This is a genomic window from Nocardia jiangxiensis NBRC 101359, from assembly GCF_000308615.1.
In the GTDB taxonomy this organism is placed as follows: Bacteria; Actinomycetota; Actinomycetes; order Mycobacteriales; family Mycobacteriaceae; genus Nocardia; species Nocardia jiangxiensis.
This window is the reverse complement of sequence record NZ_BAGB01000171.1, coordinates 1-187,232: the sequence shown is the minus strand read 5'-3', so window position 1 is coordinate 187,232 and position 187,232 is coordinate 1. Positions and strand designations below refer to the sequence as shown.

Annotated in this window: 128 protein-coding genes, 3 tRNA genes and 4 pseudogenes; 69 read left to right on the top strand and 66 right to left on the bottom strand. The window is 66.8% G+C overall.

Annotation, left to right across the window (positions count from 1 at the left end; genetic code table 11):
* Positions 1-45 precede the first annotated feature (45 nt).
* Positions 46-249, top strand: a complete 204-nt coding sequence (locus ON40_RS44535; protein WP_245568266.1) for a hypothetical protein — start codon at positions 46-48, stop codon at positions 247-249.
* On the opposite strand, the gene ON40_RS44530 is transcribed toward ON40_RS44535, so the two are convergent.
* From ON40_RS44530 to ON40_RS44515, 5 genes are all read right to left on the bottom strand, one after another.
* Entirely contained in the window at positions 246-662 is a 417-nt protein-coding gene (locus ON40_RS44530) for a hypothetical protein (RefSeq protein WP_051194537.1), read from the bottom strand. The genes ON40_RS44535 and ON40_RS44530 overlap by 4 nt on opposite strands.
* 234 nt (positions 663-896) lie before the next feature.
* Positions 897-1,058, bottom strand: a complete 162-nt coding sequence (locus ON40_RS52945) for a hypothetical protein (RefSeq protein ID WP_157186818.1) — start codon at positions 1,056-1,058, stop codon at positions 897-899.
* Positions 1,059-1,076: 18 nt separating this feature from the next.
* Entirely contained in the window at positions 1,077-1,403 is a 327-nt protein-coding gene (locus ON40_RS44525; protein ID WP_040831819.1) for a DUF3467 domain-containing protein, read from the bottom strand.
* Between the two features lie 98 nt (positions 1,404-1,501).
* On the bottom strand, positions 1,502-2,008 hold the full coding sequence (locus ON40_RS49015) for a hypothetical protein (protein WP_157186817.1): 507 nt from the start codon (positions 2,006-2,008) through the stop codon (positions 1,502-1,504).
* Positions 2,009-2,349: 341 nt separating this feature from the next.
* A complete protein-coding gene (locus ON40_RS44515; RefSeq protein WP_218008986.1) occupies positions 2,350-2,583 on the bottom strand; it encodes a hypothetical protein in 234 nt (77 codons plus the stop codon).
* Positions 2,584-2,760: 177 nt separating this feature from the next.
* On the opposite strand from ON40_RS44515, the gene ON40_RS44510 reads away from it, so the two are divergent.
* Entirely contained in the window at positions 2,761-3,246 is a 486-nt protein-coding gene (locus tag ON40_RS44510; protein ID WP_040831815.1) for a MarR family winged helix-turn-helix transcriptional regulator, read from the top strand.
* A gap of 365 nt (positions 3,247-3,611) precedes the next feature.
* Here the strand turns inward: ON40_RS44510 and ON40_RS54180 are convergent, their stop codons facing one another.
* Positions 3,612-3,938: a hypothetical protein gene (locus tag ON40_RS54180; protein ID WP_218008985.1), complete on the bottom strand. Its 327-nt coding sequence runs from the start codon at positions 3,936-3,938 to the stop codon at positions 3,612-3,614.
* A 323-nt stretch (positions 3,939-4,261) separates the two neighbouring features.
* On the opposite strand from ON40_RS54180, the pseudogene ON40_RS44500 reads away from it, so the two are divergent.
* Both ON40_RS44500 and ON40_RS44495 read left to right on the top strand, forming a co-directional pair.
* Positions 4,262-4,921 (top strand): annotated as a pseudogene (locus ON40_RS44500) (nitroreductase); the annotation flags it as partial.
* Positions 4,922-5,028: 107 nt separating this feature from the next.
* The gene (locus tag ON40_RS44495) at positions 5,029-5,757 is read left to right on the top strand and encodes an SDR family oxidoreductase (protein WP_040831814.1); all 729 of its coding nucleotides are present in this window, start codon (positions 5,029-5,031) and stop codon (positions 5,755-5,757) included.
* A 565-nt stretch (positions 5,758-6,322) separates the two neighbouring features.
* Here ON40_RS44495 and ON40_RS44490 read toward each other — a convergent pair.
* The 5 genes from ON40_RS44490 to ON40_RS44470 form a co-directional block, all read right to left on the bottom strand.
* Positions 6,323-6,502, bottom strand: coding sequence for a YegP family protein (locus ON40_RS44490; RefSeq protein WP_040831813.1), 180 nt, complete (start codon positions 6,500-6,502; stop codon positions 6,323-6,325).
* 792 nt (positions 6,503-7,294) lie between these two features.
* On the bottom strand, positions 7,295-7,762 hold the full coding sequence (locus ON40_RS44485) for a DUF5130 family protein (RefSeq protein WP_040831812.1): 468 nt from the start codon (positions 7,760-7,762) through the stop codon (positions 7,295-7,297).
* Complete coding sequence (ctaJ, locus tag ON40_RS44480) at positions 7,749-8,021, bottom strand: aa3-type cytochrome oxidase subunit CtaJ (protein ID WP_040831811.1); 273 nt, start codon at positions 8,019-8,021, stop codon at positions 7,749-7,751. Before ctaJ ends, ON40_RS44485 begins: the two co-directional genes overlap by 14 nt.
* A gap of 91 nt (positions 8,022-8,112) precedes the next feature.
* Positions 8,113-9,759 (bottom strand): glycoside hydrolase family 13 protein, encoded by a 1,647-nt coding sequence (locus ON40_RS44475; RefSeq protein WP_040831810.1) that lies wholly within the window; start codon positions 9,757-9,759, stop codon positions 8,113-8,115.
* A gap of 178 nt (positions 9,760-9,937) precedes the next feature.
* Entirely contained in the window at positions 9,938-10,366 is a 429-nt protein-coding gene (locus tag ON40_RS44470) for a globin (protein ID WP_040831809.1), read from the bottom strand.
* Between the two features lie 409 nt (positions 10,367-10,775).
* Here ON40_RS44470 and ON40_RS44465 point away from each other — a divergent pair, with 409 nt between their 5' ends.
* On the top strand, positions 10,776-11,507 hold the full coding sequence (locus ON40_RS44465) for an HNH endonuclease (protein ID WP_174435122.1): 732 nt from the start codon (positions 10,776-10,778) through the stop codon (positions 11,505-11,507).
* A 74-nt stretch (positions 11,508-11,581) separates the two neighbouring features.
* On the opposite strand, the gene ON40_RS44460 is transcribed toward ON40_RS44465, so the two are convergent.
* Positions 11,582-12,154 (bottom strand): helix-turn-helix domain-containing protein, encoded by a 573-nt coding sequence (locus ON40_RS44460; protein WP_051194549.1) that lies wholly within the window; start codon positions 12,152-12,154, stop codon positions 11,582-11,584.
* Positions 12,155-12,230: 76 nt separating this feature from the next.
* Between ON40_RS44460 and ON40_RS44455 the strand changes: the two genes are divergently transcribed.
* From ON40_RS44455 to ON40_RS44445, 3 genes are all read left to right on the top strand, one after another.
* Complete coding sequence (locus ON40_RS44455; protein ID WP_040831807.1) at positions 12,231-12,983, top strand: AzlC family ABC transporter permease; 753 nt, start codon at positions 12,231-12,233, stop codon at positions 12,981-12,983.
* Positions 12,980-13,294, top strand: a complete 315-nt coding sequence (locus ON40_RS44450) for an AzlD domain-containing protein (protein ID WP_040831806.1) — start codon at positions 12,980-12,982, stop codon at positions 13,292-13,294. The genes ON40_RS44455 and ON40_RS44450 overlap by 4 nt, the downstream gene beginning before the upstream one ends.
* A gap of 147 nt (positions 13,295-13,441) precedes the next feature.
* Entirely contained in the window at positions 13,442-14,071 is a 630-nt protein-coding gene (locus ON40_RS44445; protein WP_040831804.1) for a phosphatase PAP2 family protein, read from the top strand.
* A 9-nt stretch (positions 14,072-14,080) separates the two neighbouring features.
* Here ON40_RS44445 and ON40_RS44440 read toward each other — a convergent pair whose 3' ends face one another.
* From ON40_RS44440 to ON40_RS44405, 8 genes are all read right to left on the bottom strand, one after another.
* The gene (locus tag ON40_RS44440) at positions 14,081-14,749 is read right to left on the bottom strand and encodes a DUF8185 domain-containing protein (RefSeq protein WP_040831864.1); all 669 of its coding nucleotides are present in this window, start codon (positions 14,747-14,749) and stop codon (positions 14,081-14,083) included.
* Between the two features lie 13 nt (positions 14,750-14,762).
* On the bottom strand, positions 14,763-15,191 hold the full coding sequence (locus tag ON40_RS44435; RefSeq protein ID WP_281033126.1) for an acyl-CoA thioesterase: 429 nt from the start codon (positions 15,189-15,191) through the stop codon (positions 14,763-14,765).
* A gap of 256 nt (positions 15,192-15,447) precedes the next feature.
* Positions 15,448-20,337: an NAD-glutamate dehydrogenase gene (locus tag ON40_RS44430; RefSeq protein ID WP_040831802.1), complete on the bottom strand. Its 4,890-nt coding sequence runs from the start codon at positions 20,335-20,337 to the stop codon at positions 15,448-15,450.
* Between the two features lie 279 nt (positions 20,338-20,616).
* Positions 20,617-22,293, bottom strand: a complete 1,677-nt coding sequence (gene ettA / locus ON40_RS44425) for an energy-dependent translational throttle protein EttA (RefSeq protein WP_040831801.1) — start codon at positions 22,291-22,293, stop codon at positions 20,617-20,619.
* 153 nt (positions 22,294-22,446) lie between these two features.
* Positions 22,447-22,944, bottom strand: coding sequence for a single-stranded DNA-binding protein (ssb, locus tag ON40_RS44420; protein WP_063713227.1), 498 nt, complete (start codon positions 22,942-22,944; stop codon positions 22,447-22,449).
* A gap of 135 nt (positions 22,945-23,079) precedes the next feature.
* Positions 23,080-24,027, bottom strand: a complete 948-nt coding sequence (locus ON40_RS44415) for a threonine/serine dehydratase (protein WP_245568265.1) — start codon at positions 24,025-24,027, stop codon at positions 23,080-23,082.
* A complete protein-coding gene (locus tag ON40_RS44410) occupies positions 24,024-26,060 on the bottom strand; it encodes a bifunctional copper resistance protein CopD/cytochrome c oxidase assembly protein (RefSeq protein ID WP_040831800.1) in 2,037 nt (678 codons plus the stop codon). The genes ON40_RS44415 and ON40_RS44410 overlap by 4 nt, the downstream gene beginning before the upstream one ends.
* A gap of 101 nt (positions 26,061-26,161) precedes the next feature.
* Positions 26,162-27,247 carry an FAD-dependent oxidoreductase gene (locus ON40_RS44405; protein WP_040831799.1) on the bottom strand — a complete coding sequence of 362 codons (1,086 nt, stop codon included), beginning with the start codon at positions 27,245-27,247 and terminating at the stop codon, positions 26,162-26,164.
* 113 nt (positions 27,248-27,360) lie between these two features.
* Between ON40_RS44405 and ON40_RS44400 the strand changes: the two genes are divergently transcribed.
* Both ON40_RS44400 and ON40_RS44395 read left to right on the top strand, forming a co-directional pair.
* The gene (locus tag ON40_RS44400; RefSeq protein WP_040831798.1) at positions 27,361-27,789 is read left to right on the top strand and encodes a MarR family winged helix-turn-helix transcriptional regulator; all 429 of its coding nucleotides are present in this window, start codon (positions 27,361-27,363) and stop codon (positions 27,787-27,789) included.
* A gap of 107 nt (positions 27,790-27,896) precedes the next feature.
* A tRNA-Arg gene (locus tag ON40_RS44395) sits at positions 27,897-27,970 on the top strand.
* A 199-nt stretch (positions 27,971-28,169) separates the two neighbouring features.
* Here ON40_RS44395 and ON40_RS44390 read toward each other — a convergent pair.
* Positions 28,170-28,814: a TetR/AcrR family transcriptional regulator gene (locus tag ON40_RS44390; RefSeq protein WP_051194535.1), complete on the bottom strand. Its 645-nt coding sequence runs from the start codon at positions 28,812-28,814 to the stop codon at positions 28,170-28,172.
* A gap of 101 nt (positions 28,815-28,915) precedes the next feature.
* Here ON40_RS44390 and ON40_RS44385 point away from each other — a divergent pair, with 101 nt between their 5' ends.
* The 3 genes from ON40_RS44385 to ON40_RS44375 all read left to right on the top strand — a co-directional run bounded on the left by ON40_RS44385 (position 28,916) and on the right by ON40_RS44375 (position 31,552).
* Complete coding sequence (locus ON40_RS44385) at positions 28,916-29,596, top strand: CatB-related O-acetyltransferase (RefSeq protein WP_040831796.1); 681 nt, start codon at positions 28,916-28,918, stop codon at positions 29,594-29,596.
* Positions 29,597-29,629: 33 nt separating this feature from the next.
* Entirely contained in the window at positions 29,630-30,796 is a 1,167-nt protein-coding gene (locus ON40_RS44380; RefSeq protein WP_040831795.1) for a macrolide family glycosyltransferase, read from the top strand.
* Between the two features lie 183 nt (positions 30,797-30,979).
* Entirely contained in the window at positions 30,980-31,552 is a 573-nt protein-coding gene (locus tag ON40_RS44375; protein WP_051194534.1) for a protein kinase domain-containing protein, read from the top strand.
* 72 nt (positions 31,553-31,624) lie between these two features.
* Here the strand turns inward: ON40_RS44375 and ON40_RS44370 are convergent, their stop codons facing one another.
* Positions 31,625-32,197: a hypothetical protein gene (locus ON40_RS44370; protein WP_040831794.1), complete on the bottom strand. Its 573-nt coding sequence runs from the start codon at positions 32,195-32,197 to the stop codon at positions 31,625-31,627.
* A gap of 242 nt (positions 32,198-32,439) precedes the next feature.
* Between ON40_RS44370 and ON40_RS44365 the strand changes: the two genes are divergently transcribed.
* A complete protein-coding gene (locus ON40_RS44365; protein WP_040831859.1) occupies positions 32,440-33,450 on the top strand; it encodes a TIGR03617 family F420-dependent LLM class oxidoreductase in 1,011 nt (336 codons plus the stop codon).
* A 39-nt stretch (positions 33,451-33,489) separates the two neighbouring features.
* Here ON40_RS44365 and ON40_RS44360 read toward each other — a convergent pair whose 3' ends face one another.
* From ON40_RS44360 to ON40_RS54165, 5 genes and pseudogenes are all read right to left on the bottom strand, one after another.
* Positions 33,490-34,929 carry an MFS transporter gene (locus ON40_RS44360; protein WP_040831792.1) on the bottom strand — a complete coding sequence of 480 codons (1,440 nt, stop codon included), beginning with the start codon at positions 34,927-34,929 and terminating at the stop codon, positions 33,490-33,492.
* 302 nt (positions 34,930-35,231) lie between these two features.
* Positions 35,232-35,675, bottom strand: coding sequence for a class I tRNA ligase family protein (locus ON40_RS54175; RefSeq protein ID WP_218008984.1), 444 nt, complete (start codon positions 35,673-35,675; stop codon positions 35,232-35,234).
* A gap of 154 nt (positions 35,676-35,829) precedes the next feature.
* A pseudogene (locus ON40_RS56450) lies at positions 35,830-36,012 on the bottom strand (hypothetical protein); the annotation flags it as partial.
* A gap of 118 nt (positions 36,013-36,130) precedes the next feature.
* A pseudogene (locus ON40_RS54170) lies at positions 36,131-36,910 on the bottom strand (class I tRNA ligase family protein); the annotation flags it as partial.
* 9 nt (positions 36,911-36,919) lie between these two features.
* Positions 36,920-37,315, bottom strand: a complete 396-nt coding sequence (locus ON40_RS54165; RefSeq protein WP_218008982.1) for a class I tRNA ligase family protein — start codon at positions 37,313-37,315, stop codon at positions 36,920-36,922.
* A 295-nt stretch (positions 37,316-37,610) separates the two neighbouring features.
* On the opposite strand from ON40_RS54165, the gene ON40_RS44350 reads away from it, so the two are divergent.
* On the top strand, positions 37,611-38,717 hold the full coding sequence (locus ON40_RS44350; RefSeq protein WP_040831790.1) for an NADH:flavin oxidoreductase: 1,107 nt from the start codon (positions 37,611-37,613) through the stop codon (positions 38,715-38,717).
* A gap of 15 nt (positions 38,718-38,732) precedes the next feature.
* Here the strand turns inward: ON40_RS44350 and ON40_RS44345 are convergent, their stop codons facing one another.
* Entirely contained in the window at positions 38,733-39,107 is a 375-nt protein-coding gene (locus ON40_RS44345; protein WP_040831789.1) for a VOC family protein, read from the bottom strand.
* Between the two features lie 57 nt (positions 39,108-39,164).
* On the opposite strand from ON40_RS44345, the gene ON40_RS44340 reads away from it, so the two are divergent.
* Entirely contained in the window at positions 39,165-39,533 is a 369-nt protein-coding gene (locus ON40_RS44340; RefSeq protein WP_040831788.1) for a winged helix-turn-helix transcriptional regulator, read from the top strand.
* A gap of 181 nt (positions 39,534-39,714) precedes the next feature.
* Here ON40_RS44340 and ON40_RS44335 read toward each other — a convergent pair whose 3' ends face one another.
* Positions 39,715-40,488 (bottom strand): AraC family transcriptional regulator, encoded by a 774-nt coding sequence (locus ON40_RS44335; protein WP_040831787.1) that lies wholly within the window; start codon positions 40,486-40,488, stop codon positions 39,715-39,717.
* A 103-nt stretch (positions 40,489-40,591) separates the two neighbouring features.
* Between ON40_RS44335 and ON40_RS44330 the strand changes: the two genes are divergently transcribed.
* Positions 40,592-41,389 (top strand): sulfite exporter TauE/SafE family protein, encoded by a 798-nt coding sequence (locus ON40_RS44330; RefSeq protein WP_218008989.1) that lies wholly within the window; start codon positions 40,592-40,594, stop codon positions 41,387-41,389.
* A gap of 176 nt (positions 41,390-41,565) precedes the next feature.
* On the opposite strand, the gene ON40_RS44325 is transcribed toward ON40_RS44330, so the two are convergent.
* A complete protein-coding gene (locus ON40_RS44325; protein ID WP_040831784.1) occupies positions 41,566-42,510 on the bottom strand; it encodes an oxygenase MpaB family protein in 945 nt (314 codons plus the stop codon).
* 128 nt (positions 42,511-42,638) lie between these two features.
* Here ON40_RS44325 and ON40_RS44320 point away from each other — a divergent pair, with 128 nt between their 5' ends.
* Positions 42,639-43,289, top strand: coding sequence for a TetR/AcrR family transcriptional regulator (locus tag ON40_RS44320; protein ID WP_040831782.1), 651 nt, complete (start codon positions 42,639-42,641; stop codon positions 43,287-43,289).
* Between the two features lie 94 nt (positions 43,290-43,383).
* Here the strand turns inward: ON40_RS44320 and ON40_RS44315 are convergent, their stop codons facing one another.
* From ON40_RS44315 to ON40_RS44300, 4 genes are all read right to left on the bottom strand, one after another.
* Positions 43,384-43,860: a guanyl-specific ribonuclease gene (locus ON40_RS44315; protein ID WP_085997904.1), complete on the bottom strand. Its 477-nt coding sequence runs from the start codon at positions 43,858-43,860 to the stop codon at positions 43,384-43,386.
* A gap of 130 nt (positions 43,861-43,990) precedes the next feature.
* Positions 43,991-44,665 carry a DUF3159 domain-containing protein gene (locus ON40_RS44310; protein WP_157186816.1) on the bottom strand — a complete coding sequence of 225 codons (675 nt, stop codon included), beginning with the start codon at positions 44,663-44,665 and terminating at the stop codon, positions 43,991-43,993.
* Between the two features lie 102 nt (positions 44,666-44,767).
* Positions 44,768-46,165, bottom strand: a complete 1,398-nt coding sequence (locus ON40_RS49010) for a sensor histidine kinase (RefSeq protein ID WP_051194533.1) — start codon at positions 46,163-46,165, stop codon at positions 44,768-44,770.
* Positions 46,166-46,939: a response regulator transcription factor gene (locus tag ON40_RS44300; protein ID WP_083896405.1), complete on the bottom strand. Its 774-nt coding sequence runs from the start codon at positions 46,937-46,939 to the stop codon at positions 46,166-46,168.
* 128 nt (positions 46,940-47,067) lie between these two features.
* Here ON40_RS44300 and ON40_RS44295 point away from each other — a divergent pair, with 128 nt between their 5' ends.
* The gene (locus tag ON40_RS44295) at positions 47,068-48,300 is read left to right on the top strand and encodes an FAD-dependent oxidoreductase (protein ID WP_040831855.1); all 1,233 of its coding nucleotides are present in this window, start codon (positions 47,068-47,070) and stop codon (positions 48,298-48,300) included.
* A 14-nt stretch (positions 48,301-48,314) separates the two neighbouring features.
* Here the strand turns inward: ON40_RS44295 and ON40_RS44290 are convergent, their stop codons facing one another.
* A complete protein-coding gene (locus ON40_RS44290; RefSeq protein ID WP_040831780.1) occupies positions 48,315-49,319 on the bottom strand; it encodes a LacI family DNA-binding transcriptional regulator in 1,005 nt (334 codons plus the stop codon).
* Positions 49,320-49,486: 167 nt separating this feature from the next.
* Here ON40_RS44290 and ON40_RS44285 point away from each other — a divergent pair, with 167 nt between their 5' ends.
* The 9 genes from ON40_RS44285 (at position 49,487) to ON40_RS44245 (ending at position 59,020) form a co-directional block, all read left to right on the top strand.
* Positions 49,487-50,479: a sugar ABC transporter substrate-binding protein gene (locus ON40_RS44285; RefSeq protein ID WP_245568264.1), complete on the top strand. Its 993-nt coding sequence runs from the start codon at positions 49,487-49,489 to the stop codon at positions 50,477-50,479.
* Positions 50,476-51,471, top strand: coding sequence for an ABC transporter permease (locus ON40_RS44280; RefSeq protein WP_040831778.1), 996 nt, complete (start codon positions 50,476-50,478; stop codon positions 51,469-51,471). Before ON40_RS44285 ends, ON40_RS44280 begins: the two co-directional genes overlap by 4 nt.
* A gap of 59 nt (positions 51,472-51,530) precedes the next feature.
* Entirely contained in the window at positions 51,531-52,304 is a 774-nt protein-coding gene (locus ON40_RS44275; protein ID WP_040831777.1) for an ATP-binding cassette domain-containing protein, read from the top strand.
* Positions 52,301-53,248: a ribokinase gene (locus ON40_RS44270; RefSeq protein WP_040831776.1), complete on the top strand. Its 948-nt coding sequence runs from the start codon at positions 52,301-52,303 to the stop codon at positions 53,246-53,248. The genes ON40_RS44275 and ON40_RS44270 overlap by 4 nt, the downstream gene beginning before the upstream one ends.
* Before the next feature lie 58 nt (positions 53,249-53,306).
* Positions 53,307-53,696, top strand: coding sequence for a D-ribose pyranase (rbsD, locus tag ON40_RS44265; RefSeq protein WP_040831775.1), 390 nt, complete (start codon positions 53,307-53,309; stop codon positions 53,694-53,696).
* Positions 53,697-53,766: 70 nt separating this feature from the next.
* Positions 53,767-54,531: an enoyl-CoA hydratase gene (locus tag ON40_RS44260; protein ID WP_040831854.1), complete on the top strand. Its 765-nt coding sequence runs from the start codon at positions 53,767-53,769 to the stop codon at positions 54,529-54,531.
* Between the two features lie 174 nt (positions 54,532-54,705).
* Positions 54,706-57,177 (top strand): MFS transporter, encoded by a 2,472-nt coding sequence (locus ON40_RS44255; RefSeq protein ID WP_063713226.1) that lies wholly within the window; start codon positions 54,706-54,708, stop codon positions 57,175-57,177.
* 88 nt (positions 57,178-57,265) lie between these two features.
* Positions 57,266-57,700 (top strand): nuclear transport factor 2 family protein, encoded by a 435-nt coding sequence (locus ON40_RS44250; protein ID WP_040831774.1) that lies wholly within the window; start codon positions 57,266-57,268, stop codon positions 57,698-57,700.
* Between the two features lie 105 nt (positions 57,701-57,805).
* On the top strand, positions 57,806-59,020 hold the full coding sequence (locus tag ON40_RS44245; protein WP_040831773.1) for a DUF445 domain-containing protein: 1,215 nt from the start codon (positions 57,806-57,808) through the stop codon (positions 59,018-59,020).
* Positions 59,021-59,152: 132 nt separating this feature from the next.
* Here the strand turns inward: ON40_RS44245 and ON40_RS44240 are convergent, their stop codons facing one another.
* Together ON40_RS44240 and ON40_RS44235 are read right to left on the bottom strand one after the other, a co-directional pair.
* Positions 59,153-60,115 carry an alpha/beta hydrolase gene (locus tag ON40_RS44240; RefSeq protein WP_040831772.1) on the bottom strand — a complete coding sequence of 321 codons (963 nt, stop codon included), beginning with the start codon at positions 60,113-60,115 and terminating at the stop codon, positions 59,153-59,155.
* Between the two features lie 228 nt (positions 60,116-60,343).
* The gene (locus ON40_RS44235) at positions 60,344-62,407 is read right to left on the bottom strand and encodes an ArnT family glycosyltransferase (RefSeq protein WP_040831771.1); all 2,064 of its coding nucleotides are present in this window, start codon (positions 62,405-62,407) and stop codon (positions 60,344-60,346) included.
* A gap of 200 nt (positions 62,408-62,607) precedes the next feature.
* Between ON40_RS44235 and ON40_RS44230 the strand changes: the two genes are divergently transcribed.
* Positions 62,608-62,680: transfer RNA gene (locus ON40_RS44230), tRNA-Gly, on the top strand.
* 257 nt (positions 62,681-62,937) lie between these two features.
* Here the strand turns inward: ON40_RS44230 and ON40_RS44225 are convergent.
* The 3 genes from ON40_RS44225 to ON40_RS44215 form a co-directional block, all read right to left on the bottom strand.
* Entirely contained in the window at positions 62,938-64,980 is a 2,043-nt protein-coding gene (locus ON40_RS44225; protein WP_083896404.1) for a glycosyltransferase family 39 protein, read from the bottom strand.
* A gap of 203 nt (positions 64,981-65,183) precedes the next feature.
* Positions 65,184-66,884 (bottom strand): sensor histidine kinase, encoded by a 1,701-nt coding sequence (locus ON40_RS44220; RefSeq protein ID WP_083896403.1) that lies wholly within the window; start codon positions 66,882-66,884, stop codon positions 65,184-65,186.
* Positions 66,862-67,566, bottom strand: a complete 705-nt coding sequence (locus ON40_RS44215; RefSeq protein ID WP_051194541.1) for a response regulator transcription factor — start codon at positions 67,564-67,566, stop codon at positions 66,862-66,864. The genes ON40_RS44220 and ON40_RS44215 overlap by 23 nt, the downstream gene beginning before the upstream one ends.
* A 254-nt stretch (positions 67,567-67,820) precedes the next feature.
* Here ON40_RS44215 and ON40_RS44210 point away from each other — a divergent pair, with 254 nt between their 5' ends.
* Positions 67,821-68,594, top strand: a complete 774-nt coding sequence (locus tag ON40_RS44210; protein ID WP_051194531.1) for a DUF5666 domain-containing protein — start codon at positions 67,821-67,823, stop codon at positions 68,592-68,594.
* 35 nt (positions 68,595-68,629) lie between these two features.
* Here ON40_RS44210 and ON40_RS44205 read toward each other — a convergent pair whose 3' ends face one another.
* Positions 68,630-69,667: a carbohydrate kinase family protein gene (locus ON40_RS44205; RefSeq protein WP_218008981.1), complete on the bottom strand. Its 1,038-nt coding sequence runs from the start codon at positions 69,665-69,667 to the stop codon at positions 68,630-68,632.
* Between the two features lie 118 nt (positions 69,668-69,785).
* On the opposite strand from ON40_RS44205, the gene ON40_RS44200 reads away from it, so the two are divergent.
* Positions 69,786-70,862, top strand: a complete 1,077-nt coding sequence (locus tag ON40_RS44200) for a LacI family DNA-binding transcriptional regulator (RefSeq protein ID WP_040831768.1) — start codon at positions 69,786-69,788, stop codon at positions 70,860-70,862.
* 33 nt (positions 70,863-70,895) lie between these two features.
* Here ON40_RS44200 and ON40_RS44195 read toward each other — a convergent pair whose 3' ends face one another.
* The 4 genes from ON40_RS44195 to uraD all read right to left on the bottom strand — a co-directional run bounded on the left by ON40_RS44195 (position 70,896) and on the right by uraD (position 73,502).
* Positions 70,896-71,648 carry an IclR family transcriptional regulator gene (locus ON40_RS44195; RefSeq protein ID WP_051194540.1) on the bottom strand — a complete coding sequence of 251 codons (753 nt, stop codon included), beginning with the start codon at positions 71,646-71,648 and terminating at the stop codon, positions 70,896-70,898.
* 112 nt (positions 71,649-71,760) lie between these two features.
* Positions 71,761-72,669 carry a factor-independent urate hydroxylase gene (pucL, locus tag ON40_RS44190; RefSeq protein WP_040831766.1) on the bottom strand — a complete coding sequence of 303 codons (909 nt, stop codon included), beginning with the start codon at positions 72,667-72,669 and terminating at the stop codon, positions 71,761-71,763.
* 3 nt (positions 72,670-72,672) lie between these two features.
* Complete coding sequence (uraH, locus tag ON40_RS44185; RefSeq protein WP_040831765.1) at positions 72,673-73,008, bottom strand: hydroxyisourate hydrolase; 336 nt, start codon at positions 73,006-73,008, stop codon at positions 72,673-72,675.
* Positions 73,005-73,502, bottom strand: a complete 498-nt coding sequence (gene uraD / locus ON40_RS44180; RefSeq protein ID WP_051194539.1) for a 2-oxo-4-hydroxy-4-carboxy-5-ureidoimidazoline decarboxylase — start codon at positions 73,500-73,502, stop codon at positions 73,005-73,007. Before uraD ends, uraH begins: the two co-directional genes overlap by 4 nt.
* Positions 73,503-73,809: 307 nt before the next feature.
* Here uraD and ON40_RS44175 point away from each other — a divergent pair, with 307 nt between their 5' ends.
* The 10 genes from ON40_RS44175 (at position 73,810) to ON40_RS44130 (ending at position 84,059) form a co-directional block, all read left to right on the top strand.
* A complete protein-coding gene (locus ON40_RS44175; protein ID WP_040831764.1) occupies positions 73,810-74,622 on the top strand; it encodes a hydroxypyruvate isomerase family protein in 813 nt (270 codons plus the stop codon).
* Positions 74,623-74,715: 93 nt separating this feature from the next.
* The gene (locus tag ON40_RS44170) at positions 74,716-75,600 is read left to right on the top strand and encodes a 2-hydroxy-3-oxopropionate reductase (protein WP_040831762.1); all 885 of its coding nucleotides are present in this window, start codon (positions 74,716-74,718) and stop codon (positions 75,598-75,600) included.
* Positions 75,601-75,602: 2 nt separating this feature from the next.
* On the top strand, positions 75,603-76,814 hold the full coding sequence (locus ON40_RS44165) for a glycerate kinase (RefSeq protein WP_063713225.1): 1,212 nt from the start codon (positions 75,603-75,605) through the stop codon (positions 76,812-76,814).
* A gap of 186 nt (positions 76,815-77,000) precedes the next feature.
* On the top strand, positions 77,001-78,344 hold the full coding sequence (allB, locus tag ON40_RS44160) for an allantoinase AllB (RefSeq protein WP_040831760.1): 1,344 nt from the start codon (positions 77,001-77,003) through the stop codon (positions 78,342-78,344).
* An 8-nt stretch (positions 78,345-78,352) separates the two neighbouring features.
* Complete coding sequence (gene alc / locus ON40_RS44155; protein WP_245568263.1) at positions 78,353-79,372, top strand: allantoicase; 1,020 nt, start codon at positions 78,353-78,355, stop codon at positions 79,370-79,372.
* Positions 79,373-79,374: 2 nt separating this feature from the next.
* Positions 79,375-79,761 (top strand): allophanate hydrolase-related protein, encoded by a 387-nt coding sequence (locus tag ON40_RS44150; protein WP_040831756.1) that lies wholly within the window; start codon positions 79,375-79,377, stop codon positions 79,759-79,761.
* A gap of 81 nt (positions 79,762-79,842) precedes the next feature.
* Positions 79,843-81,627, top strand: a complete 1,785-nt coding sequence (gene gcl, locus ON40_RS44145) for a glyoxylate carboligase (protein WP_040831754.1) — start codon at positions 79,843-79,845, stop codon at positions 81,625-81,627.
* A 124-nt stretch (positions 81,628-81,751) separates the two neighbouring features.
* Positions 81,752-82,192 carry a hypothetical protein gene (locus tag ON40_RS44140; protein WP_157186815.1) on the top strand — a complete coding sequence of 147 codons (441 nt, stop codon included), beginning with the start codon at positions 81,752-81,754 and terminating at the stop codon, positions 82,190-82,192.
* 783 nt (positions 82,193-82,975) lie between these two features.
* The gene (locus ON40_RS44135; RefSeq protein ID WP_040831750.1) at positions 82,976-83,872 is read left to right on the top strand and encodes a helix-turn-helix domain-containing protein; all 897 of its coding nucleotides are present in this window, start codon (positions 82,976-82,978) and stop codon (positions 83,870-83,872) included.
* Positions 83,853-84,059 (top strand): DUF397 domain-containing protein, encoded by a 207-nt coding sequence (locus ON40_RS44130; protein WP_040831748.1) that lies wholly within the window; start codon positions 83,853-83,855, stop codon positions 84,057-84,059. Before ON40_RS44135 ends, ON40_RS44130 begins: the two co-directional genes overlap by 20 nt.
* Positions 84,060-84,183: 124 nt before the next feature.
* Here the strand turns inward: ON40_RS44130 and ON40_RS44125 are convergent, their stop codons facing one another.
* The 5 genes from ON40_RS44125 to ON40_RS44105 are packed head-to-tail and all read right to left on the bottom strand — an operon-like array spanning position 84,184 to position 87,559.
* The gene (locus tag ON40_RS44125) at positions 84,184-84,723 is read right to left on the bottom strand and encodes a phenolic acid decarboxylase (RefSeq protein ID WP_040831746.1); all 540 of its coding nucleotides are present in this window, start codon (positions 84,721-84,723) and stop codon (positions 84,184-84,186) included.
* A gap of 15 nt (positions 84,724-84,738) precedes the next feature.
* Positions 84,739-85,227: a pyridoxamine 5'-phosphate oxidase family protein gene (locus ON40_RS44120; RefSeq protein WP_040831744.1), complete on the bottom strand. Its 489-nt coding sequence runs from the start codon at positions 85,225-85,227 to the stop codon at positions 84,739-84,741.
* Positions 85,224-85,478: a non-oxidative hydroxyarylic acid decarboxylases subunit D gene (locus ON40_RS44115; RefSeq protein ID WP_040831742.1), complete on the bottom strand. Its 255-nt coding sequence runs from the start codon at positions 85,476-85,478 to the stop codon at positions 85,224-85,226. Before ON40_RS44115 ends, ON40_RS44120 begins: the two co-directional genes overlap by 4 nt.
* A gap of 32 nt (positions 85,479-85,510) precedes the next feature.
* Positions 85,511-86,932 (bottom strand): non-oxidative hydroxyarylic acid decarboxylases subunit C, encoded by a 1,422-nt coding sequence (locus tag ON40_RS44110; protein ID WP_040831741.1) that lies wholly within the window; start codon positions 86,930-86,932, stop codon positions 85,511-85,513.
* Between the two features lie 33 nt (positions 86,933-86,965).
* Entirely contained in the window at positions 86,966-87,559 is a 594-nt protein-coding gene (locus ON40_RS44105) for a non-oxidative hydroxyarylic acid decarboxylases subunit B (RefSeq protein ID WP_040831739.1), read from the bottom strand.
* Between the two features lie 171 nt (positions 87,560-87,730).
* Here ON40_RS44105 and ON40_RS44100 point away from each other — a divergent pair, with 171 nt between their 5' ends.
* The gene (locus ON40_RS44100; RefSeq protein ID WP_063713224.1) at positions 87,731-88,687 is read left to right on the top strand and encodes a helix-turn-helix transcriptional regulator; all 957 of its coding nucleotides are present in this window, start codon (positions 87,731-87,733) and stop codon (positions 88,685-88,687) included.
* A gap of 481 nt (positions 88,688-89,168) precedes the next feature.
* On the opposite strand, the gene ON40_RS44095 is transcribed toward ON40_RS44100, so the two are convergent.
* Positions 89,169-90,665: an HNH endonuclease signature motif containing protein gene (locus ON40_RS44095; protein WP_051194529.1), complete on the bottom strand. Its 1,497-nt coding sequence runs from the start codon at positions 90,663-90,665 to the stop codon at positions 89,169-89,171.
* A 315-nt stretch (positions 90,666-90,980) separates the two neighbouring features.
* Positions 90,981-91,235, bottom strand: a complete 255-nt coding sequence (locus tag ON40_RS52940; protein ID WP_040831737.1) for a hypothetical protein — start codon at positions 91,233-91,235, stop codon at positions 90,981-90,983.
* A gap of 13 nt (positions 91,236-91,248) precedes the next feature.
* Between ON40_RS52940 and ON40_RS44085 the strand changes: the two genes are divergently transcribed.
* Both ON40_RS44085 and ON40_RS52935 read left to right on the top strand, forming a co-directional pair.
* Positions 91,249-91,539 carry a hypothetical protein gene (locus ON40_RS44085; protein WP_085997900.1) on the top strand — a complete coding sequence of 97 codons (291 nt, stop codon included), beginning with the start codon at positions 91,249-91,251 and terminating at the stop codon, positions 91,537-91,539.
* 358 nt (positions 91,540-91,897) lie between these two features.
* Positions 91,898-92,131, top strand: coding sequence for a hypothetical protein (locus ON40_RS52935; protein ID WP_157117416.1), 234 nt, complete (start codon positions 91,898-91,900; stop codon positions 92,129-92,131).
* Between the two features lie 157 nt (positions 92,132-92,288).
* On the opposite strand, the gene ON40_RS44080 is transcribed toward ON40_RS52935, so the two are convergent.
* The 4 genes from ON40_RS44080 to ON40_RS44065 all read right to left on the bottom strand — a co-directional run bounded on the left by ON40_RS44080 (position 92,289) and on the right by ON40_RS44065 (position 97,028).
* The gene (locus ON40_RS44080; protein ID WP_040831735.1) at positions 92,289-93,446 is read right to left on the bottom strand and encodes an ROK family transcriptional regulator; all 1,158 of its coding nucleotides are present in this window, start codon (positions 93,444-93,446) and stop codon (positions 92,289-92,291) included.
* A 202-nt stretch (positions 93,447-93,648) separates the two neighbouring features.
* The gene (locus ON40_RS44075; RefSeq protein ID WP_040831734.1) at positions 93,649-95,103 is read right to left on the bottom strand and encodes a sugar ABC transporter permease; all 1,455 of its coding nucleotides are present in this window, start codon (positions 95,101-95,103) and stop codon (positions 93,649-93,651) included.
* Positions 95,104-95,128: 25 nt separating this feature from the next.
* Positions 95,129-95,902, bottom strand: coding sequence for an ATP-binding cassette domain-containing protein (locus ON40_RS44070; protein ID WP_040831732.1), 774 nt, complete (start codon positions 95,900-95,902; stop codon positions 95,129-95,131).
* Between the two features lies 1 nt (position 95,903).
* Positions 95,904-97,028 (bottom strand): sugar ABC transporter substrate-binding protein, encoded by a 1,125-nt coding sequence (locus ON40_RS44065; RefSeq protein ID WP_040831730.1) that lies wholly within the window; start codon positions 97,026-97,028, stop codon positions 95,904-95,906.
* Positions 97,029-97,271: 243 nt separating this feature from the next.
* Here ON40_RS44065 and ON40_RS44060 point away from each other — a divergent pair, with 243 nt between their 5' ends.
* The 5 genes from ON40_RS44060 (at position 97,272) to ON40_RS44040 (ending at position 102,465) form a co-directional block, all read left to right on the top strand.
* Complete coding sequence (locus ON40_RS44060) at positions 97,272-97,916, top strand: TetR/AcrR family transcriptional regulator (RefSeq protein ID WP_051194526.1); 645 nt, start codon at positions 97,272-97,274, stop codon at positions 97,914-97,916.
* Positions 97,913-99,538, top strand: a complete 1,626-nt coding sequence (locus ON40_RS44055; RefSeq protein ID WP_051194525.1) for an MDR family MFS transporter — start codon at positions 97,913-97,915, stop codon at positions 99,536-99,538. Before ON40_RS44060 ends, ON40_RS44055 begins: the two co-directional genes overlap by 4 nt.
* A 65-nt stretch (positions 99,539-99,603) precedes the next feature.
* On the top strand, positions 99,604-100,410 hold the full coding sequence (locus ON40_RS44050; protein WP_245568262.1) for an ABC transporter permease: 807 nt from the start codon (positions 99,604-99,606) through the stop codon (positions 100,408-100,410).
* Entirely contained in the window at positions 100,403-101,236 is an 834-nt protein-coding gene (locus ON40_RS44045; RefSeq protein ID WP_040831727.1) for an ABC transporter permease, read from the top strand. The genes ON40_RS44050 and ON40_RS44045 overlap by 8 nt, the downstream gene beginning before the upstream one ends.
* 2 nt (positions 101,237-101,238) lie before the next feature.
* The gene (locus ON40_RS44040; RefSeq protein WP_245568261.1) at positions 101,239-102,465 is read left to right on the top strand and encodes an ABC transporter ATP-binding protein; all 1,227 of its coding nucleotides are present in this window, start codon (positions 101,239-101,241) and stop codon (positions 102,463-102,465) included.
* A 33-nt stretch (positions 102,466-102,498) separates the two neighbouring features.
* Here the strand turns inward: ON40_RS44040 and ON40_RS44035 are convergent, their stop codons facing one another.
* Positions 102,499-103,326 carry a DUF4389 domain-containing protein gene (locus tag ON40_RS44035; protein WP_063713223.1) on the bottom strand — a complete coding sequence of 276 codons (828 nt, stop codon included), beginning with the start codon at positions 103,324-103,326 and terminating at the stop codon, positions 102,499-102,501.
* Positions 103,327-103,587: 261 nt separating this feature from the next.
* Here ON40_RS44035 and ON40_RS44030 point away from each other — a divergent pair, with 261 nt between their 5' ends.
* From ON40_RS44030 to ON40_RS44015, 4 genes are read left to right on the top strand one after another with little or no spacing between them, the layout of a single operon-like run.
* Positions 103,588-106,224: a sensor histidine kinase gene (locus ON40_RS44030; RefSeq protein ID WP_157186814.1), complete on the top strand. Its 2,637-nt coding sequence runs from the start codon at positions 103,588-103,590 to the stop codon at positions 106,222-106,224.
* Positions 106,221-106,649, top strand: a complete 429-nt coding sequence (locus ON40_RS44025) for a roadblock/LC7 domain-containing protein (RefSeq protein WP_040831726.1) — start codon at positions 106,221-106,223, stop codon at positions 106,647-106,649. Before ON40_RS44030 ends, ON40_RS44025 begins: the two co-directional genes overlap by 4 nt.
* Positions 106,646-107,062 carry a DUF742 domain-containing protein gene (locus tag ON40_RS44020; RefSeq protein WP_040831724.1) on the top strand — a complete coding sequence of 139 codons (417 nt, stop codon included), beginning with the start codon at positions 106,646-106,648 and terminating at the stop codon, positions 107,060-107,062. The genes ON40_RS44025 and ON40_RS44020 overlap by 4 nt, the downstream gene beginning before the upstream one ends.
* On the top strand, positions 107,043-107,672 hold the full coding sequence (locus ON40_RS44015) for a GTP-binding protein (protein ID WP_373282083.1): 630 nt from the start codon (positions 107,043-107,045) through the stop codon (positions 107,670-107,672). The genes ON40_RS44020 and ON40_RS44015 overlap by 20 nt, the downstream gene beginning before the upstream one ends.
* Positions 107,673-108,069: 397 nt before the next feature.
* Here the strand turns inward: ON40_RS44015 and ON40_RS44010 are convergent, their stop codons facing one another.
* Positions 108,070-108,390 carry a hypothetical protein gene (locus ON40_RS44010; RefSeq protein WP_040831836.1) on the bottom strand — a complete coding sequence of 107 codons (321 nt, stop codon included), beginning with the start codon at positions 108,388-108,390 and terminating at the stop codon, positions 108,070-108,072.
* A 386-nt stretch (positions 108,391-108,776) separates the two neighbouring features.
* On the opposite strand from ON40_RS44010, the gene ON40_RS44005 reads away from it, so the two are divergent.
* The gene (locus ON40_RS44005) at positions 108,777-109,319 is read left to right on the top strand and encodes a DUF4254 domain-containing protein (protein ID WP_051194523.1); all 543 of its coding nucleotides are present in this window, start codon (positions 108,777-108,779) and stop codon (positions 109,317-109,319) included.
* A gap of 52 nt (positions 109,320-109,371) precedes the next feature.
* Here ON40_RS44005 and ON40_RS44000 read toward each other — a convergent pair whose 3' ends face one another.
* Genes ON40_RS44000 through ON40_RS43990 form a run of 3 tightly spaced genes read right to left on the bottom strand, consistent with a single transcriptional unit; the run spans position 109,372 to position 111,986 of the window.
* Positions 109,372-109,692, bottom strand: coding sequence for a hypothetical protein (locus ON40_RS44000; protein WP_040831722.1), 321 nt, complete (start codon positions 109,690-109,692; stop codon positions 109,372-109,374).
* On the bottom strand, positions 109,689-110,864 hold the full coding sequence (locus tag ON40_RS43995; RefSeq protein WP_051194522.1) for a fatty acid desaturase family protein: 1,176 nt from the start codon (positions 110,862-110,864) through the stop codon (positions 109,689-109,691). The genes ON40_RS44000 and ON40_RS43995 overlap by 4 nt, the downstream gene beginning before the upstream one ends.
* A gap of 12 nt (positions 110,865-110,876) precedes the next feature.
* Positions 110,877-111,986 carry a ferredoxin reductase gene (locus ON40_RS43990; RefSeq protein ID WP_051194521.1) on the bottom strand — a complete coding sequence of 370 codons (1,110 nt, stop codon included), beginning with the start codon at positions 111,984-111,986 and terminating at the stop codon, positions 110,877-110,879.
* A gap of 161 nt (positions 111,987-112,147) precedes the next feature.
* Here ON40_RS43990 and ON40_RS43985 point away from each other — a divergent pair, with 161 nt between their 5' ends.
* The 6 genes from ON40_RS43985 to lysA all read left to right on the top strand — a co-directional run bounded on the left by ON40_RS43985 (position 112,148) and on the right by lysA (position 118,711).
* Positions 112,148-112,789 carry a TetR family transcriptional regulator gene (locus tag ON40_RS43985; protein ID WP_051194520.1) on the top strand — a complete coding sequence of 214 codons (642 nt, stop codon included), beginning with the start codon at positions 112,148-112,150 and terminating at the stop codon, positions 112,787-112,789.
* A gap of 206 nt (positions 112,790-112,995) precedes the next feature.
* Entirely contained in the window at positions 112,996-113,604 is a 609-nt protein-coding gene (locus ON40_RS43980) for a PadR family transcriptional regulator (protein WP_051194519.1), read from the top strand.
* A gap of 5 nt (positions 113,605-113,609) precedes the next feature.
* Entirely contained in the window at positions 113,610-115,670 is a 2,061-nt protein-coding gene (locus tag ON40_RS43975) for an NADPH-dependent 2,4-dienoyl-CoA reductase (protein ID WP_051194538.1), read from the top strand.
* 5 nt (positions 115,671-115,675) lie between these two features.
* Positions 115,676-116,263 (top strand): VOC family protein, encoded by a 588-nt coding sequence (locus ON40_RS49005; protein ID WP_218008980.1) that lies wholly within the window; start codon positions 115,676-115,678, stop codon positions 116,261-116,263.
* 135 nt (positions 116,264-116,398) lie between these two features.
* Positions 116,399-117,193: a mycolate reductase gene (gene cmrA / locus ON40_RS43965; RefSeq protein WP_040831721.1), complete on the top strand. Its 795-nt coding sequence runs from the start codon at positions 116,399-116,401 to the stop codon at positions 117,191-117,193.
* A gap of 174 nt (positions 117,194-117,367) precedes the next feature.
* Entirely contained in the window at positions 117,368-118,711 is a 1,344-nt protein-coding gene (lysA, locus tag ON40_RS43960) for a diaminopimelate decarboxylase (RefSeq protein ID WP_040831720.1), read from the top strand.
* Between the two features lie 89 nt (positions 118,712-118,800).
* Here lysA and ON40_RS43955 read toward each other — a convergent pair whose 3' ends face one another.
* Positions 118,801-119,265, bottom strand: a complete 465-nt coding sequence (locus ON40_RS43955) for a MarR family winged helix-turn-helix transcriptional regulator (RefSeq protein WP_051194517.1) — start codon at positions 119,263-119,265, stop codon at positions 118,801-118,803.
* A 93-nt stretch (positions 119,266-119,358) separates the two neighbouring features.
* Here ON40_RS43955 and ON40_RS43950 point away from each other — a divergent pair, with 93 nt between their 5' ends.
* Entirely contained in the window at positions 119,359-120,294 is a 936-nt protein-coding gene (locus ON40_RS43950) for an amidohydrolase family protein (protein WP_040831718.1), read from the top strand.
* A 20-nt stretch (positions 120,295-120,314) separates the two neighbouring features.
* Here ON40_RS43950 and ON40_RS43945 read toward each other — a convergent pair whose 3' ends face one another.
* The gene (locus tag ON40_RS43945; RefSeq protein WP_040831716.1) at positions 120,315-122,033 is read right to left on the bottom strand and encodes a helicase HerA-like domain-containing protein; all 1,719 of its coding nucleotides are present in this window, start codon (positions 122,031-122,033) and stop codon (positions 120,315-120,317) included.
* A gap of 256 nt (positions 122,034-122,289) precedes the next feature.
* On the opposite strand from ON40_RS43945, the gene orn reads away from it, so the two are divergent.
* Positions 122,290-122,907, top strand: coding sequence for an oligoribonuclease (gene orn, locus ON40_RS43940; RefSeq protein WP_040831712.1), 618 nt, complete (start codon positions 122,290-122,292; stop codon positions 122,905-122,907).
* Positions 122,908-122,972: 65 nt separating this feature from the next.
* Positions 122,973-123,048, top strand: a tRNA-His gene (locus tag ON40_RS43935).
* A gap of 276 nt (positions 123,049-123,324) precedes the next feature.
* Here the strand turns inward: ON40_RS43935 and ON40_RS43925 are convergent.
* Positions 123,325-124,248 (bottom strand): helix-turn-helix transcriptional regulator, encoded by a 924-nt coding sequence (locus tag ON40_RS43925; RefSeq protein WP_040831709.1) that lies wholly within the window; start codon positions 124,246-124,248, stop codon positions 123,325-123,327.
* A gap of 118 nt (positions 124,249-124,366) precedes the next feature.
* Here ON40_RS43925 and ON40_RS43920 point away from each other — a divergent pair, with 118 nt between their 5' ends.
* The 4 genes from ON40_RS43920 to ON40_RS43905 all read left to right on the top strand — a co-directional run bounded on the left by ON40_RS43920 (position 124,367) and on the right by ON40_RS43905 (position 176,388).
* Complete coding sequence (locus tag ON40_RS43920; protein ID WP_040831824.1) at positions 124,367-125,410, top strand: NAD(P)-dependent alcohol dehydrogenase; 1,044 nt, start codon at positions 124,367-124,369, stop codon at positions 125,408-125,410.
* Positions 125,411-125,909: 499 nt separating this feature from the next.
* A complete protein-coding gene (locus tag ON40_RS43915; RefSeq protein WP_040831708.1) occupies positions 125,910-127,559 on the top strand; it encodes a hypothetical protein in 1,650 nt (549 codons plus the stop codon).
* A gap of 59 nt (positions 127,560-127,618) precedes the next feature.
* Complete coding sequence (locus ON40_RS43910) at positions 127,619-128,050, top strand: YbaB/EbfC family nucleoid-associated protein (protein WP_040831706.1); 432 nt, start codon at positions 127,619-127,621, stop codon at positions 128,048-128,050.
* 134 nt (positions 128,051-128,184) lie between these two features.
* The gene (locus tag ON40_RS43905; RefSeq protein WP_157186813.1) at positions 128,185-176,388 is read left to right on the top strand and encodes a LuxR C-terminal-related transcriptional regulator; all 48,204 of its coding nucleotides are present in this window, start codon (positions 128,185-128,187) and stop codon (positions 176,386-176,388) included.
* Between the two features lie 32 nt (positions 176,389-176,420).
* Here the strand turns inward: ON40_RS43905 and ON40_RS43900 are convergent, their stop codons facing one another.
* Positions 176,421-176,948 carry a DUF5666 domain-containing protein gene (locus ON40_RS43900; RefSeq protein WP_040831702.1) on the bottom strand — a complete coding sequence of 176 codons (528 nt, stop codon included), beginning with the start codon at positions 176,946-176,948 and terminating at the stop codon, positions 176,421-176,423.
* Positions 176,949-177,158: 210 nt separating this feature from the next.
* Here ON40_RS43900 and ON40_RS43895 point away from each other — a divergent pair, with 210 nt between their 5' ends.
* Both ON40_RS43895 and ON40_RS43890 read left to right on the top strand, forming a co-directional pair.
* Positions 177,159-178,430: a diguanylate cyclase domain-containing protein gene (locus ON40_RS43895; protein ID WP_051194516.1), complete on the top strand. Its 1,272-nt coding sequence runs from the start codon at positions 177,159-177,161 to the stop codon at positions 178,428-178,430.
* Between the two features lie 170 nt (positions 178,431-178,600).
* Complete coding sequence (locus tag ON40_RS43890) at positions 178,601-179,779, top strand: hypothetical protein (RefSeq protein ID WP_051194515.1); 1,179 nt, start codon at positions 178,601-178,603, stop codon at positions 179,777-179,779.
* A gap of 32 nt (positions 179,780-179,811) precedes the next feature.
* Here ON40_RS43890 and ON40_RS54160 read toward each other — a convergent pair.
* Positions 179,812-187,232, bottom strand: a pseudogene (locus tag ON40_RS54160) (SDR family NAD(P)-dependent oxidoreductase); the annotation flags it as partial.

Here is a 187,232-nt window from a genome sequence, read left to right as displayed (position 1 = left end):
GGCTTAAAGTTGGATAGGCCGTGATCGACCGTTTCTTACGAGCGAGTGGAGAGCAGCGTGTTGGATACCGTGGAAACCGCGACTGCGTATGTGATCGCCGAGCTGGAGGCCAAGGGCACGGCCACCCGCGAGGATTTCGATGTCGCCGCTATCGTCGCCGCCTCGCACGTCATCAGCGAGGGCTGGGACTTCCAATCGATCGACCGCACCGTGTTCTGGCGCCTCGCCGCCGGCAATCTCAAGTTCTAGGCACCAGGCCCGAGAGCGAACACCAGTGCTCCCACGGCACCGGGCGGGTTCGCTGCTCGTGCCGCGGCCGGGACGCCGACAGTCGGCCGCAGCGCCCGCCGCGCGCCGGGCATCATCGGCGAGGTCTCGGTCACCACGATCGTGCCGATCGCCTCGACCGCGAACAACACGATCAGCACCAGGTACACGGTCTGGCGCGGCCACGACAGGAACTCGACGAGCGCCGCGGAACCGAGTCCGCCGATGGCCAGACCCGCCACCGGAGCGACGCTGTTCACGATCGGCCCGTGTGGTCGCTCCGCGTCCAGGATCGCGGCGGCCAGCGCGCCGGTTGCCGCGCCGGTCGCGATGCCCTGCACCATGCGCGCCGCGATCAGCAACGCAACGCCGTCCGCGGCGCTGAACACCAGCATCGCTTCACTACGTCGGCGCCACTGTTTGTGGCTGTGTGGGCGTGCCCACCCCGCGTTAGCAATCAGCGGTCTACGGGGGTGGTTGCGTCGCAGCTGGTTTCGGTGATGGGTGGTGAGAGGTGCTGCTGACGCGGAAGTCGCAGAGTCGCGCACAGTCCATCAGTCTTCCGTTGACCGGCCAGGAACCTCGAGTGGGATTGGAGACCGGCGCCGGAGCCTTCGAACCCGGGGAGACTACGGGCTGGGTTTGGTGTGCGGGTGCGGGGCCGTGGGCGTGAGCAGGTAGTGGCGGCCGGGGATCTGCTGGGGCCGATAGTGCATGGCCGGGTCGAGAACGACCGTGCGGTCGAGGGGGCAGGCTAGGAGGGTTATCGGACCGGACACGGTGATCGCCATGGTTCTTCCTTCGCGTGCTTAGTCGCCGAGATGGATGATGGGGCCGAACTGGTCTTCGTAACTGCTCATGCTGTCGTTGAGTGTCTGCATGAGTCGGAAGATCAACGCGGGTGGAAACTTCACCCGCGAGGCCACTTGGACCGGCTGCCGTAATACTGGCCGCCCAGCCTCGTCGACCGCGGGTTCGGTGGGGAGATAAACCAGGAAATCGAGGGTGAAGTCGGTGCGGTTGTACCAGCATGTGAACCCGTTGGCGTATACGCCGGCACTGATCGCTTCGGGCACGATCACCTCGACGTCCACGTCGGGCTCGTCCGACGGCTGCGGTTCGACGGGGTCGCTCATGACGAGCCTCCAGGGTGGCCGGTCCGGCGAACCGGCCTCACCAGGTCACTGACGAGGCCGGCCGCCGACTCCTGATCACGTTCGTCTTCTTCGTCGGGTCAACGGCCTTGCTGGCGGCGAGCCTGCTCGCGGATCTGGTGCAACTGCAGCTCCCACTGGCTGGCTCGGCCCTGTGTACGACTGGACTGATCCTCGGCCTGCTGCGCCAACTGCGTGGCCTGATCGGCCTGATCGACCGCCATCACGGCCCGCTGCTGACACTGGCTGGCCTCGCTCTGAGCTTGCTGAGCCTGGGCCTGCGCCCGCTCCGCTTCGCTTTGGGCCTGCTGGGCCTGATTCGCCGCCAGGATCGCCTGTTGCCGGGCTTGCTGCGCCTGCTGATTGGCCTGGCTGGCGTCCTGTTGCGCCTGTTGCGCCTGATGCTGTACCTGCCGCGCCTGCGACTGCGCCTGGCGTGCCAGCCCCGCCGCCTGCATCGCATACTGGTGTGCGTTCTGCGACTCCTGCCGGGCCTCCTCGAGGTGCACCCGCAACATCTCCAAATCCCCCCGCACATCGATCCCTTCCGTGGACCGGGGATCGCTGATCGTTTCTTGTGCAGCCATTACCGAGCTCCCTTCCAGAAAGTGTATTGAAATTCGTGGATTGAGCAGGGCAGAACTGGTGTGACGGGTGTTGATCCTACCGAACCGCCGGCGGTGCGCAGCAACCTTGACGCAACTGGAACGAAATACCGGCGAAACACTAATAAACCAGGCTCACGTCGCGCGCTCACCGCCCACACGACCAGCGAACTTCCACCGCCCAGCGGGCAGTATCTCGCGGCGGAGTGTCTATCTCGCTAATCCACGGCCCTTTTGCCCGGTTGCTTTTCCAGCTATCTGTCCCGGGATAGGGCGCCGAGCCGGTTTCTCGATGCGCGGACGCAATTTTCGTGGGATGGCGTTCACGAGGTTCGCAGCCGGTACGCGGGGGCGAGCAGTTCCTTGTGCTGGCCGTCGCCGCAACAGAAGTGCAGGACGGTCTGCGCGCCGGTTTCGTGGGCCCGAGCGGGGAACCCCGGCCAATTAGCCCGGAGCTGTGTCGCCTTGACCAGTGTCAGCTGAGCGATCGGCGACTCGATCTGCCAGAGGAGTGCGTCTTCATATTCGGCGACCAGTGCGGCCATTTCGGTGAGCACGGCCTCGATGTACACCGGCAGGTTGCGCAGCGCAGGAGTGACCGACCGCCGGGTGAACGTGGCTGCCGCCGATCGAACATCGGACTCCTTCGGCCGGAATGCTATCCGGCAGCGAGCAGCTTGCTGTCGCCGTAATAGTTGCAAGCGATACCGTATCGAATGAAGTAATCTGGCGTCATGGCTGCTGATGTTCCTCGCCATATCGCCGCCTCGCGTGCGACGGACCGTCCCGGGGATCCTTCGCCTTTCGCTCTCGGCCTGCTGCTGCGTCGGGCGCATTGGCGTGCAGCGTCGGTGATGGAGGAGGCACTGCGGCCCCTGGGCGTCGAGTTGCGGCATTTCGCGGTGTTGATCGAGCTGGTCAATCACGGACCCACGGTGCAGCGTGATCTGGTAGCGGCCACGGGGTCGGACAAAGCTGGGATCATGCGCATCGTGGACGACCTGGAGCGCAAGGGGCTTGCGGTACGCAGGGCGGTTCCGGGCGACCGCCGAGTCCGGGCAGTGGAGATCACAGCCAGGGGGCTGGAACTCTTCGATGCGGCCCATGTGGCGGCGAAGCCGCTGGCTGAACGTCTTGTTGCCGAACTGAGTCTCGGCGAGTCCGAGCAGCTGGCGGATCTGTTGACCCGGCTTGCCCATCCCGCAGACGCCGAGGCGTAAGCACGCACCCGTTGTCGGCCACGTCGGCGCTTTGATGCCGTTCCGCGGCGAACCCGGCCTCGAGAGGTGCCGGTATTTGTCAGTGTGCCTCGGTCGGGTACTGGTGCGGCGTTGTCGCGCAGGGGAGCGGTCGGCGCGGCTTGCGCGCCGCAAACCTGGCCGGTGCGCGTTCCACGGTCGCCCGGTATCACCGTCATTTCGATGCGAGCCGCGCCCACGGCCGAACCGGCGGTTATCGACATTCTCGGCTGCCGCTTGCCCAGGTCCAGGGCGCGGCTGGCACCGTCGGGGAGGGCATGGTCGCTGGGCATATACCTCGCGATGCCCTCGGGCGAGGAGCGGACAGCGTTTTCGGATCGGGAGGGTCAGGCGGCAAGACGCTCTGCGAGTTCTTTGGCTTTGATGCTCGCCTCGTCGAGGGCGCGCTGACGGGACGCCTCGTCGAGGGGGATCAGTTCGGACATGGCGGCGTTGCGGGTGGCGTAGGTGAGTTCCGGGACGATGAAGTCGAGGTCCAGGCCGAGGGCGCCTGCCAGGACGGCCTGCAGGTAGTTCTGTACGAACTCGTAGCCCTCGCGCGGGGTGCCCGGCGCGTAGGAGCCGCCGCGGCTGGCCACGACGACAACCGGGGCGCCCTGGGCCGACGGGGTCTCACCTGCGGTGCGGCCGAGCAGGGCACGTTGTCCAGCCATGCCTTGAGGGGCGAGGGGATCGAGAAGCTGTACATGGGGGCGCCGATGAGGTCGCGGTAGATCACCGTGCTCTGCGGGTGCTGCTCCTGCCATGTCTTGCGGAAGGCGGCCGTGACCGAGCGGGACGAGGACGCCTCCCCGGGAAACACGGATGAGTCGATGTGCAGCAGTGTGGCCATGAGCTTTCTCCAAGGTGCAGCGCCCGCCGGGAGCCGAGGGCCGATAATCAAGTATCTCCCGAGATAGTATCGTACGATATGATATCGAGTGATACTGTTTCTATAGCGAGGGTAGATCGGCTGAGCAGATGGAGGCGGATGATCGTGGACATCTACGAGGCAGTGACGAGTCGGCGAGCGGTGCGTGGGTTCACCGACCGCCCTGTCCCGAGGGAGGCGCTGGAGCACGTGTTGTCCGCCGCAGCCTGGGCGCCGTCGGGATCGAACATTCAGCCGTGGCACGTCTACGTGGTGACCGGTTCGTCATTGGCCGAGATCAAGAAGCGGACCGGCGAGCGACTGGCCGAAGGTGGCCCCTGGGACGAGCCGGAGTACGAGATGTACCCGCCCGCACTGAAGTCCCCCTACTGTGAGCGCCGGTCCGCCTTCGGTGAGCAGCGTTACGGCGCACTCGGCATCCCGCGAGAGGACCTGGAAGCGCGCCAGCGGGCCGCAGCCGCGAACTGGGACTGCTTCGGCGCGCCCGCCGCCCTGTTCTGCTACGTCGACCGTGACATGGGTCGGCCGCAATGGTCCGACGTCGGCATGTATCTGCAGACCGTCATGCTGCTGCTGCGCGCCGAAGGGCTGCACAGTTGCCCACAGATGGCCTGGGCGAAGTTCCACAGAACCGTCGCGCAGATCCTCTCACCACCGAACGAGCTTGTCCTATTCTGTGGAATGTCGATCGGGTACGAGGACGTCACCGCAGGTGAGCCTCGTACAGGCCGGGCACCGCTCGATGAGACGGTCACGTTCGTCGACGGCCCGCGACACGATCGGTCCTCGCCTGATCAAGGCATCGCTTCTTGCTCCGACCGTTCAACCGTTCACACGCCATTTCCCTATTTGACCTCTATTAAAGGCATGTCATGAAGATTGCAGTCATCGGCGGCACCGGACTGATCGGGTCGCAGGTCGTCAAGAACCTGACCGCCGCGGGACATGAGGCGGTACCGTACTCGCTGTCCAGCGGCGTCGACGTCATCAGCGGCCAGGGACTCGAGGAGGCGGTGGCGGGAGCCGATGTCGTGGTCAACCTGACGAACTCCCCGACCTTCGACGAGGCTTCCCTGGCCTTCTTCCAGACCTCGATGGACAACCTTCTGACCGCAGCGTGCAAGGCCGGCGTCGGCCACGTCGTCATCCTCTCGATCGTCGGCACGGACCTGGTGCCGGAGCTGGACTACTACCGCGCCAAAGCACTCCAGGAGAACCTCCTCGCGGCCGGGCCGGTCCCGTACTCGATCGTCCGGGCGACGCAGTTCATGGAGTTCATGGACGCCGTCCTGTCCTGGACCGCCGACGACGACACCGTCCGGCTGCCCGCCACACCGATCCAGCCGATCGCCTCGAAGGACGTGGCAGCCGCGGTGGCGCAGGTCGCCGCCGGGGCCCCGTTGAACGGCATTCGCAACATCGGTGGCCCCGAGATCTTCACCCTGGACGAGCTGGGCCGGATCACCTTGTCCCACAAGGGCGACAACCGCGCCGTCGTCACCGACCCCACCGCCGGCATGTTCGCCACCGTCAAGGGAGATGTCCTCACCGACAAGGACGCCCGCCTCGCCCCCACTCGCTACACCGACTGGCTCGCCTGACATCACCGCCTCCAGGGGTCCCGGCCCGTCCGATTTCGTTGCGCCAGCCGGGTGCGGCGGCTTGACCGGCCGCTGCCGCTCGAGCCGCGATCAGGCGAAGGGGATTCACACGCACCCAGTTGGTTTGGCGGGGGAGGTTCCGGGAGTAGTCGCCGAAAAATCCAACGAAGTTCGTGTAGTCGCTGGTCAGTGGCCGTAGAACCACGATGCGTCGGCCCAGTGATGTGCGAGCTTCGAACTCAACGTAATCGGTTGGCTGACAGTGACTTCGGTTGTGGTCGGCTCTGTCCCCGCGTGCACCGATTCGCGCTTATTGAGCTGGCGGACGATCCGGCGCCGATAGTCTGTATTCGACAAATATCTTGCGGCGTTGACGGCCCCGAACTCCCGAAGCCGTCACACGGTGCAAGGTAGTGGGCGTGTCTTCCGGCGAGTCGTCGAGCAGGATCCGACGCGATACCCCTGCGCCCGGCATTTCTCCCCCGCGCATCAGAATTCGGGCCCGCCCCTGCCTCGGGTCTGGCCGGAAAGAGGCAGGGCGGCAGGGCGGAATCAGCACAGTGGGTTAGGTCTGGTCGTCGATCCCGGCCACTGGCGCATTCTTCATGACCGACTCCATGCCGTTGAGGGCGGCGGTCCTGCTCTCGTAGGCCTGCCCCAGCGCGATGATCTCGCCGTTGCCCGCCTTGAGCCTGAACCGGAATTTCCCGGCGCTGTCCTTGTACAGCTCGAATTTGGCAGCCATGCGATTACCTCGTCTCCACAGTCGAACACGGATAACGCCTCGGTCCGAAATCGACTGTAGATCTCCGTACCGCGGCCAGGACCCACACCGACTCGGGAACACCCACCCCAACCAGGGCCGTTGTTTTCTCCCCCAGTCACCTCGAGCGACCACATAACAGGCCACGGGGTGGCGGCTGCCGGGATGCGGGTGTCGGACCTGCACTGTTGGTCTTCCGGCTCCCGGCACACCAGTACTGCACGCCCCGTATCGACTCCGTGCTCCCGCCGAGCTGTCGTGGTGCACCGACGCATGCCGAGCGGGACTGTTCAGCCGGATCACTTCTCGGCTTCCAACCGCCGGTGTCGCTCTCTTTGCCGGACGGACCGATGCTGTGTGTGACGAGAGCCGCATCGTCTCGCTGTCATACCCGGGCCTGCCCGCCACGCACCGCGCCACTGCGGCCACCCCGGCGCACCCGCTGCGCGGCCACTGGTCACATACTGCCGCCGACCAGTACGCAGATTTATCCTGTAGCTGGTCCCGCACCAAAACGGTGGTCGCGTGGAAGGCGAACAGACCTACGACGACGTCTGGATGATTTTTGACGAATAAATGGCAAATGGCCGCAGGTCACCCGGTACGGGTTCGGGTGATGACCTGCGGCGGCGCATTTGGAGCGCACATGGGTAACTCCCCGGGAACGCCCGAAAGGTGACCCACCACCCAACCGTCGGCCCGAAGCCCAACCCTCCCCGCGCCCAACGACACGCTGAAGTCGCGGAGAGGCGGAGGAGTGAGGCGGACCAGCTCTCAGCTGATGGCTGAGCCCATGACCCGGACTGCGGAGACCAGGCCGTCGATCAGCTCGCCCTGACGCAGCGAGCTGAGCAGAGCGGTCAGCCCGAGCTGGCAGATCCGGTCGTTGACGCGGTCGGCGACGTCGCGACCCGAACGCACCTCGACGGCCTTGTCGTTCGGGGAGACGGCGATGAGCACCGAACGCGCTGCCTCGGGAGTGGTCGGGAAGATCGCATCGGCGCCCGCGGCCGGATCCGCGCCCAGATCACCGATGAAGATGTTGAACCGAACCTTGGTGGCGCGGGTGACCTCGGTGAGCGTGTTGTCCATGATCAACCGCTCGGTGTCACTGAACGGCGCCTCCCGGAACACGGTGCCGGGCTCGTGCACCGCGGAGACGCGTCCGCTGGTGGTGACGACCGCTCCATGCGGAAGATCGGCTTCGACCACGGCGGGCCAATTCCAATTAGAACTTGCCACTTGCCCGGCCTCCGATCAGGGACGACTCGGCGGATTCGATTGCCGCGTGGGTGTCGTGCGAGGTGTCGTGGTGGCCGTGGCCGGTCACCTCGTCGGTCGCGCTCCACAGCACCGGGTCCGCGGTCCACTTGTCGCCGAGGTTGTAGTGGACCGGCTTCTCCCCGGGATACGGCTTGCCCAGGAACGACAACCCCGCGATGACCGCGTAGATCACCAGCGGAATGCCGACAAAGATCAGCACTGTCTCGAGAATGCTCACGGCCTAACGGTAGTCGATGCGCTCGAGCGCGTGTTCGACCGGTGAGCCTGTCGCCCGTGTGTGTCGGTTCGCACCCCCTGCCGAGCGGCCGCTAGACCAGCCACGCCGCCGTGTCCGGCGGCAGCACGGTGCCCTCGAGCGGCACGCTGGACAGCAGCACCTCACCCGGCGGCAGCGGCGTCGGCACGGTCGAAGTATTGAGTACGCAGATCAACCCGCCCGTGCGCCGGAACGCCAGGCAGCCGACCGGACTGCCGTACCACTCCAGTCCGGTTCCGGCGAATTCCGGTCGCACACCGCGCAATTCGATCGCCATCCGGCACAGCGACACCATCGAGTCCAGTCGCTCGAGCTGCGACTCCACGGTCAGCCCGGCCCATTGCGGCGGAATCGGCAGCCAGGACCGCTCGGCGGCGGTGAATCCGAACGGCGGGTGCCGGCCCTCCCACGGAATCGGCACCCGGCATCCGTCGCGGCCACGTTCGGTGTGCCCGGACCGCTCCCACACCGGATCCTGCAGTACGTCCTCGGGCAGATCGTCGACATTGGGCAGGCCCAGTTCCGAACCGTTGTAGAGGAACACCGCACCCGGCAGCGCCAGCTCGAGCAGGAACATCGCCCGCGCCCGTCGCAGCCCCACGGCCCCGCCGCCGTACCGGGTCACCTCGCGCTCGATGTCGTGATTGGACAGCGTCCATGTCGGCACGGCACCCACCGACGCCACGGACTCGATCGAATTATCCACTGCGGCACGGATTTTCGCGGCGTCGAAGGGTGTCTCGGCGAGCCGGAAGTTGAAGGCGAGATGCAGTTCGTCCGGGCGCAGGTATTCGGCGAATCGCGTGTTGTCGTCCACCCACACCTCGCCGATCGACACCACGTCCGGATATTCGTCGAGCACCTTGCGCAGGCGGCGATGGATGTCGTGCACCCCCGGATTGTTGAACCGCGGATCGCTGTCGTCGTGCACCAGCATCCGGGTGTCCACGCGGGCCATATCGGGCAGCCCCGGCGGCTTGGCCATACCGTGCGCCACATCGATGCGGAATCCGTCGACGCCGCGGTTCAGCCAGAACCGCATGGTCTGTTCGAAATCCGCGACGACCTCGGGGTTCTCCCAGTTCAGATCGGGCTGTTCGGCGGCGAAGATGTGCAGATACCACTGACCGGGCGTGCCGTCGGGCGCGGTGACCCGAGTCCAGGCGGGCCCGCCGAAGATGCTGGGCCAGTTGTTCGGCGGCTCGGCGCCGTCGGGACCGCAGCCGTCGCGGAAGATGTAGCGATCGCGTTCGGCGCTGCCGGGCGCCGCCTTCAGCGCGGCGGTGAACCACGGATGCCGGTCACTGGTGTGATTGGGCACCAGATCCATGGTGACTCGCATCCCGCGGTCGTGCGCCTCCTCGAGCACCGCGTCGAGCACTTCGACATCGCCGAAGAGTGGGTCGATATCGCGCGGATCGCTGACGTCGTACCCGCCGTCGGCCATCGGCGAGCGCATCACCGGGCAGATCCACAGCGCGTCCACGCCGATGAGTTCGAGATAGCCGAGCCGGTCCAGCAGGCCGCCCAGATCGCCGACGCCGTCACCGTCGGAATCGGCGAACGAGCGCGGATAGACCTGGTAGAACACCGCCGACCGCCACCACGGCCCGTCGGGCGCATCGGAGTCGACAACGGCTGATTCGTCGGAGGTATCCGGCCCGGACGAGGCCGTCGGCACAACCACGGAGGACCCCATATCCGGCCTTACCGCCGGATCTCCGGGTGATGAAGGCGTCACGACACCCAATAGTGCCAAAGGTTTCCGGCGAAGGTGCGGCAACTACGCAGTGTTGGCGACATTTGGCAAATGATCAGCAGACGACGCTTGCCATCCGGAAAAACTCTGGGTTGCACCAGGTTTTGTGCCACGACATTCAGAAAGTCGAGTTGACCAGCGAATTCGCCGCCATCTCCAGGTAATCCAACAGCGCGCGGCGGTGTTCATCGTCCAGCACATCGGTTCCGATCTCGTCGACCGCGATGCGCATACACCGCAGCCACGCATCACGTTCGATCGGGCCGATTCGAAACGGCATGTGCCGCATACGCAGTCGCGGATGTCCGCGCTCGTCGGAGTAGGTGCGCGGACCACCCCAGTACTGTTCGAGGAACATCCGCAGACGCCGCTCGGCGGGGCCGAGATCCTGTTCCGGATACAGCGGGCGCAACACCTCGTCGGCGGCGACCTCGCGATAGAACGTCGCGACGAGTTGCCGGAAGGTCTCCGCACCGCCGACCGCCTCGTAGAACGTCGCCGGATCCGTCGCCGGTCCCGCTGCTCCCGCACCCGAACGCTCAGCCATGCGCGACCGCCTCGCTCGGTCCGGTGTGCTCACGGTTGTCCGCGGCTCGTCGTTCACCGGCCACCTACTCGCTCCATTCCTCGCCTCGTGCGCGGCCGCCGGACGCCAGAATGCGCCCACGCCGCATTCCGTCTCTCGCAGCCGGATGCCCCGCCGTACTCGCAGCATAGTCGGCGAGCGGGAACCGGCCGGTCGGCGACGGAACCTCGACCCACCGATCAGCCCTGCTGGTGCTCGGCGCGAAAACCGGCCGTGACCAGCCAGGACAACCACCGATCACGTGCTGTTCACCCGGGCGTGCCCGACAATGTGCGAAATACTCGTGCATTGGTACGAGTTCCGTGGTCAACTGGGTGGCAGTGTCTGCCCAGATACCATACGAACCGGACTACACGAATTCGGGGTCCTCATGAAGCAGCGGCACGGCGCTCGGTCCCAGGAGGCCAGAGCGCATCGACAACTCCAGCCCGCCGACGTCCACAATCGTGGGTCGGGGGCCTCTCCGCTGCACATCTTGTCCGAACATTCCCATCCCGATCGTGACCACCCCGATCGCGAACATTCCGATCACTCTCCCTGCGACACCCCGGTGATCCGCACTCTGGAGAATCCATCGCAGGCCGCATGGCGTAAGCGCCGGGTGCTGCTTCTGAACGCCACCTACGAGCCGCTGACCGCCCTGTCCGCACGTCGCGCCATCGTGCTGCTGATCTGCGACAAGGCCGACGCCGTCCACCACAATGCCGAAGGTCCGGTCGTCCATTCGGCCGGTGCGTCGATCGCGCTGCCCTCGGTGATCCGACTTCGCAACTACGTCCGCGTGCCCTATCGCGCGCGCGTTCCGATGACCCGCGCGGCCCTCATGCACCGCGACCGATACCGCTGCGCCTATTGCGGCGGCAAGGCCGAGACGATCGACCACGTGATTCCGCGCAGCCGCGGCGGCGCGCACTCGTGGGAGAACTGCGTCGCATCCTGCGCGCCCTGCAATCACCGCAAGGCCGACAAGATGCTCAGCGAACTGGGCTGGACTCTGCATCACCCGATGGTCGCCCCGAAAGGACCGCATTGGCGACTGCTGTCGACAACCGCGGACCTCGATCCGGTGTGGCTGCAATACCTCGGCGAGGGAGCCGCGTAGTCGCCCGGCGAACGATGTCCGGGGCCGACGAACCGACCACCGGTGCTGCGGGAAATGTGTTGCGGCGGAACAGCTCAGGCGTAGTCGCTGGCGAGCATTCCCCAGGTGCCGGGTTCGAGGGCCTCGAAGACGTGCGGGCGGTCGCCCGGATAGCAGATGTAGTCGCCGGGGTGTAGTTCGGCGGGGTCGTCGGCCGGGCCGACCATGGCGCGGCCCGCGGCCAGCAGGACGTGTTCCACGATGCCGTGCAGGTGCGGGTCCGAATCGCGGGGATGTCCGGGTTCGGCGGTGATGCGGAACAGGTCGCGGCGCACGTTCGGCGGGGAGGCTGCCAGCAGGGTGGCCCGGTAGCGCGACGTCGAGGACGCCACCTCCGGACCTTCCCCGGCGCGGATCACCCGCACCTGCGGCTGCGGCGGATCCAGCAGACTCGAAAACGGGATCCCCAGCGCCGTACACAGCGCCCACAGGGTTTCGATGCTCGGATTGCCCGAACCCGATTCCAGTTGCGAGAGTGTCGATTTCGCGACTCCAGCGCGCCGGGCCACCTCGGTGAGCGAGAGCCCGGACCGGGCGCGCTCACGGCGCAGCCCGGCCGCGATCGCCTGCTGCGGGGTCGATTCGGGAATCCTGTCCTGCTCGGTCATCGTGATTCCAGAGGGTACATGGGGTGTGCCCGAGACGACGTTGACGAAGCACGCCGCCGCGTTCACTATAGAAGCCGTGCGTTCGATACAACGAACACTGACTCGCAGTGATCTCACCGGCATCGCAGCGGTCTGCCTGGCCGTCTGCGTAATCGGCGTGTCCTACGGGGCCACGGCGATCACCTCCGGGTTGCCCGCCTGGTTGCCGATCGTACTCAGTGTGCTGGTCCTGGCCGGTGGCGCCGAATTCCTCTTCGTCGGCATCATAGCCGCAGGTGGCGGCCCGATCGCGGCAGTGCTGGCCGGACTGCTGGTCAACGCCCGGCATCTGCCGTACGGGCTGGCGCTGCCGGACGTGCTCGGCACCGGCTGGCGTCGACTGCTCGGCACGCACGTGATGAACGACGAATCGGTAGCGATGGCGCTCGGCGAATCCGATCGGGAACGCAGTCGCGCTTCCTACTGGTTGTGCGGTCTGGGCGTGCTGCTGGCGTGGCCGCTGGGCGCACTGCTCGGCGTCGGACTCGGCACCGCGGTCCCGAATCCCGACGAATTCGGTCTGGACGCGGTCTTTCCCGCGGTGCTCATCGCGTTGGCGCTGCCTGCCCTGCGGGATGGAGCGACACGACGCGCGGCACTGGCCGGAGCCGTGGCAGCAGCCCTGGCCGCGCCGTTCCTGCCCGCGGGAATTCCGGTGCTGCTGGCACTGCCCGCCGCCTTCCTCGCGCTGACCGCCGGGTCGATGATCGGCCGAATCCGCACCGCACGCCGGACGAGCGAGTTCGTTCCGTCGAACGCACCGAACGCGGATCGGACCACCGCGCCATGACCGTCGCACTGATCGCCGGAGCGGTCTGCCTCGCCGTCGGCACCTTCGGCTTCCGATTCGCCGGACCGGTCCTGCGCCGACGCCTCACCTTCCCGCCGCGGATCGCCCAATTTCTGGAGATCGGCTCGGTCGTCCTGCTGACCGCGCTGGCGGTGACCACCCTCGTCCCGGCCGACCACCGGGCCCGGTTCGCACTGCCCGCGGGCGTACTGGTCGCGGCGATCCTCGCCTGGCGCAAGGCCCCGCTGGTCGTGGTCGCCCTCGCCGCCGCGTCCACCACAGCACTGTTGCGCTTGGCCGGAGTCGCCTGACCGCTCCGCGGTGCGGCTCCGGCATAGCCGCCAGAGACGGGGATGCCGAGCTCAGCAATTTCTCAGCGGGTATGTGCGAGCCTGGATGATCTGCCCGACCACGGTGCGGGCGATGAACGGCCGCACCTCGATCGAGAAATCGAGGATATGACCAGCGACACCCTGAGCTTGGATCCGGCCGGTATCGATGGATCCTGGTACGTCGACATGACCCGATTCGCCAGGGACACCTCCTGGCTGAATACACCGATGACCGTCTACAGCGGTGTCGGAGTCGGGCTGTTCGTGGTGTTCATGGTCATAGGCTGGTGGCTCGCCCGCAAGCGCGATGCGTCGGCGATGGCCGCGGCGCTGGCGGTTCCGTTCGTCGCGATCATCGCCTACGCCGTCAACGACGCCGTCAAGCTGATCTTCTCCGAACGGCGTCCCTGCTACCGCTTCCCCACCGCATTCCTGCTGGAGAAGTGCCCGGCACCGGACGACTACTCCTTCCCCAGCAACCACACCGTCGTCGTATTCGCCATGGCGGTGGCACTGCTGGCGGTGAACCGGAGACTGGGCATCTGGGCATTCGTCGCGGCGGCGGTGATGGGCATCTCCCGGGTATACGTGGGTGCGCACTATCCGCACGACGTCCTCGCCGGCGCCATCGTGGGCACCGTCGTCGGATACTTCGCCGCAATGCTGTTGCGCCGCTACGGCACTTCCCTGGTGAGCAAACTGTCGAACGGACCGCTGCATCCCGTGCTGAGCGCCGACGCTCCCGCGCGCCGGTAGCCCTGCGAATCAGCGAGCGAGCAGAGCGGGCCCGCGGCGGCGAGCCACCGAACCGTACCGGGCGTCCAGCCGCAGCCAGGTGCGGCTGGCGCGGACCCGCACGATCTCGCCGGGAGCGATCCGGCGCGCATCGGGACGGTCACCCGCGTGCGGAATGAAATCCATTGCGGTCAGCGCGAATACGACCCGCATCGGAACCTCGGCCCGCTCCCCCGCACCGGTGACGGTCAGCACGGTCTGCTCCAACAGCGAGGCGGGCGGACCGTGGCCGCTGCCGTGTTCGGCAGCCAGTTCCACTCCGCGCTCGGCCAATTCGACCAGTGAACGAGCCGGAATGTCATCGATGTGGGAGAAACCCGTCACCGGTGGCAGGGCGGTGCGCCAGGCCGAGTCCATGGGGAATCCGAGATCGATCCGACCGTCCGGCGCGGGCGCGCGCAGGCCCGAGAGCAGCACGTCACCACCCGCGGTGACATCGTCGACGCCGAGTTCACCGACCACCGTGCGCACCGCCAGAACCTCGAAACTCGTTGCGGCCCAAGCGGAAATGTAACGGTCACCGCGGCGGCGCAGCCGGATCACCGCAGCCGGGTCCAGGCGCACCGCGCGACCGACGAAGGTGGTGAGGTTCTCACGTTCGGCGGGATCGGGGACCAGTAGCGTCCCCTGTCCGGGCATCATCGCCGTGTCATCACTTCCACAGAGCCAGATAGTCACGTTCGGCCGGGGTTATCCGGCGCAGGCGCTGGGTGTCGATATCGAACGCGGCCATCTGGGTGGTCGCGATCACCGACGCCCGGGAATCCGGCGCCGACCCCGAAGCCCGTACCTCGTAACCGATGGTGAAATCCACCGCCCGCAACTGCTCGACCCACATCGCCACGTCCAGCGGAGTGTCCTCGTGACGAAGCTGCCCCTTGTACTGCACGTGCAGATCGACCAGCACGCAGCCGGTGCGCAACCCGTCGGTGGGCTTGTCGTCGCCGAACAGCCACGGAATCCGTGCCTCCTCCAGCAACGTCACCATGCGGGCATGGTTGATGTGCTGGAACACGTCCATATCGGACCAACGCACCTCGACCTTGGTGTGGAAACGCCGGGGCAGCGCAGCACCCTCGATAGCCCCCTCGCTCTTCGGCGAATCAACACTCGTCACGCGCATACCTCCCGATCGGATGGCCGCCCCACTGATCGCAGACGGCCGGACTTCCTGAGCACTGAGCCCGTCCGGCTCCACCGCCACACCGCGTGCGGACCGAATCGGCTATCCAGTATGCCGGTCATCGCCCACCCCGGTCGGACCGGACCACTTCAGCAGTCGGGTCGTGCTTGCCCGTCCTGCCGGTCGCCCTGGACGGGGACCGGCAGGACTGCGCTCAGCGCGGGTCGGACTGGACGCCGACGCCGCTGACCATGCTGCGGACCTGGCGCGCGGCCACCGACAGGGTGGCCAGGTCGTGGGTGCCGGATTCGAACAGTTCCGACAGGGCGGCGCGGGCGCGGCCGAGTCGGGCCTGGTTCTTCGACTCCCAGTAGGCGATCTTCTCCTCGGCGGTCTCCTCCGGATCACCGGCCGAGAGCACGTCCAGGGTGAGCGAACGCAACGAGGAGTACATATCGTCGCGCAGCGCGAGCCGGGCCAGGGCGTGCCAGCGATCACCGCGTTCGAGGTGGCTGACCGCCTGCAGCAGCCAGTCGACCTTGAGGTGCTCGTTGAGCGCGTAGTACAGCGCGCCCACCTCGGCGCCCTCGCGCTCGGTGATATCGGCGATATCGATGACGTCCAGCAGCGGGAACAGGTTGAGCAGGCCGATCACCTCGGTGGCCAGAGCCTCCGGTGCACCGCGGGCGATCAGTTTCGTCGACTGTTCCTCGAGGGTGTCGATGTGATGACCGCGCAGCCATCCGGTCACCTGCGGCGCCAACTTGCGCACCGATTCGCTGTAGCGATGGATTTCCGAACCCACCGCGACCGGCTGCGGCCGGTTGCTCAGCAACCACCGCGAGGCCCGGTCGAGCGTGCGCTTGGTCTCCAGCTCGAGATCGTCCTTGACCGCGACCGAGGTATCCGCGGCGCGGATCCGCTCCCAGATCGAGTGCAGATCGAAGATCTGGCTCGCCGCCGCGAACGCCCGCGCCGAATCACCGGCACTCGCCCCGATCTCCTCGCTCAGCCGATGCGCATAGGTGATGCCACCCAGATCCACCATCTCGTTGACGACCATGGTGGTGACGATCTCGCTGTGCAGCCGGTGCCGCTTGATCGCCGCGCCGAACCGCTCACGCAGCGGCACCGGGAAGTACTCCGGCAGCCGCGCCGAGAAGTACGGGCTGTCGGGCAGATCCGTCTCGAGCAGGTCGGCCTTGAGCGAAAGCTTCACGTGCGCCATGAGATTCGCCAGTTCGGGCGAGGTCAGACCGGTTCCGGCCTCGGCCCGGCGGTTCATCTCCGCATCCGAGGGCAGCGCCTCGAGTTCCCGGTCCAGTCCCCGACGCTCCTGGAGATCGTCGATGACACGCATGTGCACATTCAGCATCCGCGGCGCCTCGGTGCGCGACATACCCATCAGGAAGTTCTGGGATACGTTGTCCGCCAACACCATCGAGGACACGTCGTCGGTCATCGAGGCCAGCAACGGATTGCGGTCGGCCGCGGGCAGCTCACCACTGGTCACCACGCCGTCCAGCAGGACCTTGATGTTGACCTCGTGGTCCGAGCAGTCCACGCCCGCGGAGTTGTCGAGCGCATCGGTGTTCATCTTGCCGCCGTTGGCGCAGAACTCGATCCGGCCGAGAGCGGTGGCGCCGAGGTTGCCGCCCTCACCGATCACCTTGACCCGCATGGCATTCGCGTTGACGCGGATCGCGTCGTTGGCCTTGTCGCCGACATCGGCGTTGGACTCGGTGGACGCCTTCAGATACGTGCCGATTCCGCCGTTCCACAGCAGATCCACCGGGGAGAGCAGGATGGCGCGCATCAGCTCCGGCGGCGAGAGCGAGGTGATGTTGTCGGCCAGGCCCAGCGCGGCGCGCGCCTGCGGGCTGATCGGCACCGCCTTGACCGTGCGGTCGTAGACGCCGCCACCGGCACTGATCAGCGACCTGTCGTAATCCGCCCACGACGACCGCGGCAAACCGAACATCCGCTCCCGCTCCGCGAACGACGACGCAGCATCCGGACTCGGATCCAAGAAAATATGCCGATGATCGAACGCGGCCACCAGACGAATATGCCGCGACAACAACATCCCGTTACCGAACACATCACCCGACATGTCACCGACACCCACAACCGTGAAGTCCTGGGACTGCGTATCCACGCCCAACTCGGCGAAGTGCCGCTTCACACTCTCCCAGGCGCCCTTGGCCGTGATACCCATCGCCTTGTGGTCGTACCCCGCCGAACCACCCGAGGCGAACGCATCACCCAGCCAGAACCCGTAGGCCTTCGCGACCTCGTTGGCGATATCGGAGAACGTCGCCGTGCCCTTGTCCGCCGCCACAACGAGATACGTGTCGTCACCATCGCGGCGCACCACACGCTCGGGCGGAATCACCGCACCCGTCGCATGATCCACATTGTCCGTCACATCCAACAGACCCGAGATGAACGTCCGATAACACGCGACGCCTTCGGCCTGCATCGCCTGCCGATCCACCGCCGGATCACCCGACGGCGTGGGCGGCTGTTTCACCACGAAACCACCCTTCGCGCCCACCGGCACGATCACCGCATTCTTCACCGCCTGCGCCTTCACCAAACCCAAGATCTCGGTCCGGAAATCCTCCAACCGGTCCGACCACCGCAACCCACCACGAGCCACCGGACCGAACCGCAGATGCACACCCTCGACCCGCGGCGAATACACGAAAATCTCGAACTGCGGCCGCGGCCTGGGCAATTCGGCGATCTCCCGGGGCTCCACCTTGATCGACAGGTAGGACCGGGGTTCACCGTTCTCGTCGGTGCGGTAGTAGTTGGTCCGCAGAGTGGCCTTCACCAGGCTCAGGATCGCGCGCAGGATGCGGTCGGCATCCAGGCTCACCACCTCGTTGATCCGCTCGGCCACCTGCTGCTCGAGCTCGGCGGCCCGCTCCGGCGAGGCGGAATCCGGGTCGAACATCGCCGCGAACAGATCCACGAACAGCCGCGCCACGTCGGGGGCGGCCAGCAGCACCCTGGCGATATTGGCCTGGCTGTACGGGAAGTCGGCCTGCTGCAGGTATCGCGAGTAGGTACGCAGGATCGAGACCGTGCGCCAGTGCAGACCGGCGCGCAGGACCAGTTCGTTCAGCGCGTCCGCCGACGCGCGGCCGTACCAGAGCGCATCGAACGCTTCGGTGAACCGCTCGCGCAGACCACGCTCCTGGGCGGCCACCACCTCGAGCCGGTCGGACGTCTCGACGAGCTCGGCGTCCATGTTCCGGTTGAGCGCACGGCTCAGCAGATCCGGGCGGGCCTGCAGGCCGAAGTCGTAGATCCAGCACTCCCGGTCGTCCAGGAATGCCATCTGATAGGGGCGCTCGTCGACCACCTCGACGCCCAGACTCTGCAACAGCGGCAGGACCTGGCTCAGCGAGATGCCGCAGCCGACATAGAGCGTGAAACGCCATGAGCCGGAAGCGGATCCGGGTCGGCGGTACAGGTGCTGCTCGATGCGGTCGCCACCCAGATGCTCGAGCCGCACGATATCGGCCAGGGCGCGGGCCGGATCGAAATCCGCCTTGTACGCCTCGGGCAGAGCGTCGGAATACCGTTGCACGACAGCGGGATCGAGCACCGTGGAGCTGGAGACCACCTCGCGCAGATCGTCGTCCCAGGTGTGGCTGGCCTGGCCGAGCAGGTCCTGGATGCGCAGCCGATTCGCCTCCGAGGCATCCACCGGCGTACCCGGCTGGGCGAGCCGCACCGTGAAATACACACTGGCGAGCTCGTTCTCGGATACCCGCGCGGAGTAGTCGATGGAGACACCGCCGAGCTCACGGACCAGAATGTCCTGCATTTCGAGCCGGACCGCGGTGGTGTAGCGATCACGCGGCAGATACACCATGCAGGCCACGAAACGACCGTAGGCGTCCGAGCGCAGGAACAGCCGAACCTGCCGCCGCATACCGACATTCAGCACCGCACTCGCCGTGCGCCGCATCGTCTCCGCATCCGAGGAGAACAGTTCGGTGCGCGGGAAGGACTGGATCACCTCGAGCATGCCCTGCCCGGAGAAGGACTCCAGATCGAATCCGCTGGCCTCGATGACCGAGCGGACCCGGCGCTCGATCACCGGAATGTCCAGCACGTTCGCATGCAGGGCGGTCACCGTGAACACACCGATGAAGACATGTTTTCCGACCAGCGCCCCGGAGTCGTCGAAGTCCGCGACACCGATGAAGTAGGGGTAGACCGAGCGGTGGACCGTGGCCGGCACCAGGCCCTGGGTCAGCATCAGCAGCGGGCGGTCACCGCCGTTGACCGGGACGCGGAAGTCGGTGCCCACGTCCGGACGCAGCACACCGAGGCAACTTTCCGACACCACAACGGATTTCGTCGCCGTCGCGGCGCGCTCGTACCGGGCGTACCCCAGGACGGTGAAGTGGCCGTCGGCCAGCCAGCGCAGCAGATTCGCGCAGTCGATCAGATCCGTCGAGGAGAACGGCGCGGTGCCGTTCTTCGCCGCGCGCCGCAGTTCCCCGGCGAGGGTGTCCTGCACCGCGCGCATGGCCTGGGTGTCGCCGATGACCTGACGTACGTCGGTGAGCACGTCGGGTATCTCGTTCTCCACGCGCGCGAGCAGTTCGCGGCTGGTCGAGGGATGCAGTTGCACATGCATCCACGACTCGCGCAGCCCGATCATCCCGTGGCCGTCCACCTCGTGCGGAGCCACGGATTCGAGCCGGCCGTCGGCGTCGCGGATCACCTCGAAGATCGGGTGGATCACCTCGCTGACGCTGACTCCGATCCGGGTCAGCGCCGCGGTGACCGACTCGACCAGCATCGGCATATCGTCGGTGACCAGCTGTACCGCCGCACCCAGTCCGGTGTTGTCGTCGGGATGATGAACCAGGACGCGACGCTCGCCCGCACGCCGCTGCATACCGAGCTCGAGGTGTCGGCGGAACACCAGACTCGAACTTCCGCTGATAGCACAGTCCACATCGCCGGCATCCACGTGGCGGAAATAGGCTTCCTCGAGCGTCGCGAGTTCGCCTCGCAGCGGCTCCGGTAACCCCGCCGCCCACGCGGCACTGGACAATTCGGACGAGACCGTCATTTTCTTCGCCAACTCCTCGGATTCGGTTCCGTAACAAAGTGACGCCGGAGTCGAGGGTAGCTGGGCGTCGCGAACACTGGAGGAAATCCTTCCCAAAGTCCAGGCGACGCCCAGCCGCCGATGCGGCCCGGTTGGTCCTACCTCACGCGGGCACGACCGCACTACCAGGTGGAGCCCGACATATATTGCGCCCGTTGCCTATTGGCCGATTCTATCCAATTGTGGCGAAACACACGTTTCGTCTGAGGGTTACCGTGCGGTAGCCGTGCCGTGCCGGGATCAGTCCCGGGTCAGCTTGCGGTGGGTGACCCGATGCGGACGGGCCGCCTCCGGGCCGAGGCGCTCGATCTTGTTGGCCTCGTAGGCCTCGAAGTTGCCCTCGAACCAGAACCAGGATGCCTCGTTGTCCGAATCACCTTCCCACGCAAGGATATGCGTGCAGGTGCGGTCCAGGAACCAGCGATCGTGGGAGATGACCACGGCACAGCCGGGGAACTGCTCGAGCGCGTTCTCCAGCGAACTCAGCGTCTCCACGTCCAGGTCGTTGGTCGGCTCGTCGAGCAGGATCAGGTTGCCGCCCTGCTTGAGGGTCAGGGCGAGGTTGAGGCGGTTGCGCTCACCACCGGAGAGCACTCCGGCCGGCTTCTGCTGATCCGGGCCCTTGAACCCGAACGCGCTGACGTAGGCGCGCGAGGGCATCTCCTGGCTTCCGACCTCGATGAAGTCCAGCCCCTCCGAAACGACCTGCCACACATTCTTCTTCGGGTCGATACCGGCACGGTTCTGGTCGACGTAGCTGAGCTTGACCGTCTCGCCGACCTTCACCTCACCGCTGTCCGGCGACTCGAGTCCGACGATGGTCTTGAACAGCGTGGTCTTACCGACACCGTTCGGGCCGATGACACCGACGATTCCGTTGCGCGGCAACGTGAACGACAGATCCTTGATCAACTGCCGGTCGCCGAAGGCCTTGTCCAGGTGCTCGACCTCGACCACGACATTGCCCAGGCGCGGCCCCGCGGGAATCTGGATCTCCTCGAAATCCAACTTGCGGTGCTTCTCGGCCTCCGCGGCCATCTCCTCGTACCGGCCCAGACGAGCCTTGTTCTTGGCCTGCCGGGCCTTGGCGCCGGAACGGACCCAGGCCAGCTCCTCCTTGAGGCGCTTCTGCAGCTTCTGGTCCTTCTTGCCCTGGACCTCGAGCCGCTGTGCCTTCTTCTCCAGGTAGGTGGAGTAGTTGCCCTCGTACGGGTAGGCGCGGCCGCGATCGAGCTCGAGGATCCACTCGGCGACGTTGTCCAGGAAGTACCGGTCGTGGGTGACGGCCAGGACGGCGCCGGCGTAACTGGCCAGGTGCTGCTCGAGCCACAGCACGCTCTCGGCGTCGAGGTGGTTGGTCGGCTCGTCCAGCAGCAGCAGATCCGGCTTGCTCAGCAGCAGTTTGCACAGCGCGACGCGACGACGCTCACCACCGGAGAGGTTGGTGACCGGCTCGTCCGGCGGCGGGCAACGCAGCGCGTCCATGGCCTGTTCGAGCTGGGAGTCGATATCCCACGCGTCGGCGTGGTCCAGGTACTCCTGGAGCTTGCCCATCTCGTCCATGAGCTCGTCGGAGTAGTCGGTCGCCATCAGCTCGGCGATCTCGTTGAAGCGGTCCAGCTTGACCTTGACCTCGCCGAGGCCCTCCTCTACGTTGCCGCGGACGGTCTTTTCCTCGTTCAGCGGGGGTTCCTGCTGCAGGATGCCGACGGTCGCGCCGGGCGCCAGGAACGCATCACCGTTGTTGGGCTGATCCAGTCCGGCCATGATCTTCAGCACGCTCGACTTACCGGCGCCGTTCGGCCCGACGACACCGATCTTGGCGCCGGGAAGGAAGTTCAGGGTCACATCGTCCAGGACGACCTTGTCGCCGTGTGCCTTACGAACTTTCCTCATCTGGTAAATGAACTCAGCCATATCCCTCACCCTAGTGGTTTCGAACGGATCAACCGCACCCGGCCAGCGAATCCGCCCAGCTAGGCAACGGGTTTTGTCCCGGTTCCGGAAGCCGTGCCGATCACGGCATCGATGGCAGCGCGGAGCGATCGTATCGCTCGCACCCGAACGGCCTCACCCGCGCCCGGAGGCGTCGGCGTCGAGGGCTGCCACGAGCGAGTCGGCGGACTCCGGCGACGGTCTGCCGACCTCGTGCGCAGACGGGGCGACCGCGGTATCGGAGAACACCGGACCCGACGGTTTACCGTGACTGCCGCGACGCAGAACGCTGGCCGTGCAGCGGCCCAGATCCGGCCCGAGCGCGCTGGCCCGCAGTTCCAGATCCTGCCGGGAATGCCCCTCCCTGGTGCGATATTCACTCGAACGCAGCTGCCCGTAGACCAGGATCGGATCACCCACGCTCAGCGAGGCGCCGACCCCCTCGACCAATCTGCGCCAGCAGTTCACCGTGACGTACACGGTTCCGTTGTCGACCCAGTCCCCACTGCCGCGATCGAGTCGGCGGGCGGTGCTGGCCATCCGGAAGGTCACCAGTTGCTGACCATTGGGCAGGCTGCGCCGCACCGGATGGGTGACCACATTGCCGACCAGTGCCGTATATGCCTCGTACATGACTCCACCCCTTGACATTTCGACGTTGGCATCAAGCCTCGCCGATCATCGAGGGGCATACCAGAGCGATTCCCGATTTGGGGATAACTTTCGCCTTGTGAGCAGATGATGTTCCGGATTTCTCCGGCCACCGCGCTAGAACGTGGTCAGATCGGTATTGGCCCCGGACAACACGACGACCGGCCGTTCTCCCGGCTCCGGCACATACGCCCCGCTCTGGATCGCGGCCAGTGCGGTCGCCCCCGCGGGCTCGACCACGATCCGGAACTCGCGCCACAGATATTCGCGCGCCATCGAGATCGCGTCGTCGCTCACCAGGACCGAGCCGACGGCGTAGCGCTGCGCGATCTCCATCGCCAGATCGCCGATCCTGGTCGCGCCCAACGCATCCGACGCGATGCTGTTGATGTGCACGTCCACCGGGCGTCCGGCGGCGAGGGCGGCGTTCAGGGTCGGCGCGCCCGCGGGTTCGACCCCGATCACCCGGCCGCGCAGCCCCAGCGCGGCCGCGATTCCGGCCACCAGCGCACCACCGCCCACCGGCACCAGAACGGGCGGGCGGGCCCGCACCTGACGTTCGATCTCCAGCCCGATCGTGCCCGCACCGGCGACCACCTCGGGCAGGCCGTACGCGTGCAACTGCAGTGCCCCGCGTTCGACCGCGAGTTCCTCGGCGTACCGAGTCGCCTCGCCGTAAGTCGTTCCGTGCCAGAGCACTTCGGCGCCGTAGGCCCAGATCGCGGCGACCTTGGTGTGCGGCGCGGATTCGGGCACCACAACCGTGCACGAACGCCCCAGGATCGCGCAGGCCAGCGCGGCCGCGATACCCGCGTTGCCGCCGGAGGCGACGACCACCGGACGCTCGTCGTTCCCGGAGGCGAGCAGCGCGTTGAGACTGCCGCGCACCTTGAAGGTGCCGCCGTGCTGGAGATACTCGAATTTCAGGCTCACCGCGACCGGCCCGTGCGGACCGGCGACCTCGGTATGGCAGACCGGCGTCACCCGGACGTGGCGACCCAGTCGCCGACGAGCGGCACGCACGTCGGAGCGGTACAGCCGTGGCACTCGCCCCACTGTGGTCACCGCTGTTCCCGGTCGTGCCGGGCCAATTCGGCGAACATGGCATTGTGCGCGGCGAGGTCGGCGTCGTGATCGCGGTCCGCCGCGCGATCGATGCGTTTGGCCTCGCGCGAATCGCTGCGCGACCACTGGATCAGCAGCGCCAGCATGACCACGACCAGCGGCAACTCACCGCTGGCCCAGGCCAGGCTGCCGCCGGTGTGCTGGTCACCGAGCAGATCCTGATTCCAGCTCAGCCCCAGCGAGCGATAGAACCAGCCGCCCATCACCGTGGTCATACTCATCAGCGCCACACCGAAGAAGGCGTGGAAGGGCAGCGAGCCGAAGACCATGCCGACCTTCGTCAGCGGCTGCACCTGCCGCGGTTTGGGGTCGATGCCCAGCACCACCCAGTAGAACAGGTAGCCCGAGACCAGGAAGTGCAGATTCATCGCCAGATGCGCACCGTGCTCGTCGAGGACGGCGTTGAAGATTCCGCCGAGATACAGCGCGTAGAACCCGGAGATGAAGAACACCGCGGCGACAACGGGATTGGTCATGAACCGCGAAACCGGATTGTGTACCGCGGCCAGAATCCATTCCCGCGGCCCGGGGGGCGCGTCGCGACCGGCCGCGGGCAGCACCCGCAACGCCAGCAGCACCGGACCGCCCAGCGCGAACAGGATCGGCGCGAGCATCGATAACATCATGTGCTGTGCCATGTGCACGCTGAACATGGCCGGTGCGTATCGGCCGACGCCGGAGCTGGTGGCGATCAACAGGATCGCGCATCCGGCCAGCCAGGAGATGGTGCGGCCGACCGGCCAGGCGTCACCGCGTGCGCGCAGGCGGCGCACGCCGATCAGATACAGCACGGCCAGCACGATCGACAAAGTCCCGAAGATCAGATCGAATCGCCAGTCGAACAGGATCCGGGCGATCGTCGGTGGTCCGGGCAGGTCGTAGCCGATCTCGACCTCGACCGGCGAGGGCACCGTCTTCAGATCGGGGGGCGGGGTCCGGCCGAGCCCGACCGCGAGCCCGATCGTGGCAGCGAAGACCAGCGCCTCCACACCGGCGAACCGGATGAGCGCGCCCCGATCCCCCGGGTCGGCGGCCAGTGCGGGAATCGCCTTGCGCCGTTGCAGGAATCCGATCAGGCCCAGTGCGCACAGCGCGACCGTCTTGGCGACCACGAGTTGCCCGTAGGTCGTGGTGAACACATCGCTCAACGGCACCCGCACCCAGGCGTTGATCACACCGCTGATCGCGACGACGCCGAACGCACAGGTCGCGACCGCCGAGAACCGCCGGGTGGCCAGATCGGTGTGCGCACCGCCGCGCAACGCGTGCGCGAGGACGGCGAACAACCCGCCCGTCCACACCGTCACCCCGACCAGATGCAGGATCAGGCTGTTGGTGGCGAGGTCGTGCGCACCGCCCGAGGAGGAATGCCCGGTCAGCGTGATCGGCAGCAGACAGCCCAGCGACAGGGCGAACAGCGGCGGCGTCCAGCCCCAGCGCAACGCGAGCCGACAGGCGACCGCCAGGACGAAGGCCATGATCGCCGTCGTCCGCCACGCTCCGGCGACCTCGACCTGACCGATCGCATGCCACACCTGTTCCGGCCGCAGTGTCCGGAGCACCGGTTGCCCGGTGGTGTCCGACAACGTCAGCGGCACCAGCAGCGCCGCCGTGCCCGCCCACACCAGCGCGCAGATCCCGGCCCGGCGCAGCGCGCGATATCCGGCCACGTCGAGCAGGCCGTTGTGCTGCGGCGGGGTGAGGAATGCGGCGAACAGCAGCGATCCGACCGTCAACGCCCCGGACAGATCCGTGATCGCCCGCACCGCCGGAAGCCCGTAGGTGGTCAGCGGGCCGGGATCGGGAATCCCCAACAGGGTCAGTGCCTGCGCCGCGGACAGCCCGACGATCAGTGGCGCGACGAATGCCGCGACCGCGACCGCCATCGTGGTGAGCGCGGAGAACGTCGACGCGGACTCGGACCGAGGGGCCTGGCTGTCAGGTTCGGTGGACGTGTCCTGCGGTGACGACATGCATCGAGCGTAATGCGGTCCGCACCGCACAGCGGCCCCGCCCCAGCCGTCGACGCACCCGCTGTGACCCTGCCGACACGCCCGCGAGTTGCTCTGTCAACTCACTGTGGCGCGAGTCCGAACATCTCCCGATACGGGGTGATCCTGAGATCGGCTCCTTTCAGCCGTGCGGTGGCCTCGGCGCCGAGCACTCCCGCCTCCGGCGAATAGGACGCACCCCCGCCGGGTCCGAGCGGCAGAGCTATCGCGTCGGGTCCGGGTCGATGTTCGCGCAACTCCCCGACGCCGCCGATCAGCGCCCGGATATTCGCCGCGACCACTTCCGCGTGCAGACCCGCGGCCTTGGCGGTCTTCCCGTCGGCCGTGGCCACCAGGTCGCCGACGGCGAATACCCGGTCCTGGCCGCGCAATCGAAGTTCGGGAGTGACCTCCAGATACCCGTCGGCCCGCCGGGCTTCGGACAGCTCTGCCGCCAGATAATCGGACACCGGCCGCACGCCGAAGCAGCGGAACCAGATGTCGGCCTCGATCGTGCGGCCCGACCGGGTGACCGTGGTGAAGGTCGCGAGTTCTCCGGCACGCGAGGGCGGATCGGCGCGCAGCCCCGTGCCCAGGATCACCTCGACGCCGAGTTCGGCGAGTTGCCGCCGCAATTCGGCGCGAAGGTCGGGATGGAAACCACCGCCGAGGATGTCCTGCGCCGGGTCGAGAAGCGTCACCGATCTGCCCGGCCAGGCCGCGGTGATCTCACCGGCCAACTCCAGGCCGACCGCGCCCGCACCGAGCAGCAGAACTCGTTCGGCCGCCGCCAGCTCCGCGCGCGCGGCATGGAATCGCGCCTTCGCGGCCGCGCTGTCCTCGTCGTCGGTCTTGGCCGGGAAGGGATAGGCCGAGCCGGTCGCGAGCACCACGAAATCTGCGTCGATCCGTTCGCCGGAGCCGAGTTCGATCTTCGACGCGTCGACCCGTACGGCGCGCTCGCGCAGGACGCGCCCGCGACGCAACAGCTTGTCGTAGGGAAAGAACAGCCGGTCGGTCCACGCCGGGTCGGTCAGCCCGCGCAGTGCGGCCACGTTGTAGACGAAGGCATCACGCGGTTCGACAATGGTCACATCCGCGATGTCATCCAATGCCTTCGCAACCGCTGTACCGCCGAATCCGCCGCCGATGACAACCACGTCAACCATGAACCCTCCAAGTTCGCACAACGTACTGTTGACTGTACGAACTAATTTAGTTCGTACAGCCAACAACATGCAAGCGGCAGTAAAATAGCGGCGACCGGTTCCCAGGAGGTTTCGTGACCACAACCGTCGAACAACTACCCCTCGCCGAGGCCCTCGTGCGGCTGTCGCACCGGGTGCAGCAGGTGTTCGCCGAGGTCAGCCGCAGACACGACCTGACTCCCCAGCAGGCTCAGCTGCTGTGCCGACTCGCGGCCGGACCGGTCGGCATGTCCGATCTGACGCGCTGGCTCGCACTGGAGAAATCGAGCCTGACCGGCCTGGTCGATCGCGCTCAGCGGCGAGGTCTCGTCGTGCGCATCCCCCATGAGACGGACCGCCGCGCATTCCAGATCGCCCTGACCGACGCCGGAGCCGCCCGCGCCGAAGCCACCCACCGAGCCGTCATCGCTCAACTGGACGCTCTGCTGACGACCGTCTCCCCCGCCCACCGCGAACAGCTCTCGACCCTGATCACCGACTCGATCCTGGATACTCCCCGCTGACATGCCCGCGAGTTGCTCTCCGGAAACCAGGGCGAACCTGGACGGTCGCTATACTCGCCTCACTGGACAGCACGCCTGGAAAGCGGCATGGTGTTTGGTGCCGCACTGCCTCCGTAGCTCAGTTGGATAGAGCAAGGGCCTTCTAATCCCTAGGTCGCAGGTTCGATTCCTGCCGGGGGCGCTCAGCGCTCTGACCAGCGCCAATACCGCTGGCTCCAGAGATACCCGGCCCGCGCAGCGCTCAAACACCTGGGAACTACTCCAGAATCCGCGGCCTGGAAGAGAGCGAGAACGACCACCGTGCCGCCATCCGCGCACACCTTCGCGACTTCTCCGGGTGCGGGCGGGCAGGGTCCTCGATCCCCGAGAGTTGTTGCAGCTCAGTCGGCGTCCGTCGAACGCAGGTCGGTGAAGGCGCCGGCTCGTGCGGCGAGCGTGGCGGTGGCGGCCGCGCGGTCGGGCAGTTGCGGGTCGGGTGGGGTGCGCAGCAGCACCAAGTGGTGGTAGAGCGGTGCGGTCGCGGCGATCAGCAGGGCGCGGGCGTCGGTGTGAGCCGGGAGCTCGCCGCGGTTGATCGCACGCTGGATGATGATTTCGGACTGGGTGTAGCGGTCCTCCCACAGTCGACGCAGGGCCTGAGCCGCTTCGACGGAGCGGAAAGATACCGCGATCAGTGCGGTCGCGATCGAAGGTTCCTCGGTCAGCGAATCCTGGATCTCCTGGTTGAGCGCGGTCAGATCGCCACGCAGGGAGCCGGTGTCGCGGGGCTGCCAGTCCAGGTCGCCGGCTGCGGCGAAGAGGTCACCGATCATGCCGCCGATGTCACGCCAGCGGCGATACACCGTGGTGCGGTGCACTCCCGCGCGGGCGGCGACCGCGTCGACGGTGAGCGTGTCGTAGCCGTGCTCGGTCAATTCCGCGCGAACCGAGTCGAGGACCTGGGTGCGGATGCGGGCGGTTCGGCCGCCCGGTCGTGGCTGCGGCAGGGGGCGCGGGGACTCGCCCGGGAGCAGTGGGGAACTCATCGTCGGTAATCCGGTTGCTCGATGGGGCATGATGCGACAACATCCTAATGCAACATTCGTCGCACTAGTGCGGTGTTCTCCGCTCATCGAAAGGGTTTCCGATGCCTGATCCGTCTGCGCCCGCGGATCCGACCGTGCTGCACCCGATGCCCGGCCAGCCTCGGGTGGTGCTGCTGAAACCGCTGATCACCTCGGCTCTGATCGAGGTCGGCGAGTTCACCTACTACGACGATCCCGACGACGCGACCGCGTTCGAAACCCGTAACGTGCTGTACCACTACGGGCCGGAGAAGTTGATCATCGGGAAGTTCTGCGCTCTGGCGACCGGAGTCGAGTTCGTCATGAACGGCGCGAACCATCGCATGGACGGCCCCTCGACGTTCCCTTTCCCCACCATGGGCGGCTCCTGGTCACAGCATTTCGACCTACTCACCGACCTGCCCAACCGAGGCGACACCGTCGTCGGCAACGATGTCTGGTTCGGCCGCGGCAGCACGGTGCTGCCCCGCGTGCGGATCGGCCACGGCGCCATCATCGCCGCCGGTGCGGTGGTCACCGGTGACGTGCCCGATTACGGCATCGTCGGCGGCAATCCGGCCCGTCTGATCCGAACCCGGTTCGACGAGGAGAGCATCGCCCGGCTGCTGACGGTGGCTTGGTGGGACTGGCCGATCGAACACATCACCGAGCATGTCCGCACGATCATGTCCGGCAGCATCGCCGACCTGGAAGCCGCTGTCCCCGTTCGCGAATGCCATTCGCCGCAACCCGGAGACGAGTGATACTCCGTGCCTCGTCGCCCTGCCCACCTCGCGATGATCGGGATCCCGATCCTCAGCCACATCCTGCCCAGCCTCGAGATCATCCGTGAGCTGGTGTCCCGCGGCCATCGCGTGACCTACGCCAACGACCCGGCCGTCGCCGACCTGATCACTGCCACCGGCGCCGAATTCGTTCCCTGCACCTCGCTGCTGCCGGTCGCCGACGACAACTGGCCCGACGATCCCATCGACATCCAGAATCTGTTCCTGGACAACGCAGTTCAGGCACTACCGCAGTTGCGTTATGCCTATGGGCAGGACCGCGCCGAGCTTTACCTGTACGACATCGGCGCCTACGCCGCACGCGCCCTCGCCGAGGCCCAGGACCGCCCGCTCCTGCAACTGTCCCCGACGTTCGTGGCGTGGCAGGGCTTCGACCAGGACGTCACGGCGGCCCTGCGTCAACTCCCCGGAGCCGAGGCATACCGGACCAGGTTCGCGCGGTGGCTCGTCGACTGCGGCGCGTCGACCCTCGACGTGGACGCCTTCTCCGGCCCGCCGAGCCGGGCACTGGCATTGATTCCCCGGGTGATGCAACCGCACGCCGATAGGGTCGACACCGACACGGTGACATTCGTCGGCCCGTGCTTCGACCTGCGCCCGGAAGCCGAGAGCTGGACTCGCCCCGCCGATGTGCAGAACGTCTTGTTGATCTCCCTGGGCTCGGCGTACACGCGCCGACCGGAGTTCTACCGCCGATGTCTGGCGGCGTTCGGTGAGCTGCCCGGCTGGCACGTCATCCTGTCGATCGGAAAGCACACCGACGCAACGGAACTCGGGGATATCCCGCACAACGTCGAAGTACACTCCTGGGTGCCCCAGCGGGCGATTCTGGAACGGGCGGACGCATTCGTCACCCACGCCGGCATGGGCGGCTGCGGTGAAGGACTGCTCGCGGGGGTGCCGATGATCGCCGTGCCCCAGGCCGCCGAACAGTTCATCAACGCCGACCGGCTCGTCGAACTGGGGGTGGCGCGCCGCATCGACACCCAGGACGCCCCGGCCGAGAACCTGCGGGCGGCCCTGCACGACCTGGTCCACGACGCCGAGGTCGCCGCTCGCTCGGCGCGGCTGCGCGCCGACGCTCGCGTCGAGGGCGGCACCCGACGAGCCGCCGACCTGATCGAGAACACGCTGAACCGAGCCCTGGCCACGCACTGACCCGCCACGGTCGGCCGCAATCACGTTCGACGCCAACGGAATCGGCGGGCAATTCTGCCGATTCGCGGCGAACACGATGCGAGAGATACCCGAAATCGGGCTGCCGCAGTCATTTTCGAGTGCGTTACAGTTCGGCTGAACACCGAACGACTGCATCGTCGCACCGTCCCGTCACAATGGGGCGTGAGCGAATCCAACACGTGCTCGGTTCTCGTGCACGCACCCGCGCCGCCGGGCGGGAGGTCCGCGGCCGGCGGCAATCAAGTCGATTGGGCGACCATCGATGCCGGGCCGGCCGCGATCGCCGTGGTGCACCGCGACATCAAGCCCGCCGACATCCTGCTCACCGGTCCCGCCTCGGCGCCGGTGGCCAAGCTCGCCGATTTCGGGCTGGCCAAGGCATTCGATCGGGCCGGGCTGTCGGGCCACACGATGACCGGATCGAGCGCCGGAACGATGGCGTTCATGGCCCGCCCCCAGCTGACGGACTACAAGTTCGCGAGGCCGGAGGTCGACGTCTGGGCGATTGCGGCGACGCTGTACTACATGCTCACCGGGCAGACGCCGCGGCAGTTCCCGCGCGGCTCCGATCCGATCGCCGTCGTGTTGCGCGAGGATGCGATCCCGATCCGGAGCCGGAATCCCGAGATCCCGCAGCGGCTCGCGGCGATCATCGACGAGGCGTTGATCGATCGCCCGAACATCCGCATCGTCAGCGCGAATGAGCTGCCGCAAGCATTGCTGAACGCGCTGTGAAACCCCGTAGGGCCGGACGGCTCGGTCGCGGCCCTACGAGGTCCTGGCTCTCCGGCCGTACGGCCGGAAAACTCAGGGAGCCACGAAGCCGATCGGGCCGTCGGAATGGAATCCGTGCGCGATCAGCGCGGCCGCACCCGGCGAGGTGTCGACGGCCGCGGCCCAGCGGTTGTTGTAGCTGAAGCGCAGCAGCGGGTGGTCACCGATCTCCGGACCGTCGTCGATCCAGCCGATCACGCCTTCGTCCACGCACTGGGTGTTCTTGATGTCGCGGTCCGCGATCGCCAGCATGTACGACGGGTGCTGGCTGGACTTGAGCCGCAAGCGGTGCACCGCGACCCGGTTGGGCCCGGGGGCGGTGTGCACGCGGCCGAGATCCTCGACCTTGGTGAAGTGGAACTTGCTCACCGCGGACGCCGCCTCGGACTGGTTGGCGGTGAAGAAGAACCCGGTGTTCCGCGGGTCGCGCGATCCGTCGTTGAAGGTCGCGAACTCCTGCAGGGTGACCAATTCGTCCGCCACCGGCTTGGCGGGAGCCGCCTCCGCCCGCGGCAACTCACCGGGCGTCGCGTACATCATCGACGCGAAAGCCAGTGCGGCAGCGAGGCCTCCGGCCAATCCGATCCGAACAGTGAACCTCTTCACGTGACACCTTTCATCCGACCACGGAAATAATTCAGGCACAGTGTAATTGCATCACCCGTTCACACCACCGTGGGCGAGCCCGACACGGGCGTCATCTCGAACCGAGAAATTACCGGTCAGCGGGATTTGTACGAATTACCGCCGTATTCGCCGAGCAGTTCGTCCAGGATTCGTACCGACAGGGTCGTCTCGTTCGGCGCACATGCGCCACGCGGCGACCGGCGCGAGCAAGGAGTGTGGCCGTGAAAGTGCATCTGCAGGTGGACGGTTCGCCGGAGAAGGTGTCGCGGCACGCACAGGAGATCGCGGAACTCGGCGCGGACGGTCTGTTCACCTTCGAGGGCCCGCACGACACGTTCTTTCCGCTGGTGGTCGCCTCGGGCAGTACCGATCTCGAGCTGATGACCAATGTCGCCATCGCCGGACCTCGCAGTCCGATACATCTGGCGCATGCGGCCTACGATCTGCGGTGCTACAGCCGTGGCCGGTTCCGGCTGGGCCTGGGATCGCAGATCAAAGCGCATATCGAGCGACGCTACAGCGCTCGATGGGACCGGCCGGTCGCGCGAATGGCGGAGACGGTCGCGGCGATCAAAGCGATCTTCGCGGCGTGGGAAGGCACCGAACCGCTGAATTTCCGCGGGGAGTTCTTCACGCACACGCTGATGCCGCCGAATTTCGTCCCCGGTCCGAATCCGTACGGACCGCCACCCGTTCTGGTCGGAGCACTCGGCCCGCGGATGACGACGATGGCGGCGGAGACGGCCGACGGCCTGCTGGTGATGCCGTTCAATTCCACTCGTCATTTCGCCGAGCGCACCATCCCGGCCGTGCAGACCGGACTCGAGCGAACCGGACGGTACGCCGAGGACTTTCAGATCATCGCCCAGGTGATGGTCGCGGTGGGACGTACCGAGCAGCAACTCACCGCGGCCATCGAAGGGGTGTCCGGGCTGATCGCCTTCTACGGGTCGACCCCGGCGTACGTTCCGGTGCTCGAGGTCGAGGGGTGGGCCGAGGTGATGCCCGAGTTGAACGCGCTGTCCAAGACCGGCCGGTTCGCGCGGATGCGCGAGCTGATCACCCCCGAGATGGTGGCCACGCTGGCCGTGGTCGGCAGCCCCGAGGAATGCGCCGACCAGATCCGCACACGATTCGCCGGACGCGCGAGCGAGGTGTGCTGCTATTTCCCGGGTTACCGCGAAGCACCGGCCGACGTGGCCGACCTGGTCGCGGCACTGCACCGGGCGTGAGCGGACCTGCGAACGAATTCGTCGGGCCGGACGGCTCGATCATCGTGAATCGGAAGCGGTGCCCTGTGATCCGACGAGTTGCGCGGCCTCTTCCTCGGACTGCGCGGCAGGCGCCGAACCCCACATCCGACGGCCGTTGGGCTCCTGCAGGAAGTACACCGACACCGCGCCGATCACGCCCGCGATGATCAGGTAGTAGGCGGGCCAGTTCAGGTCGCCGGTGGCTCCCACGAGTGCGCCGACCACCACCGAGGTGGTGCCCGCGAACAATGAGACCGCGACGTTGAACGACACCGACAGACCAGCGCCGCGCACTTTCGTCGGGAACAGCGAGGGCAGGGTGGAGGGCATCGTCGCGCTGAAGCAGATCAGCGTCAGGCCCATGATCAGCAGGCCGAGGAAGACCGCGAACGCGTTGTTCATGCGGACCAGCAGCACCATCGGGAAGGCCAGCACGATCAGCGCGATGATGCCGCCCCAGATGATCGGTTTTCGACCGACGCGATCGGACAGCAGACCCAGCAATGGAATGGTCAGCAGCGCAATCGCCATCACCACGATCTGCAACCACTGCGAGGTCGTGGAGGACACTCCGCCACCGGTCGAATCGGGCACCGTCGAGGTGACGTAGGTCGGCATGTACGAGGTCAGCATGTAGTTGGTGACGTTCCAGACGATGACCAGTCCCATGCAGACCAGCACATACGGCCACAGCTTGGCCAGAATCTTCGCCTCGTCGCCGGTCTTGTTCGCCTTCTCCCGATCCTCGGATTCCTTCTCCAGCGCGGCGAATGCCGGAGTGTCGGCCAGCCGCATCCGCAGATATACGCCGACGACGCCCAGCGGCAGCGCGACGAAGAACGGCAGTCGCCATCCCCAGGACAGCAGCTGATCGTGCGACATCGTCGCATCGGCGAGGGTGACGATCAGCGCGCCGAGCAGATATCCGGTGAAGGTGCCGAATTCCAACCAGCTGCCGAGGAATCCGCGGCGGCGATCCGGCGCGTACTCGGCGATGAACGTCATCGCATTGCCGTACTCACCACCGGTCGAGAAACCCTGCAGCAAACGCGCGCACAGCAGCAACATCGGCGCCCACAGGCCGATCGAGTTCTGGTCCGGGATACAGCCGATCGCGAAGGTGCCCGCGGCCATCAGGATCATGGTCGTGGCCAGCACCTTGTTACGACCGACGCGGTCCGCGAGCGGTCCGAAGAACATCCCGCCGAACGGGCGGACCAGGAATGCCACCGCGAACAGCCCGAAGGTCGCGATCGTGCCCGCGGTATTGCCCAGGTGGGAGAAGAACACCTCTTTGATGGTGGGCTCGAAATAGGCATAGACGCCGAAGTCGTACCACTCGGTGATGTTGCCGATGCTCGCAGCGCCGATGGCCCGGCGGATGACAGGCGGATCGGTGACGACGATGTCGTCGAGCGACCAACGCCTCGGACGTTCGCGCGGGGTCAGCACATTCACCGGATACGGCCTCCTCAGCAGACGACAACCTCCCGATCCCGCACCACGCCCGCCGAGCACCTCTGCAACCCTCGACGAATACCGTCCGGCCGGGATCAGCCTTCTCAGGCTAGGGGATCATCAGCGATTCGCGAGCGAACTTCCCCGGACCGAGGACCGTATGTGACCATCGGCCCTTGACAGGCGCACCCGGTCGTGACCTCCGACCGAGATGTTCTGCTCGACCGGAAACGCACATCCGCCCACCTCGCGGCGCGGATCGCGCGGCGGGCGCAACGCCGCTGGTCGATTGATAGCCGGGCTCAGCGTTTTGTGACGACGTTCACCAGTCGCGGCGCACGCACGATCACCTTCGTCATCGAACGACCCGCCAAGGCGTCGGTGACGGCGGCCAGGGCGAGCTCTCGCAGACTCGTCTCATCGATGTCGCCGGGCACCACCAGGCGGTCGCGCAGTTTGCCGTCGATCTGGACGATGCAGGTCGCGGTGTCGCGCTCGAGCAGCGCCGGATCGGCCGTCGGCCAGCCCGCGTCGGACACCGAGGGCCGGTGGCCGAGACGTTCCCCGGACTCCTCGGCGGTGAAGGGCGCGAAGCACGAGGACATCCGGACCAGCGCTTCGACGCCCTCGCGGACGACCGGATCGGCCGGTCCCGGGCTCGGTGAACGGCAACAGCCCCAGATCGTGGAGCGCCTTGGTGAGGAACCGGGCATACAGCAGGTGGCCGGTGGCGTGCTCCCGGCCACCGATGTACTCGTCCACCGGCAGCCAGCGCGCGATCCGGGCGGGATCGAACGGGCCTTCGGTGAACCGCGGATTCGGGTATCGCAGGAAGTACCAGGACGAGTCGACGAAGGTGTCCATGGTGTCGGTGTCACGCCGGGCCGCCGCGCCGCAGCGCGGGCACGACACGCTGACCCACTCGTGCGCACTGGCCAGTGGTGCGCGGCCGTCGTCCGGGCGCAGCTGGTAACCGTTGTCCGGCAGCCGGACCGGCAACCGGTCGTCGGGCACCGGCACCTGCCCGCACTCGGCGCAGTGGATGATGGGAATCGGTGTGCCCCAAAATCTCTGCCGCGACAACAGCCAGTCCCGCAGCCGATAGGTGACCGCGGCCTCGCCGATACCCCGCTCCGACGAGATCGGCGACGATCGCCGCGCGAGCCTCGGCGCTGGAGCGTCCCGTGAAGTGCCCGGAGCAGATCAGCACTCCCGCACCCGTGGTGGCCACACCTGTCCGCGCCGGATCCGCCTCGCCGGTGTCGACCACGGTGCGCACCGGAATACCCAGTGCCCGAGCGAAATCCAGATCGCGCTGATCGTGTGCGGGCACGGCCATGACCGCGCCGGTACCGTAGGTCGCGAGCACATAGTCCGAGGCGTAGACCGGAATCCGTTCGCCGTTGGCCGGATTGACCCCGTACCGGCCCAGGAACACGCCCGTCTTGGTCCGATCCGTGGCCAATCGCTCGATATCGGTACTAGCCGACACTTTCCGGGCATAGGAATCGAACACGTCCCGGCACTCCGGTGCGCACAACTGCGCGGCCAGCGGAGCATCGAAGGCGAGCACGAAAAACGTTGCACCGAACAGGGTGTCGGGACGAGTGGTGAAGATCCGCACCGGCTCCGGGTGCCCCTCGACGGTGAAGTCGATGTGTGCGCCCTCCGAATGTCCGATCCAATTACGTTGCATGGTCAGGATTTCCGCGGGCCAGCCCGGCTCGAGCTGATCCATGTCGTCCAGCAGCCGCTGGGCGTAGTCCGTGATCCGGAAGAACCACTGGGTGAGGGCGCGTTTGATCACCTCGGTCCCGCATCGCTCGCATCGGCCCTCGACGACCTGCTCATTGGCCAGGACGGTTCGGTCCTGCGGGCACCAATTCACCATGGCGTCATCGCGATACGCCAGACCGCGTTCGTACAGCCGCAGGAACAACCACTGGTTCCAGCGGTAGTACTCCGGATCACTGGTGTGCAGCCGAGTGCGTCAGTCGAACGAAACTCCCAGTCGCCGAAAGGAATCCGCCTGAGTCTCGATATTGGCGTAGGTCCACTCACGCGGATCCAGGCCCCGTTCGAGCGCGGCGTTCTCCGCGGGCAGTCCGAAGGAGTCCCAGCCGACCGGGAACACCGTGTCGTAGCCCCGCATCCGGGAGAACCGCGCCATCGCGTCACTGATCGAGAACACCTCGCCGTGCCCCATGTGCAGATCACCCGACGGATAGGAGAACATGCTCACCACACAGCGCCGCGGCCGATCCAGCTCATCGGTGCGCCGATCCGCCGCGAAAGTGCCGAGTTCGTCCCACACACCGAGCCATTTGTCGATCACGGCCTGCGGATCGTAGGTCTCGTCGCTGTTCGCGGGTTCGAAGGTGTTCATCGCTCGGGCTCGCTCTGCTCGGGAATCACATCCGGTGGGAACACCACTCGATCACGAACAACGGCAGCGGCGCCACCGGATATCTCGTGACCACGCACGCCTTCCCCGCCGTCGAGGACGAGCGGCCATGTCACGCCCCCGGCTTCGGACGACGAAAACCGCCGGACCGGACACCTGCACCGCCGCCATCGTTACCGCGATCACACCCGTACCGGAATGGCCGAGACCTCGGCGGTGTTGTTCGGGCGACCGGATATCGACAATCGAGTCGCCGAATCGGAAGGAAATATGCTCCATGTCACAAGAATCGGCCGGTGAGCCCTCGATCGATCTGGACGGATTGTTCACCGAGTTCGACACGGGATCGCTGCGACTGCGGAACCGGTTCGCGATGGCCCCGATGACGCGCGTGAAATCCCCTGGCGGCGTGCCCAATTCGGAGAACATCGAGTACTACCGCGAGCATGCCGCCGGCGGCGTGGGGCTGATCATCACCGAGGGGACCTACGTTCGCGGCCCGGCGGCCGGACCGCTCTCGGGTGTTCCGCGGTTCTACGGCCAGGACAGTGCGGTCGGTTGGCGCGCGGTGGCCGAGGCGGTGCACGCCGAAGGCGCGGCCATCGTGCCGCAGCTGTGGCATACCGGTGTCGACCGGGGGAACGAGCCCGAATTCGAGCCGCAGACCCCGTCGGTGAGCCCGTCCGGCATCGATCACGCCGGAGCGCCGGTGGGGCGGGCGCTGACCGCCGATGACCTGGACACTCTCGTCGCCTCCTACGTGGAGTCCGCGGTGCTGGCCCGGCAGCTCGGCTTCGACGGTATCGAGATTCACGGTGCGCACGGCTATCTGCTCGACCAATTCTTCTGGGACGCAACCAATCACCGCACCGACGACTACGGTGTGACACCACGTCGCCGCGCGGCGTTCCCGGCCCGCGTGGTCGCGGCCGTGCGCGAGGCCGTCGGCCCCGACTTCCCGATCATCTACCGCTATTCGCAGTGGAAGGGCGTCGACTACACGGCCCGCATCGCCGCCACCCCCGGCGAGCTCGAGGAGTTGCTCACCCCGCTCGTCGACGCCGGAGTCGACATCTTCCACACCTCGCTGCGACGGCACTGGCTGCCCGAATTCACCGATTACGCAGAAGATCTGAGCCTTGCCGGATGGACCAAGAAGATCACCGGCCGACCGGTGATCACCGTGGGTTCCGTCGGTGTGGACAGCGTCTTCCGCGGTGATCAGATCGACGAGACCCAGGCCGACCGGTTCCGCTTCCTGAACGAGCAGTTCGACCGTGGCGAATTCGACGTCGTCGCGCTGGGACGCGCCCTGCTCGCTGATCCGGAGTGGGTGAACAAGGTTCGCGACCAACGGCTTTCGGAGATCACGCCGTTCCGGTAGTTCGCGATGGCGATCTCAGCCGAGTACGCGGGCGCGTATCGACGCCGCCCACTCGACGTATTCGACATTCGCGCCGTCGGGGTGATCGAGGTAGGCGAATCGACCGGTCGGCCCCGTATGGGGCCCGCCGGTGATTCGCGCGCCCGCGGCAGTGAGACGGGCGAGCAGTTCGTCCAGGTCGTCGACGATCACCGGGCCGACGGTCGAGCGATAGCGATCCACGGCCTCGGGTGGTCCGGCGATGAGCAGGAAGTCACCGATCGCGGCCAGTTCCGCCGCTTCGAACCCGACCCTGAGATCGGGCGGCGTACCCACGATCTCCTCGTAGATCGGCAACGCGACGTCCAGATCGTCGACGAACAACCGGGCGTAGGTCTTGAGAATCCGCATGTGCGGGACGCTACGGCGGATCCGGTGACGGCGGCAGTACGCACTCGAAGGTGAGCGGTGAATCCCGACGACGAGCAGCAGCGGCGCGCACGCGATATCGCGGTGCGGGTCTTCGCCGTGGTGTCGACCAAATGGGGACTGCGGGTGCTGGAGGAGGTCGGCGACGGACGACATCGCTTCCGCGAACTGCACCGCGCGATCGAGGGCATCAGTTTCAAGATGCTCACCCAGACCTTACGGGAGCTCGAAAACCACGGGCTGATAAGCAGATTCGATCACCACACCGCCAACCCGCACGTCGACTACACGCTGACCGAGGCCGGAATCGGACTCGTGGAGACGGTGCACGGACTGTGCACCTGGTCGCGCACCCACCTGGATCGATTGCTGGATACCCCTGCTTATCAGTCTGATTCGTCGCGCTGACCACTTATCGCACCGGCAGCTCACCACGATCTCGGTGGTCCCCGGCGTCACACCGTCACGCCTGCCGATATTTCGCACTTGCCGCGAGCGAGGTCTCGACCTCGACCCGATCTGCACACCCCCGGACAGCTCGCAGTAACTCCGCGTGGAACTGCTGCCAGGACTGTCGGGCCACAGCCGGTCAGGTGGTCCGGGTCGGGTGGAATGCGCTCGGCGGAGTACCGGTCTCGCGCTGGAACATGACCGAGAACGCGGCCGGGGTGTCGTAACCCAGATCGGCGGCGACCGCGGTGACCGAATCTCCCAGGGCGAGAGCGTGAATGGCATGCACCACACACGCACGCTGACGCCAACGCTGGAACGTCGATCCGGTCTCGGCGCGGAACAACCGATTGAAAGTCCGCGAGCTGACCCGTAATCGGCGAGCCCAGTCCTGCGGCGTCGATCGAATCGTCGGCGCGGACCCGAACTCCTCGCAGAGTGCGCGCAGATCCGCACGCACCGGCAAGGTGAGTTCGAAGGGCAACGGAGTCAACGTCGCGAGCTCGTAGAGCAGCAGATCGATCAGCGAGCCGTCCCGGCCGCGCAGGTTGTACTCCGGCGGCAGATCCACCGCGGCGAGGATCAGCTCCCGCAACAGCGGCGAGACGTCCACCACCCGGCAACGAGACGGAAACCACGGCGCCGCAGTGGGTTCCAGGTACAGGCTGCGGGTGCTGACGCCCTCCATCAGCACCTCGTGGTCGACTCCGGGCGGGATCAACACGGCGCGGTGAGTCGGCACCGTCCACGTTCCGTGGGTGGTATCGACGCGCATGACGCCGCTGGCCGCGTACAGCACCTGGGCGCGGCGATGCCGGTGCGCGGCCAGGAGATGCCGCGGCGGATAGTCGGTGCCGATCGCCAGTACCGCGCGATCGATCCGATCGACCGCATCCACCGGTACGTTCCGCACGACGGTCAGGCTACTCGGGCTGGCGTATTCTCGAAAGAGACCGGCAGATCATCGAATGTGCGACGGTGCACGGTTCTCATAACGTAGCTTCGTGATGACATTCCTGCTGGTCCTGGTGTTGTGCGGCTGTCTGTCGGGGGTGACGACCGTGTTGTTCGGATTCGGCGGCGGATTCGTCACCGTCCCCGTGGTCTACGCGGTGTCGACCGCCACCGCCGGGACCGCGGCCATGCACGTGGCGGTCGCGACCTCGGCGGCGGTGATGCTGGTCAACGCCTCGGTCGCCACCTGTGCACATATTCGGTCGGGCGGATTGCGCACCGAATATCTGCACCCGCTGGCGCTGTTCATCGCCGTCGGGGCCCTCGCCGGAGCGGCCGCGGCGACGGCCGTGCCCGACCGGGCACTACATCTGCTGTTCTGCGCCTATCTGGTGGTCGCGATCGCCGATATCGTGCTGCGCAGCGGATTTCTCACCCGCGCGGACTCCCGTACCGCGCGACCTCGCCCGCCGGGAACCGCGACAGCGGTGGCCGGGGGCACCGGAATCGGCGCTGTCGCAGCATTTCTCGGCGTCGGCGGCAGCGTCGTCACCGTACCGCTGCTGCGCCGCAGGGGATTGCCCATGACCGAAGCCGCCGCACTCGCGAATCCACTGAGCATCCCGGTGGCCGTCGTCGCAACGATCGTGTACTCCTTTGCCGCACACGGAAATCCCGGACACGGAACGATCGGATACGTCGATCCGGCAGCGGCCCTGGCCCTGCTCGCCGGAGCCCTGCCGACCATCGCACTGGTCAAGCGAACGCTGGTCCGGGTGCCCGATCGACTACACGCGATCGCCTACCCGATATTCCTGACCATCGTGCTGATCGCCATGACCGCAACGACTTTCACCTGATCGCGGCTGGGCGGCCAGCCGAGTTCCTCGGGAACACGGCCCGGACCCGCCATAGCCATCCGTCGACTCGGGGGGCTCGATCGACCCGCGACCGTTCGGCCGACGCCGCAGGGGCGCGAAACTCGACACGCCGGCTCCGGCCGATGGCAGTACACCGATCGGCGCGCGACCAGCGATCAGCCCGCGTCGTGCACGACAGTCGTACGCGCGCCGTACAGCTCGCGGGCCCGCGCGGGCGTGATCGTCGCCGGGGTGACCGGTTCCCCGGCCCGCACGTGCTGCTCGAGGATTCGCCCGGTCATCGGTGCGATGTAGGGGGCAGCTGCACGAAGCCCGTAGCCATCGGCTCGCGAGGACAGCCATACGGCGACCTTCGCGGGGAGTTCGACCGCGACGTCCACCAGGCCCGGACGGTCGAAGCGACCGAGGGTGCGCATCCATTTCGGCAAGGTGGCCACCGAGGCCAGCGACAGCAGTCGGCTTCCGACGGCCAAGGTGACTCCGGCGCCGTTGCCGGGCGGGGTCCACAGCAGGTGGTGCATCCCCGCTTCGGCACGTTCCGAACTGCACAGTCGCGGACGCATCTGCTCGAAATAGTCCCGTACCTGCGCCCGCGATCGCGGCACATCCTCCGGTTTGCAGGTCTGCAGTTCGGCCGCGATCACGCATTCGGCCCAGTACCGGTCCTCCTGCTCGGGCGGCAGCGGCCCGGGGCCGAATATCTCGTATGCCTTGAGCACCGAATGCCAGCCCGTGACATGGATCCACAGCTGGGTGTGCGGACTGTTCGCCGCATAACGCCGTCCACTGATCGGCTCGATGCCGGTCATCGCGGCGTGCACCTGCATCAAATGTTCCGAGGCGCGGATGGCGGTGCGGCCGTCACCGACGGCGACGAGCAGGAAATAGGCCAGGGTGTTGTCCAGCCGGGCCCGCGGACTGCTGTAGATGCCCTGCGAATCCGCCACGGCCGCAGCGAGATACGGCTCGAAGTGCTCCAGCACCACGGCCCGCTGGAAGCCGATGAGCGCGGTCGGCGAGGTCCAGATCTTCCAGCTCGGCGAGCCGGGTCCGAAGAACCCGTAATCGTCGCGGCGAAGCGTGGTCGGATCGAAGCCCATCAGCTACTCCTTGTTCGCTGCCCACTCATGCGAGTGAATACAACACCACCGTAGCAATTGCCGGGATCGAATACAACGGCCCCGTAGCATTTGCCGTGACACTATGAACCGGTGGAGGTGAGCGGGCTGTGACGACCGATCGTTCCGCGGCCGAGCGCCCGCGTCGCCGCTACGCGCCGCGGCTGCCGCCCGAGCAACGTCGCGCCCAACTGCTCGACGCCGCATTCACCGTGCTGGGCCGCGTCGAACTGCATGAACTGAGCATGGAGGCGGTGGCGCAGGAGGCAGGGGTCGGCAAACCCGTGCTCTACACCGTGTTCTCCACCCGCGCGGAACTGGTCGCCGCGCTGCTCGAACGCGAACGCGAACGCAGCCTGGAGCAGGTCGCGGCCACCCTCCCGGCCGATCTGCTCGGGTCGGATCCGGTGTCCGCCGCATCGGCCACGGTCGAGGCGTTCGTCGGTGTGGCACTGGAGAATCCGACCCGCTGGCGGCTGATCCTCGCCACGCCCGCCAGCGCACCCGACGAATATCGTGCGGCACTGCGCAATTCCCGCGCGGAGGTGATCGAACGGGCCGATGCGCTGGTCCGGATGGGCACCGCGCTCGATCCGCGTTTGGCGGCAATGGATTCCGAACTGCTGGCCCGGGTGCTGCTGACCGTGGCCGAGACGCTGGGGCGGCTCGCGGTGAGCGATCCGGCCGAATATCCCCGCGAGCGGCTGGAGGAGTTCGTCCGCTCCATCGTGCATCTGCTGGCCGGGACGCCCGCGCCTTGAACGGGTCCGACGCGCCCCGGATACGCCGACCGCGCGCCCGATCCGGACGGTTCGGGCGCGCGGGATGTTCCCTATTACCGGAAAATGTTGCGTATCAGCGCATCCGGCAGAAGCTGGAGTAGTGATCGCTGGTGTACCAGGCCGATCCGTCGTCACCGGTGACGATGCGGTCCGCATCGCGATTGTGACCGGGAACCTTGCGGTTCACGTCCCACTCCTTGTAGTGGATGGCCTTGCCGCTGCCGTCGGCCTCGGGCAGATTTCCTTCGCGATCACTCCAGGTAGTGCCGCCCTTGGTGCCCGAGCCGTCGTTCGGCGGCCACTGTCCGGCGTCGATCAGCCCCAGGGTCTGCCGGGCCTGATCGGAGACCGTGCAGGCGATCAGGCGCAGGTCGGTGGCGTTCTGCGCGGCCACCGTGGCGGTGCCGGTCGAGTTCGCCGCGCCCAGCCCGCCCAGTAAAACCGACAACGCGACCAGGGTGGCCAGCATCATGGCGGCGAACATCGAGATCGGTCTGGTCCACGCTCTTTCCGGCGACAGGGTGTCCGGCGATATCGGATCGTTCGTCATCAAATACCTCGCAATGGTCGTCGATACACCGGCGCCGCTTCGACACCCCCGCGCCGAATGTACTGCCGTCACAACCCGGATCGCACGACACACAGCGAGCAACCGGCCAACAACAGATGACGAGTTCCCGTCACCGACTTCCCGCGAACCGTTCGCCCGGCTCGGCCATGCACCCGCAGAGTCCGGGTTGATCGGGGGCGTCGTGGGTTCCGATGAGCCGCACCGCGATGCGCCACGCCGCCACGAATGCCAGGAGATGGACGATATTGGTGACCACCTCGGTTCCGCCGAGCAGCGCCACTTGGTCGTGCGCGTACAACCACAGCGCGACAACCATTTCCAGGGTGGCCAGGCTCCACGGCAGCAGCGACGCCAGACTGTAGGCGCGACGGCGCACCGAGCACTGTCGCCAGGTTCGCGGCTGTCCGCGCAGTCGCGCCACGGCCCAGCCCAGCGGGGCCCGGCCGATCAGGATCAGCACGAGTTGCACCGGCGACCAGAGCACCATCCACGCCAGGCGCGGCAGGAAGAAGTTCACCGCGTCGCCGCTGACCGTCGCGAACGTCACCTGCAGGAGTACACCAGCGATCACGGCGACGGTGGTGCGCGTCGGCCGACCGGTCAGCACCCGCCACACGCTCACCGCCACCGCGGCGATCAGTGCCGCGCAGGCCGCCGCGGTCAGCGATTTCGTGGTCGAGATCAGCACGGTGAAGGTCAGCATCGGCGAGACGGACACCGCCCCGACAACGAGTCGTTCACGCAACGCGGGGGCCGCGTCCGATGTAGTCGTCCGGTCTGCCACCGGTAGGCACCTCCTGGTCGGCGATCGTCTCGATCCAGCACACCAGGCCGAGCTGACCGCAGCGCCCCGGAAACCTGACCGGAAGCTGACGATGTGGAGTGATCAGCGACAGCGCGGGAAGGTCGCGGTGAAGACCGCGCCGTTCTGCGACCGCACCGCGATCCGGCCGCCGTGCCCCTCGACGATCTCGCGCACGATACTCAACCCGAGTCCCGCCCCGCCGGTGCCCGAGCCGCGATAGAACCGCTCGAATACCTGCTCGACGGCCGAATCATCCAGTCCCGGACCGGAATCGGCGACGGTCAGCGCCACCTCGCCCGCCTCGGTCACCGCGACGGTGACCGAGACCGACGCCTCCGGCGGCGTGTGCCGCAACGCGTTGGACAGCAGATTCTGCAACACCCGACGTAGCTGATCGATATCACCGGCGACGTAGACATGTTCGGGCACAATCGATTCCACGATCCGATCCGGATCGATGGCCCGCACGTCGGCGACCGCCTCCGCGGCCAGCGCGCCCAGATCCACCGGCTCCTCGCTCGCGGCATCGACACGATCGAGCCGGGCCAATTGCAGCATCGCAGCCACCAGCCGATGCATCCGCGCGGCCTCGGCGTCGATCCGGGTGATCGCGTGATCCACTGCCGCACGGTCCGGCGCGAGGCCGTGTCCGCAGGTCTGTGCCCAGCCGCGAATGGTGGCCAGCGGTGTGCGCAGCTCGTGCGACGCGTCGGAGAGGAATCGGCGCAATCGCTCGTCGGCGCGTTCGCGGGCCTCGAAAGCCCGGTTCAGTGCCAGACCCACCTCCCGCGCCTCGTCCTGCCGTTCCCCCACCGGCACCCGCCGATCGAGCTGACCGGCCGCGATCGCCGAGGCAGTGGTCGCCATATCCCGCAGCGGCCGCAGGCCCACCCGCAATACCGCCCGGCTCAGCAGCGCGATTCCACCCAGCACGAGCACCGTCGCGACGATCTCCACCCCGAGCAGCCAGGTCAGCACCCCGTCGTCGAAGCGCAGGCTGCGCGCGACCACCACGCGGGCGACCGGCTCGGCGGGCGCGCCCCGCGCGGACTGCACCGAGCGTCCCGGCGGCACGTCGAAGGCGAGCAGGCGATAGCGCTGCGTGCGATTTCCGGCCGCCGCGGCCGGGATCGGACGCTGCGCGTACCCGGGCGCGACCACGGCGGGCAGAGCGGGCTTCGCGGCTCTCGAATTCACCCGCGCTCCAACGGATTCCGCCGCGACGCTACCGTCACTCGACAGGAACGCGACGTAGAACGCGTCCGGTTCGAGCTGCTGCACCGCGGTCAGCACATACGGGCCCGGGGCCGCGCGGATGGTGCGTTCGGCCTGGTACAGCGCGGAATCGGCATTGTGCCGGAAGTAGAACCACAGCGTGAGAACCGGCGCGGTATCCGCGACGAGCAGCCCGATGCCCGCGAGCAGCACGATCCCGACGCTCAACCGCGAACGCATCGAACCCCGCCAGCCGGCGGCCATTCAGCGCACCCGCCCGCCCAGGCGGTAGCCGAATCCGCGCACGGTGTGGATCAGCGCGGAGCCATCGCGCGGCCCTGCGGGGTCGATCTTGCCGCGCAACCGCGAGACCAGCTTCTCCACCACCTGATCGCGAAACCTGTACTCCCACACGTGATCCATGATCTGATCCTTGGACAGCACCCGCTCGGGATGGGTCAGCAGATACTCGAGCAGCTTGTATTCGGTGGGCGTCAACGGAATTCGCCGTTCGCCACGACGAGCCTGCCGCCGGTGTTCGTCCAGGGCCAGGTCGGCGTAGCGCAGGGTCGCGGGCGGTTCGGCCGGCGGTTCGGCAACGGTCCGCGCACGACGCAGCAGCGCGTGCACCCGCGCCAGCACCTCCGGCACGCTGAACGGTTTCACCAGATAGTCGTCGGCGCCCAACGCCAGTCCGGCGATCTTGTCCTCCACCGCGTCTCGCGCGGTGACCACCAGAATCGGCACGGTCCCGCCGTGCTCGCCCAGCGTCCGGCAGATGCTCAACCCGTCGACATCGGGCAGCGTCAGATCCAGCACGAGCAGATCCGGAGGCTCCTGCCCGCACAGCCGCAGCGCCTCCGCGCCGCTCGGGGTGACGGACGTGTCGTAGCCGGCCAATCGCAGTGTCGTGGCCAGCAGCTCCGCCATTCCGGGATCGTCGTCGACGACGAGCAGTCGCTGGCCACTGCCACGAATCAACGTCACATCGGAAGCTCCGGGATCCTGCGCCACCCCTCGATCATGCCCGTCGAGCATGAGAGAACTCTGTGTCCGGATTGCACCTCTCGTGTCCGCAACACGGCACAACGGTGTTGCCCCTCACGCAGCGGCGAGGTGGCACAGTGGAGTGGGAGCGCAAGGCCATGACCACCGTGGAGGGCCCGATGGATCGAACCACCTGTCTCATCGCCGGTGGCGGCCCGGCGGGGATCGTGCTGGGGCTGCTACTGGCTCGCGCCGGCGTCGAGGTCACGGTGCTCGAGAAGCATGCGGATTTCCTGCGCGATTTCCGCGGCGACACCGTCCATCCCACCACCCTGGACCTGCTCGACGAGCTCGGCCTCGGTGACCGATTCGCGAAACTGCCGCAACGTCGGTTGACCTCGGTGCAGCTGCCGATCCGCGGCCGGATGTTCACCTTCGCCACCATGGACCGGCTGCCGGGCCCGCACCGGTACATCGCCATGGTGCCGCAGTGGGATCTGTTGAATCTCCTTGCCGCAGAGGCGGAGACGGAGCCGACGTTCCAGCTGCGCAGGAACACCGAGGCGACCGACGTGATCCGCGAACAGGGCCGGGTGGTAGGAGCCCGATATCGCACCCGTGACGGAGGGACCGGTGAGATCCGGGCAGATCTCACCGTGGCATGCGACGGCCGGACCTCCGCGCTGCGGGCGGCGGCGGGTCTCGGATCACGCCGCTGGGCAACACCTTTCGACGTCTGGTGGTTCCGAATCCCGCGGCACGACAGCGATCCGGCCGGAGCCGTCGGATTCCTCACCCCGCAGCGCGTGGCGCTGCTGTTCGACCGCGGCGACTACTGGCAGTGCGCGACGTTGATCGCCAAGGGCAGCGATCCCGCCCTGCGCGCCGGACCCGTCTCGGAGATCATGCGCCCGCTCACCGATATCGTGCCCTGGCTGTCCGACCGCGCCGAGATCCTGTCGAGCTGGGACGAGGTGAAACTGCTGGACGTCCAGCTCGATCACCTGGACCACTGGTACACCGACGGGCTGCTGTGCCTCGGCGACGCCGCGCACGCCATGTCCCCCGTCGGCGGCGTCGGCATCAACCTGGCCGTCCAGGATGCGGTAGCGGCCGCGAGAATCCTTGCCCCCAAACTCCTTTCGCACACGCTGGCCACCGCCGACCTGGCCCGCGTACAACGCCGCCGACGCCTCCCCACCGCCGTCACCCAGGGTCTGCAACGTTTCCTGCACGCCCGCGCCATAGCTCCCGCCCTCGGAGGCCGCCTCAACATCTCCGACAGCACCGAACCTCCACTCCCCCTGCGCCTGCTACGCCGCACCCCCTTCCTTCGCGACCTCCCACCCCGCCTGGTGGCCCGAGGCGTCCGCCCCGAACACGCTCCCGATTTCGCCCGACGCCCGTCCTGACCGGCGCAGCAATTTCAGAAGTCGTCGACGCATCCGCACGAGCCCCGGGTCCGCAGCCCGGCTTCCAGCGACACCACGCCGGGGTCCGTTGTGCCGCTGTCGATCTGATCCAACAGCAGTTGTACCGCCAGTTCGCCCATGCGGCGGGTGGGCTGAATCATGGTGGTCAGGCCGGGACGGGTGTAGCGGGCGTATTCGATGCCGTCGAAGGCGACCACGGCAAGGTCGTCGGGAACGCGCAGTCCGGCGTCGTAGGCGGCGCGGAGCATACCCATCGCCTGTAGGTCACTGGTGACGAAAACCGCTGTGGGGCTGCGCGGTCCGGCCAGTAGTTCGGACAGGGCGCGATATCCCGCCGCGCCACCGAAATCCGTGCGCACGATCGCCCCCTCGGGTAATCCACCGGCGGACAGCGCATTTCGATATCCCTGCACCCGATCCTCGGCCGTGGAGACGTGCGGACCACTCAGACAGGCGATCTCGCGGTGCCCGTGCTCGATCAGATGGGTCACCGCGAGCTGCGCACCGCCCACCGAATCGCACATCACATGGGTGAACCGGGCCGGGTCGATGATGCGGTCCACGGCCACCAGCGCCATCCCGGCCTCGGCGCAGGCATCGCCGACGCCGGTCTCCCAGGATGACGAAATCGCCAGCAGCCCTTCCACTCTCCGATCGATGAAGGTGCGCACGTAGGCTTGCTCGCGCTCGGAATCACCGGCGGCATTGCCCACGAACAGCGGGTAGCCGCGGGCGAAGGCCGCCGCCTCGATCACCGCGGACAGCTCGGAGAAAAACGGATTCGCACCGTCGGGGATCACCATGCCCAGCGCGTGGCCGCGATTCATCCGCAGGCTGCGCGCGGACATATTGGGCCGGTAGCCCAATTCGGCGATGGCGGCCTCGATCCGCGCGCGGGTCGCCGGGGCGACCTGACGCGGCCCGCCGTTGAGCACGTAGCTCACCAGCGCGGGCGAGGTACCGGCCAGCCGCGCTACATCCGCGCGTGTCACTGTCATGCGGATCTCTCCTCGTCCTCGATCACGGTCCGATTCCACGCTATTGGGCCCAACCTCTTGACAGTCGGTGACTCAGGTCACAGACTACTCATCAATTCGTGTTGATCAACACGAGTTGATCAAGAGGGATAGGTCGAACACCCATGAATGCTCGATTCAGGCGTGCAATGGCGCCGCTTGTCCTCGTCGGCGCGCTCGCCGCGGCCGCCTGCGGGCGTGGCGATCACAGCAGCTCCGGGGATTTCAAGATCGCCATCGTCACCCGAAACTTCACCAACCCGTACTGGGCGGCGTTGCGCGACGGGGCCATGGCCGAGGCGGCGAAGCTCGGCGTGAAGGTCACCGTGCAGGCCGGGCAGTCCGAAACCGACGCCGACGGTGAGAACGCGCAGATCTCCACCATGGCCGCGCAGGGCTTCGGCTGCTTCGGCGTCGTTCCGGTGAACGGCACCAACGTCATCACCCCGCTCACCGCGGTCGCCCGCAAGAACATCCCGATCCTCGACCTGGATACTCAGATCGATCCGGCCGCGTCCAAAGCCGCCGGGGTCTCCTACGCGAGTTTCATCGGCTCCGACAACATCGAGGCCGGTAAGACCGCGGGCCAGAAACTCCTCGAAGCCCTGGGCGGCACGGGCAAGGTCGCGGTCCTGCAGGGCATCGCCGGTGAGCAGAACGGCATCAACCGCGACAAGGGCTTCGCCGAGGCCGTCACGGGCAAGCTGGACATCGTCCAGGAGGCGCCGGCGGACTACGAGCAGGACAAGGGTCTGCAGGTCACCGAGGCGATCCTGAAGGCGCACCCGGACATCACCGGCATCTTCTCCGCCAACGACACCATGGGCCTGGGCGCGGCGCAGGCGATCAAGAACGCGGGCCGCACCGGGCAGATCAAGGTGATCTCCGTCGACGGCATCCAGGCCGCCCTGGACGCGGTCAAGGCGGGCACGCTCTACGGCACGGTCACTCAATACCCTTATGCCGAAGGACAACTCGCGGTGCAGGGCTGCCTGGCGCAGCACCAGGGTAAGAAGCTGCCGGACCGGGTGGTCTCCCCGATCGCATTCATCGGGAAAGACAATGTGGATCAACAGATCTCGGCGTTCCCGCGGCCGATCGTCACCTTCGACAACCCGCTGGAAGGACTCCTGAACAAGTGAGCTCCACGGCAGATATCGCACCCGCCGATCCGGGCGGTGCCGCCGAGGTCGGTACGCGTGAGGGGCGCACCGAAATCCCGGCCAAGCTCGCCGAATACGCGGCGCCGATCGCGTTGGTCCTGCTCTGGGTGGCCTTCTTCATCGCCACACCGGACTTCCTGACCCTGGCCAATATCGGTGACCTGTTGGTCTCCGCGACGATCCTGACCGTGCTGGCGCTGGGCCAGCAGTTCGCGGTCACCGTGGGCGGCATCGATCTGTCGGTGGGCGCGAATCTGCCTTGGTCCGCAGCACTGTTGGGCTACACGACCAGCCACGGCTATCCGATCGCGGTCGGCATCGTCGTGGCGATCGTGGGCGGTCTGGTCGTCGGCGTGATCAACGGCGTGCTGGTCGGACGGCTGCACATGACCGATTTCGTGGTCACCCTGGGCATGCTCAGCGTGCTGAGCGGGCTGACCTTGCTGCTGACGCACGGCAACACCACGGCGGTGAATTCTCCCTTCCTGCAGAAACTCGCGTTGGACGGCATCGGCCCGGTGCGCTGGTTCTGGCTGCTGGCGCTGATCGCCGCACTTCTGGTGGCGGGCATCATCTTCCGCACCCGGATCGGCACGCATCTGCTGGCCACCGGCGGACGTCTGGAGGCCGCGCGCGACACCGGTATCGCGGTGAATCGCATCCGGCTGTTCGCCTACGCGATGGCCGGGCTGCTGTGCGGGGTCGCCGGGGTGATGCTCGTGGCGCGCAACGGCGGTGCGGATCCCTCGCTGCAGACCACCTATCTGCTGAGTTCGATCGCGGCGGTGGTGCTCGGCGGATCGTCGCTGGCCGGCGGCAAGGCATCGGTGCTGGGGACGGTCGCCGGTGCGGTGCTGTTCACCTCGCTGATCAACGGGTTCACCATCCTGGGCATCTCGCAGTACTACCAGCCGGTCGCGGTCGGTGCGGTGCTGCTGTTGGCCGCCGGGATCTCCCGGTTTCGAAAGTAGGTGCGCCTCATGATGATTCAATTTCCCGACGCTCGTCGCACCGGAAAGCAGGCGGATCGATGACCACTCCCCTGCTCGAGGCCAGGGACCTGACCAAATCCTTCGACTCGGTGCGCGCACTGGGCGGGGTGTCACTGCAAATCCCCGAAGGCGAGGTGACCGCGCTCGTCGGCGACAACGGTGCCGGAAAATCGACGCTGGTGCGCTGTCTGACCGGCGTGCAGTCCCCCGACGGCGGTCAGATCCTGTTCCGCGGCGAACCGGTCCGCCTGCGCTCCCCCGAGGACGCGCGCAAGATGGGCATCGAGACCGTCTACCAGGATCTGGCCCTCATCGACGATCTGACGGTGTGGCAGAACCTGTTCCTCAACCGGGAACTGGTATATCCGCTCGGAATCGTCAACCGCCGCGGCATGATCGCGCGCAGCGGTGAGATCATGCGCGAGCTGGACGTCGACGTGCCCTCGGTCCGCACCACCGTGCGCCGGATGAGCGGCGGACAACGCCAATCCATCGCCATCGCCCGCGCCGTGGCCTGGGGCAAGGCCATGGTGATCATGGACGAGCCGACCGCCGCGCTGGGCGTCCGGGAGACCGCCGCGGTGGAGAAGCTGGTCCGGGGACTGCGCGAACGCGGCGTCACGGTCCTGATCATCAGTCACGACCTGGCGCAGGTGATGCGGATCTGCGACAACGTCGTCGTGCTGCGTCGCGGTAGATCGGTTGCCGCACACAGCATCTCGGAGGTGGACGGGGATCGCCTGGTCGGGCTGATCACCGGCGCGATTCCGGGGAATCCGGAGATCCCGCACACCACCGAGGCGGCGTCGTGACCGTTGTGGTGGTGGGGTCGGTGAATGTGGATGTGGTGAGCGAGGTCGAGCGATTGCCCGCGCCCGGGGAAACCGTGCTGGCGTTGCGGTCGCGAACGAATCTGGGCGGCAAGGGATCCAATCAGGCCGTTGCCGCCGCGCGAGCCGGGGGGCGGGTCGAATTCGTGGCCCGGATCGGTGCGGGCGCCGATCCGGGACTGTGGAAATCGTTGCTGGAGTTCGGCATCGATCTCACGGCGGTTCGCGAGATTCCGGGTAGCCGGACCGGCACCGCCTATATCACGGTCGCCGGTGGGGAGAATCAGATCGTCGTCGACCCCGGGGCCAACTTCGGCTGGGAGAGCGATGCCGAGCTGGACGAGCTGAGCACCGAAACCGGACTGCTGGAGGCGGCACAGGTCGTCGTCGCGCAATTGGAAGTTCCTTTGCGGGTGGTGAATTGGGCCGCCTCGCATGCCGGGCGTTTCATTCTCAATGCGGCGCCCGGGACACGATTGCCCGTGGAGTTGCTGCGCCGCTGCGATCCATTGGTCGTCAACGAATCCGAGCTGGCCGCGGTGAGCGGGACCGAAACGGATACCCCGCAGCAGGCGTTCGAGCAGGCGCGGGCACTGTGCCTGCGAGGTGTGCCATCGGTGGTCGCGACGCTGGGCGCGGCCGGATCGGTCTGGGCGAGATCGTCGGCCGACGGACAGGTGATCGGCGCGTATCAGCCTGCACCACAGGTCGATACGGTGGATTCGACCGGTGCGGGCGACGCTTTCGTCGGCGCCCTGGCCACCGCCCTGGCCGAGGGCGCCGATCTCGGCGACGCCGTCACCCTCGCCACCGCCGCCGGGGCCCTCGCGGTCCAGGCAACGGGCACCCACAGCTCCTATCCGACTCGCGAGTGCATCACGGCACTACTTCCGGATGTCCCCCAACCCCGCACGCTCGCTGAATGATTCGTGCGGTACGCCCGCGTCGCGAACCCGCCCTACGTGCCCGAACCAGGAGACCACCATGCGTACCAGTGGAATCATCCACGCCGAACTGGCCTCGGCCCTGACCGGCCTGCGCCACACCGATCTGTTCGCGATCAGCGACTCCGGACTGCCGGTGCCCGCCGGAATCCCCGTCATCGACCTGGGCATCAGTTACGGATTCCCGCGCTTCGAACCGATCCTGGATCTGATCCTGCACGAGGTGACGATCGAGGCCGCATGGGGAAGCCGTCAGGTCACCACCGAGAATTCCGAGGCCGCAACCCTGCTCGCAGATCATGTGCACGCCGAACTCATCGACCACGAAACCTTCAAGTCCCGCATAGCGGACTGCCGCTTCGTGGTCCGCACCGGCGAAGCCAGGCCGTACGCCAACGTCCTGCTGCGCGCCGGAGTCCCCTGGGCCTGATCGCAAGACGAACATCACGTGCGTGCGGGCCGCATCCCCCGACGACGATCACGTCACATACGATCGCCGAATGGCTGAGATCCTGGTGGAGCGGCAGGGCAGGGTTGCTGTCGTCACGGTGCACGATCCGGAGCGACGTAACGCGTTGACCAGGGATCTGTCGGCGGAACTCGCTGCCGCGGTGGCGGATGCGGAGAACGATCGGGACGTTCATGCGCTGGTCGTCACCGGAACACCGCCCGCGTTCTGCGCCGGGGCCGACCTCACGCTGCTGGGCGCGGCGCGGGAGGAGGGGCTTCGGGCGGTCTACACGGGTTTCCTTGCGGTCGCGAACTGCGCATTGCCGACCATCGCGGCAGTCGGGGGCGCCGCGGTGGGCGCGGGATTCAATCTGGCGCTGGCCGCCGATATCCGCCTCGCCGGGCCCCGCGCCCGTTTCGATGCCCGCTTCCTCCAGCTCGGACTGCACCCCGGCGGCGGCATGACCTGGATGGCGCAGCGGATCCTGGGCCCCCAGCGCGCCGCCGCCATGACACTGTTCGGCGAAATCCTCGACGCCGAAACCGCGCTGGCCGCCGGACTGGTACACCGCGTCGTCCTGGGTGATCACGACGCCCTCGTCGCCGAAGCCGTCGACTTCGCCCGACCGGCCGCCGACGCCCCACGCGACCTGCTGATCGCCACCAAACGCACGCTCCGCACCACCCGTGAACTGGCCGCCCACGCCGACGCCGTCGACGCCGAGATCGCCCCGCAGCTGGACTCGATCGACTCCCCGGAGTTCGCGGAGCGTCTCGCCGCGATGCAGGCGCGAATCAACCGCTCGCCCAAGTGAATTGACCGAATTCAGCCATTAGCGCCTCGTGCATCCGGCGTATCCCGCGCGGGATGACCATTGCCGCGAGGCAAACCGGACGGACACGATCCCCGATCCAAATTCGTTTCGCTGACGAATAACCACTGTTGTGCACCCATCACCCCCCAACCGACCCCAGGGAACCCGACAACAGTGACGAATACCGTGATCCAGGAACAGGAGACACTTCCCGAGCCGGAGACGGCCGAACGTTCGGGGCCCGCCCCTCGGCGCATTCGCACGGTGCTGACCGGACTGATGCTCGGCATCTTCCTGGCCGCACTGGATCAGAACATCGTCAGCGTCGCGATCGTGCGGATCGCGAACAGTCTGCACGGATTCGACGAACAGGCGTGGGCGACAACGGCGTACCTGATCACCGCGACGATCACCACACCGCTGTACGGCAAACTGGCCGACATCTACGGCCGCAAACCGCTGTATCTGGCCTCCATCGCGCTGTTCGTGATCGGTTCGGTGGCTTGCACATTCGCGACCTCGATGTACGAGCTGGCCGGATTCCGGGCGTTCCAGGGGCTGGGCGCGGGCGGGTTGATGGCGCTGGCGTTCACCATCCTGTCCGATATCGTGCCGCCGCGCGAAATCGTCAGGTACCAGGGCGGATTCATGGTGGTGTTCGGTAGTGCGACCGTCCTTGGACCGGTGCTCGGCGGGTTCCTGTCCGATTACGATCACCTGCTCGGCCTCGACGGCTGGCGGTGGGTGTTCCTGGTCAACGTGCCGATCGGGGTGATCGCCTTCGCCGTGGTGGCCAAGGTGCTCGACGTTCCGCATGCCCGGCAGGACCACCGCATCGACTGGTTCGGCACGCTGACGCTCACCGCCTGCGTCGTGCCGCTGCTCATCGTCGCCGAACAGGGCCGGGCGTGGGGCTGGGACTCGCACCGCGCGCTGCTGTGTTACGGCGTCGGGGCCGCGGGATTCGTGCTGTATCTGCTGGCCGAGTTGCTGATGAAGGATGCGGCGCTGATTCCGCTGCGCATGTTCCGCAGTTCGACGTTCAGCGTCGCCATTCTGGGCGGCACGATCGTGGGCATCGCGATGTTCGGTGTCATCGTCCTGGTTCCGCTGTATTTCCAAGTGGTGCGGGGATATTCGCCGACCCGGGCCGGACTGCTGATGCTGCCGCTGGTCATGGGCATCATGGTGGGGTCACAGTTGGCCGGGGTGGTCACCAAGTTCACCGGACGATACAAGATCCTGCCGGTCGCGGGCAGTTTCGCCTTCGCGGCGGGTGCGGCGCTGTTCGGGCGGGTCGAGTACGACAGTCCGCTGTGGCAGCCGCTGTTGTATTGCGGGATCATCGGATTCGGTCTCGGCGGCTGCATGCAGACGCTGATCATCGCCGCGCAGAACGCCTGCCGCCCCGAGGATCGCGGAACATCGACGGCGACAGCGACATTCGTACGGCAGATGGGCGGCACACTCGGCGTCGCAGTATTCCTGACGATTCTGTTCAACCTCATCCCCGGACGGATCACGGCGGCGTTCGGCGGACAGCTCCCGGCCGATCTCACCTCGTCCGGGCTGGCCGCGCTGCAGAGCGATACCAGCGGGATCGCGGCCCTGCCCGCGCAGGTGCGCATCCCGATCCTGATCGGCTACACCCACGCGATGCGCGAGGTGTTCCTCATCGCCGCCGTCGTCGCGGTACTGGCCGGTGTGGTGCTGCTGCTCATGAAAGAGATTCCGCTACAGGACGATCCGCTCGCCGAGTCGGGCATCACGATCCCCGACGACGCCGCCGAACTCCTGGAAGTCCCGCCGCCGACTCCGCCCGCTACCGAGGATGACCGGTACCGGAGTGTGGACGCCCTGCTCGCCCGCGCCGATGCCGAGGCCGGCTACTGCATCGTCGGCCACATCCGCCACGACGACGGACAACCGGTCCCCCGCGCCACGCTGACGCTGATCGACCCGCGCGGCCGGCAGGTCTCCCGCACGACCGGCGATGCGGACGGCGGCTATCTCATCGCCGCGCCGGAGCCGGGGAGTTACGTGCTGATCGTCTCGTCCGCGGGCCATCAGCCGACCGCGTCGGGCATCGTCATCGGTTGGACGCCACAGCAATTCGACGTCGTACTGCACGGTGCGGGTGAGGTCTCCGGCGCGGTCCGCACGGCCGTGAACGGCACACCGGTGCCGCACACCATCGTCACCCTGACCGACGCGAACGGCGAGGTGGTCGGTTCGGCCGTCAGCGCCGCCGACGGCGGATACGTCTGTCACGGCGTCGTACCGGGCACGTACACGCTGGTGGCCCTCGCCGACCACATGCGCCCCGGGGCCGCTACGCTGACCGTGCCCGAGAGCCGGATCCTGAACCACGACATCGTCCTGGCTCCCCGCGCCGTCCTCGCCGGATCCGTTGTCGCGGAGGACAATCGACCGGTACCCGACGCCCAGGTGGCCGTCCTGGACGCCGCCGGCGGCGTCACCGCCACCGTCCGGACCGACGACAACGGCCAGTACCTCGTCCCCGACCTCACCGACGGCCAGTACACCGTGGTGACCCGCGGCTATCCGCCGGTCTCCAGCCGCATCACCGTCGCCGGCGGCGAGGCCACCCACCACGTCCGGGTCGGCTACTGGACCGAGGACTGAGCATTCCACCAGGTAATTCGCCGAAACCGCCACCGCCGAGCGTGATCGCTGATGACATGATCACACTCGGCGTCACCTGGAGGTTGTCATGTTGTCACTGCAAGAGATTTCCGATCGGCTGGAGATTCAGGATCTGATGGTGCGGTATTCGCATGCCGTCGATACCCGGCAGTGGGATCTGCTCGACGAGGTGTTCACCCCGGACGCGCATATCGACTACAGCGCGATGGGCGGGTCCACCGGAGATCTGGCCGCCACCAAGGAGTTCCTGGCGACGATGCTGCCGAATTTCCTGGCGTTCCAACATCTGATCAGCAACTCCTCGATCAGCGTCGACGGGGACACCGCGACCGGGCGCACACTGTGCCACAACCCGATGCTGGTCGCCGATGCGCAGGGCAAACAGAGCCTGATGCTGTGCGGTCTGTGGTACCTGGACACCTTCGTCCGGATCGACGGACAGTGGCGGATTCAGCGGCGCGAGGAGGAGAAGGGATACATGTTCGTCGCGCCGTCGGCATGATGGCAGCCGCCCTCGGATCACACGGCCGTCTCCGGGCTCATCGTTAGAAACCTGTTACTGTTCCGCGGTGGGCTCAGATTCATCCCTCGCGCTCGGAGCGGTTGCGTGATCGACGATTTCCTACAGCATTGGCTGCTGTACTGCTCGATACCCGTCGTTGCCGCACTGATCGGCTGGACGACCAAACTGGTCGCGGTCGAGATGCTCTTCCGGCCACTGGAGTTCATCGGCATCCGGCCGTGGTTGGGCTGGCAGGGCGTGGTTCCCAAGGCCGCGCCGCGGATGGCGACCGTCGCGGTGGATCTGATGTTCACCCGGCTCATCGATCCCGAGGAACTGCTCAGCCGCATCGACGTCGCCGAACTCACCACCACCCTGCGCGAACCGCTGAACGAGGCCATCGCGCACATGGTGCACGAGCTGATGATGCGTTACGAACCGCGAATCTGGGTGACCATGCCGGAGTTCGCGCGCACGGCCATGATCACGCGCGTGCAGCGTGACGTGCCCACCCTGATCGACGACATCGCGACCGATCTGCGCGTCAACCTCGAACACGTGATGGATCTGCGCGCCATCGCGATCGATACCCTGGTCAACGACAAGGCACTGCTGGTGAAGCTGGTGCGCGACATCGGCACCAACGAGCTGCGCTTCATCGTGCGTTCGGGACTGCTGTTCGGCACGGTGCTGGGTTTCGTGCAGATGTTCACCTGGGCGTTCACGCATTCGCCGATGTTGATGCCGCTGTTCGGCGGTATCACCGGGTTGAGTACGGATTGGCTTGCGCTGCAGATGATCTTCCGACCGGTGAATCGCCGGTGGATTCTGGGCATCGTGCCGTGGCAGGGCCTGTTCCACAAGCGCCGCGAAGAGGTCTGCAACGATTACGGCGATCTGATCGCCACCGAGATCCTCACTCCCGCAAGGATGCTCGAAGCGATTCTGGACGGCGAACGCGCCGACCGCCTCGCCGCCATCCTGTCCCGGCGGATGGGCGAATTCATCGACGCCCAGTCCGCCCCGGCCCGCCCGCTGGTCACCCTCGTCGCCGGTGACACCATCGCCACCCTCAAGCGCGATATGGTCCCCGAAATGCTCACCTACATCCGCAGCGCCGCAGCCGGATTCGAGGAGCAGGCGATCCGCACCCTGGACCTGCGCAACCTGGTGGTCGAGAAAACCCGCAACCTCACCGACCTGGAGTACGAGGGCCTGCTGCGCCCCGCCTTCAAACAGGACGAATGGAAGCTGGTGGCGATCGGCGGCATCCTCGGCTTCCTGGTCGGTGAACTCCAGGTTCACCTCCTGCTCAGCTGATCGTCCCGCCATTACCACAGCGGATTCCACTGAACTGCACTACATTCCAACCAACGGCGGCCCTGTGCCCGATGGGGGGCACAGGGCACCGTGCCGCGAGGCGCACCGAGCAGATGTGGACTCCGGGCCGGATCAGACTCCCAGACCGGATTTCAGGGTCGGCCAGGACTTCGGGAGGGCGGCTTTCCAGTACGGCCAGGAGTGGGTGCCTATGGCGTTCCAGTCGACCTGGGGGTGGATGCCGGACAGATTCATCGCGGCCAGGATGGAGACGGTGCAGTCGTGGGCGGCCTGTTCGATCGCGATCGATTCGGTCAGGGTGACCGGGTAGGTGAAGCTGGGGTCGAAGTTGGCGTCGGCGGGGCCGGTTATGCCGGTGCCGGTGTACACGAAGACGGGTTTGCCGCGCAGTTGGTCCAGGTGCGCGCTGGGGTCGTGTGCTTTCCACTGCGGGTCGGTCGCGCGACCCCACATGTTGTCCGGATTTCCGCCGTCGGAGATGACCACCGGGCGCACCGACAACTGCCCGGCGTTACTCGAATACAGGCAGCCGCTGAAGGTGGCCAGCGCGCGGTACAGGGTGGGATTGCGAACGGTCAATGTCGCGGCGGCCTGCGCGCCCATCGAGACACCGCCGATCGCGTTGACGCCGTTGCCCTTCAGCAGTCCGTTCACCAGCGGCGGCAGCTCGACGGTGAGGAAGGTTTCCCACTTGTTGTGCCCCAGCTTGGGATCGTCCTTCTCCCAGTCGGTGTAGAAGCTGCCGGGGCCGCCCACCGGCATCACCACGTTGACGGGCTTGTCCGCGAAGAACTGCACCGCGCCGCCGCGCATGGCCCAGGTGCTCTGTCCCTCGGTGTCGGACGCACCGTTCCCGTCCAGCAGATACAGGGTGGGACGGGACGGGCCCTGATCGGCGGGCAGCAGCACATCGAGCTGGACGACCCGCTGCATCGCCGGAGACTGCACGTATATCTCCTCGCGCTGCGCGGAGATTCGCGTGATGTGGTCGACGGTGGCTTGGGCGTTCGCGATCGATGGCGATGCGCACAACGGTGAAACCACTGCCGCGACCAGAGCAACGACATATGCCACAGGCCGACTTCTGCGAGCCGATCGGGCCGCCGGGAGAATCTTCACGCCAGGCATCGTAGAGAGCGCGACGTCCGAACAACACGTTTTCGGTGAACCGGCGAGCCGCGAAATCCGCACGCGCGAGGGCGGTCCGGTCGCAACGGCCGGGAGCACGCGGAACGGGCCCGGAAACATCGGGTGAATGCCTGATATTTCCGGGCCCGTGTTTCGGGACCACCGACGAATCGGTCAGGAGATCGGCTTGGTCAGGTCGTAGACCGTGGTGCCGCCGACCGTTGTCGCGGTGTAGTGCTGTTCGACCCAGGTCGTGATCTGGGACGCCACTCCGGAGTCGCCGCCGGGGCCACCGTGGCCGCCCGCGATGAAGTAGTGGATGTCACCGTCGGCCACGTACTGCTCGAACTGCGCCAGCGTCGGGGAGTTGTCGCTGCCGGTGAAGCCGCCGATCGCCATCACCGAAGCGCCGGTGGACAATTCGAGGCTGCCCGCGGACTGCGAGCCGATCGCGGCCGCCGCCCAACGGTAGTTGGTGCTGTTCTTCATCAACTGCTGCAGCGCGGTGTTGTTGTCCGTCCCCTCGCCGAATCCGCCGCCTTGGCCGCCGGACTGCTGGGTCTGCGTCGAATTCGCGCCGGTCGAAGTCCCGGACGATGCGGTGTCCGAGGGTGCGTTACCCGACTGCGAGGTCCCCGAGGGAGCGTTGCCCGGCATACTCGAACCCGTTGTGCCCGAGGGCTTGTGTGCGCCTCCCCCGCCGCCGGGTCCGCCGCCGAAGCCCTGGCCGGAGCTCGGCCCCGAGGTCGGGATGGAACCGGTGTGCACGGTCGCCACGGTGTCGATGGTGTAGGCCGCCGAACCCGCGAATCCGAACAGCAGGCCCGCCGCCGCGACGATCACCGTGAACCGGCCCAGCGCGTGGGCGCCGACGATCAGCACCGCCGCGACCAGAATCGAACCCACCAGCACGATCCAGCGCAGCGCCGGATACCAGTCGGGGGTGCGATCGAGCAGCACGTAGTTCCAGACTCCGGTGGCGGCCAGCATCGCGCCGAGCACCACGCGGGCGGAGAGATTGCTTCTGCCGCGCCACAATTCGATCACCGACATGCCCACCAGCGCGGCCGCGGCCGGCGCCAGCGCGATCATGTAGTACGGGTGGATGGTGCCCTGCATGAAGCTGAACACGATGCCGGTGACGAGAAGCCAACCGCCCCAGAGGATCAGGCCCGCCCGGGTACGTCCGGTACGCGGAGTGCGTCGGGTGAACCACAGGCCCGCGACCAGTCCGATCAGCGCGGCGGGCAGCATCCAGGAGATCTCGGTGCCGAAGGAGTCGCCGAACAGCCGGGTGATGCCGGTGCTGCCACCGAACATGGTGCCACCACCACCGCCGCCTCCGCCGCCGTTGCCTTCACCGCCCAGCACACGCCCCAGGCCGTTGTAGCCCAGCGCCAGCTCGAGCAGGCTGTTGTTGGTAGATCCGCCGATGTACGGCCGGGAAGCGCTGGGCCACAGGGCAACCAGGGCCACGAACCAGCCGCCGGAGATCACCATCGCGACGCACGCACCGAGCAGTTTGCCGATGCGCTTGCGCAGGGTGATCGGCGCGGCGACCAGGAAGACCAGTCCCAGCGCGGGCAGCACCAGGAACGCCTGCATCAACTTGGCGAGGAAGGCGAATCCGACCGCGACACCGGCCAGCGCCAGCCAGCGACCGCTGCCCTTCTCGGTGGCGCGCACCGTGCAGTAGGCCGCCGCGACGAGCAGGAACACCAGCAGCGCGTCCGGGTTGTTGAACCGGAACATCAACGCGGCCACCGGAGTCAGCGCCAGCGCGCTGCCCGCGAGCAGCCCGGCCGCCGGTCCGCTCCAGCGCCGCACCGCGGCGTACACCAGAGCCACCGAGGCCACACCCATCAGCGCCTCGGGCAGCAGCATCGAGAACGAGCTGAAGCCCAGCAGACGACCGGACAGCGCCATCACCCACATGGCGGCGGGCGGCTTGTCGACGGTGATGGAGTTGCCCGGATCGAGCGAGCCGAACAGCAGCGCCTTCCAGCTCTTGGTGCCGGATTGCACTGCGGCGGCGTAGAAGTCGTTGGCCCAGCCGTTGCGGGTCAGGCCCCAGAAGTACAGGAACGCGGCCACGACCAGTAGAGCCCACAGGCTCGGCCGGACCCAGCGTGCTTGGTCGGGTGGTCCGTAGAGCCAGCGATGCAACGGCGGTCGCCTGCGCGGCTCGACGGTCTCAACGGGTGCGGCCCGGTGGACGGGCGCGGCGGTGATCGTCATCGGTAGGTCCTCTCATCGGTCCCTACCATGTTCGGATTCCGCGATGGGCCGGATATTGGTCCGCCCTGTGCGCATCCTGTGAATTCTTCGGCCCGGTTGCGCGCACCGCCGATGCATCGGCAGCACCCCATCTGACCTGCCGATTCGATATTTTCCCGCTCGGTGGGCTAAGGTTTCTACTCGCCGCGGGAACGCGGAATGCGGATGTAGCGCAGCTGGTAGCGCATCACCTTGCCAAGGTGAGGGTCGCGGGTTCGAATCCCGTCATCCGCTCGCTGTTTTTTCGGAAAGAGCGCCCCGGGTTCCGGAGGCCGTTCGAATTCCCATCGTCAACCCGACGAAATTCCCGAGTCGAGACGGTATTCGTTGCCCAGTCGGCGGTAATGGCCGTAGGACCCTCCGGGACAGTCGCGTGTGCGCTGAAGCGACCAGTCGACACACACACCCCAGCACAAATCCGCACGCCCCCGACACGAATCCGCGCCCGTTCCGGTCTGGAACGGGTGCGGATTCATGTCACATGCTTCTGGTTATTGTGCAGCCGTCAGGTCGTAGACCGTGGTGCCGTCGATGGTCTGGGCGGTGAAGTTGGCCTTCACCCAGGCGGAGATCTCCGAGGACGCCTCGCTGCCGCTGTTCGAGGAACCACCGCGCATGCCGCCCATCACCGACGCGTCGATGAAGTAGTGGATCTTGTGTTGGGCCACATAGGTTTTGAACTGCGCCAGAGTCGGCGACGGGTCGGTGCCGTTGTAGCCGCCGATGGCCATCACCGGGGCGTCCACGGCCAGCTGATACCCGGCGGCGTTGTCCGAGCCGATGGTGGCCGCCGCCCAGGTGTAGTTCCTCGCGTTGCTCTTCAGTGCCGCAACAACATTCGCACCGGGATCGACGCTGCCGAACGGTCCGCCGTGCTGACCTCCCGGATTTCCGGCTTGGGAGTTACCGGCCACAGTTCCGGTGCCGGGGGCGTTCGCACCTGGTCCGTTGGTCGTATTGAACTGTCCACCTGCGGCATTCGCACCACCGTCGGCGCTTGCGCCGCCGTTACGGTGCCCGCCGCCCGGTCCGCCGTGCCCGCCGCCCGGTCCGCCGTGGCCGCCGCCCGGGAAGCCCGCACCGTCCGGGCCCGCCGAAGGCATGGCTCCACTGTGCGTGGTCGTCACTGTCGCAACGGAGTACGCGGCGGGACCGGCCGAACCGGCGACCACGGCCAGCAGCAACGCCAGCGTCGCAACAACCTTGGGCAGCCGGTCGACCACCAGCAGCAGCACCGCCGCGAGTACCGATGCGGCGACGATGACCGGAGCCAACCAGGGCAGCCAATCCGAGGTCCGCCGCAACAGCACCCAAGCCAGCGCGGCGGTCACGAGCAACGTTCCGGCCAGCACGACGCGAGAGCGAATATCGTTGCGGCTGCGCCACATCAGCGCCGCGCCGATTCCGACAGCGCCGGCGATCGCGGGCGCGAGCGCCACGGTGTAGTACGGGTGCAGAATTCCGTTTGCGAAGCTGAACACACCACCGGTGATCACCAGCCAGCCCAGCCAGACCAGCAGTGCCGCGCGGGTGCGGTCGGTGCGCGGGGCCCGCCGGATCACCCACAGTCCGGCCACGCCCAGGATTACCGCCGCCGGGATCAACCAGGCGATCTGACCGCCCATCGAGTCGGCGAACAACCGATTCCAGCCGGCGTCGTAGTTGGTGTTGCCCAAACCACCGGTCTCATCGCCGGTCAACCGGCCGATGCCGTTGTAGCCCAGGGCCAATTCGAGCACACTGTTGTTCTGTGAGCCGCCGACGTAGGGCCGCGAACCCGCGGGCCACAGCGCCACCAGGGCCAGATACCAGCCCGCGGACACCATCAGAGCCAACGCCGCGGCACCGGCTTGCAGCAGCCGTCGAGGCCAAGACCGGTGCGAGGCAAGCAGATACACCACCAGCAGTGCGGGGAGCACCAGGAACGCCTGCAACATCTTGGCCAGGAAACCGAACCCGATGAACACGCCCGCCAAGGGCAACCACCAAGCGGCGGAATCCTTCTCGACCGCCCGCAGCGTGCAGTAGGCCGCCGCGGTCAGCATCAGGACCAGCAGTGCGTCCGGGTTGTCGTAGCGGAACATCAAGGAGGCCACCGGCGTCAGCGCCAGCACGGCTCCGGCCAGGATCCCGGGCCAGTGCCCGCCGACCCTGCGCACCGCGGCATACAGCACCGCGACCGCCGCGACGCCCTCGAGCGCCTGGGGCACGAGCAGACTCCACGCGTTGAAGCCGAACAGCCGGGCGGAGATGTCCATCACCCACAGCGCACCGGGCGTCTTGTCCACGGTGATCGAATTCGCCGCGTCACTGGATCCGAACAGCATCGCCTTCCAGCTCGACGACCCGGCCTGCACGGCCGCGGCGTAGAACTGGTTGGCCCAACCGCTCGCCCCCAGGTCCCACAGATACAACACCGCCGTCGCGACCAACAGGGCCGCCAGACTCAGGCGCCGAATCCGCTGCGGCCGCCGGTTCGCGGCGGGCAGCGGCTCCGGCGGGGCGGCTACAGGTTCCAGCAATGTCGAGGTCACGCTGTAATTCTGCGAACTATTCGTGATTCCACACTAGGTCGCCGCTGTGCACTTGCTGTGAGCGTGAACGAGCGGGCGTATTGCCCATCACTATCGGTGATGGCGGGGAGATCCGACATGCCGAAGACCTCCGATCGGTCAGCGGCCAGCCGCCGCCCACCAATCGGAGGTCTTCGTGTCACACCGGTATCCCGTGCTCATCGTCAGCTCGAGTCATGCCCTGGGGCCCGAGTCACGCTCCAGCCCGAGTGGTCAGCCGCGCCGACCGTGATCAGCGGCAGCCGGACGGTGAATTCGGTGCGGCCGGGCAGGCTGTGCACGGTGATCTCACCACCGTGCGCCTTGACCACGGCGGCCACGATCGCCAGGCCCAGCCCGGTACTGCCCGCATGCCGCGACCGCGAGGAGTCGCCGCGGGCGAACCGCTGGAACACCTCCGGTTGCAACGCGGCCGGGATGCCGGGCCCGTCGTCCCGCACGGTCCACACCGCAGAACCGTCGGCATCGATATCGAGCGCGGCGACCACGGTGGTGCCCGGCGGGGTGTGCACGCGGGCATTGGTGAGCAGATTGGCCAGGACCTGATGGAGCCGGGCGACGTCGCCGAGCACCATCACCGGACGATCCGGCAACGACAGATCCCAGCGGTGATCCGGGCCCGCGACATGGGCATCACTGACCGCGTCGACGGTCAGCGGGGTCAGATCGACGGGCTGCCGTTCGAGCGGTCGACCCGAATCCAGCCGCGCGAGCAGCAGCAGATCCTCCACGAGTCCGGACATCCGGTGCGCGGCGGAATCCACCCGGCCCATGGCATCCGCGACGATCGGCGGAACCTCGTCCCGATTCCGTTGCGCCAGTTCGGTATAGCCGCGAATCGCGGCCAGCGGCGTACGCAACTCGTGGCTGGCGTCGGCGACGAACTGCCGCACCCGGATCTCGCTGTCGTGCCGAGCCGAGAGCGCTCCGGCGATATGGTCCAGCATCCGGTTCACGGCCGCGCCGAGCTTGCCGACCTCGGTGCCCGGATCGGAGTCCGACTCCGGAACACGAACGGGCAGTTCGACTTCCCCGCGATCCAGCGGCAACCGCGCCACCCGGGCGGCGGTCGAGGCGACCCGATCCAGCGGCGCGAGGGCGCGTCGGATCACCCAGACGCCGACCGTGATCGCGACGGCCAGTGCGACGACCGTGACGATCACCGAAACGGCCAGTCCCCGTATGAGTGTCGCGTTCACCGACGCCATCGGCAGGCCGCTGACGACGGTGGTGTGCTTGAAAGTCTGGCTCGCCACGACCCGATAGCTGCCGACCCCGTCCAGATCTATCGTGACCGGCTTGTTGTCGGTCGCGAGGTTCGCCAGCTGACTCTTCGCGGTGTCACTCAGCGATACCTGACTGCCGTCGGAGCCGATTTTGCCTGCGGCCGTGACCTTTCCGTCGGCGACCACAGCACCGATGGAATCGGGCTGGATGCCGCCGCGGTTCAGGAAGGTCGGACCCGGCCCGGACGTCTTGGACTCCGGCGGATGCGGCGGCGGATGCGCGGCGATATCGTCGGGAAGGTGACCGACGCTGGGGCCACCGCCGGAATCGAACAGCGCGTGGGTCTCGGTATCCATCAGCTGCGAATCCAGCTGGTGAACCAGGAACTGTTGCAGCGCAAGCTCTGTCGCGGCTCCGATGCCGACGACCACGAGCACCAGCAGCAGCACCTGACCGACCAGCAGCCGCAGTCGCAGCGACCAGCGTCGCGGAGACCAGCGGCCGGAGCGGGGGTAGGGGTCCTCCCGGACAGATTCACGAGAGTCGAGCCTGGTGCCGGAGAGCCGGCGCGATCGCCGACCCAACGGCACCGCCGCCGCGCCGGAAGCGGGTGGCTCAGGTAGCAGGTTTGAGGACATAACCCGCACCCCGGAGCGTGTGAATCATCGGCTCGCGCCCGTTGTCGATCTTCTTGCGCAGGTAGGAGACGTACAGTTCGACGATGTTGGAGGTGCCGCCGAAGTCGTAGTTCCAGACCCGGTCCAGGATCTGCGCCTTGCTCAGCACGCGTTTGGGATTGCGCATGAAGAAGCGCAGCAGTTCGAATTCGGTGGAGGTCAACGTGATCGGGTCGCCGCCGCGGGTCACCTCGTGGCTGTCCTCGTCCAGGACGAGATCGCCGACGACGATCTGAGCGCCGCTGTCGTGCAACGTGATTCCGGTGCGACGCAGCAGGGCGCGCAGCCGCAGCACGACTTCCTCGATGCTGAACGGCTTGGTGACGTAGTCGTCGCCGCCCGCGGTGAGCCCGGCGATGCGGTCCTCGACCGAATCCTTGGCGGTCAGCAGCAGAACCGGCAGGTGGGCGATCTCCGCGCGCATCTTGCCCAGGACCTCGAGTCCGGTCATATCGGGCAGCATGACGTCCAGGACGACCACGTCGGGGCGCGTCTCGCGGGCTCGGGCGATGGCGGTGCGGCCGTCGCCGGCGCTGTGCACCTCCCAGCCTTCGAACCGCAGCGCCATCGACAACATCTCGGCCAGCATCGGCTCGTCGTCGACGACCAGCACGGTCACGGGACTGCCGTCGGCGCGGCGCATCACGGGGCGTTCGGTCGGGGTATTGGCACTGGTCATAGCGGTCACCTCATCATGGTCACGCCCGCTGCTCGGAGCGGGCTTTGTCCCGGCTGTGCGCTACCTGTGAAACGTACACCGCCCCGGAAAACCCTCCTGACCAGGGCACACATATCCAACACTGACTCCGCGCACAGCCCGCACCCAGCTTCGCCGCACACGGTGGAGCGAACACCGACGACCCTGTCGGGCCCTCGTACCCAAGGAGTACTTCCATCATGACCGCTCCCGAGCAGCCCCCGCGCCCCGAGCAGCCCGAACACGCCGAGCCGGCCCCCACCGAGCCGACCTGGGGCGCCCCGCAGACCACCCCCTCGACCTGGAACACCCGCAAGACCGTCGCCACCGTCGGCATCGCCGCGGCGATCGCCGCCGTGGGTGGCGGAGTGATCTATGCCGCCTCGGGCAATTCGTCCGAGCACGGCGGATTCGGCGGGCCGGGCGGTGGCCCCGGCTGGAGTATGAACGGCCCCGGCGGCCAGGGCGGAGCGAATTCCTCCGGTCCGGGCGGAGCGAACGCCGCTGCGGGCGGCGCGATCGGCGCACCGACCCTGCACGGACAGTTCGTGATCTCCGACGGCAACGGCGGATACACCACCGAACTCACTCAAACCGGAACTGTCACAGCGATTTCCGCCGATTCGATCACGGCGAAGAGTACCGACCAGTACACCCACACCTACACCATCAACACCTCGACGCAGTCCGAGTCCGGTCTGAAAGTCGGTGACACGGTGAGCATCCGGGCCACCGACGCCAACGGAACGTCGACGGCGACGGTCATCACCGAGCCCAGCGCCAACCCGAACGGCAGCGGTCTGAGCCGTCGCAACAGCCGCACCTCCGCACGTCCGGGCGGCGCGAACGACGGCAGCAGCAGTGATCCGAACCAGATGCCCAGCGGGCCGGGCCAATTCGGCCCCGACGGCATGGGTGGCATGAACGGCGGGCCCGGAACCCGGATGGACGCACAGGGTCCGACGACCAACTGATCCGGCATCAGCTGCGCCGAAGCGGGCACAGCGGATCAGGCCAGGCGCCGCGCGCGATCGACGAAGTCGCTGACCTGTGCGGTCGTGGGCGGGTCAGCTCCACGGCGGGTGCAGGTCAGGGCCGCTATCAGCGCCGCTTCGTCCAGGAGTTGGACCAGGTCGGCTTCCGCCATGGCCCGCAAGGCTTTTCGGCGATCCGCGCCGAGCAGGTCACGGCGATGCAGACCGGCGAGCAGGCCGGTGGAGAAGGCATCGCCCGCGCCGACGGTGTCGACGACGTCGATCGGCAGGCCGGGGCGGTGCACCGAAATGCGATTCTCGGTGGTGGCGGCGAGGGCGCCGTCACCACCGAGGGTGACGACGACCAACGCCGGGCCCCGGCATGCCCAGTCGGCGAGGACGTCCTGTGCCGGACGTCCGGGATAGAGCCAGGCCAGATCCTCGGAACTGACCTTGACCACATCGGCCAGCGACAACACGGTTTCGACCCTGCTGCGCGCCTGCTCGTGAATCATCAACTGCGGCCGCATATTCGGGTCGTAGGAGATGGTCGCGGCGGGCCGGGCGCGTTCGATCAGCCGCAGCAGGGCATCGGCCCCGGGCTGCTGGGTCATCGCCAGCGAGCCGGCGTGCAGGGCGACCACATCGCCGTCGAGTGCATCGGTCAGTTCGGCGTCGGTCCACTGCCAGTCCGCGGTGCCATCGATGCGGAAGTCGTACTGCGCGACGCCGTTCTCATCCAGATCGACGATGGCCAGTGAGGTCGGCTCCTGCGCCTGGATCGTGTGATCGAGGCTTATATCGTTGTGCCGCAGATGGTTCCGGACGCGGGTTCCCATCGCGCCCGCCCCGATCCGCGCGAGCAACCGCACCGGCGCACCCAGCCGGACCAGACCCACGGCGACATTCGTCGGACTACCGCCGGGCATCGCCACGAAATGTCCCGGGACGTCGGCGGGCACGAGATCGACCAACGCTTCCCCGGCCACGGCGATGATGCGCTCACCTCGCGCTGTCGCCTCCCCGGATTCCCCGTTCACCTCGCACACCTCCTTGCCGACCTCGATCGCCACCGCGAAAAAGACAACGTTGTCAGAGACAATAGACAGTGGCCTGCGACTCGTCCAGGGATTCGGAATACCGCCCTGGACAAGCGCAGATCACACTTCCTCGACATGCTAGAAATAGACGGTGTCAGCGTTGTCAGGTCCACGCGCACCGAAGTCCGGCCCCGGTGCGGCGCGACCCGCCGCCACCATGCGCGAGGTCGCGGCATTGGCTGGTGTGAGCATCAAGACCGTGTCGCGGGTGGTGCGCGGCGAGGCCGGGGTATCCCCCGAGCTGACCACACGAGTCACCGAAGCCGCCGCGATGCTCGACTACCGGCACAATCTCGCGGCCAGCACGCTGCGCGGACGCGGGCAGAAGACCGCCGCGATCGGCCTGGTGTTGCTGGACGTCGCCAATCCGTTCGCCGCGGCCGTGCATCGCGCGGTGGAGGATTTCGCCCACGGCCGTGGCACATTGGTGTTCGCGGTGTCGAGCGACGAGGATCCGGACCGTCAGCGCGAGGTGCTCGAGGCCCTGCTGTCCCGTCGCGTGGACGGCCTCGTCGTGATGCCGGTCGGCACCGATCACCGCGTCCTGCTGCACGAGCAGATGCGGGGCACCCCAGTGGTTTTCGTCGACCGCGCACCCGAGTCGGCCGAATTCGACAGCGTCACGGCCGATAACCGCGAGGGCGCACGTCGCGCCGTGGAACACCTTGCCGCACAGGGCCATCGCCGCATCGCCTACCTCGGCGACCTACGCACGATCCAGACCGCCGCACACCGCTGTGCCGGATACGTCGAGGGCCTGGCTCGAACCGGAATCCCCCTGGACCCCAGTCTGATTCACACCGACCTACACTCCCCCGAAGCCGCCGCGACCGCGGCCGAATCCCTACTCACCCGCCCCGACCGTCCCACCGCCGTCTTCAGCGCCCAGAACCTGATCACCACCGCGCTCCTGCGCACAATCGGGAAACACCACCTGAACCACGACATCGCCCTGGTGAGTTTCGACGATCTCCCCCTGGCCGACCTCATCACCCCACCCCTCACCGCGATAACCCAGGACCCCACCCGCATCGGCCACGCCGCCGCCGAACTCCTCTTCGCCCGCCTCGACGGCGACACCTCCCCACCCCAGCACCGAGTGATCCCCACCCAGCTCATCCCCCGCGGCTCCGGCGAGATCCCGGCCCGAGGGCCCGATCGTCGGTGATTCACCATGGCCGCACCCGCAGCGAGGTCCGAATCAGTTGGCTGCGTTGAGATCTCGCCCGAGACTGGCGGCGGCGTCCTTGAGCATCGGGATGACGGCGTCCACGTCCAGACCGGAGACCCGGGCCTGCGGGCCGGAGATGGACAGGGCGGCGCGGGTCGGCGCGTCGGGGATGGCCACCGCGAAACAGCGGACGCCGATCTCCTGCTCACCGTCGTCCTGGGCGTAGCCCAGCTCACGGATGTGGTCGATCTCCTCGCGGATCACGGCCGGATCGGTGATGGTGTGAGTTGTGCGGGGGCTCATCGTGATTCGCGACAGAATGCGATCGACCTCGGCGGGCGGCAGGGTGGCCAGCACGGCCTTGCCGACGGCGGTGCAGTGCAGGTCCACACGCTGACCGACCTCGGTGAACATCCGCATGGCATGCGGCGAGGGCACCTGCGCGACGTAGACGACCTGATCTCCGTCCAGCACGGCCATATTGGAGGTTTCCCCGGTCAGGTCCCGCAGCCGTGTCAGATGCGGGCGAGCCGAGGCGCCCAGCACCCGGCTGGCCGTCTCGCCGAGCCGAATCAGCCTGGGCCCCAACGAGTATCGCCGTGATGGCTGCTGCCGGATGTATCCGCCGGAGATGAGCGTGCGCAACAGCCGATGAATGGTCGGCTGCGGCAGCCCGGACACCTCCGCGAGCTGGGACAGCGTCGCCTCCCCACCGGCGTCGGCCACCAGCTCCAGCAGTTCGAAAGCCCGATCGACGGACTGGACACCGCCACTGGTCCGCATCTGCGTCTCGGTCACGGCGTCGCTCCTCCTCGATAGGTATTTCCACCATCTTGGCAGCGAATTCCGCCATTCGGAAGCTGGGGTCGGTCTCGAGGGCCCTGCGAACCACCGCTCAGCAGAAACCGGGGATGCCGTGCCAGGCCCGGCCGGGGTCCGGTGCGTCATCGCGCTCGACAGTGGCCTCGATCAATCCGTACGGCCGGTCCGCGGCGATGAACACCTCACCCGGATTGTCCACGCCGAAACGCTCCAGGTCGTATTGGAAGTGGTGCTTGTTCGGGGCCGAGAAGCGGATCTCGGCGACGTCCGGATGCTGTTCGAGTACCGCGCGCCCCATGCTGTAGAGGGTCTGTTGCAGGGCGTAGGAGTGCACAACCGCGAACTCCCGCAACAGGATCGAGCGAATCGAGTCGAAACTCCCGTCCCAGTCGATCACACCGGTGGGGTTGTATCGCCAGCGTGCGACCAGGGAGGTCGCCATGATCCGGTCGGTGGTGGGTTCCAGGGTGGTGTATTCGTCCTGGAAGAACCCGTGGAATTCCGAACCGGTCGACTTCAGCACCACCAGATCCTTGATCCCGGACACCACGTGCGCCCGCCGATCCGGCCCGACGCCGTCGATGTTGACCACCGTCGTGCGCACCCCGCCGCCGGTCCGCACGAAGGAGTGATCGTGCGGCACGCCGTCGACCGGGATGCGATCCCAGGCGTACTCGTCGATCTCCACACGTGCGCCGTCCGCGCCCGGACAGGCGGCGATGAAGTGGTCACCGAGGGTGAGCGCGAAATCCTCGATCGCGGCCACGCCCTTCTGCTTGGCGAAGGCGAACACCGTGTTCTTCTGGGTATCGGTGGGCAGGACGTCGCGCTGATCACCGGTGATGTGCGCGTCCTCGAACCGGCCGCGCAGCGCGGTGGAGACGTTGAGGTCGCGGATCCGATGCCGATCGGTGTCCCGGAAGACCCGCACGAGACGGTTCTCGGCCTTGCCGTACTGATTGGGCCCGAGCTGGATGGCCATGGGTCAGCTCCCTCGATAGGTGGAAATGGCGAACGGGGACAACAGCAGCGGAACATGGTGGTGCTGTTGCGGATCGGTGATGGTGAAGGTCACCGTCACCTCGGGGAAGAAGTGGTCACGGTCGCCGTAGTAGGCGGCCGTGTCGAAGGTGAGCCGATGATCTGCGGCCTCGACCCGCTCGGGACCGAGGGTGGTGCAGCGGCCGTCCTCGTCGGTGCGACCGGAACCCAGTTCCCGCCAGCCCTGCGGCGTGCGCACCTCGAGCCGGACGGGCACGTCGCGTGCGGGACGACCGCCCGCCGTGTCGAGCACGTGGGTGGTGATGGCGCTACGGGTCATGGAATTACCATCCGTTCCAGTCGCTTTCGTGCGATCGCGGCGAGTTCTCGTCTCGTGACCAGGATTTCGGCGTCCCGTTCGTTGTCCAGGCGTGCAGTGAGATCGGCGAGCATCTCCGGCCCGGTGCGACCGGCGGCGCACACCAGATAGATGAGTCCGAATCTGGCTTCGTAGGCGCGATTTCCCGCCCGCAGCCGTTCGAGCAGGGCGGCATCGGCGGAGTCGACGCCGGACTGCTCCCCTGCGGCCGGTGAGCCGGGGGCGGTGGCCGCGCCGATCCGGGGGTGATCGGCCAGCGCGGCGCGCACCTGTTCGGGGCGCAGTGCGAGTACCTCCCGTTCGGCCAGGGACAGCAGGGCCGCGCGGTCGGCGTAGGGCCGCGCGGCGGCGACCGTGTCGATCCACTCCGTCAGGCCGACCACCTCGCCGAGCGTGGCCCGCCAATCGTCCTCGGGCAGCTGGTTCAGCTGCGTCATCGTCAGTGGTCGTCGCATTCGCCACACCTCCGAGTCCCATTGTTCCGGCGGGATCACGACCGGAAACCGAACGACCAAATCACGCCAAAACTTCTACATTGTGGAATCTAAGTTCCACTATAGAGAATCTAGAGCCGATCGCAGCACCCTGTCAACGGTTCGCCCGGATCCACGAAAAGTGTTGACCACCATGCCCGACAGGCGTTACCGTCGTATTACGGAAGTGAAATTCCACATTACGAAACTCATTCGAGACGGTCCGATGAGATCGACGGCAGCGGATTCGACCGCACGGACACACGCCCCGAGACGGAGAAGACACGGCATGACACGACACCCCCTGCCCTACGCGGTGAACCTGTCCATCCTGTTCACCGAGCTGCCGCTGCTCGAACGCCCCGCCGCAGCCGCGGCCGCCGGATTCGGCGCGGTGGAGTTCTGGTGGCCGTTCCCCACCGCGACCCCGGCCGACGCCGAGGTCGACGCCTTCGTCGCCGCGATCGAACGAGCCGGGGTCCAGCTGATCGGGCTGAACCTGTTCGCCGGGGACATGCCCGCCGGCGACCGCGGCCTGGTCTCCTGGCCCGGCCGGGAGCAGGAGTTCGCCGACGGCGTCGCCGCTGCCGCACGGATCGGCGGACGGCTCGGCTGCCCGGCCTTCAACGCCCTCTACGGCAATCGAATCGAGGGCGGGAACGCGGGCGCGCAGGACGAGGTGGCCATCCGCAATCTGGGTGTGGCCGCCCGCGTACTCGGCGAGATCGGCGGCACCGTCCTGATCGAGCCGGTCAGCGGAATTCCCGCCTACCCGCTGCGGACCGCACAGGACGCGGTCGAGGTCATCGACCGGGTGCGCGAGGCGCAAGGTGCGACGAATCTGGGCCTGCTCGCGGACCTGTACCACCTGAGCGTCAACGGCGACGACCTGGACAAGGTCATCGACGGCTACGGGGATCGGATCGCACACGTCCAGATCGCCGATGCACCCGGACGTCACGAACCCGGCACCGGTGACCTGGACATCTTCCGGTATCTGGACAGGATCGCCGACACCGGTTATCGCGGCCACGTCGCCGCGGAGTACATCCCCAGCGGAGCCAGCGCCGACAGCTTCGGCTGGTTGCACGCACACCTCTGAACCGCAGCGCCCGCACGATCGACAGCGGAGCCGGGCGCACGATCGACGCCGATCGGTCGAATTCTCCTAGAACACAGCACTATTGGAGCAAGTATGAGCAGAATCGGATTCATCGGACTCGGGATCATGGGTTCCCCCATGGCATCTCATCTGGCCAGAGCCGGACACGAGGTGATCGGCCACACCCTCGACCCGAAAGCCTATGCGCGACTGGAGGCCGACGGCGGCAGGTCCGCGGACAGTGTCGAGGCGGCGGTGAAGGATGCGGAGATCGTCATCACCATGTTGCCCAACCATCCTCAGGTCGAGCAGGTGGTGCTCGGACCGGACGGAGTATTCGCGCACGCCCCCAAGGGCGCGTTGCTGATCGACTTCTCCACGATCCGGCCGGAGAGTTCGATCGCCCTGGCCGAGGCGGGTGCGGCCGCAGGATACCGAGTGCTCGACGCACCTGTCTCGGGCGGCCAAGGCGGTGCGGAGGAGGGCGTACTGTCCATCATGGTCGGCGGCACCGAGGCCGACTTCGAGACGGCCACAACGATTTTCGAGGTGGTCGGCAAGACCTACATCCACGTCGGCCCGCACGGCGCGGGACAGGTCGTGAAGGCCGCCAATCAGCTCGTCGTCAGCGGCACCTACGCACTCGTCGCGGAGGCGATCGTGCTGATGGAGGCACTGGGCGTGGACGCGGGCAAGGGTTTGGACGTCCTGGCCGGAGGGTTGGCGGGCAGCACCATCCTCGAGCGCAAACGCAAGTCGATGGTGGCGCGCGAATTCACACCCGGATTCCGAATCGACCTGCACCACAAGGATATGGGCATCATCACCGACGCCGCCCGTCAGGCCGATCTCTCGCTGCCGACCGCCGCGCTCACCACATCACTCATCGCCGCGGGCCGCGCCCAAGGTCTCGGGTCACTCGATCATTCGGCGCTGCTGAAGGTGATCGAGAAGCTCAACGGACTCGACGAGAAATAGTCATGACTCGGCGAGGGAGCGCACCGGGCGGGTCGCCACGAATCATCCTGGCACCGGACAAGTTCAAGGGATCACTGACCGCCCGGCAGGTCGCCGACGCGCTGGCCGAAGGAATCCGGCGGGTTCGCCCCGACGCCGAAATCGCCTGGGTCCCCGTGGCCGACGGCGGGGAGGGGACGGTGGACGCGGCGATCGCCGCCGGATTCTCCCCGCGCACGGTCCGGGTCACCGGGCCGACCGGAGAACCGATCCGAACCTCTCTCGCGCACAACCGATCCGTCGCAGTGGTCGAGGCGGCCGCGGCGTGCGGGCTGTACCAGCTGCCGCGCGGTGTCCTCGCACCGCTGACCGCGACCAGTCGCGGCGTCGGCGAGCTGATCCGGGCTGCACTCGATACCGGTTGCCGCACAGTGATTCTCGGTGTCGGCGGTAGCGCATGCACCGATGGCGGGGCCGGATTGCTGGCCGCGCTGGGCGCCTCGCTGCTCGACGCCGACGGCAACCCCGCGGATCCCGGTGGTGGCGGTTTGACCGATATCGCCTACCTGGACCTGCATCGGCTCGATCCGCGTATCCGCGAGGTAGATCTGGTGCTGGCCAGCGATGTGGACAATCCTCTACTCGGGATCCATGGTGCTGCTGCGGTTTTCGGCCCGCAGAAGGGTGCGAGCGCTGGTGAAGTGGCCACGCTCCAAGCGGGCCTGACGCATTGGGCACACCTGGTGGCCCAGCGCACCGGCTTCGATGCCGCCGCGCGTCCGGGGGCGGGCGCGGCCGGAGGCATCGGATTCGCCGCGCTGGCGGTGCTCGGGGCACGCCGGTCCGGTGGGATCGAGGTGCTGCTCGACCTGGTCGGATTCGACCGGACAGTCCAGGGGGCCGATCTCGTGATCACCGGAGAGGGCTCGCTCGACGCGCAGACCCTGCACGGCAAGGCGCCTGCGGGCGTCGCCTCCCGCGCGGGGCGTGCGGGAGTGCGCACCATCGCCGTGGCCGGTCGGCAGCTGCTGGATGAGGGGCAGTTGCGGGCCGCGGGATTCGCGGCGGCGTATCCGCTCACCGATCTGGAGCCGGATCTGCGGCGCTGCCAGGACGGAGCCGCCGCACTGCTGCGACGGCAGGGTGAGCGGATCGCCCGCGAACAACTCGCCGGGACGACTCCGGACCACCACGAAGCACCTGGAACACCGTGGTCGACACCCTCGTCGCGGTGACCATGGCCGCGCCCGCCGACCGGGCGGAAGCCGGAAACCCTACGCCGTCAAAGGGTTTCCGACTTCCACCCCTCCGGCGGGACCCAACAGCAGCACACCTTCCGTGAAGTCCGAGTCACAGACCACCATCCACAAGCCCGCATCCCGCGAAACGATCCGCCCACTCCAGAAATTCAGGAGTCCTCAATGACCATCAACGCACCGAAACCACACGCCGACACTGTCTTCCGCGCGCGTCGGGTGATCACGCCCGCGGATGAGGTCGCGGCGTCGGTGGCGGTTCGGGCGGGACGTATCGTCGATATCGCCCCGTACGAGGCGGTGCCCGCTGCGCGCGAGGTCGTGGAGATTCCCGACGATGCGGCGCTGCTGCCGGGACTGGTCGACAGCCACGTGCACGTGAACGAACCCGGGCGCACCGAATGGGAGGGTTTCGCCACCGCCACTCGCGCTGCGGCGGCGGGCGGGGTCACGACGCTGATCGATATGCCGCTCAACAGTATTCCGGCCACGGTTAGTGTGGCGGCGTTGCGCGAGAAGCAGGACGCCGCCGCGGCGCAGTGCTGTATCGACGTGGGATTCTGGGGTGGCGCGGTCGGCAGTAATATCGCCGAGATGGGCGAGCTGGCGAATGCCGGGGTGTTCGGATTCAAGGCATTTCTGCCGCCCTCGGGCGTCGAGGAGTTCTGTCACCTGAACCCGGCGCAGCTCGAGGCCGCGGTGCGCGCCGTCGCCGAACTCGACGCGCTGCTGATCGTGCACGCCGAGGATCCGGACGTCATCGATGCCGCGCCCGCGCCGCATGGCCTCATCTACGCCGGTTTCCTCGCCTCGCGTCCTGCCGAGGCCGAGACACGTGCCATCGCAACCCTGATCGACCTGGCCGAACGGTACGACGCCCGGGTGCACGTCCTGCATCTGGCCGCGGCGAACGCCCTGCCGATGTTGTCGGCGGCACGATCACGGGGCGTGCGGATCACCGCCGAGACCTGTCCGCACTATCTGTCCCTGTGCGCCGAGGAGATTCCGTACGGAGCAACCGAATTCAAGTGCTGCCCGCCGATCCGCGACCGGGTGAATCAGCGTGACCTGTGGAACGGATTGCGCGACAACGTCATCGACTGCATCGTCAGCGATCACTCACCGAGTACCGTGGCACTCAAACGTGCCGCTGGCGGAGATTTCGGCAAGGCATGGGGTGGGATCGCGGGCTTGCAGGTGGGTTTGCCCGCGGTGTGGACGGCCGCTCCAGATTGGGTCGATCTGGTCGATCTGGCCCGCTGGATGGCCACGGGCCCAGCGGACCTGGTCGGCCTGGAACGCAAGGGCCGCATAGCGATCGGCGCGGACGCGGACTTCTGCGTCTTCGCCCCACACGAGGAGTTCGTCGTCGACACGGCCGAATTACGGCATCGCAATCCGATCTCCGCCTACCACGGACGCACCCTGCGCGGCGTCGTCCACTCCACCTGGCTGCGTGGCGAACAGATCACCGGCGGCCGTCCCCGCGGCCGTCTGCTGCAGAGATGAGGGTATCGATGAGTGACTGGTCCCAGCTTCCCGATCTGGCCGCCCGGCACAGCGGCGGCAGTGTGGTCGCCGCCAACGACGAATTCTTCGCCGAGCGGGAGAATCTCGTCACGGACGAGCCGCCGGTGTATCGGCCGCATACCTTCAACGCCAAGGGGCAGGTGTACGACGGCTGGGAGACTCGGCGTCGGCGTGACGGCAGCCCCGGACCCGATTGGGCGCTGATCCGGCTGGGCATCGCGGGTGTTCCGGCTGGAATCGTCGTGGACACGGCGCATTTCGTCGGGAACTACCCGCCACACGTCTCGATCGACGGATGCGGCGTGCCCGGACATCCCTCGGCGGCGCAGCTGCTCGAAGCCGACTGGCACACTCTGGTTCCGGTCTCCCCGGTCGAGGGCGATACGCGCAATTCGTTCGAGGTCACCACGGATCGCCGCATCACGCATGTCCGGGTGAACATGCATCCGGACGGCGGCATCGCCCGGGTCCGGGTGCACGGCAGCGCGGTTCCCGATCCGCAGTGGATCGACGACATCCCGTTCGACCTGGCCGCCCTGCACCATGGCGGCCGGGTGGCGGCATGCAGCGACGGCTTCTTCTCGCCGCCGAACAATATGCTGCAACAGGGTATTTCGCGCTGCATGGCCGACGGCTGGGAGATGCGGCGTCGGCGTGACGGCGGAAACGACTGGGCCACCGTGGCATTGGCCGCCGAGGCGATCCCGGCTGTACTCGAAGTGGACACCACGCATTACAAGGGCAACGCTCCCGCGCGAATCTCACTCGACGGCTACACCGCCGACGGTGAGCTGATCGGTCTACTCCCACCCGTTGCGCTGCAACCCGATGCACCACACCGATTCCGCCTCGACACGGACACTCCGGTCGACCAGGTGCGGCTCAATGTCTTTCCCGACGGTGGAATCGCCCGTCTGCGGCTGTTCGGCCGGATCACCCCGGCGGGGCGAGCGAGTCTCGAAACCCGCTTCGCGGCAACCACATCGGTCCCGGAGACGCAGGAGTAGCAATGGTCCTGATGTTCCTCAACGGCGACGGAATGCGCGGCGGCCGCCTGAACGTCCAACTCGACGGCGCACCGCTGCTGCGGGCCGCGCGCAGCGCCCCGAAGTACCGCTACTACTCGGTCGGTGACCGCTTCCCCGCCATGATCGCCACGGCCCACGACGGCCGCCCGGTGACCGGCGAGGTGTACGAAGTACCCCTGGAAGTACTGCGGGACAATCTGATTCCCAACGAGCCGCCCGAACTCGAACTCGGCCTGATCGAACTCGACGACGGTACGGCCTGCCTGGCCACGGTTCTGCGGGCGAATCTACTCGGCTCGCCCGAACTCATCGACATATCCGACATCGGCGACTGGCGCGCCTACCGAGGCATGTCCGCCCCCGGCTGATCCGCCCGCCGAGGATGACGGCTCCTCGGCGGGCAGCGCACCGGCCACGAGAGATCAACGCACACACAGGAGTACACAGATATGACACGCATGCGGGCCGTCGACGCGGCCGTCCGAATTCTCGAACTGGAAGGCGCGACACAGGCATTCGGCCTGCCGGGCGCGGCGATCAACCCCTTCTACTCCGCGCTACGCGCACACGGCGGGATCAACCACATTCTCGCCCGGCACGTCGAGGGCGCGGCGCATATGGCCGAGGGCTACACCCGGGCAGCGCACGGCAACATCGGCGTGTGCATCGGCACTTCGGGCCCGGCCGGAACCGATATGATCACCGGCCTGTATTCCGCTGCCGCGGACTCGATTCCGATCCTGTGCATCACCGGGCAGGCCCCGCGCGCCCGCCTGCACAAGGAGGACTTCCAGGCCGTGGACATCGCCGCGATCGCCGCACCCGTCACCAAGATGGCGATGACGGTATTGGAACCGGCCCAGGTGCCGGGCGTCTTCCAGCAGGCATTCCACCTGATGCGTTCGGGCCGTCCCGGTCCGGTGCTGATCGATCTGCCCATCGACGTGCAGGTCGCCGAGATCGATTTCGACCCGGAAACCTATGCCCCGCTGCCGGTGTACAAACCGGCCGCGACCCGCGCCCAGGCGGCCAAGGCGATCGATATGCTGACCGCCGCGCAACGACCGTTGATCGTCGCGGGCGGCGGGATCATCAACGCCGGGGCCGAGGATCTGCTGCGCGAACTCGCCGAACTGCTGAACGTCCCGGTGGTGCCGACCCTGATGGGCTGGGGCATCCTGCCCGACGATCACGACCTGGCTGCCGGAATGGCGGGGCTGCAAACCGCCACCCGCTACGGCAATGCGACCCTGCTGGCCTCGGATTTCGTGCTGGGCATCGGCAACCGATGGGCCAACCGGCACACCGGCGGTCTCGAAACATACTGCAAAGGCCGCACTTTCGTGCACGTGGACATCGAGCCGACGCAGCTCGGCCGAGTGTTCGCCCCCGACTACGGCATCGCCTCGGACGCCGCAGCTGCTCTGCGCGAAATGATCGCGGTGGTCCGCGAACGCGCCGGAACGCTGCCCGATTATTCGCCCTGGGCGGCCGAATGCCTCGACCGCAAACGAACCATGCACCGCAAGACCCACTTCGACAACGTCCCGGTGAAACCGCAACGGGTGTACGAGGAGATGAACCGGGCGTTCGGACGCGAGACCCGCTACGTGTCCACCATCGGCCTGTCCCAGATCGCCGGTGCGCAGATGCTGCACGTCTATCGAGCGCGCAACTGGATCAACTGCGGCCAGGCCGGTCCGCTCGGCTGGACCATCCCCGCGACGCTCGGCGTGGTCGCCGCGGACCCGTCCGCGAACGTGGTCGCCCTCTCCGGCGACTACGACTTCCAGTTCATGATCGAGGAACTCGCCGTCGGAGCCCAGTTCAACCTCCCGTACATCCATGTCCTGGTGAACAATTCGTACCTCGGCCTGATCCGCCAGGCCCAACGCGCCTTCGACATGGACTATTTCGTCCAACTCGGCTTCGACAACATCAACGCCGACGACACGATCGGCCTCGCCAAGGGGTACGGCGTCGACCACGTCCGCGTCGCGGAAGGACTGGGCTGCAAAGCAATCCGCGTCGAAACCCCCGAAGCCATCGCGCCTGCCTTCGCCCAGGCGAAGGCCCTGGCTGCCGAATTCCGAGTCCCGGTAGTGGTCGAGATCATCCTGGAGAAGGTCACCAACATCGCCATGAGCGCAACCGATATCGACGCCATCACCGAGTTCGAGGACCTCGCCGATTCGTCGGAAGACGCCCCCACAGCCCTACTTCCCACGAGCTGACACTGTCACATTCGGACACCAGCACTCCAGTACGGTGGGACCTTTCGCGACCTGATGCGATCGGCCGATTCGACCGCAAACCCATAGGCTGCACGAGAACGCTATTCCAGCAAGGAGTGTCGCGGTGGCCAACCCGTACCAGCCCGGACCGATCCCACAGCACGCACCTCCGGTGCCGAACTGGCCGCGGTCCGGATCGATTCCCGGACAGCCGCTTTCCGGATTTCCCGCACCTCGGCCCGCTCGTCAACGCACGAAAGCGGGTCTGGTCGCGGCGATTTCGCTGATCCTGATCACACTGCTGTATCTGGTCTGCCTCATGGTGGCTCTTATCCAGGGGTACAGCCGGTTCCTGGCGGAACTGTCCTGGGTGCTGGCCGCCATCTGCGCGTCGGTCGCGGGGCTACTGCTGATTCTCGGTAGACGACCTGCGACAGCTCGTCTTCTCGCCGCACTCGGCAGCGGCGTGTTCTTCACCCATGCTGTGGAAGGTCTGCTGTCTGCCGTCGCACCAGTTGGGCGCGTAGGCAGCAGGAGTTGGACCGCGGTGGAAAATTACGCTTGAACGTCGATTCCGATCACGGTGCTGGCGCTGGTCGCACTTGTCTCCCTCTTCATCACCGCAGCGGCCAGCGCCAGGACGGAGACCGCCGCGACCAGTCCGCAGCAGCCCGGCCAGTTCCCGCCGCCAGCGTCACCCGCCGCTTTCGGAGCACCACAGCAGCAAGCTCCCCAACTCCCCGGATGGCAGCAGCCCATCCCTCAGCAACCAAGCCAGTATCCGAATCCTCAACAGCCCCAAGCACAACCGCCTACGCCCGGCCAGCGCAATACGGGATACAACACTCCCCCACAGCAGCCCTCGCCGTACTCGACTCCCCCACAGGCCCCGCAACAGTAGGCACTGCCCCCAGAACCGCCCCGATTCGATTGCGGCGGGCAGTGGTCGGCATCAAGCCGGGCGATTCAGCAAGCAGACCGTACAGCGAAGGACCGACCCGGACTACAGCCCATCCCGCAGAGACGATCGGGACCGACACCGAGCCGATACGACCCCGAACCATGCATGGAAGCGCGCGTCGGATCGTTCATGCGGCACAGCTTGATGCCTCTTCGGAACCGTGTCACTTTCACCAATTCCAAAGCGAACTCGTCAGAGGTGAACAACAGCAGACTGCATTGGTTCAATTCTGCATTGCTCAAAAGCGTTGTAGCTCAATAAGTTCCGCGTTCTCAGGCAGGGAGCGGGATTCCGATGAATCTGCCCGATTCGCCGATGCGCCGGTCTGAAAGCGTGTAACCATGTTGCCGATCAAAGGGGTTTGCTACTACCGATGGGGGCGCGACCATGACCGAGCACGACAGCAGTATCACTCGCCGCCAGCTCGGCCGACATCTTCGCGAGGCACGCGAGGCGGTCGGCATGACGCTGGAAGAGACTTCGACCCTGATGGAATGGGGTAAGAGCAGTCTCCAGCGCCTGGAGAAGGGGCTGAATCAGAAGGTTCGCATCCGCGACCTCGACGGTCTGATCGAGATCTACGGCATCGAGGACGAGGAAGCGGCCGGACTACGCGGGCTGGCCAAGGAAGCGGCCGAGAAGTCCTGGCTGCACGAATTCGGCGACCTGATCCCGGCCAATTTCAGCGTATACATGGGCCTCGAATCCGCCGCCCGCCGTTTGACGGTCTATCAGCCCGACCTGGTGCCGGGTCTGCTGCAAATCGCCGACTACGCACGTGTACTCGCGCAGACGGCGAGCCCGACCGATACCGCGATGGAGCTGGCAGGGCGAGTGCAGCTCAAGATGCGGCGGCAGCAACTGATCAACCGGAAAATCAAACCTGCATCGATGGATGTGGTCCTGTTCGAGAGCGTATTGCGCCGGATGGTCGGCGGACGGGCGGTCATGGAGAAGCAACTGCGCTCCCTCGCAGATGCCAGCACCCGCCCGAACATCACCATCCGAGTCCTGCCGTTCTCGGCGGGTATGCCGACCGGCGAACAGATCGGCCCATTCGTGGTCCTGGAGTTCGGTGAGGACGGTCGCGGCAATCCGATCGAGCCGACCACTGTGTACGCGGAGGGATACACCAGCGACATGTACAGCGAGAAAGTGGGTATCGTTCAACGGTATACGCAGGCGCACAAACAGATCCAGCAAGCGGCGCTTGATGAGAACGACAGCAGGATTCTGCTGCGGATGTCAAGTAGGGAGTACCAGCGTGAACGTCGACCTATCTGAAGCCAAGTGGTTCAAGAGCACCCGCAGTGGCGGAACCAAAGAGTGTGTCGAGATCGCCCACCTCGACAACGGCGCAGTCGGCGTCCGCGACTCCAAGAACCCCACCGGCCCCGCACTCCTGTTCACTCCCGCCGAATGGGACGCCTTCACCACAGACCTGAGCACCGGCAAATTCGGCCCCGCCTGACCCACTTCCGTTCCACCCCAACGGCTCTGGCTCGATTCGAGACCAGAGCCGTTGCAGTACCCGACAAGTGCGATACCCCGACGAGACACATACCGTGGGCGCGAGTTGCGACCAGGCCGGACGATCAGTTGGTGCGGTCGGACCAGCCTTCGGGAAGGTCGCCGGGAGCCGTCGAGATGACCGTTTCGTCATCCGCGCCGACGTGCTCGAACAGGGTGATCTTGGCGAACTCGGGGACGACGTAGATCGGGTAGGTGGGGCCCGCGTCGCGGTACTCGCGCATCCGGTCCAGATGATCGTTCTGGTAGAGCACGGTGCGCTCGCCGTGCTCCTCGACCCAGTGCGGGAAGAAGATCACGCCGTGCAGTCGGCGTTTGGTCGGCAGTACGTCGACCGCCACACAGGTGCCGGTGGGTTCGGTCCAGGAGATCTTGTAGCTGTCTTCGTCCAGCTGGACCAGATCCACCTGCTGATCCTTCACCCAGCGTCCGCCGACCATTCCGGAGTGGATCCGGTAGTCGATGGTGTGGTCGTTCTTCACGTACATCTCGTACTGCCAGCCGTTGGCGTACGTATAGATGAAGCGGTGGCCGACGATGTGGGACAGGTCCTGCGGTGGGACCGGCTGCGCGATCGTCGTCTCGAAGGTTGCGTTGCTCGACATGGCTGAATTCCTTTGTCAGTTCTGCGTTTTCGGGGTCCATTCGGTTTTGTGGCCGAAGCCGCGCGTGTTGTCGACGAGGCGGAGCCAGTGCGGTCGGATCTCCCAGAAGTCGGTCGAGTCCAGCGCACGGGACAAACTCGGGGCCGTGTCGATGAAGGGGAATCGTCGCGCATAGGCCCGGCGCGCCGCTGCGGCCGCGTGTCCGGTCAACCGGTGGCAGGTGCCCCGGCCCTGGACGCCGGTGATGTCGGTCCATGTCTGCCCGTCACGCTGAGCGGTGAACGCGACGGGAGCGCCGGACCCGGCGGCCAGCAGCGCTCGTCCGTGGGCGGTGTCGGCGGAGCTGAGGAAGACCAGGGTCGGAACATCGGTGGCGGCGTAGAAGACTGCGCAGGCTTCGGGGGAGCCTGCTTCGTCGAGGTAGGCCAGGGTCAGGGTCGTGTGTTCGGCCAGTGCCCGCTGGATCTGCGGCGGGCACGCACCATCCTGAGGCTCGCCGGTCACGCGCCGGTCCGCAGCGGTGGGATGGTGGGGACCTCCGGGGCGTTGCGGATGTCCTCGAGGGTCATCTTGAAACTCTCCGGATAGGCGCTGCGCTGGGTGCGGCGGGCAGGCTCGCTGGTGCGCCAGCAGTACAGGCACTGCCGGCACTGGTAGACCTCCCACGCACCGGCGACGGGAGAGACATACAGCAGATCCAGGGACCGGTAGCCGCAGCGTGGGCACTCGGTGGGTTCGGAGCTCTTGTCGGACATGGCGATTGGTTCTCCTTCGGAGTCGGCGTGGGCTACTTCGCGGCGAGTTGCTGAAGTTTGGTGATCCACTCCCCCATCTCGGGCAGGTCGGCCACCTGGTTGCCGTAGTTGCCGCGCCTGTCGGGCGGGGCGGGGGTGGTGGCGTCGATGATGAGCTTGTCGACGATGCCGGGGGTGTTGGCCTGCGGAGCGAGCTCCAGGATCGGCAGGTTGGGCACGACGACCAGGTCGCCGGACGGGTTCATCTTGGTCGACAGCGCCCACATCACCTGGGGCAGGTTGAAGGGGTCCACGTTCTCGTCGACGACGATGACGGTGGCCGCATAGCCGAGACCGTGCGGGGTGGTGAGCACGCGCATGCCGACGGCCTTCGCGAAACCGCCATAGCGCTTCTTGGTGGAGACGATGACGACCAGACCGTGCGTGTACGACGCGTTGACCGCCTGGACCTCGGGAAAGTCCTTCTTCAGCTGCTCGTACAGCGGCACGCAGGTGTTGGCGGCCATCAGGTAGTCGATCTCGGTCCACGGCATGCCCAGGTAGAGGTGCTCGAAGATCGGGTCGGTGCGATAGGAGATCTTGTCGATGCGGATGACCGTCATGTTGCGGCCGCCGCTGTAGTGGCCGGTGAACTCGCCGAACGGGCCCTCGATCTCACGCTTGCGACCCTCGATGACGCCTTCGATCACGATCTCCGAGCCCCACGGCACGGGCAGGTCGTTCAGCGGCGAGCGGGCGATCGGCGCGGGAGCGCCGCGCAGCGCCCCGGCCAGTTCGTATTCGTTCTGGTCGTATTCCATCGGGGTGGCCGCGACGATGGAGATCACCGGGTCGTTGCCCAGCGTGATCGCGATCGGCAGATCCTCGCCCTTCTCCTCCGCCTTGCGCAGATGTTGAGCGATATCGTGCATCGGCACCGGCTGCAGAGCCAGCTTCCGCTTACCTTTGACCTCGATCCGGTACACGCCCACGTTCTGTTTGTCGGTGCTGGTGGGGTCGTCGGGGTCCTTGGAGACGACGGCGGCCTTGTCGAGATAGAAGCCGCCGTCGCCGTCGTTGAGCCGGATCAGCGGGAGAATGTCGAAGATGTTGATGTCCTCGCCGTCGACGGTGTTCTCCGCCCACGGCGGGTTGTCCCGGTACTCGGGCTTCACCGGGAAATTCGCCCAGCGCCGAATGAACTCCTCCACCTGCTCCTTGGTGCCCGTTCCCTTCGGCAGGCCCAGCGCGAGGGCGTGGTTGGCCCAGGAACCGTGCACGTTCATCGCGATCCGCGCCCGCTCGAATCCGTAGACGTTGTCGAAGTACAGTGCCGGAGCCTGGTCGCCGAGCCGGGGGACGGCGTTGGCCGCGGCGGCGATGTCGGGCTCGGGCATCACCTGCTCGGTGATGCGCTGCAACTGGCCCTCCTTGTCGAGGGTTTCCAGGAAGCTACGCAGGTCGTCGTAGGCCATGGCTTGGTCAACTCCTTTGTGTGCCGGTGCTTTTCAGGCCGCGGTGGGGGTGTTGCGGTGGGCGGCGCGCATGCCCTCCCAGCGGCGGGCCGCGGGAGCGGGCAGGTCGAACTGGTCGAGGATGCGCGCGGTGATGTGGTCGACGATGTCCCCGATGTCGGCGGGGTGGTTGTAGAAGGCGGGCATGGGCGGCACCATCTGTGCGCCCATGCGCGTCAGGGTGAGCATGTTCTCCAGGTGGATCTCGCTCAGCGGCGTCTCCCGGGGGACAAGCACCAGCTTGCGGCGCTCCTTGAGGACCACGTCGGCGGCGCGGGCCACCAGGCCGTCGGCGTAGCCGACCCGGATGGCGGCCAGGGTCTTCATCGAACACGGCGCGATGATCATCCCGTCGGTCCGGAAGGATCCGGAGGAGATGGTGGCGCCCTGGTCCTCGGGGCTGTGCATGACGTCGGCCAGCTCGGCCACCTCGCGCACCGAGCGGCCCGTCTCCAATTCGATCGTGGTCCGAGCCCACCGGGAGAGCACCAGATGCGTTTCCACCTCGGGCAACTCACGCAAGTGCTCCAGCAGGCGGATGCCGAAGACGGCGCCCGTCGCACCTGTCATACCTACGATCAAACGCATAGTGGGCCCGCTTCCATTGTCTGCTCATCCACACGGATACTCGAGAACGATTCGGTCAAATGACGGACCGAGAATGCCTCTGCCCTGTCCGGGGTTGACGCTCTGATCTGCTCCGTCGCACTCCACGCTAGGGGCGATCGGAGCTCGAATGACGTACGCTTGCGTCACGTCATGGACCAAAACGGACACGTTCGCATTACCGAAGTTCCCTTCCGCCCGCCGCCCGGAGGGCCGCCGGGCGTCGAGGTGTGGGATTTCGCCCGGCTACGCGAACGCGCCGAGCGCAACGGCGTACCCCTCGGCCGCCCGCTGCGGGCCGAGTTCCATCACCTGATCGCGGTGAAGTCCCATTTCTTGAACTGCTGGGCCGACGATGCGGAGCACGTGGTGTCGCCCGGCACCTGGCTGTGGATCTGCCCTGGTCAGGTGTATCGCTTCGACGACGGCCTCGACCAGGCCACCGGCACGGTCCTGCTGTTCATGCCGGGCTTCCTCGACACCGCCACCCTCGCCGCCGCCCACCTGACCCCGCCCTACCCGACCGGACCGATAGTGCCCGACGCCGAGGAAAGCGCGGCGCTGGATGCGATGCTCGATCTTCTGGACGACGCCTATCGCCGGACCGACGCACTGCCTCCGGATGCTCGCATCGACCTGATGCGTCATCTGTTGGCGGCCTTGGCTTTTCGTCTGGGACACGTCCGGCACCGACGGCACGGCCTCCCGGAGGGCGGCGGAAGCGATACGTTCCAGCGCTTCCACGACGCCGTGGAACGCGACTTCGCCGACGGACTTCTCATCGAGGACTACGCCGCGACCCTCGGCTACAGCGTCCGCACACTCACCCGTGCCTGCCTGGCCGCGACCGGGCGCACCGCCAAGCGGTACCTGGACGACCGCACCGCGCTGGAGGCGAAGCGGCTCCTCGTGCACACCGATCTCAGTCCGGGCCAGGTCGCGAGCCGACTGGGTTTCACCAGTCCCACCGTCTTCGGCAAGTTCTTCCGCCGCTGCACCGGCGAGACCCCCGCGTCCTTCCGCGCTCGCGCCCGCAGCGACGAGCATCCCATCGCACCACGGTCTCGGCCGGCGGCGCGCAGCCCCCGACATCGGCCTGGTGATGCATGAATCCCAGTCGTTCGGCAGCATGCCGCACGCCCAGCTGACGCAGCACGGCCTCGGATGTGGTCCAACCACCAGTTCGATGGGTCGGGCGCGGCGAAATCAACAGAGCGTCGACCTGATCGGCCCCGAATGCTCCACGATTGACCGCGACTGTGCCGGAAACCGCTCCGGGAGAACGGACATGCCCGAGCCGGTCGGATACGAGAAAGCCGGGCGACTGGTCGGGTCGACGCGGCCGGATCATCCCGGACACGATTCCCGCTGCAGCGGTACAACATTCGACAAACTCGGCGTGCGTGCCGGATCGGACATATCGGCGCCCCCATTCCCCATCCCTGCCGGAGCCCCGATCGGTCGCCGCGAACGATGGGACCGTGACACCCCAGGCCGACCCACGCCCTCGGCCCATGCGAGTACCCCGGAGGGCTCAATCCCTCCGGGTTCAGATCGCGGATGTCGCCAGGTTGGCAATCGCAACCCCGACTCAGGCAGCGACACCGCCGGGTTGTCGCTCACGTAACCAACGCCGGTGCGCCGCGCGATCGCGCTCCCGTTCTCGTTCCCGACGCCGGTGAATACCCGCCACAACTTCCGCCAACAACTCCCCCGCACGATGCCGATGATTCACCCGAGGAGTACCAGTCGGATCAATATGATCCGGCGCAATCCACGCCGTCCGGCCAGGGAACTGTGAATCTTCGTTCAGAACAACAGTTTTCCAACCAGTCTCCGTGTCATTGATCAGCAAATGACAGTGATCGCACGCCAACACCAGATTCTCGATATCGGTCGGACCACCCTTGCCGTAATCACGAACGTGATGCACCGCGCACAGCGACGCAGGCGCATCACACCCCGGCCGCGAACAACCAGCCAGCGCAGCGATCAGCGAAAGCCGTTGCGCAGGTGAAGCCAACCGACGCATCCGACCCAAATGCAACGGCAAACCAGCATGGTCGAACACCGCCAGATACGGGCGAGACCGCTCAGCCAACCGCAACGCGTCGGTGATCGCCACCGCGCCACCGGTCGCAGTGGTCGCGACCCCGGACAGGCGCTCCACATCCTGCACCCGCATCGTCAACACGGTGGTAACCGGTATGCCTCGATGTGAGCCGAGTTTGCCGGTATCGACCAGCTCGCCGAGCAGCAGGGTGAACGCGTCATGGGTGCGTTGGGCAGCGGTGCGGGAATCACGCTGCGCCGCAGCAGCAATCAGCTCCGAATCCACGCGGTCCACATCAGCCCTGGGACTGGCCGGATCATCCGGATTCCCCACACCGGGACGCGCGTACTTGGCCAGCACCGAATCCAGCAACGCCCGCAGTATCGGATCGATCTCCCCGCTGATCGCGGACATCCCATCCGCACGCTGCCGCCCGATCCTGACCCCGCGCATCCGAGCACGATCAGACTCGTCCGTGACTTTTCCATCCGGATCCAAATACGCCAGAATGCTGTCCCCAACCTTGCCCACATCATCAGGCGACCCAGTTTCGGCGAACTCGGTCAGGATCTGTTCCGCCGCAGCACGATCGACCTCATCGGCCGCACGCGGGATCCTGATCATCACCGACGCAATACCCCACGCATGCTCCACCGAAATATCCCCCGAACGCAACGCCGCTGCTGCGCAGGGTAACTCGGGCTCACGCTCTTGACCCGACAGGTCGCGGAACGTGCCCACCTTCGCCGCCGCACGTACCCGTGCACCGGCTTCGGCGTTCGACAACCTGAGGGTTTCCATCAGGAACCGTTTGATCGTCTTGGCACCCGAATCCACAGGAATCGACCGGGAATCCACCTCTATCAGCAGCCGATGCTGCACCGCAGCCAACATCCGCGCCGCACGCTCGACCCCACGCAGCAACTCCACCACACCGCGATCCGACAACGGAATCAGCGACTGCTCGACCAACTCACCCACCGCAGCCAACAGCACATCAGCTGTCGGCCCTCCAATCTCCCCCATCGAATCCATGTTCGAATTCTACCGAGAAAAACACCCCGAAACACCCCACCAACCGATGTGAAATCAGAATCTTCACCCTGGACAACTGACCCAATCATCCACGCACACACCAATTTTCACCAAAGTCCGTCGATCCCTCGGCCTGCCGCGTCCAGCCCCACCACCCCAACCAACCCCCTGCCACCTGTCGCACCCGCTGCCTGCTGCCTGTCGCCTGCCGCCTGCCGCCTGCCGCCTGCCGCCTGCCGCCTGCCGCCTGCTGCCTGCTGCCTGCTGCCTGCTGCCTGCTGCCTGCTGCCTGCTGCCTGCTGCCTGCCAGGATGCTCACAGAAGGTACTGGCGGTACTGCCAGCGAGCGCGGAGGAAGCTCACAGGGACGGCCAATACTGTTGCCGCCATGACAAATTCGACGTCCTCCGGGGAATCGGCCGCTACCTCTCGGCGGCGCAGGATCACGCTGGTCATCGGCACTACGGGGCTGGCTGTGGCGGTTGTGACGGGGGTGAGTGCGTGCGGGTCTTCGGGGAGTTCGAGTTCGGCGGCGTCGGCCACCTCGGCGGCGGCCTCGAGTTCGGCCAAGCCGGATAAGGGGATGCGGCACGGACATGGGGTGATGGGGACCATCGCCTCGGAGAACGCGGACACCTGGACGCTCACCAAGAAGGACGGGACCACCGAGACCGTCACCATCACGCCGCAGACCACGTTCGGCAGCAAGAAGGATCCGGCTCAGAAGTCGCAGTTCACGGTCGGCGAGAACGTCGTCGTACGCGGCAAGGAGTCCGGGACCACCATCACAGCCACCGCGATCATGCAGGCCAAGGCCCGCCCTGCCACGACCACGCCATCCGTCTCCAGCGCCCCGGCGCCGACCACGAACTGATTCGGCCGTTCCGGTGGCCGCATACGCGCGGCCACCGGAACAATCCCAGCCGCTGCCCTCGATATCCATTGCCCTACAAGCAATATTCATTGCCATACAAGCAATATTCATTGCGCTGCAAGCACTCCCACCAGAGCAGAGCCGCCGCCCGTCGACACCACGGCCGGGCCCCCGATCACCGGTTCAGCGCAACCCGGCCCGGCCGGTGATCCCGATTCGGCGGACTCGCGGCCGTTCTCACAGCCCATACCTAATCTCCACCTACTCGCGACACATGATGGCTCGCGAAGCTCTCCTGGTCGGTCCGCCAGTGACGGATCGATGGATCGGACACCGTCCGGCAAGACAAGGAGATGCGATGCGAATCAAGTCGAGGTTGGCAGCGGGTGCGGCGGCGGGCGCCGTGGCATTCGCGCTGGTGGGCATGGGTGCTGGTATGGCGAGTGCCGCTCCGGCCCCGCAGCAGAACCCCGCACCGAACGGGCAGTGCGCTCCGCCCGCCGGCCACCCGCAGGGGCCGCCGCCCAGCAACCACCAGAAGCCGCCGGGCAACCCGCCCGCGGGTAAGCCCCCCGCCTGCCCGCACAAGTAGTTCTACGCGGGAGATGAGGGCTGCGTAGAAAGACGACGTGCGACACGGTCCCATGCCCGTTGTTCGGGCATGGGACCGCGCGCGTAAGCGTCCCCTCCGGGCGATCGGCCCGGCGGGACGTGGTCCCCGGGGCCGGAGGTGAATCCGGCCCTTGCGCTCACAACGAAGTGAGCACGTCCTCGAAAGCCGCCTCCGCGGCCCCGAGAAGTTTGAGATCCGCTCCGAGAGAGGACTTCTCGATCCGCACGCCGCCGAGCGCGCGGCTGACCATACTGCGCTGCCGGACGACCTGCTGGACGCGCTGCACCACCGCTTCGGGCAGGATCGCGAACAGATCGCCCAGCACCACCAACTCCGGGCCCAGAATGTTGACCACATTGACCAGACCCAGAATCAGCCAGTCGACGTAATCGCCGAGCCGGGCCACCGGATCCGAATCCCGTTGCAGCTCACGCAGTTCCGCCACGATAGCACCTCGCGGCACCGATTCGGACAGTCCGAGCGCGCGACGCAGGGCCAGTTCGCCGACCTCGGTCTCCCAGCAGCCCGCATTGCCGCAGTGGCAGACACGCCCGCCGGGATGCACTGTCATATGGCCGATTTCGCCCAGATAACCAACCGAACCGCGCAGCAGTCCGCCCTGGGCGATGATGCCCCCGCCGACGCCCACATCCGCGGAGACGAACACCGCGTCCGACGCGCCGCGACCCACGCCGCGTACGTATTCGGCCAGCGCGCCGAGTTCGGCATCGTTGCCCACCACCACCGGAACGCCCAGCACCGTGCCCATCCGCTCACCGAACGGCACATCCGTCCAGCCCAGATTGGACGAGTCGTGCACCATGCCGTCGGTGCGGCGCACCACGCCGGGCACCGAAATTCCAGCCGCCACCGGATGCAGGTCCAGATCCTGGGCCAGCAGTGCCGAGGATTCCGCGACGTGGGTCACCACCTCGTCCGGATCCCGTTGCCGCCCACGCAGATTCCAGCTGTTGCGGCCCAGGATCTGACCGCCCAGACCGACCAGCGCGATCCCCGCGTGCTCGACCTGGACGTCCACCGCCAGCACCACCGCCGCCTGCGCCTGCGGCAGCACCAGCAGCGAGGGACGTCCCGCGCCCTGCGGCACCCGCGGCACCCGCTCCTCGACCACACCGTCCCCGGCCAGGCCGTCGACCAGCATCTTGATGGTCGAGCGGTTCAGCCCCAGCTCGGTGGCCAGGGCCGCGCGGGTGGCCGGTCCGCCGACGTGCAGGATTCGCAGCAGCGAGGCGCGATTGAACTTGCGCACCTCGTCCGGCCGCGCAACGTTCATGCGCGCGCCCCGACTATCGGCGGCTCGTCCACGAACCCACCCGGCCACATCGACACCCGCTCACTCCCTCTCACCTGTCCCGGGCCGGTCCGGCCGAATGTCATCGGAATGATCCGAGGCCGCAGCCCGCCGATGCACCGGTGTCCGGAAAGTTCTCGAACACCGTGCACACCGATGACATTCGGTCGTTCCACCACTGGTCTCATCGACCCGATGCGGCGGCCCGGCGACGAGACAGGGCATCGACCGTCGCCGCCAGCAGCAGCACCAGGCCGGTGACCACCGACACCACGGCGGCGGGCTGGCGCAGCAGGCCCAGCCCGTTGGAAACCACCGCGAGCACAGTACCGCCGATCACCGCGTCGGCGATCCGGCCCTTCCCGCCGAAGAGGGAGGTGCCGCCGATCACCGCCGCGCCCACCGCGAACAGCAGCGTGTTCAGGCCACCGGCCTGCGGATCGACCGAGCCGACCTTGGAGGAGTACACGATCGCACCCACCGCCGCACAGCCCGAACTGATCACGAACACACTCGACCGCAACTGCGTGACATTGATGCCCGCACGCCGCGCGGCCTCCCGGTTCCCGCCGATCGCGTAGAGGTGCCGCCCGTAGGTGGTGCGGTTCAGCACGTACGTCCCCACGACCAGCAGGACCAGCACGATCGGCACCACATACGGCACCCCGGAGATCTTGATCAGCGAACTCGGCGACCGGTTCACCGACATGAACGCCGTCGCCACCGCCGCCAGCACCGTCAACACCGTCACCTTGCCGACCACCAGCAGCGTCGGCTGCGTCACCAAACCCTTACTGCGCCTGCGGAAATGACCGAACAATGTCACCGCGCCGTATCCGCCGGCGCCCACCACGAACAGCACCCAGCTCCACAGCACCGACAGATTGCCGTTGGCCACCGAGTCCAGCACGTGCGAGGAGCTGATGCCCAGCACGCCGCCCTCGCCGATCAACTGCAGGATCGCACCCTGCCAGGCCAGGAACAGCGCCAACGTCACCACGAACGACGGCATCCCGATCTTGGAGATCAGGAATCCGGTGATGCAGCCGATCGCCGTGCCGACGCACACCGCCAACAGTATCTCGACCCACGGATTGGCGTGGAAACCCACCACCGTGATCAGCACCCCGAGCAGCGACATCGCCACTCCGGGCCAGATCCGCAGCAGCGCCGCCAGGACCGCCGCGAGCACCAACAGACCGTTGAAGATGAAGAAGACGGTACTTCCCATGCCCGACAACAGATTTCCGTTATCGACATAGTGCATCGCCAGGACCGCCCCCGCCACACCGGAGGCGGTACCCGCCGACAGATCGATCTCACCCAGCAACAGCACGTAGACGATGCCCATCGCAATGATGGTCTGCCCGGCCCCCTGGGCGAGCAGATTGGCGATGTTGTTGAGTGAGAGGAACACATCCGACAGCGAGGTGAACAGGACGATCAGCACCACCAGACCCAACAGCGCAGGGAGAGAACCGATCTCGCCGCCCCTCACGCGGGCGAGATAGGAACGCACGGCCTCCGCCGTGGATACGGTGGTGGTGTCGATACCGAAATCGGCGATCGCCGTCCGGTCCCCGGTGGCGGACTCGGGGCTGTCTCCGCCACCCGCTGTCTCCGCCGAAACTTGCGTCATCACAACTGCTTTCCTGCTGATCCTGCTACAGCACCGCGGAGTCCGGCCGGGCCAGGCCCAACTCGCCGGAACGTCCCGCGGTGATCAATTCCACGACCTGGTTCTGGGTGACCTCGCTGGTCCGCACCTGCGCGGCCATCCGGCCCAGGTACAACACCGCTATCCGATCCGCGACCTCGAACACGTCGGCGAGGTTGTGGCTGATCAGCACCACACCCAGCCCCTGTTCGGCGAGCCGGCGCACCAGGTCGAGCACCTGACGGGTCTGCGCCACCCCGAGGGCGGCGGTCGGCTCGTCGAGCAACACCAGATTGCTGTTCCACAGCACCGATTTCGCGATCGCCACGGTCTGCCGCTGCCCACCGGACAGCGACGCGACCGGGGTGCGCACCGATTTCACGGTGCGCACCGACAGCGATGCCAGGGTGCGCCGCGCCGCATCCTCCATGGCGGCCTCGTCCAGGAACCACGGTTTGCCGCGTTCACGGCCCAGGAACATGTTCTGCACGATGTCGAGATTGTCGGCCAGCGCGAGGTCCTGGTAGACCACCTCGATGCCCAGTTCCGCGGCATCCTTGGGGCCGTGCAGGTGCACTTCCTCGCCCCGGAACTTCACCGATCCCGAATCCGAACCATGAATTCCGGCAATGCATTTCACCAGCGTCGACTTGCCCGCGCCGTTATCGCCGACCAGCGCGGTCACTTCGCCCGCCGGAGCGGTGAATTCGACGTCGTGCAGAACATGAACCGCACCGAAGCTCTTGTTGAGCCCGGAGATCTGCAGCAGCGGCTCACTCATGTCAGGAGATCCCGAGCTGGGTGCAGACCGAGGCCACGTCGCCCGAGCACAGATCGCTCGCCTTGACATACCCCTTGTCGACGACGACCTTGACCTGGTCGCGGGTGATCGACTGCGGGTCCAGCAGAACCGATTTCACGGTCCGGTTGCCCTTGGGATCCTGGGACGTGCCGGTGGCGATCGCGTCCGCGGCGGCCTTGTCGCCCTTGGCCAGCGCCGCGGCGAGCTTGGCGGCGGAGTTCGCCTCCTCCTCGATCGGCTTGAACACGGTCATGTACTGATCACCGCGCAGCACCGCCTTCAGACCGTCGGTGGTCGCGTCCTGACCGGTCACCGGCACCTTGGCGTTGAGGCCGTTCTTCTTGAGCACCGTGATGATCGCTCCGGCGAGTCCGTCGTTGGCGGCGACGACGCCGTCGATCTTGTTGCCGTTACCGGTGAGCAGCTGCTCGAAGACCTGCCCGCCCTTCTGGTTGTCCCAGCCGTCGATGGCCTGGCTGGCAACGAGTTTGAGCGCGCCGGAATCGTAGAGCGGCTTGAGCACCTGCTCCTGGCCCTGGTGGAACAGGGTCGCGTTGTTGTCGGTGGGCGCACCCTCGACCTCGATGACCTGCGCACCCGGCTTGGCCTTGAGCGCGTCGGCCAGATCCTGCCCCTGCAGCGCGCCGACCTTCACATTGTCGAAGGAGACGTAGTAGTCCGAGGAGCCGCCCAGGTTCAACCGGTCGTAGTCGATGGTGGGGATCCCGGCCTTGTGCGCCTTGTTGGCGACCGCGTTGCCGACCTCACTGTTGATCGAGGCGATGACCAGAACCTTCACCCCCTTGGCGATCATGCCGTCGGCCAGTGTGCTGAACTTCTGCACATCGCCCTGCGCGTTCTCGACATCGGAATCGAATCCCTGTGCGCTCAGGGCCTTCTGCAGCATGGGACGGTCGAAACCTTCCCAGCGGGCCGAGGTGGCGGTCTCCGGCAAGATCACCCCGACGGTCCCGTTCTTACCTCCGCCACTGCCGCCCGAGCTGGCGGAATTGCTGCCGCTGCTCGCGGAATTGGATCCGCAGGCGGTGAGGGCCAGGAGGCCGGCGAGCGCGACGGCCACCGCCCCATACTGTTTCATCCTCATCAGGTGAACCTTTCGAGCCGACGGCACTCGTCACCGGCTCGGGTAGGACCGGGCGACGAATGCCATATGTTGTAGGCAACAACATATGGCACGAAACCCGCGACGGAGGTCACAATTGCGCAACGGTGTGGTTTAGCTCACGCTCCCCATCCATGGTGACACGAGCACGCGTCGCAATGGATGTAATCCGCTTCACATAAATTGCACTTTCTGAAATTTTGCAGTTTGTGTTAATTTTTCGGCATGTCCCTGTTCGAATACGAGGCGCCCGTCGTCGGGCTGCGCGAGCAGAAGAAGCATCAGACCCGGCTCGACCTGTGCCGGGCCGCGCGACGATCGGTGCTCGAGCGGGGGCTCGACGCGACGACGGTGGAGGACGTCGCCAAGGCGGTCGGGGTGTCGCCGCGCACGTTCTTCAACTACTACGAGACCAAGCTCGACGCCGTGGTCGGGCCGGTCGGCGAGATCGGAACTCCCAGTGCGCGAGCGCAATTCACCGCAGGCGGGCCGACCGGGTCGCTGATCGAGGATCTGGCCCAGCTGTACGCCGCCGGATTCGACGCCGAAGTTCTCGAGGATATTTCCCAGGTGAGCGAGATCGTCCGCACCGAACCGCGGGTGCTCGCGGGCCTGGTGGCCGCCGGTGCGAAGCACGAGAGCGCCGTCGCGGAGTTGCTGGGCGCACGGGTCGGCGATGTTCTTGCGCCCGAATTCGCCTCGCTCACAGCAGCATTGATGTCCACGCTGACCATGCGTGCGGCGATGGCCGTCGGTCAGCACCCGGACCGGCCGCTCACCGCGGCCCTGCACGACTACTGCGCCATGGCCGCCCGGCTGTTCGCGCCCACCCCTGCACACGAAACCACCGACCACAGGAGACGGGGATGACCACCACGGCCGCAACGCCACCACCGATCGTCTTGACGCAGAAGAGAATCTGGCTGATCTTCTCCGCGCTGATCGCGGGCATGTTCCTGGCCGGACTGGATCAGACGATCGTCGGCACGGCGATGCCCACCATCGTCGGCCACCTCGGCGGCGTCCAGTACATGGCCTGGACCGCGACGTCCTACCTGCTGGCCACCACGATCGTGATGCCGATCTACGGCAAGTTCGGCGACATGTTCGGGCGGCGCTGGCTGTTCCTGTTCGCGATCGCGGTCTTCACCGCGGCCTCGATCGGCGCGGCGATGTCCACGGGCTTCTGGGAATTCGTCGTGTTCCGCGGACTGCAAGGCGTGGGCGGCGGCGGTCTGATGATCCTGGCGCAGGCCATCATCGCGGATGTGGTGCCCGCGAAGGATCGCGGTAAGTACATGGCTCCGATGGGTGCGATCTTCGGTATCACCTCGGTTGCCGGTCCATTGCTGGGCGGTCTGTTCGCCGACCACCTGGGCTGGCAGTGGTGCTTCTGGCTGAACGTGCCGATCGGTCTGGCGGCCCTGGTGATCGCCGCGCGATACCTGACGATTCCGAGCCACCGGCCCGAGACCCGGCCGGATTACCTCGGCGCCGTGCTGATGTCGTCCGCGACCGCACTGCTGATCCTGATCACCGATTGGGGCGGTAAGCAATACGCGTGGGGTTCGGCGACGATCCTGGCGATGATCGCGGCGCTGGTCGTCGTGGTCGGTGTGTTCGTGGCCGTGGAGGCACGGGCGCAGGAACCGATGCTGCCGCTGTGGCTGTTCCGCAACCGGACCTTCGTGCTGACCTCCGCGATCGGGCTGATCGTGGGCCTGACGATGTTCGCGGCGCTGGCGTTCCTGCCGACGTATCTGCAGATGGCGACCGGTGTTTCGGCCTCGGTCTCCGGACTGCTGCTGATCCCGATGATGGTCGGCATGATGCTGACGCTGATCTCCTCGATGGGCGTTATCACCAAAACCGGTCACTACCGGGTCTTTCCGCCGATCGGCGCGCTGCTGATGATCGCGGGCATGCTCTGGCTGACCCAGCTCACCGCGCAGACCTCGATGTGGGTGGTCGGTGCGCAGCTGTTCGTCATCGGCGCGGGCCTGGGCCTGATCATGCAGATCATCGTGCTGGTGGTGCAGAACGCCGTGGAGCCCGGCCAGATCGGCACCGCGACCAGCGCCAACAACTACTTCCGGGAAATGGGCGGCGCGATCGGCGTCGCGATCTTCGGCTCGATCTTCACCAACCGGCTGACCTCGGGACTGACCGACGCGTTCACCTCGCACATGTCCGAAGTCGCCGGGGCGCACCTGAATCCGGGCAACCTGGTTCCGTCGGTAGTCAAACACCTGCCCGCCGACCTGCACGACGCGATCGTCGGAGCGTATGTGCACGCACTGGTTCCGGGATTCTGGTACATCATCCCCGGTGCGGTGCTGGCATTCGTGCTGGCGCTGTTCATCCCGCACATGGAACTGTCCGACGAGGCCGGCATGATCGCCCGCGGCGAAGCGGTCCTGGAGGAATCGCCCACCGCGACCGACTCCACCGAGGATCCCCGACAGGACCCGAAACTCGTCACCGAACACTGATCCCGACCCTCGGGTGTTACACAGTGTTGTGTAACACCCGAGGGCGGCCGTAACGTTGAATGGTTGTGCGCGCCATTCCAGGGGTTTATTGGCGACTGGCGGAAGCAGGGTTCCTCCGGCAGTGGCACTATCGGCTCGCCATGTTCGCGGGCATGGTCACCAATGTGGTGTTCGGGCTGGTCCGCGCCGCGGTGATGCTCGCCGCGGTCCGGGCCAGTGCCGGATTGGGTGGCTACACAGCCGATTCCATGGGCGCGTACGTGTGGCTGTCGCAGGGGCTGCTCGGCGCGCTCGGCGTCATGGGCCCGCCGCTGGACATCGCCGAACGCATTCGCAACGGTGATGTCGCGATCGATTTCCTGCGCCCGGTGGACATCCAGCTCTCCTATCTGGCTACCGATCTGGGACGCGCCGGATGCACCCTGCTGCTGCGCGGTGCGCCGAGCGTCGTGGTGGGGCTGGCGGCCTTCCAGCTCACCCTGCCGCGCAGTCCGTGGCCGTATCTGCTCGGCGCGCTGAGCGTCGCCCTGGCAGTGACGATCTCGATCCTGCTGCTGTTCGCGGTCTGCCTCACCGGATTCTGGGCGGTGGAGACCCGCGGAGTCCGGCTGCTCTACCAGATCGTGGCGACCTTCCTGGCCGGACTCTTCGTCCCGGTGCACCTGTTTCCCGGATGGTTGCGGACCCTGGCCGAGCTCACCCCGTTCCCCGCTCTGCTGCAGGCGCCGATCGACGTGTTATCGGGCCGAGCGGTCGGTTCTCAGGCGCTGGGAATCCTTGTCGTACAGCTATTCTGGATAGTTGTCGCGGTTCTCCTCGGCCGGATCCTGCTGCGCGCGGGGCGTCACAAGCTGGAGGTGCAGGGTGGCTGAAGTACTCGACGCCGCCCGGAGATCGGGAACCTGGTTCACCCCCTACAGTGCGGTGCTGCGCTCCCGGATGCGCTCGCAGCGCTCCTACCCGCTGTCCTTCGCCGCCGACATGCTCTCCTCGCTGCTGGTCGGCGCGGTGGAATTCGCCGAGGTGTGGGTCATCTACCACAACGTGCGCGTGCTGGGCGGGCTCGACATGCACGCGATGCTCCTGCTGTTCGGCCTGTCCAACCTGGCCTTCTCGCTCGCCCAGATCCTGGTCGGGCACACCGACACCCTGCCCACCTACATTCGTGCGGGCACCCTGGACGCGTTCCACCTGCGCCCGCAGCCGCTGCTGCTGCAACTGATCACCAGTGACATCTCGCTGCGCCGGGTGGCCCGCGCGGGCGTGGCCGCGTCGGTGCTGGCGGTCGGTATCGTCACCGACGACATCCACTGGACCGCAGCGACATTCACGCTCGTCACGGTATCGCTGCTGTCCGGGACGGCGATCTTCGCCGGGCTGTTCGTCTGCGCGGCCGGTCTGCAGTTCTTCCTCGTCGACGGCTCCGAGCTGACCAACAGTTTCACCTACGGCGGGGCATTCGCCGCGCAGCAGCCCACATCGGTGTTCGGCCATCCGATGACGCTGCTGTTCGGATTCACGGTGCCGGTGTCCTTCGTCGCCTATCTGCCCACGATCGCGCTGCTGGATCTGCCCGGTCCGCAGTGGTTGCCCGCGTGGCTGGCATGGGCGAGTCCGCTTGCGGCAGTGTGGGTCTGGGGTATCGCACTGCTGTGCTGGCGCTCGGGAGTACGGCACTATCAGGGAGGCGGTGGATAACTGTGTCCATCGAGATCACCGATTTGACAAGGGAATTCGTCATCCATCGCAAGCAGGAGGGGCGGTGGCGACGACGACGTCGCGAGGTGATCACCGCGGTCGACCGGATGAGCTTCCGCATCGAACCCGGTGCGGCGGTGGGATATATCGGAGCCAACGGCGCGGGCAAATCCACCACCATCAAGATGCTCACCGGCATTCTGGTGCCCACCGCGGGGACGGTGCGCACCTGCGGTCTCGAACCGGTGCGCCAGCGCCGGGAGCTGGCCGGGCACATCGGGGTGGTTTTCGGGCAACGTTCCCAACTGTGGTGGGATCTGCCGCTGCGCGAATCGTTCACCATCCTGGCGGCCATCCACCGGCTGGATCCGGATCGGGCGAGCAAACGCATCCACGAACTGATCGAGCAGCTGGAGATGGCGCACACCCTCGACACGCCCGTGCGGCAGCTGTCCCTGGGCCAGCGCATGCGGGCGGAAATCGCTGCGGCACTGCTGCATTCGCCCGAGCTGCTGATCCTGGACGAGCCCACCATCGGCCTGGATGTGCTGTCCAAACAGCGATTACGCGATTTCCTGTCCTACGAGCGCATCGAACGCGGCACCACCCTGCTGCTGACCACGCACGACATGGGCGATATCGAGCGGCTGTGCGAACGGGTGCTCGTGGTCGATCACGGCCGCCTGGTCTACGACGGCACCCTCACCGGTCTGGCCGCCACCGTGCAGGTGCGCCGGATGCTCGTGGTGGATCTGGCCGTACCCGCGCCCGAACTCACCGGTCTGCCCGGGGCCCAGCTCATCGCCAGCGAGGGCGGCGGCATCCGGCAGCGACTGGCCTTCGATCCCCAGGTGGTCACGGCCGCACAGCTGCTCACCGCCGTCTCGGCGCGGGCGGAGGTGCGCGATCTGTCCATCGAGGAACCCGATATCGAGGATGTGGTGCGGCGCATCTACCGATCGCAGGACCTCGCGCAGAAGCGGGACCTCATGCGGCAACAGGACTCCACAGAGCACACGTCCCCGCACAGCAGCGCGTCCCCGCCGAATCTCGACGAGGACGCGCACCGGCAGATCGAACCGCTCACCTCCGGCGAGGTTCCACCCGGTCCAGCAGGAGCCGGAGGGGATACCGACCACCAGGTCGCGACACCCGATAATGCTGCGGCTCAGGGGAATCCGAGGCCGAGTTCGGGACCGGGCCCCGACTCGGCCGCCGAAGCCGACTGACTATCGAGGTGTCGCGCCCGATAGTGCTGCGGCTCAGGAGGATTCGGATCCCGGCTCCGGGCTGGACCCTGCCTCGGGCGCAGGGCCGGACTCTGCCGCCGGGCCGGACTCGGGTGCGGGGCCGGGCTCTGGAGCCGGGCTGGACACAGCCGCCACCGCAGCGCCGGGCTCGCGAGCGCCCTGATCCAACCGGAACGGCGGGTACTCGTCACGCATCAGCGAACTGTACACGCGCACCCGGATTATCCAGCGCACCAAGCCCATCACGAAGTCGAACAGCCCGCGCGGGTACTTCCCGGTGAACAGCAGGCCGATCGCGGCGATGAGCACCAGGATGGTCAGCAGCGAGATCCAGCTCTCGCCGCCCATGGTGTGCATGTGGCCGTGATGGCCGTGGTGGCCGTGATGCCCGCCGCCCCAGAACCCCATGCCGCCACCGGCGATCGCCGCGACGATCAGATACTGCGGAATCGCCAGCAACCACCACTTGATCAGCACCAGCCAGCGATTCAGCCGCTCGGGATAGTCGACGTCGAGGTCGGCCGGGTAGTTCTCGTCCGACCGCAGACTGAACGGCGGATAGCGATCGGTGCCCAGCGGGGAGAGCGCGTAGAACCGGACCCGCCAGCCCCACCGCATCACCCCGACATTGAAATCGAATAGCCCGCGCGGAAAACGAGCCGTGAACAGGATCGCGAAGAATGCGATCACGGTGACCACGAAGTAGGCAATATACAGGAAAAACAGCACAATGTAATGCGGAATCGCGAGAATCCATTTGATGATCCATTGCCAGCGCGACAGCGCCGGGTCCAGATCACCCCGGACGCGTACCGGGTAAACGGGGGTATCAGGTTGCATGACCACGCTCCTCTCGGGCGTTTCCGGCTCGCCGCCGAGCCCTGGCACCGTCAATTGTTTCGCAGCCAGGTCACATTCATGCGTATTTACCGGGTGGATGTGTCATCGACTCGGCGCGTCGCGCAGATCCGCCCCGGCGCGTCACATCGGCCGGTCGGGTGGGCCTTCGTGTTGCGCGAACGATCCGCATGTGACACCTTGCTTCTGATTCTCCGCGACGTTCGAGCCACCGGGCCGCGGAGAGGGAAATGAGGAGTGGAAGTGCAATTCCGTCGAGCGCGGTTGTCACCGAAAGGCGACAAAAGGCGTAACCCGGCGGCGAGGCTGTTGCGTCCCCGCACCATCCGCGGGCAGCTGATCCGGGTACTCGTGGTTTCGGTCGTCCTGGTGCTCGCGCTGCTGGGAGTCGTGCTCACCAGCGAGGTGCGCGCCTACCGCGACAGCGGAGATACGGTGCACGCGGTATCGCTGGCATTGTCGGTCCAGGATCTGGTGCACGAGATTCAGCGCGAACGCGGTCTCACCAACGGTATGCTCGGCGGCGACGCCGCGATGCGCCAGATGCTCGACGCGCAACGCCCGGCCACCGACCGGGCCCTGCTGGCCTTGAACGCGACGCTGACCGCCGACGCGCCCGGCACCACCGAAGTCCGCACGGCCCTGGCGCAATTGACGTCGCTGAGCAGCACCCGAGCCGAGGTGGACGGTCAACGCATCGACCGCGCCGACGCGTTCGCGTTCTACACCAATGCCGTCGCCGCGCTCGACCGCACCCGCCCCGGCCTGGACCGAGCCAGCGATCCGCGGATCTGGCGCGGTCTGCAGGCGCTGTACGCCCTGGGCGATGTCAAGGAGTTCACCGGACAGGAACGCGGATTCCTGACCGGCGTCTTCGCCGCCAACGCCTTCCAACCGGGCGAGTACGTGCAGTTCCTGCAGATCGATGCGGCGAAACAGGCTGCCCTGGCAGCATTTCCGCGCGACGCCACGGCGAGCCAGCGCGCCCTGCTGGACAACGCCATGCACTCGCCGAACGCGACCGCGGCCGCGCTGTCGCTGGCGGTCGCCGCCGCCGCGCAGGACGGTCAGCTCGCCGAACTCGTGCAGCCCGGACAGTGGTGGACGCAGACCTCGACGGTGATCGACGCCGAACGCGATGTGCAACGGTCCATCGGCGCGGACATCCAGCATCGCGCCCAGGATCTGCGCCGCATCTCCGAGATCACGCTGATCGCCTACACCGCCGCCGCCTTGGTGGCGCTGCTGATCCTGGTGGCACTGGTGGTCACGGGTGTGCGGGCCATCGTGCGCCCGCTCGCGGCGCTGGCTCGCGAGGCCGACGAAGTGGCCGCCCAGCGCCTGCCCGCGCTGATCGCCGCCTGGCAGCAGGAGGACGCCAGCGACCCCGATCCGCCCGAACCGGTACGCACGCCGCATAACGCGAGTAACGAAATCGTCTCGGTCGCAGAGGCATTCGACCGGTTGCAGACCACCGCCTTCGAACTCGCCTCGGCGCAGGCGCTGTTGCGCCGCAACATCACCGAATCGCTGGGCAACCTCGGGCGGCGCAACCAGAATCTGCTGCGCCGCCAGCTCGGGCTGATCAGCGAGTTCGAACGCGAGGAACTCGACCCCAAGACGCTGTCGAACATGTTCCAGCTCGACCATCTGGCCACCCGCATGCGCCGCAACGCCGAGAGCCTGCTGGTGCTGGTCGGCGCGGCGAGCCCGCGGCGCTGGAGTGAGCCGATCCCGCTCACCGACGTCATCCGGGCCGCGCTCTCGGAGGTCGAGGACTACCGCCGCGTCGTGCTGCGCCGCATCGATGACGTGTCGATCTCCGGGTCGGCGGTGAGCGAACTGGCGCACATGCTGGCCGAGCTGATCGAGAACGGATTGGCCTTCTCCCCACCGGATGTCGAGGTCGAGATCTACGGTCGTCGCCTGGGCCAGCAGTACATGCTGGCGGTGGTCGACCACGGGATCGGCCTGCCGGAGGACCAGTTGGCCGCCGCCAATGCGCGACTGCGCGGCGACGCGGACTTCCTGGTCGCACCGACGCGTTTCCTGGGGCACTACGTCGTCGGGCGGCTGGCCAAGCGCCTGGGCATCGAGGTCGAACTGACCGCGTCACCGATCAGTGGCGTGGCCGCGCGGATCCTGTTGCCCACCACCCTGATCGGCAGCGACGTCGCGCTGGCCGCCGCCCGCAAACTCGAACCGGCACAACCGGTCTGGACCACCGTGTCGCTGCCGCCCGCCGAGCGGCTGCCCGCACTGGAGCCGGTCGCACAGGATCTGGCCGAACTCACGCCGGGCCGCACGGCCGCCGCGATCCCCGCGGCCGCACCGACCGGGCCGCAGCCCGACGGATACAGCGGATTCGACGTTCCGGGCTGGCCCGCGACGCCCGCGCACTCCAAGGCCCGGCGCGAACTCCCCGAAGGTTCCGGGCGGGGCCGTGAGCAGCCGGAACGGCCCGCGCTGAATCCCGACGCCGTCGAACTCGGCGATCGTCCGGACCCGTTCCCCACGCTGCCGGCGGGCCCGCTGAAGAAGTTGCTGAACACCACTGCCGCGCAACGTCATCAGCTCGGCGGGCCGAAAGATACGGCACCTGCTTCGGACTCCAACGGAGTTCACTACACTGATGCCGCACCCGACCCCGAGGTGCAACGGACCCGAAACGGTCTCGTCAAGCGCGCCAAGAAGATTCCCGGCACGACCGCACCAGCCCCCGTGGTCGGTTCGTCCGGGCCTCCGGCGGCGCCCGCCGTCGATCGCTCACCCGAGCAGGTTCGCGGGATGCTCACCAGCTTCCGCGCGGGCCACCGACGCGGCCTGCTGGACGAGGCCCCAGCGGTTCCGGCATCGATTGCACAGGAGGAAACCCGGTGACCACACAACTGCCGGATTCCGGTCCGCACACCTTCAACTGGCTGCTCGCCGATTTCGTGCGTACCACCGACGGCGTCCGCGACACCGTGGCGGTGTCCTCGGACGGATTGCTCATGGCGATGTCGGACGGACTGGACCGCGCCGGGGCGGATCGTCTGGCCGCGATGGTGTCAGGTCTGGTGAGCCTGTCCCGAAGCGCTTCGCGCAGTTATGATTTCGACGGACTCAAACTGATCATGATCGAGATGCGGCGCGGTTTCCTGCTCATCTCGGCGGTTGCCGACGGCAGCTGCATCGGCGTGATCGCCGACAGCGACAGCGATATCGGCCTGGTCGGCTACCAGATGGCCGTGCTCGCCGAGCGGGCCGGGTCACTGCTCACACCGGCACTGATCAGCGAGTTGCGAGAGTCGCTACGCAGATGACCGGTCAGCACCGGGCGCCCGATCCTCCGATCGCCCCGGCCCAGCACTCACCCGATGGCCCCGAGCTCGGCGCACCCGCGGGGCCATCGGATCCCGAGCCCGTGGTGCGCCCGTTCCTGATGACCGGTGGCCGGACCACCCCGATGATCGAGGGACTGCGCATCGAAACCCTGGTCCACGCCGCACCCGAGGCACTGTCGGCCCCGCTACGCTTCGAACTCCGAACTGTCGTACGGTTGTGCCAGCAGCCGCAGTCGATCGCGGAAATCGCTGCCGCACTACACGTTCCGATCGGTGTGGCCCGGGTCGTGGTCGGCGATCTGGTGGCCGCCGGACATGCGTCGGTGGCCCAGGACCAGGAAATTTCCACCGCAGTCATCGAGAGGATCAGGGATCTTGTTCGGGCACTCTGAGTTTCGCAACCCCCCGGAGCTCGCCACCACCCCGCCGGAACCGACGGCCTTCTCGGTCAAGATCGTGGTCAGTGGCGGATTCGGGGTCGGCAAGACCACATTCATCGGCGCCATCTCCGAGATCGAGCCGCTGTCCACCGAGGCGGCGATGACGGAAGTCTCGGTGGGCGTGGACGATCCGGGCCTGCGCACCGAGAAGACGACCACGACCGTGGCGATGGACTTCGGCCGCATCACCCTGGACCGATCGCTGGTGCTGTACCTGTTCGGCACGCCGGGCCAGGAGCGGTTCGAATTCCTCTGGGACGACCTGCTCGACGGCGCGCTCGGCGGGGTGATCCTGGTCGACACCGCCCGGATCCAGGACTGCTATCCGGTGCTGGACTTCTTCGAACAGCACGACACCCCCTTCGTGGTGGCGGTCAACCGTTTCGCCGAGGGCGCCCGGTTCGAACTGGCCGAGGTGCGCGAGGCGCTGGGGGTGCGCGAGGCGGTGCCGCTGGTCGAATGCGACGCCCGCGATCGCGAGTCGGTCAAGCAGGTTCTGGTGGTCCTGCTCGAGCAGGTACTGGCCGCGCGGCTGGCCGCACATTCGGTCCGGGCGAGCTGACCCGAGACCCTCCGGACATGAATCCGCCCCGGCCTCGCGAGGCCGGGGCGGATTCGAGCACCCTCTCGGGTGCGACGTGACGGTTCGGTCAGCCGCCGAACGAGCCGGTCCACAGGGTGCTCAGAATGCCGTGAGCAGCTGCGCTACCGGTGCCGAGCAGGCCGTGGAGGGCGGCGGAACCGGTGTCGATGATGACCGGAATCATGGAGGTCAACCTCTCTGTCTGGGACATGAACTGCCGTCGGTCCTTGTTGGACCAACGACCAGGTCCACCCTGGCGGGCCGTTTTAAGAGCTCGCTGTCCCATAACTGTGAGAACAATAAGAAGCGACCATGTTTAAGATCACCGTAACGCGGGACCGGATGCGGGCGATGCATGTCACATCTACTACCGCAGCTACCTCGGCGTTTTACCCTCCGCGGAGTACAGACTGATCTCACCGCTCTCACTCAGGAATGCGTTGATCAGCATCGTCCGGCGCTCCAGCAACTCATCGACTTCCGGTGCGGCGGTGGTGATCGCGATCTGCGGGATGGCCGCCCAATTGACGACGTAGCGTTCGGGCGGACCGTCGGCCCCGGACATCGGAGCCATCCGGAAGACCGAGACCACCTGACGTTCCATGAGCTGCCGGACCACCTCTGCGATTCGCTCCGGATCTTCCAGCGCGAACAGGAAGCCGAAGGTCAACTCCGGTGAGGACACATAGGCGGACACGAAATACCAGGTTACGGAAGGGCCGAAGCACCCACGCGACCAGGCTCGCTGTACGGTTGCCGCCGGCGAGTCGCGCCGGACCGGCGGAGCACCGATCTTCGCGATCATGTGACCCTGTCGTGATTGTGTATAACGATTACCCGGCAGCTTCCACCATTGGGGGCAGCGACGGTTGCGCACCGTGTTCGCGCGCGCTTTCCTGAAAGAGTCCCCTTTCCTGGACTCACTCCATCGCATCGACGCGGATTACCCGGCTCCCGCCGCGCGTTCCGTGGCGGACTGCGTTGTCCGGGAAAGGGACTGCGCCGGATCCACGAGTGTTGCCACTCGGAATTTTCGGCGCGGCGTAAACACGATCCGATATCGGATGTGAGGTCGGGAATGCCATGGCGACCGAATATGCCGGTGCCCGTAACGGTTTCGGCGAGCTGCCGACGGCGCCGGAACTGCTGCGAGCCTTTCACACCCCGGCGGACCGGCAGGTGCGCCCACACGCCGTGCTCCGGGCCGCACACGCGCTGGTGGACTGCCACGAACGACGACATCAGGCGATGGCCACGGCGCACACGCGCGGTATCGACAGCGACCGGCTGGCACACTGCAGCCGAACGGTCGGGGCAATCGACTCCGAGCGAGCGAAACTCGTTGCGGGAATAGATATCTGGGTGGCCGAAACGATCCCGCACCGCACCGGCGCGACCCTGCACACCGAGACCCTGGGTGCGGTGATCGACCGTCTGGCGGCGAAATGGGTTGCGGCCCAGGATGCTCTGGGCCTGCTTCGAGCCGACGGCGAGTCCGGCCCGCACCCCCGGGAGGCGGACCTCGAGGCCCACCTGCACTGGGTGCGTCTGGCCGAACTCACCGATGGTTACAAGGATCTGATCACCGACGTCGCCGAACGACGACGCCGGCTGCCGGTGTTCTGAGCGCGATGCCGCCCGGCGGCGCGACGGCCGCCCTCGGCATCACCGCAGCGGCTCAGCGCTCCGGATCGACGATCTCGACGTCCGCGTCGATGTACGGCTGGTCGGCGGACACCCGTGCACTGGGCGCAGGATCGTCGATGAGAACGTCCGGCTCCTCCCGGCCCGCGTTCACCCGCGCCGCGGCCTCCCGATCGCGTTCCGCGGCCGCGGCCGCCTCGCGCATCTCGATCGTGTCGGTGATCCAGTCGCCGATCTCGCGGGTCACCTCCGACACCGTGCCGGTGATGATCGAGGCGATATTGCCGACGTGCCGCGCCCCGGACTGGGTCAGCTCCTGGATCAGATCCTTGTTGCTCTCGAATTTTCCGATCATTCAACGCCCGCTTCGCTCGGATCCGGCTGTCGCTCGTTGGTGCTCGAGCTGCTGCGCATCACGATAACACCGGGCTGGGCGGCCTTCCCGGCGAGCGCGGGCGGCAGGGCCAGGCGGAAGATCTTGCCCCACACCGAACCGATCTGGCGGCTCAGCGGACCGGTGTTGTAGGGCAGCCCGTACTTCTCGCACAGGGCGCGAACCTCGGGCGCGATCTCCGGATACCGGTTGGCGGGCAGGTCCGGGAACAGGTGGTGTTCGATCTGATGCGACAGATTGCCGGACAGGATGTGGAACAGCTTGCTGCCGGTGATGTTGGCCGAGCCCAGCATCTGCCGCACGTACCACTCACCGCGAGACTCCTGGGCGGTCTCCTCCTCGGTGAACGTCTGTACGCCGGAGGGGAAGTGCCCGCAGAAGATGATCGAGTACGCCCACACGTTGCGCACCAGATTGGCCGTGACGTTCCCGGCCAGCGTGGACAGGAACAGCGGCCCGGACAGCAGCGGGAACGCCACGTAGTCCTTGAGCACCTGCTTGCCGGCCTTGCGCCACTGCCCCCCGAGCAGGCGTTTCACATCGGACCAGGAGCGCTTGCCCTTGATGATGTTGTCCGCCTCGAGGTCGTGCATCATGACGCCCCATTCGAAGAGCATCATCAGCGCGAACGCGTAGACCGGGTTGCCCAGGTAGTACGGATTCCACTCCTGGGCCTCGTCGATGCGCAGGACGCCGTAACCGATGTCGCGGTCCCGGCCGTGGATGTTGGTGTAGGTGTGGTGCATGTAGTTGTGCGAATGCTTCCACTGATCGGCCGGGCAGACCGTATCCCATTCGAACACACGGGAATTCAGCCCCGGCTCACGCATCCAGTCCCACTGGCCGTGCATGACGTTGTGGCCGATCTCCATATTGTCCAGAATCTTGGACAGGCTCAGCGCCGCCACGCCCGCCAGCCAGAACGGCGGCAGGAAGCCCAGATACATCAGGCCGCGACCGGCGATCTCGAATCCGCGCTGCGCCTTGATGATCGAGTAGATGTACTCGCGGTCCTTCTCGCCCAGATCGGCCGTGATGCGCTCGCGCAACTCGTCGAGCGCGCGGCCGATCTCCTCGACCTGCTCCGGGCTCAGGACCAGCGGGCCGTCCTTGGTTTCGGTGAGAATTGCCATGTCGTTCCCCTCTCAGATGTCGATGTCCACGTCGCCCACGGCGGCGTTGATGCAGAGCTGGATCGGCTGGTCGGGATCGCTGTCGAGCTCCCCGGTGCGCAGGTTGCGGGTGCAGCCCGAGCGCTTGATCGAGGTGCAGGAGAAGCAGATTCCCATCCGGCAGCCGTATTCCGGTGTGAGACCGGCCGATTCGGCCTGATCGAGGAGGGTCTCGCCGGTGTTGCGTGCCTCCGTGCCGCTGGCGGAGAAGGTGGTGGTCCCGGTGACCTGTTGCGGATCGACCGGTGCGGCGGCGAGTGTGAATTCCTCGGAGTGCAGCCGATGTTCGAGCTGCTCGCCCCGGAAGACCTCGCGGACCGAGTGCATCAGCGGAGCCGGGCCGCAGACGTAGGTCTCGGCGGTGGCGAACCACGGCGCGACCCGCTCGAGCTGCTCGTGACCGAAGAATCCGGAGACCGGGTTGGCCGCACAGCTCCACGGCGCACCGTGCAGCACCTCGGACAGGTCCAGTTCCGGATAGCACAGCGCGATACGGAAATTGGTGCGTCGCGCGGCGATCGCGTCGAGTTCGGCACGATGCGGCACCGCCTCCGGCGACTGCGCGTAGTGCAGGAAGGCCACCGGGCCGCGGTAGCCCTCCGCATCCAGGGTGCGCAGCATGGACAGCACCGGCGTGATGCCGCTGCCGCCGCTGATCAGCACGATCTTGTCCGGACGGACCCGCGGCAGGGTGAACACGCCCGCCGCGGGCGCCAGGTCCACGACCATGCCGGGTGCGGCGTGCCGGTGCAGATACTGTGAGACCAGGCCCTCGGGATGCGCCTTGACGGTGAGTTGCAGCCGCCGCTGAGAACCGGCCTCCACGTCGATCGGCGAATAGCACCGAGTGTGCTTGACGCCGTCGATCAGCACGCCGATCTGCACGTACTGTCCCGCGAGATGGCCGCGCCACTGCCGGGTGGGCCGCAGCGTCAGGGTGACCGAGCCGGGCGTGTCACGACGCACCGTGATGATCTCCGCGCGCATGTCACGCACGGTCAGCGTCGGCCGCACGAGCTCCAGGTAGCGATCGAGGGCATGCGGCGTTGTCAACGTCTGGACCAGATCGACGAGTCCTGCCATTGCGATCTCCCACTGCTGTTCATCGGGGTGGTAGTGCCACCAATTTTTCGGTGCACATCTGTACACTGACCAAGTGTGCCCCGGATGGGTACAGAAGTTCAACCAGCAGGTCGTGTGACCGCGGCAACATCCTGAGGAATGGACGTATCGTGAACGGATGTATGCTCACCGACGTGAGCGAGCGGATTGAGCAGGCCGAAACCCGAGGTGAGCGCAAGGAACGCACCCGGCAGGCACTGCTGGAGGGCACCTTGGCACTCGCCGCCGAGCGAGGCTTCGCCGCTCTGAGCCTGCGCGAGGTCGCGCGCTCGGCCGGCATCGTGCCGACCGCGTTCTACCGGCACTTCGGCTCACTGGACGAGCTGGGCACCACCCTCGTCGACGAGGGTGTACGCCAATTGCGTTTGGCCCTGCGGGATTTGCGCCGCACCCCGGACGCGCGGCTGGCCGAGACGGTGCGTTTCGTGTTCACCCAGATCGCCGGGCGCGATGCGCTGTACGGATTCCTGATCCGCGAGCGGCACGGCGGATCGGCGGCCCTGCGCAGCGCCATCGCGATCGAAATGCAACTCATCACCAGGGAATTGGTCGTGGACCTCTCGCGTCTGCGCGCCCTGGACAGCTGGTCTCCGGAGGATCTGGAGCTGGCCGCGGACCTGATCGTCTCGACGGTCGCCAGCCATATCGCCGATTACGTCGCCGCCCTACCCCGCGAACGCCCGGAATTGGTGGAACGCACCGTTCGCCAGGTCCGCCTGATCGCCCTGGGCATGGCCCAGTGGCGCTCGACGCCCTCGCGATGAGCCGCAGTGGCGGCCAATGAATTTCGACTTTCCGTGATACAGAAGAACGCCCCGCGAGCCTCCCGGGATCGCGAGGCGCCCTTCCCGTATCCAAGACGGTGCTCCGAGCACCGAGCCCGACGGTACCGTACGGATCGATAATTCGGAACGGAATGGGTATATGCACCGAGTTGCATAGTACGGAGAGTATCAATTAGTCTCGCCGCATGGCCCTCGAGCATGCGCTGCTGGTGTCGCTGACCGAGCGAGCCGGTTCGGGCTATGAGCTGGCGCGCCGATTCGACAAATCCATCGGCTTCTTCTGGAACGCGACACATCAACAGATCTATCGCGTCCTCAAACGCATGGAGGAGCGCGGCTGGGTCGTCGGCGAGACCGTCCCCCAGGAAGGCCGCCCCGACAAGAAGGTCTACACCGTCGGTCCCAGCGGCCACGCCGAACTGTCCCGCTGGATCTCCGCGCCCACCGAGGACGACGCCGCCTTCCAGCGCAGCGAACTCGGCATCAAGATCCGCGCCGCCGCGCACGGCGACCTGCCCGCACTGTGCACCGAGATCGCCCGGCACCGCGACAATCACGCCGGACGGCTCGAGCTGTACCGGCAGATCGAGAAGCGCGATTTCCCCGCGCCCGCACAACTCACCGGCCCCGCCCTGCACCAGTATCTGGTGCTGCGCGGCGGTATCCGGGTGGAGACGGGCTTCGTCGAATGGTGCGACGAGGTCCTGGAAGCACTCGTACACAGCCTCTCTCCGAATCCGCGGAACAGCCCGAATTCCGCGGTGCTACAACAGGATTCCGTCTCCGAAAGGTGAAATCCATGACCGCGAATCCCGCGGCGGCCGCATCGGTCAATCCGTATCCGCATCTGTTCGAACCGCTCGAGGTGGGCGCGCTCACCCTGCGCAACCGGGTGGTGATGGGCTCGATGCACACCGGGCTCGAGGACCGGGCGTGGGATACCAACCGGCTCGCCGCATATTTCGCCGAACGGGCGCGCGGCGGCGTGGGTCTGATCATCACCGGCGGATACGCGCCCAATCGAGAGGGCTGGCTGCTGCCCTTCGGCGCGAAACTCACCAACCGGACCGAGGCGTACCGGCATCGCGCGATCACCCGGGCGGTACACGCCGAGGGCGGCCGGATCGCCCTGCAGATCCTGCACGCCGGGCGATATGCCTATGTACCGTTCAGTGTTTCGGCCTCCTCGATCAAGGCGCCGATCAATCCGTTCCGGCCGCGCAAGCTGTCCGGCAAAGGGGTCGAGCGCACGGTCGCGGACTACGTGCGTTGTGCGGAACTGGCGAAATTCGCGGGATACGACGGCGTCGAGGTGATGGGCGGCGAGGGGTATCTGATCAACCAGTTCCTCGCGCCGCGCACCAACAAGCGCACCGATCGCTGGGGCGGATCGCCGGAGAACCGCCGCCGGTTCCCGATCGAGATCGTGCGGCGCATCCGCGCGGCCGTCGGGCCGGATTTCCTGATCGTCTTCCGGCTGTCCATGGCCGAATTCGTCGAGCACGGCCAGACCGAACACGAGATCCTCGCGCTGGCAACGGAATTGGAAACCGCCGGGGCCAGCATCATCAATACGGACATCGGCTGGCACGAAGCACGGGTGCCGACCATCGTCACCTCGGTGCCGCGTGCGGCGTTCGTCGAGTTCACCGCGAAAATCACAGCGCGAGTGGATATTCCGGTGTGCGCGTCGAACCGGATCAATATGCCCGAGACCGCCGAGGAGATCCTCACCCGCGGCGACGCCGACCTGATCTCGATGGCGCGCCCGCTGCTGGCCGATCCGGACTGGGTGAACAAGGCCCGCCAGACCCGCGAGGACGAGATCAACACCTGCATCGCCTGCAATCAGGCCTGCCTGGACCACGCCTTCGTCCACAAAACCGTGTCCTGCCTGCTGAATCCACGTGCCGGGCACGAGACCGAGCTGCGGTTGCTGCCCACCCGGCGGATGCGCCGGATCGCCGTCGTCGGCGCGGGCCCGGCCGGACTGTCGGCCGCGGTGAGCCTGGCCGAACGCGGGCACAAGGTGGATCTGTTCGAGGCCGAGAACAAGATCGGCGGACAGTTCGACATCGCCCGGCGCATTCCGGGCAAAGAGGAGTTCAACGAGACGATCCGCTATTTCACGCGGAAGCTCGAGGTCACCGGGGTCCGGGTGTTCCTGGATCGCCGGGTCGAGGCGGCCGAGCTGATCGAGGGGCGGTACGACGAGGTCGTACTGGCCACCGGCGTGCGCCCGCGCATCCCGGACATCACCGGCATCGACCATCCGAAGGTGCTCACCTACGCTGAACTGGTGCGCGAGGAGAAGCCGGTCGGCAAGAAGGTCGCGGTCATCGGCGCGGGCGGAATCGGTTACGACGTCAGCGAATTCCTCACCGTCGACGGTCACCCGGCGTTGAAGCTGGACGAGTGGATGCAGGAATGGGGCGTCACCGCGGCGGATCCGGACGCACCCGGCCAGCTCGTCACCGCCCGCCCCTCCCCCGCGACCAGGGAAGTCGTTCTGCTGCAACGTAAATCGGGAACGTTCGGGAAGAGTCTGGGCAAGACCACCGGGTGGGTGCACCGCGCCGCGGTCAAGGCCAAGGGCGTCGAGCAGATCGGCGGGGTCAACTACGAGCGCATCGACGATCGCGGGCTGCACATCAGCTTCGGGGAACAGCGATCCCGTCCGACCGTCATCGACTGCGACAACGTGATCCTCTGCGCCGGACAGGAATCCGTGCGCGAGCTGGTCGAGCCGCTGCGAACCGCAGGGGTGCGAATCCACCTGATCGGCGGCGCGGACGTGGCCGCCGAACTCGACGCCGAACGGGCGATCGATCAGGGCACCCGACTGGCGGCGGGGATCTGATGGGCATGCTCACCCGCCTCGGCATGCCGGGGGACGAGAAGGCTTGGACCGCACTGGGTTTCACGGTCTCCGACGGAGGTTTCCTGATCGGCGGCATCAGTTGCACGATCGACACCCGGCCGAGCTGGGGGTTCGACGGGGCCATCGCCGATCCGGAGCTGCTCGGCATTCCGGAGCTGCTGTCCGGAGATCGGGACGAATTGCCCGGCGACACAATACATCCCAATGCGGTCAGCTTCATCGACCACGTCGTGTACTGGGTCCCCGATCTGGACGAGGCCGTCGCCGCACTCACCGCGGTGCTGGGCGACGGACCCCGCCGGCGTTTCCGCCCTCGCGGCCCGTCGGGGCCCGAAATGGCCTTCTTCCGCGCGGGCGCGACCGTGCTCGAGGTCGTCGCCTCTGGCAAACCGGCCAGCCTGCCCGGAATAGCCTTCGGCACACGCGATCTCGACGCCACCGTGGCCGCCGTGCGCGCCGCCGACGGGCCAATCAGCGACCCCAAGCCTGCCGTCCAGGGCGGTCGGATAGCCAGTGCCTGGTCCGGCCACCTGAACTGGGGCATCGCGTTCTACGAACCCGCACCTCGCTGATGCCGGACAACGACCGGGCCACCGGTCCGAGCCGAATGCGGCGAGCAGACGGATTCCACCGCGTCATGCCCGGTACACGATCTCCCGGGTGCGCTCGTGGGCGTAGATCTCGGGACAGCCGGTAGGCTCCCCGGCGTGAGTCTTCCCGCACCCACTTCAGACAATCGTGCCGTCGTCACCGGAGCCTCCTCGGGGATCGGCACCGCGCTGGCCGAGGAGCTGGCCCGCCGCGGCTATTCGGTGATCCTCATCGCCCGGCGCGGCGATCTGCTCGCCGAACTCTCCCAGCGACTGTCCGACCGGTACGGCGTCACCGCCGAGGTGCGCGCGGTGGATCTGTCCGATCGCGAGCAGCGCGCCCCGCTCTCGGCCGAACTCGCCTCCCGCGACATCGCGATCCTGTGCAACAACGCCGGGGTCGCGACGTTCGGGCCGGTCGCGGAACTCGACCTGGACTTCGAGCGCTCGGTGATGGAGCTCAACGCCGTCGCGGTGCACGATCTGACCCTCGCGGTGCTGCCGGGCATGTTGCAGCGGCGCAGCGGCGGCATCTTGATCACCGGATCCGCGGCGGGCAACATGCCCATCCCCAACAACGCCACCTACGCGGCCAGCAAGGCGTTCACCAACAGCTTCTCCGAATCGCTGCGCGGCGAGCTGACCGGCAGCGGCGTCAACGTCACGCTGCTGGCGCCCGGCCCGGTCCGCACCGACAATCCGGATCAGGACGAGGTCGGCAGCAAGGTCCCCGATTTCATCTGGGTCACCGCCGCCTACACCGCGAAGATCTCCATCGACGCACTCGACCGCAACAAGATGCGCGTGGTTCCGGGCCTGATCAGCAAGGGTATGAGCGTCGCGGGGCAGTACTCGCCGCGTGCGCTGACCGCGCCGATCGTGGGTGCCTTCTACAAGAAGCTGGGCGGGTAGACCGCACCGCGAGACGCACGGGCCAGGTAGGTCACATCGGCGTCAGCAGCGCGTCAAGATCGCGACGGAGCTGGTCAAGGGCGCGTAATCGCGTGATTCTGCCGAGTGCGCACGGCGTAATCCTGACAGTGGCCCCGCACCACAGGAGAAAGCGGGGAGAACACAGGAGAAGCCGTGACGCTGCTCGAGATCTTCCCGTCGCTGCGGTCGGGAATGTTGTCCCCGCGTCTGGACGCGACCATCTGGCCGTGCGAGACGCATTACGACGATCTGGGCCGGATCACCATCGGTGGAGTGGCACTGGCCGATATCGCCGATCAGTACGGCACCCCGGTCTACGTCCTGGACGAGTCCGAGGTGCGACGGCGCTGCCGGGCATACCGCAAGTACTTCCCGGACGCCGAGATCATCTACGCGGCAAAGGCTCTGCTGACCAAGTCGGTGGCCGCCTGGGTCGCCGAGGAGGGCCTGTCGGTCGACGTGTGCTCGGGCGGTGAACTCGCCATCGCCCTGGCCGCGGGCGTGGACCCGCAGCGAATCATGTTGCACGGCAGCGGGAAACCGTTCGCGGAACTGGAGGCCGCGGTGCATGCGGGCGTGGGCCGGATCGTGGTCGATTCGATCACCGAGATCACCCTGCTGGCCGCAGTGGCCACCCGGCCGCAGCAGGTGCTGCTGCGGCTGTCCCCCGATATCGATGTGCACGGCCACCCGGCGGTGCGAACCGGTGTGGCGGACCAGAAATTCGGCTTCCCGCTCGGCAGCGTCGCGGCGGTCGACGCGATCGACCGCATCATGCGTCAGCCGATGCTCGAACTGGTCGGCCTGCACTGCCATCTCGGTTCGCAGATCCACGATCCCGATTTCTACGGCGAGGCCGTGCGCCGTCTGATCGCCGAAATGTCCCGTGTGCGAGCAGAATACGGCCGCACGCTCCCGCAACTCGACCTGGGCGGCGGCCACGCGGTCGCCTACCGGTGCGGCGACGCGGAGATGAATCTGCCCGTCCTCGCCGATATCGTCGAGGACTCCCTCGACGCGGCCTGCGCGCTGAATCACTTTCCGCGACCGCAGATCTCGTTGGAACCCGGCCGCGCCATCGTCGCGCGCGCCGGGGTGACCCTGTACCGGGTGATGGCGGTCAAACATGTCGAGGGTGGGCACACCTTCGTCATCGCGGACGGCGGTATGAACGACAATCCGCGCGTGGCTCTCTACGGCGCGCGGTACGACGCCGTCGTCGCCAATCGCCATCCCACCGGCCCGCACATGACCGCGACCGTCGCCGGACGTTATTGCGAGGCAGGCGATATCCTCGCCGCCGACGTCAGCCTGCCCGCGGACCTGCGCCCCGGCGAAGTGCTGGCCGTCCCCTGCACCGGCGCGTACCACCACAGCCTGGCCTCCACCTACAACGGCGTGGGCCGCCCGCCGATCATCTCGGTCCGCAACGGCCGCTGCCACGAACAGATCCGTCGGGAGACCTCGGCTGATCTACTGGCCAGAGATCTCGGATAACGCGACGCTGCCGCCGTCAGCGGTTCGCCGCAGAACCCGGACGATCTCTCGGGCGCTACCTCGGACCGACATCGGCGCGATACCGGAAGTCAGTGCAACGCACGGGATTTCATCATGCCGGTCAACCTGCGCAGTTGGGCCGCGAGTTCGATCCGCTCCTCGGGTTCGAACACGGCCAGGCCCTGCATCTGCGCCTCGCGCCGCAGACCGCGCAATGTGGACATCCGTTGCAGGCCGAGGTCGGTCAGTTCGATCAGCACGCGCCGCTCGTCCTGCGCGGCGCGGGTGCGGGTGACCACGCCTTTGGCTTCGAGCTGTTTGAGCGTGCGGGTCGCGGTCGGCACGCTGACGCCCGCCGCGGCGGCCAGCGCGCCGACCGGCAGTCCGCCGATCGGCTGCCCGGCCTCGTCGACGAGCGGTTCGAGCAGCGCCTGCTGGGAGATCGAGAGCAGATCGTGGCCGAAGGCGCTGGCGCGGGCCTGACGGATGGCCAGAAACAGCGCGTCGATGGCACGCGCCAGCTCCTCGATGCCGTCCTTGTCGTCCGCGGTCACGGGTGTTAGCCTAGCAGTCTAATTGTTAGCAAGCTAATAATTAGCTTGAAAATCTGACCCGTGACGACGCATCCACAGACGAGGAGTCCGGTAATGACCGATTCCGCACGCATCGATGTCCACCAGCACATCCTTCCGCCGAGCTATCGGCGCACCCTGATCGACCGGAACCCGGAGGGCTGGCCGCTGCCCGAATGGTCGCCCGGCAGCGCCATCGCGGCGATGGACGAGAACGAGATCACCACCGGCGTGCTGTCCATCAGCGCACCCGGCACACACTTCGGCGACGACGCTCGCGCTCGCGAAACAGCCCGTGCCGGAAACGAATTCACCGCGGAGCTGGTCAAGGACCGCCCCGACCGCTTCGGCCTGTTCGCGAGCCTGCCACTGCCGGATGTGGACGGCGCGCTGGCCGAGGTGGCGTACGCGTTCGACACGCTGAATGCCGACGGCGTCACGCTCATGACCAATGCGGGCGGACGTTATCTCGGCGATCCCGCATTCGAGCCGCTGTGGGCCGAGCTGGATGCCCGCGCGGCCGTGGTCTTCGTCCACCCGACCGAATCGGAGCTGCCGGCGCTGCCCGGCATCGTGGCGCCGATCGTCGACTTCCCGTTCGACACCACCCGCACCGCCGTGCAGATGGCCACCTCCCGGGTGCTGTCCCGGCATCCGCGAGTGAAGGTGATCCTGTCGCACGCCGGGGGCGCACTACCCTTCCTCGCCTACCGGATCGCGCTGACCGCACCACTGATCGGTGACGGCAGCGATCCCGAGGAAATCCTGGCCGAACTGCGGCGCTTCTACCTCGACACGGCCCTGGCCACCAGCCCCACCTCCCTGCCGGCACTGCGGGAGTTCGCCGATCCGACGCACATCCTCTACGGCAGCGACGGACCCTTCGCGCCGGCCACATCCGTGGCCCGCAACGACGAATACCTGGACCACTACGACGCCTGGCCCGAAGGCGGCGTGCACGCGATCAACCGCGGCAACGCCGAAACCCTGTTCCCCCGCTTGGCTGCCTGACGGCGATCGGTCATCTGCCGTCAGCGTTTGCGGGTGCCGAACAGGCTGCGGCTGATCTCCTTGGACGCGGCGTTCGCGGCCGAGCGCAGGAAACTCTTGACCGCCGGATTGCTCATGATGCGTTCGGCGGCGGACGGTTCGTCTCGGGCCGGGCGGGCGGGGCTCGGCGTCCGCTCCGGCTCCGAGGGGGGTTGTGCGGCAGCGACTTTCGCGGCGAGGATCTCGTAGGCGGATTCACGGTCGATGGTCCGGCCGTACTTGGCGAACAGAGGGCTCGACTGCGCGTGCGAGCGAATCGCGTCGGTACCGATGGCGTTCATCAGCGAGCGCGGCGGGCGCAGACGTGACCACGCGACAGGTGTGGGCGCACCCACCTCCGACAGCACCGTCACGATCGCCTCGCCGATGCCGAGCGAGGTGAGCGCCTTCTCCAGGTCGTAGGCCGCGGTCTTCGGATAGGTGCGCACCGTCTTGGACAGCGCCTTCTGATCGTCCGGGGTGAACGCGCGCAGGGCGTGCTGGATGCGCGCACCCAGCTGTGAGAGCACCGGATTCGGTATGTCCGTGGGCAATTGGGTGCAGAAGAAGACACCGACGCCCTTGGAGCGGATCAATTTCACCGTCTGCTCGACCTGTTCCAGGAACGCCTTGGACGCGTCGGCGAACAGCAGGTGCGCCTCGTCGAAGATGAACACGAGCTTGGGCTTGTCGATATCGCCGATCTCGGGCAGCGTCTGGAACAGATCGGCCAGCACCCACATCAGGAAGGTGGAGAACAGCACCGGCCGGGCGGACTGCGCACCCAGCTCGAACAGTGTGATCACGCCCTGCCCGTCCACGGTGCGCAGCAGATCGGCCGGATCCAGTTCCGGCTCACCGAAGAACGTGTCACCGCCCTCCCCCTCGAGGTTGACCAGTGCGCGCAGGATCACCCCCGCCGTCGCCGCGGACACCCCGCCGATGCCCTGGAGGTCCGATTTACCCTCGGGACTGGTCAGATGCTGGATCACCGACCGCAGATCCTTCAGATCCAGCAGCGCCAGGCCCTGCTTGTCGGCCCAGTGGAAGATCAGCCCGAGCGTGGATTCCTGAGTTTCGTTGAGCCCCAGCACCTTACTCAGCAGCACAGGACCGAAGGAGGTGATCGTGGCCCGGATCGGCAGGCCCACTCCTTCGGTGCCCAGCGAGACGAATTCGGTGGGGTATCCGCTCGGCTCCCATTGCGTGTCACCGGTTTCCGCGGCGCGGGCGAGGAGTTTGTCACTCGACGCACCCGGCTGCGACAGGCCCGACAGATCACCCTTCACATCGGCCAGCACCACCGGAACGCCCGCGGCGGAGAGCTGTTCGGCGATCCCCTGCAGTGTCTTGGTCTTGCCGGTTCCGGTCGCTCCGGCGATGAGCCCGTGCCGATTCATCGTCCGCATCGGAATACGTACGCGCGCATCGGAATCCACCGTGCCGTCGATCAGCACCGCACCCAGTTCCAGGCTCGCGCCCTCGAACGCGTATCCGGCGGCGATCTCCCGGGCGGCCGCGGATCCGGTTCCCGCCGAGGCACTTTCGGCCGCATCCGGCGAATTCGCCACACCCGCCGCCGAATCCGCAGCCTGGGCCGATTCGGCCGCAGCCGCTTCCCGCTCCGCGGCCTCGGCCTCCGCCGCCGCCTCGGCCGCGATCCGCGCCGCCTCCTGCGCAGCCTTGCGTGCGGCTGCCGCTTTCTCCGCCGGTGTCGTCATCGCCGATCCTCCGTCTGCTCTGCTAACTGACCGCCAACACTGTCGTTCACTTCGACCAAGCACGGATACTGCGAAGACAGTATCTCCGATGACCTCCACCGAAAGACACACCACAGATCAGCAATCTCACCGCAACTAGGTTTCGACGCCACGGCGCCACGGATTCGGGTAGCCACGCGGGGAGAAAACGGAGCGAACACCCCGAAATACCGCCCGGCCGGGACGCGGCTGCCGGTTGCGGGGCTAATGTGACCGGGTGTCCGACAAACTTGTGGTGTGGATGGATTGTGAGATGACCGGCCTGCGGCTGGACAGCGACAAGCTGATCGAAGTGGCCGCGCTGGTCACCGACAGCGACCTCAACGTCCTGGGAGAGGGTGTGGACATCGTCATCCACGCCGACGACGAGGCGCTGGCCGCGATGCCCCCCGTCGTCCAGGAGATGCACGCGCGTTCCGGGCTGACCGAGGAGGTGCGCAATTCCACGGTCACCATGGCCGAGGCCGAACAGGCGATCATGGACTACATCACCGAGTTCGCGCCCACCCCCGGCACCGTCCCGCTGGCCGGCAACTCCATCGCCACCGACCGGGGCTTCCTCGCCCGCGACATGCCCGCCCTGGACGCACATCTGCACTACCGCATGATCGACGTCAGCTCGATCAAGGAACTCTGCCGCCGCTGGTACCCGCGCATCTACTTCGGCCAGCCCGAGAAGGGTCTGTCGCACCGCGCCCTCGCCGACATCCAGGAATCCATCCGCGAACTCGAGTACTACCGCCGCACCGCGTTCGTCGCCGCCCCCGGCCCCTCCACCTCGGAGATCGCCACGATCGCCGCCCAGCTCGGCCCCGCCGGAAAAAGCCCAGCGTAAGTCACCGATTAGGTCTCACACCGGGGTACGCGTTAGTATCTACCGCGCCGGTTGTTACCGGCATGGTGGCTGTAGTTCAGCTGGTAGAGCACCAGGTTGTGATCCTGGGTGTCGCGGGTTCGAGTCCCGTCAGCCACCCCAACGCGAAGGCACGCACTGTTTCGGTGCGTGCCTTCGCATTTCCACAGCTAGAGCACTCCGACTCGGCGCGGTTCGCATACCGGGACACCTCCACCCCCGAAGAACATACGAATCGCTACACACCCGTCCAGCTGTACGGCAGTGACCTCGAGGCGCTGTTCCACGCGTCCGACACCGGAGACGTCGCGGATCCGAATATCCGAAAATGCCGAGTTCTGGATATTCGGAGCTGAATTCGGATGGCCCGGCCGCGCGGATCGCGCTCTGCCGACAGTGTCATGGGCGGGTTGATTTGGTGGGGGCCTGAGCGGCGTCTGTGCCCCAACTGGCCAGCAGACACAGGGCCTCGGCCGACGGCGAGCCCGGTTCGGCATGGTAGACGCACAAATACTGCTCCGTGTCGTCCGGCAGGTACAGCGTCTCGTACGCCAGCGTCAGCTCGCCGACCAGAGGGTGCCGCATCCGCTTGACGCCGTGCCCCTTCTCCTTCACGTCGTGCGTGGCCCACAGCCGCCGGAATTCCTCGCTCTTGACCGACAACTCCCCCACCAACGCCGACAGATCCGGATCGTCCGGGTGCTGGCCCGCATACAGCCGCAGATAGCTGACCATGTCGGACGCCTTGGAATCCCAGTCGAGGAACAGCCGCCGGTAGTCGGGAGAAAGAAATGTCAGCCGCGCCCAGTTGCGTTCAGTGGGTGGCAACTGCCCCCAGTCACCGAAGAGCGCCGCCGCCATTCGGTTCCATGCGAGAATCTCCGACCGCGCCCCGGCCACATACGCGGGCATCCCGTCCATCGACTCCAGCAGTTGCTGCAGCGTGACCCGCACCTGCTGCCGCTTGGGCGGCCGATACTTGCGCCGCAGCTGCTTCGGCTTGGCGAGATGAGTGAGGTGCGCGCGCTCGGCGTCGGTCAGCCGCAGAGCGCGCGCGATCGAGTCGAGCACCTCCGCCGACACATTGCGCCCGTTGCCCTGCTCCAGCCGTGTGTAGTAAGCCACCGAGACCCCTGCCAGCTGCGCCAGTTCCTCGCGACGCAGACCCGGCACCCGTCGGTGCCGCCCATGCCAGGGAATCCCCACATCGCCCGGGTCGAGCCGGGCCCGGCGCGTACGCAGGAACTCGCTGAGCTCGGCACGTTGGTCCAGGCCGTCGGAATGGCCGGCCCGAGCGTCGTCCGGGGCGAGGTTGTCGCTCATGTTCTCCAGTATTCCCGGTCGTACGACCACGAGCCTGACCCTGTCAGTAGTAGGACCACTGGACGTACGTAAAGCGGTGGGCTGGGCGAGTGCCGGTTCGTCGCGGACGCTGGACACCATGACCACCACTGTTGCCGCATATGCCGCGCCCAGCGCCAAGGCTCCACTGGAGCGCACCACCATCGAGCGCCGCACGGTCGGCGAGCACGACGTACTGATCGACATCAAGTTCGCGGGGATCTGCCACTCCGACATCCACCAGGCCCGTGCGGGATGGGGCGAGGCCATCTTCCCGATGGTCCCGGGGCACGAGATCGCCGGCATCGTCGAGGCCGTCGGTTCGGCTGTGACCAAGTTCAAGGTCGGCGACCGCGTCGGCGTCGGCTGCATGGTCGATTCCTGCCGCGTGTGCGAGCCGTGCCTCAACGGCCAGGAGCAGCACTGCGTGCGGGGAAACGTACAGACGTACAACGGCGTGGGCAAGGACGGCGAGCCCACCTACGGCGGCTACTCGCAGAAGATCGTCGTTGCCGACGCCTTCACCGTCCGCATCCCCGAGGGCCTGTCCCTCGACGTGGCCGCACCGCTACTGTGCGCCGGCATCACCACGTATTCCCCGCTCAAGCACTGGGGCGCCGGCCCCGGCAAGCAGGTCGCCGTGATCGGGCTGGGCGGCCTGGGCCACATGGCCGTCAAGATCGCCCACGCTCTCGGCGCGGAGGTCACCGTCCTGTCTCAGTCGCTGCGTAAGAAGGACGACGGCCTGAAGCTGGGCGCCGACCACTACTACGCCACCAGCGATCCGAAAACGTTCGAGGAGCTGGCTGGTTCCTTCGACGTCATCCTCTCCACGGTGTCCGCGCCGCTGAACTTCGGCGCGTACCTGAGCCTGTTGAAGACCGGCGGCGCGCTGGTGAACGTGGGCGCCCCCGAGGAGCCCATCTCACTGAACCTGTTCTCGCTGCTCGGGGGTGCCAAGATCCTCGCCGGCTCCATGATCGGCGGCATCGCCGAGACCCAGGAGATGCTCGACTTCTGCGCCGAGCACGGCCTGGGCGCGGAGATCGAACTGATCGAGGCGAGCCAGATCAACGAGGCATACGAACGCGTCGACAACTCCGACGTACGCTACCGCTTCGTAATCGACACGGCCACCATCTGACCGACACCCCGTGGTCCGGGAGCCGCGCCCCCGGACCATTCTCATCCGTACGGCTCACCCATCGGACCACCGCACTCAGCGCACAACGGTCCCGACCGGCCGGATCACGATCTGTTGCCCATCGACCAGAATGTCGCGGTTCGTATGCCGGGACGTCGGGGACCCCATGAGGGGCAGGTCCGCGGCGTATTCCGGACCTGCCCTCCGGCTCGAGTCGAGTTCTTCCGACGAGGCGTTCACCACCGGGAGACGTTCCCAGTGTCGGCAACACCTCGATTCGGTGCCGAGTCATAATTGAGCGCCCGGGGACGGCGCCACGTCGGCCACAAAACCGCAGGTAGACGCCGGTCGGCTGCGCGGCTGCCCGCATTATGACGATTAGGTAGTTGATATGCCGAACGAGGTTCGAAACAGCCCCGAAGATCCGAAGGTCACCCCCACCACAATCCCGAAAGAAGCCACCCCGAAACCTACGTGGGACGGCACTGACTGACGTGGCATGAGCGAGTCGCTGTGGATCGACACCGGCGGGATGCGTGCCTCAGCGCGGGAATTGGATCAGGTCGCCGACGAGACGGCACGCATGGTGGCGGAATTGAAGGCCGCATTGGGCCAGGAGGGCGACTGCTGGGGTAACGACGAACCCGGTAAGACCTTCGCGAAAACCTATGTCCCGGGCGAGAAACAGGGCATGGAGGGTATGGACAACCTGGTCGCCGCCGTGCGCGCGATGGGCGCCGACCTGCGCAACATCACCGATTCGTTCGAGAATCAGGACAAGAGCGGCGCCGCGCAGATTCGCAACGCCGATCCGGCGAACACCGGCACCTCGACGACGGATCCGTCGCCGATCTCCTCGCCCACCTCCGGCTACCCGAACCAGAGCGCCCAGCCCACCCAGCAATCCACCGGGTCGTCGGGCGCACCGACGGCCGCGGCGGCGGACAACACGGGTTCCGAGCCGTCCGACAACGCCGCGCAGCCTGCCGCCAGCACGAACCAGCAGCAACCGGCCGCACAACAGCAACCGGCCGCGCAACAACAGCCGGGCTCGTCCGATTCAGGCTCTCCCGGCAACGGCTCCGACCCGGCCGACGACGGCTCGAACGCAGACCAACAGCAGCCCACAGTGCCCGCATCGAGCACCTCCGCTCTGAACACCTCCGCCCCTTCGGCGACCCGGGCCGCCGATGCCCGCACCAGCACGACGCCGGCCAATCCGAGCGCGGCGGCTCGCAACATTTCCGCCCGCCCGCCGGCAGATACGCCTTGGGCTCGAAACGCGGCGAGGTCGAGCACACCGGAGACCGCGAACTCCCCTGAAAGCCGAACGCCACCAAGAGTTTCCCCACCGCGCAAACCCGACCGCCCACCGAGCCCCGCCAAGCCGGGCGAAGAGAAACGCCGCGCCACACCTGCACGCCGGGAGCCCGCGGCGGTGCGGCCGCGGCCGGAGACCGATGACGAGGCGATGCGCATCCTGCGGGAGATGGCCGCCAGGCACGGCCTCGAGATCACCGGATTCGAGGCGACCGGTGTCGCCGAACAGACGGCGCAGGACATCGCCGATGCCGTCGACACGGTGCTCACGAAGTATTCGATCATTCTCCGCGGCATCGCGATCGCCGCGAGCGGCCCGATGTCGCAAGTCGAGAACCGTTGTGCGGCAGCCACATCGGGCTCCGGGGCAGATTTCTCGCAGGCTCCGGAACCGTGGATCGTCCTCACCCGGGCTGCCGTGGAGGACCCTGGCCTGCTCATCGAACGCGACAGGGTGGCAACCCGATCCACGGACAAGACGGAGCGGCGGCCGATGTACGCGACGATGCTGCTCGAACTCGGCCACGTGCTCGACCTCACCGGTAGGCTGCGCGCCCGGCGCGAAGCCCAGCGCGCGTTGATCACCGAATACCTGCGGATCAGCGGCGCCCAGGACAACAACATGGGCCACATCGTCAGCGGCTACAAGCGCTGGCGGGCCCAACTGGACGACTACAGCTTCGACAACGACAGGCTCTCGCCCGGTCGAGCCCTGGCCGCCGGATTCGCCGCGGTCGAGATGCACGGCAGCAAGGCTCGCGGCCCGGCCAAGGTGTTGCATCGCTTGCTGGTGGTGATGGCACGAGCTGCGGTGCCGGACAGGCGGTAGCAGCATCGAGGGGCGGCCGTGGTCTTCCCATCAGCGGTGAGCGGGAAAAATTGTCACCTATGGACCGCTGGAAGCGTGAGGGCCTGTTGTCGGCCAACAATGGGTTGCGTAACCAGGTCGAGCACCTCCTGGACGCCTACGAGCGGAAGCAGGGCCAACTGGCCGAGGCGTACAAGCAGCGGGAAGCGATTCGGGCACAGGCCAATTCACCCGACCGGTCGGTGGAGGTCACCGTGGACTCGGACGGCGTATTGGCCGATCTGACGCTGACCACCGCCGCACTGCGTAAGACGCCCGACGACCTCGCGCGCCTCATCGTCGACGTGGTCCAGGCGGCGGCCGGGAACGTCCGCGAACAGCATCAGGCCCTCACCGCCCCGGTCGCGGCCGAGCTGGATGACATGCCCGAACTCTCCGACATCATGCCGGAAGCCCCCAGCCTGCCCGGCATCCGCGCCTACCTCCGGGGCGAGCAGAACCCACCGGGGTGAACGTCGTCATCGCAGCACATTCCCACTGAAGGGAAACGACTCGACGCAGGCAAGAATTGGCGGAGTCGGATCGATTGCCGATGTGGAGGCGAAGGTTTCCGTGCCGGACGTGGGTTGACGGGTCAGGATTCGACATGACTTTGCGATTGCCACCGTGGCTGCCTGCCCCTGTGGTAGCGATCGCGGCCGGGCATTTTCCCGAGGCCCGGGAAGACGCGATGCGTCGCGACGCCGACCGGTTGTCGGATGCCGCCGAGTGGTGCCGCGAACGAGCGGAGTACTTCGACCACAGAGCCGACAACCGGCACCAGATCATTCGCGGCGCGGCGGGCGACAAGCTCGAGGAGCAGTATCGCGACCTGGCGAAGAAGTTTCGTGCGCAGGCCGACCACAATGACATCCAGGCCGAGCACCTGTACGAGGGCGCCAACGGCTTCGAGGTGCAGAAGTGGACGGTCATCGGATTCCTGGTGATCCTGGCGTGGACGCTGGCGCACGCCGTGATCATGTTCGCCGCCGGCGGCGCGATCGAGGGCTACCTCGCCGAGATGCAAACCAGAACGGCGCTGCAGATCGCTTCCCGCAAACTGCTGGAATACCTTGCCGGGCAAGGTGCGAAGGCGGCAGCCGAACGCGGGACCCTGGTCCTGGCCGGTAAAGCGGCGGCCATCGGAGCGATCCAGGGTGGCGGCATCAACCTGGCGGTGCAGGCCAAACAGGTCCTCGACGATCAGCGCAAGTCGGTGGACTGGAAGGCCGTGGGTATCACGGCGGCCGCAGGCGGCTTCGGCGGCGGCGTCGGCGCTGCCGCGGGCAAGGCGATCGGCGACCGCTGGATCATCCCGAGCGCACTCGCCCACGCCGAAAACGCCACCAGCGCCGCCGGACGAGTGTTCTTCCAGGTCGGTGGCACGGTGTTCGTCGGAACGGTCGGCGGGTTCGTCGGCGGGATCGCCGGGGCCGGAGTGTCGGTCGCGGCGTCGGGTGAGAAATTCACCGTCAAGGCCTTCACCGAAGGGCTCCTGCCCGCGGTCACCGGCGGATTTCTCGGTGCCGCCGCCCATGGCTTGGCCGGCATGCGCGCCGGCGCACCGGCACCGGTCGCCACCTCCGGGGCGCCGGTCGACTCCGGCGCGCCGGGCGACGCGGCACGTGGCATGCAGGCACTCAGGAACGCACTGGACGCGCACGGCATCGTCCCCGCCGGCGACGCACCGAGGTCTCGCCAACAACAACTCAACGACCTGCTCTCCGCACTGCTCCAGGAGCCCGAGCACAACTCCACCGATTGGCAGCCGAATCTGGGCTTGACACTGCCCGACAACGTCAATCCCGTGAAGACGGTCTCGTTCGCACCGGACACCACTCCCGCGCCGACGGCGGCACGCGACCAGCAGGCCGGCGCCGCACAAGTACCGGACCACAGTCAGCCGCAAGGTCGAACCGGTGCCCAACCAGGCGAAGACCCGGGCAATCCGTCGTCGGGCGAACCCACCCCTCGGCCGGCCGGGAAACTGCACGCTCGCCTGCTCCAGCGCATCGCCGAGAACGAGTCACCCGAGTTCGTCGCCAAGCCGCACAAACCAACCAACCAGGTGTCCACGGATCTCAATGCGCTGCCCGGCGACGACTCCATGGCCGCACCACCCCACATCACCAAGGCGGACAAACCCACCGGCCCGGTAGCAGAGCCGAATACGCTGTCCGGCAAGGATTTCAACCGCGCCCTACCGCGACCCGACGCCGATCCCGCGGCGACCGCCGCCGACGACTCCGGCTCGGTGAACGCATCGGCCGACCTCGAACCGGCCCCGGCACGACCCCGCGCCGCCGACGATGCCCCGCAATCGCCCGTAACGGCCGAAGACGAAGCCGCAGTTCGGGATCCGGCACAAATCGATGTGGAAGGCACATCGAAGCAACCGGACCCGACGGCGAAGGCAACCGATGACGCCGATGCGCCACCGGCTGCCGACGCCGACGATGCGGCGCCCACCGCCGCGACCGACAAGTCCACCGAACCGCCGAAGGAGCCGGGCACGCCATCGGACACAGCGCGCGGCGATACCGCAGTCGCGAAACCCGCCGACGCGGCGGCGCAGGCGCCCGCGGCGAAACCATCGGCCAAGCTGCCGACTACGGAGGAAACTCCGTCGGAGACAACGCAACCCAAAGCATCGGCGGCAACGCATTCCAACCCGTCGGGCGAGCGCGACATGGCGAAAACCTCGAAATCCCGCGATCGGCTGTCGACCGGCCCGAAAAACACTGTGACGGTTGATTTCACCCGCGCCGGCAAGCCCCCGGCCGACACACCCGCGCCGGGTGAACCCCGCGCGGAGACAGCGGATTCCAACCCGTCGGGTGAATCCGAGATGACGAAGACCTCGAAAACACCCAGCCAGCTGCCTGAAGGTCCGAAAAACGAGGTGACCACCGACGGCACCCAGGCGGGAGAACGACCAACCGCAGACAAGATCGAGTTGCATCGGCGTGTTGCCGCAGAGCGGCAGCGGGGCGAGGCGTTGCGTGAGCAGCAGCGCCTTCGGGTGGCTGAGGCAGCCGAGCGGGAACGCGTGGCGCGGGCTGAGGTGCGGCAGCGCGAACACGACCTCCGCGAGGCCGAGGACCGGGTGAACGCCACCCGCCCCAGCATCGCCGCCCGCGTCCGCAAACTGCTCGGACACCCCACCGCCGACGACCTCGCCGACGCTGCCGCCGCCCATACCGCCCGCGCCGACGCCACCCGGGCACGGGCGGAGCTGGCCGCCTGCCGCACCACCTACGAGACCGCCGTCGCCGATCACGACACCGTTCTGGCTCAGGTAGCCGCCGAACTGGTGGCTGCGTCGGACACGGCCGGTAATGCGCTGATGACGGCGTTCATGACGGGAGAATTCACCGACCGCGACGGCGTCTTCGACGCGGTCAGCAAACAACGCCTGCACGACGCCCTGGCTGCCGCCCGCGCGATCGGTGAACAACGCGTCACCGCCGGCACACGCGAAGACGGCAACTCGATGCAGGACGCCACACCGGCGACATTGATCGAGACCATGATCCACGGCAACACCCAGGACCGGATCGCGGCGATGACCGAATGGATCCGCCGCGGCGACGAGCAGCATCGCGTGGCACGTGAAACGCAGGTCGCGGCCTTTCTGCTACTCGCCCACGGCCCGGTCGACATGAAAACCGGGGAGGGCAAGACGCTGGTGATGGTCATGAAACTGGTCACCGACGCCGCCGACCACGGCACCGCGCACGCGTGGACCAGCAGCGACCTGCTGGCTGGTGAACTGGCCGACGAAATCGCCGCGTTCGTCTCCCGAACCGGCTACGACCTCGGCATCGACGTCTACCGGATGGACCAGGACGGCCCGCTGCCCGATGCGGTGCCCGGCCGTAAACGGATCATCGTGGGCACGAAAGAGGACTACCTGTTCCGCGCGCTGAAAGCCGCAGACGAGATGATCGGCACATTCGAAACCGCCGGAGCCCCCCACACGGAGGTGACCGCGCTGCGGGACTGGCTCAACACCAAACCCTCGATCGACGACATCAAAACCCGCCTCGACGACGCCGCCGGGAAATACGGTCTCGACGGCCGCTACGAGCCGTTCCCAGCCGGTAAACACACCATCGACGAATTCGACACCATATTCGATGGAAATTCTGAATGTGTGCTGTCCCCGGGCGCCGCCGAGGACGCCCCACCGGAAGAAGTCGCCGTCCTACAGGGGGTCTGGAACCGGCTGGTCACCGCCGAACGTGAACACGGGCTGACAGCGGCAGATTTCGGCAAACCGGAAAACACGCGCGGAATGTGGGCCGCGACACTCACCCCCGAAGCCTTCGCGAAACTCAGCAAAGTCGCTGGTGACCCCATCACCACCCAGGAAATGCAACGCTTCGCCGACGCTGCGGTCGCCCGATGGGGCGTGGAGAGAGGGACCCATTACATCAAGACCGAGCAGGAAATCACTCCCGACAGCAGCGATATCCCCCACCGCGATGGAGGACCGAGCGGCGACACGAAACCGGTGATCGAACGCAAAGTCGGCGTCCTCGCTTCCGACACCAACGACAAACCCATGTGGGACCGGGAGAAATCGACCGATGTGCGGTGGCAGGGCATCGGACAGTTCGTCGAAATCAAAGAAGGCGTCCCGGTACGCGCCGACCAGCAACACTCGATGCGGATGTCCGACCAGCAACTGATCGGCAGCGAGATGCTGTTCTCCCCCTCCGGCCTCTCCGGAACACTCAAAGGTGTCGAAGGCGCGCTGTACGACGCCTACGGTATCGGTCCCGTTCCGGAGCTGCCCAGATTCTACACATCGCAACTGGACACGAAAGAACCCGTTCTCCTCGAGAACACGCAAGCAAAGCTCGAACGCCTGGCCCGCGACATCATCGCCGACGCCAAAATCAAAGACGGAGAACAAACCGGGCGACCGCAATGGGTGGTCTGCCTGGACAATGGAGAAATCCGCGGTGATCCCGAAACCGGGAGAATGGGACTCCTCGACTGGATCGAAAAAATCGGGAAAAAAGAATACGGCAACGACTTCCAACTGAAATACGAAGTGGTCGACGCGCAATTCTATGCCGAACACGGCGGCAGCAACGCCAACGCCGAAGCCCTCGTCAAAGCGAAAATCAAAAAATTCGGCGCACCCGGCACCATCATGATAGGCAACAAAGACCTCGGCCGCGGGGCTGACGCCCCATGCACCAAAGAATCGGTCGCGCTCGGCGGCGTCGACGGCAAAACCAGCGGCGGGCCCGCCTACTCACAACGAGTCAACGACCAAGTCGACGGCCGACCCGCACGCAGCGGGACCGGCGACGACCGCGACAACGGCGGCACCCCCGGGAGTGCGGTCCACTACATCAGCCCCGAAGACTTCCGCGGCCGCGTCACCGACACCGGTGTCACCACCCAGATCATCCAGTACCAGCGGGCCGTCGAAGCACACCGAGCCGCTCAGGAAGCACACGACACGCACAACACCCCCGACACCCGCACCGCACTCAACGACGCCGAGAAAGTATTGCGGCAGGCCAAGCAGACACTGCTGAACAAGGCAGTTCCCGCCATGAAAGACGCGGTCGAAAAAGACCTCCTCGCCTCCCGCAACCGTTCCGGCACCCACGACGCCAATGCCCCACCCGATGCCGGACACACCACCCCGGCACAACAACCCCAGCACCCGCCTGCGACACCGGCGAACACCACCTCCGATCGCGGCGCCGCAGACCATCCCGCCAGGATGGCCGCGCCGAGCGTCGCACCCGGCCTGATCCCGGCCGGGCAGACAGTACCCAGTGGCACCCCCACTGCCACTACCGGACAGCTACCGCAACCGGCCCACACGCCCACCACCCGGACCGCCCCGGCGCTGGCGCAAGCCCAGCGGGGCCAATCGGCGGCGGTCCGGACACTGGTGCGGGACTATTGGCCCGCCACCCTCGAACAAGTGACCGCCACGCTGGGCTGGGTCCCCGGCCACGGCACCCCGCAACAGCCGATTCAACAGCTGGCACACGCCGTCGCCTTCGCCGGAATGCGGGCCGCGCACCTCGACGGATGGTCAGTGCCCGAGGGCGCCGACCCCGGCGACTGGCTCCACGAGAAAACCGACGACACACTGCTCGACGGCATCCGCCAGCTCAATGCCACCGACCGCCGATTGGTCACCGACACGCTGAGCGCACAACCGACCGACGGAGAGCTCACCCCGGAACACACCACCGCACTGGACACGCTCACCCAGGTAATACACGCACAACACCGCACCGACAGCACGCCCGCCGAACCAGCGCAATCCGAGTATCCGACAGTGGGCACACCACTCGCCTCCGCTGCCGGACCGCTCACCATCGAATTCTCTGCCCCGGATCAACCAGCCGATGCCCAGAAGCCACTCGAACCCGTTGCCGCACGGGCACATTCGACCCCAGCAGCGCAGAGTTCCGCTTCGACACGGAAGAATCCGGCCCCGGCAATGGACCCGAACCTCGCCCGCGACCTGCGCGCGCTGCAACGGGGAGTTGTGGCCTCCTACATGGCCCTCGAGGGGGTCTCGGAATCCGATCCCGTCGTCGCGGCCCTCGCCCTGGCTCCCCTCGCCCTGTTCGGAAGGCTGGTCGATCGGCTCCATCCGAGCCAGCGAGAGGCCCTGCTGCAACGATTCCGCCAAGGGCTGTCGGAAGAACAGACGGCGTACATACATAACGCGCGCAACACCACCGGAATGCGTTGGCACGCTACGGGTGTGCGGACCCTCGCCGCTGGCGCGCTGCGCCGCATCGCCCGATCGATCGCCGCGGAACACGGGATTCCCGCAACACCCGCCGAGCTCACCGCCGAGGAACTCGCCGTCCTCGAGCTGACGGCGCAGGGGTTGTCCCGGGCGGTGATCGCGCAGCGCCTGGGCCTGCCGCGGCGGACCGTGACACTCACCGCCAGGCAGGCCGCAGAAAAACTGAACGTCCCCAACCAGGCCGCAGCTGTGGCCGAGGCAACACGCCGTGGAGATCTCGACATCACCGCTTTCCCCGCGGCGAAACATCGGGCGACAGCGGGCCTTTCGGAAAACCACACCACCGTGCTGACCCTCACCGCGAAAGGCCTGACAAAGAAGGCCGTCGCGGAAATCCTGTCCATGCCGGCCGCCGAGCTGCAGAGCCACCTCGACGACATCGCCGGCAGGCTCGGCAACCCCGCACCCGCATGCCTGGTAGCGGCCGGGATCCGGGAGGGTCTGGTAGACGTCAACGGTCCCGAGTGGTCCAACCGGGACGGCACCGGGGACCGCACCGCCACAGCCGAATCCCCCTCGGGCCCAGGATCTGTCGTCACCGCCGCCCACCCCGGTGGCAGGCCGACGCCCCAGGGCCCCGCCGCGCTCGACGAGTGGCCGGTCGACACCTCGACACTGTCCCGGGCACAGGCGGGCGACGAGGCTGCCGCGCTGTCGCTGGATCGCCGGTACAGTCGCGCCGGTGTCCGGCGGGTGCTGGCGCTGCTGGGCTGGGATCCGGCGCGCGGCGAGCCGCCCACGCAGATAGCACGGCTGGCGCACGCGATCCATTTCGGCGTCCTGGCTTTCGCCCGAGACAACCGTTGGCCGGTCCCCGCGGGGCAGGACATCGGCGACTGGATGTTCACCGTTGCTCAGAACACTCTGCTCGACAATCTCAATCACCTGGGCACTGCCGACCGCCAACTCGTCTCGGCCTCGATCGCAGGATTGCACCGCGGCGAGGACCTCGACGACGACCAGACCGCCGCGATCGAACGTCTCGCGACGGCGGCACATCGACGGTCCCGTGGCGAGGACTCCACCGGGCCGAGCGCCCGGACCGACGTCGCCGCGGCGCCTTCTCCGACACCGGCACAACCGGCTGTCGTCTCGAGCGCACCCGCTACGGGACTGGACGAGGCGTTCGAGGAGCCCGGCGTCGCCACACCGGTCGGCCAGTTCGACCCCGCCCTCGTCACGGCGATCAACCCCGACAACCCCATCGGCTCGCACACCGTTGTCGGGCGAGGCAGTGTGCCCACAACAGCATTGCGGCCGTTGCTCGAACGGTACGTCGCACAGGGGCGCAGGGATGAAGCGATCGCCGTGCTCCGACGCCAGTTCGGCGACAAGATATTCCAGTGGCTCTCGACCGCCTTCAGCGAACCCCGAGTGGCACAGGAGATCACGGACGAGGCGTTGCGGGCCAGCGTCGATCGCCTGGCTCAGATACCTGACCGGGACGTCGAGAAATGGGTTGTCTTCATCGCGCGCAACCTCATTCCCAAGCACGCCAGGTTCGCGCGGTTCCGGCAACTCGTCGAGCATGCCTTCATCGATGCCGAAGGCGCCGACGAACTCCGACCGCTGCTGGCCGAGGCGACGACATCGGAACTGCAACGCGCGCTGGGCGCGCTCGGTGACAGGCAGCGAGCGCAGCTCAACCGATTCATGCCCGACCAGCGTGGCGGTAAGGCGCGACCGGTGCCCAGCGGCAATCTCGCGACGCGGGACCGCCCATTGTGGGCCGCCATCCGAGCGTTCGTATTCGAGATCGCCGCCGAACGGAGCAGGCACTCCACAGCCCCCACCGGATCGGCCGAACTGAACGGCCTGCAGGTCGAATTGGTCCGCCTAGCCGCGCGAGGCATGTCCAACGAAGAGATCGCCGTGCGGTGGGGAATATCCACGAGCGTCGTATCCGGATATTTCGTGGCCATCGCCCAACAATTCGATCTGGATCTCCGCGAATCGGCACTGGAGGCGGTGCAGCACTGGTTTTCGGGTTCCCCGAACCTTGACACTCCTGGCGAGAAGGAACTGTACGGTGCGCTGACCGAACGCGAGAAAGAGCTGTTCCGGCTGGCCGTGGCGGGAAACACCGACACCGAGACCGCGGAGCACCTGGGAATATCGGTGCAGGATGTCACCGCACACTGGCTGCAGATCGCGAACAAGCTCGGCATAGATTTCCGCAATGAGCTGCTGGAAGCCGCGATATGGGAAGGAATAGTCGACTCCGCTCGGCCCGACGCAATCGAGCATCTCGACGCAGCCGATATCGAACTACTGCAGCTTATTGCGACGGGTTGGACCGATATACGGATAGAGCAACGCAGACATCAGCCTGCCAGGACGGTTGAAAGAGATCTGGTCCGGATCGCGAGAATTCTCGGAACAGAAAGCAATCGAAACCCGATCGTGGCATTCTCGATTCGCGCGGGGATCATCGATGCCCCTGAACACGACCCCGCAGCAGCAGACCTTCTCGATCCGAAAGATATCGCCCTACTCGAACTTGCGGCGCAAGGCATGAGTGACCGAGAAATCGGGGAGATGGTCGGTAGAACCACAGCGGCCATCGGAGAATATTTCAGGGATATACGTGGCCTGTTCGATGCCGGAACGCGAACCGAAGTGATTGCGATAACCCTGGCTGTCGTGGACGCTCGAGAAGATTCGCCGGCGCGGGATCGGCAGCAGGAAAGGCTGCGCGAATTATTCCCTCCAGACCAGCCGCCTCCGCAGACACTGCCCGACCCCGACGCCCCGGCCTACGACTCGATAGATCAATGGCTGAGGGACCTGCGGCGTTATCACAAGATGTACCTGGTGAAATTTGCCGAACAGTCCGGAGCTGCAGCGTCGACAATTTCCCGAATGGAGCGAGGACTCACCAAACCACGAGTCGTCGTCCTGCGGACGCTGCGGGACAGTCTCGGACTCCCCGGCGAGGTACTCGTCAGAGCACTGAAGAAATTCTATGCACGCCCGGGTTCGGCCGTGCTGGACCCTGAAATCCAGAGCCTGTTCTGGAAGCTGATCGCGTCCCGTCCAGGATCTCACGAAGAAATCGAGCTCCGGGAGGAGATCTACAGCAAATATGCGCGGATCGCACGCAGGGAAGCCGCGGGCTGGGTCGAATCGACCGGGGATCACGAATTACTGTTGGATCTGGCTGCCGACGAGATCCGCAAAGCTATCGTGAACTTCGTTCCCGTCGATGACTTCACCACCCCGGCGTCGGCGGCGGCCCGCTACGCCTGTCTCAATTACTATTTTGAGCGGCGATTCCGCGACATGGACCAGACCACACGCAAACTCGTCATACGAGTCGATACATACATCCGGCGTATCGGCGAAACCGACACCGTCCCCGATACCGAGATCGCACAAGCGTTGAATCTCGATCTCACGCAGATCGCCAGAGCGCGCGCGATAATAGACCAGCGCCTGGCCTCGAGCCAGCCTATTTCGAAGCAGTATTCGGCCGTTCTGCGACAGGCGCTTTCGGATCTACCCGAGCCCGAAGTCGCGGAACAAGTTGTGCTGCTGCATTTCCTCGAGAAACTCCCCATAACGCGGGTGGCGAGGCGTCTGGCAATAACACCCGAACAGGCCGAGCGCATCGCCTACGACGCAATCCCCAAGATCCGTGTCGCCTTCCGATCGCTCGAGGATGCGCGGACGAGTGCGCCCGCCTCCGCGGAGGACCCGACCACCACTCACGAGGTCGACCGTGCCGCCGACCGGCCGACGGCGGCACACGAGCAGCAGGCGCGGAACTCTTCCAGCCAGACCGGTGCTCACCAGCCCGTATACCCTACGCCCACAGTCGAACTGTCACCCCCCGAACTCGAAGTACTGAATCTTACGGCAGAAAACCTGACCATCGACGACATTGCCGCCGCGATGTCGGTCAGCCGAAACACCGTGCGAAACCACCTGGCTCGCGCAGGCAGAAAGCTCGGTACCAAGGGACTGCTCTCGACGGTGGTGGCGGCCCTCAACCAGGGCCTGCTCGACATCGGTGCGCCCGACCTCACCCAACCCCCGACGAACTCCGCCGCCCACGGCACCCTGTCCCCCCGCGAACACGAAGTACTGGAACAGGCAGCACAAGGACTGTCGAACAAAGCCATCGGAAACCGACTGGGCATCGCGGAGCGCACCGTCGAGAAACACCTGCAGGAAACGGGCCGCAAACTCGGTGCACGCGCACGCAGATCCCGGGCGCACAGCCTCGTTCCGATCGTGATGCAAGCGATGCTCCAGCGAGTACTCGGCCGAGCCGGCTACGTCGAGCTGTCGGAAGGCGAGATCACTATCGTCCGCCTCATCGCAAGCGGCCTGTCGGAGTCCTCCCTGGGGGACATGCTGAGAATGCGGCCGTATCAGGTGAACCGTCTACTCGCTCAGCTCAATTCCAGGATCGCGACCGCGGACGGCGTTCGCACGACAACGACGGTACACGCGCCGACAGGCCGAACCCGGCTGTCTCCCGCTCAAGTAAAAACACTCCACACGCTGGCGGAAAGCCTGCCCGGCCCGGCCCCCGGCGATGTACCGACCTTGCCGCGGAACACCTTGCAGGAGTTCCGCACCCAACTCTCGAACCGACCCCCCAGGGCACTGACCGGCTCGGAGCGCACAGTGCTCGGCCTGATCGCCCAGGGCCGGTCACCCAGCGAAGTCGCCGAGGATCTGGGCATAGAACCCGATACGGTGAGTTACCGTATCGGTCGCGCAGAGGTCAAGCTCCACACCAGCGGGTTGATCCCCACGGTGCTCGCCGCAGTACGCGCCGGGGAACTCGATGACAACACCGAGCCCGCCGGCCAGGTCACACTGTCACCGCTCGAGCGGCGTGTCTTGCGCATGGTCGCCACCGGCCACACCAACCAGAGCATCGGCACCGTTGTCGGACAACAGTGGGTACGGCCGCTCTTGACCCGGCTGTACACGAAATTCGGCGTCGACAGCACAATGGGCCTGGCATTAGCAGCCCAGCACCACGGCCTGCTCACCGAAAAAAGATTGCTGGCATGTATCGACCAGACAGCCCAGACAATCTGGGCACTCGGCCTCGACACCGGGATCAAACCCCAACCCGGACAAAATAAATGGCAACACCTCCAAGCCGCCATCGCTACCCAACTTGTCGAAACACCCATCGACCACGGCGTCGCGGACCCCCTCGCCCATGTCATCACCTCCGTCCGAAACATGGACAACGGCATCGACACCGCCGTCATCCTCCTCGACTACGGCGCCGATGCCGACGGCAACCACCGCAATATGCACTCCTACACCGTCACCAACGTCGACGGAAAACCCGGCGGCCACATCCTGATCTTCGACACCAACATCACCGACCCCAACAACACCGACCCGAATCCCGACGACCCCGACCGCGCCCCCCGCGTCCGCAGCCACGAAGACTGGGCACAGTCCTACCCCCGAGACATCGAACGAGCCTTCGTCGCCTATCTCACCAACGAAAACAAAGGCGACACCACCGGCAACAAATACGACCTCACCAACCTCGAACCTCACGACCCCAACGCAACAACGCCGCGCGACAACATCGAAATCCAAGGACCACCCGGATCGCCGGAACAGCGAGGCGAGCTCGCGCGTCAAATCTTCACCAGAGCATTGTCCACCATCGTGATCCAGGTCGGGCGCGGCGACTTCGAACTCGACGAGGCGCAGCAGCGGCGGCTGGCGCAAAAAATCGTCGAGGAAACACTTGCTGTTGCCGAACGCACGCTCACCTCGTCCGAAAAGAACCCCGGACAGGCTCTCGCGGTAATCTATCGCGAAATAATTCTCGATCATCTCCGGTGGGCCCGACTGAAGCCGATAATTCTGTCCGCACTACCGGATTCCGTGCGCACCGGCCGGTATGGACGCGAACTCGCCCAGGCCGGTCCGTCGGAGCTGAGCCGACGTCTCGAAAATCTCGAGAACAGGAACCGGACCCAGCATGAATTCGTCCAACGCCGATATATTCACGGGTTGTCGGCGGAACAGACAGCGCAGGTAATGAGAACCGGCGTCGCGGCCCTGTCCGCCCTCGAATATTACGCCGCTCATGCACTCGCCGGAGTTCCAGCTGCCGATGTCGAGGAATTCAGCGATAATCTGCTGGCCCGAAAGCCGAACAGTCGAGAGTCCTCGCAAACATCCGCACCGGATGCGTTGCCGACGGTGAATGCGGCGTTCACGGCAGCGCTTGCGGCCGCCGCACGTGGTGACAGCACCGAGTTGGAGGCACTGCACCACACGATCCGACAACTCGGCAACACCGAATGGGAGCGGTGTCTCGTACTTCGGCACGAGCACGGCCTCACCTTGACCGAGATCGCGGAAGAAATTCGCGGAAACCGCAATAGACCCGCGATGGAGCAGTTGCACGGACGTGCAGTGCGGGCGCTGGCGAAAATACTTGACGAACAATCCGACCGAAAGGCCGTAGAAGGGCGGGAAACCGCTGGGGCGACCGCCGAGATTCAGAACTCGGAAGTTCTCGTCGGAGGGATTTCGACGCGCGCCATAGCGGCAGATGCCGCGCGCGCCGGATGGCGCAAAGCGATCAGCACCGAAATCCGGCGGGCGATCCTTTCCGGCCAACTCGGACCCGACACGGCATTGCCCGCGGCCGACACATTGGCCAAGCGTTTGGGGTTGTCGTCGAAGACAGCCGCTGCGAAGGCCTACCGGCAGCTCGCCGCAGAGGGATACGTGACGATCTCGCGGCCGGGTACCCGGGTAACGAAAAAGGAACGATGGCTGCGCTCGCCGGTTTCGGAGGCCGGTACGCCCATCGGTTCGAGCACGTTACTGGCGGCAATCACGGAACAGTCGCCGATGGAAGAACTGGCGCAGGAGGCCGCCCGCGATGGTTGGACAGACACGCTGGCATCCCGTATCCGCCAGGCGATACGTTCCTATCGACTGTCCGAGGGCGGGAAACTCCCCCAAGCGGACGACCTCGTGGAGCCATTCGGGCTGCGGTCAGTGCGCGCGATCCGCGCGGCATACCGGCGATTGGCAATAGAGGGGTACGTGGTTCTCCGCCCCGGGATTGGCGCCACGATCACTCGCCGAGACCACTGGCGGACCGCCGAGAACCCGCGCGTCCCGGCACTGAGCGCTCGTGAGCGCGAGGCGCTCACGCTACTTGCTCGCGGCATGTCGGCGACGGCGGTCGGTGCGGAGCTGGGTCTGTCGCCCCGCTCGGTTCACAGTTTCGCGCATCGCGCCGGGGAAAAGCTCGGGACCAGCAGACTGACCCCCACGATCCTGGCGGCGGTGCGCGCCGGGGAGATCGAGGTCGACATCGAGTCACTCGGTCGCATCGAGCTGTCGCCCGACGAGGCCCGGGTTGCCCAGATGGTCGCCGATGGTCGAACCAACTCGGAAATGGCCGCCGTGGTGGGGCATGATCAGGTACAACTCCTCCTCACCGCGCTGTACCGCACATTCGGCATTGGCGGTCCAACTCGTGCGTTCGGCCTCGAGGACAGGGTGCTCCTGGCACTGGCAGCCCAGCACCATGGCGTTCTCGAACCATCGGATTCATCCGAGCAGGCTGAACAGCCACGGAACCTCGATGCGCCCGGGCCGGGTAGCGATGCGCCGGCAGCAGAGGTGCAGGGTCTCCCGCAGAATACTGAAAGCCCTGCCAATTCCACTACCTCGCAATCTGTTTCGACTGCCGAACATACGGATCCGGTCGTCGTCGAGGGATCCACCTCGGCCGGACGGCCCTACGGAAAACCGAGCAAACTGACCGCACGCGAGATCGAGGTGTTGGCGCTCGTGCGGGCGGGCCTGACCGACAAGGGCATCGCCGAGGCTCTCGACATATCGCCGCGCACCGTGCATCAGCACCTCAACAATGTCCGCCGCAAGTACGGAAAAGCCCCGCGGCAGGAGCTGGCGAGGCTGGCGCCGGTCACCTATGCCCGCAAGCCGACCGCCGACCCGCGCGGCGAAATTTGCGCCCGCCGACTCGTCCGCGTGCTCTGGGCACTCGGCAGCGACGACGCGGCCGCACTCACCCCCGATGACGACAACCCGGCCTGGACCGCCGACGACAACTGGAAAATCCTCCAGGACAGTATCGCCGCCGATCTCATCGGCATCACCCCGCGCCCCGCGACACGTGACCCCGAATATCCCGACGACCCGGAAGACCCTCTCGCCGAAGTCGCCGCGAATCTGCGCGGCCCGGGCAAGGAGGGAGCGACCGCCGTCGTCGTGGTCGACGACGACAACGGCGGAACCGCCCACGGCTACATCCTCACCAATATCGCCGGGACCCTCTTCGTCCACGACACCGCCATCGACACACCCACCCGGGGCAGCACGCCCCGAATGCGCCTGTACCACAAGGATCATTGGACACCCAGCTACGGCCGCCGACAGATAACGAGAGCGTTCGTCGCCTACATGGACGACAACGACGGCACCCTCAACGCCCGCGACCTGCGAGACCCTGACCGCGAGAATCAATCCCCCCCGCGACACACGATTGCCGGTCGGCCCGCTTCCGCCGGGCCACACATCCCGGGCGCGGAGTCGACGGCGGCGGCCGAACCAGCCGATCCCGCAACGCAATCGGCTCGAGATGGCGAGCAGATCGATACCCGCCCAGCTGTGTACCCCACACCGACCGTGGCGCTTTCACCCCCCGAGCGCGAGGTGCTCGATCTCGCGGTGCGCGGCCTGACATTCGACCGCATCGCGGCCAGGATGGGGGTCAGCCGATACGTCATGCGTACCCACCTGGCTCGCGCTGGGAAAAAGCTCGGCGCCAAGGGACTGCTCGCCACAGTGGTGGCGGCGCTGAACCAGGGGCTGCTGGACATCGGCGCACCCGACCTCACGCAACCCCTGACGAACTCGGCCGCTCACGGGACCCTGTCCCCCCGCGAATACGAGGTGCTCGAACAAGCAGCACAAGGACTCTCGAACAAAGCCATCGGGAAGCGGCTGGGCATCGCAGAGGACACCGTCGACGAATACTTGCAGGAAGCGGGCCGAAAACTCGGCGCGCGCAGCCGCGTTCGCGTTGTTGTTCAGGCGATGCTTCAGCGAGTGCTCGGCCGGGCGGGCCATGTCGAGCTGTCGGAAGGCGAGGTACATGTCGTCCGTCTCGTCGCGGACGGTGTGTCGGAGGCATCCCTGGGGGCCGTCCTGGGCATGCCGCCGAATCAGGTCAATCAGCTACTCGCCCAGCTGAATTCCAGGATCGCGACCACGGACGGTGTTCGCGCGGCAACGACAGCGCATCCGCCGAAGGGGCGAATCCAGCTGTCTCCCACACAGATCCGAACACTGCACGTGCTGACGGAAGGCCTGCCCGACCAGGCCCCCGGCGGCACATCGGCCCTGCCACCGAATACGTTGCGGGAGTTCCGCACTCACCTCGCGAACCGGCCCATCAAGAAACTGAGTGGCAGGGAACGAGAAGTACTGGGCCTGATCGCCTCGGGCCGGTCGCCCAACGGCATCGCCGACAGGCTCGGCGTGCCGGTGAGTTCGGTGCGCGGCTATATCGCTCAGGCGGAAGTGAAGCTCCACACCGGCGGACTGATCCCCACGGTGCTTGCGGCAGTGCGCGCGGGGGAACTGGACGATGACGGCGACACCGCGAACCAGGTCCAGCTCTCACCACTGGAGCGACGTGTCCTGCGCATGGTGGCCGACGGCCACACCAACCAGGCCATCGGAGCCGTGGTCGGGCAGCGGTGGGTAAAACCCCTCCTGACGCGGCTGTACGCGAAATTCGGCGTCGAGGGCAAGATGGGTCTGGCACTGGCGGCTCAACGTCACGACCTGCTCACCGAGAAGAGGCTGCTGGAGTGCATCGGCCAGGTCTCCGAAGCGGCTGCCGCGCTCGGGCTCGCGAACGCCGCCAAACCCGAACCGGGACAGAATAATCCGCGCCATCTCCAGGCCGCCCTCACGCCCGGCTCCGCCACCACCGAGCAGGCCATCACCACCCAGCTCGTCACAACTCATCTCGGTCCCAACGCCAAGGACCCGCTCGCCCACGTCATCGCCGACGTGAAGAACATGAAAGGCGGCGCCGACACCGCCGTCATCCTCCTCGACGACGGCACCGAGATGCACGCCTACCTCGTGACCAACGCCGACGGCCGCAAGGGCGGCACCGTCGTCATCTTCGACACCAACATCACCGACCCCGCCGACCCGCACCAGAACCCCAACGACCCCGACCGCATCCCGCGCGTCCGCACCCATGCCGCATGGACACAGTCGTACCCTCGCGACAGAATCACAGCGGCCTACGTCGCCCTCCTGAAATCCGACGACGGCGACCTCTCCGCCCTCCACCCGCCCGACCCCGATCAGGCCCCCCCACGCGACGGCGCGATCCGAGGACGCCCGGGTGACCAGCCTCGACACTCCCGATCCGACGACGAACCCGCAGCGCCGAACGTCGAGGACACACCCGCGCCGGGCACAGCGACCGCCGAAACGCGCAAGGTCACCGACCCCCGTCTGCTGTGGGCGCAGTCAACGCCGAACGCACCGAACGCACCGAACGCCGACGACGCGTCGACGCCCGGAACGCCGACCCCCGCCACACGCGATGTGCCCGACCCCCGACTCCTGCCATGGACACAGACGCCGACCGCACCCGAGGTGTCGGCCACACTCGAGGCTCCGGCCACACCGAACGCACCACCCCCGGAGTCCGTCTGGCCCACAGCACCTTCGGCGCCCGAGCCCACCAACGGCCAACCCGCACAACATGTTCAGCCGCAGCAATGGCCCGACGCCCAGCGGGAACCGAGCCGGATACCGCCCTGGATGAGGCTGCCGAAGCCGCCCAGGAATCGACCGCAGGAATCCGCCCACGCCGCCGGCTGGACCGATGTCGGCGTGGGACACTCCACGAACGAGGACGAGTTCGCGATCGCGGAAGCCGTCGTCGACGGTGAGCCGGTGACCCTCGCCGCAGTATGTGACGGCGTATCTCATCTGGCGCGCAGCGATGTCGCCGCGAAGGTGGCATCGCAGGCGGCGTGCGCTGTCCTGCATCAGGCGGCGGCAGCCGCCGCGAACGGCGGCCGGTGGAATCCGGCAGAGGTCGTGAAGGATGCCCTCGAGGCAGCTCGAGCCGCGGTTCTCGAACTGATCCGGACAGAATTCGAAGGCTGCGAAATCCCGCCCGCATGCACGATCGTCGTGACGCTGGTGACGCCCACACAGCTCGTCGCGGAATCGAGAGGCGATGCCCGCGCGTACTGGATCCCGCTCGATGACGCACCGCCGGTACGGCTGACCGTGGACGACTCGTACGCCCAGAAATACATCGAGGACGCCGAGCGCAGGGGCGAGCACCTCACCGACGAGGAGGCCGAGTCGATGCCGTTCGCCTCGACCATCACTCGCGGTCTGGGCCCCGACGGGGTGTGGGCCGAACCATGGCAGGAACCGGCCCCCGAGCCCTACACGCCGACCGGCAAGGGCGTCGTGGTCCTCGTCAGCGACGGCGCCTTGAAGAACGTCTCCGACGAAATGCTCGCCGACACCGTCAGACAGCCCCTGAAACAATCGCGCGGCAACCGGCTCGGGGCGGCGCACGCGGTGATTCAGAACGCCATCACCGTTGCGCGGGGAAGGAACCAGGGAACGGACAACATCACCGCAGTCGTGCTGGAAGGTCCTGCGAGAGCGTCGAATTCCGCACAACCGGCGACCACCGAGGTCGATCGCGACGAGCCCGCCACCGCTCCCGCGCAGCCGGGCACACCCGCACCGTCGAGGTCGAACGACCCGCGGCTCGGAACGTCGCCGTGGCACCCCTACCGCGCCCCACAGCAGAACCGTCCGACGGGTCTGAGGAGCCAGGACCTGTGGTTCCATCACAAGGACGGCAACGACGAATCCGGCCCGCAGCTCTGGGACGAACCCCGGCCCGAGAACACGATGCCGAAGCCTTGGAAGGGCAGGAAACCCGCCGCCGGAACGCCGAACGCTCCCTCGGTGCCGGATACCGCCGAACCCCCCACTCCGGCGCTCGACGGCGCCGGGTGGTCGGCGGAGGCGCAAGCTGCGCTGGCGCGCAATGCCACCCGCCTCGAGCGGTACGAGTCGGTCGGTGAGGTCGCCCGCATCTTGCGGGCCAGCGCCCGGCCCGGCCTGGGCGCGGTCGTGGTGGATCCGACCGGCCGAACGCGACAGCTCGTCTGGGACGGACGCAATGTCGTCGTGGTGCCGGACGCGGATTCCGAGGATGGGCTCCTGCATCCGTACGAGCCGGATCCGGCCGCGGACCACGAGCCGGTGCGGGTCCTGATCGTCGCACCGGCCGACGAGTCGGAGTGGCAGCTCGCCGAGGAGGCCGTGCAGCAGTTGCTCGCGCCACTCGGCCCCACCCTTTTCTGGCCGACGCTCGATCACGAAGCCGACGAGACTGCCGGTACGGCGGGATCGGTTCGGCAGCCGCGCGCAGAACTCGATCCCGGCCGGTTCGCCAGCGCTCGTGACCGTGCCGCGGCCGCGTTGCAGTCCGAACGACTGAGAGCGCGCGGGTTGCTCGGCAACATATCCGGCAGCGCGTTGCGGAACGAGCAGTGGTCGGCGCTGGCGAAGGTGTATCCGTCGGAGGTGTCCGCGGCTCCCGGAGCACCCGGATGGGCCAGGCGGCTTGCCGGTGAAACCTGGAGTGACCGATACGGATTCGAAGACGGTCCTGCCCCGGGAAATGATTTCCGTGCGACGTTGGCGGCGGCGGCCGCCCTCGGTTGCCCCATCTACTCGAAGGCCTACGGCCCGGACTCGAGTAGGGGTATCCATGCCTACGTCGACTCTTTCGGCGTACTCAGGTACCAGATCGCGGTCGGCGCCGAGACTCCCTCCGGTCGGGAGATGTTCCGCGACATGATGTCCGCGGTCGGCCGCCACGCCACCGCCATTCATGAGCCCTGGAGTGCGGACGCCGGGTTCGCCGACAATCTCGACAGCCTCAATGCCGGAATCCAGAACCATCTGACGCCCCAGGACGCGGCGCTGCGCACCTTCACCGGCCGGCTGGCCGAAGAGTACGGCTACGACCGTGTGACGGTCACAACCCCGGAAGGTGAGGCTCCCGGGGAGTACACCCGTGTCGACGTCGTATTCGCCGAACCGCTCACCGACCCGGACGCCCCGACACTGCACAACATCCCGGCCCTGCCGCCGAGCCCCGACGCCCCACCCACGGACCGCCCGGGCGGCCGTGCCACATTCCCCGGCGACGGCACGCGCTCGGTACTCGGGGCCGACAGCACTGCGCCGCAACCGAACTCACCCATCGGGTCGCCTTCCGCCGACGGCGACCGGCCGGGCGCGCACCCCGGCACCCGCGATGTCCGGCCTCATGCGGACTCCGCCCCCGACGCCTCCACCGAGCGCCGCGCGGTGACCGGCCGGGCCCGGCCGATGCCCAACCTGTTCGTCGCACCCGCACGGCACCCGAACCGCAGCAATACCTGTGCCGACGACTCGGTAGCGGTTCTGGTCGACGAGTTCGGGGTCGAGTCCGCCGAGAAGTTCACCGACACGACGCCGACGTCCGGCCGCACGGGTGTCGAACTCGAGCAGCACGCCGGCGGTCGCCTGCGCCGCGTCGACTCCCGCGACGAGCTCGCCCGCCGACTGCTGGACTCCCGCGACGACGCGGCCATGGCGGTCGTCGTCGACCACTACGCCACCGCCGACGCCGACGGAATCGGTGCACACGCCTACCTCCTCGCTGTCCGCGACGGCATCGTCCAGGTCTGGGATTCCAGCGAAAATGGCTGGTGCCCATACATATTCGACGAGGCCGAGACCGGCGTCGCCAAACGGTCCGCGATCGTGTTCCAGAACAGCGGTGGCAGACTCGTACCCGAACAACCCCTCGCCGAGCACCCGAGCGATCCCGACGCGCTCCCGGAATACGGAATCGGCCGCACCCCGAAACACGGCGACCAGAACCCCGACGACGGATCCCCGGGTCGGGATCGGCAGCAGCCGTCCCGCCGAGCAGACAGCCCCGGCGGCACGACGGCACACGAGCCGATCGAACAGGACGATGTCCTCGTCCCGGCCCTGTCGCACACCGCTGTTCTCGAAGCGGCGGCACTCCGGATATCCGCGCGCGTCACGCATGTCGACGGATTCCGCGACTCGCAGCTCGGCGCCGCGGTCGCGCACGGCATCGCCGACGCCGTCGAGCAGCTGGCCGCCCATGCGGCGACGGCGCCGATCCACCGCATCGAAATCTCGCAGACTCCGACCCACGAGCCCTTCCGGGTGGAATGGAATCACGCCGAGAATCGAATCGAGCGGATCGTCATCGATGCGCGGGCCCTCTCGAACGAGACCTGGCTGCGCAATCACATCGGAAAATCCTTCGGGCCCAGACAATCCCGGACCGCCGATACCCGGCAGCTCGCACGCCTGCTGGTCCTCGGCGCGGTGGCCGACCGGCTCGACGAGGTGAGCCTGGGCGCTGTTCGGCTGCTCCCCGACGGCGAAACTCCCACCCCGGGCGCCAAGGCGCTGCGACGCGCATTCGCCCAGGTGATCGGCGACCCGGACCACAGCGGGCCGCAGGAGCGGGCGATCGTCGATCGGCTGCATCGGCTCGTCGGGGACCCCTGGGCAGCGGCCGGGCCGCTACAGATCGCGGCGATGCTGTCGACGCATTACGGCGTGGGCTTCCCCAGCCTCGAGGAGGTGCCCAGCGAGGAGATCGTGCGCGAGTACGCCCGCGCCATCCACGACGCCGCATCGGTGAGCAGAACGGCCCTGCCCAAGACAGTCAGCCACGACAACCTGGCGCCGAACATGCTCGGCCAGACGATCGCGGCCCGGCACGCGACGACGGTGCTGCTCAACGGAACCTACGCGACGGACCCGCAATCAGCGCAGACGATGGCACAGCACGGTGTCGTCTCCGGCGAGATCCCCGCATGGGCGCTGCACCGGTTCGAGTACTACGTCACCCTGTACGCGCTGGGCAATGCGCTGGTCGCGGCGCATGAGGGACGAGCGCTCGCGCAGGCGGAACCCGTTCTGCGGCAATACTTCCGAGAATCGGTCGCGCATCTGCGCGAGGCCGACGATTTTCCCGAGGACGACTTCCGCGCCTGGCTGCGCAGCCAGTTGCTGCCCGCCGCGCTGGATGACGCGGGCAATCTCGTTCCGGAGACGGCGTTGCCACACGCCTTCGCCGCGGTTGCCCGGAACCATGGCCGGCACGCCTCCGCCGCGGAACGGGTGCTGGCGGATCTCGCTCGCACCCCCGCGGCCGCCCGACCCGGTACGGCCCGGCGGGGCGTCGAAGCCCTGCAAGAGCTCCACATCTACCGAGTGGGCACCGTTCACCTTCTCGAACAGGTCGTCGGCACACCCGAGACGGTGGCTTCGGCCCTGTACGCGCGCAACTTCCGCGCGCCCGGTGAGGAAACCGGAGTCGTCATGTCGGACGAGATCGCCGAGGCGCTGGTGCACCGGGCCCTGGCCGAATCCTCCGTCGCCGGTGCGGGCCAGTCCAGCCGGGCCCTGGTCGTGGGCGCCGAGGAGTCGCCGTTCATCGTTCTCATCCCCGGTCCGACAACGGACGACCTCGACCTGAGCCTCGGGACGCAGACCGAGATTCTCACCTACCTCGGGCAGAACCACATCGGGCAGATCACCGAGTTGCTGGCCTCCGTCCACGGCGTCGAGTTGCCCGATGGGCGGGTCGTCGGTCCCGAGCGGCCGATCCTGATCATGCGACGGGTGTCCGATCCTCCGCTGACCGCCATCCCGGGTGGCATCGAACGGCACCGCGGCACCGTCATCGCGGCCTTGAAACGATTCCACCGGACCACAGGCGACTTGCCGGACAGCGAATTCCGGCGACGGTTCATCCCCCCGGGGGTTCCCGACGGCGATACCGGCGCGCTGCTCCGGTACTTGATCAACCGAAAGCGGGAGCACCTTCGTCAGGCCTATCGCGATGGTTTCGAACCCGTCTTCCGGGCCCTGGGCTTCACCGACGACCCGTTCGCCGAGCTGGAGCGGAAGTCGTGGAACATGCCCAAGCCCGTCGCGAAGTTCGTGTGGGTGCACGGTGACCCGCACCCGGGCAATTTCCACGTGGCCGAGAACGACGATGCGGCGGATACCAGAACCACCCTTCTCGACCTGGAGGGAGCTTTCGTCGGCGACGAGGATTACGACTGGGCCTTCCTCGAGCGCATGACCGAGCCCGGTTATGCGCCACGGGAGGGAGTGCACAACGTCGATATCTGGCTCGAACTCCTGCAGCTCGAGCGCGTCATCAATGTCGTCCTGCGCCAGGCGCCGCAGGTGGCGGCGGGGGAGATCACGTTCGAGGAATCCCGGCTCAACGCTGTGGGATTCCAACGCGCCCTACGGGCCACGCAATCGGACCTGCTGAACGATCCCGAATGGTCGCAGACCGAATTCGTCGACAGCATCATGCGCCTGGCACCGTACGCGGACGAATCGCTGCCCTCCGACGCATCCGGGCGGGCGGCAACCCGGCCACACCCCGGACGCGGCCTGCCCGCGCCGGACGACCTCCCGCTCACCACGCACGAACGCCGGCTCGTCCACAGCGCGCTGTCCCGGCTGCCGCAATATCTGGGCGCGGGCGCCGACCTGCTGTCACTGTTCGCCGAGGTGCCGCGCGACGGCGATGTCGTCTCGCGCTCGCGTGACCGTGCTACTCGCAACGGCCGCTGGTGGCAGGGCCTTTCCGCCGATGAGCAGGCGGCCGTGGTCAAGGCGTACCCGCATCACATCGGCAATGCCGACGGCGTCGATTACACCTCGAGGGATATCGCCAACCGGCTGTTCCTCGAACGGGTACTGGACGACCAACTCGCCGAGCACTGGCGGCTGCCCGTCTTCACAGAGACGGCGCGTGCGGCGATCCGCGCGGTCCGGGACCAGTTGCGCGAAGTGGAATCGGCGGCGCGGCAGCTGCCCGGATCGCCGCCGGTGCAGCTGATCGCCTGGGAGCCTGCACGATACGGCGACAACGGCAGGCTGTCCGTGTCGATCGGCAATGCCGATACCGCGTCGAACGTGACCCGTCACATCGGCGGCAACGGCACCACGCAGACCTCGCTGTTGTACCGAAGCAGGTTCGCGCACAATCAGTTCGCCGAGACCGCGCGCAAGGCCCCCGACGATACGGTCGCGGCGATCGTCGACATCTCGTACCACCATCCGGTTCACCGGGGCGAGGCCGTCCGTTCCGATTTCGCCCGGGTGGGCGGCTACGTGGTGGCGCGAGATATCGCCGCCTACAACGCAACTCGCGCACTGCGGGCCACCCGTCCCGACGGTCCTCCCCCACCACGACTGCGCACCGTGACCGGGCACAGCTACGGGTCGGTCACGCTGTGCCACGCCGGTGCCGGTGGGCGACTGGCCGGTGAGATGGAGCAGGTGATCATCACCGGCTCACCGGGTCTGCCGATACCTGCCCGGGAGTTCGGCATCGGCCCGAACGTCTACGTCGGAATCGCGCCGGGGGACCTGGTCGCCCAGCTCGGCAGCCTCACCCCGGGTCGGCGCGGTCGGCGCAGTCGGCGCGGACGACTGTTCGTCAAGAGCCTGGGCCTGCATCCCGCGCTGGACACCGGCGTCATCCACTTCGACGCGACGATGCCGGAGTTCACCGGCAACGCGGCCAAGCACCAGGGCTACTACTCCTACACCGACGACGAGCAGCGGACGCCGACCACTCCGCTGGACAACATCACCTGGATCACCGCTGGCCGGCCGGACCTGATAGAGCACATCGACCCGCAACCACCGGTGGGCACGCCCACTGTCCTGCAGACCGCGGCCACCGAGTTCCTGATCGGGCGTGGCGATCGATCCGGGCTCGGATCGCCGAACGAGATCCCAGCGACCGAGCCGGTCAACCACTGTGTGCCGCAATCCGTCGACGATCTCAGAGCACACCAGGGTGACGTGGCCGATCCGGTCGTCCTCGATCCGGCCCGGGTCGACGGAGTGTCCTGGAAAGAACTGCGCCAGCGAAACACCTTCCGCGGCGGGACACCCGAACAGTTCCACACCGACAACCGGTCGACCGGGCAGGGCAAGCTGATCGAAGGCATGATCGCCCAGGCCGAAGGCAGCCCCGCGGGAACGAAGGTCACCGCGCTGGTGTTCGAAGAACGCGTCACCACCGACGAACACGGCGACGCACGGCGCGCCACCGACGAACACGGCGTCGGCGGACACGCCTACACCCTCACCTACGTCGGCGAAAACATTGCCGGACAACCACAGTTCGAGATCAACGACCACACCGTCACCTACCTCGGCATCGAAGACGGACTCGAATGGTTCCGCACCGAGACCGGCTACAAGGTATCCCTCGCCGAACTTGCGGGCAGCACGCGCTCGGAGACCGGCGCACTCTGGGCGATCACCTACCGCCGCACCCCCGACATGGCACGAGGCGAACTGGTGCGGAACCTCGGCGACCCGACGCCGCCCCCCGAGGACCTCCGATTCGGCGCGAGCTCCCGCCCGGACCGCGACACCAGCACCGATGCAGGCCAAGGCCCTTCGGCACAGGGACCACCAGCGGCCACTGCAGCCGCCGACGGCTCCACCCCGAACCCGCGCACCACACTCGACGCGACACAACCCGATGCATCTGCGCGGCCGACGCCGTGGCAAGCCAAGCAGGGTCGGCCACCGGCCGGTGCGACGACGCCGTGGAACGCCTCGGCACGGGACGCCGGAAATACCGCGCCGAAGCCTGCCGAGCCCGGGTGGCGGGTGCGCCGAATACCACGCGAGGTCGAGCTCGGAAGTTATCTGTACAACAAGCCGGAGGCCAGGGCTGCCGCTGTTGCGGTGCTGGACCGGCTGGAGGAACTGCTGCGCGGACTGCATCCGGACGCGTCGGACGAGCAGATCCGCGCTGCCTTCGACGCTCGCGAAACCATCCGGTGGGGCGGCATGGTCAAGGCTTCGGTGCCACTCGACGAGCTTCGGCGCGACGGCAATCTGCGCGAGATCATGGCGGCGGTCCTCAACGCGCTGATCCGTAATGCGGAACTGACCCGGACCAGAGCCGGAACAACCCTCGACGAGGGTATTGCCAACCTGATGAACCTGCCGGACGCGGAATGGCGACGGCCGGACGGGGAGGCGCGCCGCAGAACACAAGCGCTACGCCTGAATTTCGACGCCTTGGCCGCCGTTCGGGAATCGGTTTTGACAGCGCACCCGGGTGAACCGATCACGGCCGCAGATCTTCGCCAGGTGGAACATACCCGCGCGCACAACCCGGTCGCGGATGCGGTGTTCGCGGAATACGCGCTGCGCAAGGACGCATTGCTGGACCGGGCGGCCGAGGAGCAGGAGCGCCGCAGCCTCACGCTGTACGAGTACCAGCTGCTGGGCATGCCGTTATCCGTGCGCGAATTGGAGGCGATATCCGATGAGCTCGACGTGCTGAGCATCAGTCGGCTCGACCCCGACCGGGAACTCCCCCGCACCGAAGACCGCCATATCGATGCCCGCGAGCTCGAGACACAATTGCGTGCCGAAGACCCCGAGGTCCGATACGTCATCCCGCTCTATGTCTACGACGAAAACGGCAAGCGGATGCGTGGCGCGAACGGCGACTACCTCGTGAACGGCGTTCAGGTCTATCGCAATGCGGGCAAGGTCTCCCCGACGGACGCATTCCGGCTCGACCCCGACCGGTATGCGGTACCACTTCCCTGGGTACAGGCCACGGCACTGGTGCAATTCGATCCCGAAAACGAATGGTTCGCAAAATATGCCGTAGCGGATGGCAACCCTCTGGTGTCAGCCTATTCCGGCAGTGCGGCCCGGATCTTGGCGCGGATCGGATGGATGTCGGTTCCCGGCCTATCCGAAGACGATATTCTCGCCGCAACAGCAGCTTTCATGATCCCCCATCAGCATTCCGTGTTGGAGTTCGTGCAGGGGCTGCGCATGCAGGGCATTGCACTGGTGGACGAGTCACTGTTCGCCGGCCCGCGGGTCGATCCGGACGACCTTTCCCGAGCCGTCGCCGCGAAATTCGGTTTCGCCGAACCCCCTTCCGGACGCCGGCCCGAGCCGCCGGTCGGAAAATTTGCGCCGCCGCAGGAAGCACGAGCCGCTGCCCACCGCGACGACGACACCGCAGCTTCCGGCTACATCGAACTGTCGGAGCTCGAAGCCCATGTCATCCGAATGGTGGCGCACGGCCGGACCAACAAGGCGATCGGGAATGTGATCGGGCAGCGCCGGGTGCGGCCGGTGCTTCGCACGCTGTTCGGCAAGTTCGGCGTCAACAGCAAGATCGGTCTGGCACAGGAGGCGCAGCGTCACGGACTTCTCGACGACACACGCTCGGATTCGGAGTTCGAGAGGGATATCAAGCAGGCGATCGCCGCCGAATTATTCGACACCTACGGGATAGAGGTGCTGGGGCTGGACAAGCCGGGGATCACCTTCGAGACGGCCCTCGCCATAAAGTATGCGATCGTCGACGAAATAGACGAAGTACTGGGACTGAGCAGATTGGAGATATCCAACGATACCCGCCTCTCTATCCGGAAAGCGATCATAGACGAGCTCCCCGGCGGTCTGCCGATCCACTTCGACGCGTTGGTCGTATCGCCATTACAAGACGGTACCGTCGCTTGCGTGGCGAGCTCGCCGCAGGACAATGAAGTCTGCATGTTCCTGAACGAGAAATACTTCGCCAATGCCTCGTACTTCCAATATTTGTGGGATCAGAAGACGGAAGCACCGGCCGGGGAGCAACCACTCCTAGGGGCAATTACCGGAATTGCACCGTACGACGCCGTAAGACATGAAATGGCCCACCTCCGGGACCCCGGCGCCCGGGTGCCCGCTGTAAGCAAGCGAATGACGGAGATCATCCGAGATCATCAGAAATCCGGAGAATTGCCGACGACCAACGATTACGGGTACCTGTACGACGGACTCGCCGAAATGCGCCGTGCGGGCACGCTACCGTCGGATATTCGGTTCGACAGGAAATGGGAATACGGCGACGCCTTGCAAGCGGGAGCCTTCCCTTACCTGATGACATACTTCGATGAGTTGAAGGCCACATACCCCCCATTCGGTGATACTCAATTCAACGACTGGATGAAAAGACTGGTCAGATACAGTCGGGGCCGCAAGATGGCTACCGAAGAAGATTACCTGTATGCAGCCTTCAACGTATGGTTCGATAAATTCAGCGGGCAGAAGGAGGAATTCGATGCGTGGGTGCGGCAATTCGGAGTTGCGAAGGTCACCGTCGAAGAAGACGGAAAGACCGTCGAGAAAGTCGACGGAAAGGCACTTTACAACGCGTGGTTGAAACAGCTCGATGAGGACGAGATACGTCGCATGAAGGAAGGAGAGGAGTTCCGCAAGGCGGGCCCGATCGAGCCCACCCTGGGCGATGACGATGTATTCATCCCGTCGGAGGCGCTGGCCGAGGCGAACACTGCTCTCGGGTACGGCGAACCTGACGATTTCACACACCCGGCATATGCCCTTCAAGCACATTTCCGAGGTATCCCGGTCGCGCAGGTGTGGCAGGAAGCGGCCGATCGTGGCATCGTCGCGCATGCTCGGCCGGACAAACTCGAATCGGTCCCGGCGCCGTCCGGTTTCCGTGCAAGCCTGGCCCCGAATGGTTCAGTCAGCGCGTTGGCTCGAATGTGGCGGCAACTGGATCCCGAAAATCGTTCGGCCTACACGGCACCAACACTGAAATACACCGATCAGAACGGTGAGCAGCGTTCCGCATGGGATGAGCTCGCCCGGCTGGAGAGTGAACAGCGAGCCCACATGCTGGGCGTCGACCACGACAGCCACGAGGCAGGCGACGGAGAGTTCTCCGAATGGGACCACGCCCACCCCGATGAACTGGACCAGCAGATTCAGCGGGTCTGCGAGTTGGTCTGGCAGCGAACAGCGCTCCTGCACGAAATCCGCGACACATTGGTGGCACAGCGTGGTTTTGCCGCACTGTCGGGCGTCACCGAGTGGGCCGCCGCAGGCGCCGCTCCGGCATATCTGGACGTGGTCACCGTGCGTGCGCGGACAATGGACGCACTGTCTCGACACGACCTCGACGGCCAGGAACGCAACCGACTGTCGGCACTGCTGGAACTCATCGCCGGGGTAATGCCACAGTGCGCGGTCATCGACGCCGACTTGGCGCAGGCGCATGCGGCAGCGGAGAAACTGGCCGCAGACGAAGCTGCCACGATTGCGGACGGGTACCCGGTGGGCACGACCGCACGGTTCGTCGGCGGCGGCCGGATAGAACTGTTCACACCTCACGGCCGACCGACCGGCCTGGGAGACGCGCTGGCAGGCGTGGAGCAACGCGGCATACCGGTGATCACGCGGCGGGTACGGGTCGACCTGGCCGGCCGGGTACTGATCGAGGACGTACCGGAAACGGTGCGCACATCGACCGCACAACGCATCGACCGCTGGTGGCAGTTGTCCGCCCCCATCGACGAGGGGTCCAGCCAGGTGCGCGCGGCGAACGAGCCCGGTGAGCAGTCACAAGCCATCCAACCGGCCCCATGGCAGCGCGCCACCTCGATGACGGAACCACGTGCGGACCGTCCGGACTGGGGTGCCCGGATCGCCGCTGCCACGCACCAGCTCACAAAACTCGGTGAGAAGACGCGCTACTCGGCGATCACGAAGCCGGACCCGAACCAGATCTCCTCCTGGGCAGAGGGGAACCGACGCCGCGAACTGTATGCCCTGGAGATGTTGGACGACGCGGTACACACCGTCCGTATGCAGGCGGCGGCCGACGCGGCACTCCAGTGGCTGGAACAGCTGCCCGGGCATCGGATCGGACGCTGGGCCCGGCTCGAGGGCAGGACGCTCAGGGTACTGTCGCCATTCGCCGATCCCGAGCATTTCTTCACCCCGGCCGCACTGAATATGTTGTCGCAGTCCGGCATTCAGGTGGATTACCGGCACATTCGAGTCGACGCCGACGGCCACGTATCGACCACCGCCCTCGGTCCCGCCCAACGCACGCAGGACGCGGATCCCGCGACAGCCGACGACTCGGCCGCGCAGGTCGCCCGTGAACTGATCGACGAGATCGTCGGACATCTCGACCGGCTGTTGCGGCGTCGCGGAGTCATCGATCGCCCTACTCCCGAGGGAATCTCTCTCAGCGATCTACTCACCGAGAGGCAGCGCTTGGTCACAGAGCGCGAGCGGGCGCGAATCGCGCGGGCCCTCTGGCGTGCCGAGTTCGATCGATCGACTGCGGAACTCGCCAGGAGCCGAGCAGACGCGGAATCGGTGCGGGCAGCACATGCGGCAGCCGAGGCATACCGCACTCGATTCGAGCAGGAGTTCGAGCGGCTGGACGCGGAAATCGCACGGCTCACCCTGCTCGCCTTCAATGCTACCGACGCAACGGCCTCGGCCGAGGATGCCGACGACCTGGCACTGCGCATTCTCACGCAGGACGAGATCGCACAGTCCGACGTCGAAGACGCGCACTCCAGGACACTTCTGGACATGATGGACGCGGCCATCGCGCGACTCGAGACCGAGGAGGCCGACACGCCATCCGGGACCGTGGGACCGCCCGCCGCGACCCCATGGCAGCAGATTTCTCCCGCGCCCGCCGACAACCCGGCTGCGCATCCGGAAACTATGGCCCTCGAGCGACCCGATGCAGCCCGCGAAGGCAACAAACCCACCAAACCCGCACCCTCGCAAGGCATGGACGGCTCGGCGGCTCCACCGCTGAGCGTCCGGGATCCGCTCGACCCACGCAGCATGAAACCGGCGCCCCCATCCGCACCGGCCCCCGCCGTCGAGCCGGTCGTGGACGGCGGCGTGGTCGCAACCGTCGTACCGACCGACGTGCACAGCGCGGAAATATTCGGCATGGGTCGCTCGCCGATCCACAACACAGCGGTCTGTGTCGACCGTGCACTGCACGCTCTCGGGCTCGGCGACCAGCCGGTCGATGTCGGCCCCGACGGGGAACCGCGCTGGCCGGCCGGCACGGTCGGCAGTGTCACCGAAACCGAAACCTATTCCGCCGCAGTGGTTGCCGACGCTGCCGACCTGCTGGCCGTCGGCGTCGACGCCAAAGACGATGCCGCCCGGCCTTTCCCACGGTTCGGCAATGACGTACGCCCCGGCGAAGCCCTTCGGATGCGGAAAGCCTGGAACCACGAGACGGTGCACTACAGCCAAGCGCTGATCGCCGCCAAGGACAGCGTCATCGAGGCAGTGAAAGCGCTGATCCCGTGGCCGTTGCAGCGCAACGAAATCGACGTCACATTCCACCCCGAGTCCGGCACCTTCGACGCCCGCGTGCTGGCCGAGGACCCCGAGGCATTCGACGCACTGCCCACCCTCCTCGTGCAGGGCCGCTGCACCGTCGAGGGCGACCTCACGGTCGCCGTCGCGGCCATCCCCCACGGGCGCGCCGAGCCCTCGACCTCAGCACGCGACGAGTCAGGGATGGAAGCGGATCCGGCAGCCGCTACCCGGAGCCGCTCCGATGCAGCGGATCAGCCGCAAGCAGCCATCCGTACGGTCGAGGCGCAACTGCGGCGAGCACGCGTATTGCGCGATGACGAGGCGACTCGGCTCAACGAGACCCGGTTCAACCGCACGGACAAATCGCCGACGCAACTGATCCTTCCGAGTGGTCTCGCGAACGGCACGCCCGGCGAGCCTGCACCGAGTGCACCCATCGACCCAGCCGCGTTGACCCCTGGTTCGGCGCAACTGTGGCGCTGGCGACGCGAAATCGCCCAGGCGCGTACCGAATTGGCCGAATTGATCGGCGTCGATCCGGATCTGCTGACTCCGGAACGTTTGCGCGATGCGATGGAGATCACGCAGGACGCCCTGTGGATCATGCGCGCACACGATATCGAAGAGGTGAAACGCGCTGCCCGACCCACGGAATACGGACCATGGATCGGCCACTGGATCCGCCTACTCGCCGCCGAGCAGAACGCCCCGGCCCCGGCAGAAGACGCGCGATTGTGGCAGCGGCGCGCCGAACTCCAGGACCAGTTGCGTGCGGTGCTCGGGGTACCTACACCGACGAAGGTGCACGACTTCGATGCCGAGCAGCGGCCGCTGGACGATATCAAGCAGTTGGGCCGAACGCTGGAATCCCCGCAGATCGAACGTCTGGCCGCTGCTGCCGAGCTGTTCGAACTCGACACGCTCGTCCGCCGGGCCGACCAACACAATCGACTACAACTGCGACTGCACGGGCTTCGCACCGCTGCCGCGGATGGTAGCGCCGAGCTCGTTCCCGGATCCGCCGGACCCGTCCAGGTCACCCTGGCCACGGCCGCGCCACCACGTGAGCTCTTCCTGCGGAACTTCCCCGAAATCCCTGCCGAGCAAGCATTTTCCAGTATTGACGACCTCGTCCACGCCTTCACACTCGACGCTGGTGAAGCGCGGCTTGTCCGGGACGCCTACGACCTCGGACTGGAGTTGTTCGGCCCGTTCTATGCACGCATCGCCGACAGTATGCTGCCCACCTTGCGTACGCGTGCGGCCCGGAATCCAGCCTGGAAAGCCGGATTCGCGCAGCGGGACGGAAGCATCATCGCCGCCGCGGTGCGCGGCCGGGACCCACAGTTCTTCGCCATGTTCTGCAGGGAAATCGCGATCTCGCGCCTATTGACGGAAATGCTGGCCCAGGATTACGAGGCACAGACCCGGACTCGCCTCCCACTTGGTGCGTCCTTCCGGAAAGCACTTACCGACGAGCAGCAGGCAAAGGTTCCCGGAACGTTGTTGCGCTACACCGAATACCTGAGCGACCTCGGGATAGATATCGGAGTGCCCGGCAGCGCCTTCACCCTGGTGGACAACGGCCTCCGTGGTCGGGCCGAGGAGTTGCTGAAGCATATCTACGCCGCGACCGCGATCGATGGCGAATACGCGTTTCTGTCCATCGCCCCCGACGACCCACATCCGGAAAGCAAAACCGGCCACCTCTTCCACCTTCCTGCCGATGATTGGCAGGGAGGACCGGTCCCGTTCCTTCCCGACGACGAGATGCTCACCTTCCTCAGCAACGCGGCAATGTATGTGATGGAGCCTCTGAGCAATGGGCCCACCCCGTCGACCATCGCCATCACCGAACACGGGCTGGAGACCGGCCCCGATCCGACCTGGCCACGCCGGTTCTTCGCGGATCGTCGCGACGAGCGCTTGCTGCAACCCCGTGTCATCGAAGCGGTGAAGACCGCGATTCTCCTAGCTACAGCGCACTATGCGCAGACCGGTCGACCCGGCAACCCGCTTCCCTACCTTCGCCAGACTCGATCGGCACTGCTCCGGGATGGCAACACGGATCCACGATTCGCCCTGCTGGTGTCGGAACTCGGCGCGACGTGGGATGTTCAGCAGGCGCCCGTGCGCACTCGCTCACAACGCGAGACGCGGGTAGTGCACACGACACCCGGAGCGGAACTGTCGAATGCATCGGAAGCTGATGCACCGCAAGCAGATTCTGCGATTACAGACGGCTCCGCTACACCGCGCGCCCAGGACCGAACAGTGGTCACCGACGGCACACTGCGGAATCCGGACGACGCCACCGACGAGGCGAATAACGATGTCGGCAATGCCGGTGCCGGCGTAGCGAACGAACCCGCGAGGAAATCGATACCAGGTGATGCCAGCGGAGACGAGAAACCAGCGATGTCAGCCGAGGGCCTGCGGCAACTGATCATGGGTGGCGCCCAGGTCCCGCCGCCCACGGAAGTGACGCGACGACTCGAGTGGTTCCGGCGTACGGCAGCCGACGGTGACGAGGCGGTAGCTCGAATCCGCAACGGTATCGGCTGGGTACATCTGTGGCATCATCCGGCCAGTGGCCGCGCGGATGAGATCATCGGCGCCTTCCGGTCATTCACCGCATCCGCCTCGGTGAACCCTGTGCTGCGCGCGATGGGGCGACGGCTGACGCCAGAGCAGCGGATCGAGTTCGCCCGACGCGAGGTCACCGCCGAGGAAGTGTTCGCCGCCGGCCGAAGCATCGGCTGGCCGGACACGCCCCAATTCCGGACCGAGGCGCAAACCCTTGCGGCCCAGATCAACTGCATGGATTGGGCGTTCCGGCACGCGGCCGCCTCGACAGGGCCGGTCAAGCTGTACCGGAGACTCGACAGCCTCGAGCGAGTGTTCGGCCGACGCGACGGGCTCCTCGGCTTCCCGATGACAGACACCGGATTGATGGCCGCCTCCGTGCTGCCGGGGCGCCACGCCGACTTGCCCGTCCAAGTCATCATCTACGCGGACACGGGTGCGCAGCTGATCGATGTCGAATCGACATCGGTCATCGACGAGGGGCTGGCACGAACGCAGGAGGCAGCCGAACGAGAGATCCTGATTGCGCGGAGTTCGACACTCGTGCCGCTCTCCGAACCGACCGTGGAGAACGGCCTCATCACCTTCGAGGCCGAACTCACGTCGCGATCGGACGCCGGATTCGATACGAAGATCGCCGATACGGCGCGATCGCCGGCCGCGCACAAGGATGCGTTCACGCACCGGCCCCAACCACTGCCGCGACAGGCGCCGCAGCCCGATCCGCGGCTTACGCGTGCGGACGATGCGCGCACCGGCGCGATCGGTAGGCGCGGCGAGCAATTGTCCGCCGGAACCGGCGGACGCGGCACCGCGTCGGACGGTACGACACCGATCTTGCCGACCGGAGTCGATCGAACCGCCGGTGCGGAGAAATCCGGCACGGCTGCGTTCGTCACCCTCGACACCACCCTGGAGCCCGGCGCACCCGCACCCGCACCCTCACCTGACAACAACTGCGTACGACGCGTAGCACTCGCCGAACAAGCCGCCGGGCTTCCCGGTGCCACAGTCCCCAAGCTCGACAAAGCAGCCGGAGTCCCCCTCGAAAGCGAACCCGGCGACCCGGGAATCGAACACTATCTCGGTGGCCGCGAACTCCAGCAACTCCGCGAAATCGACCCCGCCGACCCGCACCACGAAATAACCGAGAAACTGCGCGAACTCGGGCCGGGCGCCCGCGCCATCGTCGTCCACGTCTTCGCCGAAGAAGACCACGACAACAGCATCGACGGAAAACCCGTCGGCGCCCACGCATTCCGTCTCGTCAACGCCGACGGCACCATCGAGGGCTTGCCCGAGAACGACCCCCGCACCGTCGAATGCGTCCTGGTCCTCGTCCTGGACGCCGACCACAACCAGCACACCATCGAAGGCGCCCGCACACGAGACCGGCAGCACCCCAACGTATGGATCGGACGATCCTCCGACCACGAGCCCGAGGATGCCCCCCGCCACCCGGGCCATTCATCGGACCGACCCCGCGCCGCGGAACTCTCCGGTCCACCGGCCGCAGGCGCGACACCGTGGACTGCCCGAACACCGGATCCGTCCGCGACGCAGTCACCCACCGAATCCCGGCACGACGACGCGGATCCCGGCTCTCCCGGACACAGCACCGCGGACGACGCATCCCCGCAACATCTCGAACGCACGGCGTTCCGCACGGCGCTCGACGTGGTGGGCGACGAGCGAGCCGCCCTCGAGATCACCGCGGATGCGTTCGCGCGGGTCGGTGACGGCGAGCCGGACGCACTCCTTGCCCTCGCTCATGATCTGGCGGTCGAACACCTCGCGTTCGCTCGGTTCCGCCAGGCGATGCTGGTCGCCCTGATGGCCGACACGCAGGTTCGCGCGTCCCGGTATCCCCGCGCACTGCACACAGCGACCAGGTCGCGGCTGGAGCAATGTCTGGACGATCTTCCCGCGCAGGAGCGCGACATCCTGTTGGCGAGGTTCCGGGAAGGACTGCCCCGCGGTGAAGCCGCGCAGAGGCTGAACCTGGGCAAAACCGCACGCGGAGTGGAGGTCCGCGCTCTGCGCCGACTCGCGAAACTGATCGCCGAAGCAGCGGAAGCCGACACCGCCGCGAACGGCGTCACCAGCGAACGGGAGGACCCGATCCCCGGCCTGCTGCCGAAAGGGGAGTACCGGTACCGAGGCGGGGATTCGGGCCAGGATATGCCCGACGAGATTGCCCGCGCGCTCGTCGCGCAAGCCATACGCCGCAGATCGACGGCCTTGGCCGGAAAGAACCACGAGAATGTGGTCGTCGCCGACGGCCAATTCATGGTGCGCTTCCCCAAACGCGGCAGCAAGGACATCAGGCTCCTCGTCGAGTCGCGCGTGCTCGAACTGTACGCGAAAAAGGGTGTGCCCACGCCACGTGTTTACGCGGTGGTCGACGGTGTCACCATGCCCGACGGCACTGTTGTCGACGGGGTCCAGATCTACGGATTCAGGCAAGCGGCCGGAACGGTGGCCGACCAGCCGATAGTCTGGATCGACAAGGTGATCGACGCAGTCCGGATACTGCACAACAGTTCACCGAAGATACAAGGGGATCGTGCAGAATTTCTCCGGCGCATGATCGCCGAAGAAATGGCCACCTTCGCTTCGGCACTGCCTGAACTCCGCAACCGATTCCAGCAACTGGGAGTACCCGACAACCCTTTCGAACCCGTCATTCGACTGGCACGGAGACTCGGACCGACCGTGTTCACCCTCATACATGCCGACGCGCACCTCGGAAATCTTCTACAAGAATCCGATGACATCGTCACGACAGTCGACCACGAGTCGACCAGGCCCGGCGATCCGGCTTTCGACTGGGTCCGCATGCATTTTCTCACGCCACGCCCGAATTTCCGAGAAGCACTGCTGGAGAAGGTGCACATCGACAGCGATTTATTCTACACCTATTCCCTCTTCCTGGATATCCAGAGAATCATTCACGATGTCATCGAATTGACTCGTTCGGCCAGGTTCGGACTGCTCACCCCCGAGCAGATCGAATTCGTGCGATCCGAATTGCCGGATGCCTTCGACCGGCCGGGCCGAGAGTGGCGCCACCGGTCGAGTGTGACCAGCGGGCGGCTCTTTCGAACTCTGGGGGTGTGGGATCCCGCACCAGCGCAGGAAACCGGCACCGGCATGCCGCCGATCTCGACCATCGACGACGACACGTCAGCGGCGACAGCGCCCGCCGACTCACCCGTCACGGAACCTTCCGCTTCGGCGGCACCGATGACAGGCACTCCTGTCATACCGGATCTCTCCGGCGCCACACGCTCGGAACTCGAGGCCTGGGCCGCAGGTGTGGCCGTCGAGGATGCCTGGCGAATCCTGGCCGACCTGCGCGCGACCGCCACGGACCGGCTCGCTGCGGTCCGCCGCGGCGAAACACCTCCGACCGCGGACCTGACCGGCCCAGCCCTGATGATCAACGCGCTGATCACGAGGTTGTGCTGGCGATTCGACGAACAGGTCTCCTATCTCGTCCACCCCGAAATCATGGGACTGCTCAACGAGGCGACGCTGTCGGAGGTGGCGCGCCATCTCGCGGCCTGGGCGCCCGCCGTCCGTGAGATGTGTGCCGGGACGCAGGTGGTGATCGACACCGTCGCAGCCACCTCTGTCGGCGGCTCGGCATCTTATCCCCTGCATTCGATGCTCGCGCCGCTCGAGCAGCTGGCCTCGAACGTGGAGCAGCTCGTGCAATTCCTGCGCGGCACCGAAGATCCCACCGGCCCGAAGGGCCGCACCTCGATCGAATCCACGTCCGAAGATCTGATATCGGCTGTCGCCGGGTCGATGTCGACGACGACGAGACGAGAATTGAACTACTGGTACGACCTGGCCGACACCATTCTGCGCGCGCGATCGCCGCGGCCGAGCCGCCCGCACCGTGCGGACGCTCCCACCGCGACGACCGCCGAGCCGACCAGCGGCGTTGCACCCGAACTGCCCGGACCTTTGCCAACCGAAGCGGAGGCCACGGACCGGCCCGAACGGCCACGGCGGGCGCGCAACCAGATGCGGGACACGGGAACGGAATTCGCCTTCGGTCCCGCCGGGCCTGGGGCCCACCGACCACCGGACACCGGGTCCGAAGCGCCCGACCACACGGCGGATACCCCCGGTGATTCGGCACACGATCCGGATGATGTTCGCAAACCGGATGAGATGCCGAGCCTGAACAAGGTGCTCAGCCCGGACGAGCGGGCGGCGGAGGTGGCCGCGACGATTCGGGCGATTCTCGCCGTGGCCCCCGAATCGTTCTGGTACCTCCGGAAAATTCCGATACAACCTGCGCCGGGGAAGGCGTTCGGCCCGGATTGGGTGAGTAATCGAGCCGAGTGGTTCAAAAACCTCTTCTCGCACGATACCGAGAAGCTGCGGGACGTGGAGCTGACCGAGAAAGACCTCCTGGAACTGGCCCGATTGATCGAGCGTGCCCCCGTGTATCTGACGCTCACCCTGCTCGTCGCGACGGGATTGACCGTCGATCAGCTGGTGCGCGGGGGCAAGGTGAGCTTTTCCTCGCTGTTCATCCGGCAGGAGAAAATCGCGAGCAACGGCGAGACGGTCATAGTCTGGAAATTCCGGACCATGCCCATGGACACCGAGGAGGGGCCCACCGGCTCCGCCAATGACGACCAGATCACTCCTGGTGCCCAATTCTTGCGCGATACCTCGCTCGACGAACTGCCACAGCTCCGCGCGATCGCCCGCGGCGATATGGAGTATTTCGCGGGCAGGCCGATGTTGGACGGCGACGTCGATCTCATGCGCGGGCTGGTGGACAAGAAGCTCCTGACGGCCGAACAGTTCGCGTTCTGGGACCGATTCCGGAAGAACGACCTGTGGTCGGCGCTGCATTTCCCGGGCTGCCGGGGACTCGAACGCCAGAGCGACGAATATCTGTACACCCGGTACCTGTGCGCGTACCTGTGGTGGTTGATCGGCAGCCGGGCATCCGAGGAATACATGATGCGGATCATCGACCGCTATCTGGTCAGCACCGTCCTGCGGGAAGCCCCGAACCTGGTGCTGGGCACCGCGGCGGAGATCCTCGACGGTATCGCCGGAATCCTGCCCGGCGAATCCGGGCGAAGCCTGTTGAGTGCGGCGCAGCGCCTCGCCGGAACCCCCGCCCGCCACGCGGCGAAGGCGATCCGCGCGGCAGCGGGCTTCGCGGCAGACCTCGTGTATCCGTCCGCTCCGGCCCGGTCGGGCCACCTGCCGATCAATCATTGCGTCCCCCGCGCCATCACCCGACTCATCGACCGACAAGGAGCCGTCGCCGAACAGTTCCACCTCGCCGACGACTGGGCCGAAGGCGTGTCCTGGAAAGACCTCGAAGACGCCGGAACCTTCCACGGCAACCAACCCGACCGAATCCCCCACGACGAGAACCACTCCGGCCACACCGCACTCGTCGAGGCCATGATCGCCCGAGCAGACGGGAGCCCCGACGGCACCACCATCACCACACTCATCCTCGAACAACGCGGCACCACCACCGACCGGCACGGCATCGGCGGACACGCCTACACCCTCACCTACCACGGCGAAAACACCGACGGCACACACCAATTCGACATCGACGGCCAACCCATCACCTACCTGCACACCACCCACGGCCACGCACAATTCCGCACCCGAACCGGCGAACACACAACCCTCCCCCAACTGGCCGGGACCACCCACCGGGAAACCACGAACCTCTGGACACTCACCTACCACCGCACACCCCACATGCGGCAGAACAACACGCCCGGCCAGCTCCTCCACCTCCCCGGCGCGACACCCAACTCACCACCACCCGAAGAACTCCGCTTCGGCGCCGATTCCCGCCCCGAAGGCGAGAACCACCGCCCCGGCGAGGGCCCATCCGGGCACGGCCCGCCAACCCCACCCACGGCCGACAACCAGCACGAGAACACCGGCGACGATGGCTCCGGCCGAGCCGCATCCGTGGGCGGGCGGGCCACCACCGAACCGGCCGTCACCGAGGCACAGGCCCATGCGCTGCTGGAGCGGACCCGGGAGCGGGCGCCGGATTACCTGGACGGTGCGGTTGGGCTGTGGCTGCTGCCGGATCCGCGTCCAGGGCACTCCGGGCAGGTCCGTGTCAGGCGAAGCCGAGACCATATCGCCACGCCCGACCTCGTCACCACCCTGCTCGAGGTCGTCCCCGGGCCGGGCACCAATATTGCCGATGCGCTGGAAAACACCGGGCCGAGTGGTCACCGCACACGGCGGACGCTGTACGTCGAGGACGATGTCAGCGTCGAGGAACACGTCCCCGGACGAGGGCTGACGATCGCCGACCTCGTGGACGACGACATGACGTTCCTCGCCGACGACGCCGATGAACTGTTCGACCAACTCGTCCCGGCCGACGCGCCGCCTCCACCGGCGTCGGCGCCGACACGTGCCCAGTGGGAGCAGCACGTCCGCCGCGCGCTTCGCCTCGCGGAGGCGCAGATCGAATGTCTCGGACCGGGATCGGGATTTCTCGAGCTGCCGCAGCTGTACCGCACCTTCCGGCAACGCCCCCCGGTCGCCGGTGATGATCAGCCCGAACGGCTGCACCCGGCGGTGATACTCGGCAGCCTGACGCGCACGCCGGATGGCGAGCTGGTGTCGCCGAGCCGGGAGTTGACGGAATCCGGGCCGCTGGAGTGGGTGTACGCCGCATTCATCGTCCGCAACCCGTGGCCACCCAGGGTGCGCGAGCAGGTGCAGCTGTGGTGCCACAACCGCGTCGAGCGGTTGCGCGGCCGAGCCGGGCTGGCGGACTTTCAATGCTATGTCTTGCTCGAGGCACGAATCGCCGCCATCGACCAGGCTTTCCAATCGCCGCGCGATCTCACCGACAGCACCGTCCGGCCCCCAGAACTACTTGTGGCGTTCCGGCGGAATCTCGAGTTGGTCCGCGCCGCTGGTTTGCTGGAGGAGATGCCCGATCCGGCATTCCAGATGTTGCTCGACGAATTCTCGCGCCTCAACGCCCGCGAGTGGGCGTCGGAACAGGAACATCTCACGATTGGACACGAACCCGGCGAGCCGCTGGGCGGAAGTCTCACGACGACGGCTCGTGCGTTGCTGGAGGATCCGGCAACCGGCCGGACGAAGTTGAACGCACTGAACGGCACCCAGTACTGGTACCAGCGGCCGCACCGCCTGGAAGTGGCCGAGGCCCGCTACGAATTCGTCGACTCCGACGTCGGCGTGGTGGCGCGGCTGCGCATCCGCGCCGTGGTGATGATCGGCCGGGCGGAATTCGGCGATGTGGACATCCGCTTCGACCTCGACGCCGCCGGGACTGTCACCGCATACGTCGATCCCGGCCCGCCGTCGGAGTTCGTTCCCCTGTACCAGCCTCGTCTGGACAGCGCGAAGCGAGGCTCGTTCCTCGACATGGTGCGCCACTTCGTACGCGAAGCGGGTGCGGATGTGCTGCGTATGAAAATTGCCGACGACCCGGCGAGCCCCGCCGTGAACCAGCTTCACCCGATGCTGCAGGCAGGATTGACGCCGGTCGTCGACGCACCGCTGTGGCTGAGCGAACCGTGCCGGGCCGTGCCGAGCGCGCCGGCCCCGGCCGAGTCACGCATCGCTCGACGGCTCAGCGGCCTTCCGGTCGTCGAGGTGCTCGAACAGGTGAAGGCCACCGACCCGGACGAGTACGAAAACCAGTGCGGCGTCTGGCACCTGCCGCTCTCACCCGAGACCGGCTCGGCCGGCCCGAAGGTGACGGTCCGGGTGTATCTCCCCGATGCCGAGCAGCTGAACTTCGATCTGGACGGGCTGGCGCTGTCGGCGGAGGACTCCTCGAACCAGTTTCACGCGGCCGGGGTACAGGGCCCGCGGCTGCTGTTCGACTCCCTGGCACCGCGCTACACTGCGGATTTCCGCACCCAGGTCACGATTCACGAGTTCGTGCCGGGCAAGGTTCCGGAGTCGAAGGACGGGTGGAAATCCCTGACCGAGGAGGTCTTCCCCGAGCTGTATCGGCTGCACAATGTGCCGATCCCCGCCGGTCCGACCACCACGCAACAGCATTGGGACGCAACCCAACAGCGCCGGATCCGCGACCTGGAACACAACGACGTCGACCACAGGCTGGACGCGCTGATCGGCGGGGTGCCCCTGTCCACCACGTGGATGCCGCTGGCCGCGGATGCGACGGCGAGCCGGATGGGGTTCTGCCACGGCAACCCGCGCCGGCGCAAGATGCGGCGCGGTGCGGACCACCGCATCGGATTCACCGACGCCAAATCCTCGCAATATGCCCCGATCGCCTGGGACTGGGCCCGGTACTACCTCGGGAACGACTGGCTGGTCCCGGGCCGGCCGGTCCCCGAGGACTGGCTCGACGACGGCGTGCACGATCAGATCGAAGCGTGGATCAGGGATATGCTCACCGCCCACTACGCGCCCGAAGCGGCCACCGACTTCGACCGCTACGTGCTGTTGGAGGCGCGGAAGTCGGTCGTCGGCGACGCGTATCGGCTGCCCAAGAAGATCGCCGCGAAAATGGTGACGGTCGAGGAGGTCCTGCCCGCCTTCTACCGCAATATCGTTCGCGTCTGCAGAGCCGCGGGCGTGACCCCGCCCTTCGATCAGACGCGGGTCGAGCAACTGCTGCTGGAATGGACGGAGCGCGAACTGGACCTGCCGGACGCGGCAGCCGCCACCGCAACCGCCGCCGAGGTCCGTACCGCACCCACCGCGACGGCACCCCAGCCCGAGTGGGCGCGACGACTGTTCCGGGTCTTCCGGCGTTCCGGTACTTCCTTGGGGCCCAAGCAGATGCGGGACTTCCTGGACGGTATCCGGCGCTGGGACGGGCCACCGCGGCTGGAGCCCGCGCGGGTCCGCATCGAGTATCCGAGCCAGGGCGGCGTTTCCGCCCGGATGCGCATCGATGCCGTCGTCATGGACGGCACCCGCGAATACGGCGATGTGCAGATCACGCTGGATCTGGACGACTCCGGCAGAATCACCGCCACCTGCCACCGCGCCGACAAGTACACCCCGATCGATCACCTGGCGCTCGACTTCGCCCGCGCGGCGGGTGCCGACCGGCTCCGGATGGAGGTCACCGACGGGCCGGGCGCGGCCCGAGCCGGATTCGAGTGGGACGAGAAGCATCTCGATGCCATCCGGGTGGCAGTCGGTGAGGTGCTGAGTTCGCTCGAGCACGGTGATGCCCAGGTGCCGGTGAGCATCGGCGAGTGCAGCAGCCGACTGCGCGCGGGTGATCTCCCGACACCGCGAGAGTTGCTCGACGCCGGGGTGGATCTCGATGACGTCGCCAACCGTCTCGGCCCCCTCCCCGCATCGTGGTGGGGCACTGTCGAAGTGACCCGCGCGTCCGACGCGGGGGGCGCCGTGTGGCGCGATCCCGGACTGCCGCAGACCGAACCGCCCGCCGAGCAACCGCCAGTCCCCGCGGCGTTCGACCTCGAGATCCAGAACCACGGCGACCTGGATCGGGAAACGGCCAAGTCCTTCGCCAGGATGCTGCTGCGTGCCGGGCTCCGCCCTCCGGACCTGTGGGGAAACAACAAGATGGTGTGGTTCGACCGGGACGACCACGGTGATCGGGTCGTCATCTCCCGGATGCTGCCGACGACCGCTGTGGCGAAGGATCTGACCATCAATCCCCGTCGGCAGGATGGCGTCAGCCGCTTCTTCCATCACCTCGCGTTCGCCCCGGACCAGGCCAAGGAGCTTGCCGCGGAGGAGGCCGCCGCCCCGGAGAAATTGTTCGAGTACGGGCCCTACCAGATAGAACAGTACGTCGGTGTGCGAACCCCGGAGCCGACCGATCCGGACTACGAAACGATCGTGGACCGGATGTTCGCGGTGAAGCGCCGGATGCTGGAAATGGCGGTTCCCGCGGACGCGACGAAGCGGTCGGTCACCGAACATCTGCATCTGTACCTGGACATCCAGCGGCGCGATTATCGCAAGCGCGCGCCCTGGCTGGACTCGCTCATCCAGCTTGCGCCACATCAGGTCTGGTCGCCGGACACCGACGACGAGGTGTGGCGACCGAGCCTCAACCACAACGATATGACCCTGGACAATGTACGCGTCGACGAGGACGGCACGATCCGGTTCATCGATTGGGACAACGCGGCGATCGGCCACCCGCTGTGGGACTACGTGACGATGCTCTGGACGAACTGGCCGCCGGACCGTGCCGAGGTCATCGAGAACAAGATCAGGGACGAGGTCCGCGATCTCGAGGCCCACGGTCTCATCGGCGCGGGCGCCGAGGCGGAGCTGGACCGGCTGCTCACGATGGCGGCCCTCGACTCGCTCTACGCCGACTCCCGCCACTTCGTCGAACGTATCGCGAGAGATCCCGGCAAGCTCGACACGTTGGCCGGGCGGTTCTACTCCGATTATCGGCGGCTGTGCCGTCTGCTCGACTGGCAGCCGCAGTCGCCGGAGGTGGTCCGGGGGCTGCTGCGGCAGGACGCGGACGCGCTGCGCGTGGGGCAGGGAGCACAGCCGCTGCCCGGAGAGCCTGCCGTGCGCGCGGGTCCGCCGGGGAAAGCGCGTCCGAAGCCGGTGCTACCGGCCGACGAACTCCCCGATGACGCGGAACTGCGCGCCGTCGTCACCGGCCTGCTGGCGCAGCAGTACGGTCCGCTCGAGCTCGCCGTGCGGCCGACCGCCGCGAAATACACCGGCGACGCGGAGAACCGGCGCCTGACCGTATCGGCGACGATCGTCGCGGGACTCCCCTCCGACCGCGACGAACCGGGCGATATGCGGTTCCATCTCCGTCGCGACGAGAACGGCCGTGTCACAGTGACATTCGACCATCTCTTCGTCGACGAGTCCGTCGCCGAAGATTTCGCGCAGCATTTCCTGCCGCGGCTGCGCCGCGCGATCGGCGCCGGTGGCCGGATCGTCGTCCCTGTCCACGGCCGGGCGGGCTTCCGCATCGCCGCGCAGCACGGCCTGCGGCTGGATCCGGCGCCGGACCATCTGGCCGAATCGCGGGAAAGCACTGCCGCCCTGCTGAACTCGTGCGATCTGCGGGTCGTGGCCGATCCGATGCTCGACCGATTCGATCGACCGGCCGAGGCACGGCCCACCTTCCCCGAGCTGGCGGCGTATCTCGAGCAGTCGCCGGACCAGTGGCCGGACGAGCACCAGTGGTGGGGTGTGCTCGACGGAGTGGACGCGGACGAGGCGCCTGCGGGCACGCCCGGCCCGGCACCCCAGCAGGCGCCCACCGCGACTCCCCGGCCGAAACCCCGTGCGGCACGGCAGGATACCGATACCGACGATCCGCCACTCCCTGGACCGCAGGTCGAATTCATCGCCGCCCTGGTGCGCAACCGGGCCTCGTTCGCCGGAAATCATCACGGGGTGTGGGACATCACGATGCCGAACGGCCGCCATGTCGTCATCCGGGTGGCCATCGATACGCCGAACCCCAATTTCGACCCGCGGATCGGCCTGGTCTTCGGGGAGCAGAAGGCGGTGAAGCTGTTCCGGATGGCCGGTGTCCGGGTGCCGAAGCTGCTCCACGTCGGCACGCAGGACACCTACCCGGAGAATTTCCTGATCCATGAGTATCTGGACGGCAGCCATCCCACCGCAGACCGCCCCTGGCCGCCCCTGGCCGACCCGGACGGCAGCGATCCCGCCCCGAACCAAGCCTGGCGACACCTGGCCGAGGCCGTATTCACCGAACTCGATCGGGTCCACGCGCTGCACGCGCAGGACTGGGGCGACACCGAACACGTCCGGACGCTGCCCAACCGTGCCGCATGGGAGCAGGGACTCGTGCGCGAGGTGGCCCGGATCCCGCTCGAGTACGACCGGAAACATCCGCGCGACCCCGAAGACTGGACCGACCGATTGCACGGCGAACTCGGCATGCCCGGCCTGCACGAGATCTTCACCGTCCGGCCCGACTCCCCCGACGACGTGCGACTCGGTGTCCTGCACGGTGATCCGACGTTCGGCAACATCATGTGCCTGGGCCCCGGCAGAGATCGGATCGCGCTCCTGGATCTGGAGCTGTCGCAACCGGGTTCGCCGGTGTGGGATTACGTCGCGTTCGCCACCCGGAACCCGTGGCCCGCCGATGTCCGCAGCGACGTGGAGGACTGGTGCCGCCGCCGGTTGCGGGAGAACTACGGCGAGAACGCCGTCGCGGACTTCGACCGGTATCTGGTGCTGGAGGCGTGGAAGTCCGCCGCGGGCGACAGCTTCCGGCTGCCGCTGTTGGTCGCCGCCGGTCGGATGTCGGTCGAGGACGCGGCGAAAGCATTGCACCGCAACCTGGCTCGGGTATTCGGGGTGGCGGGACTGCCGATGCCGTCGCTGCGAGAGATCCAGAGTCGTATCGAACAGTGGGCGCGTCGGCTGGTACGGCTGCACGATCAGGAGTCCGCCGAGCCTGGACCGGTCGAGCACGGTGCCGAGACGGCGACCACGACCCGCACATCGCCACAGCGGTCGATACACGACCTGTTGTCGATCGACGACGACGAGGGTGACGCGGAGGAGGATCTGTGGGACGCCCTGGTCGGCATGCAGCGCGCCGACGGGCCCGCCCGGCTGGAACCGGTGCAGGCCGTGTTCGAGCCTCTCGAAGATGCGGACACCGGCATCGCCCGCCGCATCCGGATGCGCACCGTGCTGATGGACGGCCCCCGCGAATTCGGTGTGGTGCCGATGGTTTTCGAACTCGACGAGACGGGCCTGGTCACCGCCCGCCCGGAACTCACCGCCGACCTCGACCGGCTCGCCGGCGAATACGGCGGACCCTACCTGCTCGGCGTCGCCGAGGACCTGGCCCGTCGAATGGGCGCCGACGCGATCTCGATCGAGGTCACCGGCACAGAGAGTGTGCGGGCGGTACAGCACGGATACGGCTGGGACTCCCATCCGGGCAGGAAGGCCGAGTCCACCGCCTCCGTGCACGCCACCATCCGCGCGCAGGCGCCCGAGGGCGCAACTTCCGCGGAGTCGCCGGGGCCGCTCCCGGCGACTCCGCAGGAGTTGCGCCGCCGGACCGGACCGGGAGTGCTGCGCGCCGCCCGGTGGTGGGCGAGCAAGGATCTCACCGATCGCGCGGCGCAACGCCGCACGCCGGGCGAACAGGGACCGGTCCCGCCGCCGACACCGCTCGAATGTCGCACGGCCACACGACATCCGAGCGGCGAGGAATTCCTTCCCGACGCCACCGAGGCGGCCGGGGACGGCCGCATGACACCCGAACAGGTGCTCCAGATCTCGGTGACGACCGCGATGGAGGCGCCGCACGCCCGGGGTCACTACACGCATGTCTGGTGTGTCACCGACAGCGAAGGAAGGACGTGGAAGGTGCGACTCGTCGTCGCCGAGCCCGGCGACAAGGACCTGGCAGCCAATCCCACTCATCCCAAACTCCTTGCCGGAGACCGGGATTTCCACGCCATCGCGCTGACCGAGGACAGCGGCGAGGACCTGGCCCGCCACGGCGGCGTCAATGTCCCGGAGAAGATGGCCCAATGGGGCAGTCTCTCGGACGGCCGGGGTGTCAGTTCGATTCGCCACATGGGGCCGGGGCGCATTCCCTCGACCCGAGACCATGATCGGTTCGACACCCTGGCCGCCGTATTGCGGCAGCTACGGCAGATGCAATCGGTCGAGCTTCCCCCCGAACTCGCCGCGCGCACCGTGCCCGAACACGAGCAGCTGTTCCGCAGTATGCAGCGGATCAAATACGAACAGCGCCACCCGTTCCTGGACGCGCTGCGGATACCGATGCCGAACGAGATATCCGTGCCGGGCGACACCACCTGGCCCGAGTCCGGCCTGAGCCACGGCAACGTGACCTTCCGCAACACGTGGCTGCAGCCGGACGGCGAAGTGGCACTGGACAACTGGAATCTCACCGGCGTCCGCCACAAGCTGTGGGACTACGTGACCATCTTCTGGAATCCCTGGCGGAAGGATGATCTCGGCGAAGTGACCCGCATGGTCGAAGCCGAAATCGAGGACCAGTACGGCGAAGACGGCAAGGCCGAGTTCCGGCGGCTGCGCGCGATCGCCGCCCTCGACTCGCTCTACAGCGACTTCGAAACCTTCGCGCAGAAGATCCGCAGGGACTCCCGCCAGGCCGAAGCGCTGACCGAGCGCTACTACTCCGACTACCGCACGCTGTGGGAATACGCCGAACGCGTCGGGCTGTGGCCGTCGCGCGGTGCGGAAGCGTTGCCCTTCGAGCAGGTTCGCGACCTCATGATGCATGCGGCGAATCCGAGCCTGTATCCGCGGTCCGCCCTGCTCGAGGCCGACCTGGACACGAGTGGGCTACCGGAGCCGGCGCCGCAGGATCAGGCGGCGCCCGCTGCGGACCTGTCGCGCGTTCCGGCCATCCCGGAGCTCGCGAACCTCCGACCCGAGGAACTTCTGCCGAGACTGTCCGGACTCCAGCAGCGGTTCGGCTCCGGCATCGAACTGGTGCTCAACCGTGTCGAACATGTACGCACCGGCGAGGTCGGTTACGTATCCGGGGTACGGATTCGCGGCGTGTTCGTCACCCGCAACGGCACACCGGCCGAGGTGGGCGATCTGGACCTGAGCATCGAATGGGACGACGACGACCGGCTCGTCGCCCGATTCGACAACCTGTGGATCGAACCGTGGCACGACCGCACCGGATGCAGCGACGACGTCCTTCCGACGCTGCGCGACTACCTCTTCCAGCGCTGCGAGGTGGAAGAGATCAGCATGACGGTTCGTGGTCAGCGCGGAGCCGCGACCGCGATCAAGCTCGGGGTCGACTGGGACGGCCGGGCCGATCCGGCCCGCCTCCGCGAGTGCATGCGGGCGCTGGCCCAGCGTATCCGCGCCCACCTCACACTGAACCCGGATCTGGTGGTCACCCCCGCACTGCGCGAACTACTCGGCGAGCTCGACTTCCCGAGGAACGGCCGCTACCCGACCCCCGCCGAGATAGCCGACCGCATGCCGACGAAGCCGAGGAAGTTGAACGCGGACATCTTCTTCGAAGGGTTCGCCTGGAAGGGCGTACTGGTTCGGTAGCGCCCCTGAACACGCGGTATCGCCGTCGGCGATCACTTACCGGAGAGATCCAGCGGTCCGCCGATGATCAGGCTCGCGACGATGGACCCGTCCGGATTCCGGTCGCCGTGCACGAAAACCGAATAACCGGCGGCGATATCGGATATCCGACCACCGCCCAGCGCCAGCACCTCGGTGGTCGGGGTGCTGTGCACGACGACGGTCCCGCCGAGTATCGCCTGGACGGTCAGGGTCGTGCCGTCGGTGGCGGTGACCGTTCCGAACGTTATGCCGCGGTTCGCCGCGGGCGCGGCCGCCGCGGGTGCAGCGGCCGTGGTACTCGCCACCGGACCCGCCGACGCGGAAGGATGGTTGTCGCTGCGCAGGCAGGACGACAGCACGGCCAGCACCAGCAACAGGCACAATCCGATGACGACGAGCGACGAGGCCGACAACTCGCGCAATCGCCGGCGCACGACGGCCCACGGTTCCGGCGGCGGAGGAATCTCCTCGTGGCGGACCGGCTCCGGAGCAGCGATACGTTCGGGCAGATGGGACCACGGGCTGCTCAGCTGCCTCATAACCGGAGATTAGGCGGAGTCGCGCCGGACCGCGAGAGACCTATCCTCACCCCCGGGGACGGATCCGGAGACGGCTCCGCCCGCGTCGTAGCCGGTTGTAGCTGCCACCGACGCGAGCACAGCTGTTCTTTCGTATGCTGAGTGATAGCGAATGGGGAGGGGCGTCGGTGCTGGACCGGATGGTCCAGGGATGGAGGAAGGTCCTCGCGGATGGACGGTCGCGAGGTTGCCGACACGGCGCGGAACTGGTCGGCAGCTCTGATCGATTGCGGTGGCGTGCCGACCTCTGTGCAACACGACATCCGCCGGTTGACGGCACGATGGATCGTCGAACTGGAAGCCGCCTTGTCGGCCGAATCGTTCGACCCGTCGCCCGCGTACCGGATCGGGGGCGAAATGGTGCGGTCCAAGCTGACGGGCCCCGACATGATGGGCCCGACCGCCGCCGCTCTGACCAGTTTGCTGGAGCGGTCACAGCAGCCCGATCGCGTACCGCGGTTCGGGCTGCTGCTGGGCGAGCTGGGCCGCGGCTACGCCACCGAACTGTCGAAGATCTACACCCGGAGCCAGGAGGCTGCCGACCAACGCTTCCGCGTGTTGTTCGACAACGCCGCGGTGGCCATCGCGCTCTACGACAGCAACGGCATCACCCTCGAAGCCAATCCCACCACGGCTCGGATGGTCGGGATGAACCCGGAGGACCTGCCGGGGGTGGCCGGTCTGGACCTGATGCACCCCGAGGACCGCGACAAACTCCGTCAGGTGGTCGTCGAGCTGTACCAGCGCAGACAGGGCACCGTGCATTTCGAAGGTCGCTTCTGCCGCCCGGACGGCACCGTCTGCTGGGGTGCGTGGACGATGACGCTGGTGCGCGGCGCGGGCGGACGTGACCTGCGCCTGCTGGCCGTCGGGGAGGACATCACCGAGCGACGGGCCATGCAGGAGAAACTGTGGTGGCAGGCCCGTCACGACCCGCTGACCGGTTTACCGAATCGGCATTGCCTGCTCGAGCAGTTGGAGACCATCGTCGCGGAGGCTCACCCCGCTGACCAGATCGGCTTGTGCTTTCTCGATCTCGACGAGTTCAAGCTGATCAACGACCGCTACGGCCACCGCACGGGAGACAGCGTGCTGGCCGAGATCGGCCGTCGGCTCGACGCGGCCCTGACCTCGCCGAAGATAACGCTGACCCGCATCGGAGGAGACGAGTTCGTCGGGCTGCTCGCGCCGCCCTGCGATGAGGAGACGGCCCACGCGGCCGCCGAAACCATGCTCGAGACGCTGCGAGAGCCGATTTCGGTCGGTCTCAGCGATCCGCTGTCGATATCGGCCAGTATCGGCGCCGTGGTCACCTCGGTGGTCGGGGCGAATGCCGAAAAGCTGCTGGACGATGCCGACACCGGCCTGTACCACGCCAAGGCCGCCGGCCGCGGCACCTGGGTGCTGCACCGCACCGACGAGTACCCCGAGACCGGGCAGTAGGCCCGCCGCCGACCGGGAACGAAGCAAACTCGGTGTCCCCGAGGCGATCCCGGTGGCCGCCCGGACAAGCACGGAAACTTGGCCGGTCGGCTCATGATCGGTAGATTTGACGTCCTATGCCCGGGGCGGGAGCGTGCCGCCGTCCGACACCACGAGATTCCGGGAAGCCTATGCGACAGTCCAGCGAAGTCGATCTGCCCACTCGGATCTCCTACGGGGAGTTCGGCGAACGCTTCGTCGCGCATGCGGTGACGCCCGCGCGCATCGAGGCGGCCGTATCCAGTCTGGCCGGGCGGATCGAGATGGGGCCGTTCGCCGTCGGACCGGGCAAGCTCGCACGGGTGTGGGTCCGGGGTGATATCGGAACCCCGACGATCACCCGCACCGGGTCGGAAGTCGTCTTCGCAGTGCGCATTCCGGTGCAGCTGGAGCTGACCGTCACGCTGGGCGGACGGGAACTGCAATTGGCGGCGGCGGTCGACATCAACCTGACACTGCACGCGCGCACCGCCGACCCGCTGCTGGTGGTCATCGATATCCCGCCGGTCACCAAACGAGACGTCAGCCCGCCGATCATCCGGGCCGGCGCCGTCGACGCCGAGGCCGAAGTACTCCTGGAACCGACCGCGAAAATGGTCCGCAAAGAGGTCGCCGACCGGCTCAACGTCCTGCTCGGCCAGCCCCAGGCCCGGCGGGCCCGAATATTCGACATCGAGGCGATCACCGCGGGCGAGTCCGCCGAACACACGGATCTCACGAACGTCGACTGGATCGATTACGCGGAGTTCGGCCGCCGCTTCCTGCCGCGCATCGTGACGCCCGCGCGGGTGCGCGCGGTGGCCGAGAGCCTGTCGGGACGGGTGATCGAAGTGGATTCGATGCGCACCGGCCCGCGCGACGCGGCCGAGGTGACGGCCCGGGGCGTCATCCGATTGCCCCGGGTCACCGAGCGAGCCGACGCGGACACGGTCGCCTTCGACATGGTCGTCCCGGTCACGCTGGACGTCGTCGTGGATGTGCGCAAGGCCGATCACTATCACGCCGAGGTGGAGATTCCGCTGGTCCTGATGACGCGCACGGCCGCTCCGCTGCTCATCGTGATCGATGTGGAGCAGCCGCACAGCACGCAGATCGACGTCCAGTTGAGAGCCGACGGATTGCGGGCGCGCACGCTCGGCGTGATCGGCAAGATGCGTCGCCGGATCGCCGCCCAGGTGTCCGAGGCGGTGAGCCGGCACCTGGCCGATCCCTCGATCCGCACGGTGGACGTCGCGGCCCGGCTCGACGCGACTCGCATTCACGAGCTGGACGAGCCGGGCGGCTCCGCCGAGGTTTCCCGAGTCGGCTAGCCCGGATTCACCTCTACCGACAGATCATCGAGCAGGTGGTCGGCCAACTCGGTCGTCGTGGGGTACTCGAAGACCAGTCCGGGCGGCAGCGGTTGTCCCAGGGCCGCGCCCAGGCTGTTCTGCAGTTCCACCGCGCCCATGGAATCCAGGCCCAGATCCTCGAACGGATAGTCCGGGTCGATATCGTCCGGACCGGCGAAACCCAGGACGACGGCGGCCTTGCCGCGGATCATCTCGAGCAGCTCGGATCGGCGTTCGGCCGGGGGCAGCTCGTCGATATTCGTCCGGACGACCGCCCGCCGGGTGTCGACCTGTCGGCGCAGCGGCGTCGGGGCGAGTGTGCGGAGCAGCGGAAATACGTCGGTTCCGGAGTCCAGGGCACGCAACTCGAGGCGTGCCGGGGCCAGGCAGGGCCGGTCGATGCGCAGCGTGGTGTCGAACAACGCCAACGCCTCCTGCGAGGACATCGCGGCCAGGCCGCCGCGACCGATCCGGGCCATGTCCCGTGCACCGAGATGTCCGGTCATGCCGCTGGCCTGAGCCCACAATCCCCAGGCCAGGGAGACCGCCGCGGAGCCCTGTGCCCGGCGATGGGTGGCCAAGGCGTCGAGGAAGGCGTTCGCTGCGGCGTAGTTGGCCTGTCCCGGCGAGCCCACGATGCCTGCCATCGACGAAAACAGCACGAACACAGGGAGATTCAGGTCACGAGTCAATTCGTGCAGGTTCCAGGCGCCGTCCACCTTCGCGCGCAGTACTGTGTCGACGCGCTCGGGTGTCAACGAACCGAATACCGCGTCGTCGACCACCCCGGCCGTATGGATCACCGCCTTCAGCGGAGCTTCGGCGGGAATGTCGGCCAGCAACTGCGCCAACGCATCCCGATCAGCCACATCACACGGCATCACGCGCACCCGTGCACCCGACTCGGTCAGTTCCGCGACCAGTTCGGACACACCCGCGGCCTCGATACCACTCCGACTGGCCAGCAACAGATTCCGAACACCGTGCTCGGCGACCACATGCCGGGCGATCGCCGAACCGGCCATACCGGTACCGCCGGTGATCAGCACCGTGCCAGCGGGATCGAAAATCACTGCGGGCCTGGTTGATTCAACGCCGACCCGCGCCAGTCGCGCCGTGTGCACAGTTCCTGATCGAACGACGACCTGCGACTCCCCGGCTGCCAGGATCGTGGCCGCATCGACGTCGGAATCGGTGTCCGCCAGCACGATCCGACCAGGGTTCTCGGTCTGGGCCGACCGCACCAAACCCCAAACGGCCGCACCGGCCAGATCTTCGACACCCTCGCCCGGCAAGGCCACCGCACCACGCGTCATCACGATCAATGTGCCCGAAATGGATTGCGCCAGCCATGATTGCACCGCCGCCAACACCCGATGGGTGAGGTCGTGAACTTCGCCTACTACTTCACGTCGCGATGCACTCGCCTCGAAGACCACGACGGGAGCAGCCACATCCAGGGCGACATCGGCGGCTACGACGCCCGGCGACCACACCACCTCGAACACATTGTCCGTACCGGTCCCGGACAATGCCGCTGCCGCCGCACGCAACTCCTCGGCCGCCACCGGACGGATCGTCACCGACCGCACCGAAAACACCGGAAGGCCCTCGCCATCAACCGATTCCAGCGATACCGCGTCGGCACCGGCGGGGCTGATCCGTACCCGCACCGTATCCGCGCCTCCGGCATGCAGGCACACGCCCGCCCAATCGGAGGGCAGGGCGATCCCTCCTCCGTCGGTAGCGGCGATCGCAGCGTGCAGAGCCCCGTCCAGGACCACCGGATGCACGCCGAAGCCGGTTACCCGCACACCGGTATCCGCGGGCACAGCGACCTCGGCGAACAGGTCCGAACCTCGCTGCCACATCGCTCGCAGACCTCGGAACGCCGGGCCGTACACATACCCTTGCGCGGTCAACCGGGCATAAGTATCGGCGACATCGATCTCGACGGCATCCACCGGAGGCCACACCGACAGGTCCGAGACGTCGGGCGCAAAACCCTTGGGGCCCAATGCCCCCTCGGCGTGCAACACCCAACCGGAGCCCTCACCTCGTCGCGAGTACACCGATACCGTCCGCTGTCCGGCGTCGCCACCGGGTCCGACGGCGACCTGTACCTGGACCGCTCCCTCGGCCGGTAGCACGAGGGGCGCTCGCAGCAGCAATTCTTCGACGACACCGCAATCGACCTCGTCACCGGCACGAACGATCAGTTCCACCAACCCGGCATTCGGGAACACCACCGCACCGGCCACCACGTGATCGGCCAGCCACGGCTGCACCGCCAGTGACAATCGCCCGGTCAGCAGGACTCCACCGGTATCCGGCTGCTCCACCACCGCACCCAGCAACCCGTGCCCGGTCTCGCCCACACCGAGCCGACCCGCATCACCACTCGCGACCGAACTCGACAACCAGAACCGCCGACGCTGAAACGCGTACGACGGCAACGGAATACGACGAGCACCCGTCCCGTCGAACAGATCACTCCAGGACACGCCCGCTACCACCGAACGGCCCAGCGCGAGCATCAGCGCTTCCGGCTCCGCTCGTCCTCTCCGGAGGACGGGGATCGTCACGGCGACATCGGGAGACGAGAGCGACTCCTCGATCGATGCCGCGAGTCCGCCGGTCGGCCCCACCTCGACGAACCGGGTCACACCGGCCGACTCCAGGAACCGCACGCTGTCGGCGAACCGCACCGTCTCCCGCACGTGCCTGGTCCAGTATCGCGCCGAGCCGTAGTCCGTATCGCTCTGCCCCGCAGTGAGATTCGATACGATCGGTATCTCCGGTTCGGCAATCGCGACGGATTCGGCAATCGCGGCGAATTCGGCCAGCATCGGTTCCATCAACGGGGAATGGAACGCATGCGACACCGACAGGCGGTGAATTCTGCGGCCCTGTTCGCCCCACCGATCCGCGATGGTGTGCACCGCCTGTTCGGCGCCGGAGATCACCACCGATCGCGGGCCGTTGACGGCGGCGACGGCAACGCCGTCGATCAGCGAGGATCGGATCTCGTCCTCGTCGGCCTGCACCGCGAACATCGCTCCGCCCTCCGGCAGAGCCTGCATCAGTCGTCCCCGCGCGACGACCAGCGCGGCCGCATCGGGCAGCGACAACACGCCCGCCACGTGGGCCGCGCTCAACTCGCCCACCGAGTGTCCCAGCACGAAATCCGGTCGCAGCCCCCACTGCCACAGCAGCCGGAACAGCGCCACCTCGACCGCGAACAGGGCCGGCTGCGCGAATTCCGTGCTGTTCAGCAGCTCTTCGTCACGGCCCCAGACGATTTCGCGCAACGGCCGGTCCAGATATTTGTCCAGCACGTCGACCACGGCATCGAATGTCTCGGCGAAGGCCGGGAAACTCGCATACAGATCCGCACCCATGCCCAGCCATTGCGCGCCTTGGCCGGGGAAGACGAACGCCGTCCTGCCCGCGGTGTCGGCGCGGCCGTGCACCACGTTCCGCCCGGGCGCACCTTCGATCAGTTCGGTCAGCCCGCGGATCAACTCGTCGCGATCACTGCCGACCACGACGGCTCGATGCTCGAATATCGAGCGGCCCGCCAGGGAGAAACCGATATCGGACACGTCCGAGTCCGGACGTTGCCGCACGTACTCGAGCAGCCGGTTCGCCTGCCCCGTCAATGCTTCGGCCGATTTCCCCGACAGCACCCACGGCACCACGGGCAATCGCACGCCGTCGGGTTCGGGCTGGTCGGAGACGTCGGGCGCCTGTTCCAGGATCACGTGCGCGTTGGTGCCGCTGATCCCGAACGAGGAAACGCCCGCACGGCGTGGCGCACCCGTGTCGGGCCATGGCCGGGACTCGCTCAACAGCGAGACCGCACCGGACGACCAATCCACATGCGGGCTGGGCACATCCGCATGCAGTGTCCGCGGCAACATACCGTGCCGCAGCGCCTGCACCATCTTGATCACACCGGCCACACCCGCAGCTGCCTGCGTGTGACCGATATTCGACTTCACCGACCCCAGCAACAAGGACCGACCATCACGACGATCTCGCCCATAGGTCGCCGACAATGCTTGTGCCTCAATGGGATCGCCCAGTACCGTGCCGGTGCCGTGTGCCTCGACCGCGTCCACATCCGCCGCGGACAAACCGGCATTGACCAAGGCGGCCCGGATCACCCGCTGCTGTGAAGGTCCGTTCGGCGCGGTCAGACCATTCGACGCACCATCCTGGTTCAGCGCCGAACCCCGTACCACCGCCAGGATTTCGTGCCCGAGCCGCCGCGCATCCGACAACCGCTCGACCACCAGCACACCAGCGCCCTCGGCGAACCCCATGCCGTCGGCGGATTCGGCGAACGCCTTGCAGCGTCCGTCCGGGGACAACACCCGTTGCCGACTGAACTCCGGAAAGACTGCCGGCGTGGACAATACGGTGACGCCACCGGCCAAAGCCAGATCGCACTCACCCAGCCGCAACGACTGCACGGCCAAGTGCAACGCTACGAGAGACGATGAACACGCCGTATCCACGGACACCGCAGGACCTTCCAGACCCAACACGTAAGCCACCCGACCCGACGCCACACTCGACGCCGAGCCGATCATGCGATAGCCCTCACCGTCGGTCGAGGCGGCCCCGTACGCCTGGTTGATGATGCCGGTGAAGACGCCGGTCGAGGTGCCGCGCAGCTGCTGTGGATCAATTCCCGCGTGCTCCAACGCCTCCCACGACACCTCCAACAACAACCGCTGCTGCGGATCCATCACCGTCGCCTCAGCAGGCGAAATCCCGAAGAACGCCGCATCGAATCCGGCCACGTCATCGAGGAATCCACCCGCCCGCGTATACGACCTACCCACCGCATCCGGATCCGGATCGAACAACCCCGCTACATCCCAACCGCGGTCCTCCGGGAACCCGGACACCACATCCCTGCCCTCGAATACCAACTCCCACAGGCGATCCACCGAATCCACCCCGCCCGCGAACCGGCACCCCGAACCCACGATCGCGATCGGCTCGTCGACCACCGGCCGAACCGGAGAGTGACGCTGCCCCTGATCCCGTACCCCCACGATCTCCCCCAGGATGTGGCGGGTGAGCGCGGCGGGCGTCGGGTAGTCGAAGATGAGTGTGGACGACAAGGCGAGTCCGGTCGCGGCCTTCAGCCGGTTTCCGAATTCGATCGCCGTCAGCGATCGGAATCCCAAGTCCTGGAAGGTGCTAGCCGGGTCGACGTCATCGGGACCGGTATGCCCGAGAACGACGGCGGTGTGCGACAGGACGGTCCGCAACACCACGGCGTGCTGCTCTTTCCCGGTCGTTCCTTGGAGCCTTCGCGTCAGCACGGACTCCCCGTCATCGGCCGAGCGGCCCGACTCGACGCGGACCAGATCCGCGAACAACGGCGCGACGACGCCCGAGACCGCCTGGGAACGAATCCCGGCGGGATCGATGCGCGCCGGTGCCAGACAAGGGCGATCGATGCTCAATGCGGCGTCGAACAACCCGAGCGCTTCCCGTGACGACATCGCCACCAGGCCACCGCGGTTCATCCGGGCCAGGTCCTCGGCACGCAGCCGGGCGGTCATGCCACTCGTGTCCGCCCACAATCCCCAGGCCAGCGATACCGCCGCGGAACCGTGTGCTCGGCGGTGCGTCGCCAAGGCGTCCAGGAACGTATTCGCCGCGGCGTAGTTGGCCTGTCCGGCAGAGCCCACGATGCCTGCCATCGACGAAAACAGGGCGAAGACACCGAGGTTCAGCCCGCGAGTCAACTCGTGCAGATTCCAGGCGCCATCCACCTTCGCGCGCAGAACCGTGTCGACGCGTTCGGGTGTCAACGAACCGATCACCGCGTCGTCGAGCAGCCCGGCAGTATGGATCACGGCCGTCAGCGGAGCCTCGGCAGGAATGTCGGCCAACAACTGCGCCAACGCATCCCGATCGGCCACGTCACACGCCGACACCCGCACCTGCGCACCCGATTCGGTCAGCTCCGCGACCAGATCATCAGCTCCGTCCGCCTGCACACCACGGCGACTCGACAACACCAGGTTCCGAACACCGTGCTCGGTGACCACATGCCGGGCAATCGCCGCACCGGCCATGCCGGTACCACCGGTGATCAGCACCGTGCCCGACGGATCGAAACCAGCTGCAGCCGAGTGTGATGCAGCGTTGCCGGTGCGTGGTTCGATGGGCACCCCCACGAGCCGGGCGATGTACGCAGCTCCCGAGCGGACCAGTATCTGCGACTCGCCTACTGCCAGGATCGCGGCTGCGTCGAGGTCGGAATCGGTATCCACCAGCACGATCCGACCGGGATTCTCCGACTGCGCGGAACGAACCAGCCCCCACACCGCCGCACCCGCCAGATCAGTGACATCCTCACCCGGCAACGCCACCGCACCGCGCGTCACAACCAGCAAGACGCCCGAAACCTGTTGCGCGAACCACGATTGCACCACACCCAACACCCGACGAGCGAGAGCGTGGGCATCCGCCACCACCTCGCCACCGAACGCCTCCACCTCCAACACCACCACATCCGGAGTGGCCTCACCCCTCGACTTCGAGGCCGCCTCCTCTACCACCCCATCCGAAACGGCCCTGTGGCGAGCAACATCGGCAACTACCGCATCCCCAGCCAGACCAGTGGTACCCCGAGCAGCAGCGGTACCGACCGCATCCGGCGCTACCGCGGCACCCGGAACAAGCCTGCCCCGAGCGAGATCGGCATCTACTGCATTCGAGGTCGATGCGGCCGGGGTAATCCTGCGCTGTTCGAATACCTCCCAGGGCAGCATCGTCAATTCCGTGGTCCGCTCGCCCACCTCGGGGGCACGCGACCATTGCAGCTCGAACATGTTGTCCGGAGCGACCTCGGCCGAACCCGCACCACCGCCTGCCAGCCAGTAACGCCGCCGCTGAAAAGCGTACGACGGCAATGAAATACGACGAGCCCCCGACGCCGCGAACACCGAACTCCACTCGACCCCCGTACCGCGCACATAAGTCTGTGCGACAGAGATCAAAAACCGATCCAGCCCACCCTCACCACGCCCCAGCGACGGAACAACCACCGCCCCAGCATCTTCGACGCACTCACCGACCGTGTCCTGCACGCCACCGACCAGCACCGGATGTGGGCTGGATTCGACGAACACGCGATATCCCTGCCCGCAGGCCGCACGCACGGCAGCCTCGAACTCCACCGTCTGCCGGATGTTGCGATACCAGTACTCGCCGTCCAGAACCGCTGTATCGCAGAGGCTTCCAGTGACGGTGGAAAAGAGAGCAACTTCCGACGAATGCGGCTCGATGTCGGACAACACCTTCACCAGGTCATCTCGGATGGCCTCGACTTGACTCGAATGCGACGCGTAGTCCACATCGATCTGTCGCGCACGAACCTCGCGAATCTCGCACTCCACCA

Bases quoted from the DNA above. Each gene is read 5' to 3' on its own strand.
- ON40_RS44530 (WP_051194537.1), bottom strand. From the start codon at position 662: ATGCTGGTGTTCAGCGCCGCGGACGGCGTTGCGTTGCTGATCGCGGCG.
- ON40_RS52945 (WP_157186818.1), bottom strand. From the start codon at position 1,058: ATGGCGATCACCGTGTCCGGTCCGATAACCCTCCTAGCCTGCCCCCTC.
- ON40_RS44525 (WP_040831819.1), bottom strand. From the start codon at position 1,403: ATGAGCGACCCCGTCGAACCGCAGCCGTCGGACGAGCCCGACGTGGAC.
- ON40_RS49015 (WP_157186817.1), bottom strand. From the start codon at position 2,008: ATGGCTGCACAAGAAACGATCAGCGATCCCCGGTCCACGGAAGGGATC.
- ON40_RS44510 (WP_040831815.1), top strand. From the start codon at position 2,761: ATGGCTGCTGATGTTCCTCGCCATATCGCCGCCTCGCGTGCGACGGAC.
- ON40_RS54180 (WP_218008985.1), bottom strand. From the start codon at position 3,938: ATGGCTGGACAACGTGCCCTGCTCGGCCGCACCGCAGGTGAGACCCCG.
- ON40_RS44495 (WP_040831814.1), top strand. From the start codon at position 5,029: ATGAAGATTGCAGTCATCGGCGGCACCGGACTGATCGGGTCGCAGGTC.
- ON40_RS44490 (WP_040831813.1), bottom strand. From the start codon at position 6,502: ATGGCTGCCAAATTCGAGCTGTACAAGGACAGCGCCGGGAAATTCCGG.
- ON40_RS44475 (WP_040831810.1), bottom strand. From the start codon at position 9,759: ATGGGGTCCTCCGTGGTTGTGCCGACGGCCTCGTCCGGGCCGGATACC.
- ON40_RS44470 (WP_040831809.1), bottom strand. From the start codon at position 10,366: ATGGCTGAGCGTTCGGGTGCGGGAGCAGCGGGACCGGCGACGGATCCG.
- ON40_RS44465 (WP_174435122.1), top strand. From the start codon at position 10,776: ATGAAGCAGCGGCACGGCGCTCGGTCCCAGGAGGCCAGAGCGCATCGA.
- ON40_RS44460 (WP_051194549.1), bottom strand. From the start codon at position 12,154: ATGACCGAGCAGGACAGGATTCCCGAATCGACCCCGCAGCAGGCGATC.
- ON40_RS44450 (WP_040831806.1), top strand. From the start codon at position 12,980: ATGACCGTCGCACTGATCGCCGGAGCGGTCTGCCTCGCCGTCGGCACC.
- ON40_RS44445 (WP_040831804.1), top strand. From the start codon at position 13,442: ATGACCAGCGACACCCTGAGCTTGGATCCGGCCGGTATCGATGGATCC.
- ON40_RS44440 (WP_040831864.1), bottom strand. From the start codon at position 14,749: ATGCCCGGACAGGGGACGCTACTGGTCCCCGATCCCGCCGAACGTGAG.
- ON40_RS44430 (WP_040831802.1), bottom strand. From the start codon at position 20,337: ATGACGGTCTCGTCCGAATTGTCCAGTGCCGCGTGGGCGGCGGGGTTA.
- ettA (WP_040831801.1), bottom strand. From the start codon at position 22,293: ATGGCTGAGTTCATTTACCAGATGAGGAAAGTTCGTAAGGCACACGGC.
- ssb (WP_063713227.1), bottom strand. From the start codon at position 22,944: ATGTACGAGGCATATACGGCACTGGTCGGCAATGTGGTCACCCATCCG.
- ON40_RS44410 (WP_040831800.1), bottom strand. From the start codon at position 26,060: ATGTCGTCACCGCAGGACACGTCCACCGAACCTGACAGCCAGGCCCCT.
- ON40_RS44405 (WP_040831799.1), bottom strand. From the start codon at position 27,247: ATGGTTGACGTGGTTGTCATCGGCGGCGGATTCGGCGGTACAGCGGTT.
- ON40_RS44390 (WP_051194535.1), bottom strand. From the start codon at position 28,814: ATGAGTTCCCCACTGCTCCCGGGCGAGTCCCCGCGCCCCCTGCCGCAG.
- ON40_RS44385 (WP_040831796.1), top strand. From the start codon at position 28,916: ATGCCTGATCCGTCTGCGCCCGCGGATCCGACCGTGCTGCACCCGATG.
- ON40_RS44380 (WP_040831795.1), top strand. From the start codon at position 29,630: ATGATCGGGATCCCGATCCTCAGCCACATCCTGCCCAGCCTCGAGATC.
- ON40_RS54165 (WP_218008982.1), bottom strand. From the start codon at position 37,315: ATGAACACCTTCGAACCCGCGAACAGCGACGAGACCTACGATCCGCAG.
- ON40_RS44350 (WP_040831790.1), top strand. From the start codon at position 37,611: ATGTCACAAGAATCGGCCGGTGAGCCCTCGATCGATCTGGACGGATTG.
- ON40_RS44345 (WP_040831789.1), bottom strand. From the start codon at position 39,107: ATGCGGATTCTCAAGACCTACGCCCGGTTGTTCGTCGACGATCTGGAC.
- ON40_RS44325 (WP_040831784.1), bottom strand. From the start codon at position 42,510: ATGGGCTTCGATCCGACCACGCTTCGCCGCGACGATTACGGGTTCTTC.
- ON40_RS44315 (WP_085997904.1), bottom strand. From the start codon at position 43,860: ATGACGAACGATCCGATATCGCCGGACACCCTGTCGCCGGAAAGAGCG.
- ON40_RS49010 (WP_051194533.1), bottom strand. From the start codon at position 46,165: ATGGCCGCCGGCTGGCGGGGTTCGATGCGTTCGCGGTTGAGCGTCGGG.
- ON40_RS44300 (WP_083896405.1), bottom strand. From the start codon at position 46,939: ATGCTCGACGGGCATGATCGAGGGGTGGCGCAGGATCCCGGAGCTTCC.
- ON40_RS44295 (WP_040831855.1), top strand. From the start codon at position 47,068: ATGGATCGAACCACCTGTCTCATCGCCGGTGGCGGCCCGGCGGGGATC.
- ON40_RS44290 (WP_040831780.1), bottom strand. From the start codon at position 49,319: ATGACAGTGACACGCGCGGATGTAGCGCGGCTGGCCGGTACCTCGCCC.
- ON40_RS44285 (WP_245568264.1), top strand. From the start codon at position 49,487: ATGGCGCCGCTTGTCCTCGTCGGCGCGCTCGCCGCGGCCGCCTGCGGG.
- ON40_RS44275 (WP_040831777.1), top strand. From the start codon at position 51,531: ATGACCACTCCCCTGCTCGAGGCCAGGGACCTGACCAAATCCTTCGAC.
- rbsD (WP_040831775.1), top strand. From the start codon at position 53,307: ATGCGTACCAGTGGAATCATCCACGCCGAACTGGCCTCGGCCCTGACC.
- ON40_RS44260 (WP_040831854.1), top strand. From the start codon at position 53,767: ATGGCTGAGATCCTGGTGGAGCGGCAGGGCAGGGTTGCTGTCGTCACG.
- ON40_RS44250 (WP_040831774.1), top strand. From the start codon at position 57,266: ATGTTGTCACTGCAAGAGATTTCCGATCGGCTGGAGATTCAGGATCTG.
- ON40_RS44235 (WP_040831771.1), bottom strand. From the start codon at position 62,407: ATGACGATCACCGCCGCGCCCGTCCACCGGGCCGCACCCGTTGAGACC.
- ON40_RS44220 (WP_083896403.1), bottom strand. From the start codon at position 66,884: ATGTCCTCAAACCTGCTACCTGAGCCACCCGCTTCCGGCGCGGCGGCG.
- ON40_RS44215 (WP_051194541.1), bottom strand. From the start codon at position 67,566: ATGCGCCGCGCCGACGGCAGTCCCGTGACCGTGCTGGTCGTCGACGAC.
- ON40_RS44210 (WP_051194531.1), top strand. From the start codon at position 67,821: ATGACCGCTCCCGAGCAGCCCCCGCGCCCCGAGCAGCCCGAACACGCC.
- ON40_RS44195 (WP_051194540.1), bottom strand. From the start codon at position 71,648: ATGCGGACCAGTGGCGGTGTCCAGTCCGTCGATCGGGCTTTCGAACTG.
- pucL (WP_040831766.1), bottom strand. From the start codon at position 72,669: ATGGCCATCCAGCTCGGGCCCAATCAGTACGGCAAGGCCGAGAACCGT.
- uraH (WP_040831765.1), bottom strand. From the start codon at position 73,008: ATGACCCGTAGCGCCATCACCACCCACGTGCTCGACACGGCGGGCGGT.
- uraD (WP_051194539.1), bottom strand. From the start codon at position 73,502: ATGCGACGACCACTGACGATGACGCAGCTGAACCAGCTGCCCGAGGAC.
- ON40_RS44175 (WP_040831764.1), top strand. From the start codon at position 73,810: ATGACACGACACCCCCTGCCCTACGCGGTGAACCTGTCCATCCTGTTC.
- ON40_RS44170 (WP_040831762.1), top strand. From the start codon at position 74,716: ATGAGCAGAATCGGATTCATCGGACTCGGGATCATGGGTTCCCCCATG.
- ON40_RS44165 (WP_063713225.1), top strand. From the start codon at position 75,603: ATGACTCGGCGAGGGAGCGCACCGGGCGGGTCGCCACGAATCATCCTG.
- allB (WP_040831760.1), top strand. From the start codon at position 77,001: ATGACCATCAACGCACCGAAACCACACGCCGACACTGTCTTCCGCGCG.
- alc (WP_245568263.1), top strand. From the start codon at position 78,353: ATGAGTGACTGGTCCCAGCTTCCCGATCTGGCCGCCCGGCACAGCGGC.
- ON40_RS44150 (WP_040831756.1), top strand. From the start codon at position 79,375: ATGGTCCTGATGTTCCTCAACGGCGACGGAATGCGCGGCGGCCGCCTG.
- gcl (WP_040831754.1), top strand. From the start codon at position 79,843: ATGACACGCATGCGGGCCGTCGACGCGGCCGTCCGAATTCTCGAACTG.
- ON40_RS44135 (WP_040831750.1), top strand. From the start codon at position 82,976: ATGACCGAGCACGACAGCAGTATCACTCGCCGCCAGCTCGGCCGACAT.
- ON40_RS44125 (WP_040831746.1), bottom strand. From the start codon at position 84,723: ATGTCGAGCAACGCAACCTTCGAGACGACGATCGCGCAGCCGGTCCCA.
- ON40_RS44115 (WP_040831742.1), bottom strand. From the start codon at position 85,478: ATGTCCGACAAGAGCTCCGAACCCACCGAGTGCCCACGCTGCGGCTAC.
- ON40_RS44110 (WP_040831741.1), bottom strand. From the start codon at position 86,932: ATGGCCTACGACGACCTGCGTAGCTTCCTGGAAACCCTCGACAAGGAG.
- ON40_RS44105 (WP_040831739.1), bottom strand. From the start codon at position 87,559: ATGCGTTTGATCGTAGGTATGACAGGTGCGACGGGCGCCGTCTTCGGC.
- ON40_RS44100 (WP_063713224.1), top strand. From the start codon at position 87,731: ATGGACCAAAACGGACACGTTCGCATTACCGAAGTTCCCTTCCGCCCG.
- ON40_RS44095 (WP_051194529.1), bottom strand. From the start codon at position 90,665: ATGGATTCGATGGGGGAGATTGGAGGGCCGACAGCTGATGTGCTGTTG.
- ON40_RS44085 (WP_085997900.1), top strand. From the start codon at position 91,249: ATGCGGCACGGACATGGGGTGATGGGGACCATCGCCTCGGAGAACGCG.
- ON40_RS52935 (WP_157117416.1), top strand. From the start codon at position 91,898: ATGCGAATCAAGTCGAGGTTGGCAGCGGGTGCGGCGGCGGGCGCCGTG.
- ON40_RS44080 (WP_040831735.1), bottom strand. From the start codon at position 93,446: ATGAACGTTGCGCGGCCGGACGAGGTGCGCAAGTTCAATCGCGCCTCG.
- ON40_RS44075 (WP_040831734.1), bottom strand. From the start codon at position 95,103: ATGACGCAAGTTTCGGCGGAGACAGCGGGTGGCGGAGACAGCCCCGAG.
- ON40_RS44070 (WP_040831732.1), bottom strand. From the start codon at position 95,902: ATGAGTGAGCCGCTGCTGCAGATCTCCGGGCTCAACAAGAGCTTCGGT.
- ON40_RS44065 (WP_040831730.1), bottom strand. From the start codon at position 97,028: ATGAGGATGAAACAGTATGGGGCGGTGGCCGTCGCGCTCGCCGGCCTC.
- ON40_RS44060 (WP_051194526.1), top strand. From the start codon at position 97,272: ATGTCCCTGTTCGAATACGAGGCGCCCGTCGTCGGGCTGCGCGAGCAG.
- ON40_RS44055 (WP_051194525.1), top strand. From the start codon at position 97,913: ATGACCACCACGGCCGCAACGCCACCACCGATCGTCTTGACGCAGAAG.
- ON40_RS44035 (WP_063713223.1), bottom strand. From the start codon at position 103,326: ATGCAACCTGATACCCCCGTTTACCCGGTACGCGTCCGGGGTGATCTG.
- ON40_RS44020 (WP_040831724.1), top strand. From the start codon at position 106,646: ATGACCGGTCAGCACCGGGCGCCCGATCCTCCGATCGCCCCGGCCCAG.
- ON40_RS44005 (WP_051194523.1), top strand. From the start codon at position 108,777: ATGGCGACCGAATATGCCGGTGCCCGTAACGGTTTCGGCGAGCTGCCG.
- ON40_RS44000 (WP_040831722.1), bottom strand. From the start codon at position 109,692: ATGATCGGAAAATTCGAGAGCAACAAGGATCTGATCCAGGAGCTGACC.
- ON40_RS43995 (WP_051194522.1), bottom strand. From the start codon at position 110,864: ATGGCAATTCTCACCGAAACCAAGGACGGCCCGCTGGTCCTGAGCCCG.
- ON40_RS43990 (WP_051194521.1), bottom strand. From the start codon at position 111,986: ATGGCAGGACTCGTCGATCTGGTCCAGACGTTGACAACGCCGCATGCC.
- ON40_RS43985 (WP_051194520.1), top strand. From the start codon at position 112,148: ATGCTCACCGACGTGAGCGAGCGGATTGAGCAGGCCGAAACCCGAGGT.
- ON40_RS43980 (WP_051194519.1), top strand. From the start codon at position 112,996: ATGGCCCTCGAGCATGCGCTGCTGGTGTCGCTGACCGAGCGAGCCGGT.
- ON40_RS43975 (WP_051194538.1), top strand. From the start codon at position 113,610: ATGACCGCGAATCCCGCGGCGGCCGCATCGGTCAATCCGTATCCGCAT.
- ON40_RS49005 (WP_218008980.1), top strand. From the start codon at position 115,676: ATGCTCACCCGCCTCGGCATGCCGGGGGACGAGAAGGCTTGGACCGCA.
- ON40_RS43950 (WP_040831718.1), top strand. From the start codon at position 119,359: ATGACCGATTCCGCACGCATCGATGTCCACCAGCACATCCTTCCGCCG.
- ON40_RS43945 (WP_040831716.1), bottom strand. From the start codon at position 122,033: ATGACGACACCGGCGGAGAAAGCGGCAGCCGCACGCAAGGCTGCGCAG.
- ON40_RS43925 (WP_040831709.1), bottom strand. From the start codon at position 124,248: ATGAGCGACAACCTCGCCCCGGACGACGCTCGGGCCGGCCATTCCGAC.
- ON40_RS43920 (WP_040831824.1), top strand. From the start codon at position 124,367: ATGACCACCACTGTTGCCGCATATGCCGCGCCCAGCGCCAAGGCTCCA.
- ON40_RS43915 (WP_040831708.1), top strand. From the start codon at position 125,910: ATGAGCGAGTCGCTGTGGATCGACACCGGCGGGATGCGTGCCTCAGCG.
- ON40_RS43910 (WP_040831706.1), top strand. From the start codon at position 127,619: ATGGACCGCTGGAAGCGTGAGGGCCTGTTGTCGGCCAACAATGGGTTG.
- ON40_RS43905 (WP_157186813.1), top strand. From the start codon at position 128,185: ATGACTTTGCGATTGCCACCGTGGCTGCCTGCCCCTGTGGTAGCGATC.
- ON40_RS43900 (WP_040831702.1), bottom strand. From the start codon at position 176,948: ATGAGGCAGCTGAGCAGCCCGTGGTCCCATCTGCCCGAACGTATCGCT.
- ON40_RS43895 (WP_051194516.1), top strand. From the start codon at position 177,159: ATGGACGGTCGCGAGGTTGCCGACACGGCGCGGAACTGGTCGGCAGCT.
- ON40_RS43890 (WP_051194515.1), top strand. From the start codon at position 178,601: ATGCGACAGTCCAGCGAAGTCGATCTGCCCACTCGGATCTCCTACGGG.